Annotated in this window: 213 protein-coding genes and 3 tRNA genes (2 of these 216 running past the window's edge); 101 read left to right on the top strand and 115 right to left on the bottom strand. The window is 65.1% G+C overall.

The window, feature by feature from the left end; genetic code table 11:
* Window positions 1–1,235 carry the 5' portion of an MFS transporter gene (locus tag WN73_RS29315; RefSeq protein WP_271555740.1) on the bottom strand. It extends 151 nt beyond the left edge of the window, so the window shows 1,235 of its 1,386 coding nt (coding positions 1–1,235); it begins with the start codon at window positions 1,233–1,235; its stop codon lies beyond the left edge, outside the window.
* A gap of 98 nt (window positions 1,236–1,333) precedes the next feature.
* On the opposite strand from WN73_RS29315, the gene ggt reads away from it, so the two are divergent.
* Together ggt and WN73_RS29305 are read left to right on the top strand one after the other, a co-directional pair.
* Window positions 1,334–3,085, top strand: coding sequence for a gamma-glutamyltransferase (gene ggt, locus WN73_RS29310; RefSeq protein ID WP_074076448.1), 1,752 nt, complete (start codon window positions 1,334–1,336; stop codon window positions 3,083–3,085).
* A gap of 97 nt (window positions 3,086–3,182) precedes the next feature.
* The gene (locus WN73_RS29305; RefSeq protein WP_028174963.1) at window positions 3,183–4,478 is read left to right on the top strand and encodes an MFS transporter; all 1,296 of its coding nucleotides are present in this window, start codon (window positions 3,183–3,185) and stop codon (window positions 4,476–4,478) included.
* A 135-nt stretch (window positions 4,479–4,613) separates the two neighbouring features.
* On the opposite strand, the gene WN73_RS29300 is transcribed toward WN73_RS29305, so the two are convergent.
* The gene (locus tag WN73_RS29300) at window positions 4,614–5,279 is read right to left on the bottom strand and encodes a glutathione S-transferase family protein (protein ID WP_011083414.1); all 666 of its coding nucleotides are present in this window, start codon (window positions 5,277–5,279) and stop codon (window positions 4,614–4,616) included.
* Between the two features lie 149 nt (window positions 5,280–5,428).
* Between WN73_RS29300 and WN73_RS29295 the strand changes: the two genes are divergently transcribed.
* The 4 genes from WN73_RS29295 to panE all read left to right on the top strand — a co-directional run bounded on the left by WN73_RS29295 (window position 5,429) and on the right by panE (window position 9,309).
* Entirely contained in the window at window positions 5,429–6,025 is a 597-nt protein-coding gene (locus WN73_RS29295) for a DUF2239 family protein (RefSeq protein ID WP_074076449.1), read from the top strand.
* Window positions 6,026–6,115: 90 nt separating this feature from the next.
* A complete protein-coding gene (locus WN73_RS29290) occupies window positions 6,116–7,465 on the top strand; it encodes an MATE family efflux transporter (RefSeq protein ID WP_028174965.1) in 1,350 nt (449 codons plus the stop codon).
* Window positions 7,466–7,573: 108 nt separating this feature from the next.
* A complete protein-coding gene (locus WN73_RS29285) occupies window positions 7,574–8,182 on the top strand; it encodes a 2-hydroxychromene-2-carboxylate isomerase (protein ID WP_028174966.1) in 609 nt (202 codons plus the stop codon).
* A 203-nt stretch (window positions 8,183–8,385) separates the two neighbouring features.
* Window positions 8,386–9,309, top strand: coding sequence for a 2-dehydropantoate 2-reductase (panE, locus tag WN73_RS29280; RefSeq protein ID WP_271555739.1), 924 nt, complete (start codon window positions 8,386–8,388; stop codon window positions 9,307–9,309).
* A 186-nt stretch (window positions 9,310–9,495) separates the two neighbouring features.
* Here panE and WN73_RS29275 read toward each other — a convergent pair whose 3' ends face one another.
* The 4 genes from WN73_RS29275 to WN73_RS29260 form a co-directional block, all read right to left on the bottom strand.
* The gene (locus WN73_RS29275; RefSeq protein ID WP_028174967.1) at window positions 9,496–10,089 is read right to left on the bottom strand and encodes a c-type cytochrome; all 594 of its coding nucleotides are present in this window, start codon (window positions 10,087–10,089) and stop codon (window positions 9,496–9,498) included.
* 189 nt (window positions 10,090–10,278) lie between these two features.
* On the bottom strand, window positions 10,279–11,559 hold the full coding sequence (locus tag WN73_RS29270) for a PQQ-dependent sugar dehydrogenase (RefSeq protein WP_028174968.1): 1,281 nt from the start codon (window positions 11,557–11,559) through the stop codon (window positions 10,279–10,281).
* 380 nt (window positions 11,560–11,939) lie between these two features.
* Window positions 11,940–12,926, bottom strand: a complete 987-nt coding sequence (locus WN73_RS29265; protein ID WP_271555738.1) for an NAD-dependent epimerase/dehydratase family protein — start codon at window positions 12,924–12,926, stop codon at window positions 11,940–11,942.
* Between the two features lie 76 nt (window positions 12,927–13,002).
* Window positions 13,003–13,077: transfer RNA gene (locus tag WN73_RS29260), tRNA-Gly, on the bottom strand.
* A gap of 274 nt (window positions 13,078–13,351) precedes the next feature.
* Between WN73_RS29260 and trxA (WN73_RS29255) the strand changes: the two genes are divergently transcribed.
* Together trxA (WN73_RS29255) and WN73_RS29250 are read left to right on the top strand one after the other, a co-directional pair.
* Window positions 13,352–14,275 (top strand): thioredoxin, encoded by a 924-nt coding sequence (gene trxA, locus WN73_RS29255; RefSeq protein ID WP_271555737.1) that lies wholly within the window; start codon window positions 13,352–13,354, stop codon window positions 14,273–14,275.
* A 115-nt stretch (window positions 14,276–14,390) separates the two neighbouring features.
* Window positions 14,391–15,068: an LON peptidase substrate-binding domain-containing protein gene (locus WN73_RS29250; protein ID WP_011083424.1), complete on the top strand. Its 678-nt coding sequence runs from the start codon at window positions 14,391–14,393 to the stop codon at window positions 15,066–15,068.
* Between the two features lie 13 nt (window positions 15,069–15,081).
* On the opposite strand, the gene WN73_RS29245 is transcribed toward WN73_RS29250, so the two are convergent.
* The 5 genes from WN73_RS29245 to WN73_RS29225 form a co-directional block, all read right to left on the bottom strand.
* Complete coding sequence (locus tag WN73_RS29245; RefSeq protein WP_271555736.1) at window positions 15,082–17,583, bottom strand: EAL domain-containing protein; 2,502 nt, start codon at window positions 17,581–17,583, stop codon at window positions 15,082–15,084.
* Window positions 17,584–17,764: 181 nt separating this feature from the next.
* Window positions 17,765–18,358 (bottom strand): cytochrome b/b6 domain-containing protein, encoded by a 594-nt coding sequence (locus WN73_RS29240; protein ID WP_271555735.1) that lies wholly within the window; start codon window positions 18,356–18,358, stop codon window positions 17,765–17,767.
* Between the two features lie 62 nt (window positions 18,359–18,420).
* Window positions 18,421–18,699, bottom strand: coding sequence for a PepSY domain-containing protein (locus WN73_RS29235; protein ID WP_028174973.1), 279 nt, complete (start codon window positions 18,697–18,699; stop codon window positions 18,421–18,423).
* Window positions 18,700–18,919: 220 nt separating this feature from the next.
* Window positions 18,920–19,738, bottom strand: a complete 819-nt coding sequence (locus WN73_RS29230; RefSeq protein WP_271555734.1) for an SDR family oxidoreductase — start codon at window positions 19,736–19,738, stop codon at window positions 18,920–18,922.
* A 62-nt stretch (window positions 19,739–19,800) separates the two neighbouring features.
* Entirely contained in the window at window positions 19,801–20,151 is a 351-nt protein-coding gene (locus WN73_RS29225; protein ID WP_271555733.1) for a hypothetical protein, read from the bottom strand.
* Between the two features lie 91 nt (window positions 20,152–20,242).
* Between WN73_RS29225 and WN73_RS29220 the strand changes: the two genes are divergently transcribed.
* Together WN73_RS29220 and WN73_RS29215 are read left to right on the top strand one after the other, a co-directional pair.
* A complete protein-coding gene (locus WN73_RS29220; protein WP_271555732.1) occupies window positions 20,243–20,776 on the top strand; it encodes a TetR/AcrR family transcriptional regulator in 534 nt (177 codons plus the stop codon).
* 74 nt (window positions 20,777–20,850) lie between these two features.
* The gene (locus WN73_RS29215; RefSeq protein ID WP_028174977.1) at window positions 20,851–21,048 is read left to right on the top strand and encodes a Trm112 family protein; all 198 of its coding nucleotides are present in this window, start codon (window positions 20,851–20,853) and stop codon (window positions 21,046–21,048) included.
* Window positions 21,049–21,262: 214 nt separating this feature from the next.
* On the opposite strand, the gene WN73_RS29210 is transcribed toward WN73_RS29215, so the two are convergent.
* Window positions 21,263–22,483 carry a ubiquinone biosynthesis hydroxylase gene (locus WN73_RS29210; RefSeq protein WP_011083432.1) on the bottom strand — a complete coding sequence of 407 codons (1,221 nt, stop codon included), beginning with the start codon at window positions 22,481–22,483 and terminating at the stop codon, window positions 21,263–21,265.
* 213 nt (window positions 22,484–22,696) lie between these two features.
* Between WN73_RS29210 and tesB the strand changes: the two genes are divergently transcribed.
* Window positions 22,697–23,560: an acyl-CoA thioesterase II gene (gene tesB, locus WN73_RS29205; RefSeq protein ID WP_028174978.1), complete on the top strand. Its 864-nt coding sequence runs from the start codon at window positions 22,697–22,699 to the stop codon at window positions 23,558–23,560.
* 3 nt (window positions 23,561–23,563) lie between these two features.
* Here tesB and WN73_RS29200 read toward each other — a convergent pair whose 3' ends face one another.
* Window positions 23,564–24,442 (bottom strand): DUF4339 domain-containing protein, encoded by an 879-nt coding sequence (locus tag WN73_RS29200; RefSeq protein ID WP_028174979.1) that lies wholly within the window; start codon window positions 24,440–24,442, stop codon window positions 23,564–23,566.
* Between the two features lie 238 nt (window positions 24,443–24,680).
* Here WN73_RS29200 and WN73_RS29195 point away from each other — a divergent pair, with 238 nt between their 5' ends.
* The 12 genes from WN73_RS29195 (at window position 24,681) to xth (ending at window position 36,616) form a co-directional block, all read left to right on the top strand.
* On the top strand, window positions 24,681–25,019 hold the full coding sequence (locus tag WN73_RS29195; protein WP_008142802.1) for a P-II family nitrogen regulator: 339 nt from the start codon (window positions 24,681–24,683) through the stop codon (window positions 25,017–25,019).
* A 75-nt stretch (window positions 25,020–25,094) separates the two neighbouring features.
* Entirely contained in the window at window positions 25,095–26,396 is a 1,302-nt protein-coding gene (locus tag WN73_RS29190) for an ammonium transporter (RefSeq protein WP_028174980.1), read from the top strand.
* Between the two features lie 85 nt (window positions 26,397–26,481).
* Window positions 26,482–26,796, top strand: a complete 315-nt coding sequence (locus tag WN73_RS29185; RefSeq protein WP_271555731.1) for an ArsR/SmtB family transcription factor — start codon at window positions 26,482–26,484, stop codon at window positions 26,794–26,796.
* A gap of 28 nt (window positions 26,797–26,824) precedes the next feature.
* Window positions 26,825–27,178, top strand: coding sequence for an SRPBCC family protein (locus tag WN73_RS29180; protein ID WP_271555730.1), 354 nt, complete (start codon window positions 26,825–26,827; stop codon window positions 27,176–27,178).
* 40 nt (window positions 27,179–27,218) lie between these two features.
* Window positions 27,219–27,821 (top strand): ATP-dependent Clp protease proteolytic subunit, encoded by a 603-nt coding sequence (locus WN73_RS29175; RefSeq protein ID WP_271555729.1) that lies wholly within the window; start codon window positions 27,219–27,221, stop codon window positions 27,819–27,821.
* 448 nt (window positions 27,822–28,269) lie between these two features.
* Window positions 28,270–28,608 carry a P-II family nitrogen regulator gene (locus WN73_RS29170; protein ID WP_008142813.1) on the top strand — a complete coding sequence of 113 codons (339 nt, stop codon included), beginning with the start codon at window positions 28,270–28,272 and terminating at the stop codon, window positions 28,606–28,608.
* A 37-nt stretch (window positions 28,609–28,645) separates the two neighbouring features.
* Window positions 28,646–30,094 carry an ammonium transporter gene (locus WN73_RS29165; RefSeq protein WP_028174983.1) on the top strand — a complete coding sequence of 483 codons (1,449 nt, stop codon included), beginning with the start codon at window positions 28,646–28,648 and terminating at the stop codon, window positions 30,092–30,094.
* 214 nt (window positions 30,095–30,308) lie between these two features.
* Complete coding sequence (locus WN73_RS29160; protein ID WP_028174984.1) at window positions 30,309–30,713, top strand: GFA family protein; 405 nt, start codon at window positions 30,309–30,311, stop codon at window positions 30,711–30,713.
* Window positions 30,714–31,036: 323 nt separating this feature from the next.
* Window positions 31,037–32,251 (top strand): aminotransferase class I/II-fold pyridoxal phosphate-dependent enzyme, encoded by a 1,215-nt coding sequence (locus WN73_RS29155; protein WP_028174985.1) that lies wholly within the window; start codon window positions 31,037–31,039, stop codon window positions 32,249–32,251.
* A 9-nt stretch (window positions 32,252–32,260) separates the two neighbouring features.
* On the top strand, window positions 32,261–34,738 hold the full coding sequence (locus tag WN73_RS29150) for a DNA translocase FtsK (protein WP_028174986.1): 2,478 nt from the start codon (window positions 32,261–32,263) through the stop codon (window positions 34,736–34,738).
* A gap of 151 nt (window positions 34,739–34,889) precedes the next feature.
* Entirely contained in the window at window positions 34,890–35,645 is a 756-nt protein-coding gene (locus WN73_RS29145) for an outer membrane lipoprotein carrier protein LolA (protein ID WP_011083445.1), read from the top strand.
* A gap of 155 nt (window positions 35,646–35,800) precedes the next feature.
* Window positions 35,801–36,616 carry an exodeoxyribonuclease III gene (gene xth, locus WN73_RS29140; protein WP_028174987.1) on the top strand — a complete coding sequence of 272 codons (816 nt, stop codon included), beginning with the start codon at window positions 35,801–35,803 and terminating at the stop codon, window positions 36,614–36,616.
* 116 nt (window positions 36,617–36,732) lie between these two features.
* Here the strand turns inward: xth and WN73_RS29135 are convergent, their stop codons facing one another.
* Both WN73_RS29135 and WN73_RS29130 read right to left on the bottom strand, forming a co-directional pair.
* Window positions 36,733–37,176, bottom strand: a complete 444-nt coding sequence (locus WN73_RS29135) for a cyclic nucleotide-binding domain-containing protein (protein ID WP_011083447.1) — start codon at window positions 37,174–37,176, stop codon at window positions 36,733–36,735.
* Window positions 37,177–37,234: 58 nt separating this feature from the next.
* On the bottom strand, window positions 37,235–37,921 hold the full coding sequence (locus tag WN73_RS29130) for a response regulator transcription factor (RefSeq protein ID WP_008142830.1): 687 nt from the start codon (window positions 37,919–37,921) through the stop codon (window positions 37,235–37,237).
* 203 nt (window positions 37,922–38,124) lie between these two features.
* Here WN73_RS29130 and WN73_RS29125 point away from each other — a divergent pair, with 203 nt between their 5' ends.
* A complete protein-coding gene (locus WN73_RS29125) occupies window positions 38,125–38,694 on the top strand; it encodes a L,D-transpeptidase family protein (protein ID WP_028174988.1) in 570 nt (189 codons plus the stop codon).
* Between the two features lie 6 nt (window positions 38,695–38,700).
* Window positions 38,701–39,486, top strand: a complete 786-nt coding sequence (locus WN73_RS29120) for a 2-keto-4-pentenoate hydratase (protein ID WP_028174989.1) — start codon at window positions 38,701–38,703, stop codon at window positions 39,484–39,486.
* Between the two features lie 143 nt (window positions 39,487–39,629).
* Here the strand turns inward: WN73_RS29120 and WN73_RS29115 are convergent, their stop codons facing one another.
* Window positions 39,630–40,319, bottom strand: coding sequence for a YggS family pyridoxal phosphate-dependent enzyme (locus WN73_RS29115; protein WP_028174990.1), 690 nt, complete (start codon window positions 40,317–40,319; stop codon window positions 39,630–39,632).
* A 108-nt stretch (window positions 40,320–40,427) separates the two neighbouring features.
* Between WN73_RS29115 and WN73_RS29110 the strand changes: the two genes are divergently transcribed.
* Window positions 40,428–42,125, top strand: coding sequence for a diguanylate cyclase domain-containing protein (locus tag WN73_RS29110; RefSeq protein ID WP_028174991.1), 1,698 nt, complete (start codon window positions 40,428–40,430; stop codon window positions 42,123–42,125).
* 15 nt (window positions 42,126–42,140) lie between these two features.
* Here WN73_RS29110 and WN73_RS29105 read toward each other — a convergent pair whose 3' ends face one another.
* The gene (locus WN73_RS29105) at window positions 42,141–42,797 is read right to left on the bottom strand and encodes a hypothetical protein (RefSeq protein ID WP_074076454.1); all 657 of its coding nucleotides are present in this window, start codon (window positions 42,795–42,797) and stop codon (window positions 42,141–42,143) included.
* Between the two features lie 41 nt (window positions 42,798–42,838).
* Window positions 42,839–44,209, bottom strand: a complete 1,371-nt coding sequence (locus tag WN73_RS29100) for a tetratricopeptide repeat protein (protein ID WP_080668220.1) — start codon at window positions 44,207–44,209, stop codon at window positions 42,839–42,841.
* Between the two features lie 289 nt (window positions 44,210–44,498).
* Between WN73_RS29100 and leuS the strand changes: the two genes are divergently transcribed.
* The 3 genes from leuS (at window position 44,499) to holA (ending at window position 48,800) form a co-directional block, all read left to right on the top strand.
* A complete protein-coding gene (gene leuS / locus WN73_RS29095; RefSeq protein WP_028174994.1) occupies window positions 44,499–47,123 on the top strand; it encodes a leucine--tRNA ligase in 2,625 nt (874 codons plus the stop codon).
* Window positions 47,110–47,661, top strand: coding sequence for an LPS assembly lipoprotein LptE (gene lptE / locus WN73_RS29090; protein WP_011083455.1), 552 nt, complete (start codon window positions 47,110–47,112; stop codon window positions 47,659–47,661). Before leuS ends, lptE begins: the two co-directional genes overlap by 14 nt.
* A 110-nt stretch (window positions 47,662–47,771) precedes the next feature.
* Window positions 47,772–48,800, top strand: a complete 1,029-nt coding sequence (holA, locus tag WN73_RS29085; protein ID WP_028174995.1) for a DNA polymerase III subunit delta — start codon at window positions 47,772–47,774, stop codon at window positions 48,798–48,800.
* 48 nt (window positions 48,801–48,848) lie between these two features.
* Here the strand turns inward: holA and WN73_RS29080 are convergent, their stop codons facing one another.
* The 7 genes from WN73_RS29080 to hemJ all read right to left on the bottom strand — a co-directional run bounded on the left by WN73_RS29080 (window position 48,849) and on the right by hemJ (window position 57,529).
* Window positions 48,849–49,736, bottom strand: coding sequence for a ParB/RepB/Spo0J family partition protein (locus WN73_RS29080; RefSeq protein WP_028174996.1), 888 nt, complete (start codon window positions 49,734–49,736; stop codon window positions 48,849–48,851).
* Window positions 49,737–49,873: 137 nt separating this feature from the next.
* Window positions 49,874–50,728, bottom strand: a complete 855-nt coding sequence (locus WN73_RS29075) for a ParA family protein (RefSeq protein ID WP_011083458.1) — start codon at window positions 50,726–50,728, stop codon at window positions 49,874–49,876.
* A gap of 29 nt (window positions 50,729–50,757) precedes the next feature.
* On the bottom strand, window positions 50,758–51,399 hold the full coding sequence (rsmG, locus tag WN73_RS29070; RefSeq protein ID WP_186363039.1) for a 16S rRNA (guanine(527)-N(7))-methyltransferase RsmG: 642 nt from the start codon (window positions 51,397–51,399) through the stop codon (window positions 50,758–50,760).
* Between the two features lie 165 nt (window positions 51,400–51,564).
* Window positions 51,565–53,445 (bottom strand): tRNA uridine-5-carboxymethylaminomethyl(34) synthesis enzyme MnmG, encoded by a 1,881-nt coding sequence (gene mnmG / locus WN73_RS29065; protein ID WP_028174998.1) that lies wholly within the window; start codon window positions 53,443–53,445, stop codon window positions 51,565–51,567.
* A 471-nt stretch (window positions 53,446–53,916) separates the two neighbouring features.
* Entirely contained in the window at window positions 53,917–55,275 is a 1,359-nt protein-coding gene (gene mnmE / locus WN73_RS29060) for a tRNA uridine-5-carboxymethylaminomethyl(34) synthesis GTPase MnmE (protein ID WP_028174999.1), read from the bottom strand.
* Between the two features lie 315 nt (window positions 55,276–55,590).
* Window positions 55,591–56,856: a transcription termination factor Rho gene (gene rho / locus WN73_RS29055; RefSeq protein WP_011083462.1), complete on the bottom strand. Its 1,266-nt coding sequence runs from the start codon at window positions 56,854–56,856 to the stop codon at window positions 55,591–55,593.
* Window positions 56,857–57,106: 250 nt separating this feature from the next.
* Entirely contained in the window at window positions 57,107–57,529 is a 423-nt protein-coding gene (gene hemJ / locus WN73_RS29050; protein ID WP_028175000.1) for a protoporphyrinogen oxidase HemJ, read from the bottom strand.
* Between the two features lie 519 nt (window positions 57,530–58,048).
* Between hemJ and WN73_RS29045 the strand changes: the two genes are divergently transcribed.
* From WN73_RS29045 to dnaQ, 4 genes are read left to right on the top strand one after another with little or no spacing between them, the layout of a single operon-like run.
* The gene (locus WN73_RS29045) at window positions 58,049–58,888 is read left to right on the top strand and encodes a pyruvate, water dikinase regulatory protein (RefSeq protein WP_028175001.1); all 840 of its coding nucleotides are present in this window, start codon (window positions 58,049–58,051) and stop codon (window positions 58,886–58,888) included.
* A gap of 8 nt (window positions 58,889–58,896) precedes the next feature.
* Window positions 58,897–59,505 (top strand): Maf family nucleotide pyrophosphatase, encoded by a 609-nt coding sequence (locus WN73_RS29040; RefSeq protein ID WP_028175002.1) that lies wholly within the window; start codon window positions 58,897–58,899, stop codon window positions 59,503–59,505.
* A 23-nt stretch (window positions 59,506–59,528) separates the two neighbouring features.
* Window positions 59,529–60,128 carry a dephospho-CoA kinase gene (coaE, locus tag WN73_RS29035; protein ID WP_011083466.1) on the top strand — a complete coding sequence of 200 codons (600 nt, stop codon included), beginning with the start codon at window positions 59,529–59,531 and terminating at the stop codon, window positions 60,126–60,128.
* 26 nt (window positions 60,129–60,154) lie between these two features.
* Window positions 60,155–60,874 carry a DNA polymerase III subunit epsilon gene (gene dnaQ / locus WN73_RS29030; RefSeq protein ID WP_028175003.1) on the top strand — a complete coding sequence of 240 codons (720 nt, stop codon included), beginning with the start codon at window positions 60,155–60,157 and terminating at the stop codon, window positions 60,872–60,874.
* 8 nt (window positions 60,875–60,882) lie between these two features.
* Here dnaQ and secB read toward each other — a convergent pair whose 3' ends face one another.
* Window positions 60,883–61,368: a protein-export chaperone SecB gene (gene secB, locus WN73_RS29025; protein WP_011083468.1), complete on the bottom strand. Its 486-nt coding sequence runs from the start codon at window positions 61,366–61,368 to the stop codon at window positions 60,883–60,885.
* Window positions 61,369–61,783: 415 nt separating this feature from the next.
* Here secB and WN73_RS29020 point away from each other — a divergent pair, with 415 nt between their 5' ends.
* From WN73_RS29020 to WN73_RS29010, 3 genes are read left to right on the top strand one after another with little or no spacing between them, the layout of a single operon-like run.
* Window positions 61,784–62,491: a Tim44/TimA family putative adaptor protein gene (locus WN73_RS29020; protein ID WP_011083469.1), complete on the top strand. Its 708-nt coding sequence runs from the start codon at window positions 61,784–61,786 to the stop codon at window positions 62,489–62,491.
* On the top strand, window positions 62,469–64,022 hold the full coding sequence (mltA, locus tag WN73_RS29015; RefSeq protein WP_039186448.1) for a murein transglycosylase A: 1,554 nt from the start codon (window positions 62,469–62,471) through the stop codon (window positions 64,020–64,022). Before WN73_RS29020 ends, mltA begins: the two co-directional genes overlap by 23 nt.
* Complete coding sequence (locus WN73_RS29010; protein ID WP_028175005.1) at window positions 64,019–64,609, top strand: Smr/MutS family protein; 591 nt, start codon at window positions 64,019–64,021, stop codon at window positions 64,607–64,609. Before mltA ends, WN73_RS29010 begins: the two co-directional genes overlap by 4 nt.
* Window positions 64,610–64,754: 145 nt before the next feature.
* Here the strand turns inward: WN73_RS29010 and WN73_RS29005 are convergent, their stop codons facing one another.
* From WN73_RS29005 to hslV, 5 genes are all read right to left on the bottom strand, one after another.
* Window positions 64,755–65,879 carry a hypothetical protein gene (locus tag WN73_RS29005; RefSeq protein WP_028175006.1) on the bottom strand — a complete coding sequence of 375 codons (1,125 nt, stop codon included), beginning with the start codon at window positions 65,877–65,879 and terminating at the stop codon, window positions 64,755–64,757.
* A 221-nt stretch (window positions 65,880–66,100) separates the two neighbouring features.
* Window positions 66,101–67,405, bottom strand: a complete 1,305-nt coding sequence (gene hslU / locus WN73_RS29000) for an ATP-dependent protease ATPase subunit HslU (RefSeq protein ID WP_011083473.1) — start codon at window positions 67,403–67,405, stop codon at window positions 66,101–66,103.
* Between the two features lie 52 nt (window positions 67,406–67,457).
* The gene (locus WN73_RS28995; protein WP_028175007.1) at window positions 67,458–68,075 is read right to left on the bottom strand and encodes a DUF2585 domain-containing protein; all 618 of its coding nucleotides are present in this window, start codon (window positions 68,073–68,075) and stop codon (window positions 67,458–67,460) included.
* The gene (locus tag WN73_RS28990; RefSeq protein ID WP_028175008.1) at window positions 68,072–68,557 is read right to left on the bottom strand and encodes a GNAT family N-acetyltransferase; all 486 of its coding nucleotides are present in this window, start codon (window positions 68,555–68,557) and stop codon (window positions 68,072–68,074) included. Before WN73_RS28990 ends, WN73_RS28995 begins: the two co-directional genes overlap by 4 nt.
* Window positions 68,558–68,738: 181 nt before the next feature.
* On the bottom strand, window positions 68,739–69,299 hold the full coding sequence (hslV, locus tag WN73_RS28985) for an ATP-dependent protease subunit HslV (protein ID WP_011083476.1): 561 nt from the start codon (window positions 69,297–69,299) through the stop codon (window positions 68,739–68,741).
* A gap of 241 nt (window positions 69,300–69,540) precedes the next feature.
* Here hslV and hisB point away from each other — a divergent pair, with 241 nt between their 5' ends.
* From hisB to coaA, 7 genes are all read left to right on the top strand, one after another.
* On the top strand, window positions 69,541–70,134 hold the full coding sequence (gene hisB, locus WN73_RS28980) for an imidazoleglycerol-phosphate dehydratase HisB (protein WP_027543777.1): 594 nt from the start codon (window positions 69,541–69,543) through the stop codon (window positions 70,132–70,134).
* A 64-nt stretch (window positions 70,135–70,198) separates the two neighbouring features.
* Window positions 70,199–70,729, top strand: a complete 531-nt coding sequence (locus tag WN73_RS28975) for a DUF2628 domain-containing protein (protein ID WP_028175009.1) — start codon at window positions 70,199–70,201, stop codon at window positions 70,727–70,729.
* Entirely contained in the window at window positions 70,726–71,376 is a 651-nt protein-coding gene (gene hisH, locus WN73_RS28970; RefSeq protein WP_028175010.1) for an imidazole glycerol phosphate synthase subunit HisH, read from the top strand. The genes WN73_RS28975 and hisH overlap by 4 nt, the downstream gene beginning before the upstream one ends.
* Entirely contained in the window at window positions 71,364–72,110 is a 747-nt protein-coding gene (hisA, locus tag WN73_RS28965) for a 1-(5-phosphoribosyl)-5-[(5-phosphoribosylamino)methylideneamino]imidazole-4-carboxamide isomerase (protein ID WP_028175011.1), read from the top strand. The genes hisH and hisA overlap by 13 nt, the downstream gene beginning before the upstream one ends.
* Window positions 72,111–72,120: 10 nt before the next feature.
* Complete coding sequence (gene hisF, locus WN73_RS28960; RefSeq protein WP_011083481.1) at window positions 72,121–72,894, top strand: imidazole glycerol phosphate synthase subunit HisF; 774 nt, start codon at window positions 72,121–72,123, stop codon at window positions 72,892–72,894.
* Window positions 72,895–72,983: 89 nt separating this feature from the next.
* Window positions 72,984–73,304, top strand: coding sequence for a phosphoribosyl-ATP diphosphatase (locus tag WN73_RS28955; RefSeq protein WP_011083482.1), 321 nt, complete (start codon window positions 72,984–72,986; stop codon window positions 73,302–73,304).
* Between the two features lie 86 nt (window positions 73,305–73,390).
* Complete coding sequence (gene coaA, locus WN73_RS28950; protein ID WP_027543772.1) at window positions 73,391–74,347, top strand: type I pantothenate kinase; 957 nt, start codon at window positions 73,391–73,393, stop codon at window positions 74,345–74,347.
* 130 nt (window positions 74,348–74,477) lie between these two features.
* Here coaA and WN73_RS28945 read toward each other — a convergent pair whose 3' ends face one another.
* The 5 genes from WN73_RS28945 to WN73_RS28925 all read right to left on the bottom strand — a co-directional run bounded on the left by WN73_RS28945 (window position 74,478) and on the right by WN73_RS28925 (window position 80,918).
* Window positions 74,478–75,536: an AI-2E family transporter gene (locus tag WN73_RS28945; protein ID WP_028175012.1), complete on the bottom strand. Its 1,059-nt coding sequence runs from the start codon at window positions 75,534–75,536 to the stop codon at window positions 74,478–74,480.
* A gap of 112 nt (window positions 75,537–75,648) precedes the next feature.
* Window positions 75,649–76,278, bottom strand: coding sequence for a histidine phosphatase family protein (locus tag WN73_RS28940; RefSeq protein ID WP_028175013.1), 630 nt, complete (start codon window positions 76,276–76,278; stop codon window positions 75,649–75,651).
* A 103-nt stretch (window positions 76,279–76,381) separates the two neighbouring features.
* The gene (locus WN73_RS28935; protein WP_271555728.1) at window positions 76,382–78,607 is read right to left on the bottom strand and encodes an ATP-binding protein; all 2,226 of its coding nucleotides are present in this window, start codon (window positions 78,605–78,607) and stop codon (window positions 76,382–76,384) included.
* 207 nt (window positions 78,608–78,814) lie between these two features.
* Window positions 78,815–79,282, bottom strand: coding sequence for a hypothetical protein (locus WN73_RS28930; protein WP_271555727.1), 468 nt, complete (start codon window positions 79,280–79,282; stop codon window positions 78,815–78,817).
* 97 nt (window positions 79,283–79,379) lie between these two features.
* Window positions 79,380–80,918, bottom strand: coding sequence for a YifB family Mg chelatase-like AAA ATPase (locus WN73_RS28925; RefSeq protein WP_271555726.1), 1,539 nt, complete (start codon window positions 80,916–80,918; stop codon window positions 79,380–79,382).
* Between the two features lie 225 nt (window positions 80,919–81,143).
* Between WN73_RS28925 and WN73_RS28920 the strand changes: the two genes are divergently transcribed.
* Complete coding sequence (locus WN73_RS28920) at window positions 81,144–81,389, top strand: PilZ domain-containing protein (protein ID WP_011083489.1); 246 nt, start codon at window positions 81,144–81,146, stop codon at window positions 81,387–81,389.
* Between the two features lie 78 nt (window positions 81,390–81,467).
* Window positions 81,468–82,244, top strand: coding sequence for a tetratricopeptide repeat protein (locus WN73_RS28915; protein WP_028172447.1), 777 nt, complete (start codon window positions 81,468–81,470; stop codon window positions 82,242–82,244).
* Between the two features lie 49 nt (window positions 82,245–82,293).
* On the opposite strand, the gene WN73_RS28910 is transcribed toward WN73_RS28915, so the two are convergent.
* From WN73_RS28910 to rsmI, 7 genes are all read right to left on the bottom strand, one after another.
* Window positions 82,294–83,583 (bottom strand): AAA family ATPase, encoded by a 1,290-nt coding sequence (locus WN73_RS28910; RefSeq protein WP_038965131.1) that lies wholly within the window; start codon window positions 83,581–83,583, stop codon window positions 82,294–82,296.
* Window positions 83,580–84,314, bottom strand: coding sequence for a CpaD family pilus assembly protein (locus WN73_RS28905; RefSeq protein WP_271555725.1), 735 nt, complete (start codon window positions 84,312–84,314; stop codon window positions 83,580–83,582). Before WN73_RS28905 ends, WN73_RS28910 begins: the two co-directional genes overlap by 4 nt.
* A 56-nt stretch (window positions 84,315–84,370) precedes the next feature.
* Window positions 84,371–85,888 carry a type II and III secretion system protein family protein gene (locus tag WN73_RS28900; RefSeq protein WP_161532814.1) on the bottom strand — a complete coding sequence of 506 codons (1,518 nt, stop codon included), beginning with the start codon at window positions 85,886–85,888 and terminating at the stop codon, window positions 84,371–84,373.
* Between the two features lie 10 nt (window positions 85,889–85,898).
* Window positions 85,899–86,711 (bottom strand): Flp pilus assembly protein CpaB, encoded by an 813-nt coding sequence (gene cpaB, locus WN73_RS28895; RefSeq protein ID WP_011083494.1) that lies wholly within the window; start codon window positions 86,709–86,711, stop codon window positions 85,899–85,901.
* A 353-nt stretch (window positions 86,712–87,064) separates the two neighbouring features.
* Window positions 87,065–88,009, bottom strand: a complete 945-nt coding sequence (gene gshB / locus WN73_RS28890; RefSeq protein WP_011083495.1) for a glutathione synthase — start codon at window positions 88,007–88,009, stop codon at window positions 87,065–87,067.
* Between the two features lie 10 nt (window positions 88,010–88,019).
* Window positions 88,020–88,421, bottom strand: a complete 402-nt coding sequence (locus tag WN73_RS28885) for a YraN family protein (RefSeq protein WP_011083496.1) — start codon at window positions 88,419–88,421, stop codon at window positions 88,020–88,022.
* Entirely contained in the window at window positions 88,408–89,358 is a 951-nt protein-coding gene (gene rsmI / locus WN73_RS28880; protein ID WP_271555724.1) for a 16S rRNA (cytidine(1402)-2'-O)-methyltransferase, read from the bottom strand. The genes WN73_RS28885 and rsmI overlap by 14 nt, the downstream gene beginning before the upstream one ends.
* Window positions 89,359–89,711: 353 nt before the next feature.
* Between rsmI and WN73_RS28875 the strand changes: the two genes are divergently transcribed.
* A complete protein-coding gene (locus WN73_RS28875; RefSeq protein WP_271555723.1) occupies window positions 89,712–90,947 on the top strand; it encodes a penicillin-binding protein activator in 1,236 nt (411 codons plus the stop codon).
* A gap of 163 nt (window positions 90,948–91,110) precedes the next feature.
* Here WN73_RS28875 and hemW read toward each other — a convergent pair whose 3' ends face one another.
* The 3 genes from hemW to rph are packed head-to-tail and all read right to left on the bottom strand — an operon-like array spanning window position 91,111 to window position 93,612.
* Window positions 91,111–92,265 (bottom strand): radical SAM family heme chaperone HemW, encoded by a 1,155-nt coding sequence (gene hemW / locus WN73_RS28870; protein ID WP_028172453.1) that lies wholly within the window; start codon window positions 92,263–92,265, stop codon window positions 91,111–91,113.
* Complete coding sequence (gene rdgB, locus WN73_RS28865; RefSeq protein WP_011083500.1) at window positions 92,252–92,887, bottom strand: RdgB/HAM1 family non-canonical purine NTP pyrophosphatase; 636 nt, start codon at window positions 92,885–92,887, stop codon at window positions 92,252–92,254. The genes hemW and rdgB overlap by 14 nt, the downstream gene beginning before the upstream one ends.
* Window positions 92,888–92,898: 11 nt before the next feature.
* Window positions 92,899–93,612 (bottom strand): ribonuclease PH, encoded by a 714-nt coding sequence (gene rph / locus WN73_RS28860; protein WP_011083501.1) that lies wholly within the window; start codon window positions 93,610–93,612, stop codon window positions 92,899–92,901.
* 175 nt (window positions 93,613–93,787) lie between these two features.
* Between rph and hrcA the strand changes: the two genes are divergently transcribed.
* Both hrcA and grpE read left to right on the top strand, forming a co-directional pair.
* Window positions 93,788–94,876, top strand: a complete 1,089-nt coding sequence (gene hrcA, locus WN73_RS28855; RefSeq protein WP_011083502.1) for a heat-inducible transcriptional repressor HrcA — start codon at window positions 93,788–93,790, stop codon at window positions 94,874–94,876.
* 97 nt (window positions 94,877–94,973) lie between these two features.
* Window positions 94,974–95,591, top strand: coding sequence for a nucleotide exchange factor GrpE (grpE, locus tag WN73_RS28850; protein WP_028172454.1), 618 nt, complete (start codon window positions 94,974–94,976; stop codon window positions 95,589–95,591).
* A gap of 100 nt (window positions 95,592–95,691) precedes the next feature.
* On the opposite strand, the gene pncA is transcribed toward grpE, so the two are convergent.
* Together pncA and WN73_RS28840 are read right to left on the bottom strand one after the other, a co-directional pair.
* The gene (gene pncA, locus WN73_RS28845; RefSeq protein ID WP_011083504.1) at window positions 95,692–96,414 is read right to left on the bottom strand and encodes a bifunctional nicotinamidase/pyrazinamidase; all 723 of its coding nucleotides are present in this window, start codon (window positions 96,412–96,414) and stop codon (window positions 95,692–95,694) included.
* Between the two features lie 264 nt (window positions 96,415–96,678).
* Window positions 96,679–97,620, bottom strand: coding sequence for a hypothetical protein (locus tag WN73_RS28840; RefSeq protein WP_028172455.1), 942 nt, complete (start codon window positions 97,618–97,620; stop codon window positions 96,679–96,681).
* A gap of 396 nt (window positions 97,621–98,016) precedes the next feature.
* Here WN73_RS28840 and dnaK point away from each other — a divergent pair, with 396 nt between their 5' ends.
* The 8 genes from dnaK to WN73_RS28800 all read left to right on the top strand — a co-directional run bounded on the left by dnaK (window position 98,017) and on the right by WN73_RS28800 (window position 105,391).
* A complete protein-coding gene (dnaK, locus tag WN73_RS28835; RefSeq protein WP_011083506.1) occupies window positions 98,017–99,918 on the top strand; it encodes a molecular chaperone DnaK in 1,902 nt (633 codons plus the stop codon).
* Window positions 99,919–100,163: 245 nt separating this feature from the next.
* The gene (gene dnaJ / locus WN73_RS28830; RefSeq protein WP_011083507.1) at window positions 100,164–101,297 is read left to right on the top strand and encodes a molecular chaperone DnaJ; all 1,134 of its coding nucleotides are present in this window, start codon (window positions 100,164–100,166) and stop codon (window positions 101,295–101,297) included.
* Window positions 101,298–101,384: 87 nt separating this feature from the next.
* Complete coding sequence (locus WN73_RS28825) at window positions 101,385–101,984, top strand: class I SAM-dependent methyltransferase (RefSeq protein WP_007598495.1); 600 nt, start codon at window positions 101,385–101,387, stop codon at window positions 101,982–101,984.
* Between the two features lie 57 nt (window positions 101,985–102,041).
* A complete protein-coding gene (locus WN73_RS28820; protein WP_011083508.1) occupies window positions 102,042–102,620 on the top strand; it encodes an NADPH-dependent FMN reductase in 579 nt (192 codons plus the stop codon).
* A gap of 6 nt (window positions 102,621–102,626) precedes the next feature.
* Window positions 102,627–103,340 carry an orotidine-5'-phosphate decarboxylase gene (pyrF, locus tag WN73_RS28815; RefSeq protein ID WP_011083509.1) on the top strand — a complete coding sequence of 238 codons (714 nt, stop codon included), beginning with the start codon at window positions 102,627–102,629 and terminating at the stop codon, window positions 103,338–103,340.
* A 119-nt stretch (window positions 103,341–103,459) separates the two neighbouring features.
* On the top strand, window positions 103,460–103,771 hold the full coding sequence (locus WN73_RS28810) for a DUF1330 domain-containing protein (protein WP_011083510.1): 312 nt from the start codon (window positions 103,460–103,462) through the stop codon (window positions 103,769–103,771).
* A gap of 153 nt (window positions 103,772–103,924) precedes the next feature.
* Window positions 103,925–104,740 (top strand): 4-hydroxy-tetrahydrodipicolinate reductase, encoded by an 816-nt coding sequence (gene dapB, locus WN73_RS28805; RefSeq protein ID WP_028172456.1) that lies wholly within the window; start codon window positions 103,925–103,927, stop codon window positions 104,738–104,740.
* Between the two features lie 27 nt (window positions 104,741–104,767).
* Window positions 104,768–105,391: a 2,3-bisphosphoglycerate-dependent phosphoglycerate mutase gene (locus tag WN73_RS28800; protein WP_011083512.1), complete on the top strand. Its 624-nt coding sequence runs from the start codon at window positions 104,768–104,770 to the stop codon at window positions 105,389–105,391.
* Between the two features lie 116 nt (window positions 105,392–105,507).
* Here WN73_RS28800 and WN73_RS28795 read toward each other — a convergent pair whose 3' ends face one another.
* Window positions 105,508–106,404, bottom strand: a complete 897-nt coding sequence (locus WN73_RS28795) for a methylated-DNA--[protein]-cysteine S-methyltransferase (protein WP_028172457.1) — start codon at window positions 106,402–106,404, stop codon at window positions 105,508–105,510.
* Between the two features lie 55 nt (window positions 106,405–106,459).
* Window positions 106,460–106,993, bottom strand: coding sequence for a DUF2244 domain-containing protein (locus WN73_RS28790; RefSeq protein ID WP_011083514.1), 534 nt, complete (start codon window positions 106,991–106,993; stop codon window positions 106,460–106,462).
* Between the two features lie 22 nt (window positions 106,994–107,015).
* Between WN73_RS28790 and nth the strand changes: the two genes are divergently transcribed.
* From nth to WN73_RS28775, 3 genes are all read left to right on the top strand, one after another.
* On the top strand, window positions 107,016–107,768 hold the full coding sequence (gene nth / locus WN73_RS28785; RefSeq protein ID WP_028172458.1) for an endonuclease III: 753 nt from the start codon (window positions 107,016–107,018) through the stop codon (window positions 107,766–107,768).
* Window positions 107,769–107,906: 138 nt separating this feature from the next.
* Window positions 107,907–109,043, top strand: a complete 1,137-nt coding sequence (locus WN73_RS28780) for an HlyD family secretion protein (protein ID WP_028172459.1) — start codon at window positions 107,907–107,909, stop codon at window positions 109,041–109,043.
* Window positions 109,030–110,658 carry an MFS transporter gene (locus WN73_RS28775; RefSeq protein ID WP_271555722.1) on the top strand — a complete coding sequence of 543 codons (1,629 nt, stop codon included), beginning with the start codon at window positions 109,030–109,032 and terminating at the stop codon, window positions 110,656–110,658. The genes WN73_RS28780 and WN73_RS28775 overlap by 14 nt, the downstream gene beginning before the upstream one ends.
* 8 nt (window positions 110,659–110,666) lie before the next feature.
* Here WN73_RS28775 and WN73_RS28770 read toward each other — a convergent pair whose 3' ends face one another.
* A complete protein-coding gene (locus WN73_RS28770) occupies window positions 110,667–111,407 on the bottom strand; it encodes a sulfate transporter family protein (protein ID WP_028172460.1) in 741 nt (246 codons plus the stop codon).
* An 87-nt stretch (window positions 111,408–111,494) separates the two neighbouring features.
* Complete coding sequence (locus WN73_RS28765) at window positions 111,495–112,667, bottom strand: phosphorylase family protein (protein WP_271555721.1); 1,173 nt, start codon at window positions 112,665–112,667, stop codon at window positions 111,495–111,497.
* A gap of 268 nt (window positions 112,668–112,935) precedes the next feature.
* Between WN73_RS28765 and WN73_RS28760 the strand changes: the two genes are divergently transcribed.
* Window positions 112,936–114,585 carry a S53 family peptidase gene (locus tag WN73_RS28760; RefSeq protein ID WP_271555720.1) on the top strand — a complete coding sequence of 550 codons (1,650 nt, stop codon included), beginning with the start codon at window positions 112,936–112,938 and terminating at the stop codon, window positions 114,583–114,585.
* Between the two features lie 143 nt (window positions 114,586–114,728).
* Here WN73_RS28760 and WN73_RS28755 read toward each other — a convergent pair whose 3' ends face one another.
* Together WN73_RS28755 and WN73_RS28750 are read right to left on the bottom strand one after the other, a co-directional pair.
* The gene (locus tag WN73_RS28755) at window positions 114,729–116,144 is read right to left on the bottom strand and encodes an MFS transporter (protein WP_271555719.1); all 1,416 of its coding nucleotides are present in this window, start codon (window positions 116,142–116,144) and stop codon (window positions 114,729–114,731) included.
* Window positions 116,145–116,474: 330 nt separating this feature from the next.
* The gene (locus WN73_RS28750; protein ID WP_028172464.1) at window positions 116,475–117,407 is read right to left on the bottom strand and encodes a LysR family transcriptional regulator; all 933 of its coding nucleotides are present in this window, start codon (window positions 117,405–117,407) and stop codon (window positions 116,475–116,477) included.
* 106 nt (window positions 117,408–117,513) lie between these two features.
* Here WN73_RS28750 and WN73_RS28745 point away from each other — a divergent pair, with 106 nt between their 5' ends.
* Window positions 117,514–118,689: a CoA transferase gene (locus WN73_RS28745; protein ID WP_271555718.1), complete on the top strand. Its 1,176-nt coding sequence runs from the start codon at window positions 117,514–117,516 to the stop codon at window positions 118,687–118,689.
* On the top strand, window positions 118,686–119,633 hold the full coding sequence (locus WN73_RS28740) for a hydroxymethylglutaryl-CoA lyase (RefSeq protein ID WP_161532828.1): 948 nt from the start codon (window positions 118,686–118,688) through the stop codon (window positions 119,631–119,633). The genes WN73_RS28745 and WN73_RS28740 overlap by 4 nt, the downstream gene beginning before the upstream one ends.
* 179 nt (window positions 119,634–119,812) lie before the next feature.
* Here the strand turns inward: WN73_RS28740 and nikR are convergent, their stop codons facing one another.
* Together nikR and WN73_RS28730 are read right to left on the bottom strand one after the other, a co-directional pair.
* Entirely contained in the window at window positions 119,813–120,259 is a 447-nt protein-coding gene (gene nikR, locus WN73_RS28735) for a nickel-responsive transcriptional regulator NikR (RefSeq protein WP_271555717.1), read from the bottom strand.
* Window positions 120,260–120,466: 207 nt separating this feature from the next.
* Window positions 120,467–122,926, bottom strand: a complete 2,460-nt coding sequence (locus tag WN73_RS28730) for a heavy metal translocating P-type ATPase (RefSeq protein ID WP_271555716.1) — start codon at window positions 122,924–122,926, stop codon at window positions 120,467–120,469.
* A gap of 87 nt (window positions 122,927–123,013) precedes the next feature.
* On the opposite strand from WN73_RS28730, the gene WN73_RS28725 reads away from it, so the two are divergent.
* Entirely contained in the window at window positions 123,014–123,289 is a 276-nt protein-coding gene (locus WN73_RS28725) for a metal-sensitive transcriptional regulator (protein WP_011083527.1), read from the top strand.
* A 179-nt stretch (window positions 123,290–123,468) separates the two neighbouring features.
* Here WN73_RS28725 and WN73_RS28720 read toward each other — a convergent pair whose 3' ends face one another.
* The gene (locus WN73_RS28720) at window positions 123,469–124,461 is read right to left on the bottom strand and encodes a YiiX/YebB-like N1pC/P60 family cysteine hydrolase (protein WP_271555715.1); all 993 of its coding nucleotides are present in this window, start codon (window positions 124,459–124,461) and stop codon (window positions 123,469–123,471) included.
* Window positions 124,462–124,653: 192 nt separating this feature from the next.
* Here WN73_RS28720 and WN73_RS28715 point away from each other — a divergent pair, with 192 nt between their 5' ends.
* Complete coding sequence (locus WN73_RS28715; RefSeq protein ID WP_011083529.1) at window positions 124,654–126,042, top strand: flavin monoamine oxidase family protein; 1,389 nt, start codon at window positions 124,654–124,656, stop codon at window positions 126,040–126,042.
* A gap of 167 nt (window positions 126,043–126,209) precedes the next feature.
* Here WN73_RS28715 and WN73_RS28710 read toward each other — a convergent pair whose 3' ends face one another.
* From WN73_RS28710 to pheS, 3 genes are read right to left on the bottom strand one after another with little or no spacing between them, the layout of a single operon-like run.
* Entirely contained in the window at window positions 126,210–126,980 is a 771-nt protein-coding gene (locus WN73_RS28710; protein WP_271555714.1) for a sulfite exporter TauE/SafE family protein, read from the bottom strand.
* A gap of 53 nt (window positions 126,981–127,033) precedes the next feature.
* Complete coding sequence (gene pheT / locus WN73_RS28705; RefSeq protein ID WP_271555713.1) at window positions 127,034–129,442, bottom strand: phenylalanine--tRNA ligase subunit beta; 2,409 nt, start codon at window positions 129,440–129,442, stop codon at window positions 127,034–127,036.
* On the bottom strand, window positions 129,439–130,521 hold the full coding sequence (gene pheS, locus WN73_RS28700; RefSeq protein WP_011083532.1) for a phenylalanine--tRNA ligase subunit alpha: 1,083 nt from the start codon (window positions 130,519–130,521) through the stop codon (window positions 129,439–129,441). The genes pheT and pheS overlap by 4 nt, the downstream gene beginning before the upstream one ends.
* A gap of 150 nt (window positions 130,522–130,671) precedes the next feature.
* Here pheS and WN73_RS28695 point away from each other — a divergent pair, with 150 nt between their 5' ends.
* A complete protein-coding gene (locus WN73_RS28695; protein ID WP_271555712.1) occupies window positions 130,672–131,085 on the top strand; it encodes a hypothetical protein in 414 nt (137 codons plus the stop codon).
* 32 nt (window positions 131,086–131,117) lie between these two features.
* Here WN73_RS28695 and rplT read toward each other — a convergent pair whose 3' ends face one another.
* Both rplT and rpmI read right to left on the bottom strand, forming a co-directional pair.
* Window positions 131,118–131,477 carry a 50S ribosomal protein L20 gene (gene rplT, locus WN73_RS28690; protein WP_011083533.1) on the bottom strand — a complete coding sequence of 120 codons (360 nt, stop codon included), beginning with the start codon at window positions 131,475–131,477 and terminating at the stop codon, window positions 131,118–131,120.
* Window positions 131,478–131,557: 80 nt separating this feature from the next.
* A complete protein-coding gene (rpmI, locus tag WN73_RS28685) occupies window positions 131,558–131,758 on the bottom strand; it encodes a 50S ribosomal protein L35 (RefSeq protein ID WP_008539890.1) in 201 nt (66 codons plus the stop codon).
* Between the two features lie 273 nt (window positions 131,759–132,031).
* Here rpmI and WN73_RS28680 point away from each other — a divergent pair, with 273 nt between their 5' ends.
* Entirely contained in the window at window positions 132,032–132,427 is a 396-nt protein-coding gene (locus tag WN73_RS28680) for a hypothetical protein (protein ID WP_271555711.1), read from the top strand.
* Window positions 132,428–132,489: 62 nt separating this feature from the next.
* Here the strand turns inward: WN73_RS28680 and infC are convergent, their stop codons facing one another.
* A complete protein-coding gene (gene infC, locus WN73_RS28675) occupies window positions 132,490–133,029 on the bottom strand; it encodes a translation initiation factor IF-3 (RefSeq protein ID WP_011083535.1) in 540 nt (179 codons plus the stop codon).
* 249 nt (window positions 133,030–133,278) lie between these two features.
* Here infC and WN73_RS28670 point away from each other — a divergent pair, with 249 nt between their 5' ends.
* A complete protein-coding gene (locus WN73_RS28670; protein ID WP_060909573.1) occupies window positions 133,279–134,103 on the top strand; it encodes an alpha/beta hydrolase in 825 nt (274 codons plus the stop codon).
* A gap of 242 nt (window positions 134,104–134,345) precedes the next feature.
* Complete coding sequence (locus WN73_RS28665; RefSeq protein WP_271555710.1) at window positions 134,346–134,813, top strand: nuclear transport factor 2 family protein; 468 nt, start codon at window positions 134,346–134,348, stop codon at window positions 134,811–134,813.
* Window positions 134,814–134,954: 141 nt separating this feature from the next.
* On the opposite strand, the gene WN73_RS28660 is transcribed toward WN73_RS28665, so the two are convergent.
* The 3 genes from WN73_RS28660 to WN73_RS28650 all read right to left on the bottom strand — a co-directional run bounded on the left by WN73_RS28660 (window position 134,955) and on the right by WN73_RS28650 (window position 137,743).
* Window positions 134,955–135,752 (bottom strand): acyl-CoA thioesterase domain-containing protein, encoded by a 798-nt coding sequence (locus WN73_RS28660; RefSeq protein ID WP_271555709.1) that lies wholly within the window; start codon window positions 135,750–135,752, stop codon window positions 134,955–134,957.
* 171 nt (window positions 135,753–135,923) lie between these two features.
* Entirely contained in the window at window positions 135,924–137,102 is a 1,179-nt protein-coding gene (gene queG, locus WN73_RS28655; protein WP_271555708.1) for a tRNA epoxyqueuosine(34) reductase QueG, read from the bottom strand.
* Window positions 137,051–137,743 (bottom strand): glutathione S-transferase family protein, encoded by a 693-nt coding sequence (locus tag WN73_RS28650; RefSeq protein WP_011083540.1) that lies wholly within the window; start codon window positions 137,741–137,743, stop codon window positions 137,051–137,053. The genes queG and WN73_RS28650 overlap by 52 nt, the downstream gene beginning before the upstream one ends.
* Window positions 137,744–137,912: 169 nt before the next feature.
* Between WN73_RS28650 and WN73_RS28645 the strand changes: the two genes are divergently transcribed.
* Window positions 137,913–138,719, top strand: coding sequence for an undecaprenyl-diphosphate phosphatase (locus WN73_RS28645; protein ID WP_011083541.1), 807 nt, complete (start codon window positions 137,913–137,915; stop codon window positions 138,717–138,719).
* A 220-nt stretch (window positions 138,720–138,939) separates the two neighbouring features.
* On the opposite strand, the gene WN73_RS28640 is transcribed toward WN73_RS28645, so the two are convergent.
* Window positions 138,940–139,905 carry a complex I NDUFA9 subunit family protein gene (locus WN73_RS28640; RefSeq protein WP_028172481.1) on the bottom strand — a complete coding sequence of 322 codons (966 nt, stop codon included), beginning with the start codon at window positions 139,903–139,905 and terminating at the stop codon, window positions 138,940–138,942.
* Window positions 139,906–140,055: 150 nt separating this feature from the next.
* Here WN73_RS28640 and WN73_RS28635 point away from each other — a divergent pair.
* Window positions 140,056–140,142, top strand: a tRNA-Leu gene (locus tag WN73_RS28635).
* Window positions 140,143–140,227: 85 nt separating this feature from the next.
* Here WN73_RS28635 and WN73_RS28630 read toward each other — a convergent pair.
* Complete coding sequence (locus tag WN73_RS28630; RefSeq protein ID WP_271555706.1) at window positions 140,228–141,499, bottom strand: MFS transporter; 1,272 nt, start codon at window positions 141,497–141,499, stop codon at window positions 140,228–140,230.
* Window positions 141,500–141,844: 345 nt separating this feature from the next.
* Here WN73_RS28630 and WN73_RS28625 point away from each other — a divergent pair, with 345 nt between their 5' ends.
* From WN73_RS28625 to ptsN, 7 genes are all read left to right on the top strand, one after another.
* Window positions 141,845–142,459 (top strand): ribonuclease D, encoded by a 615-nt coding sequence (locus tag WN73_RS28625; protein WP_011083544.1) that lies wholly within the window; start codon window positions 141,845–141,847, stop codon window positions 142,457–142,459.
* Window positions 142,460–142,603: 144 nt separating this feature from the next.
* Window positions 142,604–143,338, top strand: coding sequence for an LPS export ABC transporter periplasmic protein LptC (gene lptC, locus WN73_RS28620; protein WP_028172483.1), 735 nt, complete (start codon window positions 142,604–142,606; stop codon window positions 143,336–143,338).
* A 5-nt stretch (window positions 143,339–143,343) separates the two neighbouring features.
* Entirely contained in the window at window positions 143,344–144,072 is a 729-nt protein-coding gene (locus tag WN73_RS28615; RefSeq protein WP_271555704.1) for an LptA/OstA family protein, read from the top strand.
* A gap of 222 nt (window positions 144,073–144,294) precedes the next feature.
* Entirely contained in the window at window positions 144,295–145,293 is a 999-nt protein-coding gene (gene lptB / locus WN73_RS28610; RefSeq protein WP_011083547.1) for an LPS export ABC transporter ATP-binding protein, read from the top strand.
* A gap of 90 nt (window positions 145,294–145,383) precedes the next feature.
* Complete coding sequence (gene rpoN / locus WN73_RS28605; RefSeq protein WP_011083548.1) at window positions 145,384–146,997, top strand: RNA polymerase factor sigma-54; 1,614 nt, start codon at window positions 145,384–145,386, stop codon at window positions 146,995–146,997.
* A 156-nt stretch (window positions 146,998–147,153) separates the two neighbouring features.
* A complete protein-coding gene (gene hpf, locus WN73_RS28600; RefSeq protein WP_011083549.1) occupies window positions 147,154–147,765 on the top strand; it encodes a ribosome hibernation-promoting factor, HPF/YfiA family in 612 nt (203 codons plus the stop codon).
* Window positions 147,766–147,987: 222 nt separating this feature from the next.
* Window positions 147,988–148,449, top strand: a complete 462-nt coding sequence (gene ptsN / locus WN73_RS28595) for a PTS IIA-like nitrogen regulatory protein PtsN (protein ID WP_011083550.1) — start codon at window positions 147,988–147,990, stop codon at window positions 148,447–148,449.
* Window positions 148,450–148,478: 29 nt separating this feature from the next.
* On the opposite strand, the gene WN73_RS28590 is transcribed toward ptsN, so the two are convergent.
* Window positions 148,479–148,985, bottom strand: a complete 507-nt coding sequence (locus WN73_RS28590) for a GNAT family N-acetyltransferase (RefSeq protein WP_082755703.1) — start codon at window positions 148,983–148,985, stop codon at window positions 148,479–148,481.
* A 203-nt stretch (window positions 148,986–149,188) separates the two neighbouring features.
* Here WN73_RS28590 and WN73_RS28585 point away from each other — a divergent pair, with 203 nt between their 5' ends.
* Complete coding sequence (locus WN73_RS28585) at window positions 149,189–150,301, top strand: tetratricopeptide repeat protein (protein WP_271555698.1); 1,113 nt, start codon at window positions 149,189–149,191, stop codon at window positions 150,299–150,301.
* A 132-nt stretch (window positions 150,302–150,433) separates the two neighbouring features.
* Here the strand turns inward: WN73_RS28585 and WN73_RS28580 are convergent, their stop codons facing one another.
* From WN73_RS28580 to WN73_RS28545, 8 genes are all read right to left on the bottom strand, one after another.
* Complete coding sequence (locus WN73_RS28580) at window positions 150,434–150,706, bottom strand: DUF1150 family protein (protein ID WP_011083553.1); 273 nt, start codon at window positions 150,704–150,706, stop codon at window positions 150,434–150,436.
* A gap of 51 nt (window positions 150,707–150,757) precedes the next feature.
* Window positions 150,758–151,183: an Hsp20 family protein gene (locus WN73_RS28575; protein WP_011083554.1), complete on the bottom strand. Its 426-nt coding sequence runs from the start codon at window positions 151,181–151,183 to the stop codon at window positions 150,758–150,760.
* A 298-nt stretch (window positions 151,184–151,481) separates the two neighbouring features.
* Window positions 151,482–152,567: a sn-glycerol-3-phosphate import ATP-binding protein UgpC gene (locus WN73_RS28570; RefSeq protein ID WP_271555695.1), complete on the bottom strand. Its 1,086-nt coding sequence runs from the start codon at window positions 152,565–152,567 to the stop codon at window positions 151,482–151,484.
* A 20-nt stretch (window positions 152,568–152,587) separates the two neighbouring features.
* On the bottom strand, window positions 152,588–153,436 hold the full coding sequence (ugpE, locus tag WN73_RS28565) for a sn-glycerol-3-phosphate ABC transporter permease UgpE (protein WP_011083556.1): 849 nt from the start codon (window positions 153,434–153,436) through the stop codon (window positions 152,588–152,590).
* Complete coding sequence (ugpA, locus tag WN73_RS28560; RefSeq protein ID WP_028172488.1) at window positions 153,436–154,317, bottom strand: sn-glycerol-3-phosphate ABC transporter permease UgpA; 882 nt, start codon at window positions 154,315–154,317, stop codon at window positions 153,436–153,438. Before ugpA ends, ugpE begins: the two co-directional genes overlap by 1 nt.
* A gap of 49 nt (window positions 154,318–154,366) precedes the next feature.
* Complete coding sequence (ugpB, locus tag WN73_RS28555; RefSeq protein WP_011083558.1) at window positions 154,367–155,683, bottom strand: sn-glycerol-3-phosphate ABC transporter substrate-binding protein UgpB; 1,317 nt, start codon at window positions 155,681–155,683, stop codon at window positions 154,367–154,369.
* Window positions 155,684–156,055: 372 nt separating this feature from the next.
* Window positions 156,056–157,258, bottom strand: coding sequence for a CaiB/BaiF CoA transferase family protein (locus WN73_RS28550; RefSeq protein WP_028172489.1), 1,203 nt, complete (start codon window positions 157,256–157,258; stop codon window positions 156,056–156,058).
* A 178-nt stretch (window positions 157,259–157,436) separates the two neighbouring features.
* Window positions 157,437–157,862: an organic hydroperoxide resistance protein gene (locus tag WN73_RS28545; RefSeq protein WP_011083560.1), complete on the bottom strand. Its 426-nt coding sequence runs from the start codon at window positions 157,860–157,862 to the stop codon at window positions 157,437–157,439.
* A gap of 152 nt (window positions 157,863–158,014) precedes the next feature.
* Between WN73_RS28545 and WN73_RS28540 the strand changes: the two genes are divergently transcribed.
* Window positions 158,015–158,476: a MarR family winged helix-turn-helix transcriptional regulator gene (locus WN73_RS28540; RefSeq protein WP_028172490.1), complete on the top strand. Its 462-nt coding sequence runs from the start codon at window positions 158,015–158,017 to the stop codon at window positions 158,474–158,476.
* A gap of 69 nt (window positions 158,477–158,545) precedes the next feature.
* Here the strand turns inward: WN73_RS28540 and WN73_RS28535 are convergent.
* Together WN73_RS28535 and WN73_RS28530 are read right to left on the bottom strand one after the other, a co-directional pair.
* Window positions 158,546–158,621, bottom strand: a tRNA-Ala gene (locus WN73_RS28535).
* 99 nt (window positions 158,622–158,720) lie between these two features.
* Entirely contained in the window at window positions 158,721–159,131 is a 411-nt protein-coding gene (locus tag WN73_RS28530) for a TIGR02300 family protein (RefSeq protein WP_011083562.1), read from the bottom strand.
* A gap of 161 nt (window positions 159,132–159,292) precedes the next feature.
* Here WN73_RS28530 and aroA point away from each other — a divergent pair, with 161 nt between their 5' ends.
* From aroA to WN73_RS28465, 13 genes are all read left to right on the top strand, one after another.
* Window positions 159,293–160,630 carry a 3-phosphoshikimate 1-carboxyvinyltransferase gene (aroA, locus tag WN73_RS28525; RefSeq protein WP_028172491.1) on the top strand — a complete coding sequence of 446 codons (1,338 nt, stop codon included), beginning with the start codon at window positions 159,293–159,295 and terminating at the stop codon, window positions 160,628–160,630.
* Window positions 160,627–161,265 carry a (d)CMP kinase gene (cmk, locus tag WN73_RS28520; protein WP_028172492.1) on the top strand — a complete coding sequence of 213 codons (639 nt, stop codon included), beginning with the start codon at window positions 160,627–160,629 and terminating at the stop codon, window positions 161,263–161,265. Before aroA ends, cmk begins: the two co-directional genes overlap by 4 nt.
* Window positions 161,266–161,531: 266 nt before the next feature.
* On the top strand, window positions 161,532–163,238 hold the full coding sequence (gene rpsA / locus WN73_RS28515) for a 30S ribosomal protein S1 (protein WP_027546860.1): 1,707 nt from the start codon (window positions 161,532–161,534) through the stop codon (window positions 163,236–163,238).
* A 375-nt stretch (window positions 163,239–163,613) separates the two neighbouring features.
* Window positions 163,614–164,594, top strand: coding sequence for a signal peptide peptidase SppA (sppA, locus tag WN73_RS28510; RefSeq protein ID WP_028172493.1), 981 nt, complete (start codon window positions 163,614–163,616; stop codon window positions 164,592–164,594).
* 171 nt (window positions 164,595–164,765) lie between these two features.
* Window positions 164,766–165,071 (top strand): integration host factor subunit beta, encoded by a 306-nt coding sequence (locus tag WN73_RS28505; RefSeq protein WP_008539997.1) that lies wholly within the window; start codon window positions 164,766–164,768, stop codon window positions 165,069–165,071.
* 71 nt (window positions 165,072–165,142) lie between these two features.
* Window positions 165,143–165,535 (top strand): lipopolysaccharide assembly protein LapA domain-containing protein, encoded by a 393-nt coding sequence (locus WN73_RS28500; protein WP_011083567.1) that lies wholly within the window; start codon window positions 165,143–165,145, stop codon window positions 165,533–165,535.
* Between the two features lie 66 nt (window positions 165,536–165,601).
* Complete coding sequence (locus tag WN73_RS28495; RefSeq protein ID WP_028172494.1) at window positions 165,602–166,273, top strand: phosphoribosylanthranilate isomerase; 672 nt, start codon at window positions 165,602–165,604, stop codon at window positions 166,271–166,273.
* The gene (gene trpB, locus WN73_RS28490) at window positions 166,270–167,487 is read left to right on the top strand and encodes a tryptophan synthase subunit beta (RefSeq protein WP_011083569.1); all 1,218 of its coding nucleotides are present in this window, start codon (window positions 166,270–166,272) and stop codon (window positions 167,485–167,487) included. The genes WN73_RS28495 and trpB overlap by 4 nt, the downstream gene beginning before the upstream one ends.
* Complete coding sequence (gene trpA / locus WN73_RS28485) at window positions 167,484–168,320, top strand: tryptophan synthase subunit alpha (RefSeq protein WP_011083570.1); 837 nt, start codon at window positions 167,484–167,486, stop codon at window positions 168,318–168,320. Before trpB ends, trpA begins: the two co-directional genes overlap by 4 nt.
* A 112-nt stretch (window positions 168,321–168,432) precedes the next feature.
* Window positions 168,433–169,374: an acetyl-CoA carboxylase, carboxyltransferase subunit beta gene (accD, locus tag WN73_RS28480; RefSeq protein WP_011083571.1), complete on the top strand. Its 942-nt coding sequence runs from the start codon at window positions 168,433–168,435 to the stop codon at window positions 169,372–169,374.
* Window positions 169,371–170,714: a bifunctional folylpolyglutamate synthase/dihydrofolate synthase gene (locus tag WN73_RS28475; RefSeq protein ID WP_271555683.1), complete on the top strand. Its 1,344-nt coding sequence runs from the start codon at window positions 169,371–169,373 to the stop codon at window positions 170,712–170,714. Before accD ends, WN73_RS28475 begins: the two co-directional genes overlap by 4 nt.
* Window positions 170,715–170,854: 140 nt before the next feature.
* Window positions 170,855–171,595: a metallophosphoesterase family protein gene (locus WN73_RS28470; protein ID WP_271555681.1), complete on the top strand. Its 741-nt coding sequence runs from the start codon at window positions 170,855–170,857 to the stop codon at window positions 171,593–171,595.
* An 86-nt stretch (window positions 171,596–171,681) separates the two neighbouring features.
* Complete coding sequence (locus WN73_RS28465; protein WP_011083574.1) at window positions 171,682–172,122, top strand: SRPBCC family protein; 441 nt, start codon at window positions 171,682–171,684, stop codon at window positions 172,120–172,122.
* Between the two features lie 74 nt (window positions 172,123–172,196).
* Here WN73_RS28465 and trxA (WN73_RS28460) read toward each other — a convergent pair whose 3' ends face one another.
* The 11 genes from trxA (WN73_RS28460) to ubiE form a co-directional block, all read right to left on the bottom strand.
* Window positions 172,197–172,517, bottom strand: coding sequence for a thioredoxin (trxA, locus tag WN73_RS28460; protein ID WP_007598398.1), 321 nt, complete (start codon window positions 172,515–172,517; stop codon window positions 172,197–172,199).
* Between the two features lie 67 nt (window positions 172,518–172,584).
* Window positions 172,585–176,094 (bottom strand): double-strand break repair helicase AddA, encoded by a 3,510-nt coding sequence (gene addA, locus WN73_RS28455; protein WP_271555673.1) that lies wholly within the window; start codon window positions 176,092–176,094, stop codon window positions 172,585–172,587.
* The gene (gene addB, locus WN73_RS28450) at window positions 176,088–179,234 is read right to left on the bottom strand and encodes a double-strand break repair protein AddB (protein ID WP_271555671.1); all 3,147 of its coding nucleotides are present in this window, start codon (window positions 179,232–179,234) and stop codon (window positions 176,088–176,090) included. Before addB ends, addA begins: the two co-directional genes overlap by 7 nt.
* A 214-nt stretch (window positions 179,235–179,448) precedes the next feature.
* Complete coding sequence (locus WN73_RS28445) at window positions 179,449–180,171, bottom strand: nucleotidyltransferase family protein (protein WP_011083577.1); 723 nt, start codon at window positions 180,169–180,171, stop codon at window positions 179,449–179,451.
* A 193-nt stretch (window positions 180,172–180,364) separates the two neighbouring features.
* Window positions 180,365–180,682: a PilZ domain-containing protein gene (locus WN73_RS28440; protein WP_011083578.1), complete on the bottom strand. Its 318-nt coding sequence runs from the start codon at window positions 180,680–180,682 to the stop codon at window positions 180,365–180,367.
* Window positions 180,683–180,769: 87 nt separating this feature from the next.
* The gene (gene tsaE, locus WN73_RS28435) at window positions 180,770–182,326 is read right to left on the bottom strand and encodes a tRNA (adenosine(37)-N6)-threonylcarbamoyltransferase complex ATPase subunit type 1 TsaE (protein WP_271555668.1); all 1,557 of its coding nucleotides are present in this window, start codon (window positions 182,324–182,326) and stop codon (window positions 180,770–180,772) included.
* Window positions 182,323–184,827, bottom strand: coding sequence for a sensor histidine kinase (locus WN73_RS28430; RefSeq protein ID WP_271555666.1), 2,505 nt, complete (start codon window positions 184,825–184,827; stop codon window positions 182,323–182,325). The genes tsaE and WN73_RS28430 overlap by 4 nt, the downstream gene beginning before the upstream one ends.
* A gap of 376 nt (window positions 184,828–185,203) precedes the next feature.
* Entirely contained in the window at window positions 185,204–185,662 is a 459-nt protein-coding gene (dut, locus tag WN73_RS28425) for a dUTP diphosphatase (protein ID WP_011083581.1), read from the bottom strand.
* The gene (coaBC, locus tag WN73_RS28420; RefSeq protein ID WP_011083582.1) at window positions 185,659–187,110 is read right to left on the bottom strand and encodes a bifunctional phosphopantothenoylcysteine decarboxylase/phosphopantothenate--cysteine ligase CoaBC; all 1,452 of its coding nucleotides are present in this window, start codon (window positions 187,108–187,110) and stop codon (window positions 185,659–185,661) included. Before coaBC ends, dut begins: the two co-directional genes overlap by 4 nt.
* A 56-nt stretch (window positions 187,111–187,166) precedes the next feature.
* On the bottom strand, window positions 187,167–188,741 hold the full coding sequence (gene ubiB, locus WN73_RS28415) for a 2-polyprenylphenol 6-hydroxylase (protein WP_011083583.1): 1,575 nt from the start codon (window positions 188,739–188,741) through the stop codon (window positions 187,167–187,169).
* A complete protein-coding gene (gene ubiE / locus WN73_RS28410) occupies window positions 188,738–189,499 on the bottom strand; it encodes a bifunctional demethylmenaquinone methyltransferase/2-methoxy-6-polyprenyl-1,4-benzoquinol methylase UbiE (RefSeq protein ID WP_011083584.1) in 762 nt (253 codons plus the stop codon). The genes ubiB and ubiE overlap by 4 nt, the downstream gene beginning before the upstream one ends.
* A gap of 81 nt (window positions 189,500–189,580) precedes the next feature.
* Between ubiE and mutM the strand changes: the two genes are divergently transcribed.
* Entirely contained in the window at window positions 189,581–190,462 is an 882-nt protein-coding gene (mutM, locus tag WN73_RS28405) for a bifunctional DNA-formamidopyrimidine glycosylase/DNA-(apurinic or apyrimidinic site) lyase (protein WP_271555662.1), read from the top strand.
* 171 nt (window positions 190,463–190,633) lie between these two features.
* On the opposite strand, the gene WN73_RS28400 is transcribed toward mutM, so the two are convergent.
* Both WN73_RS28400 and WN73_RS28395 read right to left on the bottom strand, forming a co-directional pair.
* A complete protein-coding gene (locus WN73_RS28400) occupies window positions 190,634–191,377 on the bottom strand; it encodes a ParA family protein (RefSeq protein ID WP_271555660.1) in 744 nt (247 codons plus the stop codon).
* A gap of 246 nt (window positions 191,378–191,623) precedes the next feature.
* Window positions 191,624–192,985, bottom strand: coding sequence for a serine protease (locus WN73_RS28395; protein ID WP_271555658.1), 1,362 nt, complete (start codon window positions 192,983–192,985; stop codon window positions 191,624–191,626).
* A gap of 267 nt (window positions 192,986–193,252) precedes the next feature.
* Between WN73_RS28395 and WN73_RS28390 the strand changes: the two genes are divergently transcribed.
* Complete coding sequence (locus WN73_RS28390; protein ID WP_028172509.1) at window positions 193,253–194,056, top strand: HesA/MoeB/ThiF family protein; 804 nt, start codon at window positions 193,253–193,255, stop codon at window positions 194,054–194,056.
* A gap of 49 nt (window positions 194,057–194,105) precedes the next feature.
* On the opposite strand, the gene WN73_RS28385 is transcribed toward WN73_RS28390, so the two are convergent.
* Window positions 194,106–195,107 carry a 2-hydroxyacid dehydrogenase gene (locus tag WN73_RS28385; RefSeq protein WP_011083589.1) on the bottom strand — a complete coding sequence of 334 codons (1,002 nt, stop codon included), beginning with the start codon at window positions 195,105–195,107 and terminating at the stop codon, window positions 194,106–194,108.
* Between the two features lie 330 nt (window positions 195,108–195,437).
* Between WN73_RS28385 and WN73_RS28380 the strand changes: the two genes are divergently transcribed.
* Window positions 195,438–195,968 carry an SH3 domain-containing protein gene (locus tag WN73_RS28380; protein WP_011083590.1) on the top strand — a complete coding sequence of 177 codons (531 nt, stop codon included), beginning with the start codon at window positions 195,438–195,440 and terminating at the stop codon, window positions 195,966–195,968.
* 157 nt (window positions 195,969–196,125) lie between these two features.
* Here WN73_RS28380 and irrA read toward each other — a convergent pair whose 3' ends face one another.
* On the bottom strand, window positions 196,126–196,617 hold the full coding sequence (irrA, locus tag WN73_RS28375; protein WP_008131763.1) for an iron response transcriptional regulator IrrA: 492 nt from the start codon (window positions 196,615–196,617) through the stop codon (window positions 196,126–196,128).
* Between the two features lie 350 nt (window positions 196,618–196,967).
* Between irrA and fabA the strand changes: the two genes are divergently transcribed.
* The 4 genes from fabA (at window position 196,968) to WN73_RS28355 (ending at window position 201,816) form a co-directional block, all read left to right on the top strand.
* Window positions 196,968–197,489 carry a bifunctional 3-hydroxydecanoyl-ACP dehydratase/trans-2-decenoyl-ACP isomerase gene (gene fabA / locus WN73_RS28370; protein WP_011083591.1) on the top strand — a complete coding sequence of 174 codons (522 nt, stop codon included), beginning with the start codon at window positions 196,968–196,970 and terminating at the stop codon, window positions 197,487–197,489.
* A 40-nt stretch (window positions 197,490–197,529) separates the two neighbouring features.
* Entirely contained in the window at window positions 197,530–198,753 is a 1,224-nt protein-coding gene (gene fabB / locus WN73_RS28365; protein ID WP_028172510.1) for a beta-ketoacyl-ACP synthase I, read from the top strand.
* 135 nt (window positions 198,754–198,888) lie between these two features.
* Window positions 198,889–199,686, top strand: coding sequence for an enoyl-ACP reductase FabI (fabI, locus tag WN73_RS28360; RefSeq protein WP_011083593.1), 798 nt, complete (start codon window positions 198,889–198,891; stop codon window positions 199,684–199,686).
* 192 nt (window positions 199,687–199,878) lie between these two features.
* Window positions 199,879–201,816, top strand: a complete 1,938-nt coding sequence (locus WN73_RS28355; protein WP_231166754.1) for an autotransporter family protein — start codon at window positions 199,879–199,881, stop codon at window positions 201,814–201,816.
* A gap of 64 nt (window positions 201,817–201,880) precedes the next feature.
* On the opposite strand, the gene WN73_RS28350 is transcribed toward WN73_RS28355, so the two are convergent.
* The 5 genes from WN73_RS28350 to WN73_RS28330 all read right to left on the bottom strand — a co-directional run bounded on the left by WN73_RS28350 (window position 201,881) and on the right by WN73_RS28330 (window position 205,860).
* The gene (locus WN73_RS28350; RefSeq protein ID WP_028172512.1) at window positions 201,881–202,477 is read right to left on the bottom strand and encodes a glutathione S-transferase family protein; all 597 of its coding nucleotides are present in this window, start codon (window positions 202,475–202,477) and stop codon (window positions 201,881–201,883) included.
* 115 nt (window positions 202,478–202,592) lie between these two features.
* A complete protein-coding gene (locus WN73_RS28345) occupies window positions 202,593–203,483 on the bottom strand; it encodes a hypothetical protein (RefSeq protein ID WP_028172513.1) in 891 nt (296 codons plus the stop codon).
* A 60-nt stretch (window positions 203,484–203,543) separates the two neighbouring features.
* Entirely contained in the window at window positions 203,544–204,383 is an 840-nt protein-coding gene (locus WN73_RS28340; protein WP_028172514.1) for a hypothetical protein, read from the bottom strand.
* 82 nt (window positions 204,384–204,465) lie between these two features.
* Window positions 204,466–204,927: a GNAT family N-acetyltransferase gene (locus WN73_RS28335; protein ID WP_028172515.1), complete on the bottom strand. Its 462-nt coding sequence runs from the start codon at window positions 204,925–204,927 to the stop codon at window positions 204,466–204,468.
* A 6-nt stretch (window positions 204,928–204,933) separates the two neighbouring features.
* The gene (locus WN73_RS28330; protein WP_011083599.1) at window positions 204,934–205,860 is read right to left on the bottom strand and encodes a hydrogen peroxide-inducible genes activator; all 927 of its coding nucleotides are present in this window, start codon (window positions 205,858–205,860) and stop codon (window positions 204,934–204,936) included.
* 114 nt (window positions 205,861–205,974) lie between these two features.
* Here WN73_RS28330 and katG point away from each other — a divergent pair, with 114 nt between their 5' ends.
* Window positions 205,975–208,140, top strand: a complete 2,166-nt coding sequence (gene katG, locus WN73_RS28325; RefSeq protein ID WP_028172516.1) for a catalase/peroxidase HPI — start codon at window positions 205,975–205,977, stop codon at window positions 208,138–208,140.
* 172 nt (window positions 208,141–208,312) lie between these two features.
* Here the strand turns inward: katG and pnp are convergent, their stop codons facing one another.
* The 8 genes from pnp to rimP form a co-directional block, all read right to left on the bottom strand.
* The gene (gene pnp / locus WN73_RS28320; RefSeq protein ID WP_028172517.1) at window positions 208,313–210,475 is read right to left on the bottom strand and encodes a polyribonucleotide nucleotidyltransferase; all 2,163 of its coding nucleotides are present in this window, start codon (window positions 210,473–210,475) and stop codon (window positions 208,313–208,315) included.
* Between the two features lie 462 nt (window positions 210,476–210,937).
* Window positions 210,938–211,207 carry a 30S ribosomal protein S15 gene (gene rpsO / locus WN73_RS28315; protein ID WP_011083602.1) on the bottom strand — a complete coding sequence of 90 codons (270 nt, stop codon included), beginning with the start codon at window positions 211,205–211,207 and terminating at the stop codon, window positions 210,938–210,940.
* 2 nt (window positions 211,208–211,209) lie between these two features.
* Complete coding sequence (gene truB, locus WN73_RS28310; RefSeq protein ID WP_028172518.1) at window positions 211,210–212,328, bottom strand: tRNA pseudouridine(55) synthase TruB; 1,119 nt, start codon at window positions 212,326–212,328, stop codon at window positions 211,210–211,212.
* On the bottom strand, window positions 212,325–212,759 hold the full coding sequence (gene rbfA, locus WN73_RS28305) for a 30S ribosome-binding factor RbfA (protein ID WP_011083604.1): 435 nt from the start codon (window positions 212,757–212,759) through the stop codon (window positions 212,325–212,327). Before rbfA ends, truB begins: the two co-directional genes overlap by 4 nt.
* Before the next feature lie 153 nt (window positions 212,760–212,912).
* Complete coding sequence (gene infB / locus WN73_RS28300; protein ID WP_011083605.1) at window positions 212,913–215,621, bottom strand: translation initiation factor IF-2; 2,709 nt, start codon at window positions 215,619–215,621, stop codon at window positions 212,913–212,915.
* A gap of 71 nt (window positions 215,622–215,692) precedes the next feature.
* On the bottom strand, window positions 215,693–216,376 hold the full coding sequence (locus WN73_RS28295) for an RNA-binding protein (RefSeq protein ID WP_011083606.1): 684 nt from the start codon (window positions 216,374–216,376) through the stop codon (window positions 215,693–215,695).
* Between the two features lie 23 nt (window positions 216,377–216,399).
* Window positions 216,400–218,010, bottom strand: a complete 1,611-nt coding sequence (nusA, locus tag WN73_RS28290; RefSeq protein ID WP_028172520.1) for a transcription termination factor NusA — start codon at window positions 218,008–218,010, stop codon at window positions 216,400–216,402.
* 2 nt (window positions 218,011–218,012) lie between these two features.
* Window positions 218,013–218,768 carry a ribosome maturation factor RimP gene (rimP, locus tag WN73_RS28285; protein ID WP_271555645.1) on the bottom strand — a complete coding sequence of 252 codons (756 nt, stop codon included), beginning with the start codon at window positions 218,766–218,768 and terminating at the stop codon, window positions 218,013–218,015.
* Window positions 218,769–219,129: 361 nt separating this feature from the next.
* On the opposite strand from rimP, the gene WN73_RS28280 reads away from it, so the two are divergent.
* The gene (locus tag WN73_RS28280) at window positions 219,130–220,212 is read left to right on the top strand and encodes a DUF2336 domain-containing protein (RefSeq protein ID WP_011083609.1); all 1,083 of its coding nucleotides are present in this window, start codon (window positions 219,130–219,132) and stop codon (window positions 220,210–220,212) included.
* Between the two features lie 116 nt (window positions 220,213–220,328).
* On the opposite strand, the gene trmB is transcribed toward WN73_RS28280, so the two are convergent.
* From trmB to miaB, 8 genes are all read right to left on the bottom strand, one after another.
* Window positions 220,329–221,039 (bottom strand): tRNA (guanosine(46)-N7)-methyltransferase TrmB, encoded by a 711-nt coding sequence (gene trmB / locus WN73_RS28275; RefSeq protein ID WP_271555643.1) that lies wholly within the window; start codon window positions 221,037–221,039, stop codon window positions 220,329–220,331.
* Window positions 221,036–222,193, bottom strand: coding sequence for a M20 family metallopeptidase (locus tag WN73_RS28270; protein WP_271555641.1), 1,158 nt, complete (start codon window positions 222,191–222,193; stop codon window positions 221,036–221,038). Before WN73_RS28270 ends, trmB begins: the two co-directional genes overlap by 4 nt.
* An 86-nt stretch (window positions 222,194–222,279) precedes the next feature.
* On the bottom strand, window positions 222,280–222,693 hold the full coding sequence (locus WN73_RS28265) for a helix-turn-helix domain-containing protein (protein WP_027546813.1): 414 nt from the start codon (window positions 222,691–222,693) through the stop codon (window positions 222,280–222,282).
* A 220-nt stretch (window positions 222,694–222,913) separates the two neighbouring features.
* Complete coding sequence (gene lnt / locus WN73_RS28260; RefSeq protein ID WP_271555636.1) at window positions 222,914–224,527, bottom strand: apolipoprotein N-acyltransferase; 1,614 nt, start codon at window positions 224,525–224,527, stop codon at window positions 222,914–222,916.
* Complete coding sequence (locus tag WN73_RS28255) at window positions 224,524–225,642, bottom strand: hemolysin family protein (RefSeq protein ID WP_028172525.1); 1,119 nt, start codon at window positions 225,640–225,642, stop codon at window positions 224,524–224,526. The genes lnt and WN73_RS28255 overlap by 4 nt, the downstream gene beginning before the upstream one ends.
* Before the next feature lies 1 nt (window position 225,643).
* Entirely contained in the window at window positions 225,644–226,132 is a 489-nt protein-coding gene (ybeY, locus tag WN73_RS28250) for an rRNA maturation RNase YbeY (RefSeq protein WP_370164877.1), read from the bottom strand.
* Window positions 226,133–226,215: 83 nt separating this feature from the next.
* On the bottom strand, window positions 226,216–227,211 hold the full coding sequence (locus tag WN73_RS28245) for a PhoH family protein (protein ID WP_011083616.1): 996 nt from the start codon (window positions 227,209–227,211) through the stop codon (window positions 226,216–226,218).
* 64 nt (window positions 227,212–227,275) lie between these two features.
* Window positions 227,276–228,160, bottom strand: the 3' portion of a protein-coding gene (miaB, locus tag WN73_RS28240; protein WP_028172527.1) for a tRNA (N6-isopentenyl adenosine(37)-C2)-methylthiotransferase MiaB. 513 nt of this gene lie beyond the right edge of the window; 885 of the gene's 1,398 nt are visible here — the last part of the coding sequence; the start codon falls outside the window, past its right edge — the gene reads right to left on this strand; the stop codon is at window positions 227,276–227,278.

Here is a 228,160-nt window from a genome sequence, read left to right as displayed (position 1 = left end):
AGGCCGAAATACTGCGCGATGCGATCCTTTGGCGCGAGGCGGATCAGCAACGTGCGCGAGGCAGCCTGAAGCGGACCGCCGGCGGCGCCGATCAGGCAGCCCAGCACGAGATAGGCGCGTTCGGCCGCGCTCGAGAACAGGGGCGCGCCCGGCTGGGGGGCCGCGACCTTGACGAACAGCACGCTGTCCTTGTCGACCAGAAGGATCGCCGCCACCGACAGCAGCAGAATCAGCATGCTGCCGGCGATGACGCGCTTCGGCCCGAGATGATCGTCCAGCTTGCCGCCGAGCCAGGCGCCGAACGCGCCGGCGATGGCGAGCATGATTCCGAAGGTGCCGATCTGGATCGTGTGCCAGCCGAAGGTGCCGGCGGCGTAGATGCCGCCGAATGCGAACAGCGACACAAGGCCGTCGGTGTAGATCATGTTGGCGAGCAGGAACGCCGCGAGCGATTTCTGCTGCGGCAAACTCCTGATCGATTGCTTCAGCTCCGACAGGCCTTTGCGTAGCGCCTCGCGCACCGGCCGCTTCGCCGGATAGTCCGGCGTGAACAGGAACATCGGGGTCACGAAGATGATGAACCACACCCCGGTCAGCGGTCCGGCGGCGCGATCACCTTGATGACTGGCCGGATCAAGCCCGAACAGCGGCGTGAAGCCGAGCAGCGTGCGTCCGGTCTCGGGATTCGCAGCGAGCAAGCCGAGCACGATGATCAGGCTGACGATGCCGCCGATGTACCCCGTGGCCCAGCCGGTGCCGGAGAGCCGGCCGATTCGCTCGGGCGGCACCAGGGTCGGCATCATCGCGTTGTTGAAGAGGGTGGCGAATTCCGCGCCGACGCTGGCGAGCGCGACCGCGGTGAGCAGGGGCGGAATGACTGAGGGATCGCCGGGCTTGCCGATCCACAGCGAGCAGGACGCCAGCACCAGCAGCGTGCCGAACCCCGCGATCCATGGTTTCCTGCGGCCCGAGGCATCCGCGATGGCCCCCAGCACCGGCGACATCAGCGCGATGGCGAGGCCTGCAGCCGCCATCGCAAAGCCCCACAGCGATTGGCCTGTGGCAGCATCTGGCGCGATGCTGGTGGCGAAATAGGGCGCGAACACGAAGGTCGTGATCAGCGTGAAATAAGGCTGCGCAGCCCAGTCGAAAAAGATCCAGCTGATGACAGCGGCGCGCGGCGGATAGGTCCGCAGCACGCCGGCCATGCGCGCATCCGGGGCGATCGTCGTCATCACGCAGTCCTCATCACGAACAGTTTTGCCTGTGTTGGGGCAAACCGTATAGCATAAGCGACGCGTGTGAACTGTCCCGAGGACCCGGCGGAAATTTGATGATGTCGTCATTTTCGACCCGGCGGACGTTTTTCGCCTTCCTGGCCACTCTGGCGCTTGGTCTGGCATCTGCGACCGCGCAGGATGCGCGGCGGGGCTATGTCCCGCCGGCGCTCGACACGGTGCATGCCGTTGCAGCCGAGCACGGCATGGTGGTGGCGCAGGAAAAGATATCGGCGCAGGTCGGCGCCGATATCCTGCGACGCGGCGGCAATGCCGTCGATGCCGCGGTCGCGACCGGCTTTGCGATGGCGGTGACCTATCCGCGCGCCGGCAATATCGGCGGCGGCGGCTTCATGATGATCCATTCCGCCGAGCGCAACGAGGACATCGCGATCGACTATCGCGAGACCGCGCCGGCAGCGACCACGCCGCAAATCTTCCTCGGCCCCGACGGCAAGCCCGACATTGCGAAGTCGCGCGATTCCGCGCTCGGCATCGGCGTGCCCGGAACCGTCGCAGGCCTTGCCCTGGCATTGGAAAAATATGGCTCGGGCCAGTTCACGCTGGCGCAATTGCTCGAGCCTGCGATCGCGCTCGCCCGCGACGGCTTCGTCGTCAGCGACGACATCGCCGACACGCTCCCGGGCTGGCACCGGCGGCTGACACGCTGGCCTTCGGCGGCCAGGATCTTCTCGCGCCCCGATGGCGCGCCGCTCAGTGACGGCGACAGGCTGGTGCAGGGCGACCTTGCCGATACGCTGGCGGCCGTCGCCGCGCAGGGACCACGCGGCTTCTATGAGGGCGCGGTCGCGGACAAACTCGCCAAGGCCGTGTCCGAGGCGGGCGGCATCATGACGCCAGCCGATCTGAAGACCTATCAGGCGGTGATCCGCACGCCGGTGCGCGGCACTTATCGCGGCTACGACATCGTGTCGATGCCGCTGCCTTCCTCCGGCGGCGTGGTGCTGGTGGAGACCCTCAATATCCTCGAAGGCTTTCAGCTTGCCGATCTCAAGCAGGGATCGCCCGCATCGCTGCATCTCCTGATCGAGGCCATGAAGCGCGCCTATGCGGACCGCGCGCGCTATCTCGGCGATCCCGCCTTCGTCAACGCGCCGATCGAGACCCTCACGGCAAAGGACTACGCCGCCAAGCTGCGCGCGGGCATCTCCACCAGCCGCGCCACGCCGTCGAAGCAGCTGGTGTCCGCCGCCGCCTCGCCGCGCGAAGGCAGCAACACCACGCATTTCTCCGTCGTTGACAGCCGCGGCAACGCCGTCAGCAACACATACACGCTGAACTTCAGCTATGGCGTCGGTCTCGTCGCCGAGGGCACCGGCGTGCTGCTCAACAACGAGCTCGACGATTTCACCGCGGCGGTCGGCGCGTCCAACGCCTACGGCCTTGTCGGCTTCGAGGCCAACCTGCCAGGGCCCGGCAAGCGACCGTTGTCGTCGATGTCGCCGACCATCGTGCTGAAGGACGGCAAGCCGGTGCTGGTGACGGGTTCGCCCGGCGGCAGCCGGATCATCTCCACCGTGCTCCAGGTGATCGTGAACGTGCTCGATTACAAAATGGATGTGGCCGCCGCCGTTGCCACACCGCGGCTGCACCATCAATGGCTGCCGGACGAGGTGCGCGTCGAGCGCGGCTTTCCCGACGATGTCCTGTTCGAGCTGAAGGCGATGGACCATCCCATCGTCGAGCCGATGGGACAGACTTCCGCCAATTCGATCGCGGTGACACCGAATGGCCCCCTCGGCGCACCCGATCCGCGCACACGCGGCGCAGAGGCGGCAGGGCAGTAACTCGTCCGCCGCATGGCACGGAAGCGGGCGCCGGCTTGCGCCCGCTGCTGCGCGTGCTACCACCGCGCAACTTCAAGAAACTGCCGGGGAAACACACATGACCACAGCCGATCCGAACCAGCGCATCGAACGCGCCGAGATCGAGGACACCAGCCTTCTCGCCTTCTATCGCGACATGAACGCGCCGGAGCGGCGGACGTTCTGGGCCTGCGCCGCGGGCTGGGCGCTCGACGGCATGGACTTCATGATCTATCCGCTGGTGATCGGCACCATCATCGCGCTGTGGAAGGTCGATGCGGCCTCGGCGGGTCTCGCCGGCACCGTGACGCTGCTGGCCTCTGCGATCGGCGGCTGGCTTGGCGGCTACCTCTCCGACCATATCGGACGAGTCAGGACGCTCCAGATCACCATCATCTGGTTCTCGTTCTTCTCGCTGGTCTGTGCCGTCGTGCAGAATTTCGACCAGCTCCTGATTGCACGCGCCGTGCTCGGCCTCGGCTTCGGCGGCGAATGGGCGGCGGGCGCCGTGCTGATGGGCGAGGCGATCCGGCCGCAATATCGCGGGCGCGCGGTCGGCTCGGTGCAGTCGGGCTGGGCGGTCGGCTGGGGTCTCGCCGTGCTCTCGCAGGCGATCCTGTTCTCGCTTCTGCCGGCCGAGACGGCCTGGCGCTGGATGTTCGTGATCGGCGCGCTGCCGGCGCTCTTGGTGTTCTACATCCGCCGTTCCGTCACCGAGCCGGAGATCGCAGCCGAGGCCCGTGCCAGGCATGCGGAAACGGGCAGTCATCCGAAGCTTTGGGAGATCTTCACCTTCCCGATGGTGAAGACCACGATCCTGGCGTCGCTGATGGCGACGGGTTGTCAGGGCGGCTACTACGCCGTCACCTTCTGGGTACCGCAGTTCCTGACCAAGGAGCGGCATCTGTCGATCGTCGGCTCGACCGGATATCTCTCGACGCTGATCATCGGCTCCTTCATCGGCTATCTCACCGGCGCCTGGCTCGCCGACCGGATCGGGCGGCGCAATCTGTTTCTGATCTTCTCGCTCGGGGCCATGGCCGTGGTGCTGCTCTATACGCAGCTGCCGCTGACCAACGAGATCCTGTGGGTGCTTGGCTTCCCACTCGGCTTTTTCGCCTCGGGCTATTTCTCGGGGATCGGCGCGTTCCTGACTGAGCTCTATCCGACGCGGCTGCGCGGCTCCGGCCAGGGCTTTTGCTACAATTTCGGCCGCGGCATCGGCGCGCTGTTTCCGTTCCTCGTCGGTGCGCTGTCGGCGACGACGTCGCTTGCGAACGCAATCGCGATGTTTGCGGTGGTAGCCTACGCGCTGTTCTTCATCGCCGCCTTCGCGCTGCCGGAGACGCGCGGTCGCGTGCTGCACGCGGATTGACTACTCGGCGTCATCCCGGGGCGGCTCGAAGAGCCGGACTATGGTGCGCAATTGCGCACCTGAGGATCTCGAGATTGTGGCGCGAGATTCCGGGTTCGGTGCTGCGCACCGCCCCGGAATGACGGGAGAGTGGGCTTACCGCCCCACCTGGTACGGCCCGCCTTTTTCCAGCGCTCTGGCGTAGGCCGGCCGCGCATGGATGCGCTCCAGGAACGCCATCGCCCTGGGATGGCCCTGCTCCAGCCCGCCGCGCGCTTGCGCGGCTTCGAGCGGAAAGCTCATCTGGATGTCGGCTGCGGTGAACTCGTTGCCGGCGAACCACTCGCTCTTCGCAAGCTCGCCTTCCCAGTAATCCATGTGCTGCTTGAGCTGCGGATTGACCAGCGCGGTAAGCGCCTGGTTCGAGACCTTGCGCACCAGCGGACGAAGCAGCGCCGGCGCACGCTTCGGCATCAGCGTGAACAGCAGCTTGAGCAGCAGCGGCTGCATCGCCGAGCCTTCCGCATAGTGCAGCCAGTAGGTGAAGCGCAGTCGCTCCGGCGTGTTCGGCGGCGGGATCAGTCGGCCGTTGCCGTAGGTGGCGATGAGATATTCGATGATCGCGCCTGACTCGGCGATGGTGTTGCCGTTGTCGGTGATGACGGGCGACTTGCCGAGCGGATGGATCGCGCGCAGCTCCTTCGGCGCGCGCATGTCGGGCTGGCGCTGATAACGCGCGATCTCGTAGGGCACGCCCAACTCCTCGAGCAGCCACAGCACGCGCTGCGAGCGGGAATTGTTGAGGTGATGGACGGTCAGCATCGGCGGGATCCCCAGGCTAGGCGTGGTCTGTTCGCCGCGTACGTGCCAGCCCGGGAACGCAATGTCGAGCCATCCGGACGGATATTTTAACCCGGGTATATTGACGCCGATAATTTACCCGGGTATTAAATGATCAACGTCATCGGGATATGGCAATGATTTCAATGCAGAGGACATTCACGGCCTTCCAGGGCCAGCGCCGCCTGGCGTCCGGGTCGGCCGGAGAGGTCGCACTGGTCGTCAAGCGGATCATGCCCACGCCGGACGAGCCCATCATCATCTTCGAGGACGCCACGGGCCGATCGATCGACTTCGATCTGCGCGGCGGCGATCGCGAGGTGCTGGCGCGGGTCGCGAAGCTTGTCCCGCCTCCGGTTGAGGAGACCGCACCACCGAGCGAGCCGCGCGGGCGCGGCCGGCCGAAGCTCGGCGTGGTCGCGCGCGAGGTAACGCTGCTGCCGCGGCACTGGGAATGGCTCAACGCGCAGCCGGGCGGCGCCTCGGTCGCGCTGCGGAAACTCGTCGACGAGGCACGGCGTGCCAGTGGCGACAAGGACCGAGAGCGGCAGGCGCGCGATGCGGCCTATCACTTCATGTCGACCATGGCGGGCAACCTGCCGCAGTTCGAGGAAGCTTCGCGGGCATTGTTCGCGGATGACCGGCGGCGCTTCACCGGGCTGATCGCCGACTGGCCGACTGATATCCGCGACCACATCGTCAAGCTCGCCTACAGCGACCGCGCGTAAACCGCGCGGCGCTTTCCCTCAACCCTATCGACGGCCCAAGCCGCGCCTCGCGCGGCAACGGCTTCGCACGCCCTGATGAAAGGCAAATCCATGTCCGCCGCCACGCCACTCTGGACAACATTCCTGCGCTTCCTCGCGCCCCTGATGCTGAGCAACGCGCTGCAATCGCTGTTCGGCACCGTCAGCAACGTCTATCTCGGCCAGATGATCGGCGTCGACGCGCTCGCGGCGGTCTCGGCGTTCTTTCCGGTGATGTTCTTTCTGTTCGCCTTCGTCATGGGCTTGAGCACCGGCGCCACGGTGCTGATCGGCCACGCGTTTGGCGCCGGTGAACATGGCCGGATCAAAATCGTTGTTGGCACGACGCTCGCGGTCGGCCTGCTGCTCTCGATCTCGATTGCACTGGTCGGCGGGTTGTTCAGCCGGCCATTGATGATGGCACTTGCGACGCCCACGGACATTCTCGACCAGGCCAGCGCTTATGCGCGCGTCATGCTGCTCACGATGCCGCTCGGTTTCGTCTTCCTGCTGATGACGGCGATGATCCGCGGTGTCGGCGATGGGCTCACGCCTCTGCTGGCGCTGGCGCTGTCGACCGCGATCGGCCTGATCCTGACGCCAATGCTGATCCGCGGCGCGTTCGGATTGCCGGCGGCCGGCATCACCAGCCCGGCATGGGCTGCCGCGATCGCCAACATTGCGACGCTGATCGTGCTGGCCCTCTATTTGCTGCGGAAGAAACATGCGCTTGCTCCCGATGCCGCGCTGCTGCGTCATCTGCGGCTCAACGGCGCGGTGCTCGGCAAGGTCCTCGGCATCGGATTGCCGAGCGCGATCGGCATGGTGGTGATGGCGATCGCCGAGCTGGTGCTGCTCGGCCTCGTCAACGGCTTTGGCTCCGACGCCACCGCGGCCTATGGCGCCGTCAACCAGGTGATGGGCTATACGCAGTTCACGGCGATGTCGATCTCGATCACAGTCTCGATCCTCGGCGCGCAGGCCGTCGGCGGCGGCGACAGGGGCCGGCTCGACGGCATCGTTCGCACAGGCCTCGCGTTCAACCTCGTCCTGACCGGCGGCCTCGTGGCGTTGATCTATCTCGCGCCACGCGCCGTGCTCGGCATCTTCATCACCGATGGCGCCGTGCTCGATCTGGCGAAGGAGTTGCTCACCATCGCCTTGTGGAGCTCGGTGCCGTTCGGCCTGGCAACGGTGTTTTCCGGCGCCATGCGCGCCGCCGGCGTGGCGCTGACGCCGATGCTGCTTTCGATCTTCGCGATTCTCGCGATCGAGCTGCCGGCCGCGGTCATCCTGAGCCGCACGATTGGCCTGAAGGGCGTATGGGCCGCCTATCCGATCGTGTTCTGCGCCATGTTCGTTTTGCAGATGGGCTATTACCTCCTGGTGTGGCGCAAGCGGACGATCCGGCGTCTGATCTGAGCCGGATCATCAAGGTATTATGACCATCATTAAACGGTGGACCTGTGGCGCGCGCTGCGCCAGAATGGACGAAAAGCCAGATCAAAAGTCAGGTCAGGGAGAACGATTTTGACCCGCACAGCCCCGCAATTCCTGTTCGATTTCGGCAGCCCGAACGCCTATCTCAGCCATCTGGCGATCCCGGCGATCGAGCAGCGCATCGGCGTCAAATTCGAGTATGTGCCGATCCTGCTCGGCGGCATCTTCAAGTCGACCAACAACAAGTCGCCGGCCGAGACGCTCGCCGGCGTCAAGAACAAGCGTGAATTCCAGGCGGTCGAGACCGAGCGCTTCATCAAGCGCTTCAAGGTTCAGCCCTATGTCTGGAATCCGCACTTCCCCGTCAACACGCTGAACCTGATGCGCGCCGCGATCGCGGCGCAGCTCGAGGGCGTGTTCGAGAAATACGTCGAGGCCGCCTTCCACCACATGTGGCGCGAGCCGAAGAAGATGGACGACCCGGAAATCGCGGCGAAGGCGCTGGCATCCTCCGGCCTCGATGCGCAAAAGCTGTTCGCCCGCGCCCAGGAGCCCGAGGTCAAGGGCAAGCTGATCAAGAACACCGAAGAGGCGGTCGCGCGCGGCGCGTTCGGCTCGCCGACCTTTTTCGTGGGCAACGAGATGTTTTTTGGCAAGGAGCAGCTGCGCGAGGTCGAGGAGATGGTATCGGGAAAGTGATTCCCTCATCGCGCGGAAAGCTAGCAATCTCCCCGACGTCGTCCTGGCGAAGGCCAGGACCCATAGCCACCAAAGGTTATTGATGTGACGAGCTGGGGCTCCAACTTGTCCGACAACATGCAGTCGGGGTAATGGGTCCTGGCTCCCGTGCGCAATTGCGCAACTAGGCCAGGACGACAGCAAGAAGAAAAAAGGACAATCCCATGCGCATCCTCGTGGTCGGCGCCGGCGCCATCGGCGGCTATTTTGGTGGCAGGCTGTTGCAGGCCGGCCGCGACGTCACCTTCCTGGTCCGGCCGCGGCGCGCCGGCGAGCTTGCGAGCGCCGGCCTCGTCATCAAGAGCCCGAACGGCGACGTGACGCTGAAGGCGCCACCGACGGTCGAGGCCGACAAGCTGAAGGACAAGTTCGACGTCGTGCTCCTGAGCTGCAAGGCGTTCGATCTCGACGATGCCATCAAGTCGTTCGCGGCGGCGGTCGGGCCTGATACGGCGATCATTCCGATGCTGAATGGCATGAAGCATCTCGATACGTTGGATGCCAGGTTCGGCAAGGAGCGCGTGCTCGGCGGGCTCTGCGCCATCGCAGCGACCTTGAGCGAGAAGCGCGAGGTGGTGCAGCTCCAGCCGATGCAGGCGATCAGCTACGGCGAGCGCGACGGCAAGCTGTCCGACCGGGTCCGGGCGATCGACGAAGCCTTCAAGAGCGGCATCGTTGGGGCCACCGCCAGCCAGAACATCATGCAGGACATGTGGGAGAAGTGGGTGTTCCTCTCCTCGCTCGCGGCCTCCACCAGCCTGATGCGCGCCTCCGTCGGCAACATCCTCGCCGCCCCCGGCGGCAGGGATTTCCTGCTCGGCATACTCGATGAGACCAGTGAGATTGCCGCCGCGTCAGGCTATCCGCCAGGAGGCCCGTTCTTCGAGCGGGTGAAGGGCAACCTCACCACCGAGGGCTCGCCGATGACCGCCTCGATGTTCCGCGACATCAAGGCCGGCCTGCCGGTCGAGGCCGATCACGTCATCGGCGATCTCATCGCACGCGGCGATGCCGCCAAGGTGCCGCTGCCGAAGCTGCGCATCGCCTATACGCATTTGAAGGCGTATGAGAAGCAGCGGGCGGGGTAGCGACCAGCCACACTCGGTGTCGTCCCGGACAAGCGTAAGCGCAGATCCGGTACCCATAACCACGAGAATACATCGTACGCGACGTCGTCACTCCGAGTCCCCGTAACCACATCTTTCTGTGGTTATGGATCCCGGATCTGCGCGCGCTTGGGGCGCGCTTGTCCGGGACGACGGCGGAGTGTGGAGCTACTGCAAATGCGCCAGATAATGCGCGACCGCCGTAATCTCTTCTTCGCTCATCGCGTAGGCGACATCGGCCATCGCGGCGACGCCGCCGCCGACGCGCTGGCCGGCCTTGTAGTCGTGCAGCGCCTTCACGAGATATTCCTCGCGCTGGCCGGCGAGGCGCGCGACGGCCTTGGTGCCCGCGTAGGTGTCCGTGTGGCATGAGGCACAGCGGCGACCGGCCGCGACTTGTGTGCCTTTCTTCGACAGATCGGGATCCTGGTCTTCCGGCCCCTTCGGCGGCGCGAGCTGCGAGAAGTAAGCCCCTAGATTGCGGATGTCCTCGTTGTTGATCTCTTCGACGATCGGCTGCATCTGCTCGTTCTTGCGCGAGCCGGCGCGGAAGAACACCAGCTGCCATTGCAGGAATTGATCGGGCTGGCCCGCGAGCGAGGGGATGTTCTCGGTCTGCGAGATGCCGTTCTCGCCGTGACAGCCGGCGCAGACCTCAGCCTTGGCCTTGCCGGCGGCAGTGTCGGCGGCATCGGCCGGGCAGAAGCCCAGCGTGACAAGCGCAATCGCGCTGATTGCGTGCGAGATGAACTGCCGGCGCATGATGGGGATTCCGATCTATCGAGATTGTCATTCCGGGGCGTGCGAAGCACGAGCCCGGAATCCATAACCACCAGTCGTGGTTATGGGTTCCGGACTTGCGCGCAAGGGCGCGCAATCCGGAACGACGGTCATTCACGAAAAAGGCTGCGGCCGCCTCATGCCCACCGCAGCCTTTGATTCGCCCGCGCGCTACTTCTTGCTGTAGCTGATGCGATAGATCGCACCGGCCCAGTCGTCGGCGACGAGGATCGAACCGTCCTTGGCGAGGATGATGTCGTTGGGACGGCCGAGATAGCCCTGGTCACCCTCGATCCAGCCGGAGGCGAACACCTCCTGCTTGGCATTCTTGCCGTCGGGCCCGACGATCACGCGCATGATGCGGCCGCCCTGGTACTTGTGGCGATTCCAGGAGCCGTGCTCGGCGATCAGGATGTTGTTCTTGTACTCGGCGGGGAATTGATCGCCGGTGTAGAACTTCATGCCGAGCGGAGCGACGTGCGCACCGAGATTCAGCACGGGCGGCGTGAACTCGGAGCACTTGTGACCCATCGCGAACTTCGGATCGGGCAGGTCACCCTGGTGGCAATAGGGATAGCCGAAATGCTCGCCCATCTTCGAGATCATGTTCAGCTTGTCGCTGGGCAGATCGTCGCTGATCCAGTCGCGGGCGTTCTCGGTGAACCAGTACTTGCCGGTACGCGGATCGACGTCGCCGCCGACCGAGTTGCGAACGCCGAGCGCATAGATCTCGGCGTTGCCGGTCTTGGGATCGACGCGGCGGATCTGCGAGACGCTGGTCGGGGGAACGCCGACGTTGAAGGGCGGTCCGAACGGCAGGTAGAACCAGCCTTCCTTGTCGACTGCGATGTACTTCCAGCCATGCGCGGCATAGGAAGGCATGTCGTCATAGACGACCTTGCCGTCGCCGAGCTTGTCCAGATTGGCTTCCGCGTTGTCGTAGCGGATCAGCTTGTCCACCGCGATGACGTACAGCGCGCCGTCCTTGAAGGCGAGACCGGTGGGCATGTTCAGCCCCTTCAGGATGGTCTTGACCTCTTTCTTGCCGTTGTTGTCCTTGATGGCATAGACGTTGCCGAGGCCGAACGAGCCGACGAACAGCGTGCCCTTGTCACCCCAGGCCATCTGCCGCGCGGCGAGAACGCCGGGTGCATAGACCTCGATCTTGAAGCCCGCCGGCAGCTTGATCTTCTTCATCATCGCCGCGAGCTCGGCCTCCGACGCACCGGTCGGTGGACCCGACGGCGGCGCGAGGCCCTTCTGCGCCTCGGTCTCGTCGCCCAGGAACCAGTCATCCGGCGGATGGGTCCAGAACTCCTTGGTGCCGGATTCGTATTTCTTCAGCGGCTTGTTCTTGTCCTGCTGTTGCGCATTGCCGGCGCTGGTCCCCGCGAGAAGCGCAACCGCTGCAAGCGCCAGGACGGATTGAAAGACGGATTGATGGAATTTCATCGCGTCACTCCCCTAAGGCAGCCGTCAGGGCTGCACGTTATTTTGTTTTGCTAGTCGAGAGGCGAAGTTTGGAGCCTGTCGAGGCGACAGACGCAAAAAGGTTAGCACATCTGCGAGCGGTGAGAAGCGCGCCGCGTGCACTGCGGTTGCGCTCAATAAAAATTGAGACGGAATCTCTCTGAAGGCGAACGCGGCAGCGAAAACGATCTCGCTGCAACGCGGCATCGACGTGGCGCGTGGCTGATTTTCAGGCAGTAGGAGAGGCGGCCGCACAAAAACGCGAAAACAACCCCATGCACAGTAGACCGGCAAAGACCATGCTGCGCCCGGTGACGCCAGGCAGACGTTTGACGCGTCGAGCAAAACAGCAAAGGCGGCGCTTACGAGGCGACGGGGTAGGGTCCGTCGTCAAACACCGCATCATGATAGCCCTTCGACCCGACCTCGCGCGCCAGCGCGCTGCGAAAATCCTGTCCCGCGCTGAGGCTGTGCAGCACATGCGCGAAGTCGAATTCCGGCCGCCACCCCAGCTCGTGCCGCGCACGATCGTTGACGTAGACGCGATCGATCTGCGGAAACAGGCGCCAGCCGTTCGCCGCATAGAGCTGCGCGCAATCCGGATAGAGCTCGCGCACGACACCCGCCGCATCGCGCGCCAGCGCCGCGAGATGGTGCGGCTCGAACGGGCTCGTGGCCGACACGATGTAGCGGGCGAAGCCGAGGTCGGGCGCGCGGGCGACGGCGAGCAGATGGGCGCTCACCGCGTCCGCTATATCCAGCCGGCGATAGAGCAGCTCGTTGGCCTGCGCGTTGTCCAGCGCATAGGCCGACCGCATCGAAGGATCGTCATCGTCCTCCGGAAAGAAGCGCGAGGTCCGCAAGACGACGACCGGCAGCCCGCGTTCGCGAAAGAACAGCTCGCACAAACTCTCCGTCATCAGCTTGGTCGTGCCGTAGATGTTCTTCGGCACCGGCGGCAGGTCCTCGGTGACCCACACCGCGGCCTGTCCCGCCTCGGGCCGGAGCTGCGAGCCGAACGCGCTGGTGGTGCTGGTGAAGACGAAGCTGCGCACGCCGGCGGCCACGGCCGCCTCGAGCAGATTGAGCGTGCCTGTCACGTTGGTGTCGACGAAATCCCGCCTGCCGTGGGTCGCCACATGCGGCTTGTGCAGCGTCGCGGTGTGGATCACGGCGGTGACGCCGTCCATCTGGCACCGCACGAAGTCCGGATCGACGATCGAGCCGACGGCATCGGTGAAGGGCGATGGCTTCAGGTCGACCCCGCGCACAGCGGACCCGCGCCCGCGGAGCGTGCGGAGAAGGGCCTCCCCAAGATGGCCAGCGCTGCCGGTGATGAGAATTGTCATTGCAGACCCAATACAGCCGCCAGCGGCGTGGAAAACCACGGCCTGACCCGGTTTGGCTGGATGCTCTGGGAAAAATTGGAGCGGGCGAAGGGGCTCGAACCCTCGACCCCGACCTTGGCAAGGTCGTGCTCTACCACTGAGCTACACCCGCATCCTGTGTCGGTCGCGTGACGCGCCGGCAACGGCTGTCGTATGCCAAAAGCGGGAGGGGAATGCAACAGCTACCGGCGGCATAGATTGGTATCTTCGGGCCTATATGGACCCCGAAATTGGCCAAATCGACCGAAAATGCCCCGGAACCGGCGAATCGGCCGCGACGGATTGAAATTCGGCCACCCCGGCCCAATTTAGGAGCCGACAACGAAGCATATGCATTGGCGACGTGCTAAAGACCCGCCATTCCAGACATGAGACGAGGGAATCCCGTGACGATCATCGACCAGGGTAACGGAGCGGCGAGCCCGGCTGCGGCCGATCTGATCAAGGACACCACCACCCAGACCTTCGTGAAGGACGTCATCGAGGAATCGAAGCGCCAGCCGGTGCTGATCGATTTCTGGGCGGAGTGGTGCGGCCCCTGCAAGCAGCTCACCCCCGTGCTGGAAAAGGCGGTCAAGGCGGCCAAGGGCAAGGTCAAGCTGGTCAAGATGAACATCGACCAGCACCCGGCGATCCCGGGTCAGATGGGCATCCAGTCGATCCCGGCCGTGATCGCCTTCGTCAACGGCCAGCCTGCCGACGGCTTCATGGGCGCGGTGCCGGAGAGCCAGCTCAACGCCTTCATCGAAAAGCTGACCAAGGGCGTGACGGCGCCGGGCGAGCCCAATATCGCCGAGATCCTGCAAGGGGCCGAGGCGGTGCTCGCCGAGGGCGACGCCGCCGCCGCGGCGCAGATCTATGCCGAGGTGCTCTCGCACGATTCGACCAACATCGCGGCGCTCGCGGGCCTCGCCAAGTGCTACACCGTCTCGGGCGCGATGGAGCAGGCCAAGCAGACGCTGGCCATGGTGCCGGAATCCAAGCGCAACGACCCCGCCGTGAAGGCCGTGCAGACCGCGATCGATCTCGCCGAGCAGGCGGAGCAGTTGGGGCCGGTGGCGGAGCTGGAACAGAAAGTCGCCGCAAATCCGCTCGATCATCAGGCGCGCTTCGATCTCGCGACCGCCCTCAACGCGCAGGGCAACCGGGCAGCCGCGACCGAGCAGCTGCTCGCGATCATCAAGCGCGACCGCAAATGGAACGACGACGGCGCCCGCAGGCAGCTCGTGCAGTTCTTCGAGGCCTGGGGCGGCACGGATGATGCAACCGTCGAGGGGCGCAAGCGCCTGTCGACCATCCTCTTTTCGTAGGCGCGCGGCTATTTTTGGAGCATGATCTTGTCGGAAAACCGCTTCGCAATTTGCGCCAACGCGGCCCTCCGGCTCCGGATCATGCTCTAGCGCGCGGGACTTCAGCGGGGACCAGATGCCGATCAACATCGAATATCGCGGGCCCGCCGACCTTCCGGAGATCATTCCGGTATTCCCATTGCCGGGCGCGCTCTTGCTGCCGCGCGGCCAAATGCCGCTCAACATCTTCGAGCCGCGCTATCTCGCGATGGTCGACGATTCCTTCCGCGACGGCCATCGCCTGATCGGCATGATCCAGCCTGACGTGGCGCACTCGCCGAAGAATTCCGACAAGCCGGCGCTGTTCCGCGTCGGCTGCGTCGGCCGCATCACCCAGCTCGCCGAATCCGGCGACGGCCGCTACATCCTCGAGCTCACCGGCGTCTCGCGCTTCAAGGTGGTCGAGGAGCTCGAGGTGCTCACCGCCTACCGGCAGTGCAAGGTGGATTTCTTCACCTATGTCGACGACTTCACCGCGCGGATGGGCGAGGACGAGGTCGATCGCGAGGCGCTGCTCGCTGTGCTGGCGGACTTCTTGAAGGCCAACAATCTCAAGGTCGACTGGGAGGGCGTCGAGAGCGCGCCCAACGAGGCGCTGGTCAACGCGCTGGCGATGATGTCGCCCTACGGCCCCGCGGAAAAGCAGGCCATGCTGGAGGCGCCCGACTTGAAGACCCGCGCCGAGATCCTGATCGCGGTGACCGAGATGGACCTCGCCAAGAAGCGCACCAGCGGCGATCCGCCGTTGCAGTGAGGGCCTGAATTGCTCAGGCCGCGCGAACGGCTGCGCCGGCACCTCGCCGCAGCATCCTGGCGATGTCGGATGCAGGCATCGGCCGGCTGAAATAGTAGCCTTGCGTTTCGAGGCACCCCTCTTCGCAGAGGATATCCAGCTGCTCCTTGGTTTCGACGCCTTCGGCGGTCGTCGTCTTGCCGAGGCTGACTGCGAAACGAACCACTGCGCGCGCGAGATGGCGCGCCTCTGCCCTTGCGCTCGAAAGTTCGTTGACGAAACTGCGGTCGATCTTGATCTTGTCGAACGGGAACTTTTGCAGAAAGCTCAGCGATGAATAGCCGGTGCCGAAATCGTCCAGGGCGATTCGCACACCGAGCTCGCGCAATTGGCCGAGGACGGCGAAAACGGCTTCGCTGTCATGCATGATAACCGTCTCGGTGACCTCGAGCTCGAGCCTGTGCGGCGCAACTCCCGAACTCGCCAGCGCGCCGATAACGACCGGAACAAGCTCCTTGCTCCTGAACTGAGCAGGAGACAGGTTGACCGCGATCCTGACATGCGTGGGCCATTTGGCGGCTTCCGCACAGGCGGCTCTCAGGACCCATTCTCCCAGCGGCACGATCAAGCCGGTCTCCTCCGCGAGCGGGATGAATTCGCTCGGCATGACCAGACCTTGCTGCGGGTGATGCCAGCGTAGCAAGGCCTCGAAACCATTGACCTTGCCGGTCGCGGGGCTGACGAACGGCTGGTAGTGGAGCTCGAACTGACGGCCGGCAATCGCATCCCGCATGTCGCGCTCCAGGTTGCGTCGCGCATGCATGAGCTCGTCGAGTTCCGGCTCGAAGAAACGGAATGCGCCGCGTCCGCCACTCTTGGCCGAGTAGAGGGCGAGATCCGCGCTCTTCATGATCACGTCGGAATCGTTGCCATCGCGCGGCGCGATGGCGATGCCGATGCTGGTGCCCACCGTGACCCGATGATCGCCGAGATCGAACGGTTCGCAAAGCGCCTTCCTGATGTTCTCGGCAAGGGCGGCGGCCTCCACGGCCGGGTTGGTCACGTAATCGATCACGGCGAACTCGTCGCCGCCCAGCCGAGCGATCAACGCGGTTTCCGTGGTGCATTCGCGCAACCGCGCGGCGACGGCGCGCAGCAGGGAATCGCCCGTCGGATGTCCCAGCGTGTCGTTGACTTCCTTGAAGCGGTCGAGATCGAGCATGAGCACGGCCAGATCGAGGCCGCCATTGCGCGTAACCGCGATGGCATGCTCCATCCGCTCCCTGAGCAGCACGCGATTTGGCAGATCGGTCAACGCATCGTGTTGTGCCATGTGAGCGATCTTGGCCTCGGACCGGCGCTGCTCGGTGACGTCAAGATGCGTGGCCACCCACCCGCCGCCGGCCATTGGCTGCCGCGTCACGCAGATCAACCGACCATCCGTGAACTCGTCGATTCTGCTCGAGACTGCATCGAACGGCAACGCAGCCAGTTTCGAGAGGAATTGCTTGGCAGCGCCTTCGCTGGTGTCGCTCTTGAGGATGCCGGTCACGACGCGATGCCTGATGATGTCGGCGTGCGGTGTCCCCGTTCTCAACAGTTCCGGCGGCAGCTGATAGAGTCGGGCATAGCGCTCGTTGCAGACGACAAGTCGCTTCTCCGCATCGAACATGCACAGGGCCTCGACCATGTTGTTGATGGCCGTATCGAGCCTGAGTTTCTGCTCCTGGATTTCCTGTTGCGAATCTTCCACCTGCTGCCGGGCGAGCGAGAGCTCACTGATGATTTGCTCGAATCTGCTGGTTCTGGTCGCAAGGCGGCGATCCGCCAGCACGCCGACGAAGCTCATCCCGAGCACCGACAGGGCCACGCCCGCAATTGCCACGGCGAGGAAGGTCGGAGAAAGCGACAATGTATCGCTTGCCAGCGTAGGGTCTGGAACGATTTGCACGGCCCCCATGGCCGTGAAATGGTGCGACACGATGGCGAGCGTCAGCAGCAGCGCCGCAGCAAAGGTCCCCCACTTGTCCTTGTGGCCCAGGGCAACCGCGAGCGCAGCGTAGCCCAGCACCATGCCGAGGACGATCGAGATCAACACCAGCCCCGGCGACCAGGTCACGCGACCCGGGACCTCGAGGGCCCACATGCCGATATAGTGCATGCTTGCAATGCCCGCGCCGATGATGCCGCCACCGGCAGCTGCGCGCCACTGGCCGGAATTGTTGACGGCAACGCCAAAACCGCCCGAGGTCAGGATCATCGCCGCGGCGAGCGACAGCACCGTCAGAACGAGGCCGTAATTGGTCGGGACGCCGGGCTCGTAGGCGAGCATCGCGACAAAATGCGTTGCCCAGATTCCGTAGCCGATGGCGGCGCCGGCAATCGCAACCCAGATCAACCGCGCCCAGGCCCGCGAGGCGACCGCACGATGAAAGATGCTGACCGCAACGATACTTGCAACGAAGCATACCAAGCCGGCAAGCAGGACGAGACGCCAATCGTGTTCGGCCGTAAGGCAGGAAAAAACGCGGAACATCCAATAGCGCTCCCCTCGTCAATATCGTCGATGGTGGATCGCCTAGACGTTCTTCACGTTAATTTTGTGCAACGCCTGATTGCATGATTACCAGCGGGTTAACGCGGCCTGTGCAATTCGATCTGCGGAAATTTGCGCCATCGACGGCCGGCGGACGTGCGCCGTGATCGGCAACGAACGTCTAGAGGTGAGTGCGGATGCGCTTGCGTCCGGTGATCATCGCGCGGGTCAGGTTCTCGCGCTGGAGAATCCCCATCAGCACCACGCCCACGACGTGCAGCACGACCAGGACGATGACCGCGTCCGATGAATAATGGTGGGCGTCTTCGACCCACCAGACGCCGAAGAAGGTGACGGTCACCGACATCGCTCCCGTGATCGTGGAGACAGCGAGCGAGGCCAGCAGCGCCACCAGCATCAACGTGCCGGCGGGATTGAGACCGATGTAGCGGCCGGTCATGCCGCGGCGCAGGTTCCAGAGATAGCCTGGCGCCGCGCGAAGCCTGACGCCGACCATGCGGAAGCGCGAATAGCGGCTTCCCCAAAAACCCCAGACCAGGCGGAAGGCCAGGAGCCCAAGCACCGTATAGCCGACGATGCGGTGCAGGCGGTCAAAGACGGTGGGGGTGAACCACGCGGCCAGAACACAGATCGCCAGGGCCCAGTGCCAGAGGCGCAACGGGAGGTCCCAGACCGCGATCGTGCGCGGAGCAGTTCGATCCGCGGGGCTCCTGTCGGACGCCCCGCGCGCTTCTGGCACCGCTTCTTCGATCAAGCGAAGACCACCCTCAAGCCTTACTTTGCGCAGATCACTTCGCGCAGGTTATTTCGCGCAAGTCATTTCGCGATCGTGTGCTTCAGGCTGAGATCTTCGGGGCTGTAGAACAGCTCGTAGAGCTTGCCTTCCTTGACGCCATAGACCTCATAGCACGAGCCTTCGACCTTGGAGCGCCGCACTTCGTAACCGAGCGCCTTGGCCTTGGCTTCGGCTTCGCTCGCCGGCTTCCACGACGCCTTGTCGAGCTTGGTGCAGTTCTTGAAACCGTCGGCCATGGCGGCGGATCCCGTGCCAATCCCGATCGTCAGTACCATGGCAACAACACGAATGACCTTCACGAACGTCTCCTCCTTTGTCGTGAGCGCTGCGCGGGAAGCCGCGAAGCGGGACGGAAGGAAGCAAAGCACATGATGAAGTCAATGCGGTTCGGAGCCGGTTCGCTTTAGAGATATTCTAACGATCCGAGAAAGATCAGCGCTCTCCGCATGCAGCACGCATTTGAACGACCGCTGCGGCCTTACGTCTCACGGGACGGAGGCACGCTGCCGGCCGGGCTGGTCATCCCTGGATCGCGCTTCGCGCAGCGGGGTAGTTGCGTTGCAGCCAGTCCGCCCAGGAGAGCCGTCCGCGAACGCCTTGGCTGACGACGAAGCCCATGCCGCGCGCCTTCGCGTCCGAAAGATTCATCGGCAGGATTTTCCGATGCAGCCCCCGGGCGTCCTGATACCGGCGGGCCAGCGAGACAAGCTCGAGATCTTCGGGGCCGCCAATCTCCGCGCGCTCGCCACGCATCCCGTCGAAGGCGCAGGCCACGACGTGGTCGGCGACATCCGACGTATCGACGGGATTGAACAGCGTCGTCGGCACCGGCCACACCGGAAGCCAGGCGAGGCCCGAGAGCAGGCTGTCGAGCAGATAGTAGAACGGCATCGCGCGAACCACCGACCAGGACAGTGCCGATGCACGCACCAGCCGTTCGCCGGCAAGCTTGACCCGCGCGTAGGGCAGGGTTGCCTCATCGAGGCCGACGATCGAGACGTGGAGGAAGTGCCGCACCCTGGCCTCCCCGCAGGAGGACAGCAACCGCGCGGTGCCCTCGACGTCCACGGCGGAGGGCGAGGTGAAGAAGTCTGTCGGGCGAATGCCGCCGCGCCGCGCGATCGGCGAATAGGTCGCCGCGTTGATGACCGTGTCGACGTCATGCAGCGCGTCCCGCAACCCGGCGCCTGTGGCGAGGTCGCCGATCGCCCATTCGACGTCCGGTCGCGTGCCCGGCGATCGCGCAAGCACCCGGACGTGACGTCCGTCGCGAACGAGGCAATCGACGATATCCCGGCCGAGATGGCCCGTGCCCCCGGTGACGAGTGTCAGAGCCATGCTTGAAGCTCCATCTGCAACGGCTCGCCGTCCGCCGTAGCGGGAAGGCGTCTACGGCGAGCTCAGTAGCCGGCAACCGTCATGGCAACGACGGCGCTGAGCGCCATCCAGCCGAAGTGCCGGCCGCGTGTCGCCCATGCGTTGGCGAAGGCGGAGAAACCGAACACGCAGGCCATGGTGATGACGATCCAGTGGCGCGCCGGCGCCGAGTCCATCCAGGGCGCCGCGATCAGGAGCACGCCGCCGCCGATCCAGGCGACGGTCGATGCCTGCCAGACCAGGCGGATCAGGGTGCGCAGCCGTTCCGGCTCGATGCTCGCGCGAGCAAAGACCTTGGTCTCGCCGAGGATGCCATGGATGAGGGCCACGGCGATGGTCAGGACGCCGGCGCACTGGAGCAACAGGTCACGCATCGATATCTCCGTACATAACTGTATGGAGACATAGGGGCTGGCCTGCCGCCTGTCAATACACTAGTGTATGGTCAAGCTCCGGGAACCTGGCATGACCGAACAGCTCTCCGCCGACGATTGGATCAAACAGGGGCTGAAGGCGCTCGCGAAAAGCGGCTTCACGGCGCTGAAGGCCGACCCGCTGGCAAAGGCCATGGGGGTTTCGCGCGGCAGCTTCTATTGGCATTTCGCCGATCTCGGCGCATTCCATGCCGCCGTGCTGAAACGCTGGCGCGAGATCGCGGCCGAGCAGATCATTGCCGATGTCGAAGCCGCCGGCGACGAGCCGCTGAAGGCGCTGCTGCGCAGGTCCTTCGGCGCGCGGCTCGATCTCGAACGCGCGGTCCGCAACTGGGCGGCATTCGATGCCGCCGCGCAAGCCGCGGTGCGCGCGATCGACCGCCGCAGGCTCGACTATATCGAGCAGCTCCTGGACAAGCGCGGGCTAGACCCGGCGACGGCGCAGGCTCGCGCGCAGATCCTCTATTGGACATTTCTCGGCTTCGCCCTGTCGGGCCCGCCGGTGCCGGCGGCACGGCTCCAGGGCCTGCTCGACGACCTGCTACGGATGATCTCTGCCGAGTGACCCGTTCCAATGGAACGGGTCACTCGGCGGGCGCGAATTTCTGTGCTAGAGGCAGCCGATCGCCGGAGACCACAATGAACGCGCCCACCGAACGCCCCGAAACCAGCGTCGATCCGAAATTGCTGGAGATTCTGGTCTGCCCGCTGACCAAGGGTCCGCTGGAGTTCGATTCCACAAAGCAGGAGCTGATCTCGCGCAGCGCCAAGCTCGCTTACCCGATCCGCGACGGCATCCCGATCATGCTGCCGGAAGAGGCGCGGAAGATCGATTGAGGTCGCAGTCTTGCGCAGCGGCCGCGCAACAATCGCGATGTCGTCCTGGCGAAGGCCAGGACCCATAACCCCAGGGAGGGGTTTGGCGCGACGCTGGTAACTCCGTGTCTTCGCAAAACTATTGCTGCGGCGTATGGGTCCCGGACCTGCGCGCGCTTGGGGCGCGCTTGTCCGGGACGACGAGCGGAGGGTGGAGCGCCAGCGAGGATAAGAACTACAGCGCCTCGCCCTTCAGCAGCCGCGGCACCTCGCCCGTCAGGCCTGCGGCCTGGCGGATAAAGAGATTCTTCAGCGGCGGGGCGCGGTCGACGAGGCCGAGGCCGATGTCGCGCACGGTGCGCAGCAGCGTCGACTGGTTGGAGAACAGGAAGTTCAGCGAGTTGGTGGCAACGCCCATCGCCATGGTGTCGAAGCGGCGCCAGCGCTGGTAGCGCTCGAGCACGTCGGCCGCGCCGAGATCCATCCCGAGCCGCGCGGCATCGACGACGACCTCGGCCAGCGCGGCGACGTCCTTCAGCCCCATGTTGAGGCCCTGGCCCGCGATCGGGTGGATGACGTGGGCGGAATCGCCGACCAACGCGAGGCGCTCGGCGATGAAGGAGCGCGCCACGAAATAGGACAGCGGAAATGCGCGCGGCTTGTCGAGCGCCTTGACCTCGCCGAGATGCAGGCCGAAGCGCTGCTCGAGCTCGCCGTGAAACTCTTCGTCGCTGAGCGCGATGATGCGCGCGGCCTCAGCCCGGCGCTCGGTCCAGACCAGCGAGGAGCGCTTTCCGGACAGCGGCAGGATCGCGAAGGGACCTGCGGGCAGGAAGTGCTCTTCGGCGCGGCCTTCGTGGTCGCGCTCATGGCCGACGGTGACGACGATGCCGGACTGGTCATACTCCCAGCCATTGGTGGCGATGCCGGCGCGCTCGCGCAGCTTCGACCTCGCACCATCGGCGGCGACCAGCAGGCTGGCCGCGATCACGCTGCCGTCGCCGAGCGTCACGTCGATGCCGTCGGAGCGGGCGTCGTAGGAGGCGACCGTGGTGGCGCGGAGATCGATGCCCTCGGCCTCGGCACGCACGACCAGCGCGTCGATCAGGCGGCGGTTCTCGACCATGTGCGCAAAGGGCTCGCCCGGCGCGACGTCGCCGGCGAAGTTGAGGAACACCGGACGCGTGGCGTCCTCCAGCTTGGAATCGGTGACGACCATGTCGAGGATCGGCTGCGCCTCGCCCCTGACGTCGTCCCAGGCACCGATCGCCTCGAACAGGCGGCGGCAAGCCGCGACGATCGCGGTGGCGCGCGGGTCCCGGCTCGGCCGCGTGCTGAGCGCGGGATCGGCGACGATGACGGGAATCTCGGGCCCGAGCCCCTGGCGGAGCGCCAAGGCCAGCGCCAGGCCCGCAAACGCGCCGCCGCCAATGACAATGCTACCCTGTACCGACATACCAAGCTTCCCGGCCAATACTTCGCCTGTTCTTGGTCTTGCTAGCAGACTTGAGGTGGGCGAAACAGTGCGGTGAAACAAGGGCGGAACGGCCCAATTCCGTCATTCCGGGGCGCGGAAGCGCGAACCCGGAATCCAGAGGTTATCGCTCGGGATTCCGGGTTCATCGCTGGCGCGATGCCCCGGAATGACGAGATTTTCGAAAGCACAATCATGTCCAAAAGCCTGATCGACCTGATCTCGATCCTCGACCTCGAACAGCTCGAGGTGAACCTGTTCCGCGGCAACAGTCCGAAGACGAGCTGGCAGCGGGTGTTCGGCGGCCAGGTGATCGGGCAGGCGATGGTCGCGGCCTGCCGCACCGTCGAGGGCCGGCTGCCGCATTCGCTGCATTGCTATTTCATCCTGCCGGGCGATCCGCAGATCCCGATCATCTACCAGGTCGAGCGCCTGCGCGACGGCAAGAGCTACTCGACCCGCCGCGTCACCGCGATCCAGCACGGCAACGCGATCTTCTCGATAATGGTGTCGTTCCATGCCGAGGAGGAGAGCGCGTTCGATCACCAGGACAAGATGCCGGACGTACCGCCGCCGGAAAAGCTGACGGCGGAGGAAGTGGCGAAGCAGCCGCTGTTCAAGGAGATGCCGGAGTTCATTCGCCGCTACTATGAATCCGACCGTCCGATCGAGCTGCGCCCGGTGGAGCTCGGCCGCTACTTCGGCCAGAAGATCGAGGACGGCCGCATCCACGTCTGGATCAGGACCGCGGCGAAGCTGCCCGACGATCCGGCGCTGCACATGTGCGCGCTGGCCTATGCGTCGGATTTCTCGCTGCTCGATGCGATCATGGCGCGCTACGGCCGCACGCTGTTCGACAAGCGCATGATGCCGGCGAGCCTTGACCACGCGATGTGGTTTCACCGCCCGTTCCGCGCCGACGAATGGCTGCTCTACGCCCAGGATTCGCCGAGCGCGCGAAGCGGCCGCGGGCTGACCCGCGGCTCGATCTTCAAGCCCGACGGCACGCTGGTCGCCTCCGTCGCGCAGGAAGGCTCCGTGCGCGAGCGGAGGGCGTAACGCCTAGAGGGAGCCGCGGGGGGCGAGCTCGGTCTGCGACGCAAACCAGTTCATAATCCAGCGATACACCCACGGGATCGGGATGATGAGGCTGAACAGGATTGCGGCCACGATTCCGCGCCAGAGAATCTCAAGACCGCTGCCCTTGAAGACGATCTCGCGCCGCGTGCCTTCAATGCTGCGGCAGAACCAGCGCATCTGAGCCGCGGCAACCCAGGCCCAGCCGATGATGGTAATGATCGAGATCGCGAACAGCAGATTCCAGCCGACATAGGCCCAGACCGAGCCGGTGAAGCTGAGGCCGAGCGGCTGCCCATTGGAGGCGAGGTTCGCGACTATCCATTTGATGAGGAGCCAGTAGAGAACGATCTGCACGAGGAACAGCAGGTTGCTCAGCAACTGGCTGCCGATGAAGCCGATCGCGATCGCCAGAACGATGAAGCCGAAAAACCAGGGCACCAGCGCCATCGCATTGCCGGTGAAGCTGAGGTTCGGGCGTCCCGGGACCTTCACGCAAGGCACGATCCATTTTGTGTACCAGACGAAGACCCACGGCGCCGGGATGACAAAGCACATGCCGATCAGCATCACGATGCTGCGCCAGGTGAATTCGAGGATGCCAAAATCGACCGACAGTGATCCGCCGGCGGCGCCACCATTGCCGCGGCCGCCCATCGTCGGCGGACCACCGGCCGGGATCATCGGCGGCGCGCCGCCGCCGACCAGGCCGGGGATCTCGGCGGCCTTCTGCCAGCCGGCCATGCCTTCGGTCCACACCAGCGTATCCGGGCGCACGACGCCCTGGGCGATGAGGTCGCGGAACTGCCCTTCGGGAAAGGGCCCCTGCTGCTTGCCCTCGGATGCGTAGAACCAACTCGCCATGAAACGTCCCCCTCAAACATACTTATGTACCGGCTGGGACGCTTCGGTTCACCGCATCCATGCCAAAAATGCATTGTGACGGATGAACGGCTGCCCTGTACAGAGGCGGCCGTTCACAACGCCAAACGTTTTTCCGCTTCAATCTGCAACTTTTTTATGCCATTTGCCCGGAAAGATGCCAGATTGACGCTGCGCCGGGGACATACGGCGCGGCGCATCCCGGGGAATAGGCCTGACCATGAAACTCGTCGTCGCGATCATCAAACCCTTCAAGCTCGATGAGGTCCGCCAGGCCCTGACGGCGATCGGCGTCCACGGCATGACCGTGACCGAGGTAAAGGGTTATGGCCGCCAGAAGGGCCACACCGAGATCTATCGCGGCGCGGAATATGTCGTGAACTTCCTGCCGAAGCTGCGCATCGAGATCGCGGTCGCCTCCGACGTCGCCGACAAGGCGGTCGCCGTGATCACCGCCACGGCGCGCACCGGGCAGATCGGCGACGGCAAGATCTTCGTCACGCCGATCGACCACGCGCTGCGCATCCGCACCGGCGAAACCGACAGCGACGCGCTCTAAAAACGACTTCTTCTTCGATCGCACCGGGCAACGACGCCACAGCTGCGACGCAATTTCTATGCTGGGGGAAATGACATGGCGGGATTGTTGCGCCGCGCGACCGTTATGGCTGCGCCGGCCGGACTTATGTCGATCATGGCCGCGCCGGCGCAGGCCGCGGGTTCCGAGATCAACACCGCCGACACCGCCTGGATGATCGTCGCCACCGCGCTGGTGCTGATGATGACGATCCCCGGCCTCGCGCTGTTCTATTCCGGCATGGTGCGCAAGAAGAACGTGCTCGCCACCATGGCGCAGAGCCTTGCCGCCGTGACGATGATCTCGATTCTCTGGGTCGCGTTCGGCTATTCGCTCTGCTTCGTCGGCGACGGCCCCTGGATCGGCACGCTCGACCGCTGGTTCCTGGCGGGCATGACGCTCGACAGCGTCAACCCGGCGGCGAAGACGATCCCGGAATCGCTGTTCATGCTGTACCAGATGACGTTTGCGATCATCACGGTGGCGCTGGTCGCGGGCTCGGTCGCCGACCGCATGCGGTTCTCCGCTTATCTGCTGTTCTCCGTCGCCTGGTTCATCTTCGTCTACATTCCGCTGGCGCATTGGGTGTGGGGCGGCGGCTTCCTCGCCAGCATGGGCGTACTGGATTTCGCCGGCGGCCTCGTGGTGCATCTGTCGGCCGGCACCGCCGGCCTCGTCGCCGCCAAGGTGATGGGGCGCCGCCACGGCTACGGCACCGAAAATCTCTCGCCCTTCGATCTGTCGCTCGCCGTGATGGGCACTGGCCTGTTGTGGGTCGGCTGGTTCGGCTTCAACGGCGGTTCGGCCGGCGCGGCCAATTCGCGCGCGGTGCTGGCGATCATCGCGACGCATCTGGCGGCCTGCTCCGGCGCGCTGACCTGGGGCGCAATCGAATGGTCGACGCGGCGCAAGCCTTCCGTGCTCGGCATGATCTCCGGCGCGGTCGCTGGCCTCGGCACCATCACGCCGGCCTCGGGCTTCGTCGCGCCGTGGCATGGCATCGTCATCGGCATCATCGCCGGGGCGGTTTGCTACTGGGCCTGCACCTGGCTGAAGCACCGCTTCGACTATGACGATTCGCTCGACGTGTTCGGCGTCCACGGCATCGGCGGGCTGACCGGCACCCTGCTCGCCGGGGTGTTCGCAACCAGCGCCATCGGCGGCACCGCCGGCCTGCTCGAAGGCCATCCGCGGCAGCTTCTGATCCAGCTTTATGGGGTCGCCGTCACCTTCGTTTGGGCGGCCGGGGTGAGCTTCATCCTGCTCAAGCTGGTCGGCCTGTTCGTGCCCCTGCGCGTATCCCGTGAGCACGAGCTCGAAGGACTGGATATTTCGCAGCACGGCGAGGCGCTGCAGTAAGCCGCGGGCGGCCGGTTCGAAGCATCGAGCAGCCTGAGGTCACCCGGGACTTGCGCAACACATAAGCGTATGCTTATGTGTTGTCATGATTGAAGCCGACATCTTCAAGGCGCTGGCCGACCCTACGCGTCGAAGGGTCTTTGAGAAGCTCGCTGGCGGAAGCCTGAATGCGAGCGCTTTGCGCGACGGATTGGAGATCAGCCAACCGGCGATGTCGCAGCATCTCGCGGTGCTGCGCGCGGCAGGCTTGGTGCGTGAACAGCGGCAGGGCCGCTTTGTGAACTACGAAGTCGACCCCGGCGGAATCGTCGCCATCGGGGCATGGCTTGCGCGCTACCGCGCCTACTGGCCGAAGCGCATGGAAGCACTCGCCGATCTCCTCAAGGACATGGATCAATAAGGACCTGGATTAATAAGGACCTGGACCGATGAGCGACGCCGCGAAGCCTGATCGTCCCGAAGAAGCCCTGGTGCTTGAATACGAATTCGATGCGCCGCCGGCAAAGGTCTGGCGCGCCGTGACCATTCCGGCCTTGCGCGAGCGCTGGTTGCCGGATTGCGACCTTGCGGGCGCCGAGCCGGAATCAACGATCGCAGGCGAAGAGGTGCGCTACCGGCTTCGCGATTCAGAGCCGCCGTTTCGCGAGAGCCACGTCATCTTCCGGATCGAGCCGAACGAGGACGGCGGCACCCGCTTCCGCATCCTCCAGCAAGCCTGCGACGACCTCGCGAAACTGCCGCAGCCGGCCAACACCAATTGCTGCCTGATGATGGCGGCCTAACAGCACAAGACGTCATCGCCTGCAAACATGGAGGTCGCCAATGCGCGACATGCTTCAGCTCGTCCCTATGGTTGTCGAACAATCTGCCCGCGGCGAGCGATCCTTCGACATCTATTCGCGGCTCCTGCGCGAGCGCATCATCTTCCTCAACGGCGAGGTCAATGATGCGATGTCCGGACTGGTCTGCGCGCAATTGTTGTTCCTGGAGGCGGAGAATCCGAACAGACCGATCAATCTCTACATCAACTCCTACGGCGGCGTGGTCACCAGTGGACTGGCGATGTACGACACCATGCAGTTCATCAAGGCGCCGGTTCATACGCTGTGCATGGGCACCGCGCGCTCGATGGGCTCGTTCCTGCTGATGGCCGGCGAGCGAGGTCACCGCGCCGCGCTGCCCAATGCGAGCCTTCACGTGCATCAGCCGCTCGGCGGCTTCCAGGGCCAGGCGTCCGACATCCTGATCCATGCCAACGAAATGCAGGAGACCAAGCGGCGCATCACCCGGCTCTACGCGCAGCATTGCGGGCGCACCGAGGCGGAGGTGGAACGGACCCTGGACCGCGACCACTTCATGACCGCGCAGCAGGGGGTCGAATGGGGGTTGATCGACCGGGTCTTTGCGGAGCGCGACGCTGCCTGACGGTCCGAGGGCGGCTTCGGCCGGATACCGTCCGGCAAGCTTTGTTCTGCCCGAGCGGCTCGGCCGATTGCCGCGCATCCCGTGGGCACGAGCTCAAGGGGCTCAGTATTTCGCCGCACGGCGAAGCACTTCAGTAAGCTTCGCCCATAATTAGATACCTTCCAGCTGCCCGACACGTGAGCAACATTGTGTCGGCAGCCTGTCGTGCCCTCATTTTGAGCAGTCGTGACCAGCTTTTGAGCGCGACGTAATAGCGCACTGCACTGCGATACCCGCGAAACGCGAAAACCCCCGCTTTCATAATCCGTTAGGCAACACGCCCGTTCTGGCACGGCATTTGATTCTAGGGGGCGTGGCTGTGCCCGCGTAGTGAAACTTCTCCCTCGTGGCGAACCAGTCGAGAAACGCCCGGCCACGTCCGGACCGGGCCCAAGCGGGGATAGGACCCATGAAAATTGTTATGGCGATTATTAAGCCATTCAAGCTGGAAGAAGTCCGTGACGCCCTGACCGCCATCGGCGTTCACGGTCTCACGGTGACGGAAGTCAAGGGGTATGGCCGCCAGAAGGGCCACACGGAAATCTATCGCGGCGCTGAATATGCCGTGAGCTTCTTGCCCAAGATCAAGATCGAGGTCGCTGTCGCCTCCGACCAGGTCGACAAGACCATCGACGCCATCACGTCCGCCGCGAAAACCGGACAGATCGGCGACGGCAAGATCTTCGTCATCAACCTCGACCATGCGGTTCGTATCCGCACCGGCGAGGCCGATGCCGCGGCCCTTTGATTTCGCGCTCAACCTTATCCAATCAGGAGTAAATAATATGACGTTCAAGCGTCCCTATGGCGCGGGATTGGCGGCTCTCGCAGTCGGCCTGTTCGCTGCGACCGCAGCCTATGCCGAGCCAACGGTCAACAAGGGAGACAACGCCTGGATGCTGACATCGACAGTCCTCGTGCTGTTGATGACGATCCCGGGTCTTGCGCTGTTCTACGGCGGTCTCGTCCGTTCCAAGAACATGCTCTCGGTCTTGATGCAGGTCTTCTACACCGTCTGCGTCGTCACCGTGATCTGGGCCGTGTACGGCTACAGCCTCGCCTTCACCGGCGGTTCCGACTTCATCGGCGGCTTCTCCAAGGCCTTCATGATGGGCGTCACCACCGACTCGAAGGCCGCGACCTTCTCGGTCGACGCCAACATCTCGGAGCTCATCTATATGTGCTTCCAGATGACTTTCGCGGCGATCACGCCGGCCCTCATCGTCGGCGCCTTCGCCGAGCGCATGAAGTTCTCGGCGATCGCTCTCTTCATCCCGCTCTGGGTCACGCTGATCTACTTCCCGATCGCGCACATGGTCTGGTACTGGCCGGGCCCGGACGCGATCCAGGACGCTGCCAAGGCTCTGGCTGCGGCGACTGATGCGGCGGCGAAGACCGCGGCGCAGGCCAAGCTCGACGAGATCAACGCCGACGCCGGCTGGATCTTCAAGAAGGGCGCGATCGACTTCGCGGGCGGCACCGTGGTGCACATCAACGCCGGCATCGCAGGTCTCGTCGGCGCTCTCCTGATCGGCAAGCGCACCGGCTACGGCAAGGAGCTGATGGCTCCGCACTCGCTGACCATGTCGATGATCGGCGCCTCGCTGCTCTGGGTCGGCTGGTTCGGCTTCAACGCCGGCTCCAACCTCGAAGCCAACGGCGGCGCTGCCCTCGCCATGACCAACTCCTTCGTCGCCACCGCAGCCGCCGCGCTGTCGTGGATGTTCGCGGAGTGGATCGTGAAGGGTCACCCGTCGGTGCTCGGCGTCATCTCCGGCGCTGTCGCGGGTCTCGTGGCCGTCACGCCCGCCGCCGGCTTCTCCGGCGTCATGGGTGCGATCGTCCTCGGTCTCGTGGTCGGCGTGGTCTGCCTGTTCTTCTGCACCGTCGTGAAGAACGCGATCGGCTACGACGACTCCCTCGACGTGTTCGGCGTGCACTGCATCGGCGGCATCGTCGGTGCTCTCGGTACCGGCATCCTGGTGAACCCCGCCCTCGGCGGCGCCGGCATCATCGACTACACGGCGATCCCGCCGAAGGTTGCCGATTACGACTTCGCGGCGCAGATGGTGTCCCAGTTCTGGGGCGTCTGCACCACGCTGGTGTGGTCGGGCGTCGGTTCGGCGATCCTCTACAAGGTCGTCGATGTGATCGTTGGCCTCCGCGCCAATGTCGAGAGCGAGCGTGAAGGCCTCGACATCACCGAGCACACCGAGCGCGCCTACAACATGTAACCTCTCCTCCCGGGCACGGTCTCCCCGGAGACCGCGTCCACAACTACGGTTTGGGCACATACCCGGCAATGCCCCGACCGTTGAGGGGCTCCAGCGCAAGCTGGAGCCCCTTTCTTTTTGCGCCGCGCGGCAAAGAAGCAAAGAAAAGGATTGCCATTCCAGATTGCCGGCGCAGAAATATCGACCACAACGAACAACAAACCGGGAGATCGTCATGCGTTTGGAAGGCGGATGCTATTGCGGCGAAGTGCGCTACGTGGCCGAGGGCGACCCGATGATGCAGGCGCAGTGTCATTGCCGCGAGTGCCAGTACATCTCGGGCGGCGCACCCAACACCTTCATCGCGATGCCGGTGGCCGGCTTCAGCTACATCATCGGGCAGCCCAAGCAGTTCACCCGCAAGGACCTCGAGCGCGCCGTGACGCGCGAGTTCTGCCCCGAATGCGGCACCCATCTGGTGACCAAGGTTCCGGGTCTGCCTGCGGCGATCCTGAAGGTCGGCACGCTGGACGAGCCCGAGCAGTTCCATCCGCAGATGGCGATCTACACCTGCGACAAGCAGGAATTCCACGCCATCCCCGCCGGCATGGCGACGTTCGAGAAGCTGCCGGGGCACTAGTCCACGATGACGGCGCGCTCCCTCCCCCGCATGCGGGGGAGGGCAGGGGAGAAGGTGTCTCAACATCGGGACAATCCCTATGCGGAGAGAACCCTCACCCGCGCCTTCGGCGCGACCTCTCCCGCAAGCGGGAGAGGTCAAGGAACCAGCCGGCCCTGTAGCCCACCCATCCCGTTGTTATCCGGCCTCAATATTCCCGCTCTGGACGGGGGCGGCGGCCGATGGTTAATCGCGTCTTAACCTCGCCCTATCTATGGTGAACTGAACCGCTTCCCGCCGGCGCCTTGGTGCGACCGGCTGTTCCAAGAGTGCTGGCGTCCAGAATGGCTATGACCGCTTCATCCCGTGCGCCGCAGGCCAGCGGAAGCTCCGATTCCGAACGCTCGCCCTTCGTCCGGCTGAACGAGCTGTTGGCCCCCCATCAGCCGGGTAAACCCTTGATTACGCTTGCGGTCGGCGAGCCTCAGCATCCCGTGCCCGATTTCGTCGGCCCGGTCTTGGCCAAGCACACCGCCGATTTCGGCCGTTACCCGATGAACCAGGGCACCGAGCCGTTCCGGAAAGCCGCGAGCGCCTGGTTGTCGTCGCGCTTCAAGCTGCCGCGGCCGCTCGACCCCGCGAGCGAGCTTCTCGTCCTCAATGGCAGCCGCGAGGGGCTGTTCCTCGCCGCGATCACGGCCGCACGCTATGTCAGCCCGCGCCCCGGCAAGCCCGCCATCCTGATGCCGAACCCGTTCTATCCGGTCTATGGCGCCGGCGCCCGCGCAGCGGCTTGCGAGCCGGTCTATCTGCCGACCACCGTCGAGAATGGCTTCCTGCCCGATCTCGACGCCATCGACGAGGCGACGCTGGCGCGCACGGTGGCGTTCTATCTGGCCTCGCCCGCCAATCCGCAGGGCTCGGTCGCCAAGCCCGACTATTTCAAGCGGTTGAAGCAACTCGCCGACCGCTACGGCTTCGTGATCCTCAGCGACGAGTGCTATTCGGAGATCTACACCCGCGAGGCCCCGGGCAGCGCGCTCGAATGTGCCGGCCCCGACTTCACCCGCGTGGTTGCGTTCCAGTCGCTGTCGAAGCGCTCCAATTTGCCGGGCCTGCGCGTCGGGTTCGCCGCCGGCGACAAGAAGTTCATCGGCATGTTCCTCGAGCTGCGCAACATCGCAGCGCCCCAGGTGCCCGTGCCGCTCCAGCATGTCGCCACCGTCGCCTATGGCGACGAAGCGCATGTCGAGGAGAACCGCAGGCTCTACCGGATCAAGTTCGACCTCGCCGACCAGATCATCGGCAATCGCTACGGCTATCGCCGGCCCGACGGCGGCTTCTGCGTCTGGCTCAACACGTCCGAGCTCGGCGACGACGTGTCGATCACGCTCAGGCTCTTCAAAGAAGCCGGCGTGCGCGTGGTGCCCGGCAGCTATCTGGCGCGGCTCCAGCCCGACGGCTTCAATCCCGGCGCAGGCTACATTCGCCTCGCGCTGGTGCAGGATGGCGAGACCACGGCACAGGCGCTGCACCGCCTGGTCGAGACTCTGGGTTAGGCGGGGCCCGTGAGCATGTCGGCAATCGAACGTGTCATTCCACTGGTCGGCCATCTGCCGCCGTCGATCCGCGAGGGGCTGGCGCGGCGTATGCGCGAGCTCGCCGGCCTCGGCCTGATCGCGCTGTCGGGGCTCGCCTCGGCCGCGCTCATGACCTGGTCGGTGCAGGATGCAAGCCTCAGCCACGCGACCTCGCGGCCGATCCGCAACATCCTCGGCTATGCCGGCGCGATCGGCGCCGACCTTGCGATGCAGATCCTCGGGCTCGGCGCGATCATGCTGGTCCTGACGGTCGCGGTCTGGGGCTGGCGCATGATGACCCATCGCCCGTTCGACCGCGAGGCGCTGCGGCTCGGCTCCTGGATTCTCTGCACCGTGATCGCTGCGGGCTTTGTCAGCTGCTGGCCGCACGGCGGCGCATGGCCGCTGCCGACCGGACTCGGCGGCGTGGTCGGCGATGCCCTGGTGCGCGCGCCCGCGGTGATTTTCGGGCCGCCCGGCATGATCTATCGCACCGTGCTCGGCGTGATCCTGTTCGCGGCGATGGCCGCGACCTTCCTGATCGCCTGCGGTCTTGGCGCACGCGAGCATGACGACGAGCTCGCCGAGATCGAGGATGACGACAAGCCGCTCGATGAAGACGAGGAGAGCGATCGCGGCTCGGTGTCGCTGGGCTGGCTGTTCCATGCGCTGATGAGCACCAAGGCGCGCCTGATCTGGCTGTGTGGTGCCGCTTACCGCTCGCTGGTCTCGAGCGGACCGAAGACCAAGGCCGTTGGGTTCAGCCGCCAGGAGCCGAATCTCGGCGGCGGCCGCGCCGCGCCGCCGATCTCGCCGCGGTCCGAAGACCAGGACTACGAGGAGGAGCACGAGGAAGAGGAAGACGAGGAGGAAGAGGAGGAGCCTGCCGCGCGCGCACCGCGCAAGAAGGCTGCTCCGAAGGCCGCGGCCAAGAAATCCTCCGACAAGTTCGAGCTTCCGTCCGTGTCCGTGCTGGCCGCGCCCAAGGCCGGCGATCGCCAGCCGCTCAGCAAGACCGAGCTGGAAGCCAATTCGCGCGCGCTCGAAGGCGTGCTGCAGGACTTCGGCGTGCGCGGCGAGATCGTGAAGGCCAATCCGGGTCCCGTCGTCACGCTGTACGAGCTGGAGCCGGCGCCCGGCATCAAGTCGTCGCGCGTGATTGGCCTCGCCGACGACATCGCCCGCTCGATGAGTGCGCTGTCGGCGCGCGTCGCCGTCGTGCCCGGCCGCAATGCCATCGGCATCGAATTGCCGAACGCCCATCGCGAAAAGGTCTATCTGCGCGAGCTGCTGGTCGCCAAGGAGACCGTCGACACGGTCGCAAAGCTGCCGCTCTGCCTCGGCAAGACCATCGGCGGCGACCCCGTCATCATCGACCTAGCGCGCACGCCGCACATGCTGATCGCCGGCACCACCGGCTCGGGCAAGTCGGTCGCCATCAACACCATGATCCTCAGCCTGGTCTACCGGCTGCGCCCGGACCAGTGCCGGCTGATCATGGTCGATCCGAAGATGCTCGAACTCTCCGTCTATGACGGCATTCCCCATCTGCTCACGCCCGTCGTGACCGACCCGAAAAAGGCGGTGGTCGCGTTGAAATGGGCCGTGCGCGAGATGGAAGAGCGCTACAAGAACATGGCCAAGCTCGGCGTGCGCAACATCGACGGCTACAACACGCGCCTGCTCGAGTTGAAAGCCAAGGGCGAGGAGCCGACGCGCACGGTGCACACCGGCTTCGACAAGGAAACCGGCAAGGCGATCTACGAGGAAGAGAAGCTCTCGCTCGACCCGCTGCCCTACATCGTCATCATCGTCGACGAAATGGCCGACCTGATGATGGTCGCCGGCAAGGACATCGAAGGCGCGGTACAGCGTCTCGCGCAGATGGCGCGCGCAGCCGGCCTGCATGTGATCCTGGCGACACAGCGTCCGTCGGTGGACGTCATCACCGGCACCATCAAGGCGAACTTCCCGACCCGCATCGCCTTCCAGGTCACCTCCAAGATCGACAGCCGCACCATCCTCGGCGAGATGGGCGCCGAGCAGCTGCTCGGCCAGGGCGACATGCTCTACATGGCGGGCGGCGGCCGCATCAGCCGCGTGCACGGACCGTTTGCATCGGACGACGAAGTCGAGAAGGTGGTGCGCCACCTCAAGACGCAGGGCCAGCCCGAATACCTCGAGGCCGTCACGGCCGAAGAGCCGACCGAGGACGAGGACGGCGGCGCCGTGTTCGACGCCAGCGGCATGGGTGCGGATGGCGGCGGCGATCTATTCCAGCAGGCCGTTGCCATCGTCAAACGCGACCGCAAGGCCTCGACCAGCTACATCCAGCGCCGCCTGCAAATCGGCTATAACCGCGCCGCATCGCTGATGGAGCGCATGGAACTGGAAGGCATTGTCGGTCCCGCCAACCACGCCGGCAAGCGCGAGATCCTGGTCGAGGAAGAAGACAGCCATATGTGAGGCGAGCCGCCTCAAAACAGGCTTTCACGCAAAATCGATATCTGCTTTTGCCCGAAATCACGCTAAAAGGCGCCTAGCCATACAGGACGACGCGTTGATCAGACATCCGGACATTCGATTCGCTGCCACCATCGCCGCGCGAAGCGCGCGCGTGGCCGGCGTGCTTCTCGTCACCGCCGCGATGGTGACCGCGGCGTCGTCCGCGCAGAACGTGCCGGTGCCGAAGCCCGCGCCGAAGGGCCGCGACAATGGTGCGGCCGCCGGCGGGCCTGCGGTCACCGGCGCGACCCAGACGCCGCCGAATCCGGTGATCCCGGATCCGCGCCGCAACGTGCCAAGCAGCATCTTCCAGACCTTCGACGCCAACCAGAAGGCGCAGGCGGCCAAGGTCAGCGCCTATCTGTCCTCGCTGTCGACGCTGGTCGGGAATTTCGTCCAGGTCGGCCCCGACGGCAGCAAGACGCAGGGCGATTTCTACATCCAGAAGCCGGGCAAGGTGCGCTTCGAATATGACGCGCCGAGCCCGATCGACATCGTCGCCGACGGATCGTCGCTGGTGGTGCGCGACCGCAAGCTCGCCACGCAAGACGTCTATCCGCTGTCGCAGACGCCGCTGCGCTTCCTGCTGTCCGATCGCATCGACCTGATGAAGGACACCAACGTCGTCAACGTCTCGGCCGACGACGTCTTCGTCAGCGTCACCATCGAGGAGAAGCAGGCGCTGGTCGGCACCAGCCGCCTCCTGCTGATGTTCGGCGCCAAGGACGGCCAGCTGAAGCAGTGGACCGTCACCGACCCGCAGGGCTACGACACCACGATCGCGGTCTACAATCTCGACGCAACCAAGAAGCTCGATCCCGGCATGTTCAAGATCGACTTTACCAATTACGGCCCATCGCCAGGATAGTTGCTGTAGGGTGGGCAAAGGCGCACTTGCGCCGTGCCCACCATCTCTCCTCCTCGCGGCAGGAATGGTGGGCACGCTTCGCTTTGCCCACCCTACGAGAGCTCGCTGTGGACAAGCATTTTCCCCGCGCCAATCCATGCTAAGACGCATCCCTCATGCGTCTTTCCCTGACAACCTGGAACATCAATTCGGTGCGGCTGCGCATCGATCTGGTCGCGAAATTCCTCAAGAGTGCGCGGCCGGACGTGCTGTGCCTCCAGGAGACCAAGTGCATCGACGACGCCTTTCCGCTGAAGCGTTTCAAGCGGCTCGGCTATGAGCACGTCGCGCTGAACGGGCAGAAGGGCTATCACGGCGTCGCCATCGTCTCGAAGATCCCGTTCGAGTCCAAGGACATCCGCACCTTCTGCGACAAGGTGGATTCGCGCCACATTTCTGTATCTTTCGGGACGCAGGCCAACATCGCAAAGCCGCTGGTGCTGCATAATTTCTACGTGCCGGCCGGCGGCGACATTCCCGATCCGGCGCTGAACGAGAAGTTCGACCACAAGCTGCGCTTCCTCGACGAGATGACGGCGTGCGAGCCGCTGCATCCGCGCGGCGATGACCGCCACATCCTGGTCGGCGATCTCAATGTCGCCCCGCACGAGAACGACGTCTGGTCGCACAAGCAGCTTCTGAAAGTGGTCTCGCACACGCCTGTCGAAACCGAGAAGCTGAAGGCGGCACTCGCAGCCGGTGAGTGGGTCGACGTCGCGCGCGAGCGCATTCCGATGTCGGAGAAGGTCTACACCTGGTGGAGCTACCGTTCCGCCGACTGGACCGTCGGCGACCGCGGCCGCAGGCTCGACCACATCTGGGTCTCGCGCGCGTTGAAGGACGCGGTCCAGGATTTCAAGATTCTCCGCGACGCGCGGAGCTGGGAGCGTCCGTCGGACCACGTGCCGGTGACGGTGACGCTGGAGGTGTGACCTCCTGTCATTCCGGGGCGCGCGTAGCGCGAGCCCGGAATCCATCGGGCGGCAGAGTTGGTGGATGAATGGATTCCGGGCTCGCGACTTCGTCGCGCCCCGGAATGACAGGGGCCTCAGGTCGTCAGCTTCGCACCGGCCATCAGGATATCGCTCGCGATCTGGCTGGAGCGAACTGCGAATTCGTCGCGCAGGCGAACGGCGGCGGCGGGGTCGCTTTCGAGCACGCGCTGAAACAGGCTGCGCGCGACGCGGATGACGGAGGAATGCTCCAGCGCGATCGCGCTCGACGGCCGCTTCATCGGCACCACCAGCGCGAGCTCGCCGATCAGCGCGCCGGGACCCACGGTCATCTCGGCGCCGGCGCCGTCTTCGACCCGGAAGGCGCCGCGCTGGACCACGAAGCCGGCATCGGCGTCGTCGCCGAGATTGAAGAGGATGTCGCCGCGGACGAAGTCACGCTGCTCGGAGCCGATCGCCAGCATGCGCAACGAGGCGTCTCCCAACAGGCGCAGTGTCGGGACCCGCTCGAGAAGCGCTACGTCGTCGTCAATTGACATTCAGATCCGAGGCTCAAGGGCACGCGATCTAAAACGATTCGCACGCCCCCAAAGCGTATCACGGCACCAGCTTGTAGCCACCGGCTTCCGTTACCAGGATCTCCGGGTTGGCGGCGTCCTTCTCGATCTTCTGGCGGAGGCGGTAGATGTGGGTTTCCAGCGTGTGGGTGGTGACGCCGGAATTGTAGCCCCAGACCTCCTGGAGCAGGGTCTCGCGCGACACCGGCATCTGGCCGGCGCGGTAGAGGAAGCGGAGGATGGCAGTTTCCTTCTCCGTCAGCCGGACCTTGCGCGCATTGGCGGCGGTCAGCATCTTCGAGCCGGGCCGGAAGCTGTAGGGGCCGACCGAGAACACCGCGTCCTCGCTGGCTTCGTGCTGGCGGAGCTGGGCGCGGATACGGGCCAACAGCACGGCGAAGCGGAAGGGTTTTGCGACGTAGTCGTTGGCGCCGGATTCCAGGCCCAAAATCGTGTCGGAATCGGTGTCATGCCCGGTCAGCATGATGATGGGGGCCTTGAAGCCGCCCTTGCGTAAGGAGCGGACCACCTCGCGGCCATCGGTGTCGGGCAGGCCGACGTCCATCAGGACGAGATCGGGGGAATTGGCCTTCGCGGCGCTCGCACCCTTGGCGCCGGTATCGACGGCGGAGGCTTCAAATTCTTCGTGCAGCGATAATTGCTCCACCAACGTATCGCGCAGATCGGTATCGTCATCCACGATCAGGATCTTGCGGGCATTGGCCATAGGGTATCATCCTTTTGGGGTCCGGCTCGGCGCGCATGCATGCCGCGCCCAGCCGCGAGGGGAAGTTTAGGGGTCGCCGTTATTATTGTTGTTCGTGTTGAAGTAGTGGGCTGTTACCGATTCACAAGCCAGAAGCACTCTAACCTAGAATAGCAGGGCGTTTTGATGAATGTCCTGTAATGAATGCGACATCGCACGGTCACATGAAAAACAACGCTGCTTCAGCTACTTACACCAAAAATCGAGGCGCCGGACCGCTGTCCGCGATCCGCGTTAAGCCTGCCGCCGGTAATCCGCGCCGCGGCTGGCTGACGGCCGGAGCGCTGACGATTCCGGTGGCGCTGGGGCGGGGCGGTATTCTCGCCAACAAACGCGAGGGCGACGGCGGCACCCCGAGGGGCAGCTTCCGACCGCGGCGACTGTGGTGGCGGGGCGACCGGCACAGCCGGCCGCAAACCTTCCTGCCGGCGCGGATCATCACCGGCGAGGACGCCTGGTGCGAGGATCCCCGGGACCGTCACTACAATCAGGGAATCCGGCTCGGCGAGGGGCAGGGCGGTGACCGGCTCAAGCGGGCCGACCATCTCTATGACTTCATCATCGAAATCGACCACAACACGCGCCCGCGCATCGCCGGCCGCGGCAGCGCGGTGTTTCTGCATCTGGCCCGCGACAATTTCGGGCCGACCGCGGGCTGCGTCTCCATGACCAAATCCGCGATGCTGCAATTGCTGCGGCGGATCGGCCCACGAACAAGAATCATCATCGGGTGAGGGCCCATGCTCGAGAAGGATCAGATCGCCGCCGCATCGCGCATCCTCGTCCGACATTGGCGTGACGGCACCAAGCTCGACGCACTGGAGAGACATCTGCGGCCGCAGACCCGCGCCGAGGGCTACGCCATTCAGGCCGCGCTCGAAGCGCAATCGCCCGGAAAGCTGTTCGGCTGGAAGATCGCGGCAACGAGCTTGTCCGGACAGAAGCACATCAATGTCACGGGACCGCTGGCCGGGCGCATCATGAGCGACACCGTGATCGCCGATGGCGGCACCGCGTCGATGAAGGGCAACGCGATGCGCGTCGGCGAGCCGGAATTTTGCTTCCGCATGGGACGCGATCTGGCGCCGCGCGCGGCGCCGTTCGCCGTCGACGAGGTGCTGGGCGCCGTGGACAGCTTCCATCCCGCGATCGAGATTCCGGATTCGCGCTTTGTCGATTTCGCCGGCGCCGGCGAGGCGCAGCTCATCGCCGACAATGCCTGCGCGCATCTGTTCGTGCTGGGCGCGGCGACGCCTGCGAACTGGCGCGGGATGGATCTCGTCGAAGAACGGCCGCAGATCACGCTGCGCGGCGAGCGCTACATCGGCCATGGCAAGAACGTGCTCGGCGATCCCCGTGTTGCACTCGCCTGGCTCGCCAACGAGCTGCGCGGACTCGGCATCACCTTGCGGGCAGGGGAGGTGGTGACCACAGGCACCTGCCATCCGCCGCTGCCGATCCAGGCCGGCGATCACTTTGCGGTGGATTTTGGCGTGTTGGGAAAGGTGTCGGTGGGGTTCGAATAATCACTGCTGTCGTCCTGGCGAAGGCCAGGACCCATACCGCGTGATCTCTCGATTCCGCTCCGTTGCAATACCGACGGCCAATCTTCGCCAAACCACTCCCTGGGGTAATGGGTCCTGGCTTTCGCCAGGACGACCCAAGACAATTATCTATGCCCGAAGATGGCGCTTCCCACGCGCACATGCGTGGCGCCGAGCATGATGGCGGTGGCGAAATCCGCGCTCATGCCCATCGAGAGATTCTTCAAGCCGTTACGCGCGGCGATCTTGGCGGTCAGCGCGAAATGCGCCGCCGGCGGCTCGTCCACCGGCGGGATGCACATCAGTCCGGAGATCGTCAGTCCATAGGTATCGCGGCAGCTTGCGAGGAAGGCATCGGCCTCGCCGGGCGCGACGCCGGCCTTCTGCGGCTCCTCGCCGGTGTTGATCTGGACGAAGAGCTGCGGGTGCTTTTTCTGGGATTCGATTTCCTTGGCTAACGCCTGGCAAATGCTCGGGCGGTCAACCGAATGGATGGCGTCGAACAGCGCGACCGCCTCTTTCGCCTTGTTGGATTGCAGCGGTCCGATCAGATGCAGCGCAATATCGGGGTAAACGGACGTTAACGCCGGCCACTTGCCTTTGGCCTCCTGCACCCGATTCTCGCCAAATACGCGCTGTCCGGCGACGATGACCGGGGTAATTGCATCCGCGTCGAAGGTCTTCGACACCGCGATCAGCGTGACCGAGGCGCGATCCCGCCGCGCGTCCCTGCAGGCGCGGGCGATTTCGGCTTCGACCGCGGCGAGCGCGTTTGGTGAATGGCCGGTTACCGGCGCGGCGTTGGCTTCTGTCATGACGTCGATTGGCTGTGGTCGTAACCGAGGTAAGTCCAATTTTACCGAGTTCAAGAAAGAGTTTTTGAACCCTTCGCTTTACCTTGGCCCATGGGGTGGGCAGCGAAGATGGCAAACGTCAGTTTCAACCGTAAGCGAGCAAAACTCAAGCAGGTCCTTGGAATCCGGGCGCGGCTTGCGTTACTCGCCGTGATTCTGGTGGCGCCCTTGATGCTCGAGCGCATCCGTTCGCTCGAGAACACGCGCACCAGCCAAATCGCGCAGGCCGCGGCCGAGTTCAACACCGTCGCAAGGCACAGCGCCGATGCGCAGCGCGAGGTGATCTCGTCGGTCGAGACCATCCTGAAATCGGAAGCCTTCATCCGCGCCTCCGCCGGCGGCATCAGCAAGAGCTGCGACGTGCTGCGCGCGAGCCTGCCGTCGAACCTTCCCTGGATCCGCACGCTTCTGATCGCCGGCCAGGACGGACGCATCCAGTGCGCCACCAACAACATGTATGTCGGCCTCGATCTCAGCGACCGGCCTTACTTCCAGCAGGCGCAGGAAACCGGCCGTTTCGTGCTGAGCGACTTCATCCTGTCGCGGCCGGTGCCGTCACCGACCGTCATGGCGGTCTATCCGGTGTCCGCCTTCAGCGGCGTCGCCGATGCCGTCGTGCTCGCCACCGTCAACCTCGACTGGATGTCGAAGGTCATGAGCAATCTCGGTGGTCGCGCCGGCATCACCGCCGTGCTGGTCGACAGCGCGGGCACCGTGCTGGCCGCCCCCGCCGACCAGCACAGCGCGGTCGGCCGTCCCCTCGACAACATGCCGCTGATGTCCGCAATCGCCGACAAGGCGCTGCGGTCGGACCAGGACGAGGGCTCGCTGTCCTTCCTCGCCGCCGACGGCTCGCGCCGCGCCGTCAGCTACATCCGCATCGCCGGCACAAATGCCCGCCTGATCGCCAGCATCGACGAGGACAAGGTGTCTGCGGCCGTGAGCCGCGATATCCGCACCGCCTATCTCCAGCTCGCTTTCGTCGTCCTGTTCGTCCTGCTCGGCGCGCTGATCGCCGCCGAGAAGCTGGTGATCAAGCCGATCGAGATGCTTGCCGACATGGCCAAGCGCCTCGGCGAGGGCGATCTGTCGGCACGCGCGGCGCGCAATCGCCTGCCGGCCGAATTCGTGCCGCTGGCCCGCGCGTTCAACGCGATGGCCGCGCAATTGAGCCAGCGCGAGCGCGAGCTGATCGCGAGCAACGACCGGCTGACGGTAATGGCCTCGATCGACATGCTGTCGGGCCTAGCCAACCGCCGCGGCTTCCAGAGCCGGCTCGACTTCGAATGGATGCGCGCGCAGCAATATGGCAGCGACCTCGCGCTGCTGATGATCGACGTCGACCACTTCAAGCTCTTCAACGACACTTACGGCCATCTCGAAGGCGATTCCTGCCTGACCCGGCTCGGCGAGTCGCTGTCCGGTATCGCCGCCGACACGATGGGCTTTGCGGCGCGCTATGGCGGCGAGGAATTCTGCCTGCTGCTGCCGAACACCGACGTGGACCGCGCCGTGGAGATCGGCGAACTGGTGCGTGCGGCCGTGCTGAGGCTCTGCCTGCCGCACATCACGTCCGCCCACATGATCGTCACCGTCTCGATCGGCGTTGCCGCAGCGAAGCCCAACGAGGCCTTGCGCCCCGGCGACCTGATCGAAGCCGCTGACGCCGCCCTCTACGCCGCAAAACACCGCGGCCGCAACAACGTCGTCGAGCACGGCGTGCAGGCGATCGAGACCGGCGCAGCGGACATGATGATGGCGGGCTGACGGCCGGCTGCAAGACTACCGGGAAGATATCGTTTCGAGACCGCGCTCCAGCTTTTGCGACAGGTCGGAGACCGACGGCGCATTTTGTCCCCACTTGACGGGTGGATGAATCTTCGTCGGAGGACCCTTTGTCAGACTAACACGCTTAAGGAAATTGTTCGTGTTGTCGCTGCTCATCATTTGCTTGAGAGGGATAAAGCCGATCCCCTCGGGAAAAATGAGTCTGATCGAATCAGTGTCGCTGTTGAGCTCGGCAAACCTCATCGTAATCAGATAGGTCTGATCGTCCGTTTGCTTGAAATCATATGCATAGGGCTGAATCCGTATCTGCTCCGCAGAGTTGGTGGTGTAAGGCCTGCTTACGCTGTCGTCCGATTCGACGAATTGAACCAAGGCTTCGACCGTCCAATAGGGACGCTGAAGACCTCGCACATACTCAATCGTCGGCTCGAGAAACTTGAAGAAGCCGAGCGCCAGGATCGCGAAGTAGAAGCCGGCCGCTCCGCCCGCTTTCACTGCAACTCCCAGTATCTTCCATTGCGTATCAACCGGCGCGTTGGGAAACAGCCGGTAGATCATAACCGCAGGAAGCAGGGGTACGACCGCCCAGAAGATGTAAGTGACGCACAATGCGAAGAGCAGGACGACATCCCGGCTGAGCAATTCGTTCATTTGCCAATCCTCCAATATATGGAGCGACTTGTTTCGTAATCTTACCGAATTCCTAGTTTCTTGAAATCGTCGGCGACGCTGCTGCTGATCGCCTTGGCCGCATTAATATCTTCTTCGCCGCCGGCACGATCGCCAAGCTTCAACTTGCTGATACCGCGGCCATAGAGGGAGTTCTCATCCTTCGGACTCATATTGAGCGCCCGATCGTAGTCCTCGATGGCCTGGGCTAGATTTCCCGACTTGAGGTTGACAAGACCGCGGCTATTTGACGTGACGGCGCTGTTCGGCCGCAATGAAAGCGACCGGTCGCAGGCATAGAGTGCCGTTTTCAGCTGATCTATGATGCCAAGAGCCCAGCACAGATTATTCCATGTCTCGGGATCGTTCGGGTTCAATTGTGAGGCTTTGGTGTAGTCGTCCGCAGCTTGTTTATATTCCTCTCTTTGGTCGTGAACGTACGCGCGCCCAAAGAATGCGCTCGCGGATTTCGGGTCGAGCGCGATCGCCCGATCGTAGTCATTGAGCGCCAGGTCGGTTTGATTCTTCAAACGATGGGCCCGCCCCCGTCCAATGTAGGGATTTACATAGGTTGGAACGAGCTCGATCGCGCGGTCGCAATCCTTCAAGGCATTGTCCGCGTCTTTCAAGCTGTTGTAGGCCGAACACCGATTGTTCAGGGCATAGACGAACGTCGGATCGAGATCGATCGCCGCGCTGAAGTCCTTGATCGCGCGATCCAGGTCATGCAGTCTCAGGTAGATCAAGCCCCGATTGTTAAGCGCCTGAGTGCTCTTACTGTCGAGTTTGAGGACTTCGCCATAGACTTCAATGGCACGTCCGTAGTCTTCTATGGACGTATAAGAGAGAGCGGCACCGAAGAGCGCAGCCGTTGAATTCTTGTCGAGCGCGATGGCGCGCTCGTAGTCCATGATAGCCTGACTATGCAGATTTTTCAGGCGGTAGGCGTTGCCCCTGCTCACGTAAGCACTTGTGTAGTTTGCGTTCAGGTTGATGGCGTTGTCGCAATCCTCGATCGCGCGATTGAATTCGCGCTTTCTGACGTAGACGGCGCACCGATTGTTGAAAGCATTCGCATATTGCGGGTCAACCTTGATTGCCTCGCTGTAGTCCTGGATTGCTTTGTCGAAATCGTTTGCGCGACTGGCGAGAAAGCCACGGTTCAGATAAAGGACAGCCAGATCGTGGCCCTGAACGCTCCCCGATTTGATTGCGGCAGTGCATGCATCGGGTGAGATGAGCGGGTCTATCTTTTTGCAGGTCTCGACGTCGTCTGCGGCAGCCGCGCACAGTCCACTCGCCAGCAGAGCGGCTAGCCAGGCCCATGGCCTGAGATGTTTACGCAGCGCGCAAATGGGCACTTCCGGGCCCCCTTGTCGATGCCCGTACCACACGCATACTCCGCCCAGACTGCAGCTAAGGATCGCGCGGGCGAGCCTCTGCGGAAACTGTTGTGGTCAGGCAAATTATTGTTGCCACTTCAGCTAACGTCGTCGCTGTCAGGGCGAAAACCAGTAACACTCTCAAAAATCGCTTCATGGCGTATACGAAGGTGAAATACGACTAGGGATTGTGTTCCCGGTGCCGTTGGTTGTCAATACTCATCCGTTGACCCCACGGTCGCTTTTATGGCCTAGTCCGGCCACTTCAGACCGCCGAACCCACGAAAAAACCAACGATTCCATGACCTCCGAACGCTATAACGCCCGCGATTCCGAACCGCGCTGGCAAGCCGCCTGGGACGAAAAGGCGATCTTCGTCTCCAAGAACGACGATTCGCGGCCGAAATACTATGTGCTGGAGATGTTCCCCTACCCGTCCGGGCGCATCCACATCGGCCATGTCCGGAACTACACGCTCGGCGACGTGCTGGCCCGCTTCATGCGCGCCAAGGGGTTCAACGTGCTGCACCCGATGGGCTGGGACGCTTTCGGCCTGCCGGCCGAGAACGCCGCGATCGAGCGCAAGGTCGCCCCGAAAGCCTGGACCTACGACAACATCGCCGCGATGAAGAAGCAGCTCCGCTCGATCGGGCTGTCGCTGGACTGGAGCCGCGAGATCGCGACCTGCGATCCCTCTTACTACAAGCACCAGCAGAAGATGTTCCTGGACTTCCTGCGTGCGGGCCTTGCCGAGCGCGAGAAGCGCAAGGTGAACTGGGACCCGGTCGACATGACCGTGCTCGCCAACGAGCAGGTGATCGACGGCAAAGGCTGGCGTTCCGGTGCCATTGTCGAGCAGCGGGAAATGAATCAGTGGGTCTTCAAGATCACGAAGTACTCGCAGGAGCTCTTGTCCGCGCTGGATACGCTCGACCGCTGGCCCGACAAGGTGCGGCTGATGCAGCGCAACTGGATCGGCCGCTCCGAGGGCCTCCTGGTGCGCTTCGCGCTGGATCAGGCGACGACGCCGGCCGGCGAGAGCGAGCTGAAGATTTTCACGACGCGCCCCGACACGCTGTTCGGAGCCAAGTTCATGGCGATCTCGGCGGATCATCCGCTGGCGACGGCCGCCGCCGCGAAGGACCCGAAGCTTGCGGAGTTCATCGCCGAGATCAAGAAGATCGGCACCGCGCAGGAGATCATCGACACCGCGGAGAAGCAGGGTTTCGACACCGGCATCCGCGCGATCCATCCGTTCGACCCGAGCTGGAAGCTGCCGGTCTATGTCGCCAACTTCGTGCTGATGGAATACGGCACCGGCGCGATCTTCGGCTGCCCCGCGCATGACCAGCGCGACCTCGACTTCGTCAACAAGTACAACCTCGGCAACACGCCGGTGGTGTGCCCCGAGGGCCAGGATCCGAAATCGTTCGTCATCACCGACACCGCTTATGACGGTGACGGCCGCATGATCAATTCGCGCTTCCTCGACGGCATGACCATCGAGCAGGCCAAGGATGAAGTCGCAAAACGCCTCGAAAGCGAACTGCGCGGCAACGCGCCGGTCGGCGAGCGTCAGGTGAATTTCCGCCTGCGCGACTGGGGCATTTCGCGCCAGCGCTATTGGGGCTGCCCGATCCCCGTCATCCATTGCCCGACATGCGATGTGGTGCCGGTGCCGGACGCCGACCTGCCGGTGAAGCTGCCTGACGATGCGACCTTCGACAAGCCGGGCAACGCGCTCGATCATCATCCGACCTGGAAGCACGTCACTTGCCCGCAATGCGGCGGCAAGGCGCAGCGCGAAACCGACACCATGGACACCTTCGTGGACTCGTCCTGGTACTTTGCGCGCTTCACCGATCCCTGGAACGAGAACGCACCGACGACGCCCGCGGTCGCCAACCGGATGCTGCCGATCGACCAGTATATCGGCGGCGTCGAGCACGCGATCCTGCATCTGCTCTACAGCCGCTTCTTCACCCGCGCGATGAAGGCGACCGGGCACGTTGCGCTGGACGAGCCGTTCGCAGGCATGTTCACGCAAGGCATGGTGGTGCACGAGACCTACCAGAAGGCCGACGGGTCCTATGTACAGCCGGCCGAGGTCAAGATCGAACTCGGCGGCAACGGGCGCCGCGCAACCCTGCTGACGACGGGCGAAGACATCCAGATCGGCGCGATCGAGAAGATGTCGAAGTCGAAAAAGAACACCGTCGACCCCGACGACATCATCGAGACCTACGGCGCCGACGTCGCGCGCTGGTTCATGCTGTCGGACTCCCCGCCCGACCGCGACGTGATCTGGAGCGACGAGCGCGTCCAGGGCGCCTCGCGCTTCGTGCAGCGGCTGTGGCGGCTGGTGAACGATTCCGTCGAACTCGGCAAGGCGGCGCCGGCGGCCCGGCCGGCCTCGTTCGGGGCGGATGCGACCGCCTTGCGCAAGGCCGCCCATGGCGCGCTGGACAAGGTCACCACCGGGATCGAGCGGCTGCACTTCAACGTCTGCCTCGCCCATATCCGCGAATTCACCAATGCGTTCTCCGAGGTCCTCCAGCGCCCCGGCCAGCCGGCCGCGGACTTGGCTTGGGCGATCCGGGAGGCCAGCCAGATCCTGGTCCAGCTGTTCTCCCCGATGATGCCGCATCTGGCCGAGGAGTGCTGGCAGGTGCTGGGCCAGAAGGGGCTGGTTTCGGAGGCCAATTGGCCCCAAATCGAACGCGATTTGCTGGTTGAAGACAGCGTGACCCTGGTGGTCCAGGTCAACGGCAAGAAGCGGGGTGAGGTCTCAGTTGCAACAGCGGCCCAGAATCCGGAAATCGAGGCTGCCGTTTTGGCCCTCGATGCGGTAAAGCTGGCGCTGGACGGCAAGCCCGTCCGCAAGGTGATCATCGTCCCCAAGAGGATCGTGAATGTTGTCGGCTAGGATCCGCATCGCAGCCCGTTTGCTGGCAGTCGTCGCTCTGGCGGCGCTGACGGCCGGCTGCTTCCGGCCGATGTATGCCGAGCATACTGACGGCACCCCCGGCTTGCGTGAGAAGCTGATGGGCGTCGAGCTGCCCCCGATCCCCAAGCCCAACGCCTCCCGCGAGGCCCGCGTCGGCGTCGAGGTCCGCAATGCTCTCGCCTTCAAGCTGTACGGCACGGCCACGGGCATGCCGCCGACTCACCGCCTGGAGATCCGCTTCACCTCCAGCCGGTCGTCCCTGATCATCAGCCAGGCAACGGGACTGCCGACCAGCGAGAATTACGGCATCGACGCCCAGTACAACCTGATCGAGGTCGCGAGCGGCAAGTCGGTGATGACCGGCACGACGTTCTCGCGCGTGTCCTATGACAATCCCGGCTCCTACCAGCGCTTCTCCCGCAACCGCGCGGTGCGCGATGCGGAGGATCGTGCCGCCAACGAGATCGCCGAGAACATCAACACCCGGCTCGCCTCGTTCTTCACCGCGGGCAGCTAATTCACATTCCCGTCGTTCCGGGGCGCGCGTGGTGCGAACCCGGAATCTCGATTCCCAACCACTGGATTCCGGGTTCGCGCTACGCGCCCCGGAATGACGATCTAGGCCCGATGGTCGCGCTGCGTGGAAAAGAGATCGACGCCTTCCTCGCCCGCCCCGACGCGGGCCGGCCGATCGTCCTGCTCTACGGTCCCGACGCCGGGCTGGTGCGTGAACGCGCCGACGCGCTGATCGCCTCCGCCGTGGACGACCCCAACGATCCGTTCTCGCTGGTCAGGCTCGATGGCGACGAGCTGTCCGCCGAGCCGTCGCGTCTCGTCGACGAAGCCATGACGGTGCCGCTGTTCGGCGGCCGACGCGCCATCCGCGTGCGCGCAGGCTCGCGCAGCTTCGCCAGCGGCATCGACACGCTGGCCGAGATGGGCGTGAAGGATTGCCGCATCGTGATCGAGGCCGGCGAGCTGCGCCCGGAATCGCCGCTGCGTAAGGCCTGCGAGCGCGCCAAGACGGCCGTGGCGATCGGCTGCTATCCCGACACCGAGCGCGACTTGGCCAAGCTGATGGACGACGAGCTTCGCATCGCAAACTTGCGCATCGCGCAGGATGCCCGCGCGGCGCTGATGTCGTTTCTCGGCGGCGACCGCCAGGCCTCGCGCAACGAGCTGCGCAAGCTGACGCTCTATGCACATGGCAAAGGCGAGATCACGCTGGAAGACGTGATGGCGGTGGTCGCCGATGCTTCCGAACTGAAGCTCGATCCGATCGTCGACGGCGCCTTCGCCGGCCGGCCCGACATCGTCGAGACCGAGTTCGCCAAAGCCATGATCGCCGGCACCTATCCCGGCGTGATCATCTCGGCCGCGCAGCGCCAGGCCGCGTGGCTGCACAAATCCGCGCTTGCGATCGCCGACGGCCAGCCTGCCTCCGCCGTGCTCGACGGCGGCTTTCCGCGGCTGCACTTTTCGCGAAAGCCGGCGGTGGAGACGGCGCTGCGCAATTTTAGCGTGGCGCGGCTCGCCGCCATCATCGAGCAGCTAGCAACCGCCGCGCTCGACACCCGCAAGCAATCCACCCTCGCCGCCGCCATCGCCCAGCGCACGCTGATGGCGATCGCCGCGAACGCCAAGCGGCGGGGCTAAGTCCAGCTCTCTCCGCGCGTGATCGCGAGCCCGGAATAGCGGCGAAGACTACAGCGCGCCCTTCGCCAGCCGCTTCATGACTTCGTCGAGCTGGTCGAGGTTGCGGTAGTTGATCTGCACGGAGCCGCCGGGGTCGCGGTGATTGACGGTGACCTTGAGACCGAGCGCGTCGCTGACGCGCTTTTCGAGGTCGATCGTGTCAGGGTCCTTTTCCTTCCCCGCGGTGCTGCGCGCCTTCTGCGGCTTGCGCTCCGGAACGCCCTCTTCATGCGCGAGCGCCTCGGCCTGGCGGACGTTGAGACCTTCCTCGACGATGCGCCTGGCGGCAGCGAGCGGATCGGGCACGCCGATCAGCGCGCGGGCGTGACCGGCCGTCAGCTGGCCGGTCGCGATGAAGGCCTGCACCTCGGCCGGCAGCTTCGTCAGCCGCATCATGTTGGCGACGTGGCTGCGGCTCTTGCCGACGACTTTCGCGATGTCGTCCTGGCTGCGTTTGAACTCATTGGCGAGCGCGTGATAGCCCTGCGCCTCCTCCATCGGATTGAGGTCTTCGCGCTGCACGTTCTCGATGATCGCGAACTCCAGCGCATCGCTGTCGCTGATGTCGACCGGCACGATCGGCACTTCATGCAGGCCTGCCATTTGCGAAGCGCGCCAGCGCCGTTCGCCGGCGATGATCTCGTAGCGGTCCTGCGCGCCCTTCACCGGACGCACCACGATCGGCTGGATCACGCCGTGCTGCCGGATCGAATCGCTGAGCTCCTTGAGCTCGGTTTCCGAAAAGGTGCGGCGCGGGTTGCGCGGGTTGGGCTTGATGAATTCGATCGGCACCTTGCGCTGCGCGCGCGGACGATCGACGTGCTGAGCCTCGCCGCCGACGTCACCGATCAGACTTGCAAGACCCCGGCCCAGTCGCGAACGCGCTTCGTCGGCCATCGCCAGCTCCCTTGGATTCACGGTGCAGCACTCCAGAACTGAATTATCGTAGGGTGGGCAAAGCGAAGCGTGCCCACCGATTGTGTGCGGAAGACGGTGGGCACGGCGAAGACGCCTTTGCCCACCCTACGGCATCGTCAATGCGTCGTGCGCAGCTCGCGCTCGCGCTGGATCACTTCGGTGGCAAGCCGCAGATAGGCTTCGCTGCCGACGCATTTGAGATCGTAGACCAGCACCGGCTTGCCGTAGGACGGCGCTTCCGAGATGCGCACGTTGCGCGGGATCATGGTCTTGTAGACCTTCTCGCCCATGAACTGGCGGACGTCGGCGACGACCTGGTTCGAGAGGTTGTTGCGCGAGTCGAACATGGTCAGCACGATGCCGTGGATCGACAGGTTCGGGTTGAGCGTCGAGCGGACCTGCTCCACCGTCTGCAGCAATTGCGACAGACCTTCGAGCGCGAAGAACTCGCACTGGAGCGGCACCAGGATCGCATCGGACGCCGCCATCGCGTTCACCGTCAGAAGGTTGAGCGAGGGCGGGCAGTCGATCAGCACATAGGTGTAATCCGCGTCCGGCGAGACGTTGTTGTTGAGCGCACCGATCGCGTCGCGCAGCTTGAAGGCGCGGCCGGGCGTGGTGCCGAGCTCGAGCTCGAGGCCGGAGAGGTCCATGGTCGAGGGCGCGATGTGCAGCCGCGGCACCGCCGTCGACACCACCGCCTCGCGCAAGGCCGCTTCGCCGACCAGCACGTCATAGGTCGAACAGGAGCGGTTGCGGCGATCGATGCCGAGGCCGGTCGAGGCGTTGCCCTGCGGATCGAGATCGACGATCAGAACGCGCTCGCCAATCGCGGCGAGCGCCGTGCCAAGGTTGATCGCTGTGGTTGTTTTCCCCACGCCGCCTTTTTGATTCGCCAGCGCGAGGATCCGCGGGTGGCCCTGCGGGACCACGTCGGTCTGTTCTTGCTGCGGCTCGTCAATCACGCTCATCGCAAATTCCCCACTCGCCCCTGAACGTCTCAGCCGCGCCGTTCGGCGGCATTGAGCTCCACGATCCAGCCGTCACCGGTACGGCTTTGGTGGAGCTGCGGCTGAATATTCCAATATTTAGCGGCTTCGGTCAATTCAGCCTCTACATCTTGACCCTTTGGAAACAACGCTTTTGCGCCCTGGCGCATCAGCGGCTCCGCAAAGCCGATGAGTTGATGTAGCGGAGCCAGTGCACGCGCGGTGACGCAATCGACCGGGCCGGTGATTCTATCCACATTATCCCCGATCTCAGCGAGATGTACGACTCCCGGAGATGTGGTGATCCGAATTGCTTCGCGCAGGAACGCCGCCTTCTTGGCGATTCGCTCGACGAGGTGAACGCTCGCACCGGGTGTCTCCGCCATGGCACAGGCTAGGACGACGCCCGGAAATCCGCCGCCGCTGCCGAGATCGGCCCAGCGCCTGGCCGTTGGGACAAGATCGACGAGCTGAAGCGAGTCGGCGATATGCCGGGTCCAGAGGTGCGGCAAGGTCGAGGGCGCGACGAGATTGGTCTTGGCCTGCCACTCCCGCAGCAGCGCGATGTAGCGATCGAGCCGGGCCTCGGTTTCACGTGAAACGGGCGCAAGCTTCAGCGCTGCGATCTTGTCCGCCGCTATGACCGAGTCCAACGATCGATCGTTGGCGCTGGCCTTGTTGATCTTCTGGCTGGCCGGTGCAGATCGACCGTCGGGTCCCTCGCCCGCTCCAGATCCTGGTGCTGAAGGTTTCGGCGATGAAGGTCTCGGCGATGACGATCGACCGCCGGCCGGTCCGCGCTGTTTCACGTGAAACGCCTATGCAATTGCCTTTGAGGTCTTCCTTGCCTCGCGCCGGAGATAGGCCGCGAGGATGCCGAGCGCCGCCGGCGTCATGCCATCGATCCGGCCGGCCTGGCCGACCGTGAACGGCCGCGCCTTCTCCAGCTTGGCCCTCACCTCATTGGAGAGACCTGGCACCAGCTGATAATCGACCTCTGACAGCACCAGCCCCTCGTCGCGCCGGAAGGCTTCGACGTCGGCGCTCTGGCGCTCCAGATAGACGTCGTACTTGGCGTCGATCTCGAGATGGGTGGCGATGACCGGGTCGATCGCCGACAGCTCCGGCCAGATGGCGCGGACCTGGCTCCAGCCGATGTCCGGATAGGCCATCAGCTCGAAGGCCGAGCGGCGTTGACCGTCCCGGTTCAGGGACAGTCCGTGCTTGATCGCCTCATTCGGAGTGATGGTCAGAGACTTCGACAGTGCTCGGGCGGCGTTCAGGGCCTCCATCTTGGTCCGGTGATGCAGGGTCCGGGCGTTCCCAACGCACCCCAGAGCGATGCCCTTCTCGGTCAGTCGCTGATCGGCATTGTCGGCCCGCAGCGTCAGCCGGTACTCGGCCCGCGAGGTGAACATCCGATAGGGCTCGCTGATCCCCCGGGTGACAAGGTCGTCGATCATCACGCCGAGATAGCCATCGGCACGGTCGAAGACCACCAGTGCAGCCCCGCTGGCGGCCAAAGCCGCGTTCAGCCCGGCCACGATGCCCTGCCCGGCGGCCTCCTCGTACCCAGTGGTGCCGTTGATCTGCCCGGCCAGGAACAGACCGCGCAGACGCTTGGTCTGGAGGGTCGGATCGAGCTCGCGGGGATCGATGTGGTCGTATTCGATGGCGTAGCCCGGGCGCACCATCTTGACCCGTTCAAGACCGGGAATGCTGGCGAGGATCGCGAGCTGGACCTCCTCCGGCAGCGAGGTCGAGATGCCGTTGGGATAGACGGTGCTGTCGTCGAGCCCTTCCGGCTCCAGGAAGATCTGGTGGCCGTCGCGGTCACCGAACCGGACGATCTTGTCCTCGATCGAGGGGCAATAGCGCGGTCCGGAGCTCTTGATCTGCCCGGAGTACATCGGAGAGCGATGGACATTGGCCCGGATCACCTCATGGGTCGCGGCCGTGGTCCGGGTGATCCCGCACTGGATCTGCGGGGTCGTGATCCGGTCGGTCATGACCGAGAACGGCTCCGGCGGCTCGTCTCCGGGCTGCATTTCCACCGCCGACCAGTCGATCGTGGAGCCATCCAGACGCGGTGGCGTCCCGGTCTTCAGCCGTCCCAAGGTGAAGCCGGCGCGCTCGAAGGAGCCTGAAAGGCCCATCGCGGGCGCCTCGCCGACGCGGCCGGCGGGCCAGTTCTTCTCACCGAGATGGATCAGACCACGCAGGAAGGTGCCGGTGGTGACAACAATGGACCCGGTCCCGAACTCCCGGCCGTCGGCCAGGCGAAGACCGGTCACCCGGCCCTCGACCACAATCAGCTCGTCGGCCTCACCCTCGATGACGGAAAGACCCTCGGTCTCCCGGATCGCGGCCTGCATCGCGGCGGCATAGAGCTTCCGGTCGGCCTGGGCCCGGGGGCCGCGGACCGCGGGGCCCTTGCGGCGATTGAGGACACGAAACTGGATGCCGCCGGCATCGCCGACCCGGCCCATCAGACCATCCAGCGCATCGACCTCGCGGACCAGATGGCCCTTGCCGAGACCGCCGATGGCGGGATTGCAGGACATCGCGCCGACAGTCGAGAAGCGATGCGTCACCAGAGCGGTCGCGGCGCCCATCCGGGCAGACGCAGCCGCGGCTTCACAGCCGGCGTGGCCGCCGCCAATCACGATGACGTCGAAACTCTCTCGCTCTGGTCGCATGGGCGGACTTCTAGCTCAGAGGCGGAGAAGCCGGAAGTGGAAACTGGGTGCCGGTTGTTTCACGTGAAACGAGGCGGTCGGGAGGACGAAGTGCGGTTTCGCGAAAACAACCCATGCACAGTAGGCTGGGGTTTGAAATCACTATGTTTCACGTGAAACGTATCGATGGAGGCGAGATCGGTGCCACGTGCGTCATTGCGAGCGTAGCAAAGCAATCCAGACTGTCTCCGCAGAGGCAGTCTGGATTGCTTCGTCGCAAGAGCTCCTCGCAATGACGAGATTGAAGCACGCGCCCAGCTCCAAATCCGGACCGTTTCGCGGCGAGGTCAGATCCAGCGCGCGAACCCGCCTAAGGTTCGTTTCACGTGAAACAGGCCCCACCCGCCTTCCACGCAAGCGGAACCGCCCCCCTGTTTCACGTGAAACACCAAGCAATGGAACAAGCACTAGTTCTACAATGAAGAACTAGCGCTACTTTCCGATACAGAATTTCTGGAAGATGGCCCCAAGGACGTCTTCAACGTCCACCCGGCCCAACAGCCGGCCCAGGGCATAGGCGGCGGAACGAAGCTCCTCGGCCGCCAGCTCTTCGCCCTCTCCTACAAGCTCCAGACTTCGGCGCAAGCTGTCTGACGCCTGGCGCAACAGATCGCGTTGGCGGGCCCGGGTCACCAATACGCCCTCACTGGTTCCAAAGAACTCGGCGGCGAACTTCACGAGGGCGTCGACCAGCTCGCGAATCCCGTCTCCGCGGCTCGCCGAGATCCCGAACTCGCCCCGCGGCCCGTCGTCCCCGACTCCGCCGAGATCGATCTTGTTGCGCACGATCCAGACCGCGCCGCCGGACGGATGGCTCCCGTCGCCGGACGTCCACAGCGAACGCATCGCCGCCGGATCCGCGGCCTGCTCCCCCTCCACCAGCCACAGCACGAGGTCGGCGTCCTCGGCTCGCGCACGGGCGCGGCGCACACCCTCCTGCTCCACGGGATCATCGGTCTCGCGAATGCCGGCGGTGTCGATGACAGTGACGGGATAGCCATCGAGATCGAGCTGCACCTCGATCACGTCGCGCGTGGTGCCGGCATGCGGCGAGACGATCGCGACCTCGCGACGCACCAGCTGGTTGATCAGCGTGGACTTACCGACATTCGGCTCGCCGGCGATGGCAACCACCATTCCATCGCGCAGGCGTTCAGAATGTCCCTGTGCCGCAAGCACTTCTGTGATTTCGACGTGGAGCGCCTTGATCGCCTTGACCGCCGGCGCCCTCAGCTCCGCCGGCACATCGCCCTCGTCGGAAAAATCGATGCCGGCTTCGATCAGTGCCGACGCCTCGATGATTCGCTCGCGCCAGTCGCGCGCGCGGTTGCCGAGCAGCCCCTGCAGTTGACGCAACGCCTGGCGGCGCTGGCGGTCGGTGTCGGCATGGATGAGGTCGTCGAGGCCCTCGGCTTCGGTCAAGTCGAGCTTACCGTTCTCGAAGGCGCGCCGCGTGAATTCGCCGGGCTCGGCCGCCCGTGTATTCGGAATTAACGAAATAGCAGAGAGAAGCGCGGCCAGCACGGCGCGGCCGCCATGGACGTGGAATTCGGCGATGTCCTCGCCTGTTGCGCTACTCGGGCCAGGAAACCAGAGCACGACCGCGTCGTCGATCGGCTGGCCTCTCTCGTCACGGAGCAGCCGGCGGCTGGCCTGCCGCGGTGCCGGCAGCTTGCCCGCGAGCGTCGTCAGCACCAGGCCGGCCTGGGCGCCCGAGACCCGCACCACGGCGATCGCGCTCGGCGGACGGCCCGACGACAGAGCAAAGATGGTCTGGTCTCGCGGATGCATGGCCTATTTGTCCAGCCGCCAGGGAAAAGGCAAATATCCGTTTCGGCCGATACGCCCGCACGGTTTTGCTGCACCAATTCTCGCAGCAAAAGCGCTTATTGCATCGCAGCATAGGCACAGCATTCTGCTGCAAAAGTCTCTCCGCCTTGGCTACCAGACTTGGGCGAAAATCAAGTATTATCTAGCTATGTCAACGTATTAATAGAGATCAGGTGAGACGGCGAACCGCTCGCGATGCTGCACCCTCGCTGCAACAAGGCCGCACAAAAGAAAAGGGCGCCCGAAGGCGCCCTCCAATCCTTCGCTGCACCGCACTCAGGTGTTCATGGAGTCGAAGAACTCCGAATTGCTCTTGGTCGAGCGCAGCTTGTCGAGCAGGAAGTCGATCGCGTCCATGGTGCCCATCGGGTTCAGGATGCGGCGGAGCACGTACATCTTCTTGAGCACCTGCGGATCGGTGATGAGCTCCTCCTTGCGGGTACCGGAGCGCGAGATGTCGATCGCCGGGAAGGTCCGCTTGTCCGAGACCTTGCGGTCGAGGATCAGCTCGGAGTTACCGGTGCCCTTGAACTCTTCGAAGATGACTTCGTCCATGCGGCTGCCGGTATCGACCAGCGCGGTCGCGATGATGGTCAGCGAGCCGCCCTCCTCGATGTTGCGGGCGGCACCGAAGAAGCGCTTCGGGCGCTGCAGCGCGTTGGCGTCGACACCGCCGGTCAGCACCTTGCCGGATGACGGCACCACGGTGTTGTAGGCGCGGCCGAGACGCGTGATCGAATCGAGCAGGATCACGACGTCGCGGCCATGCTCGACCAGGCGCTTGGCCTTCTCGATCACCATCTCGGCGACCTGGACGTGACGCACCGCCGGTTCGTCGAAGGTCGAGGACACGACCTCGCCCTTCACCGAGCGCTGCATGTCCGTGACTTCTTCCGGACGCTCGTCGATCAGAAGCACGATCAGATAGCATTCGGGATGATTGTGCGTGATCGAATGCGCGATGTTCTGCATCAGCACGGTTTTACCCGTGCGCGGCGGCGCCACGATCAAGGCGCGCTGGCCCTTGCCGATCGGCGCGACGATGTCGATCACCCTTGCAGAAAGGTCTTTTCGCGTCGGATCGTCGATTTCCATGCGGAAGCGCTGGTTCGGAAACAGCGGCGTGAGGTTGTCGAAATTGACCTTGTGCTTGGCCTTTTCCGGGTCCTCGAAATTGAGCGTGTTGACCTTCAGCAGCGCGAAATAGCGCTCGCCCTCTTTCGGGCTGCGGATGTGGCCTTCGATGGTGTCGCCGGTACGCAGGCCAAAACGGCGGATCTGCGAAGGCGAAACGTAGATGTCGTCCGGGCCCGGCAGATAATTTGCATCGGGCGAGCGGAGAAAGCCGAAGCCGTCGGAGAGCACCTCGACAACGCCTTCACCGACGATGTCGGTCTCAGCGAGCGAAAGCTGCTTGAGGATAGCGAACAGCAGCTCCTGCTTGCGCATGGTGCTGGCATTCTCGACCCCATTCTCTTCCGCGAACGAGACGAGCTCGGCCGGGGTTTTCGACTTGAGGTCCTGGAGTTTAATTTCCCGCATTGGGGTGGTCCTGTGGGGTAACCTTAGGGAGGGGGTGCGAGGAGGCTCTGAAATGCGGACGAGAAGGAAGATAGGGTCCGCAGGTCTGGCAAGGTGAGTGCCGGTGAGGCTTCAAACCTGATGCGGTGTCCGGCCTCTGGAAAGCTCGGACACAACCACATCCGCCTGCGTTGGGTGGGATATCGCCAATATAGAAAATCGCCCCTCACTGCGCAAGCCGAAGCGCTGGGCGATCAATCGAGATCGCTGCCTAGAACGGTTTCACGATCACCATGATGACGATGAAAATCATCAGGACGGTCGGCACCTCATTGATAATCCGATAGAATTTCTGACTTCGAGGACGCCGGTCGGCAGCAAAATCCTTCAACCAGCGGGAAAAAAAGCCGTGGACCGCGGACAACGCCAGGACCAGTGCCAGTTTTACGTGCAGCCAACCGGATGCAAACCAATGGCCGGACCAGGCGAGATAGAGCCCGGCGAGCCAGGTGATGATCATGGCCGGGTTGATGATCGCCTTGAGCAGCCGGCGCTCCATGACCTTGAACGTCTCCGACTGCTTGGAGCCGATTTCGGCCTCGCAATGATAGACGAACAGCCGCGGCAGATAGAGCATGCCCGCCATCCAGGAAATGACGGCGATCACATGCAGCGCCTTGATCCACTCGTACATGCCGGCGGCCTCCTTTTCTTGTTTCGACGCGTTTTCTCGAGGCGAACTGGAATCCGCTTCGCTCGATAACGCTTCTGCTCACCAAACAGTGGATGGAACGAGCCCGGTAAGAATTCATTCATAGATGGGAGCGCACACTTATCCGAGCGCTCCGCTTATCTAAACCTAAACTTTTAGAATCTTAAGGTTTGAGTCTTAGTGACCGTGGATTGGACTCACACAATTCCGTCCGCCACTTCCCGAGCGCTTGTTCACATCCATCAACATATCCCGCGTGGGCCTCGGCGGATCCGATAAGCCGTCCGGGCTCAAGGGCTTGCGTGCGCCCGTCGACAGCCTATCAAGGGGGTTATCCGCGCAATCCCGCTTCCCTCTCGGCGGGCCGCCGGACTTGTTCTCACGGGCAGTGGTGTGAAGAAAATTGGCACTTGTCCCGCCCCTGGTGTCGCGCAACCCTTTCCGAGGGGTTAAGCTCCACAGAAATCCACACATCACACCGCCCTCATACAAAGAGTTTTTGTGCCGACCTCGAACAATTATTTCCATCTGCACCTCGTATCCGACTCCACCGGCGAGACGCTGATCACCGTCGCGCGCGCTGTCGCCGCGCAGTATGCGAACGTCACGCCGGTCGAGCATGTCTATCCGCTGGTGCGCAGCCAGAAGCAGCTCGACCGCGTGCTCGACGAGATCGAGGAGGCGCCGGGCATCGTGCTGTTCACGTTGCTCGAGAAGGATCTGGTCTTCCGGCTCGAGGACAAGTGCAAAGGGATCAATGTTCCGAGCCTGTCGATCATCGGCCCGGTGATGCAGTTGTTCGAGGCGTATCTTGGGGCCGCGACCACGGGGCGCGTCGGCGCGCAGCACGTGCTCAACGCGGAATATTTCAAGCGCATCGATGCGCTGAACTACACGATGATCCATGACGACGGTCAGCATGTCGAAGGTCTCGACGATGCCGACGTGGTGCTCGTCGGTGTCTCCCGCACCTCGAAGACGCCGACGTCGATCTACCTCGCCAATCGCGGCATCCGCACCGCCAACGTGCCGCTGGTGCCGGGCATTCCGGTGCCGGTGCAACTGGAGACGCTAACGCGTCCCCTCGTGGTCAGCCTGCATGCGACACCGGAACGTTTGATCCAGGTCCGTCAGAACCGCCTGCTCTCGATGGGCGCCGACTCCAGCAGCGACACTTATACCGACAGGCAGTCCGTCGCCGAGGAGGTCGCGTTCGCCCGCAAGCTCAGCGCCAAGCACGACTGGCCGCTGCTCGACGTCACGCGGCGCTCGATCGAGGAAACCGCCGCGGCGATCATGAAGCTCTACAGCGATCGCCAGCGCAACCGGCCCTCGGAATAGTTTTCGCGATGAGTTTGTGGCGCGGCAAATCTCCGTTGATCCTGGCCTCGCAAAGTAGCGCGCGAAAGATGCTGCTGGCGAATGCCGGGCTGGAGTTCATAGCGATCAAGGCCGACATCGACGAGCGCGGCATCCAGGCTGCGTCGAAGCTCTCGAGTCCTCGCGACATCGGTCTTTTGCTGGCACGGGAAAAGGCCAAGGCCGTCTCGGCCAATCATCGGGGAAGCCATGTCATCGGCGCCGACCAGACCCTGGCCCTTGGCGAGCGTCTCTTCAACAAGCCCGCCGGCCGCGCGCAGGCGATGGCGCAATTGCGTGATCTCGCCGGCAACTGCCATGAGCTGAATTCGGCGGTGGCCGTGGCACATGACGGCAAGATTGTCTTCGAGGACGTCTCGGTGGCCCGCATGACCATGCGACAGATGAGCGAGGCGGAGCTTTCGGCCTATCTCGACGCGGCCGGCGACGCCGTGACGACCAGCGTAGGCGCTTATCAGCTCGAGGGCCTCGGCATTCACCTGTTCGAGCGCATCGAGGGCGACCATTTCACCATTTTGGGTTTGCCGCTGCTGCCGCTGCTTGCGTTCCTGCGGAGCGAACAGCTAATTGCAGTTTGAATGACGGACGTGGTTGTGCGCTGATGCGGATCCTGGGACTGACCGGCTCGATCGGGATGGGCAAATCGACCACCGCGAAATTGTTCGCGGAGGCCGGCGTCCCCGTCTACGACGCCGATGCCGCCGTCCATCAGCTTTACGAGGGCGAGGCGGCGCCTGCGATCGAAGCCGCCTTCCCCGGCACCACCGCGAACGGCAAGGTCGATCGGCCAAAACTGTCGGCGCGCGTCGTGCACGATCCCGCCGCGATCAAGCAGCTCGAGCAGATCGTCCATCCGATGCTCGGCGCCTCCCGGCAAAAATTCTTTGCCGACGCCGAAGCCGCTAATGCGCCGGTCGTGGTGCTGGATATCCCGCTGCTGTTCGAGACCGGTGGCGAGAAGCGCGTTGACGCCGTCGTTGTGGTCTCGACCTCGCCAGAACTGCAGCGCGAGCGGGTGCTGGCGCGGGGCACGATGGACGAGGCCAAGCTCAACGCCATCATCGCCAAGCAGACGCCCGACGCGGAAAAGCGCAAGCGGGCCGATTTCGTAGTGGATACGTCACACGGACTTGAACCGGTGCGGGCGCAAATTGCGCACATCCTGGCCGAGGTCGTTAAGATGCCGCAGCGGCGAGCCTGATTCGCCGTCCCACACGGCTCCTGATCATGCGTGAAATCGTCCTCGACACTGAAACCACAGGCCTCGATCCACTCCGCGGCGATCGCCTGGTCGAAATCGGCTGTGTCGAGATGTTCAACCGCATGCCGACGGGGCAGACGTATCACGTCTACATCAATCCCGAACGGGACATGCCGGCGGAGGCGTTTGCGGTGCACGGGCTGTCGGCCGAATTTTTGTCGACCAAGCCGCTGTTCCACGAGGTCGCCGACGCGTTCCTGGAGTTCATCGGCGATGCGCCGCTGGTGATCCACAACGCCTCGTTCGACATCAGCTTCATCAATGCCGAGCTCGACCGGATCAAGCGCGCCGCGATCCCGCGCGAGCAGCTGGTGGACACGCTGCTGCTGGCCCGGCGCAAGCATCCGGGCGTGTCCAACCGGCTCGACGATCTCTGCTCGCGCTATGCGATCGACAATTCCCGCCGCACCAAGCACGGCGCGCTGCTCGACGCCGAGCTTCTGGCCGAGGTCTATGTCGATCTGGTCGGGGCGAGGCAGTCGCAGCTGCTGCTGGCTTCGGAAGCCGAGGAAATTCGCATCAATGCGGCTGGCGATACGCCGCGGCGGCAGCGACCGACGCCGCTTGCGCCGCGGATTTCCGACGCCGAGCGCGAGGCCCACAGGGCCTTCATCGCAACGCTCGGCGACAAGGCGATCTGGAACGAGTTTTTGCCCGCTCCAGTTACCGTCAATCCGGCTGGTTAGGCCTGATTTTAGGCTTGGCCGGCCTGACCACCGGCGGCCATTTGCCGCTCCATGTTCTGGCGATACAGACCGACGAAATCGACCGGATCCAGCATCAGCGGCGGGAACCCGCCGTCGCGCACGGCCGTGGCGATGATCTCACGGGCGAACGGGAACAGCAGACGCGGGCATTCGATCATGACCAGCGGGTGCAGGTTCTCCTTCGGCACGTTGACGATCCGGAACACGCCGGCATAGGCGAGCTCGAACGAGAACATCACCTTGCCCGCGGTCTCGGCCTTGCCCTCGACCGACAGCGTCACCTCGAATTCCTGTTCGCTGAGGTTATTGGCGCCGACATTGATCTGGATATTGATCTGGGGCGGCTGGCCCTGCTGCTGGAGCGAGCTCGGCGCGTTCGGATTTTCGAACGAGAGGTCCTTGGTATATTGCGCCAGCACGTTGAGCTGGGGAGCCGGGGCCGCCTCGGGAGGGGTGCCGTTACCGTTGGTCATGAAAGTCTCTCCTTACCCGATTGGGGCTGAATTTCGCGGCGGTTGGCTAACATAGGGCCGCCTCGTTCCACAAGGACGAACGGCCCCGGGGGGATACCCCGGCCGCGGCCACATCTGTGACGCTCACTCCGGCCTCCCGGCCCAATCGCAGGTTAAACGATTGAAGATGCGCGATTTCCGGGCATGATCGGGTTTCCCCTTAAGCATAAAACGCGCTACACTTCGTGCTGTGCCAAAAGGCGCCATTGGCCGGGCAAGATTTCGTGCCTACATCCCACGGACCTGACGTGCGGACCCGAAATGGTGATGTAGACTTGCCGTTCCCGTATGGAACGGTCTACTGGCCGGATTGATTTTCCCGGCGGCGACCCTTCTAGGCGGCCCCTTCTAGAGAAGACCAGAAAGCGAATACCTCGTGGACATCTACACCATCATCTTCCTGGCGCTGGCGGTCTTTATTTTTCTGCGGCTGCGCAGCGTGCTGGGGCAGCGCACGGGCAACGAGCGGCCGCCGTTCGACCATACTGCCGCCCGCAACGCGCTGGGGGGTGCTCAGGACAAGAACGTCGTGACCATGCCGGGCAAGGTGATCGACCAGGCTCCGCTGGCGCCGACGGTCGAGCCGACCCCGCCCTCCGACCGCTGGAAGGGCCTGACCGAGCCGGGCACCGCGCTCGCGCAGGGTCTCGACGCCATCGTCGACAAGGATTCCACCTTCGACCCGCGCCACTTCATTTCGGGCGCCCGCGGCGCCTATGAGATGATCGTGCTGGCGTTTGCCAATGGCGACCGCCGCGCGCTGCGCGACCTGCTGTCGTCGGAGGTCTATGAAAGCTTCGACGCCGCGATCAAGGAGCGCGAGAAGAACGAGCAGAAGACCGAGACGCGCTTCGTCTCGATCGACAAGGCCGAACTCGTCGGCGCCGAGCTGCGCGACCGCACCGCCCAGCTCACCATCCGCTTCGTCTCGCAGATGATCTCGGCCACCCGCGACAAGGCCGGCAACATCGTCGACGGCAGCGCCGATACGGTCGCCGACATCACCGACATCTGGACTTTCGCCCGCGACATCACCTCTCGCGATCCGAACTGGAAGCTGGTTGGCACCGGAAGCGCGAATTAAGGTCTTCCTGAAGACCAGCGCGACGGCGCTTTGCGCGGGTGTCGTCGTGCTGTCGTCGTTTTCGCTCGGCGCCGAGGCGGCGCGGCGCCACTACCGCAGCCACCATCACCATCTCCCGCAATTGCCCGCCACCCCGCCGCGGGCCTTGCCCTATCCGCAGCTCCCCCTGCCGTTCGAGATATCAGGCGCGCAATACCTGCCGCTGGCCTGGGCCGATGTGAAAGGCTGGAGCGATGACGATCATCTCGCAGCCTACAAGACGTTCCGCGCGAGCTGCCGGTCGATCAACGCGCAGACCGGCGCTCCCGAGCCCAAGAGTGAATACAAGGCGCTGGGGGCATCGCTGAGCGAACCGTGCCGGGCCGCCAAATCGCTCGAGCTCAGCGACGACGCCAAGGCCAAAACCTTCTTCGAGGAGAATTTTGCGCCGCTGCGCATTTCGCGCCTCGGCGAGCCCGACGGTTTCGTCACCGGCTATTACGAGCCGGTGCTGGAGGGATCGCGGACGCAGACCGACGTCTACAATGTCCCGGTCTATCGCCGGCCTTCGAACCTCTTCGTGCGCGGCTACAAGCAGGATTCGGTCAGCCTGCCCAACAAGGGCCCGGTCTATCGCAAGATCGGCCGCCGCAAGCTGGTGCCCTATTACGACCGCGGCGAGATCGAGGACGGCAAGATCGCGGGCCGTGGGCTCGAGATCGCCTGGCTGAAGGACCCGACCGATCTCCTGTTCGCGCAGATCCAGGGCTCGGCGCGGATCAAGTTCGACGACGGCACGACGCTCCGGCTCAACTATGACGCCTATAACGGCTACCCCTACACGGCCGTCGGGCGCATCCTGATCGAGCGCGGCATCATTCCGAAGGAAGAGATGTCGATGCAGAAGATCAGGGAATGGATGGCGCAGAACCCCGATGGCGCCAAGGAGCTGCGCCGCCAGAACCGCGCCTACATTTTCTTCCGCGAGGTCAATCTCTCGGACAAGGACGAGGCGGTGGGCGCGCAGGGCATCCCGCTGACGGCGGGCCGCTCGATCGCGGTCGATAAATCGCTGCATGTCTATGGTACGCCGTTCTTCATCGAGGGCGAGCTGCCGATCGACTCCGAGCGCTCCAAGACGCCGTTCCATCGGCTGATGATCGCGCAGGACACCGGTTCGGCCATCATCGGTCCCGCGCGCGCCGATCTCTATTTCGGCGCCGGCGCGGATGCCGGCCGCGTCTCGGGGCGACTGCGCCATCCCATGCATTTCGTGATGCTGGTGCCGAAGAGCCTCGATCCGACGCCACGCGCGGCGCGGCTGCCGGTGCCGGATCCGCGGCCCTCGGAGAAGATTGCAAAGCTGTTTCCGCAAACCGAACCTGCTAAGGATCAGGCCAAGCCGGCGGCTCCGGCCGCAGCCGTGGCGCCAGGCAAGGGTGAGACGGTCGCTGTCGCCAGCCCTGTCCCGTTGCCGGTGCCGCGTCCCGTGATCGAGCCTGTTCAAGAGCTGCGGCGGCCGGTGAAAAATCGTTCCCATCGGCAGCAATGAAACGATCGTCCCGTCCGCCCGTGCTGGAGCCTCGCCCCTCGCCGCGCCGCCGCGCGCTGAGCGAGGATGAGCGCGAGCTGTGGGATACGGTCGCAAAACAGGTCAAGCCGCTGAGGAAGCATCGTGCGCCGAAGGCGCATCCCGCGCCGCGACCAGAACCATCACCCGCTGCGCCGGCCACGCGACCTGCGCCGTCGCCACGTCCGATTGCTGCGGCGCCGGCGCCGCGTGCCGCCAAGCCGTCCGTCCCGCCTTTGGCGCCGCTCGGCAAGCGCGAGCGCACAAAGCTGTCGCGCGGCCGCAGCGAGATCGAGGCGCGGCTCGATCTGCACGGCATGACCCAGACGCGCGCGCATCGCGCCTTGACCGGTTTCCTGCACCGCGCCCATCACGACGGCTTGACTTTCGTGCTCGTCATCACCGGCAAGGGCCGGAGCGGCGGCGAAAGCGGCGTGCTCCGCCGGCAGGTACCGGAATGGCTGAGCCTGCCGGAATTCCGCGCCTTCGTCGTCGGCTTCGAGACGGCGCATATTGGCCATGGCGGCGAGGGCGCGCTTTACGTGCGGATCAGGCGGGCGAGATTTTAGCGGTTCTACACCTCTCCCGCTTGCGGGAGAGGTCGGCGCGCTCGAAGAGCGCGGCGGGTGAGGGTTCTTTCGTCTTGGGGAATCCCGCTGCGGTGACACCCCCACCCCAGCCCTCCCCCGCAAGCGGGAGAGGGAGCGCACCTCCCTAGAACGGCCGGACGATTCCGACGCGCGGGATCAGCGTGATGACCAGGCCGAAGATGTCAGTGTTGCGATCCCCGGCCGAGATCAGCGGGGTTTCCTGTTTGGCCGGCAGCATCTTCACCGCATGCAGGATCAGGAACATGCAGACCGCCCAGTTCGAGATCCAGCGCGAATAGTCGAACACCATCGCGAACATCACGAGATAGGCGAGGCTGACGCCGATCAGCGCGGCGATGACGAGGCGCCGGTGCGTCTCGCTTGCGAGCGCGCCGATCAAATTGGCAAAATAGCGCCATAGCGGCGTATGCAGCCAGATCAAGAGCGCAAACACCGGCAGGCCGAGGATGTTGTGCGGCAGGCGGCCCCAGGTGTCCGAAATCTCCTTCGCCAGCGGCTGGTACCAGATGTAGCTGAATTGCAAGAGGTCGGTGCGGGAGGGATCGGCCATCCGGGTCTTCAGATACGCGACGAAATCCGCCTCCGTGATCGGTATCGTTCCCAGGAATTGGGCCGCGAAGAACAGCGCGGAGACGACCGCGAAGGCAGCGAGGCCGAACGCGACGTTGCTGCGATTGCAGCCGCAGGCGAGATAGTGCCTGATCACGACGATGGCGATGATGGTCGGCACGTACATCAAGAGATGGATGTGGTGGATCAGCACGAGCACGATCGAGAACAGCGCCGCCGTCGCCACGAACAGCAATGAGCCCGCCGGCATCAGCAGCAGGATGATCGTCAGCGCGCAGCCATAGATGTCGAAATGACCGAGCGTGTGCATGAAGTTCTTCAGGAAGAACGGCGAGCCCGCGATGAACACGAACAGCGGCAGCGTCTTCGCGGCAAAGCCGAAGGTCTTTTGAAACAACCTTGCGAATAGCGCCAGCGTCACCAGCCACGTCATGCCGCCGAGTGCGAACACCAGCCAGACCGGCACCTTCGTCGTGAACAGCGCGACGACCGCCCCGATCAGCGCGCGCTTGATGAAGCCGAAATGGTAGTCGACGAGGAGGTGGATGTAGGGGACGTAGGGCGGCAGCTGGATCTTGTGAACGAACACGCCGACAAGGACCACGGCGTTGATCGCGAGCAGCAGGCGCCAGGGGTTTTTCTGGAGGTTAGCGAGCATGTGGCACTCGACGCGCGTCAACCCCCGCCGTCGTCCCGGACAAGCGAGCTCGTGCCAACGCGCAGCGTTGTCCGGAGCGTGCGCAGATCCGGGACCCATAACCACCGCAGGTCGTTTGAGCCGAGATCAGAGCCGCCATCTTGCTTCAACAATATCCGCTGGTGGAATGGGTCCTGGCTTTCGCCAGGACGACGGCGGATAGATAGCGGACAAGCCCGGAATTACAAAATAAACCGGCTCAGATCGGCGTTCTTGGCGAGGTCGCCGACGTGCTTCTGTACGAAATCGGCATCGACCCGGATGGTCTCGCCGTTGCGGTCGGGGGCGGTGAAGGAGATCTCGTCCAGCACCCGCTCCATCACGGTCTGGAGCCGCCGCGCGCCGATGTTCTCGACGGTCGAGTTGACGGCGACCGCGACGTCGGCGAGCGCGTCGATGGCGTTGTCGGTGATGTCGAGCGTGACGCCCTCGGTCTGCATCAGGGCAACATATTGCTTGATCAGCGAGGCCTCGGGCTCGGTCAGGATGCGGCGCATGTCGTCACGGGTCAACGCCTGGAGCTCGACGCGGATCGGCAGGCGGCCCTGCAATTCCGGCAACAGGTCCGACGGCTTGGCGACGTGGAAGGCGCCGGAGGCGATGAACAGGATGTGGTCGGTCTTCACCGCGCCGTGCTTGGTCGAGACCGTGGTACCCTCGATCAGCGGCAGCAGGTCGCGCTGCACACCCTCGCGCGAGACGTCGCCGCCGACGCGGCCGTCGCGGGCGCAGATCTTGTCGATCTCGTCCAGGAACACGATGCCGTTGTTCTCGACCGCGCTGATCGCTTCCAGCGTCAGCTGCTCGGTGTCCAGCAGCTTGTCGGATTCCTCGTTGATAAGGATCTCGTGCGAGCTTTCCACCGTGAGCCGCCGGGTCTTGCTGCGGCCGCCCAGCTTGCCGAAGATGTCGCCGATCGAGATCGCGCCCATCTGCGCGCCCGGCATGCCCGGAATCTCGAACATCGGCATGCCGCCGCCGGAGGACTGCGTCTCGATCTCGATCTCCTTGTCGTTGAGTTCGCCCGCCCGCAGCTTCTTGCGGAAGGATTCCCGCGTCGCCGAGCTCGCATTGGCGCCGACCAGGGCGTCGAGCACGCGCTCCTCGGCGGCGAGCTGGGCGCGCGCCTGCACGTCCTTGCGCTTGCGCTCGCGCACCTGGGCGATCGCGACCTCGACGAGATCGCGCACGATCTGCTCGACGTCGCGGCCGACATAGCCGACCTCGGTGAACTTCGTCGCCTCGACCTTCAGGAACGGCGCATTGGCAAGCTTGGCCAGTCGCCGCGCGATCTCTGTCTTGCCGACGCCGGTGGGGCCGATCATCAGGATGTTCTTCGGCAGCACCTCCTCGCGCAAGGAACCTTCGAGCTGCTGCCGCCGCCAGCGGTTGCGCAGCGCGATCGAGACGGCGCGCTTGGCGTCGGTCTGGCCGACGATGAAACGGTCGAGTTCGGAAACGATTTCGCGGGGGGAGAAGTCTGTCATGGGACCTTAGCTAGGGTCAGATGCGGGCCGGGACAAGTCGCTTTTTCGGCCGTCAGATGATCGGCGGCCCCGATTGCCATTGCTTCACGGCCTCGATCGGATGGATCAGCATCAGGATATTGAGCGTCAGATTGTCGCGAATGTGGAGCGCCAGCATGATCTCGAAGGCGAGCCCGATCATCACGGTGACCCAGACCGGCAGAACGCGTGCGGCGAGGAACCCCAGCACCATGGCCAGATTGTCAGAGACCGAATTGACGATGCTGTCGCCAAAATAGTCCAGCGAGATCGTGCCGGCGCGGTAGCGCTCGATGATGAATGGCGAGTTCTCGACGATCTCCCAGGCGCCTTCGATCAGCATGGCGACGATCAGCCGCGCCGGCCACGACAGAGGCAGCAACGGCAGGCGCGCGAACAGCAGAAAGGTCAATCCGTAGAACAGGAAGCCGTGCAGGACGTGCGAGAAGCTGTACCAGTCGGCGATGTGCTGGGAGTTCTCCGAGCTGTTCACCACGCCGTGCCACAGCTTGACATAGCCGCAGGTGCAGATCGGCACCCGGCCCATCGCGAACAGGATCGAGGCCTGCAGCGCCAGCAGCAACAGCGCGATGCCGACCCAGGCGAATGCCGGCACCGCGGCTTTGCTTTCGTGCGTGGTTGCCAGCGTCATGGCTCGCGCACCATCAACAGCGCCGGCCCGTCCGGCGTCTCGACCATGCGGTCGCGGACGAAGCCCGCCTTCTCATAGGCGCGTACGGCACGCGAGTTGAGCGGGTCTGGATCGGTGACGACGCGCGGTAGGCCTTGCCGCAGCTGCTCGTCGACGAATTGGCGGATGAAGGCCGAACCGTGGCCGCGCGCGATCATGTCGCTTTCGCCGATGAACTGATCGATCCCACGCGTGCCCTCCGGTTGCGGCCCGAAGCCCGTATTCCAGGCGGTCAGGCGGTAGCACTGAAGATAGCCGAACGGCTTGTCGCCGGCCAACACGATGAACTGGTCCATCGCCGGCTCATCGAGGTCGCCGCTGACCAGCGCAAACTGCTCGCCCGGATCGCCCCACCATTCCCGCACATGCGCTTCGCCCAGCCACCGCCGGATCAGCGGCAGGTCGGCCGCAGTCATCGGGCGGAAGGTGTAGCTTTGGGTCATCTAGCGACCATGGCGGAGCTGCACTCCCTCTCCCGCTTGCGGGAGAGGGTTTGGGAGAGGGTGCTTCCGCAACGGGACAGCCCCCAAGGGGAGGGAGCCCTCACCCGCGCCTTTGGCGCGACCTCTCCCGCAAGCGGGAGAGGTTACAGCCAGTCCTGAGCTCCGCTGTTCAATCACAGCCCTAGCCGGTCGCCAGGCTTTCGATGGTCACATTGCGGTTGGTGTAGACGCAGATGTCGGCGGCGATGTCGAGGGAGCGGCGGACGATGGTCTCGGCGTCCTTGTCGGTGTCGAGCAGGGCCCGCGCGGCCGCCAGTGCATAGTTACCGCCGGAGCCGATCGCCATCACGCCGGCCTCGGGCTCGAGCACGTCGCCGGTGCCTGTCAGCACCAGGGAGACGTCCTTGTCGGCCACGATCATCATGGCCTCCAGCCGCCGCAGGTAACGGTCGGTGCGCCAGTCCTTGGCGAGCTCGACCGCGGCGCGGGTCAATTGCCCCGGATATTGCTCGAGCTTGGCTTCCAACCGCTCAAAGAGTGTGAAGGCGTCGGCGGTGGCGCCGGCAAAGCCGCCGATGACGTCGCCCCTGCCGAGCTTGCGGACCTTCTTGGCGTTGGACTTGATCACGGTCTGGCCGATGGAGACCTGGCCGTCGCCGCCGATCACCACCTTGCCGCCCTTGCGGACCGTCAAGATCGTGGTGCCGTGCCAGCCCGGCGAGCTTTTCTGGGAATCCTGCATGAATGATCCTCGTTGTCCGGGCTGATTTAGGCGGTCGGGGGCGAGGGCACAACGGGCCGCTCCGGCCCCAATTTCGCTCACCATAGGCAGAAGTAGACGCCCGGCCAGCCGTTCCCGCAGTAGCGAAGGCGTCATGGGGCTGTTAAAAGACCCCCGTTTTCGGCCCCCGAGCATGATCCGGAAAAGTGGGCACCGGTTTTCCGACAAAGATCATGCTCAAATAAAGCGAAAGCTAGTTTTGATGCGCACCGCGACGATCAAGCGCAAGACCAAGGAAACCGATATCGAGGTCACCGTGAACCTCGATGGCACCGGCGTGTCCAATATCGCGACCGGCATCGGCTTTTTCGACCATATGCTCGATCTCCTCGCCCGCCATTCCCGCATCGACCTCACGGTCAAGGCGGTCGGCGACCTGCACATTGATCATCACCATACCACCGAAGACACCGGCATCGCGCTCGGCCAGGCGGTCAAGCAGGCGCTCGGCACCATGGCGGGCATCACCCGCTATGCCGGCGTGCACATGCCGATGGACGAGACCCTGTCGCGCGTCGTGATCGACATCTCGGGCCGCCCGGTCCTGGTGTTCAAGGTCGACTTCCCCCGCGACAAGATCGGCGAGTTCGACACCGAGCTCGTGCGCGAGTGGTTCCAGGCCTTCGCCATGAACGCCGGCGTGACTCTCCACGTCGAGACCCTATATGGCGATAACAGCCACCATATCGCCGAGTCCTGCTTCAAGGGTCTGGCGCGGGCGCTGCGGGCGGCGGTTGCGATCGATCCGAAGGCGGCGGGTGAAATCCCGTCCACCAAGGGCTCGCTCGGCGGCTGACATCTCCGTCGGTTACGAAACGACGCCGGCGGCATCACTGAATTCTTGAGAACGGGGCATCACCATGCCTGTCTACACAGTTCATGCTCCCTCCCCTGCCGGAGCCGATCTGCGCGCGACCGACAAGTTCGTCTTCGTGCGCGACGGCTTCCATTTCTGGGCGATGATCTTCGGCCCGATCTGGCTGCTGTGGAATCGGCTATGGCTGGCGCTGATCGGCTGGATCGTCTTCCTGGCTGCGTTCGATGCCGGACTGCACCGCCTCGGCGTCGGCCGCAGCTCGATCTTCTTCGCCAATATGATCGTTGCGGTGCTGATGGGGTTCGAGGCTTCCAGCCTGCGGCGCTGGACACTGTCGCGCGGCAAGTGGCGGCAGCTCGATATCGTCATCTCCGACGACGAGGACACCGCCGAGCGCCGCTTCTTCGAGCGCTGGAGCCAGAAGCAGCACGGCATCGTCAACGATCAATGGGCCGTCGATCGCGGCGGCCCGCCGCCGACCCGCAATACGCCGGGCCAGCAATTCTCGAACCCGCCGCCAATTCCGGCCGGCGGCATCATTGGTTTGTTTCCAGAACCGGGAGGGTCAAGATGAGCATCGCCATCATCGATTACGGTTCCGGTAATCTGCATTCCGCCGCGAAAGCCTTCGAGCGCGCCGCGCGCAGCCTGGAGGACCCGCAAAAGGTCTTCGTCACCAGCGATCCGGATCAGGCTTACGGCGCCGATCGCCTGGTGCTGCCGGGCGTCGGCGCCTTCGCCGATTGCCGGCGCGGCCTCGACGCCGTCAACGGCATGGTCGAGGCGATCACCGAAGCGGTGCGGGTCAAGGCGCGGCCGATGTTCGGCATCTGCGTCGGCATGCAGCTGTTCGCCACCCGCGGCAAGGAGCATGTCATCACGCAGGGCCTGAACTGGATCGGCGGCGACGTCGAGAAGATCGCGCCGCGCGACGAAAGCCTGAAGATCCCGCACATGGGTTGGAACACGCTCGACGTGCTGCGCGAGCACCCGGTGCTGAACAAGCTGCCGCTCGGCCCCAAGGGCCAGCACGCCTATTTCGTGCACTCCTACCACCTCAACGCCGCCAATGAGGCGGACGTGCTCGCGCGCGCCGACTATGGCGGGCCTGTCACCGCGATCGTCGCGAAGGACACCGCCATCGGCACGCAATTCCACCCCGAGAAGAGCCAGCGTTTTGGCCTCGCTCTGATCTCGAACTTTTTGCGATGGAAGCCGTGATTCTTTTCCCCGCGATCGACCTCAAGAACGGCCAGTGCGTGCGCCTCGAGCAAGGCGACATGGCGCGCGCGACCGTGTTCAACCTCAATCCCGCGGCGCAGGCGCAGAGCTTTGCCGAGCAGGGGTTTGAGTATCTCCACGTCGTCGATCTCGACGGTGCCTTTGCCGGTAAGCCGGTGAACGCGCAGGCTGTCGAGGCGATGCTGAAGACGATCAAGATCCCGGTGCAGCTCGGCGGCGGCATTCGCGACCTCGCGACCGTCGAAGCCTGGCTCGCCAAGGGCATCACCCGCGTCATCATCGGCACCGCCGCGGTGCGGGATCCTGAACTGGTGAAGGCTGCGGCCAAGAAATTCCCCGGCCGCGTCGCGGTCGGGTTAGACGCCCGCGACGGCAAGGTCGCGGTCGAGGGCTGGGCGGAGACCTCGCAGGTGACTGCTTTGGAGATCGCGCAGCGGTTCGAGGATGCCGGCGTTGCCGCCATCATCTTCACCGACATTGCGCGCGACGGCCTGCTCAAGGGCCTGAACCTGGACGCAACCATCGCGCTGGCCGACAGCATCTCCATCCCGGTGATCGCCTCCGGCGGCCTTGCCTCGATCGACGACGTCAAGGCGATGCTGACGCCGCGCGCCAAAAAGCTCGCCGGCGCGATCGCCGGCCGCGCGCTCTATGACGGCCGGCTCGATCCCGCCACCGCCCTCACCCTGATCCGCAACGCGCGCGCCGCCTAGGAGACATCCGATGTTCAAGGTGCGCGTGATCCCCTGCCTCGACGTCAAGGACGGAAGAGTCGTCAAGGGCGTCAATTTCGTCGACCTGCGCGATGCCGGCGACCCCGTCGAAGCCGCGATCGCCTATGACGCCGCCGGCGCCGATGAGCTCACCTTCCTCGACATCACCGCGACCCATGAGAACCGCGGCATCATGCTCGACGTGGTCCGCCGCACGGCGGAGGCCTGCTTCATGCCTGTGACCGTCGGCGGCGGCGTGCGCGAGGTCGACGATATCAAGACGTTGCTGCGCGCCGGCGCGGACAAGGTCTCGATCAACAGCGCCGCGGTGTCGCGGCGCGAGTTCGTCAAGGAAGCGGCCGAAAAATTCGGCGAGCAGTGCGTGGTGGTCGCGATCGATGCCAAGCGGGTCAAGCGCCCGGGTGGTGACCGCTGGGAGATCTTCACTCATGGCGGCCGCAACGCGACCGGCATCGACGCCATCGAATATGCCCAGGAAGTGGTCTCGCTCGGCGCCGGTGAAATCCTGCTGACCTCGATGGACCGCGACGGCACAAGGCAGGGGTTCGATATCCCGCTGACTCGGGCGATCGCCGACAGTATTCCCGTTCCCGTAATCGCCTCGGGCGGCGTCGGCAATCTCGACCACCTCGTCGACGGTATCCGCGACGGACACGCCACGGCGGTGCTGGCGGCCTCGATCTTCCATTTCGGGGAATTCACCGTCCGCGAGGCCAAGGAGCACATGGCCCGGCGCGGCCTGCCCATGCGCCTGGATGCCTGACGACTCCCGCTCCTGAAAATGCTACATAGGCCGTTGGGCTTGGCCGCCGTGGCCAGGTGTGCTGCCAAGTGTGTTTCCGAGTAGTTCCGATGCCGCGTTTCACGATCCACGATCTGGCCGAGACCATCGACGCCCGCGCCGCGGCCGGCGGCGAGGGCTCCTATACCCGCAAGCTCCTGGACAAGGGCGCCGAGCATTGCGCCAAGAAGTTCGGCGAGGAAGCAGTCGAAACCGTAATCGCAGCAGTCGAAAACGATCGCGCGCATCTGATCGCCGAAGGTGCCGATCTGCTCTATCATTTCCTTGTGCTTTTGAAGGCACGCGGCATAAAGCTGGAAGAGGTCGAGGCCGCGCTGGGCAAGCGAACCTCGATGTCAGGGTTGGAAGAAAAAGCTTCGCGTAAAGAGTGACGAGAGCATGATCCGGAAAAGTGTGAAGCGGTTTTCCGAAAAGATCATGCTCAAGCTGTAAAGAGTCGCAACGGAAAGGCGGCGTCATGGATATCCGCGCACCCGAGCAGCAGTATAATCCGTACCGGGTCTATACCCGCGAGCAATGGGCGCGGTTGCGCGACGACACGCCGATGACGCTGGAGCCGGGCGAGTTCGACCGGCTGCGCTCGCTGCACGATCGTCTCGACTTGCAGGAGGTCGAGGACATCTACCTGCCGCTGTCGCGCCTGCTGTCGATCTATGTCGACGCGATGCAGCGCCTGTATTACGCGGAGCGCCAATTCCTCAACATCCGCGACCGCAAGATGCCCTACATCATCGGCGTCGCCGGCTCGGTCGCGGTCGGAAAATCCACCACGGCCCGCGTGCTCCAGGCGCTGCTGGCGCGCTGGTCGCCGCGCCCGAAAGTGGACCTGATCACGACCGACGGTTTTCTGTACCCGAATGCCGTGCTCGACCGGCAGGGCATCATGCAGAAGAAGGGTTTTCCGGAGAGCTACGACCTGCCGCTGCTGCTTGGCTTCCTCTCCGACATCAAGGCCGGCCGCCGCCACGTCCGCGCCCCGGTCTATTCGCATCTGACCTACGACATCGTGCCGAACCAATGGGTGGAGATCGACCAGCCCGACATCCTGATCGTCGAGGGCGTCAACGTGCTGCAAACCGGCAAGCTGCCGCGCGACGGCAAGGCGGTGCCCGTGGTCTCCGACTTCTTCGATTTCTCGGTCTATATCGATGCCGACGAAGCGGCGCTGCGGCGCTGGTACATCAAGCGCTTCCTGGCGCTGCGCGACACCGCGTTCACCAATCCCAAATCCTACTTCAACCGCTACGCGCTGTTGTCCGACGAGGAAGCCACCGCCACCGCGATCGCGATCTGGGAACGCACCAACCTCGCCAATCTCGAGGACAACATCCTGCCGACCCGTCCCCGCGCGACGCTCATCCTGAAGAAGGGCCCCGACCACGTGGTCGAGAGCGTGGCGCTGCGGCGGCTGTAAGCGCGCCGGCTGACAAGGCCCTGGCTTGTTCGGGCAGAGTGTCTTTTGTCGCAGGCCGACAAAAGGTATTTGGCTATGACGCATCGAAGGCGCGAGGGCTCCATGGTTGACCGTCACGCCGGGTAACGGGTCAATTCCGGACCTCTTGTTGCTCTTTCGAGCCGACGAAGATGTGCCACGCCGTCAGAAACATTGCGGCGACGAGCGGACCAATGACAAAGCCGTTCGCGCCGAAAGTCGCAAGGCCGCCCAGGGTGGCGAGCAGCACAACATAGCTTGGCATTCGGATTGACTGGCCGACCAGGACAGGGCGGAGAAAGTTGTCGGCAAGACCGATCACGAAGGTGCCGAAAACGAGCAGGATCATTCCCGTCGTGACTGCGCCTGCCACGAGCAGGTAGAGGCCGACCGGAACCCAGACCAGGGCGGAGCCGAGCACAGGCAGAAGTGAAAGTAGCGCCATGAGGGCGCCGGCCAGCAGCGGCGCAGTCAGGCCGAGCAGCCAGAAGATCAGCCCGCCAAGCGCTCCCTGGATCAGCGCAACCAGTATGATCCCCTTGATCGTCCCGCGAACCGAAAGGGTGAACGCATCCAGAATCGCGGCGGTGTGGCTCCTACGCAGCGGCAGCGCGTCGCGGATGCGTACGTTCAGCTCGTCACCGTCGCGCAGGAAAAAGAACAGCAGGTATAGCATCACGAGCAAGCTTGCGACGAACTCCACGGTCAACTGACCGATGTTGATCGCGTGCCCGGCCAGCTGCTGGCCGGCCGGGACGACAAGGCTCGAGAGGCGTTCCTTCAGGGCCGAAAGATCAATCCCGGCCAGACGGTCCGAGACGGACGCGGCCCAGTCGGGCAGCGCGGATTTCAGTTGCTGCAGGGGATGAGCGAAACTGATCTCCCCGGTCTGAACACGCTGATACAGCTCCCCTCCCTGCTCGACGAGCGAGGCGATCACGACGGCCACAGGGATCAGGACCATGACGACCACGACGAGGACGGTGGAAAGTGCGGCAAGGTTGCGCCATTCCGGGAACGTTTCCAGGCAAAGTCGATAGAGTGGCGCGAAGATGATCGCCAGCAGCGTCGCCCACAACAATGCGCCGGAGAACGGCCATAGCAGCCAGCCGAACGCGACGGAGATTGCCGCAAGCAAGACGAGGAATGAGCGGTCTTCCGATGTTCTCACGTGTCGCCGGCCTTTCAGTCGCTCCTTACGGGACGTTGGTATCACAGGACTGCGGCGGGGCGGCAAGTCACGCCCGTCCCGTCGCGCAGGCGGCCGGGTTCGATGCGGTCTGTCACCTGCCGGCCTTCGCGCTCCAGTCCGCAGGCTTGATGCGCCCCGCAAAGGCGGCCGGGCCGGAGCCGCTGGCCTTGTAGACGAAAGCTTCGCCCTCCTGCACGTCGCCGGCATCCTTGCCAAAGGCATCGGCGATATTCGTCTTGTGGGTGACCAGGAACGTGTTGGTGCCGGCCTTCGGCGGTGCATCGACGAGCTGTCGCACGGACTGGCCGGCCTTGGCATTTGCGCCGGCCGGGTTTGCCATTCCCGATGCGCCGGCGTTGCTGCTGTCTGTCAACGCGTCGACCGGCCTGACCTCGCGGCCGGAGATCAGCTTGCCGGTCTCGATCGCGCGGTTCAGCCGGCTGGTGTAGACATCGCCGATCGGGATCGCGAGCTCCTTGACCGCCGCCCCGATCTGGCGCGCCATGTCCCTGCCCTTTTCACTGAGCTGACGCTGGGCGCTCATGTCGTCGAACCTGAAGGGGTAGACGTCCTTTTGGCTATCGTCGGTCGCAGTGTGCCGAAAGATCAGCACGTAGCCGCCTTGCTTGAGCGATGAGACGAGATCCGGCGTATCGGCTGCGGCGTATCGGGAGAATCCAGCGAGAAGGACAATGACTGCGAGGCGGCAAAGCACGTTCATGTGCGACATCCTCTTTGCAAATGCCCCGGAGGATGGTGACGCACCGTGCAGCTGACTTCAATTGGCGATTGCCAGCCGAGGTGAGGTTCCCGTAAATCCCGGATCAGCCCGCCAGCTGCCGCGACGCCGCCAGTCCCGCCAGCGCTTCGTCCAGCTTGTCGCGGTCGAGCGGCTTGATCAGGAACCCGTTCATGCCGGCCTCGAAGCAGGCGTAGCGGTCCTCCACCAGCGTATTGGCGGTGAGCGCGAGGATCGGCGTGTGCTGGCCGCCGGTGGCGGCCTCATGCGCGCGGATGCGCTTGGTCGCTTCGATGCCGTCGAGCTGCGGCATCTGGATGTCCATCAGCACGAGATCATAGGGCGTGCCGGCCGAGCCGGCGGCGAGCCAGGATTCCAGCGCGGCTTCGCCATGGACGGCGATGACGACGCGGTGGCCGAGCTTGGTCAGCAGCGAGCGCATCAGCAGCGCGTTGATCTCGTTGTCCTCGGCGACGAGGACCGAGAGCCCCCTTGCCGGCGCCGCGCTCGTGGCTTCCACCGAAGGCTCCGGCGCAAGCTCGGGCGAGGCAACCTCCGGGGTCAGCGCGAGGCGTGCGGCGAGCGAGGTCGCGCGCAGCGGCTTCACCAGAAAACCGGTGAAGGCCGCCGACTGCTTTTCATGGCGCGAGCTCGACGTCAGCAGCACCAGCCGTTGCGGCGCATGAGCGCGGGCCACTTCGCCCAGCCGGTCGGCAATTGCAGGGCCGATCGCGCGATCGACCAGCACCGCGTGCCATGAGCGTTCCGGCAGCAGCGCTTCCGCGACCGTGGCGTCGGTCACCAGGCAGGTCTGGCTGCCCCAGCGCTCCAGGCGCCGCGCGATCAGCGAGGCCTCGATGCCATCGGCAATCAGGAGGATCGACTTGCCGGTGAGGTCGGGGCTCGGGAATGCGGTCCGCCCCGCGCGGGCCTCTGACGGCGCGAGCGGCACCGCGACCTCGAAGGTCGAGCCCTTGCCCGGTTCGCTCGCGAGTGTGATCCGGCCGCCCATGCGCTTGACGATGCGCTCGCTGATGGCAAGACCGAGCCCGGTGCCGCCATAGGTGCGGGCGACGCGCTCGTCGGCCTGCTCGAACTCGCGGAAAATGCGTTGCTGCGCTTCGGCTGCGACGCCGATGCCGGTGTCGCGGACGAGGAAGCTGATCTCGTTCGGCCAGATGCCGGGCTCGACGATCAGCGCGACACCGCCGCTTGCGGTGAACTTGATGGCGTTGCCGGCGAGGTTGAGCAGCACCTGGCGCAGCCGCGCGGCGTCGCCGACCACCTCGAGCGGCAGGCGCTCGTCGACATAGGCGGCGATCTCGAGCGTCTTCGCCTGCGCGCGGGGCGCGAGCAGCTCGGTGATCTCCTCGATCAGGGTCGAGAGCGCGAAGGGGCGTTGGTCGAGATCGAGCTTGCCGGCTTCGATCTTGGAATAGTCGAGCAGCTCCTCGATCAGCGCCATCAGCGCTTCGCCGGAGGTTTTCACGGCCTTCGCGTAGGTCGCCTGCTCCAGCGTCAGCGTGGTGTCGAGCAAGAGGCCGCCCATGCCGATGATGCCGTTGAGCGGCGTGCGGATCTCGTGCGAGGCCATCGCGAGGAAGCGCGATTTGGCGCGGTTGGCGGCATCGGCCTGGTCGCGGGCGTCGGACAATGCGCGCTCGGTCTCGGTGCGGTCGGTGACGTCGCGCCCCACACTCTGCAACTCGGCCGGCTGGCCTGCGTCGAGGCGGACATAGCCCTCGCGCCAGGCGATCCAGCGCGCGCCGAGCGGGGTTGCGATCTTCTGGTCGTGAACGCGTGTGCCGCTGCCTTCGCGGGCACTGTCGCCCTGCTCCAGCACGTCGAAATCAAAGCGCGTGCCGACCAGCGCGCCGCGCGCCTGTCCCGCGAGCGCGCAATAGGCGTCGTTGGCAAAGGTGATGCGGTTTTGGTGATCGCGCAGCACGATCAGGTCGCCCTGCTGTTCGAACAGGCTGCGGGCGCGTTCCTCGGCTTCCTTCAGCTCCCAATTGCGATCGATCAGTGCCTCGTTGTGGGCGGCGAGCTTGCGCAGCCGCTTGTTGACGAAGCGCAGGCGCATGCTGAGCGTCGCGAGGCCAAGGCAGGCGAGCGCGAACAGGAAGCTCGCGCCGATCGCGAAGGTGTGGGGATCGTAACCGGAATTCTCGGAGCGGCTGCCGGAGACAAAGCCATAAGCGCCGCCGAACGTCGCCGAGAAGATCATGAAGGAGCGGATCGCGAAGGCAATGCGGGGGTGCTGCCGCCTGAAGCGGCGCATGCGCACCTTGATCCGGAACGTCCGACCCATCGCCACCGACCCCGACTCTTAAAACCCCGCGCTCGCCGCTGCGACGATGTCCCGCCGACCTTGCGAACAGCTTGAGGCTTTCGGGTCGCCTCCAAACAAGGTTGACGAGGTGTTAACGCCTCAGAGCATGATCCGGAAAAGTGTGCAGCGGTTTTCCGGAAAGATCATGCTCCGACACCAATTCTGAAGCGGGATAATCATCGCGCTTCAGAGCGAGGCGGCCTGCAACGGGCGGTGACCGTCGTGAGCGCCGACGATCAGCGCCGCCGCCTCGCGCTGCGAGAACGTCTTCGAGCGCACATAGATGCGATAGTCGGCCGGCCCGTCGGTGGAGAGGTAGATCACCGGTCCGCCGTCGACCGGCTGCGCGGCAATCGTGATGAGCCGGGTCTGCGGACTGGCCTGGCAGGAGTCCGGCTCGGCGCCGAGACCGTCGTCCACGACCGCGAAGTCCGCACCGTCCGCATCGTCGGTGATCTGGACCCGCACCGTGGCCCGTGTCGGATCGTCGGTGAAGGCGACATGGATGCCGGCCGTCCAGAACAGCGATGTCAGCTCGACGGAGGTGTCGCCCAGGGCGATGCAGGGATGCGAGACCGATCCGATCTCGCTGCGGGCAAACACCGCAGCCGCCAACAGGGGAACAACCGAGGCCAGGATCTTGAAACGCAACATGACACTCTACTCGCCGGGCCCGTCCGGGAACTTGTGGGCCTTATGGTTTGCAGAGCGTAAAGGAAACTCGTTACCGCCGGGTTGATGCGCGGAATGATCACGCCATCTGGCGTACATCCTCCGCGAGTGCGCGGTAGGACAGCGCTTCGGCGAGATGCAGCCGGCCGATCTTGTCGGCGTTGTCGAGGTCGGCGAGCGTGCGCGCCACGCGCAGCACGCGGTGATAGCCGCGCGCCGACAGCCGCATGGTCTCGGCGGCGTCGCGCAGCAGCTTGGCGCCTTGCGCGTCCGGCTTGGCGATGTCTTCCAGCACCGAGGCCGGCGCCTCGGCATTGGTGCGGACATTCGGCAGGCCGATATCCGCGTAACGCGCAAGCTGGATGTCGCGCGCCGCCGCCACGCGTGCGGCGACCTCGGCCGATCCCTCCGCCGGCGGCGGCAGGATCAGGTCGGCCGCGGTCACCGCCGGGACCTCGATGCGCAAATCGATGCGGTCCATCAAGGGCCCCGAGATGCGCGCCTGGTAGTCGCCGGTGCAGCGATCGATGCGGCCGCGCTTGCAGGCATAGCCGGGCTCGAAGGCGTTGCCGCAGCGGCAGGGATTCATCGCCGCGACCAGCATGAAGCGGGCAGGGTAGGTGACGCGATGATTGGCGCGGGACACCGAGACCTCGCCGTTCTCCAGCGGCTGGCGCAGCGAATCCAGCACGCGCGGATCGAACTCCGGCAGCTCGTCGAGGAACAGCACGCCCTGATGCGCGAGCGAGATCTCGCCGGGTTTTGCGCGCATGCCGCCACCGGTGAGCGCGGCCATGCTGGCGGAATGATGCGGCGAGCGGAACGGGCGCCGCGCAGTCAGCGCACCGCCTTCGATCTCGCCGGCGACGGAGGCGATCATCGAGACCTCGAGCAGCTCGCCCGGCGACAGCGGCGGCAGGATCGAGGGCAGGCGCGCCGCCAGCATCGACTTGCCGGCGCCGGGTGCGCCGATCATCAACAGGTGATGTCCGCCGGCGGCCGCGATCTCCAGCGCCCGCTTGGCGCTTTCCTGGCCCTTGATGTCGCGCAGGTCGAGCTTTGAGGCGGCGGCCTCGTGCACTTTCGGCGAGGGCCGCGACAGCACCTGCGTGCCCTTGAAGTGGTTGGCGATCTGGATCAGCGATTGTGCGGCGATGATCTGGATGTCCGGGCTCGCCCAGGCCGCTTCGGAGCCGCAGGCGGCCGGACAGATCAAGCCTTCCTCGCGCACATTGGCGCCGATCGCGGCGGGAAGAACGCCGGCCACAGGCGCGATCGAGCCGTCGAGGCCGAGCTCGCCGAGCACGGTGAAGCCGGTCAGCGCATCCGGCGGAATCGCGCCGATTGCCGCCATCAGCCCGAGTGCGATCGGCAGGTCGTAATGGCTGCCTTCCTTGGGCAGATCGGCGGGGGCCAGATTGACGATGATCCGCCGCGCCGGCAGCGCCAGGCCCGAGGCGATCAGCGCCGAGCGGACCCGCTCGCGCGCCTCGGACACCGCCTTGTCCGGCAGGCCGACGATGGCAAAGGCCGGCAGGCCCGGCGCGACCTGCACTTGCACGTCGACCGCGCGGGCCTCGATCCCCTCAAAGGCGACGGTAGAAACCCGTTGAACCATGCCGAACCAGCCTGCCCTCTTGCACAATCGAGGGTAGCAGAGCCGGCCACCCTCCGCAAGAACAATACGGGAACACGCCCGGCGCCGCGGAAGCCCTAACCAATCGTAAACAGGACGCGGACACTACGCCTCGAATGCAAGCTTCTGTCCTCAGCACATCCCAACGAATGTCCGCTACTCCTAGGGCTGCGGGATGGGCCGTGATCTAACAAGTGAACAATCAAAATGCTTGCAAATCGCCGGAGAAGCGAACGTCGGGTGTGCAGCCGGCTCGCCAAGATTCACTTTGGCGCGGGCTCGCTGCCGCGAGATTGCACGATTACCGATATCTCGGACGGGGGCGTGAAAGTCGTGGCGGAATTCCTGGAAGTGCCGCCGCAATTCACCATCATCTTCGCGCCGGACTATTCCCGCCAGTGCCGCCTGCGCTGGCGCATCGGGTGCGAGTTCGGCGCCGAGTTCACCGATTAGACTGCGGGGCTCACGTCCTTAACGGGAATTTAGCGTTAATCGGTAAGCATCCCTGATCAGTCGCCGAGTGATCAGAGTATGTCCAAGCGTTTGTCCCTTGCCTCTCGCCCGGCGAGATATCTGCTGTCCGCGCTTGTGATCCTTGCCCTCGGCGGCTGTCAGACCACTGGCATCGAGGACATCACCGGCGCGCTCGGCGGCAAGTCGGAAGCCGCGAGCAAGGCTGACGGCAAGCCGGACATGGACGCATTGCGCGAGCGTTATCGCGCCAAGCCCAGCGATCCCAACGTCGCGCTCGACTACGGCAAGGCGTTGCGCGAGAGCGGGCAGAGCGCCCAGGCGGTCGCGGTGCTCGAGCAGGCCGTGCTCGGCCATCCCCGCAACAAGGCGCTGCTCGCCGGCTACGGCCGCGCGCTCGCCGACAACGGCAATTTCCAGCAGGCTTTCGACGTTCTGAGCCGCGCGCATACGCCGGAGGATCCGGACTGGCGCATCCTGTCGGCACAGGGCGCGGCGCTCGACCAGCTCGGCCGCAACGAAGAGGCGCAGCAATATTACGCGACCGCGCTGAAGATCGTGCCGGACGAGCCGCAGGTTCTGTCCAATCTCGGCCTGTCCTATGTGCTGCAAAACAATCTGGCGAAGGCCGAACAGGTGCTCGGCCGCGCCCATCAGCGCAATCAGAACGATGCGCGGATCCGTGCCAATCTCGCGCTCGTGCTGGGATTGCAGGGCCGCGAGGCCGAGGCTGAAATCCTCGTGAAGGCAGATTTGCCGCCGGACCAGGCCGCGGCGAAGATCACGGCGCTGCGGCAGCTGCTGGCGAAGAAGCAACAGCAGCGGGCCGAGAAGTAGTCCGCCAACTCGTTGGTTTCTGTTTGACGTGTTTTCTCGACGCGGGCGCCTACGACGCCTTGCGATGCGGCGCGGATGCGCGGCCCGAGCGGCCCTTCAGCTTCTTCAACAGCGGTCCGAGCAGCGAGCGCTTCGGCTTCTTCACCTCGCCGCGCCCGGCAAGGCGGTTCGCCATGTTCTGGAACAGCGCGGTGGTGCGGTGGCTCTTGGAGACCTCCGCGATCATCTGGCCGTTGTTGGCGGCGGTCGAGAACAGCTTCGAATCGAACGGGATCACCGCGATCGGCTGGCTCTCCATGGTCTTGGCGAATGACTTGACGTCGATCTCCGCGCGCTTGTGCATGCCGACCTGGTTGATGCAGTACAGTGGCGGCCGGTCGTTCGGCCGCGCCGTCTTCAGCACGGTCAGCATGTTCTTGGTGTTGCGCAAGTTCGCGAGATCGGGCTCGGCCACGATCACGATGTCGTCGGCGTTGATCAGTGCGCGCCGCGTCCAGCCCGACCATTGATGGGGAACGTCGAGCACGATGCAGGGCGTGGTCATGCGCAGCGTGTCGAACACCGCGTCGAAGGCTTCCGCGCCAAAATCGTAGACCCGGTCAAGGGTGGCGGGCGCGGCCAAAAGGCTGAGGCGCTCGGTGCATTTGGCGAGCAGGCGCTCCATCAGCGCCGTGTCGGGCCGGTCCTGCGACAGCACTGCGTTGGCGATGCCCTGCACCGGGTCCTGGTTGTAGTCGAGGCTCGCGGTGCCGAAGGCGAGGTCGAGGTCGATCACGACGGAATCGAGCGCGAGGTCGCGGGCGATTGTCCAGGCCACATTGTGCGCGACGGTGGACGCGCCGACGCCGCCCTTGGCGCCGACCACCGCGATGACGCGGCCGGTGATGATGGCTTCGGACGCCGAGAACAGGCTGCAGATCGAACGGACCACGTCGATCGTCTCGACCGGTCCCACCACATAGTCGTTGACGCCGCGGCGCACCAGCTCGCGATAGGGCGCGGTGTCGTTGGGATTGCCGATCACGACCACGCGGGTGCCGGGATCGCAGACGCCGGCGAGATCGTCCAGGCCCTCCAGGATGTCGCGCGTGCCGTCGGATTCGATCACGATCACGTTCGGCGTCGGCATCGTTTCATAGACTTCGATCGCCGCAGCGAGGCCGCCTTCCTTGGCGGTCAGGTGCGCCTTGGCCAGCCGGCGATCCTCTCCCGCCGCGGTTACCGCGGCGAGCGTCTGGTCGGTCTCGCAAAAGGCCTGCACCGAGATGCGAGGAACCGGCGCAATGTGCTCCTCGGGGTGCCGCGGATGGTCCGTTTCTTCGTCGTTGACGCTCGTCATTTGCCTGTGTCGCTGAGCTTGGCCTTGTCGGCCTCGGGGCTGGGAGTCGCGATCGCCGCGCCCTTGCGATAGCGATCGAAGGCGATGTCGCGACGTGCGGTATAGACCGGCGTTTCGGCACGCGGCTGCTCGAGGTCGGCGGGGTTGTCGATCATCGCCGCGAGGTTGCGCTGGCTGGCGCAGCCCAGATTGAAGTACGGCTGGTTCTCGTTGTAGCCGGGGTCGAGGATGGACGGACCGACGTCTTCGGGCCACAGCCCGCAGGGGCCGGCGACCGCGGCGATGCGCGAATAGCTCAGGCGGATGGTCGGCAGCAGTCCGGGATCCTCGGGCCGATAGGGATGCTGGACGATGGCGCGCGACGGCACGCCGCCGGATGCGAGCACGGAACGGATCTCATGATAGGTCGTCGCGGCGGCACGCGAATTCGCGCTGCCGATCGGCACGTCGACGACGACGGACCCGGTGCCTTCGCGCACCCAGTCCCCGGCGATGCCCGCGACGTCGGACTGCTGTGCGGCCGAGAGGCCGCCTCTCGCCTTGCCGACGAAAATCACGATCGACTTCTTGGCTTCCTGCACCGCGATCGGATGGCGCTGGCGATAATCGGTCGGCACCGTCTGGGTGACGATCTCGCCCGTGGTGTTGCACGCACCCAGCATGACGGAGAGCCCCGTCAGCACCAGCGCGACGCTTAAGCCGCGACGTCGATCGGCCATGGTCTTCGTCATCGCTTGATCCCCTCTTGCCCCGATCCTTGCCCCGTTCCCCAAGCCGTCCGCCGGTCTCAGTCGATGATGAAGCCGAAATCGCCGCGGGCGCCGTCGATCGGATCGACGCGGCGCGCGATGCCATAGAGCCGGTTCATGCGGCCGAGCAGCGCCGTCTGTGCATCCGAGGCCGGCGCGAAGCCGTCGTCGGGCCGCGACAATTCCTTCTGGGCGACCGCGCGCACCACATAGGGCGTCACGATCACCATCAGCTCGGTCTCGTTGTTGACGAAGTCCTGGCTGCGGAACAGCGCGCCGATGATCGGCACCTGGTCGACGCCGGGCAGGCCGTTGATCGCCTGCTTGGTCTGCTGCTGGATCAGGCCGGCCATCGCCATCGAGCCGCCCGAGGGAATCTCGAGCGTGGTCTCGGCGCGGCGGGTCTGGATCGAGGGGATGGTGACTGAGCTGGTCTGGCTCGCGGACACCGCCTGCGTCACGGAGATGGCGTTCTGGTTCGACAGCTCCGAGACCTCGGTCATCACGCGCAGGCTGATACGTCCTTCGCTGAGCACGACCGGCGTGAAGTTCAGGGAGATGCCGAACTTCTTGTAGGTGATCTGGGTGGTACAGACGTGGGTGACCGGATCGCAGGCATATCCTCCCGGGATCGGGAATTCGCCGCCCGCGATGAAGGTCGCGGATTCGCCCGAGATCGCCGTCAGGCTCGGCTCGGCCAGCGTCCGCATCACGCCGGCGGTTTCCATCGCCCGCATCGTGGCGTTGACGGTGGCCACGCCTTTTGCGAGTCCGGTAACACCGAGCCCGTTGCTGCTGACGAGCGGGCCACCGGAGACCGAGAACGGGTTGGAATTGTTGAAGTTCACGACCGCAGTGCCGGCGTTCAGGCTGGCGCTGAGATCGACGCCCAATTGCTTGACGATGTCGCGGCGCACTTCGCCGACGACGACCTTGAGCATCACCTGGTCGCGGCCGCGCACCACGATGTTGTTGACCACCTTCTCGGAGCCGCCGACCAGCTTTGCGGCGACTTCACCGGCCTGCTGCGCCTCGACCGGGCTCGACACCGAGCCGGTCAGCATCACGCTGTCGCCGATGCCTTCAATTTGCACGCCCGGCAACGACTGGCGCAGCGCGGCACGCATGCCGTTGAGGTCTCGCTTCACCGCGATGTCGTAGGCGGCGACCTGCTGGCCGTCGGCGGTGAAGAACACGACGTTGGTCTGGCCGACCTGGCCGCCGATGATATAGGCGCGCTGGGCCGAGCGGATCACCGCGTTGGCGATCTTGGGATCGGCCACCAGCACATCCTTGACCTCGCGGGGCAGGTCGATGACGACCGACTTGCCGACGCCGAGCGACAGGAAGCGCGTCTTCGCCGGCGCGATCGTCCCGACCGATGCCACGCCAAGATCCGGCGCCTGCAGCGGCGCCTGGTCGCCGACCGGCGCTTCGGCGGCGCTGACGAGGCCAGGCGCTGCGAGCAGCCCCAGTGTCAACATCGCCCCCGTCCAGAACGTGCGTGCGCGATTCCCCCGAATGCGCAAGCCCGCCCGATCATCCCCGTAGTTCATGCTATCCCCATCACTTCTGTGACGTCAGTTGTCGCACCTGGACGCCGTAGCGGATCACGTTGACTCCGCCGGAACGCTTGATCGCCAGGTCCTCGGCCGTGAGCTCGGTTGCGTTGGCATCGACGATGCTCCGCAGCGCAAGCTGGAGCGTGCCGCCCTGGCGCGCCGCGGTGAGCGTTGCGACCTGATCCGGCTTGAGCTCGAGCGTGACGGTCTTGCCGACAACGGCGTTCTGGCCGTCCTTTTCCTTCGGTGCCTGGTCGATCGCGAGCACGCGGATGTTGGTCAGGATGACCTCGGACAGGATGAGGTCGTTGCCGGCGGTCGGGCCGTTGACGTCGGGATTCTTCAGGCGGCGGGTCAGAACGATGTCGACGCGGTCATTCGGCAGGATGAAGCCGCCGGCGCTGGTCTCGGCTGTAACGTCGGTGGAAACGGCGCGCATGCCCGACGGCAGAATCGCGGCCATGAAGCCGGAGCCCTCGGCCCGCACCAGCTTCTGCTCGCGGATCGGCTCGCCCTGCATCAACGGCACGCGCGCGATCGAGCCGGCGATCTGGGTCTGCGCCTCGGGCCTGCTGTCGCGGCGGATGAAGGCACCGCTGGCGGTTGCCGCCGGCCAGGACTGCCATTGCAGATCCTCTGGCTTCACGGCCTGGCCAAGCTGGATATCGTTTTTCGCGACGAGAACCTCAACCGTCGGCAGCTTCTCGGCGACGGGAAGCGCGGGCGCGGGCTTGTTGTCGTAGCCGCTCGCCAGATACGCAGCGACGCCGCCGGCGCCCAGTGCGATGACGAGAACGACAATGCGTGCGGTATTCATACGCCTCTACTCTTACGCGGGGCACTCGAACCGCACGTGGCGGGTTCCCCGTGTCGATGAGTAGGGAGTAAAAGTATAAGGGGTGTTGCGGTTACGAATGCGACGGCCGGCTACGGCCCGAGTTCTGGGCAGATGGTGAACGTGGCGTTATTCGGTCGGCCAGCGGCCCCCGTAGATTCACGCAGTGCGGACGTTCGTTCGAACGATGCGCGCGGCGTCATGGTGAATGGGTGGTTAGTGACGTGGGAGCTGGCGTCGCGCCGTCATGCCAACAAGACGGAAGCAATGCGCCACATCATCGGTGTCGTCCTGGCGTTCGCCAGGACGACGTTGGGGGAGACAGCGTGCGAGCCCTACTTCGCCCGCTTTTGCTCGATCGTGTCCCAGACCTTCGCCGCCACGTCCGGGCCGCCGAGCCGCGCGATGGCGCGGATGCCCGTTGGCGATGTCACGTTGATCTCGGTGAGGTTGCCGTTGATGACGTCGATGCCGACGAACAGCAGGCCGCGTTCGCGCAGCGCCGGGCCGACGGTGGCGCAGATCTCGCGCTCGCGCGGGGTGAGCTCGGTCTCCTGCGCCGCGCCGCCGCGCACCATGTTGGAGCGGAGGTCGTCGGCAGCGGGCACGCGGTTCACGGCGCCGGCGAACTCGCCGTTGACCAGGATGATGCGCTTGTCGCCGTGCTTCACCTCGGGGATGAACTGCTGGATCACCCAGGGCTCCTTGAACGTGACCGTGAACATGTCGAACAGCGAGCCGAAATTCATGTCCTGCGGCATCACGCGGAACACTGCCGCGCCGCCATGGCCGTGCAGCGGCTTCATCACGACGGCGCCGTGCTTGTCTCGGAACGCGTTGATCTCGTCGAGGTCGCGCGAGATCAGGGTCGGCGGCATCAGCTGCGGAAAGTTCATCACGAACAGCTTTTCCGGCGCGTTGCGCACCGAGGCCGGATCGTTGACGACCAGCGTCTTCGGATGAATCCGCTCCAGGAAATGGGTCGAGGTGATGTAGGCGAGGTCGAACGGCGGGTCCTGGCGCAGCAGCACCACGTCGAAGCCGTTGAGTGCCTCGCGCTTGGGCTCCCCGAGGGTGAAATGGTCGCCGGGCTCGTCGCGCACGGTCAGGAGCTGCACCGGCGCGACCAGCTCTTCGCCGATCATCGAGAGCTTGTCGGGCGTGTAATAGGACAGGCCGTGGCCGCGCTTCTGCGCCTCCAGAAGCAGCGCGAAGGTGGAATCGCCCTTGATATTGATGCGGGCGATGGGGTCCATCTGGACGGCGACGTTCAGTTTCATGGTCTGCCTTTCAGGTCGAGGCGTCGAATGCTGCCAACACATGGCGTGGAAGTGATCGCGGCGCAATCAGCATGGCGTCGAATCGCAATTCGAATTCGGCATGCTCGGGATGCGCTGCGAGCCAGCCTTGCGCGGCATCGATGATGCGCTGCTGCTGGCGCGGCGTCACCGCATAGGCCGCATCATCGAGGCTGGCGCGTGCCTTGACCTCGACGAAGGCGATCAAATTGCGCCGGCGCGCCACGATGTCGATTTCGCCATGCGGGGTGCGATAGCGCTTGGCGAGGATGCGATAGCCTTTGGCCATGAGATAGGCGGCGGCGCGGCTCTCCGCAGAGATGCCGGTGCGGAACGCGGCGACGCGCTCGGGCGAGGCGACTTTCGGTTCCGCTCCGCCCTCAGGCTTCGCCATCGCCGCCCCGCAAATCTTTTGCGAGCTCGAGTGCGCGGGCATAGACCTCGCGCCGCGGCCGGCCGGACAGCGCGACGGCATGGGCCACGGCGTCCTTGACGCTGTGCGTCGCCAGCTGCGCGCGCAGCAGGTCGTCGAGCGCATGCGATGTCAGCATCTCGGCGTCCGCCGCAGGCGGTGCGATCACCAGCACGAACTCGCCGCGCGTCTCCAGCGCATCCGCCTCGCGTGCCAGCTCGGTCAACGTCGCGCGCGAAATCTCCTCGTGCAGCTTCGTCAGCTCGCGGCAGATCGCGGCCTCGCGCGTCCCCATGATCTCGGCGAGAGCGGCGAGCGTGTCCTGCACGCGGTTGCCGGACTCGAACATCACCAGCGTCGCATCGATGCGGGCAAGCTCGGCAAGACGCGAGCGGCGCGCGGCGGATTTTGCCGGCAGAAAGCCCTCGAAGAAGAAGCGGTCGGTCGGCAGCGCGGCGACCGACAGCGCCGCCAGCACCGAGGAGGGGCCGGGCAGTGCGTAGACGGCGTGGCCGGCGGCGCACACCTCGCGCACCAGCTTGAAGCCGGGATCGGAGATCAGCGGCGTGCCGGCGTCCGACACCAGCGCGATCGAGCCGCCCTGCGAAAGCCGCTCCAGGATCTTCGGGCGCGCCGCCTCGGCATTGTGCTCGTGATAGGGCTTGAGCTGCGCGGAAATGTCGTAGCGCTCGGTCAGGCGCCGCGTGATGCGGGTGTCCTCGCAGGCGATGACGTCGACCCCGGCGAGCGTCTGAAGCGCGCGCAGCGTGATGTCGCCGAGATTGCCGATCGGGGTCGCGACCAGATAGAGGCCCGCGGCCGCTTTCGGCGCCGCAAGACGATGGGCGTCGATGGAGAAGCCGCGCGGGGCGGCGTCTGTGCCTTCAGGCGTATTTATCGGGGCCGGCTTTGCGCGCATAATGAATCGAACTTAGGCATGATCCCCGGGGCTGGGAACCGGTCCTCCGAAAAAGATCGCGGCTAGGCCAAGGGGCGGGGCAAGGACTGAAGAGGAGTGGAATGTGATCCATCCGGCATCACATTCCAGAGGGAATGCAGCGTCAGCGCCATATTCGCGGCGGAAACGCCGCCTTGATGCTGGGTGACGGACGGCGGACAGCTGGCCGGGACTTTAAGGTGCGGTCGCGTTAAGCGGTCATTATCCTTTTGTTTTGGTTAACTATTTGCCGACAATATGCCTGAATCCGCGGCTTCTGTCGCGGCAAGTTTGTTGTGACCGGCCGGCGACGGCAGGTCAGAAGAGAAGCTGCCATGCTGGGCCCGCGTCATCCAAAGTCTCCCGATCCGGGGCCCCAATCGTCGGGTGCGACCCGGCGGGGCGCGCTCGGCCTGTTGCTCGGCGCGCCCTTGCTGTCGGCCTGCGCCGGCGTGCAGCAGAGCCTGAGCCAGTTCTCCAATCCCTTCAGCAGCTCTTCCGCGCCCCCGGCTCAGCCGGCCGGGCCGCCGCAACAGGCCACCACCGCCGGCACCGGCGGGGTGAAGGTTGCCGTGATCCTGCCGCTCTCGGCCGCCGGCAACGCCGGCCTCGCCGCGCAATCCATGCGCAACGCCGCCGAGATGGCGCTGGCCGAATTCCAGAATCCGAACATCCAGCTCCTGATCAAGGACGACAACGGCAGCCCGCAAGGCGCGCAGGCCGGTGCGCAGCAGGCGATCGACGAAGGCGCCGAGATCATTTTGGGACCGCTGTTCGCGCAATCGGTGCCGGCGGTGGCGCAGGTCGCGCGCACGCGCGGCATTTCCGTCATCGCGTTCTCGACCGATTCCAGCATCGCCGGCCGCGGCGTCTATCTGCTCTCGTTCCTGCCGGAGTCCGACGTCAACCGCATCGTCGAATATTCCGCCAGCATCGGAAAGCGCTCCGTCGCCGCGCTCGTGCCCGATAATGCCTATGGCAATGTGGTCGAGGCCGCGGTGAAGGCGGCGGTGCCGCGGCGCGGCGGCCGCATCGTCGCGTTCGAGAAATACGGCGCCGACCGCGCCACGCCGGCGCGCGCCGTGGCGCAGCAGCTCGGCAGCGCGGATGCGCTGTTCATCGCCGATGACGGCGATGCGGTGGTGACGGTCGCAGATGCGATGACGGCCGCCGGCGCGAACTTGCGCAACATCCAGCTGCTCGGCACCGGCCTGTGGGACAATCCGCGCGTCTACGCGAATGCGAGCCTGCAAGGCGGCCTCTACGCGGCGCCCGATCCCGCCGGCTTCCGCGCTTTCTCCGGCCGCTACCGCACCAAATACGGTGCCGAGCCGATTCGCACCGCAACGCTCGCCTATGACGCGGTCGCCCTCGTCGCCGCGCTCGCGCGCACGCAGGGCACCACCCGTTTCTCGTCCGACGTGCTCACCAACCCCTCGGGCTTTGCCGGCATCGACGGCCTATTCCGCTTCCGCGCCGACGGCACCAACGAACGCGGCCTTGCGGTGATGAAGGTGACGACCGGCGGCGGCGTCGCGGTCGCGGGTTCGCCGAAGAGTTTTGGGGCTTAGCTGTTCTTTCGCCGTCGTCCTGGCGAAAGCCAGGACCCATACCGCGTGATCTATCGAGTGACTACAGTGCGAGTACCAGCAAAGAATAATTGGGACTCTTCGCCAAACTCCTCCCTGGGGTAATGGGTCCTGGCTTTCGCCAGGACGACGATGGGGAGAGAGCTCAGGCCGCCAGATCCGCGACCACCGCATCCAGCACCGGGAATCCGCTGCTGGTCACGCGCAGCCGTCCCGTCGCATCGACCGTGATCGCGCCTTCCTCACGCAGCAGCGCGATGCGCTTGGGGTCGAGCGCGCGGCCGGAGAGGGCGGTGTAGCGTTCGGGATCGATGCCTTCGGCGAGACGGAGTCCCATCAGCAAAAATTCATCGGCGCGCTCCTCGCTGTTGAGGAGATCGTCGGTGACGACGCCGTGGCCGTTGGTCTCGACCCGCAACAGCCAGGCTTCGGGACGCTTCTCGGTGGCGGTGGCGTGCCTGATCCCGTCGATGTCGAGCCGGCCGTGCGCGCCGGGGCCGATGCCGGCATATTCGTCGCCGCGCCAGTAGACCAGATTGTGCCGGCATTCGGCGCCGCGCCGCGCGTGATTGGAGATCTCGTAAGCGGGCAGGCCGAGCTTGTCGCAGGTTTCCTGCGTGACGTCGTAGAGCGCGCGCGCGACCGCCTCGTCCGGCGTCTTCAATTTGCCGGCCTGGTGCAGGCCGAAAAACGGCGTGCCCTCCTCGATCGTCAATTGATAGAGCGACAGATGCTCGGCCGCCTCCGCGATCGCAAGACGCAGTTCATCGGCCCACATCGCCGGCGTCTGGTCGGGGCGGGCGTAGATCAGGTCGAACGAATAACGCTCGAACGAGCGGCGCGCGATGGCGACCGCGTCCAGCGCTTCGCGCGCGCTGTGCATGCGGCCGAGCGCCTTCAGCGAAGCATCGTCGAGCGCCTGCACGCCGAGCGAGACGCGGTTGACGCCGGCGGCGCGATAGCCGGCGAAGCGCGTGGCCTCGACGCTGGTCGGGTTCGCTTCCAGCGTGACTTCGACATCACGAGCGACCTGCCAGTGCTTGCCGATCGAATCGAGCACGGCGCCGACGGTCGCGGGCTGCATCAGCGACGGCGTGCCGCCGCCGAGGAAGATCGAGGTGACCTCGCGGCCGGGCGCGCGCTGCGCGGTCGTTTCGATCTCGCGCGCGAAGGCGGAGGCGAAGCGTGCTTCGTCGATTGCGGCATGGCGGACATGGCTGTTGAAGTCGCAATAGGGGCACTTCGACAGGCAGAACGGCCAGTGCACGTAGACGCCGAAGGCTTCGTTAGCGCGGCTCAAGGCAGATCTCCGCCAGTTTCACGAAGGCGCGGGCACGGTGCGACAGGGCAAGGCCGAGCGGCGGCAGGCCGTGCTTCTCGATGCTGGTCATCTCGCCGAAGGTGCGCGTGTGCCCGTCGGGCCGAAACATCGGATCATAGCCGAAGCCGGCGGTGCCGCGCGGCGGCCAGACCAGCGTGCCGTCGACGCGCGCCTCGACCTCTTCGAGATGATCGTCGGGCCAGGCGACGCAGAGCGCGGAGACGAAGTGCGCCTTGCGCTTGTCGGGCGCGGTCGCGCCGCGCTCCTGCAACAGGCGCTCGATCCGCGTCATCGCCGCGGTGAAGTCCTTGGTCGGTCCGGCCCAGCGCGCACTGTAGATGCCGGGCGCGCCGTCGAGCGCGTCGACCACGATGCCGGAATCATCGGCGAAGGACGGAAGCTTGGACGCGTGCGCGGCCGCGATCGCCTTGATCGCGGCGTTGCTGCGAAAATCGTTGCCGGTCTCGTCCGGCTCGGAAAGGCCGAGCTCGCCGGCCGACACCGCCTCGATGCCGTAAGGCGCCAAAAGCTCCTTCATCTCGGCGAGCTTGCCGGGATTGTGGGTGGCGATGACGAGCTTTCCGGTGATTCGGCGGTGCATGGGCCTATTGACTACGCGACGGCCAGTTTCTGCAAGTCCACGAGGCGCGCGATACCCTTCTGGGCCAGCGCCATCAGCGCCAGGAGCTCGTCTTGTGTGAACGGTTCGCGTTCCGCGGTGCCCTGCACCTCGATGATGCGGCCATCGCCGGTCATGACGAAATTGGCGTCGGTCTGGGCTTCCGAATCCTCGGCATAGTCGAGGTCGAGCACGGGCGTGCCGTTGTAGATGCCGCAGGAGATCGCGGCGACGTTGTCGCGCAGCACGTTGGCCTTGACCATGTTGCGCGCCTTCATCCAGTTGACGCAATCGGCGAGCGCGACCCAGGCGCCGGTGATCGAGGCCGTGCGCGTGCCGCCGTCGGCCTGGAGCACGTCGCAATCGACCGTGATCTGGCGCTCGCCGAGCGCTTCGAGATTGATGATGGTGCGAAGGGAGCGGCCAATCAGGCGCTGGATCTCGACGGTGCGGCCGCTCTGCTTGCCGGCGGAGGCCTCGCGGCGGGTGCGTTCCGAGGTCGCGCGCGGCAGCATGCCGTATTCCGCGGTGACCCAGCCGCGGCCCTGGCCCTTCAGCCACGGCGGCAGGCGGTCCTCCAGCGTGGCGGTGACCAGCACATGGGTGTCGCCGAATTTCACCAGGCAGGAGCCTTCCGCATATTTGACCACGCCGCGCTCCAGCGTCACGGGGCGCAATTCGTCGGGCGCACGGCGGCTTGGCCGCATGGGAAATCCTCCAAAACTCACGGGAATAGGCTGTTCGCGGTGCTTGTAGGTGGGGTGAGGGTGAGCGGCAAGGCCTTTTCGGTCCCCAAGCAACTTGTCGAGCAAGTGCAAAACCACGCTTGTCAGGGACCTCCCGGATGGCCAAATTGTAAGCATCTGAGAGGAGTTGCTGTCTGTGGCCCATCACGATCCGATCCATCTGATCGCGCCGCGCGCAGGGCTCGCCCAGCTGAATGAGCGGTCCCGCGACATCTTTCGTCAAATTGTCGAAAGCTATCTCGCAACCGGCGAGCCGGTGGGCTCACGCAATATTTCACGGCTGATCGCGATGCCGCTGTCGCCGGCCTCGGTTCGCAACGTCATGGCCGATCTGGAACAGCTTGGCCTGATCTATGCCCCGCATACGTCCGCCGGCCGGCTGCCGACGGAACTCGGCCTGCGCTTCTTCGTCGACGCCTTGATGCAGGTGGGCGACCTCAATGACGCTGAGCGGCAGTCGATCCAGAGCCAGCTCACCTCCGTCGGTCAGGCGCAGTCGGTCGAGGCGGCGCTGGACCAGGCGCTGACGCGGCTGTCGGGCCTGACCCGCGCCGCCGCGGTGGTGCTGACGCCGAAATCCAACGCGCGGCTGAAACACATCGAATTCGTCCGGCTGGAACCGGAAAAAGCGCTGGTGATCCTGGTCGGCGAGGACGGCCAGGTCGAAAACCGCGTGCTGACGCTGCCACCCGGAGTTCCCTCCTCGGCGATCACCGAGGCCGGCAATTTCCTCAATTCGCGGATTCGCGGCCGGACCCTGGCCGAAGCGCGGCTCGAGCTCGAAACCGCGCTCGGGGAGGCCCGTGCCGAGCTCGATCAGCTGACGCAGAAGGTGATTTCGGCCGGGATCGCCAGCTGGTCCGGCGGCGAGAACGAGGACCGCCAGCTCATCGTCCGCGGCCACGCCAATCTGCTGGAAGATTTGCACGCGCTGGAGGATCTGGAGCGGGTCCGCCTCTTGTTCGACGACCTCGAGACCAAGCGCGGCGTCATCGACCTGCTCGGCCGGGCCGAGACCGCGGAAGGCGTGAGGATTTTCATCGGTTCGGAGAACAAGCTGTTTTCCTTGTCGGGCTCCTCGACCATCATCTCGCCGTATCGGGATGCCGCCGGCCACATCGTCGGCGTTCTGGGTGTGATCGGGCCGACACGGCTGAATTATGCCCGTGTGATCCCGACCGTGGACTACGCCGCCCGGATCGTCAGCCGCCTTCTGGGGGGCTGACCGGCGGCTGAGGCGATCACGGGCGCTTGATTTTCGGCGTCCGAAGCACGATATCCGGGCCAGAAAAATCCCTGAGACAAATTCGAAAAGAGAGCCGATGACCGATCGAGACCGGCAACCCGAAGACACGACCGCGCCGACCGGCGAGCCCGTGGTGTCGAAGCCCTACATCATGCCCGACGATCCCGAGCCGGGCTCGGTCGAGCTGTTGCAGAAGGAAGCCGCCGAGGCGCGCGACCGTATGCTGCGGACGCTGGCGGAGATGGAAAATCTGCGCAAGCGCACCACCAAGGAGGTCGCCGACGCCCGTCTCTACGGCATCACCGGCTTTGCCCGCGACGTGCTCGACATCGCCGACAATCTCCAGCGCGCGCTCGACGCGGTTCCCGCCGAGGCCCGCGCCGCGGCCGATCCCGGCCTGACCTCGCTGATCGAGGGCGTCGAGCTCACCGAGCGCTCGCTGCTCAACGCGCTGGAAAAGCACGGCGTGAAGAAGTTCGATCCGCAGGGTCAGAAGTTCGACCCGAACTTCCAGCAGGCGATGTTCGAAGTGCCTGATGCGTCGGTGCCCGCCGGTACGGTCGTGCAGGTCATGCAGGCCGGCTACACCATCGGCGAGCGCGTGCTGCGTCCGGCCCTCGTTGGGGTCGCCAAGGGCGGCGCGAAGGCTGCGTCCGCCGCCAACACCAACGAGCCGAACAGCGCGGCGAACTGAGTTCTGACGTCATTCCGGGGCGATGCGAAGCATCGAACCCGGAATCTCGAGATTCCGGGTTCGGCTCTTCGAGCCGCCCCGGAACGACTGATGGCTGGTCTTACGCGCTCGCCGCGATATCCGCAGACTGAATCCGCTTCACGCCGGCCTTGGCCATGTCGGCCCAGGCTTTTGCCAGCGAGCCCTGCGTGTCGATGCCGCGGCAGGCGTCTTCCACGACATAGACTTCGAAGCCCGCCTTGCGCGCGTCGAGCGCGGTCCAGGCGACGCAGAAATCTGTCGCGAGGCCAGCGACGAAGACGCGCTTGATCTTGCGGCCCTTCAAATAGCCGGCGAGGCCGGTCGAGGTCTTGCCGTCGGCTTCGAGGAAGGCCGAGTAGCTGTCGACGTCCTTGTGAAAACCCTTGCGGATGATGAGCTCGGCGTGCGGGATTGCGAGGTCCTTCGACAGCGAAGCGCCGTCAGTGCCCTGCACGCAATGGTCGGGCCACAGCACCTGCTTGCCGTAAGGCAGGTCGATGGTCTCGAACGGCTTCTTGCCGGAGTGTACCGACGCAAACGAAACGTGGCCGGGCGTGTGCCAGTCCTGCGTCATCACCACATTCGAAAACGCTTTCGAGATCTTGTTGATGACGGGCACCACCTGCTCGCCTTCCTTCACCGCGAGGCTGCCGCCCGGCAGGAAGCAGTTCTGCACGTCGATCACGAGCAGCGCGGACGCATCGTCCGGCTTGATCGATGCGGCCGCAAGAAGTGCGGTTGGCGCGAGGGCTACGAGGGCGCTCGTCCCAAGCGCCGCCAAGACTTGCCGCCGATCTAGCATCGTTCGCCTCCCTCCAGGATGAACTCGATTGGGCAGGAGCCTAGTTCCGCTTGTGCACGAACAGAAGCCCGAAAATGCAGCCGGTTTTGGTGAGAGGGTGGGCTCAGCCGCGTACTCGGTGCACCTCTCCCGCTTGCGGGAGAGGTCGGCGCGTATCGCCGGGTGAGGGTTCTCTCCTCTGGGGGAGTCTTCGTTGTTGAGACACCCTCTCCCCAACCCTCCCCCGCACGCGGGGGAGGGAGCGCATCTCGCTTGCGGATGCAGCTACCCCTTCGGCTGGATGCCGTCGCGCACGGCGCGGAAGCGGGTGAAGGCGGCTTGCCACTGGTCGCGCGGGGCGCTGGCGATGATGCGCAGCGAGGCGCCGCCGCTCGAGAAGCGGATCCACTGCACCACGGTCACCGGGGTCTTGTCCTTGCCGCTGACGCCGTCGATCCGGGTCTCGAAGCCCTGCTGGCCGTTGATGCGGATCGGCTCGGACATGGTGACGCGCGATTCGCGCACGCCGGGGATCTGGAGCGCCGCCTCCTGGGCGAAGCGGGCGCGGTCGTCGGCGGCTTGCGGGGTGGCGCCGATCAGGCCGAGGATCATGAACGGCTTCGACTCGTAGCCCGTGCTCTCGTTGCCGTCGGCCAGGATGATGCTGGACCCCGGCGCCAGCGTGCGGATGTCCTTGAAGTCGGCGAGATCGGTGATCTTGAACGGCATCAGCGCGATCTGCTCTTCGGCCGAGACCTGCTTGCGGGTCACAGTGCTCGCAAACATCTGCCGCACCGCCTCGTCGGTGTAGATCTTGGTCGCGTTCTCCGGGATCTGCACCGCGACATAGCCGGAGAAGCCGGCGCCCGGCACGATCATCGAATAGCGTTTCACCGCCGTCTCGCCGGCCTTGCCGCTCTCGGTGGTGAAATAGGCAAGGCCCGCGGGGGTCTCGATCTTGTCCTGCTTGACGCCGTTGACGCCGGCCGGATTGGAATTGAAGGCGCTCACGACCTCGCCATAGGCCGCCGGCGGCAGCTCGGTGATCAGCACCTTGACGGTGCCGTCCTCGCTCTCGAAGCCCGGAAAGGTCTTGGCCGTGCTGAGGCCGACCAGCGGCACCATGCCGAGGCGCAGTCCGGGCGGGAAAACGGCGTCGGCAGCAAAGGCCGGAAGCGCGGAGACGGCGAGGAGGGCGAGCGCGGCGAGGGGACGGATCAGCTTCATGGGCACTCTGATTGGTTCACATTGAGGCCGTTCGATGGTCGGCCACCGGGCCGCTTTGTCGCGCGAAGCAGCCTGGGTGCGGCGCTCCGGCCGGTCCGCCTTTTAGCCGGTTTGGCCCTGCCGCAACAGGGCAGGCCGGATCGCGGTAACGGGGGCTTGCCGAAGCCCGGACCTGTTAATAATTCCTCACCCGCAAGGGCGGCTGGGCCCGGATATGATCTTCCAAAACCCAATGTTTTCACGGCCGAAACTTGCGTTCGGTCCTTGCGGGCCCCTCCCCCCCTCCTATATGAGCCTCAACCATCGCAATATCGCGAATGTTTGATCTTAGGGGGTTTCGGTTCGGGTGCCTTCTGGGCCCAACCAACCTGCCGCAAAAAGAAGGATATCAGGACCATGGGAAAGGTCATTGGGATCGACCTCGGCACCACGAACTCGTGCGTCGCCGTGATGGATGGCAAGAACGCCAAAGTCATCGAGAATTCCGAGGGCATGCGCACGACGCCTTCGATCGTCGCCGTCACCGACGACGGTGAGCGCCTCGTCGGCCAGCCGGCCAAGCGCCAGGCCGTCACCAATCCCGAGCGCACCTTCTTCGCAGTGAAGCGCCTCATCGGCCGCCGCTACGACGACCCGATGGTCGAGAAGGACAAGAAGCTCGTTCCGTACAAGATCGTGAAGGCTTCCAACGGCGACGCCTGGGTCGAGGCCGACGGCCAGACCTACTCGCCCTCGCAGGTCTCGGCGTTCATCCTGCAGAAGATGAAGGAGACCGCGGAGGCCCATCTCGGCCAGAAGGTCGACCAGGCCGTCATCACCGTTCCCGCCTACTTCAACGACGCCCAGCGCCAGGCGACCAAGGACGCCGGCAAGATCGCGGGCCTTGAAGTGCTGCGCATCATCAACGAGCCGACCGCGGCCGCGCTCGCCTATGGTCTGGACAAGACCAAGACCGGCACGATCGCCGTGTACGATCTCGGCGGCGGCACGTTCGATATCTCCATTCTCGAAATCGGCGACGGCGTGTTCGAGGTGAAGTCGACCAACGGCGACACCTTCCTCGGCGGCGAAGACTTCGACATGCGCCTGGTCGGCTATCTCGCCGACGAGTTCCAGAAGGAGCAGGGCATCAACCTGCGCAACGACAAGCTCGCGTTGCAGCGCCTGAAGGAAGCCGCTGAAAAGGCCAAGATCGAGCTGTCGTCGACGACGCAGACCGAGATCAACCTGCCCTTCATCACCGCGGACCAGACCGGTCCGAAGCATCTGACGATGAAGCTCACCCGCGCCAAGTTCGAGGCGCTGGTCGACGACCTCATCCAGAAGACCGTCGAGCCCTGCCGCAAGGCGCTGAAGGACGCCGGCGTCACCGCCGGTGAGATCGGCGAAGTGGTTCTGGTCGGCGGCATGTCGCGCATGCCGAAGGTCCAGGAAGTCGTGAAGCAGCTGTTCGGCAAGGAGCCGCACAAGGGCGTCAACCCGGACGAAGTCGTGGCGATCGGTGCCGCGATCCAGGCCGGCGTGCTCCAGGGCGACGTCAAGGACGTGCTGCTGCTCGACGTGACCCCGCTGTCGCTGGGCATCGAGACGCTAGGCGGCGTGTTCACCCGCATCATCGACCGCAACACCACGATCCCGACCAAGAAGAGCCAGGTGTTCTCGACCGCCGAGGACAACCAGAACGCGGTCACCATCCGCGTCTTCCAGGGCGAGCGTGAAATGGCGGCCGACAACAAGATGCTCGGCCAGTTCGACCTGATGGGCATTCCGCCGGCCCCGCGCGGCATGCCGCAGATCGAGGTGACCTTCGACATCGACGCCAACGGCATCGTCAACGTCTCGGCGAAGGACAAGGCCACCGGCAAGGAGCAGCAGATCCGCATCCAGGCCTCCGGCGGTCTGTCGGAAGCCGACATCGAGAAGATGGTCAAGGACGCCGAGGCCAATGCCGAAGCGGACAAGAAGCGCCGCGAGGCGGTGACCGCCAAGAACGAGGCGGACGGTCTGGTGCATTCGACCGAGAAGGCGCTCGCCGAGCACGGTTCGAAGGTCGCCGAGACCGAGCGCCGCGCCATCGAGGATGCCGTCAGCGACCTCAAGGAAGCGCTGAAGGGCGACGATGCCGAGGCGATCAAGGCCAAGACCCAGACGCTGGCCCAGGCTTCGATGAAGCTCGGCGAGGCCATGTACAAGCAGCAGGCCGAGGCCGACGCCAAGAAGGACGCGGCCAAGGACGACGTCGTCGACGCGGAGTTCACCGAAGTCGACGACGACAAGAACAACAAGAAGTCCGCCTGAACCCCAAGAGGGTGATGATGCGGACGGCTTGGACCCCACACACTCCTTCGGCCTCCCCCTTCGCGGGGGAGGCTCCCGTGTCGAGGTCGGCGGGCTACGCTCCCGTTACGATCGATCAATTTCCAGCCGTTATTCTCAACGCTGCCATGCTGCCCTCTGCCGCGAGGCGGAGGGACGCCTATATCGTCGCGTGGCAGCATTGTTTTGCCCCGACTTGAATCGCGATTGGATAGACCGAGTTCAACATGTCCACGTCCACCAAGCGCTGCTACTACGAGACCCTCGAAGTCGAACGTGACGCCGACGAATCCAAGTTGAAGTCGTCGTTCCGCAAGCTGGCGATGAAGTTCCACCCCGACCGCAATCCGGGGGACGACACCAGCGAGGTCAAGTTCAAGGAAATCAACGAGGCCTACGAGGTCCTGAAGGACAAGGACAAGCGCGCGGCCTATGACCGTTTCGGCCATGCGGCCTTCGAGCAGGGCGGTCCTGGCGGCGGCGCCGGTTTCGGCGCGGGCTTCGCCTCCTCCTTCTCCGATATTTTCGAGGACCTGTTCGGCATGGCCGGACAGCGCGGCCGCGGCGGCCGCGAGCGCGGCGCCGACCTGCGCTACAACATGGAAATCACGCTCGAGGAGGCCTTTGGCGGCAAGACCGCGCAGATCGAGATCCCGGTCTCGGTCACCTGCGAGGCCTGCTCGGGCATCGGCGCCAAGGCCGGCACGAAGCCGAAGACCTGCTCGACCTGCGGCGGCGCCGGCCGCGTGCGGCAGTCGCAGGGCTTCTTCACCCTGGAGCGGACCTGTCCGGGTTGCCAGGGCCGCGGCCAGATGATCGAGGACGCCTGCCCGTCCTGCTCGGGCCAGGGCCGTGTGACCCGCGAGCGGACGCTGTCGGTCAACATTCCCCAGGGCGTCGAGGACGGTACGCGGATCAGGCTCGCCGGCGAAGGCGAGGCCGGTGTCCGCGGCGGCCCGCCCGGCGACCTCTACATCTTCCTGTCGCTGGCCCAGCACCAGTTCTTCCAGCGCGACGGCGCCGATCTGCATTGCCGGGTGCCGATCTCGATGGTGACGGCCGCCCTTGGCGGCGAATTCGAGGTGCCGACCATCGAGAAGGGCAAGGCCAAGGTGAAGGTGCCGGCCGGGACCCAGTCCAACCGTCGATTCCGCATTGCATCAAAAGGCATGCCGGTGCTGCGCTCGCGCCAGACCGGCGACATGTACGTTCAGGTCGTGGTCGAGACCCCGCAGAATCTCACCAAGAAGCAGCAGGAATTGCTGGCCGAGTTCGAAAAGCTCTCCTCCGGCAACACCCAGCCGGAATCCGAGGGTTTCTTCACCAAGGTCAAGGATTTCTTCGGCAGTCGGGCGAATTGACTCGTCTTGACCGTATCGCCTTCGGCCTATACGTCTTTATGACCATTTTCTGACACGCCGCGTCCTGCGGTCCCGTCCGGTCCAGACATGCCATTGCCATCGTCCGCGCGTGCGTTGAAGAAGCCTCGTCTCGATGACGAGGTGCGCTTTCTCAGATCGTGGATCGAAAAGCCGCTCCACATGGGCGCAGTGATGCCGTCGGGCAAGCTGCTGGCCCGGACCATGGCGCATTACGTCGACGTCAACTCGGACGCCCCTGTGGTTGAGCTCGGCCCCGGTACCGGCGCCATCACCTCGGCCCTGGTCGAACGTGGCGTCGACCAGAAGCGTCTCGTCCTCGTCGAGTACAATCCCGGCTTCTGCGCGCTGCTGCGCGACCGCTATCCGCAGGCCAAGGTCGTGCAGGGCGATGCCTATCGCCTGCGCGACACGCTCTGGAACGTGCTGAGCGCGCCGGCATCCGCCGTCGTCTCCGGCCTGCCGCTGGTCACCAAACCGATGCTGACGCGGTTGCGGCTCATTCGCGACGCTTTCACGGCGCTCGCGCCCGGCGCGCCCTTCGTCCAGTTCACCTATGCGGTGGTGCCGCCGATCCCGAAATCGCTGCCCGGCGTGTCCACAGAGGCTTCGGAACGGATCTGGATGAACCTTCCGCCGGCCCGCGTCTGGGTGTATCGCAAGGATTAATTCCGCCGGCATTCCTCTTTGCGCGGCGGGCTCGTTTCGCCGAACGCATGGAAGCGGATGTCCGCACCCAAAATCCTGGTCATTCCCGGCTCGCTACGCACCGGCTCGCACAATGCGAAGCTGGCCGCGCTCGCCGCCTATGAATTCGCCCAGGCCGGCGTCGACGTCACCCGCATCTCGCTCGCCGATTTTCCGCTGCCGATCTACGACGGCGACCTCCAGGCCAAGTCGGGCGTGCCCAAGCACGCGATCAATCTCAAGCGCATGATCGGCGCGCATCATGGCGTGCTGATCGTTTCGCCCGAATACAATGCCTCGGTGCCGCCACTGCTGAAGAACGCGATCGACTGGGTCAGCCGCGTGCATGAGCTGCACGAGGCGCGCGGCGAGGTGTTCCGCAACCGCGCCTTCGCGCTCGCCGGCGCCTCGCAGAGCCGGCTCGGCGCCGCCCGCGCGCTCCAGGCGTTGCGGCTGATCCTGACCTCCTGCCACGCCAATGTGATTGCCAGCCAGCTCACGCTCGCCTTTGCCGGAGAGGCCTATGACGATATGGACAGGCTGAAGAACGAGGGCGATATCGCCGCGTTGAAGGAGCTGGTAGCGCAGTTGATCGACATTTCCCAACGCATGATGTGAGGTGACATGACGCCAGCCGAGATCGCCCCGAAGGACCGCCTGATCGTTGCGCTCGATCTGCCGAGCGTTGATGCCGCGGAGGCAATGATCGCAAGGCTCGGCGACAGCGTCACGTTCTACAAGATCGGCTATCGCCTCGCTTATGCCGGCGGCTTGCCGCTCGTTGCGAGGCTCGCGGACAAGGGCAAGAAGGTCTTTCTCGATCTCAAGCTGCACGACATCGGCAACACCGTGGCGCAAGGCGTCGAGAGCATCACCAGGCTGGGCGCGACCTTCCTCACCGTGCACGCTTATCCGCAGACCATGAAGGGCGCTGTCGAAGGCCGCGGCGGCTCGAACCTGAAGATCCTCGCCGTCACCGTGCTGACCTCCTACAACGAGGACGATCTGCACGCGGCGGGTTTCCGGCTCGGCGTCGCCGAGCTCGTCGAAGCGCGCGCGCAGCAGGCGCAGGTGCTCGGCATCGACGGGCTGGTGTCGTCGCCCGAGGAAGTGGGCGCCTTGCGCAAGATCGTCGGCCACCAGATGAGCCTCGTCACGCCCGGCATCCGGCCGGCGGGCTCGGCAAGTGGCGATCAGAAACGCATCATGACGCCGGGCCGCGCGATCACCGCGGGCGCCGATTATCTCGTCGTCGGGCGCCCGGTAGTGGAAGCCGCTGAGCCCAAGGCGATCGCAGACGCCATCCAGGCTGAGATCGGGCAGGCGCTGGGAGCATGATCCGGACCCGAAGGGCCGCGTTAGCGCAAAGTGTGCAGCGGTTTTCCATCGCGACAAACGCGGAACGCGTTTGCGCGGAGATCATGCTCAAATAGAGACAACAACAAGGGAGAAGAACAATGGCAAAAGGCTACTGGATCGGGCGCGTCGATGTGAACAGTGACGAGGGCTACAAGCCTTATGCCGTCGCCAACGGCGCGATCTTCAAGAAATGGGGCGGCCGCTTCGTCGTCCGCGGCGGCAAGTTCACCACCGTCGAAGGTGCCAGCCGCACCCGCAACGTCGTGATCGAATTCCCGGACTACGAGACCGCGATCGCCTGCTACAACTCACCGGAATACCAGGCCAACATCAAGGTGCGCCAGCCGCACTCGGTTGCCGACCTCATCATCATCGAGGGCTATGACGGCGCACAGCCGTCGGACGGCTGAGGTAGGCCGTCATTCCGGGGCGCCCAAAGGGCGAACCCGGAATCTCGAGATTCCGGGTTCGATGCTGCGCATCGCCCCGGAATGACGGTGGTGTCCCCCTCGGTTGCCGGAACTGCGTCCCCCCGCTACAACGGCCCCGAAGAGGATCACACCATGTCCGACATGCGCTTGATTGTTGCTGGAGCCGGCGGCCGGATGGGCCGGGCGCTGACGCGCGCGATTGCCGAGAGCAAAGGCGCGGTGCTGGCGGGCGCGCTGGAGGCGCCGGGCTCCGAGCTGCTCGGCAAGGACGCCGGCGTGCTCGCGGGCCTGCCCGCCAATGGCATCAAGGTCTCGGCGGATCTCTGGGCAATGTCCAAGGAGGCCGACGGCATCCTCGATTTCACCGTGCCGGCCGCGACCATCGCCAACGTCGCGATCGCCGCCGAGCGCGGCATCGTGCATGTCATCGGGACGACCGGGCTTTCGGGTTCCGACAACGCCGTGATCAAGAGCGTCACCAATCGCGCGGTCGTGGTGCAGTCCGGCAATATGAGCCTGGGCGTCAATCTGCTTGCCGCAGTGGTCAAGCGCGTCGCCAAGGCGCTCGACCAGAGCTTCGACATCGAGATCGTCGAAACCCATCACCGCATGAAGATCGATGCGCCCTCCGGCACCGCGCTGATGCTGGGCCAGGCCGCGGCGGCCGGCCGCGGCATCTCGCTCGACGAGCATGCGGACCGTGGCCGTGACGGCATCACCGGGGCACGTAAGCCCGGCAACATCGGCTTCGCCTCCTTGCGCGGCGGCACCGCGGCCGGCGACCACAGCGTCAGCTTCCTCGGCCCGTTCGAGCGCCTGACGCTGTCGCATCAGGCCGAGGACCGCATGCTGTTCGCGCATGGCGCGCTGAAGGCGGCACTGTGGGCGCATGGCAAGAAGCCGGGGCACTACTCCATGGCCGACGTGCTCGGCCTCGCCGATATCTGAACGAAAGAAAGCAACGGAAAGCAGTCAATGAGCGAACGTCTTCTCGTGCTCGTCCGCCACGGCCAGAGCGAATGGAATCTGAAGAACCTGTTCACGGGGTGGAAGGATCCTGATCTCACCGAGCAGGGCGTCGCGGAGGCCAGGGAAGCCGGCCGCAAGCTGAAGGCGCAGGGGCTCGTGTTCGACGTCGCCTACACGTCGGTGCTGACGCGTGCGCAGCACACGCTCGACCTCATCCTCGGCGAGCTCGGCCAGAAGGGTCTGCCCACGGAGAAGAACCTCGCGCTGAACGAGCGCGACTATGGCGACCTCTCCGGCCTCAACAAGGACGACGCCCGCAAGAAATGGGGAGAGGACCAGGTCCTGATCTGGCGCCGCTCCTACGACGTGCCGCCGCCCGGCGGCGAAAGCCTGAAGGACACGCTGGCGCGCGCGCTGCCCTATTACGTGCAGGAGATCTTGCCCAGCGTGCTCAACGGCAAGCGCACGCTGGTTGCCGCCCACGGCAACTCGCTGCGCGCGCTGATCATGGTGCTGGAGAAGCTGTCGCCGGAAGGCATCCTGAAGCGCGAGCTCGCGACGGGTGTGCCGATCATCTACCGCCTGAATGCGGATTCGACCGTGGCCTCGAAGCTGGATCTGGCGGGGTAACAGACGCCGTCATTCCGGGGCGCCCGAAGGGTGAACCCGGAATCTCGAGGTTCTCAGGTGCGCAGTTGCGCACCATAGTTCGATGCCTTGCATCGCCCCGGAACGACATCAGACAATCACTGCATCCCCAGCTGCCCAGCTTCCCACCCGAGCATCGCCTGCTTGCGGGTGATGCCCCAGTGATAGCCGGTGAGCGTGCCGCTCTTGCCGAGTGCGCGGTGGCAGGGCACGACGAACGACACCGGGTTCTTGCCGACCGCAGCGCCGACGGCGCGTGAAGCCTTCGGGCTGTTGATGTTGCAGGCGATGTCGGAATAGGACACCGCGCGGCCCATCGGGATCTTCAAGAGCGTTTCCCAGACCCGCACCTCGAAATCGGTGCCGATCATCACCACGCGCAATGGCTGGTCCGGCCGCCACAGCTTCGTGTCGAAGATGCGCTGGGCGAGCGGCGCTGTGCCTTCGTGATCCTCGACGTAAGTTGCGTTCCGCCAGCGCCGCGTCATGTCGGCGAGCGCGACCTTCTCTTCACCGGGATCGGCGAAGGCGAGCCCCGACAATCCGCGATCGGTCGCGATCACGATGGCCGTGCCGAAGGGCGAGGCATGGAAGCCGTAGCGCAGGGTGAGGCCCGCGCCGCCATTCTTCCATTCACCCGGCGACATCGCCTCGTGGGTGACGAAGAGATCGTGCAGCCGGCCCGGCCCCGACAGGCCGGAGTCGAGCGCGGCGTCGAGCACGCTCGCGGAATCCCGCAGCAGGCCCTTGGCGTGGTCGAGCGTCAGCGCCTGCATGAAAGCCTTCGGCGTGATCGAGGCCCAGCGGCGGAACAGATGGTGCAGCTCATCGGGCGTGACGCCGGCCGCATCCGCCATCGCCTCGATGGTCGGCTGCGCGCGCCAGTTCTCCGAGATGAAGGCGATCGCCCGGCGCACCGAGTCATAGTCGCGTAGCGCGGCATTCTGGTGGCCCGGCTTGGTCAGGCGCTGGTCATGTATGGCGAGTGTCATCATGACCGGAAATGTAGGAGAGGGGAGGGTTCGAAACCACCCGATTTCCGACGTGAACTCAGCGGATGGGGTTGAAGGTCGGTCCGCGCTTGGCGGCGTTCAGCGCCTCAACCAAGCCATTGTAAAAGCTTGTTTTTTCTTCAGGTCCCAAAAACCCGGCGAGCTGGAGCCGGCGGCCGCGCGAGATCAGGTAGAGGTGTTCGAGGCCAAAATCCTCGTCGATCTCCAGGTCGAGCCGGACCCAGAGCGGATTGAACGTCCATTCGGCGACCTGGCCGCGATGGCTGACGCGCCGCACCCGCAGTTCCGAGGGCGTGACTACGATCTCCTCGCTGGCCCGCGCGGCGCGGAAATTGACCTTGAAGGCCCACCAGATCACCAGCACGTCGAGGCCGAAGAAGCCGAGCACCGGCCACGCGCCCATCATCAGGAAGACGAGGCCGGTGACGAAGCTGACGGCGCTCAGGAACAGCATCACGGCGAGGAAGCCGGTGCGGTTCAGCGAGCGGTGCGGCGTCAGCAGCGCCGAGAAGATTTGAGCTTCGCTCTGATCTTCAGAGTCCCTGCGCTCAATTTCGTTGCCTGTGCTCATCGTCCCTCAGTATATCCCGATCATGGCGAAAATCACCCGCAAGCCGGTCCCGCGCAAAGCAGCTGTGCCTAAGAAAAAAGCAAAGGCGGCTGTGGCGAAGCCGAGGGCCCCCGCGAAGAAATCGCTCAAAGCGATGAAACCTTGGACGCCCGCCGAGATCCGCGAGGTCTTCAGCCGTTTCCGCAAGGCCAACCCGGAGCCGAAGGGCGAGCTCGAGCACGTCAATCCGTTCACGCTGCTGGTCGCCGTGGTGCTGTCGGCGCAGGCCACCGACGCCGGCGTCAACAAGGCGACGCGCGCATTGTTCGAGGTCGCCGATACGCCGCAGAAGATGCTCGACCTCGGCGAGGAGTCCTTGCGCGAATACATCAAGACCATCGGCCTCTATCGCACCAAGGCGAGGAACGTCATTGCGCTGTCGGCCAAGGTGCTCAGCGAGTTCGGCGGCGAGGTGCCGCGCACGCGCGCCGAGATCGAGTCGTTGCCGGGCGCCGGGCGCAAGACCGCCAACGTCGTGCTCAACATGGCCTTTGGCGAACACACCATGGCGGTGGATACGCATGTCTTCCGCGTCGGCAACCGCACCGGGCTCGCGCCCGGCAAGACGCCGCTGGAAGTCGAGCTCGGTCTCGAAAAGGTGATCCCGGCCGAGTTCATGCTGCATGCCCATCATTGGCTGATCCTGCACGGCCGCTATACTTGCCTCGCGCGCAAGCCGCGCTGCGAGGTATGCCTGATCAACGATCTCTGCCGATGGCCGGAGAAGACGGTCTGAGGCAGTATTCGCCGTCATTCCGGGGCGATGCGCAGCATCGAACCCGGAATCTCGAGATTCCGGGTCTGGTCCTTCGGACCATCCCGGAATGACAGTGGTGAGATTCGCGTTCGGGCAAAGTGGCTTTGGGGACATGTCGTGAGTCAGCAGGATCAAGTTACGTCATCGCCGCCGCCTGCCGCTCCAGCCCCATCGCCCAAGCCGATACAGCCTCCCGCCAGCTCGCTGTGGAGCCGCCTCGTAATCCCGCTGTTCGCGGTCATCGTCGCGCTCGCTTTCGTCGCGCTGGCGACGCTGCGCTTCGACGAATGGGTCGGCAACGCGGTGATCCAGACCACCAATGACGCCTATGTGCGCTCCGAGCTGACGCGGCTGGCGAGCCGTGTCTCCGGCGAGGTGCTGACCGTAGGGGTGACCGACTTCCAGCGCGTCAAGGCCGGCGACCTCCTGATTCAGATCGATCCGGCGGACTATGAGGCGCAGGTCGCGCAGTCCGAAGCCGCGGTCGCCGCCGCGCAAGCCATGCTCGACAATCTGGCCAACCAGGTCGAGCTGCAATATGCGACGATCGCGCAGGCGCAAGCCGCGCGGCTGTCGGCCGAAGCCATTGAGGTCGAGGCGCGGCAGGAGCAGGAGCGTCAGCAATCACTGTCGCAGACCGAGTCCGGCACGCGGCAGCGGTTCGAGCAGGCGGTCGCCGCCTACGCCAAGGCGCAGGCCGACGTGCGCGCCAGCCGCGCCGTGATCGCCGCCCAGCAGCATCAGCTCGAAGTCCTGCAAGGCACCAGGAAACAGCGCGCCGCCGATCTCGACGCCACCAAGGCGTCGCTGGCGAGTGCGAGGCTGAAGCTCGGCTACACGACGATATCGGCGCCGTTCGACGGCGTCGTCGGCGAGCGCCAGGTGCAGCCCGGCGACTACGTCAATATCGGCACCAACCTCATCAACGTGGTGCCGCTGCCGAAGGTCTATGTGATCGCGAACTACAAGGAGACCCAGCTCACGCACGTCGCACCGGGCCAGCCGGTCGAGATCACCGTCGACAGTTTTCCGCGCGAGAAGCTGCGCGGCCGGGTCGAGCGGATCGCGCCGGCGACCGGCGCGCAGGTCGCGCTGCTGCCGCCTGATAACGCCACCGGCAATTTCACGAAAGTGGTGCAGCGCATTCCCGTGCGGATTCAACTCGACGACAACCAGCAGCTAACGGCACGGCTCGTGCCCGGCATGTCGGTCGTCACCAGCATCAACACCGCGGGCGCGAATGGCGGGAAATGACGATTCCGATCGCGGACCGCTCTCGCGCGGCGGCGTCGCGCCACAGCCCATGTTCGCCGTGGCGGCGGTGCTGCTCGGCTCGTTCCTCGCCAATTTCGACAGCCGTCTCACCACGGTCGGACTGCCCGACCTGCGCGGCGCGTTTTCGCTCAGCTTCGACGAAGGCGCCTGGCTCTCCACCGCCGGCATCGGCTCGCAGATCTTCATCGCGCCCGCGGTGGCGTGGCTCGCGACGGCGTTCGGGCTCAGGCGCGTGCTCGGGATCCCCAGCCTGGTCTACGCCGCGGTCTCGCTGATCATTCCCTTCGTGCACGATTATCCGACGCTGATTGCGCTCAGTGTCGTGCATGGTCTGCTGCTCGGCACCTTCGTACCGGCGACGCTGATGATCGTGTTCCGCAACCTGCCGATCCGCTGGTGGCTGCCGGCGATCTCGATCTACTCGATCCGCGTCGGCTTTGCGTTGGACACGTCGAGCTCGCTGGTCGGCTTCTACGTCGACCATCTCGGTTGGCAATGGTTATACTGGCAGGGTGTCGTGATCGCGCCGCTGATGGGCCTGATGGTCTATCTGGGCACACCGAGCGAGCCGGTGAACCGCGCGCTGCTGCGCGACGCCGATTGGGGCGGCATGCTGCTGCTCGGCGCCTCGGTCTCGATGATCTATGCCGGGCTCGACCAGGGCAACCGGCTGGACTGGCTGGGCTCCGGCACGGTGATGGCGCTGCTCGCCGCCGGCGCGGTGCTGTTCGCAGGCTTCCTCGTCAACGAGTCGCTGGTGCGCCAACCCTGGGCGCATGTGAACGTGCTGTTCTCGCGCAATATCGGGCTGTCGCTGGTGGTGATCCTGCTCTACACGCTGACTTCCCTTTCCAATTCATCGCTGGTGCCGAACTTCCTCGGTAATGTTGGCCTGCTCCGGCCGGAGCAGAGCGGTCTGCTGCTGTTGACCTACGGCGCGCTGCCGATGTTCGTGCTGGTGCCGATTTCGATCTGGCTGCTGCGTCATTTCGATGCGCGCGTGGTGACGGTGCTGGGCTTTGCCTGCTTTGCCGCCGCCAACCTCTGGGGCATCCAGCTCACCCATGACTGGGCGCGCGAAGATTTCATAGGCATCGTGCTGCTGCAATCGGTCGGTCAATCGACGACGCTGCTGCCGATCATCATCATGGCGCTGTCGAACTCCGATCCGAGCCGGGCCACGTCGTTCGCCGCCTATATCCAGATCATGCGGCTCGGCGGCGCCGAGATCGGCGTGGCGCTGATGGGGACCTGGCTGCGCGTCCGCGAGCAGGTCCATTCCTTCTATCTCGGTCAGAACCTCGGCGTCGGCGACGTCGATGTGGTGCGGACGCTGAAACAGCTCGCCGACCATTTCGCCGTCCATGGCGCCGGCCTGGCCCAGGCGCGCGCGGTGGGGACGCTCGCAAGCTTCGTCCAGCGCGAGGCCAATGTGCTCGCCTATATCGACGGCTTCTGGCTCTGCTTCTGGCTGGCGATGGCCGCGCTCGGCGTCGTCGCGCTGATCACCCGCGCCCCGCCGGGCCCGTTCACGCCGGCGCCGTTCGGCTTCGCCAAGATGCTGCTGCGCAAATGCGGGGCGCAGGTGACTTAAGTCCACCGTCACCGCATCTGCCGCGCCGGCTCGATCAGCTCGGGCCTCGGGCCCGACAGCCGCTTGTGCATGTGGACCATGAAGGCCATGCCGAAGATCGGCGTCGCCAGGTTGACGATCGGAATCGAGACGAAGGCCGCGATGATCAGGCCGGCGGCGAAGACGGTCGCGGCATTGTCGCGCCGCATCGCCTTGGCTTCCTCCGGCGAGCGGAAGCGCATCGCAGCGAGCTCGAAATATTCGCGTCCCAGCAGCCAGGCGGTGGCGAGGAAAAAGATCAGGAAACCGGCGCCGGCCAGCAGCACGAAGGGCAGCGCGATCAGATAGACCAGGATGGTCAGCAAGGCGGTCTTGACGCCCTCGTAGATCGCCTGGCTGAAGGGCAGCGCCACGCCCGGCCGTTCGGCGGGATAGTGTTCGCGCTCGACATGGTCGGCGACATCGTCGACGAACAGGCTCGCCACCAGCGAGGTGATCGCCGGCATCAGAAACACGGCCCCGAACACGACGCCAAGTCCCGCCGCGATCGAGACGATCCAGGCTAGGACCTCGAGCGATGTGTGCCAGCCGGGACCGAGCAGGCCCTCAAGCCAGACTTCGCCATAGGTCGCAAACCAGCTGAGCAGCCGCTGCAGGCCGATCGCCAGCACGGTGATCAGCACGAGCGCAAGCCCGATCGATCGCCACAGGATCGATCGCATCGGCGGCGAGATCATTTGCGACAGCGCCTTCACGGCGGCATCCAGCATGGGAGTTCCTCTCACGAAAACCACCCGCGAGAGGTAGACACCCTGGGCCGCTTCGGCAAGGGACGCTGACCCGCCAGCCCCTGCGGCTTACCGCTCCGCGGCGATACTGGCCCAGCAGGTGATGGCGCTACAGACCGTGCTCCAGCGGCCGAACCCCTTGTAGATCTGGGCTGCGACTTGCTCCTGCTGCTTCAGCGTGCCCTCGGCCTTGATCTGCGGGTCGGAGACGTTGCGGATCGCGAGCCAGCGCGGCGCCTTCTCGCCCATCTCCTGGGCCACGAGGCCAAGGATGGCGTCGCCCATCTCGGAGACGTCGCCGAGGCCCTGGAGATGGAAATGATTGTCCGAGGTGTCGAAGCCGAAGAAGTCGGTGGTGACCACGGAGGAGGACAGCCCGCTCGGCTTCACGACGAAGATCTTCGGCGCCCTGGTATTGTCCTTCGGCAATTGCCCGGCATTGGCCTTGAACAGCGTCTTGGCCTGCGCGAATTTTTTCGACACGGCGGGCCTGCTCGAAAAGTGCTCCTGCGCGAAGGGCTGCTTCTTGAATTTCGACAGGCAGTCGAAGCGCACGATCGGGCTGACGACGACGTCGCCGACCTCAAATGCCTTGCCGATGCCGCCGGCGGTGCCCGTGGTGATGACCAGCGTCGGCTGCACCTCGGTGATGATCTGGCGCCAGACGTCGATGTTCGGCAATCGCGGACCGTCCTGCGACATGTGCGAGTCGGATTTGAAGATCACGACCTTTTTCTTGCCGATCGTCGTGGTCCAGTAGGTGCCGAGACGCTTCAGTTCCTTGGCCGGGCAGCCGTTGCGCATCTTCTTGGAGATGGCGGCGTAGTTATGCGTGTAGGGCACGTAATCGTTGCGTGAATCCTTGCCCGGCGTCAGCACGCGGCTGAGCGCGTGGCCCTCGTCGACGGTCCAGGTCACGACCAGCACGTCGGCGCGCGGCAGCGGCCCCTTGCCATTGCCTTTCGGCTTCGGCCCGGTCTGCGGCGCGAGTCCCTTTGGCCAGGGAATGTCGGTGAAGCGCGACAGCCCGGTCGAGGTCGAGAAGGCCATGAACGCGCGGCCCTCGGCCGATTCGGAATCGAAATCGATGATCTCGCGCCGAAAGTCTTCTGCGGTGACCTTTGCGGTCTTCTTCGCCGCGGCATCCTTCACGCGTTTCACCACGAAGGTCTCGGGCGGGGGCGGTGTCGTGATCGGATCGAAACCAAGATTTCTCTCAACCCATTTGCGGTCGGCTAACATCGCATCGCCTCCGTCAATTTGATTTTGACAAATGTCTTTCGGTCGACCAGTCGGGCCGACGGGTGCAATCCTAGATCGAATTCATTGGCGTCGAATGGGTCGGAGCTATTGACCGAATCGAGGCCGGTTCGGGTCGCAGACAATTTCTCCTATCAAACAACAGTTATTCTGAAAAAAATTTGCGCAATGTCTGAACCAAGTGGCGACTGAGATTACACCTATAGTTGAGGTGCGACAATCTGCCTTCCAATCACAAACGGAGGAAGTCATGGCAAGCTCGACTAAGCGAGTTGCGCTGGTGAACAGCGCGAGGAAATTGCCGAAGGGGGCCAAGCTCGTCGGCGCGGCCGATCCCAAGCAGGAAATCGAGATCAGCGTTCGCCTCCGTGCCAAGCGCGCGCAGCCGGCGGAGGACGAATCCGTGATGGCGCTCGGCGCACAACCGCCGCGCGAGCGGCAATATCTCTCGCGTGCCGAATTCGGCGAGCATATGGGCGCCGACCCTGCCGACGTCGCCAGGATCGATGACTTCGCCCACCATCACGAGCTCAACGTCAAGAGCGTGCATCTGGCGTCCCGCACCGTGAAGCTGACCGGTACGGTGAAGGCGATGAGCGCGGCCTTCGGCGTCAAGCTCAACAAGGTCAGGCACGAGGGCGCGACCTATCGCATGCGCAAGGGCAGCGTGCAGATCCCGGCCGAGCTCGAAGGTATCGTGGTCGGTGTGCATGGCCTCGACAACCGCCCGGTGGCGCAGCCGCACTTCCGCAAGATGGCGAAGACGGGTGCGACGGCGCGTGCCGCACAGGGCGGCAGCTTCTCGGTCGAACAGATCGCAGAGCTCTACAACTTCCCGGGCGGCGAGACCGGCGCCGGCCAGTGCATCGCCATCATCGAGCTCAACGACATCGATCAGAAGGGCCATCCCACGGGCGCCGGCTACAAGACCTCCGACCTGCGCACCTTCTTCAAGAAGGCGGGCATCCCGATGCCGCAGATCGCGCCCGCGAGCGTCGACGGCGGCGCCAACAAGCCGGGTCATTCCGAGGCCGACGGCGAAGTCGTGCTCGACATCGAGGTGGCCGGCGCCATCGCGCCGGGCGCCAGGATCGTGGTCTATTTCGCGCCCAACACCACCAACGGCTTCATCGACGCGGTGAAAGCCGCCGTCCACGACGCCGCGCGAAAACCCTCGGTGATCTCGATCAGCTGGGGCGGACCGGAAGATGAGGACGGCTCGCAGCAATTCGTCGACGGCCTCAACGAGGCGATCCGCGATGCCGCCGCGATGGGCGTCACCGTCTGCGTCGCCTCCGGCGACAATGGCTCGGCCGATATGGGCGAGGATTGGGACGGCAAGCCGCACGCCGACTTCCCGGCCTCGAGCCCCTTTGCGCTGGCCTGCGGTGGCACCAACCTGAGGGCGCCGAACGGTCACATCCAGGAGGTGGTCTGGAACGGCGGGACGCAGGGTGGCGCGGGCGGCGGCGGCGTCAGCGTGGTGTTTCCGCGGCCGGCCTACCAGGCCCATGCCCACGTCCCGAAGTCGCCGTCGCACTCGGTCGGGCGCGGTGTTCCTGACGTCGCCGGCGACGCCGATCCAGCGACCGGCTACCAGATCTTCCTCAACGGCGTCGGCACCACGATCGGCGGCACCAGCGCGGTGGCACCGCTGATGGCCGGATTGATCGCCCGCATCAACGAGGCCACGACCAAGAAATTCGGCAAGACGGTCGGCTTCATCAACCCGCTGATCTACGCCTCGCACGCGCAAGGGGTGTTCCGCGACATCACGGTCGGCAACAACGACATCACCGGCGATCTGCACGGCATGTACAAGGCCGGCCCCGGCTGGGACGCCTGCTCCGGCCTCGGCGTCCCCAATGGCGCCGCGTTGCAGAATTTGCTCGCGGCCTGATTGATCCTCTCCCTCTCCCCGTCCTGACGGGGAGAGGGCTGGGTGAGGGGCTATTCCGCGGAAATGGTGAAAGCTGTTCGTCCGCTCTCTCCCCGTCATTGCGAGCGCAGCGAAGCAATGACGAACGCGGAGCGAGACGCGGGCTACACCGCGTCCAGCGGCCTGCCGCGCACGTTCGGACCGAACAGCGCCATCGCGATCACCACGATCAGCATCGCCGCGGTGATCAGGCCGAACACGCCGGTGACGCCGCCTTCCTTCAGCATGTAGGCGACGATGAAGCCCGAGAACGTCGCGGAGAGCCGGCTCATCGAATAGACGAGGCCGGAAGCACGTGCCCGGATCTGGGTCGGAAACACTTCGGTCTGATAGGCGTGGTAGGCGTAGGACATCGTGGTGTTGCAGGCCGTCAGCAGCACGCCGCAGACGATCAGCAGCGCGGGCGCGGTCAATTGCGCGAACGCCATGCCGAAGACGATGATGGCGACGCAGGCGCCGGCGATGATCCAGCGCCGCTCAAATTTGTCGGCGAAGCTCGAAGCGAGCAGCGGCGCGATCGGATAGGCGAAGGCGACGATGAAGGAATATTGCAGGCTCTTGGTGACGTTGATGCCCTTCTCGACCAGCAGCGTCGGCACCCAATTGGCGAAGCCGTAGAAGCCGAAGGCCTGGCAGAGGTTGAACACCATGAACAGGACCACGAGCGAGAGATAGGGCGGGCGGAACAGATCGGCGAAGCCGACATTCGTGGTCGATCGCACCGCCTGGCGCGCAGGCGACGTCGCGGGCCGCGACCCGGCGCCGCCGCTGGCGGCCTCCAGCGTCGTCAGGATGCGAAGCGCCTCCTCGTTGCGGCCGTGCCGCGCCAGCCACAGCGGGCTTTCGGGCAGGAACAGCCGGAGCACCCAGATGATCATGCTGGCGGCGGCGCCGATCAGCACCACCCAGCGCCAGCCCTCGACACCGTAAGGCGCGAGCGGCACCAGCCACCAGGCGAGGAATGCGACGACGGGGACGGCGACGAACATGATCGACTGGTTCACCGCAAAGGCGCGCCCGCGCATCCGGCTCGGCACGAGCTCAGTGATGTAGGCGTCGATGGTGATGACCTCGACGCCGATGCCGATGCCGGCGAGGAAGCGCCAGAACAGCAGACCTTCCGGAGAGGTCTGGCAGGCCATGATCACGGAGGCCGCGGTGTAGCCGAGCAGCGCATAGGTGAAGATCGCGCGCCGGCCGAAGCGGTCGGCGAGGAAGCCGAGGAAGAAGGTGCCGACGAACAGGCCGGCAAAGGTCGCGGCGACGAAGGCGCCGATGCCGGCGAAGCCGAAGAACGCCTGCGTCGTCGTGCTCAAAAGTCCGCTGCGGCTCAGGCCCGGCGCGATATAGCCGGTGAGGAACAGATCGTAGATCTCGAAGCAGCCGCCGAGCGAGAGCAGGATGACGAGGCGCCAGACATAGGGCGACCCCGGCATCGCCTCGAGCCGCCGCGAGATCTCGTCCGGCACGGACGGCGCAGCGCCGAGCTCGAAGCCTGTGTCGATGCCGACAACGCTCATGATGTCCTCCCCGAGGCGCGCGGATCGCACGCGGTTCCCGGCGGCTCATCTGTGTTGCGTGTCGTGAACTCTGCCGGATCGCGCCATGTTGGCCGGTCAAGGGCGGAAATCCAGAAGAACATATCGATGGGAGCGTTCGAGATTTTCGAACTCGGCGTTCTCTTACCTCGCCCCGCTTGCGGGGAGAGGTCGGATCGCGCTTGCGATCCGGGTGAGGGGGTACAGGTCTCTCGACGATCTCGCGTGGGGAGAGAGGCCCCTCACCCCAACCCTCTCCCCGTAAGAACGGGGAGAGGGAGCGCACCGTCATTGTGGCGCGCCAATCGCCCGTCACCCCACCAGCTCCGCCTGCCAGCCGCCGCTGCGCACCTGCTCGGCGATCAATGCGAGCATCAGGCGACGCATCTCTTCCATGGCGTAGGTCATCGGGCGGTTGCGAAGCCGGCAGAGGTAGAGCGTGCGGGTCAGCTTCGGCTCGATCACCTTGCGTGCGATCAGCCGGCCGGCCGCGAGCTCCTCCCGCGCGAACAGCTTTGTCGCGATGGTGCAGCCGAGCCCTTCCACCAGCGCGCCGGTCATGCCGGTGATCGAGTTGGCGTGCAGGATGGCGCCGCCTTCCAGCCGCTTGAGCAGGACGGGATCGTCCAGCAGCGCGCGCGAGGACAGGCCAAGACCGTAGCGAAGCAGGATCAGCGGCATCCGGCTCAGCTCCTCGAACCGGATCGGGGCCTTGCCCTTGCCGACCAGTTTTGGAATGCCGACCAGGAACATCTCCTCTTCGAGCACAGCTTCCGTGATCAGCTCCTTCTCCGAGGGCGGATTGTAGACCAGCGCCAGATCGACATTGGAGACCATCAGGTGCATCAGCGTCGCGCCAGACAGGCTCTCGGTGAGCGACAATTTGAGCTTCGGATATTTGGTCAGCACCGTGCGCATCAGTTCGACACCGATCGCCTTGACGCCGGAATTGGCCATGCCGATGGAGATGTCGCCGGCAATGACGCGGGCACCCTCGCGCACCTCGGTCTCGGCCTCCGCCATCGCGCGCAGGATGATGCGTGCGTGCTCATAGAGCCTTTCGCCAGCCGCCGTCGGTTCCATGCCGCGCGACTTGCGCTCGAACAGCGGCGTTGCGAACTCGGCCTCCAGGTTCGAGATATGATGGCTGAGCGCGGACTGCGCGACGTTCACCTGGTCGGCCGCGCGCGACAGGTTCCGCTGCTCGTAGACGGCGATGAAATAGCGGAGCTGGCGTGAATCCATGGGCGATCAAGCGTTCTGGAACTGCGAAGGCAATCTTCGACAGATTATATTTTTCAGAAGGCTTGTGAAGGCCTAGTCTCCTCGGTGGACGAACAGGGAGTGACGCATGACTGAGGCCGGATTGCCGCTGGAAGGCGTGCGGATCGTCGAGATGACCCACATGGTCATGGGCCCGACCTGCGGCATGATCCTCGCGCAGCTCGGTGCCGAGGTGATCAAGGTCGAGCCGCCGTCCGGCGACAAGACGCGGAGCCTTGGCGGCATGGGAACGGCGTTCTTTCCGCTGTTCAACCGCGGCAAGCGCAGCGTCGTGCTGGATTTCGAGAAGCCTGGGGATCGCGACAGCATGCACCGTCTGCTCGCGACGGCCGATGTGTTCCTGGAAAACTTTCGCGATGGCCAGCTGGAGAAGCAGGGGTTAGGTGCCGAGGAATTGCGCCGCCGGCATCCGCATCTGATCATCGCCGGCCACAAGGGCTTTCTGTCCGGCCCCTACGAGCACCGCCCCGCGCTCGACGAGGTCGTGCAGATGATGTCGGGGCTCGCGGCCATGACCGGCACCAAGGAGAAGCCGCAGCGCGTCGGCTCCTCCGCCAACGACATCATGGGCGGCATGTTCGGCGTGATCGCGATTCTCGCCGCGCTCTATCAGAAGCGCGGAGGCAAGCGCGACGGCGCCGACATTCGCATCGGCCTGTTCGAGAATTGCCTGTTTCTGGTCGCCCAGCACATGGTCGAATACGAGATGACCGGCAACAAGCCGCGCTCGATGCCCGAGCGCGAGCACGCCTGGCCGATCTACGACATTTTCGATGCCGCGGACGGCGAGCGCATTTTCATCGGCGTCGTGACCGAGGGGCACTGGCAAAGCTTCTGCCGGGAGTTCGGCCTGACCGAGTTTCTCGAAGATCCCGCCTTGCGCACCACGACCGACCGTATCCTGGCGCGGCCGCGGATCCTTCCGCGCGTCGCCGAGATCATCCGGCAGCGGAAGGTGGCAGAGCTGTCGCAAAAGCTCGACGCGCTCAACATCTGCTTTTCGCCGATCAACCGGCCCGAGGATCTCCTCACCGATCCCCATGTGCTGCGCCCGGGCGGGCTCGTCAGCAATTTCACGGCCGACGGCAAGCCGTTCCATGTGCCGGCTCTGCCGGTCGAGTGGAACGGCAGCCATCTCGGTGAAGGCCTGAAGGTCGCACCGCTCGGCGCCGACACATCGGCGGTTCGTGCCGAGATCGACAAGGATGACATCGCGTCAAAAGCCGCTGGGAGGCGTGCATGAGCCGGATCGAGACGATTTACCCCTCAGATCGCGTCAGCCTGCGCGAGGTGGGCCTGCGCGACGGGCTCCAGCTCGTGAAGAAATTTCCGTCAACCGAGGCCAAGCAGCGCTGGGTACGCGAGGAATATGCCGCCGGCGTGCGGCACTTCGAGGTCGGCTCGTTCCTGCCGGCCAAGACCTTCCCGCAATTCGTCGACGTGCGCGATGTCATCGGGGCGGTCGCGAACCTGCCGGGCGCTCATGGAATCGCGCTTGCGCTCAACGAGCGCGGCGTCAATGAAGCCCTCGAATCCGGCGTTGGCGAAATCGCGTCGGTGGTCTCGGCCACGGAAGAGCACAGCCAGGCCAACGCCCATCGCTCGCGCGACTCCGCGATCGCCAATGTCAGGCGGCTCTGCGAGATGCGCGATGCCAGCTCCCACAAGCCGCTCGTGAATGCCGCGATCTCGATGGCGCTGGGCTGCTCGATCACCGGTGCGGTTGATCCGGCCGAGGTCTTGCGGCTAGTCGACAAATGCCTCGAGGCCGGCGTCGATTTCGTCGCGATCGCCGACACCGTCGGCTACGCGGGCCCGAAGCAGGTCGCCGAACTGTCGCGCGCCGCGGTCAAGCTCGCAGGACAAAAGCCGATCTGCATCCACCTCCACGACACCCGCGGCATGGGCATCGCCAACGCCGCGGCTGCACTGGACGAGGGCGTGCGCATTCTCGACGGATCGCTCGGCGGCCTCGGCGGCTGCCCCTTCGCGCCCGGCGCGACCGGCAATGTCGTGTTCGAGGATCTCGTGTTCCTGTGCGAGAGCAAGGGATTTGCGACGGGGATCGACCTGGAGAAGCTGGTCGGTGTGCGCAGGATCTTGCGCGACGAGATGCCGAACGAAACGCTGTATGGCGGCGTCGCGCGGGCGGGCCTGCCGTGCGGGACGGCGGCGAAAGCGGCGTGAGCTTTTTTTCCTTCTCCCCTTGTGGGAGAAGGTGGCGCGAAGCGCCGGATGAGGGGTTTGTCTCCGCGAGCTCGAAGAGGAGTAGTCGCTGAGACATACCCCTCACCCGTCTCGCCGCTTCGCGGCGAGCCACCCTCTCCCACAAGGGGAGAGGGAGACGCACCGTCTATGCGACGGACTTACTCATGCCGATGCCCGTGCTTCCGCGCCTTCGCCGGCTTGCCTTCGCCCGTCGGGATCATCACCACGCGCCCATAGCGCACGCCGCGTTCGGCGATGATGTGATCGGCGAAATGCCTGACCTCGTCGGCCGCGCCACGCAGTGCCGTCATCTCCATGCAATTGTTGTCGTCGAGATGGACGTGCAGCGTCGCCAGCGCGAGGTCGTGGTGGCCGTGGAATTCCTGCACCAGGCGCTTCGAGAGATCGCGGGCGGCGTGGTCGTAGACATAGACGAGACCGGCGACGCAGGGGCCGGACTGCGCCGTGTCCTCTGAGGTCTGTTGCAAGCCGGCCCGCGCGAGGTCGCGGATGATCTCGGAGCGGTTCTGGTAGCCGCGCGCCGCCGCCGCGGCATCGATCTCCGCCAGTAGATCGTCCTCGATCGTGATCGTAATTCGCTGCATCAGGCCCTCTCCGCGCGTATCGCTCTTCTTACCTCGCCCCGCTTGCGGGGAGAGGTCGGAATTCAAGCCTAGCTTGAATTCCGGGTGAGGGGGACTCTCCGCGAGTCCGTCTTTTACCGGCTACGTGGTGGCAGCCCCTCACCCCAACCCTCTCAGCGCGAGCGAAGCTCGTCGCGGCCCCGTAAGAACGGGAGAGGGAGTGCGCCCTCACAGCCGGGTCGCACGAAGCCGCAGCGCATTCCCGACCACGCTCACCGAGGACAGCGCCATCGCCGCCGCGGCGATGATCGGCGACAGCAGGACGCCGAAGTTCGGATAGAGGATGCCGGCCGCGATCGGAATGCCGGCGGCGTTGTAGATGAAGGCGAAGAACAGGTTCTGGCGGATGTTGCTCATCGTCGCCTGAGACAGTTTTCGCGCTCGCACGATGCCGGTGAGATCGCCTTTGAGCAGGGTCACGCCGGCGCTCTCCATTGCCACATCGGTGCCGGTGCCCATGGCGATGCCGACTTCGGCGGCCGCCAGTGCCGGGGCGTCGTTGACGCCGTCGCCGGCCATCGCGACGCTGCGGCCGGCCTTTTGCAGCTTTGTCACCACCGCGCTCTTCTGGTCCGGCAGCACCTCGGCCTCGACCTCCGCGATGCCGAGCCGGCGCGCCACCGCTTGCGCCGTGGTGCGGTTGTCACCGGTCAGCATGATCACCTTGATGCCCTCGGCGGCGAGGGCCTTCAGCGCCTCCGGCGTCGAGGCCTTGACCGGATCGGCGATCGCAAACAGGCCGGCGAGCCGGCCGTCGACGGCCATGTTGATGACCGTCGCGCCATCGCCGCGCAGCCGTTCGGCCTCGGTGTCGAGGGCCTTGGTGTCGATCCCGATCGACGACAGGTATCGTGCGTTGCCGAGCACGATGGTCTTGCCGTCGACCTTGCCGGTCGCGCCCTTGCCTGTCGGCGAATCGAACGCCTCGACCTGGCCGAGTGTGAGCTGCTTCTCCTTGGCCGCGCGCACGATGGCGTCGGCCAGCGGATGTTCGCTGGCGCGCTCGACGCTGGCCGCCCAGCGGAGAATCTCGTCGTCGGCAAAGCCGGAAGCCGGCACGATCGCGACGACCTTGGGCTTGCCCTCGGTCAGCGTGCCGGTCTTGTCGACCACCAGCGTGTCGATCCTCTCCATCCGCTCCAGCGATTCCGCGTTCTTGATCAGGACGCCCGCCTGCGCGCCGCGGCCGACGCCGACCATGATCGACATCGGGGTCGCTAGCCCCAGCGCACAGGGGCAGGCGATGATCAGCACGCTGACGGCGGCGACCAGCCCGAAGGCCAGCCGCGGCTCCGGCCCGAACCAGGCCCAGGCCGCGAAGGCGGCGAGGGCGACGACGATGACGGCGGGCACGAACCAGCCGGCGACCTGATCGGCCAGCCGCTGGATCGGCGCGCGCGAGCGCTGCGCATCGGCGACCATCTGCACGATCTGCGACAGCAGCGTCTCCCGCCCGACCTTGTCGGCGCGCATGATGAAGCTGCCGGACTGGTTGAGCGTGCCGGCGATGACCTTTGCACCGGTTTCCTTGGTGACCGGCATGGATTCACCGGTCACGAGCGACTCGTCGAGCGAGGAACGCCCCTCCAGGATGACGCCGTCGACCGGCACCTTCTCGCCGGGGCGAACGCGCAAATGCTCGCCGGCATGGAGCGTATCGATCTCGACCTCGTGCTCGCTGCCGTCAGCCTCGACGCGGCGCGCGGTCTTCGGGGCGAGCTGCAACAGCGCCTTGATCGCGCCCGACGTGGCGTCGCGGGCGCGCAGCTCCAGCACCTGGCCGAGCAGCACCAGCACGGTGATGACGGCAGCCGCCTCGAAATAGATGGCCACCGCGCCGCCATGGCTGCGGAAGGTGTCCGGGAAGATCTGCGGCACGACAGTGCCGAGGACGCTGTAGATGTAAGCGACGCCCGTGCCCATCGCGATCAGCGTGAACATGTTGAGGTTGCGCGTCACCAATGATTGCCAGCCGCGGACGAAGAACGGCCAGCCCGCCCACAGCACCACGGGCGTGGCGAAGACGAGCTGGATCCAGTTCGAGAGTGTCTGGTCGATCCAGTTGTGCGGGCCCGCGAGATGGCCGCCCATCTCCAGCACCACGGCCGGCAGCGCCAGCACGCCGCCGATCCAGAACCGCCGCGTCATGTCGGCAAGCTCGGGATTGGGGCCGGTCTCCAGGCTTGCCACTTCGGGCTCCAGCGCCATGCCGCAGATCGGGCAGCTGCCGGGTCCGACTTGGCGGATCTGTGGGTGCATCGGGCAGGTGTAGATCGTGCCCGCCGGCATCTCCGGCTCGCTCGCCTTTTCCTTGGCGAGATACTTTGCGGGATCGGCGGCGAACTTGGTGCGGCAGCCGGCCGAGCAGAAATGGAAGGTCTCGCCGTGATGGTCGAACCGGTGCTTCGATGTCGCGGGGTCGACCGTCATGCCGCAGACGGGATCGAGCACCTTTGTCGCTGCGTCGCCATGGGCGTGATGATGGGCGTGGCCGGCATGATCGCCATGTCCGCCGCAGCATGAAGCTGCCGCAGGTTTTTCGTTCGGCGGCGTCGCCGCCTTGCTCGAACAGCCGCATCCGGTGTGACCGTCCGCGTCGTGATGATGCTTGTGCTCGGCGTCGCTCATTTCCATGCTCCGGCCCTGTGCCAGGTCTTAGTGTCAGGTCTTGATGTAGGTCTTGCAACCCATACCCGGTAGGGGTATATAGACGGCATGCGCAAGGACATCAAGACATCTGTCGGAAAACGTCTCGGCCGGATCGAGGGCCAGGTTCGCGGTCTGTCGAAAATGGTAGAGGAAGACCGCTACTGCATCGACATCGTGACGCAGATCTCGGCGGTGCGCGCCGCGCTGCGCCGGGTCGAGGAGGAGGTCCTGAAGGACCACGTCGCCCATTGCGTCGAGCACGCCATCACGAGCGGCGACAAGGCCGACCAGCGCGCCAAGATCGCGGAGCTGATGGCGGTGATCGGACGGGCGGAAAGATAGTTTCGTATTCGCCCGTCATTGTGAGGGGCACGGTATCTCCCCAGCGTCGTCCTGGCGAAAGCCAGGACCCATACCGCGGAATCTATCGATTGCGCTCGGTGGCGGTACCGAACGACGAGTCGTCGCCAAACCTCTCCCTGGGGTAATGGGTCCTGGCTTTCGCCAGGACGACGGCGGGGTTAAGCCGCGATCTCGCGCGCCCGTCTGCGGCGCCGCGGGCGGTACATCGCCAGCTTCTTCAGCAGCGAGATATGCTCCGGGACGGTGCGTTCGACCATCTCCGCCGGCTGCGCGGCCGCATCGCCCGCTACTTGCTCAGCCGGAATCTCATCCGGCGCCTCTTCGTCAGCCGCTTCAGGAACGAGCGGCGGCGCACTGATCGTTTCTGGAAACACACTGAATGTGCCCGCTACCTCCTCGAGCGGCTTCTGCTTGTCGGCCCAGTGCAGGGTGGTGTAGTCGAACCCGTGCACGATGGTGGGTTTGACGACTTCGAAATAGGGCGAGATGTCGAAGTCGCGGGGCATGTAGAGCGAGGAATCGCGGATGTGCAGGATCTCGCGGCGGGCGGCGCGGCTGCCGGCCTTGGTGATCTTGGGCAGGATCGGATAGCGCACGGCGTCGAACGCCTGCGCGATCAGCGCCGAGCAGATGATCTTTGTCGGATCGCCCGAGCCGATAGCGATCATGCGGCGCCGCCAGCGCTGCGGTATCGGCAGCGGAAACAGGAAGCGCATCAGGTCGACGATGTTCTTGGTGTCGTAGCCGAAGCCGATGCGGTTGATCGCATAGCGGCAGACCGTGGTGCGGTCCTCATGGGACAGCCCGACCGGGCGGCAGACCCGGGTGTGATAGGGGAAGTATTTCGACAGCGGCGCCGAGGTGACGCCTTCGCCGATATTGGCCTCGATCAGCACATGCGGCTCGCCGTTCGGCTCTTCCGCACCCTCGATCGGGCCGACATAGAGCGCGGCATGCGACCAGGTCGACTGCGTCAGGTATTTGATGATGCCGGAGATGCGGTTGTTGCCCTCGACCAGCAGCACGTCGCCGGGCTCGATGACGCCGCGCAGGTGCTCGGGGTCGCTCGGCGTGAACGGCTCATAGCCCGGCACCTCCTTCGAGAGGTACGCGGCAATCAGCTTGCCGACTGAATCTAGGACCGTCCCCATGTCGAGCTCCCCCGCGGCCTTTTCCGGCCGCCTTTTTTCCCTTCTCTATCATGGTCGAAACGTGTTGCAATTCGGTTCATCACTCTGTGAGATCAAGCACGATTGATTCACCATGATGGTTGCCGTGCAACATGAGATACGGCAAGGTTCGCTGGCTGTTCCCGTTTGCCGCAAGTCTCCGGAAACCATGACATGACAATCACGCGCCGCGGTTTCCTTTCGGCGTCGGCGGCCTTTGCCGCGATGCCGGTCCTGCGCGCAACCGCCGCACCCCTGCCGCGCGAGGCTGACATCGTCGTGATCGGCGCGGGGGCCGCCGGAATTGCCGCAGCGCGGCGCATCATGGCGGCCAATCGCAAGGTCGTGGTGGTCGAGGCGGCATCGCAGATCGGCGGCCGCTGCATCACCGATACCACGACCTTCGACGTACCGTTCGATCGCGGTGCGCGCTGGATGCATAATCCCGAGACCAATCCGATGATCCGGCTGGCGCGCAGCGCGGGCCTCGACGTGCTGCCGGCGCCATCGGGCCAGAAGATGCGCATCGGCCGCCGCAACGCGCGCGCCGGCGAGACCGAGGAATTCCTGGCGGCGCTGGTGCGCGCCAACCGCGCCATCGACGAGGCCGCGCGTGGCAAGCTCGATACTTCCTGCGCCTCCGTGCTGCCGAAGGATCTCGGCGACTGGGCGGGCGCGGCCGAGTTCATGCTGGGCGCGAGCTTTGCCGGCAAGGACCTGAAGGAGCTTTCTGCGATCGACAAGGCACGCGCGCAGGACCGCAATGCCGCGATCGCCTGCCGTCAGGGCCTGGGTACGCTCATCACGAAGCTCGGCGAGCAGGCGCCGGTCGCGCTGTCGACGCCGGCAAGCCGCATCAGCTGGAGCAATCGCGACGTCAGTGTTGAGACGCAGGGAGGCAAGATCGCCGCGCGCGCCGCCATCGTCACGGTCTCGACCAACGTGCTGACCGCGGGCGCGATCAAGTTCGCACCCGATATTCCCAAGCGCACGTTGGACGCGGCGTCAAAGCTCAGCCTCGGCAGCTACGACCACATCGTGCTGCAACTGCCGGGCAATCCGCTTGGTCTTGCGCGCGACGACATCCTCATCGAGCAGAGCAATTCGACGCGCACCGCGCTGCTGTTCGCCAATATCGGCGGCTCCTCGCTGTGCTCGATCGACGTCGGCGGCTCGTTCGGCCGCGATCTGTCGGAGCAGGGCGAGAAGGCGATGGCGGCCTTCGCGAAGGAATGGATCGCAAAGCTGTTCGGCAGCGAGGCCGCGGCCATCGTGCAGAAGACCAGCGCGACGCGCTGGAATGCCTCGCCCTTCGTAATGGGCGCGATGTCGGCGTCCTCGCCCGGCGGTCAGCTCTCGCGAAAGATCCTGACCGAGCCGATCGGCAACCTGTTCCTCGCCGGCGAAGCCACCCACGAGACGCTGTGGGGCACCGTCGACGGCGCCTGGGAAAGCGGCGAGCGCGCCGCGGACGCAGCGCTGCGCAAAATCGGCGCGCTCAAGGACGAGCCGGCCGATGTGCCGACGCAATCGACGAAGAAGCGGCGGGCGCCGCGCCAGTAGGGGAATTGATTCAGCTGTCGTCCTGGACAAGCGCAGCGAAGCGGAGCGCAGATCCAGGACCCATTACCCCAAGAAGTAGTTTGGCGAAGACTCGGAGTGACCCGCTCGCACTACAAGCGTTGACCGGGGTGATGGGTCCTGCCTTTCGCCAGGACGACATTGGGGAGTTAGCGCAAAATCCCATCCAGCGCCGGCAGCCCAAAAACAACCGCCATCGCGATCAGCACATAGCAGATGCCGCGAAATACTTTTTCGCTGGCGCGGCCGAACAGCGAGGCGCCGAATGCGACGCCGATGGCGTAGACCGGACCGACGATGAGCGAGAGCATCAGCGATTCGCGGCTGATCAGGCCTGTCGTCGCGTAACTGACCATCGAGAAGAAATCCGACGCGCCGAAGAACAACAGGATGTTGGCGCGCGCGACGATCGACGGGATCGGGCGGCCGAGCCAGTAGCCGACGATCGGCGGCCCGCCGGTCTGCGCCAGCCCGCTGCAGAAGCCTGAGAGGCCGCCGATGCCGACCGAGAGCCAGGAGTGGTCCTTGCCGCGATAGCGCCAGCCCGACAGCAGCAGCAGCAATAGCGCGGCGACGAAGCTGGAGATGATCCAGCGCGTGGTGACGGGCTCGAGCACGCTGAGGAAATAGGTGCCGATGGGCACGCCGATCAGCGCGCCGAGCACTATCACGGCGGTGGCCTTGCGGTCGGCCTTGCGCCACGCGTCGGGCAGCAGCGGCAGCGCTGCGACGAAATCGATCACGAGCAGCAGGGCGGCAACGAGCCGCGGCGCCGCGAAGCTGCTCGCCAGCGGCATGAAGATCAGCGCCGAGCCGAAGCCGGAGAAGCCGCGCGCGGTACCCGAGACGAAAGCGACGGCGCAGAGCGCCATCGCAATGGTGAGGCTGACGTCCTTCGGGAGGAAGTCCGTGAGACTCATGCTTTATTTCTGGAGCATGATGTTGTCCGAAAACCGCTTCACACTTTTCGGCATCATGCTCTCAGCGTGCCGCCGGTCTTCTTCGTCACCTCCGCCACGACCTTCGCGGCGACGGCCTCGATCTCCTGGTCGGTCAGGGTCTTCTCGCGCGGCTGGATCGTCACCGCGATCGCGATCGACTTCTTGCCGTCATCGATGCCCTTGCCCTCGTAGACGTCGAACACGTTGACGCCGGTGATCAGCTTCTTGTCGACGCCTTGCGCGGCGCGCACGATGTCGCCGGCCTTCACGGCGCGGTCGACGATGAAGGCGAAGTCGCGCGACACCGGCTGGAAGGCCGACAGCTCGATCAAGGGCTTGGCGCGGGTCGGCCTCTTCTTGGCCTCGGGGACGCGGTCGAGGATGACCTCGAACACCATCAGCGGACCGTCGGCGCCGAGCGCTTCCAGCGCGCGCGGATGCATCTCGCCGAAATAGCCGAGCACGTTCTGCGGGCCGATCTGGATCGTGCCGGAACGCCCCGGATGCAGCCAGCCGGGACCGCCGGCGACGATCTGGAGCGCCTGCATCGGCGCGCCGGCAGCGGCCAGCACCGCCAGCGCATCGGCCTTGGCGTCGAACAGATCAGCCTGCACCGAGCCTGACCAGTGCCGTCCGAGACCCTCGGACGAGGCAAAGCCGCGGCGCACGCCGCTCGCCGCCATGAACTGATCCTGCGGGCGATCGCCCTTGAACACCTGGCCGACCTCGAACAGCGCGACATCGCCGAAGCCGCGATCGGCATTGGCCTGCGCCGCCGCGATCAGGCCCGCCAGCAGAGTCGGGCGCATGTCGGAGAGATCAGATGCGATCGGGTTGGCGACTTCGAGTTCGCGCTGGCCGCCGCCGAACAGTTTTGCCGCAGACTTCGTGATGAACGACCACGTCACCGCCTCGATGATGCCACGGCTCGCGAGCGCGCGCCGCGCGCGGCGGGTGCGGAGCTGGAGCGGGGTCAGCACCGGTTTGCGCGCATCATCGCCGCGCTCGAACGGCGTCATCGGCACCTTGTCGACGCCGTAGATGCGGACGATCTCCTCGACGATGTCGGCCTTGCCGTGCACATCGGTGCGCCACGAAGGCACCGCGACCTTCACCACCGGACCGGGGCCCGCCATCATGAAGCCGAGATGGGTCAGGATGCGCTTCATCTCCGGCTGCGGCACCTCGATGCCGGACAGGCGCTTGACCTCGGTCACCGGGAAATCGATCACGCGGTCATCGCCGAAGGCCTTGCCGACGACGACGTTCTCGGACGGCGCGCCGCCGCACATCTCCATCACGAGTTTCGTGGCGAGCTCCAGCCCCGGCACCATGAACGCCGGATCGACGCCGCGCTCGAAGCGGTAGCGCGCATCCGAGTTGATGCCGAGCTTGCGGCCGGTCTGCGCGATATTGATCTCGTTCCACAGCGCCGATTCGATCAGCACGTCGGTGGTGTTCTCGTCGCAGCCGGAAGCCTCGCCGCCCATGATGCCGGCGAGCGATTCGACGCCGTGCTCATCGGCGATCACGCAGGTCGCGGGATCGAGATTGTAGGTGCGGCCGTCGAGCGCGAGCAGCGTCTCGCCGTCGCGGGCGCGTCGCACCACGAGATTGCCCTTCACCTTCCTGGCGTCGAACACGTGCAGCGGGCGCGCGCGGTCGTAGGTCATGAAGTTGGTGATGTCGACCAGCGCGTTGATCGGACGCAGTCCGATCGCGGTCAGCCGCTTCTGCAGCCATTCCGGCGACGGGCCGTTCTTGACGCCGCGCACGAGGCGAAGCGCGAAGCCCGGACAGAGCGTGGCGTCCTCGACCGTGACCTTCACGGGACAAGGGAATTCGCCCTTGATCGGCTTGATGGTCGGGTCCTTGAACTTGCCCATGTCGGCGGCGGCGAGGTCGCGCGCGATGCCGTGCACGCCGGTGCAGTCCTGCCGGTTCGGCGTCAAATTGATCTCGATCACGGGATCGCCGAGCGCGGCCCATTCGGCGTAAGCAGCGCCGATCGGCGCGTCCGCCGGCAATTCCATGATGCCGTCATGGTCGTTGGAGATCTGGAGCTCGGCCGCCGAGCACAGCATGCCGCGGCTCTCGACGCCGCGGATGGTGCCGACGCCCAGCGTGATGTCCTTGCCCGGAATGTAGGTGCCGGGGGCCGAGAACACGCTGACGAGACCCGCGCGCGCATTCGGCGCGCCGCACACGACCTGCACCGGCGCACCACCGTCGCCGGTGTCCACCATGCAGACGCGCAGGCGATCCGCGTTCGGATGCTGCTCGGCCGAGATCACCTTCGCGATGGTGAAAGGCTTCAGCGCCTTCGCCTTGTCCTCGATGTTCTCGACCTCGAGCCCGATCATGGTGAGCTTCTCGGCGAGCCTGTCCAGCGGCTCGTCGGTCTCGAGATGATCCTTCAGCCAGGAGAGGGTGAATTTCACGAGCTCAGCCCTCCCGCGAGAGTCGGCACTTCGAGCGGCTTGAAGCCGTAATGGGACAGCCAGCGGACGTCGCTGTCGAACAGCTGGCGCAAATCGGCGATGCCGTATTTCAGCATGGCGATGCGGTCGATGCCCATGCCCCAGGCAAAGCCCTGGTACTCGTCGGGATCGATGCCGCAGGCGCGCAGCACGTTCGGGTGCACCATGCCGCAGCCGAGAATCTCCAGCCAGTCCTCGCCCTCGCCGAAGCGGATCTCACCCTTGTCGCGGCGGCACTGGATGTCGACTTCCAGCGACGGCTCGGTGAACGGGAAGAACGACGGCCGGAAGCGCATGTTGATGTGGTCGACCTCGAAGAACGCCTTGCAGAACTCGTGCAGGATCCATTTGAGGTGGCCGAGATGCGAGTGCTTGTCGATGACGAGCCCCTCGACCTGGTGGAATTGCGGCGTGTGGGTCGCATCCGAATCGATGCGGTAGGTGCGGCCCGGGCAGATCACGCGGATCGGCGGCTTCTGGCTCAGCATCGTGCGCACCTGCACCGGCGAGGTGTGGGTCCGCAGCAGCATGCGCGAGCCGTCCTCCTTCGGATGGAAGAAGAAGGTGTCGTGCATCTCGCGCGCGGGATGGCCTTCCGGGAAGTTCAGCTTGGTGAAGTTGTAGTCATCGGTCTCGATGTCAGGACCTTCGGCGACCGAGAAGCCCATGTCGGCGAAGATCGTCGTCAGCTCGTCCCAGACCTGGCTCAGCGGATGGATGCGGCCGGCATCGGTCGGCGCCTCGCGCAGCGGCAGCGTCACGTCGATGGTTTCGGACGCGAGCCGCGCATCGAGCGCCGCCGACTTCAAGACGTCGCGCCTTGCTGCGAGCGCCTCGGTGACCTTGTCCTTGGCCTGGTTGATCGCGGCGCCCTGCGTCTTGCGGTCGTCCGGCGACATCTTGCCGAGCGTGGCAAGCAGCGCGGAAATCGAACCCTTCTTGCCGAGGGCTGCGACGCGTACCGCTTCGAGGGCGGCTTCGTCGCCGGCGGCGGCGACCTGATCGAGGATGGATGTTTCGAGCGTTGCGAGGTCGGACACAGTCAAATCCTTGCTGCTAAATTCGGCTGGGTTGTCGCCGCCGGAAGGCCGTAACGTCAAGCGAAAAGCCGGTTATTTCGGGCTGAAGAACGGCTGGGTTGAACCTCGCGCGGGGCGCTGGCACCAAGGGGGATACGAGGAGACTTCGTGATGCTCTCAAGGTCCTGCCTGGCCATTCTGGCCGTCGTTCTATCGGTTGCCGGCACCCCGGCACGCGCCATGGTCTGCATGGAGAAGTCCATGACGCTGGACGAGGTCGTCGACACCATCAACGCCCAGAAGGGCTGCGAAAGCGCGATGAAGGTGTTTCAGGATTGCCAGTTGACCGCGAGCGGCGATGTCCAGCTCGGCGCCGCCGTCGAGAAGAAATGCGAGGCGGACTTCATGCCCGGCCTCAACGCTGCGCAGAAACAGGCCTATCAACGCGAGATGCGCGTCTGCGACCGAAAGTACCGGAATAAATCCGGCACCATGTATCTGTCGTTCGCAGCATTCTGCCGGGCGGAGGTCGCCCAGCGTTACTCGCAACGCGCGCGGCAGGCTGCGGGCCCCAAGAACCGCTAGTCAAGAATCGTTAGGCCCGCGCGCGAGAGACCTCAGGCCGCGAGCGCGGCCTTGGCCTTCTCGGCGATCGCCTGGAACGACGCGGGCTCGTTGATCGCGAGATCCGACAGCACCTTGCGGTCCACGGTGATGCCCGACTTGGCGAGACCGTCGATAAATCGGCTGTAGGTCAGGCCGAACGGACGCACAGCGGCGTTGAGACGCTGGATCCAGAGCGCGCGGAACGTCCGCTTCTTGCGCTTGCGGTCGCGGAAGGCGTACTGCTGGGCCTTCTCCACGGCCGGCTTGGCGGCGCGGATGGTGTTCTTGCGGCGGCCGTAGAAGCCCTTGGCGGCCTTGTAGACTTTCTTGTGCTTGGCGTGGGCGGTCACACCGCGTTTGACGCGAGACATGACAAAAATCCTTCAGAGATGACTTGGTTTTCGGATCGCCGCGGAAGGCGCGGCTGAGGCGGCAGTGATCGTGGACGCGGTCAGGCGTTCGGCAAGAAGTACTTCTTGACGTTGTCGCCGTCGGTCTTGAACAGCACGCGGGTGCCGCGAAGCTGACGGATCTGCTTCTTCGTCCGCTTGATCATGCCGTGACGCTTGCCGCGCTGGGCGTGCATCACTTTGCCGGTGGCAGTCACCTTGAAGCGCTTTTTAGCGCCCGATTTGGTCTTCAGCTTGGGCATTTGGCTCTCCTAATGGCCACAGAAATCCGCCCGCGAAGGCGGCTGGCCGTCAAAAATGCTCGTTAGAGCGTTGATTGTGCTCAGGTTTCTACGAACAAGCGCGAAACCCGCACGAAACACCGCCACGGCAGCCCTTAATCAGCCGGGCGATGAAGGCTGGGCTTATGCCAGAGGACAACCCAAATGGCAACGATGAACCGCCGAAACCCGCCCGCCGACTATCCGGAATTGCTACCCTCATGTCCAAGCCGTGTCGCCCGGAGCAGCACCAAAATGGCCCATTTCTCGCGATTTGTTCCAAAATTTACCCACCTGCGCCGCCTGGCGCTGCTTGCCGCAGTCGCCGCTGCCGTGCTGCCGTCCAATGCCGATGCCCGCATCGGCGGCTATGACGGCATCTGGAACGTCACCTTCGCCACCACCCGCGGCAATTGCAGCTCGGGCTACAGCGTCCCCTTCACCGTGACCGGCGGCCGCGTCTCGTCAGCCGGCGGCGGCCGGGTCTCGGGCAGGGTCAAGCGCTCCGGCATGGTGGCGGTCTATGTCTCCGTCGGCGCGTCCCATGCCAGCGGGGGCGGCCGGCTTGCCGGCGTAAACGGCGCCGGCTCGTGGCGCGGCATCATTTCCGGCGACCAGTGCAGCGGCACCTGGCACGCGACGCGAAGCTGACACACAAACGGCCCGCCGGAGATCCGGACGGGCCGTTAACTCTCAATTCCAAATAACTGGCGTCAGCGCGGCGCCAGCACCATGACGACCTGACGGCCTTCGAACCGCGCGTCCTGCTCGACCTTGGCGAGCTCGGCGACGTCGGTTTTGATCTTGTCCAGAAGCTTGGTGCCGATCTCCTGGTGCGCCATTTCACGGCCGCGATAGCGCAGCGTGATCTTGACCTTGTCGCCCTCTTCGAAGAACCGCTGCATCGCGCGCATCTTCACGTCGTAATCGTGATCGTCGATCATCGGGCGGAGCTTGATCTCCTTGATCTCGACGGTCTTCTGCCGCTTGCGGGCTTCGGCGGCTTTCTTCTGAGCGGAATACTTGTACTTCCCGTAGTCCATGATCTTGCAGACGGGAGGGCTGGTATTCGGCGAAATCTCGACCAGATCCATGCCAGCTTCCTGGGCCATCTTGATGGCGACGACGGTCTCGACCGTGCCTTTGTTGTCACCGGTCTGATCGATCAGCTGGATCTGCGCATTGCGGATATCATCATTGATGCGCGGCCCGTCTTTGCTGGCAGCGGGCGGAGCTTTATTAGGACGGCGAATGGGTGGTTCTCCAAAGTTGTGAAAGAAGCGGCTATTTTGAAGGAAGATGCGTTTGCCGGCAAGCAAGTCGCGTACGCGAAGCGAAAAACCCTCAAATGCGAGGCATTTTGGACACGCCCCCGGGCACGCTGACCGACATAGACACCTTGCCTCTGTTCCGCAAGCGTCCCAAAGGGCCAATGCCGGTGTCCGGCGGCACCACGGAATACGCCCAGACAGCTCAAACCACACAGTCAGAGTAAACGTTCCATGACCGATGCAATTCCCGATACCGTGCTCGATTTCATCGATGTGGGCGAGGGCGCGTCCGCGCGCAGGATCGCGGTGCGCCGCCGCGCCGGAAAGGGGCCCGGCCTCGTCTGGCTCGGCGGGTTCAAGTCGGACATGCAGGGCAGCAAGGCGCTGGCGCTGGACGCCTGGGCTGGGGATCACTGCCGCGCCGCGGTCCGGTTCGACTATTCCGGCCACGGCGAATCGGGCGGCGATTTCGCCGACGGAACCATCGGGCGCTGGCTGGAGGAGAGCGTCGCGGTGTTCGAGCGGTTCTGCGACGGCCCGCAGATCCTGATCGGCTCCTCCATGGGCGGCTGGATGGCGCTGCTGCTCGCGCGCGAGATCAGGAAGCGCCAGGAGAACCGGCAGGAGAACCAACAGGAGAACCAGCAAGAGAGCGCGTCGCTCGCCGGCCTCGTGCTGATCGCGCCGGCGCCCGACTTCACCGAGGAGCTGATGTGGAAGAATTTTCCGGCTGCGGTGAAGAAGGAGATCGAGACCAAGGGCGTCTGGCTGCGGCCGTCCGAGTATGGCGACGGCTCGCCCTATCCGATCACGCGGAATCTGATCGAGGAGGGCCGCAACCATCTCGTGCTCGGCGGCGCCATCGATCTCGGCTGTCCCGTCCGCATCCTGCAAGGAGCACAGGACCCTGATGTGCCCTGGCAGCACGCGTTCGCGCTGACGCACCGTCTGCCGGCCGACGACGTCGTGCTGACCCTGATCCAGGATGGCGACCACCGCCTCTCGCGCCCGCAGGACATCGCGCGCATTCTTGCCGCGGTGGCCGAGATCGGGTGACATGATTTTCTTCCTTCCCCCTTGTGGGGGAAGGTGGCATAGGCGGCCTTCGGCCGCCGTTCTTAAAAACGCCGATGCTTCGCATCGGCTACGGCGCCGGATGAGGGGTTTTCTCCGCATACTCGAATGCGAGTTGGATTTGCGGAAGCAACCCCTCACCCGTCTCAATCGCGCAAAGCGCGATTGATCCACCCTCTCCCACAAGGGGAGAGGGGAAGAAGAAACTCTGGGAGGCAAATACAATGTCCACCACCGCCATGCTGCGCGCCTTCTGCGACGCTGTCGAACAGCGCAACGGCCGCGCGTTTGCCGATCTCTTCACCGAGGACGGCGTCTATCACGATGTCTTCTACGGCGCGTTCGCAGGCCGCGAGAAGATCGCCGCCATGATCGATGACTGGTTCTATCGCACGGCGACCGACTTTCGCTGGGACATGCATGATCCCGTAACCGACGGCACCACGCTCTATGCGCGCTACACTTTCAGCTATCGTTCGACCTTGCCGGAAGCGAACGGCGCGCGTGCGATGTTCGAAGGTGTCGCGATCATGACGCTGAAGGGCGGCAGGATCGCGAGCTATCACGAGGTCGCCAACACCGCGCCGGCGTTCGTCGATTTGAAGTTCGCGCCTGAAAGAATTGCGAAGATCGTCGCCAGGCAGGGCGCGGAGCTGAAGGCGCGGCCGGAGATGAAGCGGCATCTGCGGTAGCTCTCTCCCCTCGTCATTCCGGGGCGCGCCACTTGGCGCGAGCCCGGAATCCATTTCGCCTCTCGGCCTGCGGCTCGATGGATTCCGGGTCTGCGCCTGACGGCGCATTCCGGAATGACAAAGTCGAGAGACCTCGTATCTCTACCGCTTCGACGGATTCGCCATCGGCTTGCGCTGTGCCAGCGCGGCGACGGTGGCCGTGCCGATCGGGCCCTGTTCGTCGTAGAGCCAGCATTCGCCGATCGCGACGCCGTCGGTGGCCTGGTGGTTCACCACGTCGAAGCCGATCCAGTTCGTGACCGGCAGGCGGTGCAGATAGATCGTCACGTCGCTGTTGATGTAGCCGAGCCCCTTGTCGCCGGCGTTCGCAAAGGGGCTGGCGAAATCGGCACCAACAGCGACATGCACGAACGGCGTCATCGGCACGCCGGCAACGAGCTCGCGCACCTCGCTCATCCAGAGCCGGCGCGGACCGAGCGAGCCCATATGGCCGACGATCGGCCGCGTCGTCCATTTGCCGTGCATGCCAAGCCTGGGATCGGTCGGCTTGGGAATGTCGGCCGGCTTCGGCACGTCCCAGTTCGGCGGCGACCAGACATTGCCATCAGGGTTCTGCGTCCGGCGCAGCAACTGGCACGACGCGCGCGCCATGCCGACGCCGCCGGAGACAAATTCCGCCTCGACCACGCGGATGCGCAGGCCGTCACGCACGAGCCGCGTCGTCACTTCGATCGGCTTGTCGATCGTCGGCAGCCGAAACATGTCGACGGTGAGCCGCGCCGGCACGAATTCAGGGCCGGAATGGCGTTCCTCGATGGCGAAGCCGAGCAGGCCGACGATGACGCGTCCGTGCAGCGATTTCGGATCCCACGGGCCATTGGCGACTTCCGTCGGATGGAATGTATCGCCGTCGCGGGTGAAGAAAGGCATGTCTGTCATGACGCGCGACCTTGAAGGAACGCGCGGGGAAATCAAGGGCGCCCGTTCTCCTCGTTCTCCGCTGTCATCGCCCGCGAAGGCGGGCGATCCAGTACTCCGAGACGGTTGTGGTTCAATCGATAGGCCTCGGCGTACTGGATGCCCCGCCTTCGCGGGGCATGACACCGAGAATTAGGTGGCGAGGTCCCACTCCTCACGCACGCCTTCGTCGTGCTCGTTGCCCATCGCGACGGATCTCATCGCCTCAAACGCATCCCGCGCCACCAACTGCGCCAGCGCCCACACCGCAGCACCGCGCACCAATGCGCTCTCATCCCCCAGCAATCGCCGCGCCTCCTCGGCCAGCGCCGCTTCTCCCGAGTTGCCGATCGCGATCAGCACGTTGCGCAAGAAGCGATCGCGGCCGATGCGCTTGACCGGCGACTTCGTGAACAGCGCACGAAACGCCGCATCATCGAGCCGCGCCAATTCGGCGAGGCCAGGCGCGCGCAGCTCGTCGCGCGCGGCGAGCTTGGCCTCGCGTCCCGCCTGCGCAAACTTGTTCCAGGGGCAGGCGGCGAGGCAATCGTCACAGCCATAGATGCGGTTGCCGATGGCTTTGCGAAATTCGCGCGGGATCGCGCCCTTGTTCTCGATGGTGAGATACGAGATGCAGCGGCGCGCATCGAGCTTGTACGGCGCGGGGAACGCCGCGGTTGGGCAGATGTCGAGACAGGCCTGGCACGAGCCGCAATGATCGATCTCGGCTGTGTCGCGCGGCAAGTCGAGCGTGGTGTAGATCGCGCCGAGGAACAGCCAGGAGCCGAACTCGCGCGAGACGAGATTGGTGTGCTTGCCCTGCCAGCCCAGATGCGCGGCCTGCGCCAGCGGCTTTTCCATCACGGCGGCGGTGTCGACGAACACCTTCACTTCCGACGGTGCGGCCGCGACCAGCCAGCGCGCCAGCGCCTTCAGGCGCTTCTTGACCAGATCGTGATAGTCGTCTCCCTGCGCATAGACCGAGATCGCCGCGCGCGTGCGCTGCTCGAGGATCGCGAGGGGATCGGCGTCGGGGCCGTAATTGACGCCGAGCATGATGACGCTGCGCACGTCCTGCCACAGCCCGCGCGGATCGACGCGGCGCTCCGGCTGTGCTGCGAGCCAGTCCATGTCGCCATGGCCGCCCGAGGCGATGAATTCGCGGAAGTGTTTTCCGGCCGTCTCGATCGTGCCGGGCTCGGTCACGCCGATGCAGTCGAAGCCGAGCGCCTTTGCCTCGGTCGTCAACTTCGCCTTCAGTTCAGACAGATCGGCAGAGCTCAGAAATCCAGGTCCACATAGGTCCGCGACGCCGGCACGCCGGCGAGCCATTCGCTCAGCAGCGGGCGGAACGACGGGCGGGATTTCACCCGCGCGTACCACGCCTTTGCCGCGTCGTCCTCGCTCCATGGCACGTCGCCCAGATAGTCGATCGCCGAAAGATGCGCCGCGGCGGCGAGATCCGCGTAGGTGAGCCGGTCGCCGGCGAGGAAGTTACGCGTCTGCGCCAGCCAGCCGATATAGGCCAGATGATAGCGCACATTCGCCTTGGCGGCGCGCATCACGTCGGCCGAGGGCGCACCGCCGCCGTTCTCCTCGCTCATGAAGCGCTTGTAGATGCGCTCGGTGACGAGCGGGTGGGAGACCTCCTCGAAGAACTTCTCGTTGAACCAGGCCATCAGCCGGCGCACTTCGACGCGTTCGGGAAGCGTCTCCGGCATCAGGCGCTTGGGTCCCATCCCCGCGCCATAGGCCTCGTCGACATATTCGGCGATGATCGCCGCGCCCGGTATCGGCGGCTGTTCCTCGTCCACCAGGACCGGCGTGGTGCCGGCGGCATTGAGCAGCAGGAATGCCTCGCGCCGTTCCCAGCTGCGCTCTTCGACCAGCTTGAGGTCGAGCCCGTATTCGCCCGCGATCAAGCGGATGAAGCGCGAATGCGGACAGAACGGATGATGAAACAGCGTAAACATGAAGCCTTTGACTATTTGATGGTGCTTAAGAATCCATCAATGTTTGTGCGGCGCCACACTAGTCCTTCAAAACCGCGAAGCAAGAGCGTGATGTCGTATTTTGCGATTGCAGCATGAAGGCGAATAGGCGAGAAGAACCCCGCTTTTCCAGCGGAAATGGACCGTAAATATGTCAGATGCAATACGGGCAGTGATCCTCGGCATCATCGAGGGTGTGACCGAGTTCCTTCCCGTTTCCTCGACCGGCCACCTCCTGCTTGCGGAGCGCTTCTTCCATCTCGGCGAAGGCGCCTTCTGGGATTCGTTTACGGTTCTGATCCAGCTCGGTGCGATCCTCGCGATCGTCGGGCTGTACTTCAAGAAGCTGTGGGATGTCGTGATCGGCTTCTTCACGGGCGACACCTATTCGCGCCGTTTCGTGATCGGCGTGCTGGTGGCGTTCCTGCCGGCTGTCGTGGTCGGCCTCGTCGCCGGCAAGTACATCAAGAGTGTGCTGTTCAACCCGTGGGTCGTGTGCTTCACGCTGATCGTCGGCGGCGCCATCCTGCTCTGGGTCGACAAGCTCGACCTCAAGCCGCGCGAGCATGACGCCACCCGGTTTCCGCTGCTGATGTATCTCTATATCGGCATCGCGCAGTGCGTGGCGATGATCCCGGGCGTATCGCGCTCCGGCGCCAGCATCGTCGCCGCCATGCTGCTGGGCGCGGACAAGCGCGCGGCGGCGGAGTTCTCGTTCTTCCTCGCGATCCCCACCATGATCGGCGCTTTCGCCTATGACTTCTACAAGAACCGCTCCGAGATGACGATGGACCACATGGGCATCGTCGCGATCGGCTTCGTGGTGTCGTTCATCACCGCGGTCATCGTGGTGAAGACGTTTTTGACATACGTCACCCGCCACGGCTTCGTGGTGTTCGCCTGGTGGCGCGTCATCGTCGGCACGCTCGGCCTGATCGCGCTGGCGTTGGGGCGATAACTCTCGAAAGCTTGCTGACGGCGCCGGTCCTTGCCGCAAGGACGGTGCGCTCCCTCTCCCGCTTGCGGGAGAGGGCTGGGGAGAGGGTCTCTCCGCAGAGAGACTCCCGATGACGAGAAAGCCCTCACCGGCGCGCGGGACGATGCTTCGCATCGCCCGGAACGCGCCGACCTCTCCCGCGAGCGGGAGAGGTTAACCGAGCCCGCGGCCTAAGCGGGGCTCAAATGCTCATGCGCTGGAACTGCCCGGCGGCGCGGAAGCGCCAGAGATATTGCGGAGCGATCGCTTCCAGCGAATCCGCCGTGATGCCGAGGCCTTCCAGCGTCAGCCCAGCCGCCTTCGCCGCATCCGACACGACATTGTCGCGCTCGAGCAGCGTGACCTGGTCGGGCGTCAGCTTGAACGCGCCCGGCGCGAATTGCAGGAAGTTGGCCTGGAAGCGGGCAAGCCCAAACGGCAACGGCACCAGCGTCGGCTTGCGAGCGGTGATCTCGAGGATGGCCTCGATGATCTCGCGCATGGTCAGCACCTCCGGCCCGCCGAGCTCGTAGGTTGCGCCCGCCTTGGCCTTGCCGTCGACCGCATCCGCGATCGCGGTGGCGACATCGCCGACATAGACCGGCTGCATCTTCGTCTCGCCGCCGATCAGCGGCAGCACCGGCGACATCCGGGCCAGCGCCGCAAAGCGGTTGGTGAACTGGTCCTCGGGGCCGAACATCACTGAGGGACGGAAGATCGTGGCCGACGGCACCGCGGCCAGGACCGCCGCCTCGCCGGCCGCCTTGGCCTTGGCGTAGCGCGAGGGCGATTCCGCGTCGGCGCCGATCGCCGAGACATGCACCAGGCGGGCCCCTACGGCGGCCGCCGCCTTGGCGACCGTCTCGGCGCCCTTGGCCTGGACCGCGTCGAAGCTCTGTTTGCCACTCTCGGTGAGGATGCCGACCAGGTTGATCACGACATCCGAATCACGCAGCGCCGCCTCGACCGAGGCGGGGTAGCGCAGGTTGGCCTGCACCACATGGACCTGCCCGACCTTGCCGGAGGGCTGGAGGTATCCAGCCAGTTCCGGCCGCCGCACCGCGACCCGGACCCGGTAATCGCGCTTGCACAGCGCCCGGACGACATTCCGGCCCAAAAACCCCGATCCGCCGAAAACCGTGACGAGAGTTTCCAGATTCGATGCCATGGGGATCTTTTCCTGAGGGAGAGTGCGCCTGACGAGGCTTGTATCGGGCCGGTTTGCGATGCGCAATCCGCAAGCCGAAACATGGCTCAAGCATGAATTGACAACGGCGTCACCGAACCGTAGTAACCGCCTCCGTGCCCCAAACGGCATGCCCAGGTGGTGGAATTGGTAGACGCGCTGGCTTCAGGTGCCAGTGGCTTAACGGCCGTGAAGGTTCGAGTCCTTTCCTGGGCACCATTTTGCGGGATCTGGACCCAAAATGGGGTCGCTCCCGGTCTGCGTCGCCGTCGCGAAGATCCCTAGGGGACAAATCCGCCCGCCCTCAGACCACCCTTTTCCCAGCCCTCTCCGCCACCGCCTTCTGCACAAAATACATCGCGACCAGCGACACCATCGCCGATGCGACGACGACGTAGCCGATCCGGTCGAAATGGATCAGCGAGCCGTCAGGCGCTTGCGCGATGATCGCGCCGGCGAGCATCGAACCGAGCCCGCCGGAGAGCTGCTGGAGTGAGGCGCTGATCGCGCTGAACGAGCCGCGCTGGCTGGGGTCGGGGATCGCCGACATCAGCGCCTGCGACGGGATCATGCGCGAGAAGATGCCGACGAACATCAGGACGTTGACGAGGATCGCGGTCGCGAGCGAGACGTGGCCGAGATGGGTGTAGATCAGCACCATGATGACAGACACCACGCTGCCGAAGACAAACGTCGGATATTTGCCGAACGCGTCGCTCGCCCTGCCGACCAGCGGCCCCGTGATGATGCTGAACAGGCCGGAGACGAGATAGATCGTCGGCAAATGCAGCATGTCGATGCCGAGATTGTTCACGGTGTAGGCGCTGGAGAACGGCATCAGCATGTACCCGCCCGTCGCCAGCAATGTCGTGACCGCGAAGGCCAGCGTGTAGCGCGTCTGTCCGACGGTCGCGATCAGATGGTGGAACGGGTTCTTGTCCTGCTTCAGCCGCAGATGCGCGTCGACCGGCTCCATGGCGAAGGCAATGATGGCGATCGCCGCGATCGACAGGCCGACGATCGCGGCGAAGCAGACATGCCAGTTCCAGTGATTGGCGAGAAACAGCCCGGCCGGAATGCCGAGCACCTGGCTCGCGGCGAACGCCGTCTGGACGAATCCCATCACGCGGCCGCGCAAATGCAGCGGGAACAGGTCGGTGATGATGGCCAGCACGACCGAGCCGATCACGCCGCCGAACAATCCGGTCACGATCCTGCCGAGCAGCAGCACATGGTAGGTCTGTGCCATTGCGCAGAGCAGGGTGCCGAGCGTGAAGCCGACATAGAAGAACAGCAGCAGGCGCTTGCGGTCGAAGCGGTCGGCAAAGCCGGCGGCCAAAATACCCGACAGTCCCGCGCTGAATGCGTAGGCCGACACCGCGACGCCGAATTGGGTGGCCGTGATGTCGAGCGCGGGCATCAGGATGGCGCCAAGCGGCGACATGATGATGAAATCGAGGATGATCGTGAACTGCGTGAACGCGAGCAGCGCGATGAGGAGCGCCTGGTAGCGCGAAAAGCCGCGCTGGCGGTCCTGTTGATCGTCGATAGGCGCTGCGAGCGTCTGTTCGGTCATGACATCTCATTCATGGTGAGCGGGGCAAGGGCGCGGGGGATCGGCAACAGATGGGGAGGGTGGGGACGATTTTCACGGGGCGCATGACGCAAGTTGTGCTGGACCATGAAGCTCGCGCCGGGTTGTGGGATCCAAGCAACAGCCCGGGGGCCGGAAGCCCTCCATCTCCGCTCGCAACCTTGATCGCGTGCCACGCACCTGCCGCCAGCTGCATGGCGGTGATCTGCCCGGCCCCGTGAGGGCATGACCGCGGTTGCGCGGACGGCCCGCAATGGCTACATCGCGGGCAATCCGAATTAGCCTATTGTGCCGACAGACCGATTCGACCCGAGGTTTTGAAACGCCATGACCGTACGCCTGCACCGCGGCGACCTGCCCGACCTGTCCCGCTACACCGGAGCGGTGGCGATCGACACCGAGACCATGGGGCTGAACCCGCACCGCGACCGGCTCTGCGTGGTGCAGCTCTCGCCCGGCGACGGCAGTGCCGACGTCGTGCAGATCCCCAAGGGCCACACCGACGCGCCGAACCTGAAGGCGCTCTTGGCCAATCCCGCCATCACCAAGATCTTCCACTTCGCGCGGTTCGACGTCGCGGTGCTGTACCAGAGCTTCGGCGTCATGACCGGGCCGATCTATTGCACCAAGATCGCCTCCCGCCTGACCCGCACCTATACCGACCGCCACGGCCTCAAGGACCTCGTGCGCGAGGTCCTCAATGTCGACCTTTCCAAGCAGCAGCAATCCAGCGACTGGGGCTCCGACAGCCTGACCGAGCCGCAGCTCGCCTATGCCGCCTCCGACGTGCTGCACCTGCACGCCCTGCGCGAGCGGCTCGACGCCATGCTGGTGCGGGAAGGCCGTACGGGGCTGGCCAAGGCCTGCTTCGACTTCCTGCCGACCCGCGCCTTGCTCGACCTCCAGGGCTGGGCGGAAGAGGACATTTTCGCGCATTCCTGACACCTCGACGGGCGGCTAGGTTGGGCCAATCGCCCCGTTTCGGACACTTTCGTATCGGCCTGTCCGAGGCTGCATATTCAGGCGGCGCCGGGTACAATGGCGCGCACTTGACCGGACCAGGCGAGCGACACCTCAGGAGCCCAGGTGAATTCGGCCCAGAATCCCACCTACGACGCCGCGCTTGCGGCGAAGTTTGCCAGCGCGGCGCGCCACAGCCGCTTGGTGCGGATTCTGCGCGTCGCGGTCCCGGGCGCGGTGCTGTTGTCCCTGGCCGCCATCGTCGGCGTCTCGATCTTCAATCCATTTCGCATGCTGTTGCCGAAGCTGCCGCTCGATTCCGGAAACCTGGTGGTATCGGGCACCAAGATCACGATGGAATCGCCGCACCTCGCCGGCTACACGCCGGACCGGCGGCCGTACGAGCTCTGGGCCAAGACCGCGACGCAGGACATCACCGACCCCGACCATGTCGATCTCTCGGACCTTCGCGCAAAGGTCCTGATGGAAGATCAATCGACCCTGTTCCTCGATGCCCGCACCGGCCGCTTCGACAACAAGCAGCAGCAGCTCGACCTGCACAAGGACATCTTCCTGCGCACCTCGACCGGCTATGAGGCGCGGCTGAACTCGGCCTTCGTCGACATGGGCAAGGGCACGGTCTCGTCGGACGAACGTGTCGACGTCAAGCTGACCAACGGCACGCTGACGGCGGATCGGCTGCGCATCACGGAAGGTGGTGATCTCATCCGCTTCGAGGGCAATGTGGTGATGCATCTGGACAAGCTGGATGACCCCGCCGCTGCTCAGCCTGCGCCGGCCGAGCCGGCGCCGCCGGTGAAGACACGTACGCCGCAGAACAAGTCCGCCAATTCAAAGTGATTTTCATGATCAGGTTTTTCCCGCGCAACGACAGCAAACGGTGCGCCGCCATCGGTGCGGCCGCGCTTGCCGCCACTGTCGCGCTGCTGGCAACGGGCGCGGCGATCGCACAGAGCACGATGCAAGGCGTGCCGAATGCGATGCAGGGCTTCTCGCAGAACCGCGATCAGCCGATCCAGATCGAGGCCGCTTCGCTCGAGATGCGCGACAAGAAGAAGGAGGCGACCTTCGCCGGCAACGTGAAGGTCATCCAGGGCGACACCACCATGACCTCGAAGACGCTGGTGGTGTTCTACGAATCCGGCGGCGACAAGCCGGCGACGCCGCAGCCCGCGGCGAAGGGGGCCAAGGCGGCCCCGATGCAGTCGGCGACGCCGGGCCCGGGCGGCAGTTCCTCGATCAAGCGGCTGGAGGCGCGCGGCAATGTCGTGGTCACCCAGAAGGACCAGGTGGTCACCGGCGACACCGCCGTGTTCGACACCAAGACCAACCTCATCACCATGCTCGGCGGCACGGGCGGCCAGGTGGTCCTGACGCAGTGCAAGAACGTGCTACGCGGCGACCGTCTGATGGTCGACATGACGACGGGCGTGTCGCGTGTGGAATCCGACAATGGCAGGGTGCAGGCCCTGCTGCCGCAGGGTGGCGGCAGTGATTGTGGCCAGGGGGCGCAGGGCGCCAAGCCCGGCGCGGCGTCGCCCCTGCAACTGCCCGGCGCAACTAAACCGAAGTAAATTCAACAGCTTGTGTCGGACGCTCCCGATCCGAGGTTGAAGCTTGCCCGGCGAGACTGTATCTAGCGCGCAGGGCTTTCGAAGCGGGGTCCTCCGCTTACCGGGCGTGTTTCACTGGGCATGAGACATCCCTTCACCCATGCTGCGTCGGCGAATCGTAACGCCGCTGCGGCAGATCGCGCGAAGACCGCGCAAAAAACTGCGCGAGGCTAGAAGGCCGGGATGGTCGATCTTTTCAGCATGTTCCGTCGGCGCCCCGCCAAGCGCGGCCGGCCAGGATTTGCGCGTCAGGACATCACCGCGCTCGGTGACAGCGTCGGCGGGCTGGTGGCGAGCCCCGTGCGCGACGCGCCGCCGATCGCCCGGGACCAGCCGATGCACGCGCCCGACCACTTTCAGGCCGATTATCAAACCGAGCCGCCGCGGGCGCAGGCGGTCCACCCGGTCAGGGCCGCCGCCAGGCCGAACGGCGCCGGCGGGCCGCAGCTTCTGAAGCGGCCGGGCTTCCTGGCTGTGCATAGCGTGGAAAAGGCCTTCGGCAGCCGCCAGGTGGTGCGCGGCGTCAGCATCTATGTGCGCCGGGGCGAAGCGGTCGGCCTGCTCGGCCCGAACGGCGCCGGCAAGACCACCGTGTTCTACATGATTACCGGCCTGATCAAGGCCGATCGCGGCGCGATCGAGCTCGACGGCCACGACGTCACCAAGCTGCCGATGTATCAGCGCGCGCGGCTCGGCATCGGCTATCTGCCGCAGGAAGCCTCGATCTTCCGCGGCCTCACCGTCGAGCAGAACATCCGCGCCGTGCTCGAAGTGGTCGAGCCTTCGCGCAAGAAGCGCGAGCAGCAGCTCGACTCGCTGCTCGACGAATTCAACATCACGCGCCTGCGCAAATCACCGTCGATCGCGTTGTCCGGCGGCGAGCGGCGCCGCGTCGAGATCGCGCGCGCGCTGGCGACGCGTCCGAACTACATGCTGCTCGACGAGCCCTTCGCCGGCATCGATCCGATCGCGGTCGGCGACATTCAGGATCTCGTCCGCCATCTCACCAATCGCGGCATCGGCGTGCTCATCACCGACCACAATGTGCGCGAGACGCTCGGCCTCACCGATCGTGCCTATATCGTCTATGCCGGGGAAATATTGACCGAGGGCAGCCCGGATGAGATCGTCGCCGATCCGGATGTTCGCCGCCTTTACCTTGGCGAGGAATTCCGCCTCTAGCCTGTTTTTGCGCTACGTCAAGACGTGTACATCAGGCTCAGACTAGGATAAGCAAAAATCGGACCAACTTTTGGGATCGGTTCTTGCTTCATGGCGCTCACGCAGAGATTAGAGTTCCGGCAATCGCAGTCGCTGGTCATGACGCCGCAGCTGATGCAGGCGATCAAGCTGCTGCAATTGTCCAATCTCGATCTCACGACCTTCGTGGAAGAGGAACTCGAGCGTAATCCGCTGCTGGAGCGGGCCAATGACGAGGCCTCCGGCGGCGAAGCCCCGGCCGAGGCCGGCCAGTTCAGCGATTCCGACGGCGGCCATAACGACGAGCCGGGCGGGGGTCCGGGCGAGGCGTTCGAGCCGGGCCAGGAAGAATGGATGAGCAAGGATCTCGGCACCCGCGCCGAGATCGAGCAGACCCTGGACACGGGCCTGGACAACGTCTTCTCCGAGGAGCCGGCCGAGGCCGCGGCGCGCAACGCCCAGGACGCCGCGCCGACCACCTACACGGAATGGGGCGGCGGCGCCTCCGGCGACGAGGACTACAATCTCGAGGCGTTCGTCGCCGCCGAGGTCACGCTCGGCGATCATCTCGCCGAGCAGCTCTCGGTCGCATTCACCGCACCCGCGCAGCGCATGATCGGCCAGTACCTGATCGATCTCGTCGACGAGGCCGGCTATCTGCCGCCGGATCTCGGCCAGGCTGCCGAGCGACTTGGCGCCTCGCAGCAGGAGGTCGAGGACGTCCTGGCCGTGCTGCAAAAATTCGATCCGCCCGGCGTCTGCGCGCGCAATTTGAGCGAATGCCTGGCGATCCAGCTCCGCGAGCTCGACCGCTACGACCCGGCGATGCAGGCGCTGGTCGAGCATCTCGATCTTCTCGCCAAGCGCGACATCGCGGGCTTGCGCAAGGTTTGCGGCGTCGACGACGAGGACATCGCCGACATGATCGGCGAGATCCGCCGTCTCAACCCCAAGCCCGGCATGAAATTCGGCGCGGCGCGGCTCCAGACCATGGTGCCCGATGTCTATGTCCGTCCGGGTCCGGACGGCGGCTGGCATGTCGAGCTCAACAGCGACACCTTGCCGCGCGTGCTGGTCAACCAGACCTACTATTCCGAGCTGTCGAAGAAGATCGGCAAGGACGGCGACAAGTCCTATTTCACCGACGCGCTCCAGAACGCGACCTGGCTCGTGCGCGCGCTCGACCAGCGCGCCCGCACCATCCTGAAAGTTGCAACCGAGATCGTGCGCCAGCAGGACGGCTTCTTCACCCATGGCGTCGCGCACCTGCGGCCGCTGAACCTGAAGGCCGTCGCCGACGCCATCCAGATGCACGAATCCACGGTGTCGCGCGTCACCGCCAACAAATACATGGCGACCAACCGCGGCACGTTCGAGCTGAAATATTTCTTCACCGCCTCGATCGCCTCGGCCGACGGCGGCGAGGCGCATTCGGCCGAAGCCGTGCGCCACCACATCAAGCAGCTGATCGATTCGGAAGCGCCGGCCGCGATCCTGTCGGATGATACCATCGTGGAACGGTTACGCGCTTCGGGCATTGATATTGCCCGCCGCACGGTCGCGAAGTACCGCGAAGCCATGCGCATTCCTTCCTCGGTGCAACGTCGCCGCGACAAGCAGAGCGCTCTTGGTAACGTCCTCTCTACCGCAATGTCCGATCGCTCCCGCAACCCAGAGCCGGCCTGATTGCGCTGGCGCCAAATCGCGCTACTCTCAATTTCCCATCGAGACCGATCCATGCGCGCGCATGATCCGGACCCGGAGGGCCGCGCCAGCGCCAGGTGTGCAGCGGTTGTCCGCATGGATCACGCGCAGACAAGAACCTAACCAGGTGAGGTTCACATGACTCTCCGCATTTCGGGAAAGAGCGTCAGTGTCGGCGAGGCCCTGCGCGGCCGCGTTTCCGACCGGACCGAAGAGGTCCTGCGCAAATATTTCGACGGCAATTATTCCGGCCACATCACGCTGAGCAAGGATGGCTTCGGCTTCCGGACCGATTGCGCGCTGCATCTCGATTCGGGAATTACGCTGGAGGCCGATTCGAACGCGCCGGACGCCTATGCCAGCGCCGACCAGGCTCTCGTGATGATCGAGAAGCGGCTCAAGCGCTACAAGAGCCGGCTCAAGGACCGCTCGGCCCGCAAGGCCCATGTCGCCTCCGCCGCTCTCGCGGCCATGGACGCCACCAGCTACGTGCTGGAAGCGCCGGGCGAGGGTGAGGACGAGGACGAGGTCACCGGCTACAGCCCGGTGATCATCGCCGAGGCAACCACCTCGCTGAAGCAGCTGTCGGTCAGCGAAGCCGTCATGGAACTCGACCTCAGCGGGGCACCCTGCCTGGTGTTCCAGCATGGCTCCAGCGGCCGGGTGAACATCATTTACCGCCGGGCCGACGGCAATGTGGGCTGGGTCGACCCGCCCGGAGGCAAGGCCGATGGCAAAGCGGGCGGTTAGGGCCGGATTCGGGCCCCGTACGATCCGCAGGCCTTAACAATGACCGGGGCAAAGCCGCACGCAGGAGTTGGCACCGGGATTGCGTTGGAGTAGAAGCGCCCCACATCAGGACCGGGGCTAAGTCCCCCTCCTGCTTCACCTTCTTGACGCCGGCCCGGCGTGGTTTCTCTCCAAGCTGGCCAATTCGGAACCTGACGGTTTAATTCACCTCGGAAACCCTCCATGCCGATTACCGATCTGGTCGCACCCGAGGCGATTCTCCCGGCATTGAAGGTCAACAGCAAGAAGCAGGCCTTGCAGGAGCTCGCGGCCAAGGCTGCCGAGCTGACCGGACAGAACGAGCGCGCCGTGTTCGAGGTGCTGCTGCAGCGGGAAAAGCTCGGCACCACCGCGGTCGGCTATGGCGTCGCGATTCCCCACGGCAAGCTGCCCAAGCTGGAAAAGATCTTCGGCCTGTTCGCGCGCCTCGATCGCCCGATCGATTTCGAATCGATGGACGGCCAGCCGGTCGATCTCGTCTTCTTGCTGCTCGCCCCCGAAGGGGCCGGCGCCGATCATCTCAAGGCGCTCGCCCGTATCGCCCGCCTTTTGCGCGACCAGGACATCGCCAAGAAGCTGCGCGCCTCGCGCGACGCGCAGGCGATCTACTCGGTGCTTGCGCTGCCGCCGGCGACGGCGGCCTAAGGCCGCCCGATCTGCTTTCTTGAGTGCGTTTAGAGGGTGCGCGACAGATAGCGTACCGTTTTGCTGCCCTTGTGGATGCTTGCGCGGCCGACCTCGGCAAATCCCAATGCAGCGTGAAAGGCATCCGACGCCGGATTCGGAGGCTGCTGGTTAACTTCGCAGACAATGCGATCGTACCCGGCCTCGGCCGCGCGATCGAACAGGTCGGCATAAAGCCGGCGCGCGCATCCCATGCCTCGAGCGGAAGCTGCGACCACGATCCGGTCGACATAGACAAAGCGCGCGTAGCGGGATCGAAACCACAGGAAGTTCGGGCTGTCGTATTGTCCGTCCTGGTCCAATGCGATCATGAAAGCATCGAGATTGCCGATCCTGCGGGCGTAGAAGGCTTGCGCGACGAGGTCTTGCAGCCGCTCGCGTTCGAGCCATGACAACTCCTCTGCGTGGCCGTTGTTGAGCGCAAGCAGGGCGTCACAAAGCGGTGTGCCGGACGAAATCTCCAATTTGGTGACCGGGACGGGTGCGATCATGTTCATGGCGACGATCTACCAGCCGCGAGATGCAAAGCAAAACCGGCACAGGTTTGCTTGCCCGAATGTGTGGCGGCGCCTGCGGCGTAACCCTCACCCGTTCGAACCGAAGCCGCGCCGTCTGCGACTTATTTCGCAGCCGGGCGCTGTGATATCTCGTCACCATATCCACCGGCGACCGGCACGGCTTCGGCGCAGGAGTTTGAGATATGGTTTGCGGTTCGATCGGCCGGGTCTTCGGCCTGCTTTGCTCGGTCACCATCGCCGCCACGGCCGTGGCCCATGCCGACGAGGCATCCAACGACCGCGTCATCGCGGAAAAGACCGAGATCATTGTAGCCGACCCGACCAATGCGGTCGCTTACGAGCTGCGTGGCGAAGCCTGGTACATGAAGCGGGACAAGGACCGCGCCTTCGAGGACTGCAGCGCTGCGATACGGATCGATCCGAATTTCGGGCGGGCCTATAACTGCCGCGGTCGCGCCTATTCGGCCAAAGGCGATCGGGATCACGCTTTGGCCGACTACAACGAGGCCATTCGCCTCGATCCCGGCTACGGACCGTCTTACACATCGCGGGCGCAGGAATATTTCAACAGGCGCGACTTCGATCTCGCGATCGCCGGGTTCACCGAGGCGATCGAACGCAATCCCAAACAAGCCTATTTTGCGACTGTCATGAGAGGGGAGGCGTATGCGGCGAAGGGCGACACCGATCACGCCGTCGCCGATTACACCGAGGCCATGCAGCGGAATCCGGCGGCCGCGTGGCCCTACGAGCTGCGAAGCGCCGTCCATTTCGACAAAGGCGAGATCGACGAGGCTCTCGACGACTGCAACAGCGCGGTCCGTCTGGAGCCCGGGAGTGCCGGCGGCCATTATTGCCGGGCCGTCGTCCTCCTGAAAAAGGACGACCCCGATGGGGCCATCCGGGAGTTTGACGAAGTCACACGGATCGCTCCGGCTTTCGTGAAGGCCTATCTGGCGCGCGCCGTCGCCTGGCACAAGAAGGGCGACGACAAACATGCCATCGCCGATTTCGACGAAGCGATCAGGCTTCAGCCCGGCAATTCGACGGCCTACAACAATCGCGCCGCTGCGTTTCGCGACATGGGACAGCACGATCGCGCGCTCGCCGACTACAACGAGGCGCTTCGACTCGATCCCAAAAACCAGGATGTGCTGGCTAATCGCGGCCTGCTCTACATGATGATGTCCGACGCCAAACATGCGCGCGCGGATTTCAACAGCGTGCTCGCGCTGCCGCCGACCGATAAATGGGCCACCGACACCGCGCGCGAAGGGCTTGGCTTTCTGAAATGACGCGTGGGTAGGGCAGTAGCCTCACACTCCGTCATTGCGAGAGTGCAGGCGATCTGTCGCCCAAATAGAAACGGGCACACCTTCGTGCGAAGGCATGCCCGCTAAAACTCTATTCGTGCGACGCGCGTGCGCTCAGTGCACGCTGACGGCTTGCAGCTCGTTGCTCCAGGCGTTGGCGACCGCGGCTTCGCGGCTGTCGGTCAGCATGATCGGCGTGCCATCGGCGGCGTGGAGCGCGAAGAGCTTCAGGCCGGGCGCAATCTTCGGAGCCTCGGGGAATAGCCCAGGCACGTCCTCGGAGCGGATCTGCTTCACATAGGCGATATGGCCTTCGCCGAGGGTTGCCAGCGTCTCCGGAGAGACGTTCTTGGCTTCGTATTCGAACGCAACGTGACCTTCACTCATGGTCTCGACTCCTTCACAGAAACTAAGCGGTCGAGTCCGCTACTCGTTCCATTATTCGTGCTCATTGATAGCGATTGTCTTAACGATCCTCTCCGGTTCAGGCCGGGCCAGGTCGATCGACAACAACCCGTTCTTCAGATCCGCACCCAGCACCAGCATCCCCTCCGCCAGCACGAAGGTGCGCTGGAAGTGACGCGCGGCGATGCCGCGATGGATGTATTGCCGGGTCTTGTCGTCCTGCTGCCGCCCGCGGATCACGAGCTGGTTTTCCTCAATGGTTACATCGAGTTGGTCGCGCGTGAATCCGGCGACCGCCAGCGTGATGCGCAAACGCTCGGGCTGGCCGTCCGACCGGTCGCACCTCTCGATATTGTAGGGAGGGTAACCGTCGGCGCCTTTGACGACCCGATCGAGCACGCGCTCGATCTCGTCGAAGCCCAGAAGGAACGGACTGGAAAGCGTGGGAACACGAGACATAGTTTACAAAGTCCTCTCGAAGCGACTTTGGCATTTCAGGGCCCGGAAGCGGCGCCCCTTGGTCAGCAATATGGGCATATCCCCGTGGTGGTTCAAGGACGTAGCGCTGGGCTGTGGATTCATTGCTTCCAGCGGCGCCTGGCCCAACATCGCATAGATGCTCCAGGATCATCGTAGCCAGGAGCAGCCCCGGGTCATGACGAATCTGACCGACGACTTATCCCAATGAAAACAGGCCCCTTCTACTGTGCAAGGGGTTGTTTTCGCGGTTTTTGATCGAGCGGCCCCGCGGAACCGCTCAGGCCTCCAGCCGCGTCCGCCCGTCGTCGCTGAAAAGGTGCAGCTTCGGCCGTATCGCGGCGACCCGGATTCTTGCGCCGATCGCTGGCGCCTCGGTTCCGGGGATGCGGACGATGACCTCGCCGGGCGGCAGCTCGCCGGGCGTGGCGGCGACGCGCTGGTCTTCCTGCTCGCGGGAACCGTAGACGAAGGTCTCGGCGCCGACGCGCTCGATCGCTTCCACCGTGAGCGGCAGGGCGACGCCGCCGGCCGGGGTCTGGTCGGTGATGACGAAATCCTCCGGGCGGATGCCGAGGACGCCGGCGTCAGCCGCACTGCCACCGAGCTGCGATTTGATCTCGTCGGAGCGCGTCGACATCAGATTCATCGGCGGTGCCCCGATGAACGAGGCGACAAAGGTCGTGGCCGGCTTCTCGTAGATCGCCAGGGGATTGCCGACCTGTTCGACCTGTCCGCCATTCATCACGACGAGAACGTCGGCGAGCGTCATCGCCTCGAGCTGGTCGTGGGTGACGTAGATCGAGGTCGTGTTGAGCCGGCGCTGCAATTTGCGGATCTCGACGCGCATCGCGATGCGCAGCTTGGCATCGAGGTTCGAGAGCGGCTCGTCGAACAAAAACACCTTCGGCTGGCGCACGATGGCGCGACCCATCGCGACGCGCTGGCGCTGGCCGCCGGAGAGCTGGCGCGGCTTGCGCTCCAGCATCGATGTGAGCTCGAGCACGCGCGCGGCTTCCTCGACGCGGGTCTTGATCTCGGCTTCCGCCATGCCGCGGTTGCGCAGGCCGTAAGCCATGTTGTTGTAGACGCTCATATGCGGATAGAGCGCGTAGTTCTGGAACACCATCGCGATGTCGCGATCGGCGGGCTCGATCTGGTTGACGACGCGGCCGCCGATGTCGATCTCGCCGCCGGTGACGGTCTCGAGCCCCGCAACCATGCGCAGCAGCGTGGACTTGCCGCAGCCGGAGGGGCCGACCAGCACGCAGAACTGCCCGTCGGCGACATCGACGTTGACGCCTTTGATGGCCTCGAAGCCGCCGGTGTAGGTCTTGCGGACATTGCGCAGGGTGACGTTAGCCATGAAAACTCACTTCCAAGAACCTACTTTTCCGTCTCGACCAGGCCGCGCACGAACAGTCTCTGCATGGCGACGACGACGAACACCGGCGGCAGCATGGCCAGCACGGCGGTCGCCATCACGATCGGCCATTCGGTCAGCGCGTCGGTGGTGGTGATCATCTTGCGGATGCCGACCTGGATGGTCTGCATGTCGTCGCGGGTGGTGATGAGCAGCGGCCAGAGATATTGATTCCAGCCGAGGATGAACAGGATCACGAACAGCGCCGCCATGTTGGTGCGCGACAGCGGCAACAGCGTGTCCCAGAAGAAGCGCAAGGGACCGGCGCCGTCGATGCGCGAGGCCTCCAGCAATTCGTCCGGCACGGTCATGAAGAACTGCCGGAACAGCAGCGTCGCGGTGGCCGATGCGATCAGCGGCAGCGACAGGCCGGCATAGCTGTCGAGCATGTGCAAATCGGCAACGATCTTGTAGGTCGGATAGATGCGCACCTCGACCGGCAGCATCAGGGTGATGAAGATGATCCAGAAGATCGGCATCCGGAACGGAAAGCGGAAATACACGATCGCATAGGCCGAGATGATCGAGATCGCGATCTTGCCGATCGCGATCGCCAGCGCCATCACCAGCGAATTGAGCATCATGTTGCCGACGGGCTCGCGGGTCGAGCCGCTCGTGCCGACGAAGATGGTCTGGTAGTAGACCTCGAAGAAGTGCCCGCCCGGCAGCAGCGACATCTGCCCGTTCGCGATCAGTGCGTTGTCCTGGGTCGAGGCGACGATCGCGATGTAGACCGGGAATGCGACGATCGCGATCCCGATCCAGAGAATGAAATGGGCGACGTAGCGCCTGATGCCCTCGTCCTCGACCATCAGTAGGTCACCTTGCGTTCGACGAAGCGGAACTGGATTCCCGTCAGCACGATGACCATGACCATCAGGATCACCGATTGCGCCGCCGAGCTGCCGAGATTGCCGCCGAGCAGGCCGTCGGAATAGACCTTGTAGACCAGCGTGACCGTCGATGTTCCGGGCCCGCCGCGGGTCATGGTGTCGATGATGCCGAAGGTGTCGAAGAAGGCGTAGACGATGTTGACGACCAGCAGGAAGAAGATCGTGGGCGACAGCAGCGGGAAGGTCACGGTCCAGAACCGCCGCATCGGCCGCGCGCCGTCGATCGCGGCGGCCTCGAACACGCTTTTCGGGATGGCTTGCAGGCCGGCGAGGAAGAACAGGAAATTATAGGAGATCTGCTTCCACGCGGCGGCGAGGATGATCAGCGCTGCGGCCTGGTTGCCGTCGAGCAGCGGATTCCAGTCGACGCCCAGGCCGCGCAGATAGCGCGAGAGCACGCCAAGCGAGGGATGCAGCATGAAGATCCAGAGCACGCCGACCACGGGCGGCGCGACCGCATAGGGCCAGATCAGGAGCGTGCGGTAGAGCATCGAGCCGCGCAGCGGCTTGTCGGCCATCACGGCGAGCAGCAGCGCGAACGACAGCGACGACACGGCGATCGCGAACGAGAAGAAGAACGTCCGGACGATCGCCTCGAAATAGGCGGGATCCCTGAACAGCTCGATGTAATTGTCGAACCAGACAAAGGTGCTCGACAGGCCAAAGGCATCCTGGAGCAGGAAGGACTGGATCACCGCCTGCAGGGCCGGCCAGTAGAAGAAAATCAGGACGATCGCGAGCTGCGGCGCAACCAGCGCGTAAGGCAATAGCTTTGATTGGAAAATGGCTTGCTTTTGCATGATGTCAGCAGAAGCGGCAGGCCGGGTCGCGGCCTGCCGCTTCGATGCCTCACTTCACAGCGGTCTTTTCGAACTGCCGCAGCATCGTGTTGCCGCGTTCGACAGCGGCGTCGAGCGCCTGCTTGGCGGTCTTCTTGCCGGCCAGCGCCTGCTCGATCTCTTCCGACCAGACGTCACGCAGCTGCACCATGTTGCCGAGGCGCAGACCGCGCGAGTTCTCGGTCGGCTCCTTGTTGGTCAGCTCGAGCAGCGGGGTCTCGAGATAGGGCTGGTCCTTGTAGAAGCCCTCGGCCTTGGCCTTCTCATAGGCCGCCTTGGTGATCGGCAGATAGCCGGAGGCCTTGTGGATGTAGACCTGGCGATCGGTGTCGGAGAGGAACGTCAGGAATTTTGCGACGCCCTTGTATTCCTCGGCCGACTTGCCGCCCATGACCCAGAGCGAAGCGCCGCCGATGATCGAGTTCTGCGGCGCGCCCTTGACGTCGGGATAATAGGGCATCGGCACGGCGTTGAAGTTGAACTTGGCCTGTGCCTTGACGTTGCCGAAGAAGGCCGACGACGTCAGGTAGATCGCGCACTCACCCGAGGTGAAGCGGCCTTCGCCGGTGTTGGTGCGGCCGGCGTAGTCGTAGGTCTTGTCCTTCTGAAGTTCGACCAGCTTCTCGAGATGCTTGACCTGGAGCGGGCCGTTGAACTCGAGCTTGGTGTCGAAGCCGTCGAGGCCGTTCGCCTTGGTCGAGAGCGGCACGTTGTGCCAGGCGGAGAGCTGCTCGAGGTTGACCCAGGTGATCCATGAGCCGGAGAAGCCGCAGGTCGGATGACCGTTGTCGTGCAGCTTCTTGGCGACCTCGAACACTTCGGGCCAGGTCTTCGGGATCTCGGCGTTGACCTTCTTGAACTCGTCGAGGTTGACCCACATCACGGTCGAGGACGAGTTGAAGGGGAACGACAGCATCTCGCCCTTCGACGTGGAGTAGTAGCCGGTGATGGCGGGCAGATAGATCTTGGGATCGAACTTCTCGCCGGCGTCGGCCATCAGCTTGTAGACGGGCTTCACGGCGCCGGTCGCGGCCATCATGGTCGCGGTGCCGACTTCGAACACCTGCATGATGTGCGGCGCGTTGCCGGCACGGAACGCGGCGATGCCCGCGTTCATCGTGTCGGGATAGTTGCCCTTGTAGGTCGGGATGACCTTGTAGTCGCTCTGCGACGCGTTGAAGTCGGTGGCAAGCTTGACGATGACGTCGTTGTTGGCGCCGGTCATCGCGTGCCACCACTGGATTTCGGTCACGGCCAGGGCCGGCGAGGCCGACATGCCGACCGTGATTGCAAATGCGGCAGCCGCCCCAAAGTGTCGAAGTGCCATCAAGAAAACCTCCCTTGGCCGTCAATAAAGAAGCGCTTGCGCTAGCAGCGCCATATGACGTTCACATGACTGTGTAAGCGGCCGAAACGAAAGCGGCAAGCGCTGGAAAAGGGAAGCCGTCAAATAGGCGAATGCGACGCGGACAGCCTCGTCCGTTCGCGCTGCACACGCGTGGGTCGCGCCGCAGTGCGGCATTGCTCGTGTGAGGTCGACGATCAGGCCGCGGGCTCCAAAACCTCTCCCGCTTGCGGGAGAGGTCGCGCCGAAGGCGCGGGGGTGAGGGCTCTCTCCTCTGGGGGATTGTCCCATTGCGGAGACACCCTCTCCCCAACCCTCTCCCGCAGGGGGGAGAGGGAGCGCAGCATCGTTGCCCTAGCGCTTGCGCTCGGGGCCGCAGACCGTGCCCTTCTCGACCATCGCGTCGATCTCGGCCTTGGAATATCCGAACTCGCCCAGCACCTCCGCCGAGTGCTGGCTGAATTTCGGCGGCAGCCGGCGCAGGCTCGGCTTGCTGCGATCGAGCCGGATCGGCGAGGCGACGCCCTTGTACCAGTCCTTCTCGATAATATCGCCGCGGTAGATCGTGTGCGGGTTCGTCAACGCCTGGTCGATCTTCTGCACCGGGCCTGCGGGCAGGCCCGCCGCGAGCAGGCGATTGCAGAGCGGCTCGGCCTCGTGCTGGCTGAACACCGCGGCAAGCTCGGCGCGCAGCGCCTCGCGATTGGCGATGCGGTCCTTGTTGCGGGCAAAGCGCGGATCGGTGCCGAGCTCGGGCTTGCCGATCTCCTTGGCGAGCTTGCGGAAGGTGCCGTCATTGCCGACGCCGATGAAGATGTTGTCGGTCTTGGTCGGGAAGATCGCATAAGGCACGAGATTCGGATGCTCGTTGCCGGTGAGGCCCGGCGGCTTGCCATGCATGAAATAGTTCGCGGTGTGCGGATGCATGATGGCAAGGCCGGTCTCGTACAGCGTGGTCTCCAGGAACTGGCCCTTGCCCGAGCGCTGCCGCTCCGACAGCGCCATCAGGATGCCGATCGCCGCATAGAGGCCGGTCGTGATGTCGACCAGCGGCACGCCGATTCGCATCGGCCCGCTCTCGGGCGAACCGGTCGCCGCGATCATGCCGGTCATGGCCTGGATGATGGCGTCATAGCCGGGATTGCCGCCGCGCGGGCCATCGGCGCCGAAGCCGCAGATCCGGCAATGCACGAGGCGCGGGAATTTCTCGCGCAGCACCTCGTTGCCGATGCCCCATTTCTCCAGCGTGCCCGGCTTGAAATTCTCGATCAGGACGTCGGCCGTCTCCAGCATCTTGAGCAGCACGACGCGGCCGCCCTCGGAGGCGAGGTCGAGGCCGATCGAGCGCTTGTTGCGGTTGATGCCGATGAAATAGGCCGCGTCCTCGTCGTGGAAGGGAGGGCCCCAGTCGCGCACCTCGTCGCCGGCGGGCGGCTCGACCTTGATCACGTCGGCGCCATGGTCGGCGAGGATCTGGGTGCAGTAGGGGCCGCCGAGCACGCGCGTGAGATCGATGACGCGCAGTCCGCTCATTGCACCCATAACGGCTTCAGTCATGCCTTCGCTTCCCCTGTGTCGGTCGTTGGATCACAGGCCTAGCGAGGTTTATTTGCGCCAGCAATGGCGCCGGGCGTGGAGCCGTATGCGCCGCGGCGCGGCCATCCCGCGAGGTGGCAAATTCAACCGGAAGCGGCCGGCCCGAGGGGGATCCCGGGCCAGCCAATCCGCCGTTTGATCAGACGACCGTCAGGCGAACGTCGACATTGCCGCGCGTGGCATTGGAATAGGGGCACACCTGGTGCGCCTTCGCGACCAGCGCCTCGGCTTCGGCACGGGCGAGGCCCGGCAGCGAGACGGCGAGGTCGATGTCGAGGCCGAAGCCGCCTTCGGAGCGCGGGCCGATCCCGACGGTCGAGGTGACGGCGGCGTCGGCGGGAACCTTGGGGCCGCCCTGCGAGGCCACGAACTTCATCGCGCCGATGAAGCAGGCGGCGTAGCCGGCCGCAAACAGCTGCTCGGGATTGTTGCCGGCGCCGCCGCCGCCGCCGAGCTCCTTCGGCGTGGTGAGCTTGACGTCGAGCGCGCCGTCGAGGGTCGCAGCATGGCCGTCGCGGCCGCCGGTGGCTTTTGCACTGGTCTTGTAAAGGACGTTCACGGACATTTTCGTCTCCCTGGGTTTCGGTGGGGTGCGATGTCTATCGCAGACAATTAGATTGTGCGCAATTGAAATTGCGACGTCTCACATTTAATTGTTCACAATTGAATGTACGGCGGCGCGGCCCCACAATGCGGACAAACCTCGTGAGATTCTCCATGGCTCGGAAACTATCGGCAGCGGACGCGCCGCTGCGGCTCGACAACCAGATCTGCTTCGCGGTCTATTCGGCCGCGCACGCCTTCAATCGCGTCTACAAGCCGCTGCTCGACCGCCTCGGCCTGACCTATCCGCAATATCTGGTGATGCTGGTGCTGTGGGAGCGCGACGACGTGCCGGTCAAGGACATCGGGGAGAGGCTGTTTCTGGATTCGGGCACGCTGACGCCGCTGCTGAAGCGCCTCGAGGCCGCCCACCTCGTCAAGCGCACCCGCTCGAGCGAGGACGAGCGCCAGGTGTTGATCGCGCTGACGCCGCAGGGCCACGCGCTGAAAGACAAGGCGCGCGCCGTGCCGCAGTCGATCCTGGCGGCGTCGGACTGCTCGGTGTCGGAGCTGGTCGCGATGAAAGACGAGATCGTCGCGCTGCGCGACCGGCTCAATGCGGTGATCGGGGAGTAGTTGAGATTTAATTCAAAGCCCGCCTTCGCCCTGCGGGCTTCGGCGCGGCAGCCTTCGCTTCGCGAAGGCTGGTGGAGCCAGGCGGGATCGAACCGCCGACCTCTTGCATGCCATGCAAGCGCTCTCCCAGCTGAGCTATGGCCCCTTAAGTCTTCCAGTGGGGAGGATCCTGGGGGATCCGTCCCGGCCGGCGAGCCCTAGGCGACTCGCGCGGTGCACCCTTTTTCACAGATCAGGGCTGATCTCAAGTCTCTTCATCGCCCCCGACATCACCAATGATGTCGGTAACGTCCTCATCGCCCTCTTCTTCGTCGGCGATGAAGGTCGAATCATCGTCATCGTCGTCGTCGAGGGTCTCGTCGACCTCGATATCGTCCTCCGATTCGGGCACGACGGCCTTGACCTTGCCGGTGTTCTCCTCGGCATCGGCCTCCTCGAGGGAGACCAATTCCTCGGCCTCCGCCGGCTCCGGCGTGGTGTCCGCGGCCGCTGCGTGGCGAGCTTCGGCGCCGCGAGTCGTGCGCGCAGGCGCCACGGGCGCGATCGGGACCACTTCGCCGGTATAGGGCGAGATCACCGGATTCTTGTTGAGGTCATAGAACTTCTTGCCCGTGGTCGGGCAAATACGTTTGGTTCCGAGTTCGGACTTGGCCACGGCAGAGGAATCCTGGGAATGTCTGAAAAGCGGTGTTTCACTTGGCTAGTTGGCGGCCCGCTGTCAATAGCGCATTACGGGAGAAAGACATGCCGGTGACGGGGCGCGGACCATGTGGTACCTGCGCCCCAGCTCTCCGGAGCACATCCAAGGACACAATCTTGACCCATTCCGACCAACCGAGGCCGCTTCAGTCGCGCGCAAACGGTCCCCTGACCGGGAAAGTACGGGTGCCCGGGGACAAGTCGATCTCCCACCGCGCCCTCATCCTGGGCGCGCTCGCGGTCGGCGAGACCCGGATTTCGGGCCTGCTGGAGGGCGAGGACGTCCTCAACACCGCCAAATCCATGCAGGCGCTGGGTGCCAGCGTCGAGCGCACCGGCGATTTCGCCTGGAAGGTGCAGGGCGTGGGCGTCGCAGGCTTCGCCCAGCCCAAGGCGGCGCTGGATTTCGGCAATTCCGGCACCGGCTGCCGGCTGGTCATGGGCGCCGTCGCCGGCTGCCCGATCTCGGCGGTTTTCGACGGCGATGCCTCGCTGCGCAGCCGTCCCATGCGCCGGATCCTGGACCCGCTCGAGAAGATGGGCGCCAGGGTCGTCTCCGGCGGCGAGGGCGGCCGCCTGCCGCTGACCCTCCAGGGCGCGCGCGATCCGCTGCCGATCACCTACAAGACTCCGGTCGCCTCGGCTCAGATCAAATCCGCCGTGCTGCTCGCGGGCCTCGCCGCCCCGGGCACCACCACGGTCATCGAGAGCGAGGCCAGTCGCGACCACACCGAGCTGATGCTGAAGCACTTCGGCGCCGACATCACCTCCACCAAGGAGGGCCAGCACGGCCGCCGCATCACCCTCGTGGGCCAGCCCGAGCTGCATGGCGCCAACGTCGTGGTGCCCGCCGATCCCTCCTCGGCGGCCTTCCCGGTCGTTGCGGCGCTGATCGCCGAGGGCTCCGATGTCGTGCTGTCGGATGTCATGACCAATCCGCTGCGCACCGGCCTGTTCACCACGCTGCGCGAAATGGGCGCTTCGATCGAGGAGAGCGAAGTGCGCGGCGATGCCGGCGAGCCGATGGCGCAGCTGCGCGTGCGCGCGTCGAAGCTGCGCGGCGTCGAGGTGCCGCCGGAGCGCGCGCCGTCGATGATCGACGAATATCTCGTGCTGGCGGTGGCGGCCTCCTTCGCCGAAGGCACGACCATCATGCGCGGCCTGCAGGAGCTGCGCGTCAAGGAATCCGATCGCCTGGAGGCCACCGCCGAGATGCTGCGCGTCAACGGCGTCAAGGTCGAGGTCTCCGGCGACGATCTGATCGTCCAGGGCCGCGGTCACGTTCCGGGTGGTGGCACCGTCGCCACCCACATGGACCATCGCATCGCGATGTCCGCGCTGGTGATGGGCTGCGCCTCCGACCAGCCCGTGACCGTCGACGACACCGCCTTCATCGCCACCAGTTTCCCGGATTTCATTCCGATGATGCGTTCGCTTGGGGCCGAGTTTTCATGATTATCGCCATCGACGGGCCCGCGGCCTCGGGCAAGGGGACGCTCGGCAAGCGTCTCGCTCATCATTACGGTTATCGTCATCTTGATACCGGCGTGATCTATCGCGCGGTCGCCTATGCCCTGATGCAATCGGGCCATGATCTCCGCGACGAGGCGGCCGCGGTTGCGGCGGCGCTGGAATTGGATCCGGAAAAGTTCGGCGATCCCGCCCTGAAGACCCAGAAGGTCGGAGAGGGCGCCTCGATCGTCTCGGCGATCCCAAGGGTTCGCGAGGCGCTGGTCAATTTCCAGCGGCAATTCGCCGCCGATCCGCCAGGGGCGGTGCTGGACGGCCGGGACATTGGAACCGTGATCTGCCCCCATGCCGACGTGAAGATCTTTGTCGTGGCGGACCCCAAGGTCCGCGCCCGCCGCCGCACCATGGAGGCCAAGGCGCGGGGCGAGGCGGCGGACGAGGCGGCCGTGCTCGCCGACATCATCCAGCGCGACGAACGCGACAAGAACCGGCCGATTGCGCCGCTGAAACCCGCACCCGATGCTTACTTGCTAGATAACTCCCAACTGGATATAGAAGGCGGCGTCCGGGCCGCCATCGACATTATCGAGGCCGTCCGAGCGGGCCGGTCGCGGGGTTAAGCCGCAGCCGTCATTGGAGGAAGCGCCCGCTCCCGCTCTTTGAGGTCGATACCCCGGTCCGCCTGTTTCGGGACCGGTGCGATCGAGGCTCCGGACGAAGATTTCCACGTATCGAACGCGCGGGCCTCAGCCGGCCCGCTTCCGCCGTTCCGGTGCCAGCCGGGGCAGCAAGCGGTCGCTCGAAGGTCTTGCGGACCTTCCGACACTGCGCGTGCGATGCGCCCATGAACCCAACGGCCGGCAAGACATCCGCAACTGGAGAACAAATGGCTTCGACTTCTGCTGATACCTATAGCCCCTCGCGTGACGATTTCGCCGCGATGCTCGACGAGTCCTTCGCAGGTGGCAACCTGCAGGAAAGCTCCGTCGTCAAGGGCAAGGTGGTTGCAATTGAAAAGGACATGGCCGTCATCGACGTCGGCCTGAAGACCGAGGGCCGCGTCGCCCTGCGCGAATTTTCCGGCCCCGGCCGTGACAGCGAGATCAAGGTCGGCGACGAGGTGGAAGTGTTCCTCGATCGCATCGAGAACGCCCTCGGCGAAGCCGTGCTGTCGCGCGACAAGGCGCGCCGCGAAGAGAGCTGGGGCAAGCTCGAGAAGGCGTTCCAGAACAACGAGAAGGTCAACGGCGTCATCTTCAACCAGGTCAAGGGCGGCTTCACCGTCGACCTCGACGGTGCCGTGGCCTTCCTGCCGCGCTCGCAGGTCGACATCCGTCCGATCCGCGACGTTGCGCCGCTGATGAACAACTCGCAGCCGTTCCAGATCCTCAAGATGGACCGCCGCCGCGGCAACATCGTCGTCTCCCGCCGCACGGTGCTGGAAGAGACCCGCGCCGAGCAGCGCCAGGAGCTGGTGCAGAACCTCGAAGAGGGTCAGGTCATCGACGGCGTGGTCAAGAACATCACCGACTACGGTGCGTTCGTTGATCTCGGCGGCATCGACGGCCTGCTGCACGTCACCGACATCGCGTGGCGCCGCGTCAACCACCCGACCGAGGTGCTCTCGATCGGCCAGACCGTGAAGGTCAAGATCATCAAGATCAACCACGAGACGCACCGCATCTCGCTGGGCATGAAGCAGCTGCTGGACGATCCGTGGCAGGGCATCGAAGCCAAGTACCCGCTGGGTGCCCGCTTCACCGGCCGCGTCACCAACATCACCGACTACGGTGCGTTCGTCGAGCTCGAGCCGGGCATCGAAGGCCTGATCCACGTCTCCGAGATGTCGTGGACCAAGAAGAACATGCACCCCGGCAAGATCGTCTCGACCTCGCAGGAAGTCGAAGTGCAGGTGCTCGAAGTCGATTCCGTCAAGCGCCGCATCTCGCTCGGCCTCAAGCAGACCATGCGCAACCCCTGGGAGGTCTTCGTCGAAGGTCACCCGACCGGTTCGGTGGTCGAGGGCGAGGTCAAGAACAAGACCGAGTTCGGTCTGTTCCTGGGTCTCGAGGGCGACGTCGACGGCATGGTCCACCTCTCCGACCTCGACTGGAAGCTTCCGGGCGAGCAGGTGATCGACAACTACAAGAAGGGCGACATGGTGAAGGCCGTGGTGCTCGATGTGGACGTCGAGAAGGAGCGTATCTCGCTCGGCATCAAGCAGCTCGAAGGCGACCCCTTCGCCGAGCCGGGCGATGTCAAGAAGGGCGCGGTCGTGACCTGCGAAGTGCTCGAAGTGAAGGAGAGCGGTATCGAGGTGAAGATCGCCGGTACCGACTTCACCACCTTCATCAAGCGCTCGGAGCTCGCGCGTGACCGCAACGACCAGCGCGCCGAACGCTTTGCCGTCGGCGAGAAGGTCGATGCCCGCGTGATCCAGTTCGACAAGAAGGCCCGCAAGGTCCAGGTGTCGATCAAGGCGCTCGAAGTCGCCGAAGAGAAGGAAGCCATCGCGCAGTACGGCTCCTCCGATTCGGGTGCGACGCTCGGCGACATCCTCGGCACCGCGCTCAAGAACCGCGACAGCAAGTAAGCGAAACGTTCGTTTCGCTGACATCAAAGCCCCGGCGCGAGCCGGGGCTTTTTTGTTGCTCCATACTCAACTGTCGTCCCGGACAAGCGCGCTCAAAGCGCGCGTAGATCCGGGACGCATCACCACAGGGAGCGGTCTGGCGCGAGCTGGTAACTCCAAGTCTTCGCCAAACTCAATTCTGTGGGTATGGATCCCGGGTCAGCGCTCCGCGTCGCGGCGCTTGTCCGGGATGACGAGAAGCCTGTGACGGGGGCTCGGCCCGACCAGCACCAGCCTTGTTTTCTTCAAATTGCGCCGCAATTGATGTATCCAGATAAGCCGTTGGTCACGCCGTGACGGCACAACGCGCCTGGTCTTTCATTTGGAGATATTCCGATGTCGCTCGATTCGGACATCATCGTCGATCGTCGCAGGATCCGCCGCAAGCTGACGTTCTGGCGCGTCATGGCCGCGCTGATCGCGATCGCGGCGATTGCGGGCTTCGCGCTGATTGCGACGCCCGGCGCACGCGGCACGTTCGCAGCCGCCGGCTCGATTGCGCGGGTCCAGATCGACGGCCTGATCCGCAGCGATTCCGATCGCACGCAGGCGCTGGAGCGGTTGGAGAATTCGCAGGCTGCCGCCGTCATCGTTCACATCAACTCGCCGGGCGGCACCACCGCAGGCTCCGAGCAGCTCTACGACTCGCTGGTCCGGCTCAAGGCGAAGAAGCCGCTCGTCGTCGTGGTCGAGGGTCTTGCCGCCTCCGGCGGCTACATCACAGCGATCGCGAGCGACCACATCATCGCGCAGCAGAGCTCGCTGGTCGGCTCGATCGGTGTGCTGTTCCAGTACCCCAATGTCACCGAGCTCCTGAAGACCATCGGCGTCAAGGTCGAGGAGGTAAAATCCTCGCCGCTGAAGGCCGCGCCCAACGGTTTTGAGCCGACCAGTCCCGAGGCGCGGGCCGCGCTCGACGCGCTGGTGAAGGACTCCTACGCCTGGTTCAAGGGACTGGTGAAGGAACGGCGTGGCATGGACGACACGCAGCTCGAGAAAGTGGCCGACGGCCGCGTCTTCACCGGACGCCAGGCGATCGATCTCAAGCTGATCGACCAGATCGGCGACGAGAAGACGGCGGTGACCTGGCTGGTCGAGCAGAAGGGCGTCAAGAAGGGACTTTCGGTGCGCGACTACAAGCTTCAGTCGCGCTTCGGCGACCTGCCGTTCCTCAAGACGGCCGCTGCAGTGACGCTGGAAGCGCTGGGTTTAGGCTCGATTGCGCATCAAATCGGGCAAACCGGCGTCGCGCAGGCCGTCGACCGGTTCGGAATGGATGGAATGCTGGCCTTGTGGCAGCCGGCTGCGTCAAACTGACTGGGACAGGCGAGCACTTAAGGGTTTTCTCGCCTGGCGAGTGTCGGGGCAGCCTGCTTTTTTGGCATTTGTCACGCATTTTCACGACGCTCAACCTTGATTTAGCGTCTTGACAGATCACGGTATTTTCACGGAAATGGTCATCCGCACGCTTCCGGGTCCTATCTCTCGATGATCAAATCCGAACTTGTTCAGCGTATCGCCGAGCACAACCCGCATCTGTACCAGCGGGATGTCGAGAACATTGTGAATGCGATTCTCGAAGAGATCGTAGCGGCTCTCGCACGCGGTGATCGCGTCGAGTTGCGCGGCTTCGGTGCCTTCTCGGTCAAGCATCGCCCTGCACGCGCCGGGCGTAATCCGCGCACCGGCGCCCATGTACCCGTCGATCAGAAGAGCGTTCCGTTCTTCAAGACCGGCAAGGAAATGCGCGAGCGGCTGAACCGCGACCATCCGGATCCCGGCGCGGCAGACTGAGGCCGGCGTCAGGGTTTCCCGCGGTCGCTCAAGATGCGGCCGGAAGCTTGATTCAAGGCGAGCGAAGCGAGATGCGAAAGTTCCTGACCGCGCTGATCGTGATTCCGCTGGGTCTGATCCTGGTGGTGTTCGCCGTCTCCAACCGGCATTTCGTCACGGTCTCCTTCGATCCCTTTGTCTCCGACGACCCGTCATTGTCGGTCACGCTGCCGCTGTTCCTGCTGCTGATCCTGGTGGCGGCGCTGGGCGTCCTGGCCGGCGGCTGTGCCGTCTGGCTCGGCCAGCGGCACTGGCGCCGCGCGGCCCGTCGGCATGAGGCGGATGCGCGCAGCGCCCGGACCGAACTGGCCGGCTTGCGGGCCCAGACGGCCGCGGCGAAGCCCGATTCCCAGCGCCTCCCCGCCCCCGTCGGGGTGGGCCTTTACGGGCCCGTCGGGCGAGACAAGCAGCGCGCGACGTTGTAGAAGCGGCCGCAACCGAAAACCCTGCTTTCCGGCCGCGGAGTTGCGGCCTTTACCTGCTTTGAGACCATGTCCCTGCTCGTCAAAATCTGCGGCCTGTCCACGCGCGAGACGCTCGAAACAGCGCTCGACGCGGGCGCCGACATGGTGGGGTTCGTGTTCTTTCCGCCGTCGCCCCGGCATCTGTCGCTGGAGCTTGGCCGCGATCTCGGCCGCCAGGTGAATCGGCGCGCGCTCAAGGTTGCGCTCACGGTCGATGCCGATGACGCCACGCTCGACAACATCATGGACGCGCTGTCGCCGGACATTTTCCAGCTCCATGGCAAGGAGACCGTCGCGCGGCTGCGCGACATCAAGCAGCGGTTCGGCCGCCCCGTGATGAAGGCGGTGCCGGTCGCAACCTCAGCCGATCTTGCCGTGCTGCCCGGCTACGCCGCGGTCGCCGACCGCATCCTGTTCGATGCGCGCGCGCCGAAAGACGCGACGCGGCCCGGCGGCCTGGGCGCGCCGTTCGACTGGCACCTGCTCGAAAACCTCGATCTGAACCTGCCCTACATGGTCTCGGGCGGACTTCACGCCGACAACGTTGCGGAGGCCCTTCGCATCACCCGCGCCGGCGGCGTCGACGTGTCCTCCGGTGTCGAGAGCGCTCCCGGCGTCAAGGATCCCGAGCTGATCAAGGCCTTCATCCGCGCCGCGCGCGCCACCCAAGATGCAAGTCAAGAGTTGAGCGTCCGATGAACATCGCCAAACCAAACTCCTACCGCAGCGGGCCCGACGAGCGCGGTCATTTCGGCATCTTCGGCGGACGCTTCGTCGCCGAAACGCTGATGCCGCTGATCCTCGATCTGGAGAAGGCCTACACCGCGGCCAAGGCCGATCCGGCCTTCCAGGCCGAGATGAACGGCTATCTCAAGAACTATGTCGGCCGGCCCTCGCCGCTCTATTTCGCCGAGCGTCTCACCGAGCATCTCGGCGGCGCCAAGATCTACCTCAAGCGCGAAGAGCTCAACCACACCGGCTCGCACAAGGTGAACAACGTGCTCGGCCAGATCATGCTGGCGCGGCGCATGGGCAAGAAGCGCATCATTGCCGAGACGGGCGCCGGCCAGCACGGCGTCGCCACCGCGACGCTGTGCGCGCGCTTCGGCCTCGAATGCGTGGTCTATATGGGCGCCGTCGACGTCGAGCGGCAGCAGCCCAACGTGATACGCATGGAGATGCTGGGCGCAAAGGTGGTCCCGGTGCAGTCGGGCACGCGCACGCTGAAGGACGCCATGAACGAGGCGCTGCGCGACTGGGTCACCAACGTGCACAACACGTTCTATTGCATCGGCACGGTCGCGGGCCCGCATCCCTATCCGACGCTGGTGCGCGACTTCCAGTCGATCATCGGCAACGAGACCAAGGCGCAGATGCAGGAGGTCGAGGGCCGCCTGCCGGATTCGCTGGTCGCCTGCATCGGCGGCGGCTCGAATGCGATGGGCCTGTTCCACCCATTCCTCGACGATCCCTCCGTCGAAATTTTCGGCGTCGAAGCTGCAGGCCACGGGCTCACGCAGCTTCATGCGGCCTCGATCGCGGGCGGCCGTCCCGGCGTGCTGCACGGCAACCGCACCTATCTGCTGATGGACGCGGACGGCCAGATCCAGGACGCTCATTCGATCTCGGCCGGCCTCGACTATCCCGGCATCGGCCCCGAGCATTCCTGGCTGCACGAGATCGGCCGCGTGAACTATCTCTCCGCGACCGACGACGAGGCGCTCGCCGCGTTCCAGCTGCTTTCAAAGCTGGAAGGCATCATCCCGGCGCTCGAGCCTGCGCATGCCATCGCCAAGGTGATGGAGCTCGCGCCGAAGCGCGCAAAAGATCACCTGATGGTCGTCAATCTCTCCGGCCGCGGCGACAAGGACGTCCCGCAGGTCGGCGACATCCTGAGGGGCAAGAGCAAGTGACCACGCGTATCGACATCCGTTTTGCCGAGCTTGCGAAGCAGGGCCGCTCGGCCTTCGTGACCTTCCTGATGGCCGGCGATCCGGATCCCGCCACCTCGCTCGAGATCATCAAGGCGCTGCCGAAGTCCGGCGCCGACGTGATCGAGATCGGCATGCCCTTCACCGATCCGATGGCCGACGGTCCGTCGATCCAGGCGGCGGGCCTGCGCGCGCTCAAGGCCGGCATGACGCTGAAGAAGACGCTCGAGCTCGTGCGCGGCTTCCGCAAGGACGACAATGCGACGCCGATCGTGCTGATGGGCTATTACAACCCGATCTACATCTACGGCGTCGACAAGTTCCTTGTCGATGCCAAGAGCGCCGGCGTCGACGGCCTCATCATCGTCGATCTGCCGCCGGAGGAGGACGACGAGCTCTGCCTGCCCGCGATGAAGGCCGGCCTGAACTTCATTCGCCTGGCGACGCCGACGACCGACGACAAGCGCCTGCCGGCCGTGCTCGCCAACACCTCGGGCTTCGTCTACTACGTCTCGATCACCGGCATCACCGGTGCTGCGGCGGCGGATTCCTCGGCGGTGAGCGAAGCGGTTGCCCGCATCAAGCGTCACACCAAGCTGCCGGTCTGCGTCGGCTTCGGCATCCGCACGCCGGAGACCGCGCGCGCCATCGCCTCGCATGCGAATGGCGCGGTGGTCGGCACGGCGCTGGTCGATGCGCTCAAGAACAGCCTCGATGCAGACGGCCGGGCCACCGCCAAAACCGTTAACGCCGTCGCCGAACTGACGGCATCCCTGGCCCAAGGCGTCAAAGGCGCACAACAGGCGGCGGAATAGGCCATAATTCCGCTTTTGGGGCGGACGACACGGCGGCTTGCCGGGGCAGGGTCCGGCAGCCATATATCCCTTCAGGCGATCTCCGGAGCGGGATCGCACATCGGAGCAAACCATGAACTGGCTTACCAATGTGGTCCGGCCGAAGATCCGCAACATGCTGCGGCGGGAGACGCCGGAGAATTTGTGGATCAAGTGTCCGGATTCCGGGCAGCTCGTGTTCTACAAGGACGTCGAGGCCAACCAGTTCGTCATTCCCGGCTCGAACTACCACATGCGCATGGGCGCGGTGGCGCGTCTGAAGTCGATCTTCGACAACGAGACCTGGTACGACGTCGCGCTGCCGGATGTCACGCCGGATCCGCTCAAGTTCCGCGACGAGAAGAAATACGTCGACCGCATCAAGGATGCCCGCGCGCGAACTAACCTCAACGACGCGATCAAGGTCGGCTATGGCAAGCTCGAAGGCGCCGCCGTCGTCATCGCCGTGCAGGATTTCGACTTCATGGGCGGCTCGCTCGGCATGGCCGCGGGCGAGGCCATCGTGCGTGGGCTCGAACTCGCGGTCGAGAAGAAGTCGCCGTTCATCGTGTTCGCCGCATCAGGCGGCGCGCGCATGCAGGAAGGCATCCTGTCGCTGATGCAGATGCCGCGCACGACCGTCGCGGTTCAGATGCTGCGCGAGGCAAAACAGCCCTATATCGTCGTGCTGACCAACCCGACCACCGGCGGCGTCACCGCCTCCTACGCGATGCTGGGCGACGTGCAGATCGCCGAGCCCGGCGCGCTGATCGGCTTTGCCGGCGCGCGCGTGATCGAGCAGACCATCCGCGAGAAGCTCCCGGAAGGCTTCCAGCGCGCCGAGTACCTGAAAGAGCACGGCATGGTCGACATGGTCGTGCATCGTCACGATTTGCGCCCGACCCTGGCACGGCTCTGTCGCCTGTTGACCAAGGCACCGGCGCTGGAGACCGCGTCGAAATCGGTGCAGCCTGTCGTCAGCCCGGCGCAGATCGTATCGGCTTCCGAGACGGCGCCGGCCGCGCCGCACGCGTGAACGCGTCTCCTGACAGCGCAAAGCCGCCGCTCGACGAATTGATCGGGCGGCTGTCGGCCCTGCATCAGAAGCGCATCGATCTTGGGCTGGAGCGGATGCATCGTCTGCTCGATCGGCTCGGCCACCCCGAACGCAAGCTGCCCCCGGTGATCCACATCGCCGGCACCAATGGCAAGGGCTCGACGCTCGCTTATCTGCGCGCGACGCTGGAAGCGGCAGACCTGCGCGTCCACGCCTACACCTCGCCGTATCTGGTCCGCATCAACGAATGTTTCCGGCTTGGTCGCCTCGGTGGCGGCGTGCTGGTCGGCGACGACGAACTGCGCGCCGCGCTGGAAGAAGTCGAGCGCGTCAATGCCGGCGAGCCTGCCACCGTGTTCGAGCTGAAGACGGCTGCCGCGTTTCATCTGTTCGCGCAGAATCCGGCCGATGCGGTGCTGCTCGAGGTCGGCCTTGGCGGCCGGCTCGATTCGACCAATGTGGTCGATACGCCGGCGGCCACCGTGATCACGCCTGTGAGCATGGACCACACGGACTTCCTCGGCGATACGCTGACCTCCATCGCCGGCGAGAAGGCCGCGATCATCAAGCGCGGCGTGCCCGTGGTTTGCGCCGAGCAGTCGGGCGAGGCGATGGCCGTGATCGAGGCGCAGGCCAAGCGCATGCGCGCGCCGCTGTTTGCCGCGAACGAGAGCTGGCACGTCAATGTCGAGCATGGGCGCCTGGTTTATTCCGACGATCGCGGCCTGATGGATCTCGCCGCGCCGCGCCTGTTCGGCCGCCACCAGTTCGACAATGCCGGGCTTGCGATCGCGACTTTGCGCGCGATTTCGACATTCAAGGTCAACCAGGCGGCGTTCGAGGCCGGCATCGTCGGCGCCGAATGGCCGGCGCGGATGCAGCGCATCACCTCGGGCGAGCTGCTCTCCTGGGGGCCGCAGGGCTCGGAGATCTGGCTCGACGGCGGGCACAATGCGGAAGGCGGGCGCGTTGCGGCGGCCGCACTCGGCGATCTCGAGGAACGGGTGTCGCGGCCGCTGGTCGTGATCGCGGGCATGATGGCCAACAAGGATGCGCGGGCCTTCCTCGCCAATTTCGCCGGCCTCACCCGTCACATCATCGCGGTGCCGATTCCCGACACCGAGAATGCGATGCCGGCCGACCGCCTCGCGGACGCCGCGCGCAGCCTCGGCATGCGCGTCGAGCCCGCGCCGGGCATCGAGGCCGCGCTGCGCGCGCTGTCGAAGCTCGCCTACGAGGTGCCGCCGCGCATCCTGATCACCGGCTCGCTCTATCTCGCCGGCCACGTGCTCGGCATCAACGGCACGCCTCCTGCATGAGCTGTCTTGTCCCGGACAAGGCGCATCGCGCAAGCGATGCGCCGCAGAGCCGGGACCCAGAATGCCGCAACATGGGCCCCGGCTCTGCAGCGCACCGCTGAAGAAGCGCTGCGCTGCGTCCGGGGCAAGAGAGAAGGCCAATGCGTTTTGCCGCGATTGCCGACATTCACGGAAACCATCTCGCGCTGGAGGCGGTGCTTGCCGACATCCGCGCCCAGGGCATCGCCGACCTCGTCAATCTCGGCGACATGCTGAGCGGTCCGCTCGACGCGCGCCGGACCATCGAGATCCTGATGAATCTCGACGCCGTGCATGTGCTCGGCAATCACGACCGCTACCTGCTCGACCGTCCGCCGGAGAAGATGGGCTCGTGGGATCGTCCCGCCCATGCGGCGCTGAATGCCGTGCAACTCGATTGGCTGCGGGCGCAGCCGATGACGCGCGTGTTTCGCGACCGGGTCTTCCTCTGCCATGCGACGCCCGAGAACGACGAGGTCTATTGGCTCGATACCGTGCATCCCGACGGCACGGTGGCGCTATCGCCGCTCGACCGCATCGAGCAGTTCGCGCAAGGCATCACGCAGTCCCTGATCCTCTGCGCCCACACCCATCTCGCCCGCACGGTGCGGCTTCGTGACGGCCGGCTGATCGTCAATCCCGGCAGCGTCGGTAGCCCGGGCTATCGCGACAAGCATCCGTTCCCGCATGTCGTCGAGGCCGGCACGTCGCACGCGCGCTACGCGATCCTCGAACTCGTCGATGCTGCTTGGCAAGTGACCTTCCGCCATGTCGTCTATGATCACGAGGCGATGGCCGCGCTCGCACGCCGCAACAATCAGCCGGAGCTCGCGAACGCGCTCGCGACGGGATGGATCAAGTAGCGCCGCTTCGCTCCATCCGGGCGGCGGGTTTGACTCCTTGATAAGGGCGCTTGTTATAAGCGTACATATCAAAGTGGGAGCGCGCCATGGACGACGGCCATGTCTGGCGAAACGAATATACCATCGAGACGTCTGCAACCGCAGAGACGATCTGGGGCATCTTTCGCGATGTCCCCGGCTGGAAAAACTGGAATGCGGGTATCGAGCAGATCGACATCGACGGGCCATTCGCGGCCGGCACTTGGTTCACGATGAAGCCCCCCGGCGAGGAGACGCTACGCTCGCAACTGATCGAGGTTCGCGAGAACGTGTGCTTCATCGATGAAACGCGAGTCGGCGATCTCGTCATCACAGTCGCCCATCGCATCGAACCGCTTGGCGATTCTCCTGGACCGGCGCGCACGCGCATCGTTTACGCCGCGGACGCGCGAGGGCCGCAAGCGTCCGAGATCGGTCCGGCTGTCGCGTCGGACTTTCCCGATGTTCTCGCCAGTCTCGCCAAACTTGCCGAAACGAGATCGGCATGATTGCCGCCGACAAAAAACAAAACGGCCGGCGTGTTGCCGGCCGTTGCAGAATTCTCAGTTACTCGCGAGGCGGATCACACCGCCGACGTGATCCACTGCTGCAGCTTCGCCTTCGGCGCCGCGCCGACCTGGCGGGAGGCCATCTCGCCGCCCTTGAAGATCATCAGGGTCGGGATCGACATCACGCCGTACTTCGACGCGGTCTTCGGGCTCTCGTCGACGTTGAGCTTCACGATCTTGACCTTGTCGCCCATCGCGCCGGCGATCTCGTCGAGGGCGGGCGCGATCATGCGGCAGGGACCGCACCATTCGGCCCAGAAATCGACGACCACAGGGCCGTTCGCCTTGAGCACTTCGGCTTCGAAATCAGTGTCAGAAACCTTGCCAACGGCCATGGGAGTACCTCACTCGGTTGAAAGAATCGGCGCGGATGGGAATCGCGCCCGGGATCATGGCGTCAACCTATGAACGGCCCCTTGCCGGGTCAAGGACGCTCACACCGAGATGAAGGGATGCCAGCGCCGCGTCCAGCGCGGGGGCCGAAATCTCCATATATTCAAGGGCCTCGGTCCAGAGCAGGACGGCCCTGACCGGCTTTTGGGGATAAAGCCGCGCCAGCACCGCCCGGTACAGCGCAAGCTGCCGGACATAGACGGCGGGCGCCTCAGTCGCGCTTTTGGGCGCCGCCTGGTTGGTCTTGAAATCGACGATCAGGACCTCATCCGGACGAACGACCAGCCGGTCGATCTGCCCCGACACCAGCGCAGGCTGGAGGCCTGGCCGCTCCAGCCGGCCGACGATGGCGACCTCCGCCCGGCTGCCGGCGGCAAACACCGGTGCAAAGCGCGGCTCGGCGATCAGCGCGAGCACCTTGTCGGCCAGCGCGGTGCGGTCGGCCTCCGCCCAGTCGGAGGCATTGCGCGCCATGAAGCCGCGCGCGGCCTCGCGCCGCCGCTCGGCGGCGATGTCGGGCAGCGACTGGAGCAGCCGGTGCACCAGCGTGCCGCGTTGCAGCGCGAGCGCGCGCGACTGCACCGATTCGCCTGACCGGACCGCGCGGCCTCCCTCCGCAGACTGGCCCGAGGGGCGCACGGAATCGTCGTCCTGCATCTCGCGCGGTGCCGGCGTCCGCAGCCAGTCCGGCAACGCGATCGTCTGATCCACGAATGTCGCGGGCGTGCCGAGGGCAACGACGTCCTCCGGCCGGGCGAATCGCGTCACCTTGCCAAGCGGCGTTTCCAGCGTCTGCTTCTCCAGGCCCGAGCCGGTAAGCCCGGTGTCGACCAGGTCGTACCAGCTCAGCTTGCGGACCGTCCTCATATTGCCGGGCATGCAGCCGCCGACGATCAGCCGGTCGGCCGCGCGCGTCATCGCGACATAGAGCAGGCGGCGATATTCGTCCTCGGTCTCCTCGAGCATGGCCTTGCGGGCCTCGGCGACGGGCTTGGGATCGTCGGCCTTGCGGCCCGCCCACACCACCACCTCGCCGCCGTTGCCGCGCGGCACCTGGATCAGACGGACCCGCTGCGAGTCCGCGGGCGACGACGTGGTGTCGACCATGAACACGACGGACGCTTCAAGGCCCTTGGCGCCGTGCACGGTCATCACCCGCACCTCGTCGCGGGAGATTTCCATGTCGCGCTTCACCTCGGTGTCGGCCGAGCGCAGCCAGGCCATGAAGCCTTGCAGCGACGCCGGCGCCTTGCGCTCGTAGTTCAGCGCCAGCTCCAGGAATTCGTCGAGCGCGTCATTGGCCTCGTGGCCGAGCCGGCGCAGGATGCGCGCGCGTCCGCCGTCGCCGCCAAGCAGCCAGGCGTAGAAGGCGAACGGTGTCTCCTCGCGCGCGCGAGTTTCGCAGGCCTCGAGCCGCCGCAGCACCGCGGCGAATTTCTCGCTTCCGGCCGCCTGCTCGCCGAGCGCCCGGCGCAGCGAGCCCTTGCGGCCCCAGGCAAGCGCAAACAAATCGTCATCGTCGAGCCCGAACAGCGGGCTCTTCAGCGCGACCGCAAGCGCGAGATCGTCCTGCGGCAGCAGCAGCGCGTCCGCAAGGTTCATCAGGTCGATGATGCCGATGTGCTCGGTGAGCTTCAGCCGGTCGGCGCCGGCGACCGGCACGCCAGCGTGCTTCAGCGCCTGGATCACGGCATCGAACGCGTTGCCGCGTCGGCGGACCAGGATCAGCATGTCGCCGTAGCGCAGCGGCCGCCGCTCGCCGTCATGTCCGGTGAGCGTGCCGCTTTCGACCAGCCGCTTGATCTCGGCCTGGATGCGGCGGGCGAGCTTGACCTCGGGGCTGGTGACGGCAACGCCGTCGAACGGCGCGCGCCAGCCCTCGATGTCCTGCCTGTCGTCGGCTTCAGCCAGGTCCCACAGCTCGATCACGCTTGGCCCTGCATCGGCGAGCGCATTGTGCAGGGGATGGCCGATCTCGACCGAATGGATGCTCTTGTAGATCGCGGGGTCGCGGAAGACGTGGTCGACCGAGTGCAGGATCGCGGCGCCCGAGCGGAACGAATAGGTGAAGGCGACCGGATCGAATTTCAGCCCGGCGGCGGTGAACTTGCGGTGCAGCTCGCGCCGGCGCGCGTCGAATTCCCGGGGCTGCGCGCCCTGGAACGAGAAGATCGACTGCTTCTCGTCTCCGACGGCGAAGATGGTGCGGTTCAGCCCCTCGCGCGCGCCTTCGCCCGCGGTGAACTCGGAGATGATGTGCGCGACGATGTCCCACTGCCGCGGACTGGTGTCCTGCGCCTCGTCGATCAGGACGTGGTCGACGCCGCGGTCGAGCTTGTAATGCACCCAGCCCGAGGAGACGCGGTTGAGCATCGCCAGCGTTTTGTCGATCAAATCGTCATAGTCGAGCAGGCCGCGCTCCTGCTTCTCGCGCCGGTAGTTCGCGGCAGCAGCGGTCGCGATATGCAAGAGAGCCGCCGTGCGGTCACGCATGGTTACCGCGCGGCGCTTCTCGATCAGTCCAGCGAGGCGCTGGGCCTCGTTCTCGAACAGGCGGGCGATGGAGGGATTGTGATCGCAAAATTTCTTGGTCAGCACCGCCTTGCGCGGCAGCTTCTCGTCGGTGAGGAAGACGCCGAGATAGGCGTCGACCTGCGCGCCGCCCGAAAACGCTTTTGCCTCGCGGAGCCGGCTGGCCTGGTCGTTGTCGGATTTGCTGCCATCTTCCAGCGCAAACGCGATGTCGTCCCAGCGCGATCGCGGCAGGAATGGACCGTCGAGAATCTCCGTCTCGACGTCCTCGATGCGGTCGGCGGCGTCAACGCCCAGCACCGCCGCCATCTGCGCGGCGGCAGCTTCTGCGTTGCCGGCCTCGTCGGTCCAGGCCATGAAATGATCGCGGCTCAGACAGGCCTCGCGCACGACCTCCTTGAAGGTGACGTCGGCGGCGCTGGCCATCGCGGTCAGCAGCGCGCGGCCTGTGACCGTTTCCGGGTCGCGCGCGGCCTCCAGCAGCACCTTCAGATTGGCGCGCTCCATCATGTCGGTCTGGTCGCGCTCGTCGATGACGGAGAAGCGCGCCGGCACGTTGGCTTCGAACGGAAACTGCTGGAGCAGGCGGGTACACAGCGCGTGGATGGTCTGCACCTTCAATCCACCGGGGGTCTCCAGCGCACAGGCGAATAGCTTTCGCGCTTCGCGTCGCAGCTTTGCGCTGGGATGCGGGATGCCGACGGCACGGATCGCGGCATCGAGCGCGGTGTCGTCCAGCGTCACCCAATGGCCGAGCGTGGTGAAGACGCGCTCGGCCATGTTGGCGGCGGCGGCCTTGGTGAAGGTGATGCAGAGGATCTTTTCCGGCGGCACGCCCGACAGCAGCAGACGGATCACGCGCTGCACCAGCACGTGCGTCTTGCCCGAGCCCGCATTGGCCGACACGAAGGCCGATGCGGTCGGATCGGATGCACGCGCCTGCCTGGCGCGCACCTCATCGGGGATTGGGCGTGGCGCCTTCACCATTCCTCGATCCCCAATCCGCCGGCTGCCGACCACTCCTTGATCCGGGCGAGGTCGTCATAGGTGCCGTAGCGGTTGGACCACATCGGCAGGTTCAACGAGGTGTAGGCCTGGTTTTCGTCCTCGAAGGCGCGGATCAGCGCTTCCAGCTTGGCCCGGGCCTCAGCGGCAGCAATATCCGGCGGCAGCGGTTCGTCGCCTTGCTTGAACTTGAGCTCGAGGATGCGCTCCTCACCCGGCGGATTGTTGCCGCTGAGGCGGACATAGACGAGCTGGCTCACGGATGAGCCGGCGTCGATGTCGGGAAAGCCGCCTTCGCGCAGGATCGCCGCCTCCAGCGTGAGCTGTGGCGACAGGCCCATGCGGACCTGCTTGCCGGTCGGCGGCTGGCCGGTCTTGTAGTCGAGGATGGCGTAGCCGCCGCCCTGGCGGCGCTCGATGCGGTCGGCGCGCGCGGAGAGGCGGAAGCTGCGTTCATTGTCGAGCGTGATCGAGATCTCGCCGCGAGTCTCCGCGGTGATCGCCTCGACCACGTCGCGCCGTGCCGTCTCCCACTCGCCGAACCAGCGCGCGATGCGCTGGAAGCGCGGCCACCACAGCGCGCGCGCCTCGGGGCGCTCCATCAGCGGCGCGAAATGCTTTTCGCCGATCGCGCGCAGCACGCGGGCGGGATCGTCGGGCAGACGCGTCGCATAGCGTTCCGTGAATTCGCCGATCGCATCGTGGATCGCCGAGCCGCGGTCGGCGGCCGACAGCGGCATGTCGACGGGATCGAGCGCATCCAGCCGCAAGATGTGCTTGGCGTAGATCGTGTAGGGATCGCGCAGCCAGTCCTCGATCGCGGTGACCGACATCTTCAGCGGCCGTGTCGCGCGCGGCGGTCGCGGTTCGGGTTGCTTGATCGGCCTGACCTCGTCGGGCTGGTCCAGCCGATCTGCGAACCGCACGTATTTCTCGCCGGCGCGGATGGCCGCCTTCCAGCGATCGTCGCCCGCAACCGCCTCCAACCGATGCAGGAAGCGCGAAGCCACCGCTGGCGCGCCGCCGGCCTTGGCGGAATGGGTGAGGATCACCTCATCTCCGCCGAGCAGCTGCGCGAAATCGTGGGCGGAGAGGCCGATGCGGCGCTCCGGCAGATCGAGGCCGAGCTCGTGCCGCATCGGGCGGCTCAGCCAGGGATCGATGCGCGGCGCCGGCGGCCAGACGCCCTCGATCAGCCCGCCGACGATGATGCGGTCCGCCTGCATCAGGCGCGATTCCAGCGGGCCGTAGATTTGGAGCCGCGCGCCCGGCTTGTCACGCCGCCGTACCGCGCGATCGCCGAACGCGGTCTGGAAGACATCAGGGTAATCAGGCAGCGGCACCATCAGTCCGCTGGTCGTGCCGCCGCGCAGGAGATCGTCGAAGGCGCCGGCGAGTGCGAGGCCCTCGCGCTCCTCGAAGGCCAGCGGGATGCCCTGCTCGTCGCGCGACAGCTCGATCATGATCTCGCGATGCCGGTGCGCGAGCTCGGCGAAGTCATATGGCTTTGACGACGCCAAACTCTCGATCGGCGCCAAGGCTTGTCGCAAGGCATCGATCAGGGCCTGGACGCGATCGAGATCCTCCGCCTTGAGGCGTGCGCGTGGCTCGGCCTTGTGGAGCGCGGAGACCTCGCTGCGCCACAGCTTGGCCAGTTCCTCGCGAAAGCGGTTGAATTCACGCAGCAGGCCTGCGGTGCCCGCAGGCGGGCGCGTGCCGCGCAAGACGGCGAGCTCCAGGCCTTCGATCGCCGCCTTCCAAGCGCCCGGCGCGCGGCCCAGCCGGCACAGTGGATGTTTCAGCATCGCCAGCAGCGTCGGCGGCTCCAATCCCTTGGTCGCCGCTTCGGCCGCAAGGCGCGCAAAAACGCCGGCGAATGTCTCCATCAGCACGTCGCCGCCGGAATCGTCGAAGGCGAGGTCCCATCGGGTGAGCGCAGCCATCACACGGCGCGCCAGCGCGCGGTCCGGGGTGACCAGCGCCGCCGACTTGTCGAGGTGCCGCGCCTCGCGCATCGCGATCGCAATCGCCAGCGCTTCCATTTCGGGGTTGGGGGCTTCGACGACCGCGAGGTTTGTCATGCCGCCGGCGATCTTTGCCGCGATATCCGGCTGCTTCAGCCGGTCGTGCCAGACTTCCGTCTTGGCGGAGGGCCGCATCGATTCGGATGCGAGCAGGTCGCGGCCCCCGTCCGCCGGCGACTGGAGAATCTCGACATCATCGCGCTTGATGCCGAAGCGCTCCAGCAGCGCGTGCATGGCATATTGCGGATGGTTCGACGCCGGATGCTCCGCGAACTTGCCGAGCGCATCGCGCACGCCGCCGATGGTCCGCCAGGCATCCTCGTCGAGATCAGTGTCGAGGCCCGGCAGCACCACCGCGCCATGCGGCAGCGAGGCGACCGCATGCAGGAATTTTGCGGTGGCCGGCATCGAGCCGGTCGAGCCGGCCGCGATCACGGGCCCATGCGGATGCGCGGTCAGGCGCTTCGCTTCCGCCGCGATCAGGAGGTCGCGCCGCGCCGCGGGCTCGATCCTGTTGATCTCGGCGAGATGGCCGGGCCAGGCGATGCGGGCGATGCGCAGGAATTCGAGCGAGTGCTGCCAGTAGCGATCGAGCTGGTCCGGCACCAGGCCATCGAGCGCGCTCCAGTCGACCCCGCGCGTCACCATGTCGTCGATCAGGCGCGCGAGATCGCCGGCGAGAGCCAGCGTCGAGGCGGGGCCGCCGACCACCAGCGGCGACAGCACCGGCCCCTTGGCCCAGGCCGCGACGAGCTGCGCCAGCGTCAGCCGTCGCTCGAGCTCGCCAAGGCGCGGCGGGATGTCGAGCGGCGTTGCGCCGGAAAACTGCTCGCCTTCATCGGCGAAGGCGAGCTCGTCCTCGTCGATGTCGCCGAGCGCGACGATGCGCGGCAGCACGACCGCGTCCGCCTTCATCTCGTCGAGGAAGATCTCCCGCACGACACGCATGGCGCGCCGGGTCGGCAGGTACAGCGTGGCGTCCGCAAGCCGCGCCGGCTCCTTGCGCGCCTCGAATCCCGCGACCAGCCGGCCGTCGAGCAGGGCCGTGACGACCGTGCGCAGGAACGGAACTGAGATGGGAACACTGAAAACGCGCATCGGCTGCCTGATTCGGGATCAGGCGCCAATATAGGGAGGCGGACACAAATGGTCATGGGCGGAGGTGAAGTCGTCCCCGCTGTTCGTCACGGCCCGTAGCCTCGTAGGGTGGGCAAAGGCGCGCTTGCGCCGTGCCCACCGTATTCGTCATTGGAGTTAGCTTGTGCGGTGGGCACGCTTCGCTTTGCCCACCCTACGGCACCGTGTTCGCGGCCTACGCCACGCTCTCCAGAAATGCCTCTTCCGCGGCATGCACCGCATCAGGCGTGCCGACATGCATCCAGACGCCGTCGAGGCGCAGGCCGAACAGGCGCTCCTGCTCGTTGGCGCGGTCGAACATCTTGGTCAGCGAGAACTCGCCCTGCGGCGCATCGGCGAAGATCGACGGCGACAGGATCGCCGCGCCGGCATAGACGAACGGAACGACCTCTTTCTCCTTGCGCTTGCGCAGGGCTCCGTCGGGCAGCATGCCGTAATCGCCGCGGCCGCTATAGCCGATGCTGGTCGCCGTCGGCGCCATCAAGAGCAGGATGTCCATGCGCGCGGGATCGAAGTTTTCGGCAAGCCGCGCCAGGTTCGAGCGCACGCCGTCGATCCACAGCGTGTCGGAATTGACATGGAAGAACGGCGCGTTGCCGAGCAGCGGCAGCGCCTTGACCACGCCGCCGCCGGTGCCGAGCACCTGGTTGCGCTCGTCCGAGATGGTCACGCGCGGATGCTGGCGCGATGCGACGTGATCGATGATCTGGTCCGGCAGGTAATGCACGTTGACCACCGCCTCGCTCACGCCGGCCTGGCCGAGCTTGTCGAGCACGTGGTCGAGCAGCGGCTGGCCCGCCACCGGCACCATCGGCTTCGGCATCTTGTCCGTCAACGGACGCATGCGCAGGCCGAACCCTGCGGCGAGCACCATGGCTTTGGTCGGTTTGACGGACATCGTTTGCTTTCTCAGATTCGTCTTTCTCAGCCTCGTGGACTCAGAACTCTTGGGATTAGAACTCTTGGAATTACTCTCGAAATTGCCCTTGGAAATCGCGTTCGCGGCAATCCTAGCACGGGACTCATTCAGCCGCACCGCATCTCAACCGCCTTAGCCACCTGCCGTGACGGTTGTACGACGGGTGTGGCCGTTACGCCCCGACGGATGCGGAACGCGCCTTTTTCTTCTTGTCGCCGAGCTTGAGGAAATTGACGCCGATCTGGTCGCCATTGACCCAGGCAAGCTCACAGCGCCGGTACGCGAGTCCGGTGGACGACAGCAGGAGAAAAAATTCCTTCAGATGGAGCCCTTCGACCGAACCGTCGATGGTCAGCTTGGCGCCGCTCTGGGAGACGTCCTCCATGGTGCAGTCGCGCCGCCACGTGCCGTCGATTCCCATCATCTGGGCCGGAATCCCACGCTCGAAAACAACCCGGCTGTTGCTGCGCTGGTCTGTCTTCACCGCCATCTGCCCTTGCTCCAGCCCGGTAATCATTCGGCTCCTTGCCGCCAGAATACCGACGTCTTGGCTAACAGCCGGTAAATCGGGCTCGAATCAGCCTTGGGGCGGTTCTGGTGCCGGTTCTTGTGACGGCCTTTGGGGTGGCGGGACGTTGGCGAGATACCAGTCGCGCAAATGGCTGAGCGCGGGATGCGCCAGCGAGCGCTGGAGGTAGGTCCAGATCCGCGGCTGGTGGCGCAGGTAATGCGGCTTGCCGTCGCGGCGGTTGAGCCGGGCGAAGGTGCCGAGCAGGCGGGTGTTCCGCTGCGCCGACATGATGGCGTAGAGCTCGGCGAAACCGGCCGGATCGAAGCTCGCATCATCAGCGCGGCGCGCCTTGATGTAGCGCGACAACAGCGTCAGCTCGAGATTCTCGGGCACGTCGATGCGGGCGTCCTGGAGCAGCGACACCACGTCGTAGGATTGCGGCCCCAGCACGGTGTCCTGGAAATCGATCACGCCGACGCGTTCGATGCCGGTGCGCATCCCGAGCCAGATCAAATTGGGCGAGTGATAGTCGCGGATGATCCACGTCCTCGGCGCGGCCAGCGGCTTCTTCAGCAGCTCGCGCCACATCGCAAAGAATTCCGCGCGCTTCGGCTCGCTCAGCGGCGCGTTGCGATCGGGCAGATACCATTCCGGCATCAATCCGATTTCGATCAGCATCGCCTCGGTGTCGAAGACCGGAATGGCGTAGCTCTGGCCGTCCAGCGGCAGCGTCTCCGGCAGCGTCTTGCCGTGCAGCACCGCCAGCACGTCGGTCGCGGCTTCGTAGCGCTCGGGAATCGGGCGCGGCGGGTTGCCTTCGATTACGCCTTCGCTGCCGAAATCCTCCGATATCAGGAAGCCGTGGTCGAGATCGGCATGATGGATCGCGGGCGCCGAGATGCCTTGCGCGCGCAGGCCTTCGTCGATGGCGACGAAGGGTTTGACGTTTTCGGCGAGATGCACCGCGGCGCTGTAGGACTTTCCGTTGTAGAGCGCCGCGCCGTCGGGGCGCTGCGGAAAGTTCATGAGGATGACGATCTCGTCGTCGCGCAGCAGCCGCGCGTAGGACCGTGTCGAGGCGTCGCCGGCCATGCGCCGCCGCATCGCGTCGAGATAGCCGGATGCGTCGAGGAATTCGCGCAGCGCTTTCAGACGCGCGACCTGGGCTGCGCCCTTGCCGTAACCGGTGACGTCGGCGGCACGTGCGTTCGAGCCCAGAGCCGGACGATGGGTGAGTGCGATGTCGATGCGATCCTCGGGCAGCGCCGACGGCGCACGCTCCGGCCATTCGATCAGGACAAGCGTGGCGTCCGGCAGCGGCGACAGCCCGATCTCCTCGAGCTCGCTCTCGTCCTCGACGCGGTAGAGGTCGGCATGCATGACCGGAAACGGCGGCAGCTCATAACCCTGCACCAGAGTGAAGGTCGGGCTCGGCACTTCCAGCGCCTCGTCGTCGGCGAGGTAGCGGATCATGGCGCGGGCGGCCGCGGTCTTGCCGGCGCCGAGGTCGCCGGTGAGCGTGATGACATCGCCCGGCCCGACCAGCAGCGCGAGATCGGCCATCAGTTGCGCGGTGGCCGTCTCGTTGTGAAGCGCGACGGAGAATGTGGTTGGCGCGCTCATTCGGCGGCGTCGCGATGCGCCGCCTGGTCGGTCGGGAAGTCGCAGATCACGACCGTGCCCCTGCCCACGATCGAATCCACCCGCACCTTGCCGCCATGCAGCTCGACGAAGGAGCGCACCAGCGACAGGCCGAGCCCGGCGCCGCGGTGACGCGACCCCTGCGAGCGGCTTTCGAACCAGTTGAACACCTTGTCCTTCATGTCGGCAGGTATTCCAGGCCCGGAATCTGTCACAGTGAAGACCACACTGTGCTCGGTGCGGCGCGCGCTGATGCCGACGGTGGAATCCTGTGGAGAAAACCCGACGGCGTTGGCGAGGAGGTTATAGAGCACCTGCACCACGCGCTTTTCGTCGCCGATGAAGCTGCCGATATCGGGCGCGATCTCGACCTTCAGGCGGATGCGGTCGGTGGCGAGCCGGTCCTGGATGCCCTCGGCGGCGAGCTCGATGGTCTTGCTGACGTCGACCGGGCCGAGTTCCAGCTTCATCGCGCCGGCGTCGATGGTGGCGAGATCGAGGATGTTGTTGGTCAGCGCCAGCAGCGCGTTGGTCGATTTCGTGACGTAGTCGAGATATTCGGCCTGTTTCGGCGTCAGCGGTCCGGTCGAGGGGTCGCTGAGGAAATGCGCGAAGCCGATGATGGTGGTGAGCGGCGAGCGCAGCTCGTAGGAGACGTGGTGGACGAAATCCACCTTCATCTGGTCGGCGGCCTCCAGCGCCTCGTTGCGCTCGCGCAGCGCGCGCTCGACGTTCTCGGTGTCGGTGATGTCCTGGAACGTCAGCATGGTGGCGCCGTCGTGCAGCGGCCGGATCATGCCGTCGAGCACGCTGCCGTCCTTGCGCTCCAGCTTCAGCGGCACGTCGGCGCGGCTCTCGATCGAGGTGACGGCCTCGCGGATCTGCCGCCAGACCACGGGATCGTCGAACAGCTGATGGCACCAGCCTTCGACGGTCTGGATGTGCGGCTCGTCGCGCATCGCGTCGCTCGACAGCTTCCACATCCGGACGAAGGCCGGGTTGAAGAGCTGCGCCTTGCCGTTGCTGCCGAACACCGCGACGCCCTCGGCGAGGCTGTCCAGCGTCTCGCGCTGGACGCGGATCATGCCGTCGAAGCGGCGGGCGAGCTCGAGGCTCTCGGTGACGTCGTCGAACAGATAGGTGACGCCGCCTTCCGGGTTCGGCGTGGTGACGACGGAGAGGGCGCGGCCGTCGGGCAGGTACCAGGTGTCCTTGGCGGCCTCGACCGCGCGATAGGCCTCGTGCAGCTTGGCCTTCCAGGCGCGGAAGTCGGGCTGCTCCGGCAGTTTTCGCGCGGCACGGAGCTGGTCCAGCACGCTGGAATCATCGGGATTGGCGTCGAGGAAGGTACGGTCGAGGTCCCATAGCCGGCGGTAGGAATCGTTGTAGAAGGCAAGGCGCCGGTGGCCGTCGAACACGGCGACGCCGGAGGAGAGCTGGTCGAGCGTGCGGCGATGCGCCTCCGCCATCCGCACCAGCGCCGAGCTCAGCGCATCCGCCTCGCTGGCATCGATCGCGACGCCGACGCTGCCGCTGCCGACATTGACGGCGCGCACGTCGTAGATGCGCCGCTCGCCGCCGATCACGATCGGCAGCCGGGAGGTGAAATTGGCCGCGTCCTTCAGTCCCCGTTCCATGGCGCCGCGGTCGGCGCTGTCGAGCAGCTCGAGCTTGCGCTCGTGGGCGTCGCTGAAGCTCGCAGCCTCGGTCGCGCGGACATAGGCCGGGTTGGCGAAAGTGAGCGCACCGTTCTCGCCCTTGGCCCAGATCGGCCAGGGTGCCGCCGCAGCGAAGCCGCGCAGCATCTCGGTCTCGTCGGAGAGCGCCTTGTAGCGCAGATTGGTTTCGGCCAGATCCCGGCGCAGGCCCGAGAGTTCGCGAATCCTGACAATGGCCTGGCCACCGATGGCGCGGCCGATGGCTTCCAGCGTATGGCCATGCGCGGTGGTCAGCGTCAGCTGGAACCCGTCGCCGCGGTCGCGCAGCGCATCCACAGCGTGATCCATCTGGAGCGCGGGTTCCGGCGGCAGCCAGGTTCCGAAGGCGAGCACGCGCTGCGGGGAGGAGTCGCGCGGCAGCACCATCGAGACGTCGCCCGAAATCTGCGCGCGGTTGTCGCCCGCCGGCCAGGAGATCAGGATCTGCGGTTCGGCGAACAGCAGCGCGCCGAAGCGGTCGGCCTGGAGTTGCAGTTCCCCGATCCGCGCGCGCAGCCGCGCCTCGTTCTTCGCCGTGCGCACGCGCGTGCGCATCAGCAGGATCGCGGCCATCACCGAGAAGCCGAGCAGCGCCAGCGCGGTGGCGAGCACCGCAAGTTCCTGCCGGTTGAAGTCCAGCAATTCCGAAAGTGTGCCAACGAAGTCGGCGGCCTCAGCCGGCGCAGCCGGCAGCAGCGCCGCGAGAGCGCTCCCGATCAGGCCGTCGCGCACGAGCGATGTGCACGATAGCAGCGTCCGACGCATCGACACGATCACGCCTGACATAGTTGCCCCAAGACCGCACGAATTTACGCGCGGCGACCCCCGTCGCGCGCGAATCAAACGACAATACCCCCACCGTGACTCCACCGGTAAGAGTCCAGATCGTGAACGCAAAGGCGGCCCCAAAAAAATGCGGGACGTGGCGTTCCGGGTTCACGTAGTTGTTCGGAGAATTCGGCTGGAGTTGCCGTGCGTTAGCGGCCCATGCGAACTGTTGCCCCGATGAAGGTGCGCTCCCTCGCCCGCTCGCGGGGGAGGGTTGGGGAGGGGGTGTCTCCGCGGTGGGAATCCCCGAGAGGAGAGAACCCTCACCCGCGTCGCTTCGCTCCGCGACCTCTCTCGCAAGCGGGAGAGGTGAAGCCCAACTCGCCGCCGTGCGTTAGCGGCCGGTCGAGCCGAAGCCGCCGGCGCCGCGATCGGTCGCCGACAAGGTCGCCACCGGAACCAGCGCGGCCTGAACCACGGGCGCGATGACCATCTGCGCGATCCGCTCGCCGCGCTTGATCACGAAGGCCGCTGCGCCGTGGTTGATCAGGATCACCTTGATCTCGCCGCGATAGTCCGCGTCGATGGTTCCGGGCGAGTTCAGCACGGTGACGCCGTGCTTGGCGGCAAGCCCCGAGCGCGGCCGCACCTGCGCCTCGTGCCCGGGCGGCAAGGCGATCGCAAGGCCGGTCGGCACCAGCGCATATCGGCCGGACGCAAGCGTCAGCGGCGCGTCCTCCGGAACCGCGGCCATCAGGTCGAGACCGGCGGCCTCCGCCGTCTGATAGGCCGGCAGCGGCAGGCCCTCGGCATGCGGCAGGCGTTGCAGTTCGACCGTGACTTTCGTGCTCAAGATGCGGGCTCCAGGGATTTGCCGATCACACTCTTGACGATATGCGCGATCAGCTCGGTGGCGACCTGTTCCTTGGTCATCGCGGGCCAGGAATCAACCGCGATCTCGCCGTTCTTCTCACCATTCTTGCGGCTGATGAGGTGGACAGTGTTGCGGTCGCCGCCCATCACGCCGGTCGCCGGCGAGACGTCGTTGGCGACGATCCAGTCGCAGCCCTTGCGGGCAAGTTTTGTCTTGGCGTTGTCGATGAGGTGCTCGGTCTCGGCGGCGAAGCCGATCACCAGCGGCGGGCGCTTGTCGGTCAGCTTCGCGATCGTGGCGAGGATGTCGGGGTTCTCGACCAGCTGGAGCGGCGGCATGCCGGCCGAGGTCTTCTTCAGCTTCTGCTCGCCCTCATTGGCGACGCGCCAGTCGGCGACCGCGGCGGCGAAGATCGCGATGTCGGCGGGAAGGGCCGCCTGCACCTGCTCCAGCATCTGCCGCGCCGATTCCACATGCTTCACCGTCACGCCCTGGGGATCGCCGAGATCGACCGGGCCGCTCACCAAGATCACCTCGGCGCCGGCGGCCTGCGCGGCGGCGGCGATGGCAAAGCCCTGCTTGCCGGAAGAGCGGTTGGCGATGTAGCGCACGGGGTCGATCGGCTCGTGGGTCGGGCCCGCGGTGATCAGCACGCGCTTGCCGGCGAGCGGGCGCGGCACCGGCGGCCGCAGCAGGCGCTCGGCGGCGGCGGCGATCTCCAACGCCTCGGACATGCGGCCGATACCGGCTTCACCCGCCTCGGCCATCTCTCCGGAATTCGGCCCGATCAGCACGACGCCGTCGCGCTGAAGCTGCGCGACGTTGCGCCGGGTCGCCGCATTGTTCCACATCAGCGGATTCATCGCCGGCGCCAGCAGCACCTTGCGGTTGGTCGCGAGCAGGATGGCGCTGGCGAGGTCGTCGGCATGGCCGTTCGCCATCTTGGCCATCAGGTCGGCCGTGGCGGGGGCCACCACGATCAAGTCGCAGTCACGGGCCAAGCGGATATGGCCGGCGTCGAACTCGCTCTGGGGATCGAACAGGTCGGTATAGACGCGCTCATGCGAAAGGGCGCTGACCGAGAGCGGCGTGACGAACTGCTGGGCCGCGTTGGTCAGCACGCAGCGGACCTCGATGCGCCGCTCCTTCAGCCTTCGGATCAGGTCGAGCGATTTAAAGGCCGCGATCCCGCCGCCGATGATCAGGGTGACGCTGGCCTCGGCAAGGGCGCCGGTGCGCTGAGGCGTCGGAGCGGTGGATGCCGTAGGCGGCACCGCAAAGGGCGTCAGCGGCTCCTCACGGCCCTCGATCAGCTCCCGCAGGATGACCCGGACCTCTTCCTCGAGGGACCTGTGATTCTTGGCCGAACGCAGCCGCAGATAGGTTTTGACGTGTTCGTCGAGCTTGCGGATGGTTAGGCTCGCCATGACGCCCTCCGGCACGGAATGATAGCGATGCTATCAATCGAATGATTGCAATGCAATCACAAATTCCGGACGGCGATCAGGATCCCGATGAAGGTCGCTGCGATGATCCAGAGCGCCACGGTGCGCCAGCGGTTCTTGCGGCCCTCGCTGCGGCCCATCGCCGCGATGCTCTCCGGCGACAGCCGCAGGCCCTCCCGCGTCATGGTCTCGAGCTGCTCGAGCACTGCAACGGAGCGCTGCGCGATATCGGGCAGGCGCATCAGCACGCGGGCGAGGTCGCCGCCGCCGGTGAGCGCGCCCTGCACCCGGCCGATCGGCCCGAGATTGCGCTCGATCCACTCACGCACCACGGGGTCGGCGGTCTTCCAGATATCCAGCCTGGGATCGAAGCCGCGCGCCACGCCTTCGACCACGACCATGGTCTTCTGGAGCAGGATCAGCTCGGGCCGTGTCGTCATGTCGAACAGGCCGGTGACCTCGAGCAGCAGCGTCAGCAGCCGCGCCATCGAGATCTCTTCGGCCGTGCGGTTGTGGATCGGCTCGCCGATGGCGCGGATGGCTTGCGCGAAATTCTCGACGGAGTGGTGCGCGGGCACGTAGCCCGCCTCGAAATGCACCTCCGCCACACGGCGATAATCGCGGGTGATGAAGCCGAGCAGGATTTCGGCGAGGAAGCGCCGCTCCTTCATCCCGAGCCGGCCCATGATGCCGAAATCGACCGCGACGAGGCGGCCGGTGTCGTCCAGGAAAAGATTGCCCGGATGCATGTCGGCGTGGAAAAAGCCGTCGCGCAGCGCGTGGCGCAGAAAGCTCTGGATCACCTTGCGGCCGAGATCGGGCAGGTCGACCTGCGCCTCTGCCAGGCGCTTGTGATCGTTCAGCGCGATGCCGTCGATCCACTCCATCGTCAGCACGTTGTGCGTGGTACGGTCCCAGTCGACCGTGGGCACGCGGAAGTCGAGATCGTCGCCCGTGTTCTCCGCCATTTCCGACATTGCAGCCGCTTCCAGCCGCAGGTCCATCTCCATCGCGACCGAGCGCGACATGGTGTTGATGACCTCGATCAGGCGCAGCCGCCGCGCCTCGGCCGAATAGGTCTCGGCCTTGTGCGCAACGTAGAAGAAATCGGAGAGATCGCGCCGGAAGCGCGAGGCCACATTCGGGCGCAGCACTTTCACGGCGACTGCCTTGCGGATGCCGTCACGTACCACTTCGCCGCGATGCACCTGAGCGATCGAGGCGGCGGCGACCGGCGGGCCGAGGCTCGCGAACACGTCCTTGAGCGGACGCTCCAGGGAGGCTGCGATCGCAGCTTCCGCTTCTGCTTGCGAAAACGGCGGCAGGCGATCCTGGAGACTTTCCAGGTCACGCGCCATGATGACGCCGACGACGTCGGGGCGCGTCGCCAGGAACTGCCCGAGCTTGAGATAGGCCGGGCCCATCCGGGTCAGCGCGCGCGACAGTCGCGGTCCGTGCTTTGGACCGCGCCGTTCGACGATGCGCGCAAGCTTCAGCGCGAGCTGCCCGGGCGGCGGCACCAGGCTCGGGTCGACGGAGCCGAACACGCCTTCGCGCGCGAACACGAACGCAGCGCGCATCAGGCGCGCGGTGTGGGTAATTGCAGAAATCACAAACGCCAGCCCGAATGCAGTGCGACGATGCCGCCGGACAGTGTCTGCCAGTTCACGCGGGCAAAGCCTGCGTCGCGGATCATGTCGGCGAAGGCGTTGGGCTTGGGAAACTTGCGGATCGATTCGACGAGATATTGGTAGGACTCGGCGTCGCCCGTGATCATGCGGCCGAGCGGCGGGATCACCTTGAACGAGAACAGGTCATAGAGCTTGTCGAGGCCGGGCATCTCGACGGTGGAGAATTCCAGGCACAGGAAGCGGCTGCCGGGCCTCAGCACGCGATAGGCCTCGCGCAGCGCCAGGTCGATCTGCGGCACGTTGCGGATGCCGAAAGCGATCGTATATGCGTCAAAGCTGCGGTCGGCAAAGGCGAGCGCTTCGGCATTGCCTTCGACGAAATCGACCTGGGTCTCGAGATGGCGCTTGGCGGCGCGCTCGCGGCCCACGGCGAGCATGTCGGAATTGATGTCGCAGACCGTGGCGTGGAAGCCGGGGCCGGCGGCCTTGGCGGCGCGGAACGAGATATCGCCGGTGCCGCCGGCGACGTCGAGCAACGCGAACGGCCGGTCGCCCCTCGGCGGATCCAGCGCGTTGATCATGATGTCCTTCCAGACCCGGTGCAGGCCGCCGGACATCAAGTCGTTCATCAGGTCATAGCGCGACGCAACGCTGTGAAACACATCGTTCACCAGCGTCTGCTTGTCCCCCAGGGGAACGTCCCTGAAGCCAAAATGCGTGGTTTCGCCCGGCCGATCCATTACTCTACTCCACGAGGCGGACCATAGCGCGTCCGCCGCAATGGCGCTATCACACCGCCCTCATAAGGTGAATGCCTGACCATGCCTGAATTGCCCGAAGTCGAGACCGTCCGCCGCGGCCTTCAGCCCGTCATGGAGGGTGCGAAAATCGTCGTCGCGGAGGCCCGCAGGCCGGACTTGCGCTTTCCGTTCCAGCCGGACTTCGTGGCCCGGCTCCAGGGGCAGGTCGTCACGGGGCTCGGCCGCCGCGCAAAATATCTCATGGCCGATCTGGCCTCCGGCGACGTGCTCTTGATGCATCTGGGCATGTCGGGCTCGTTTCGCGTCATCAAGCCGGACAATGATGCCGCACCTGGGGAGTTTCACTATCCACGGGGTAAGGACACCACTCATGACCACGTGCTGTTTCGGATGTCCTCCGGCGCCGACATCGTCTTCAACGATCCGCGCCGCTTCGGTTACATGAAAGTGATCGCGCGCAACGCGCTCGAAGACGAGCCGCTGCTCCGCGGCCTCGGCCCCGAGCCGCTCGGCAACGAATTCGATGCCGCGATGCTGGCGCGATCCTGCGAAGGCAAGGCCACCAGCCTGAAGGCCGCGCTGCTCGACCAGCGCGTGGTGGCAGGGCTCGGCAACATCTATGTCTGCGAAGCGCTGCATCGCTCGCACCTGTCGCCGCGCCGGATCGCTGCGACGTTGGCGACCAGGAAGGGCGAGCCAACGGATCACGCGAACAGATTGGTCGGTGCGATCCACACCGTGCTGAACGACGCCATCAAGGCCGGCGGCTCGTCACTGCGCGACCATCGCCAGACCACAGGTGAGCTCGGCTACTTCCAGCATTCGTTCAAGGTCTATGACCGCGAAGGCGAGACCTGCAAGACGCCTGCCTGCGGCGGCACGATCAAGCGCTTCACCCAGAACGGCCGTTCGACCTTCTGGTGTCCGAAATGTCAAAAGTGAGGATCAGGCTCGCGACCGCGAGGCTGTGAGTCTCTGCGAGCGTGACGAGCTCACCACGACGTCATTGCGAGTGCAGTGAAGCAATCCGGCCGGGCTGGTGGCCGGATTGCTTCGACGCTGGTGCCCTTCCGGATGGTGAAGGGCCGGCTGACGCCCGAGCGATCGCCCCGCTCAGGACGCCAGTGTCGTGGTCTCGTCCGTGGAAAGCCCGGTGGCGGCATGCAGCAGGCCGTCCGGAGCCGACATGACCTGGTCGATCAGGGCATTGGTCGTGGCGCTGAGCTCGAGCCGGCTCTCGATCCACTGCCAGAGGCCGCGGATCTCGTCCGCCGACTTGCCGTTCGGCGCGAATTCGCTGACGGCGAGGCCGCCGGCGAGTGAATCCTGGTGGTCGTTGCGCATCACGATCAGGGGACGCGCGAGCACCTCGGCGAGATCGAGCGCCGCTTCCTCGGCGAGCGTGTTGGCGGCATTGTCGATGCGCTGGCCGCGGATCGGCGTCTGGTTCAGCACGAAGCTGTAGGGCCGCTTCCAGGCGCGTGCGACGCTCAGCGTCGAGGCGGTCGCCTCGATGTCCGCGACGCTCGGGCGGGCCGGGATCAGGCAGAGATCGGAATGACGGATCGCGGCGGTGGTCGCGGCGCTGAGGCCGGCCGCGGTGTCGATGATCGCGAGCTGGAGGCCGCTGTCGGCCAGCATGTTCAGGCGCGGCGCGATGTCGGCGGCGTGATAGATCGGCTCGACCACGAGATCCTCGGCGGTGCGACGGCGCTGCCAGTTGGACAGGGTGCCCTGCGGGTCGGTCTCGATCAGGCGGACGGTGAAGCCGGCCTGCTTGGCCGCCAGCGCGAGGCCGACGGCGAGCGTGCTCTTGCCACTGCCACCCTTTTGGGTGGCCAGTACGATCGTGTGCATGGGAAGATAAATCCTTTGGAGTGCCTGGGTCAGGAATACGCCACGCGAACGTGCATCGCTTCTGGATGCTGAGCTCTTCTCGCTCAGGACGTGCCGGCCCGATCCAAAGGGGATCGCGGAGGTCCGAATCAACGGTAACAATGATGTCGGAATCGGGAATGCCAGCTAATCCGTACCATTACTGGACCCGTAGTCGTACGTGCGATGTGCGCCGATAGACACGAGAGATTGTGATTGTCGCCTGGCTTACTTCCGCACGCAGATCACGCGGACGACTGCGGTCTTCGCATCCGCTGAACTGCCGTTTGCTGTGACGCCGTTGGCCTTCAGGAAATCGCGCACCGTCTCCGCTGAGACCATCACGGCCTGCGATGCCGGCACCGACGTCGCGGGTCCCGCCACCATCGCCGGCTTCAACAGCGCAATGCCGGCGAATTTGCCGTCCGCGTCGATCGCGGGGCTGCCGGAAAATCCGACCGCCGGTGGTGGCGACAGCGCGGAATCGCTGCTCGTGACGGGTGCGAGCGCGCCCTTGACGCTCGAGACCCCGGCCGCGCCGCCCTGGCTTTGCGGATCGGCGATGCCGACGACATCGACATTCGTCTTCGCCCCGCCGCCAGCGAGGCCGAGTGGCTTCAGGCCACGCGCGCCGTAGATGTGCAAGAGCGCGAGATCGTGCTCCTTGTCCTCGGCAAGACGATCGGCGCTGCCGTGGCCGGCGATGGTGATCGCAAGGCAGCTGTCGGTGACGAGGCGGTCGGTGAGGATCGCGCCGTCGTCGCTGACGACGATGCCGGTGCCGTATTCGACGGTCTTGCGCGGCGGCGGTCCGGCTTGCGGACCTGCCGGAAATGCATTGAACGCGCTCGACATCGCGATCACGACCGGCTCGACCGTGTTCTCGGTGGCCTGGTCGTAGAGGATCGTCATGATGCGGACTTCGTCGCCCTTGAAGGTGCCGCGCACGTAGAATTTCTTCAGGCCCTGGAGCCCCGACAGCACGAAGAAGTCGGGCTTCACCACGGTGTAGTCGACCTTGCGTCCGGCCGGCTCCTTCTTCTCGGCGTCCGCGAGCTTCGCGGTCGTGGGGTTCGCCTCCTTGCGCCGGCTGAGCAGCACCTGCACAGTTCCGGTCGGCGAGGTCCATTTCGAGCCGTTGGCGTCGGTCGCCTGCTGCGGCACCAGTTTTGAGGGAATGCCGAGCCGCGCGCCGCTGGTCATCTCCGTCACGATCTTCCAGCCGACGCTGTCCTGCTTCCGCCGCGCGGTCTCGGCAAGCGCAGCGCGCTCCTGCGGATTGAGCACGCCGGTCGGCTTGCCGCCCTTGTTCTTCTGGTACTCCTTGATGGCATTGACCATGCGCTCGCTGACCTCGCCGGTGATGGCGCCGTTATATTGGCCGACCCAGGCGAGGTCGGACTGGAGCGAGAGGCGTTCGGCCTGCGCCATGGCATCGGCCGTTTCCGACGGTGTCTGAAGTGCGGGCGGGCGGATCGGAACGGTCTGGACCGTTTTCGGCTTGGTGCCGGGGACCTGCGGCGTCGTCATCTGGGCGTTCGCGCCTGTGGCGGCCGCAAACATCAGTGTTGCCGCAAGCATCGATCTCATGACAAATCCAGCCAGCCCATTGAACGCAATGCCATTGAAGCACATCTCGTTGGTCGCGAACAATCTCGGGGTGGTTCAGGCCTGCGGGCAGGCCGGACCCTCATCTGAGAGGACGTGAGTGTTACGAGGTCATTCCGGGGCGGCTCGAAGAGCCGAACCCGGAATCTCGAGATTCCGGGTTCGATGCTTCGCATCGCCCCGGAATGACAGTATGTGCGACTTCCGCGCTCCTCGCGGAGAGCGGCAGCAATCTAGGAAGAGCTGAGAATGCTGAGCCCGGACGAACTCGAACGTTATGCCCGCCATATCGTGCTGCGCGACGTCGGCGGCCCGGGCCAGGCCGCGCTGAAGCGGGCCTCCGTGCTGGTGATCGGCGCCGGCGGGCTCGGCGCGCCCGCCTTGATGTATCTGGCTGCCGCCGGGATCGGCACGCTCGGCGTGGTCGATGACGACGTGGTGTCGCTGTCCAACCTCCAGCGCCAGGTGATCCATACGACGCCCGATATCGGCCGCCACAAGGTCGAGAGCGCGGCCGAGCGCATTTCCGCTCTCAATCCGCATGTCCGCTTTGTCGGTCACGCCACCTGGCTCAACGCCGACAACGCGCTCAGCCTGATCGGCGACTACGACCTCGTGCTCGATGGCTCCGACAATTTCTCGACGCGCTATCTGGTCTCGGACGCATGCTTCTTCGCGAAGAGACCGCTGATCACCGCGGCGCTCGGCACCTTCGACGGCTCGCTCACCACCATCCGCGCGCATGAAAAGAACGAGGCTGGTGAATTCAATCCGACTTATCGCTGCCTGTTTCCGGAAGCGCCGCCGCCCGGCACGGTGCCGGCCTGTGCCGAAGCCGGCGTCATGGGCGCGCTCGCGGGCGTGCTCGGCTCGATGATGGCGCTGGAGGCGATCCGCGAGATCGTCGGCTTCGGCGACGGCCTCGTCGGCCGCCTCCTGATGATCGATGCGCGCGCGATGCGCTTCGAGACGCTGCGCTACGGGCGCGATCCCGCCAATCCGCTCAACGGCGATGGGCCTGTGATCGCCGATCTGAGCGTGCACCGCGATTAGCGCGTGTTCTTCAATCTCTACCCCCGCGTGGCCCCCAGCGCACAGCGCCTCAGAGCATGCTCGGCAGCACGCGATCCGGCGGCTTGTGCGCGTCGAGGAAGGTGCGGATGTTGATGATCACCTTCTCGCCCATCTCGACGCGGCCTTCGATCGTGGCCGAGCCCATGTGCGGCAGCAGCGTCACCTTGCCGGCCTTGGCCAGCCGCACCAGCTTCGGGTTCACCGCGGGCTCGTGCTCGTAGACGTCGAGCCCGGCGCCGCCGATCTCGCCGCCTTCGATCAGCTTGATCAGCGTGTCCTCGTCGGTCACCTCGCCGCGCGCGGTGTTGACGATGTAGGCGTCCTTGCGGATCAGCTTCAGCCGTCGCGCCGAGAGCAGGTGATAGGTCGCCGGCGTGTGCGGACAGTTCACCGAGAGAATGTCCATCCGCGCCAGCATCTGGTCGAGGCTTTCCCAATAGGTCGCGCCAAGCTCTTCGGCGATCTTCGGCGCCACGGGACGGCGGTTGTGGTAGTGGATCTGCAGGCCGAAGGCGCGGGCGCGGCGCGCCACTGCCTGGCCGATGCGGCCCATGCCGATGATGCCGAGGCGCTTGCCGCCGATGCGGTGGCCGAGCATCCAGGTTGGCGACCAGCCGGGCCAGGGCTTGCCTTCCGTCAGGATCGAGGCGCCTTCGATCATCCGCCGAGGCACGGCCAGGATCAGCGCCATGGTCATGTCGGCGGTGTCTTCGGTCAAAACCTTTGGCGTGTTGGTGACGGTGATGCCGCGCGCATGCGCGGCCTCGACATCGATATTGTCGACGCCGTTGCCGAAATTGGCGATCAGGCGCAGCTTGCAGTCGGGCTGGTTGACGATGTCGGCGGTGATGTGGTCGGTGACGGTCGGAACCAGCACGTCGGCGGTGCGCGCGGCTTCCGCGATCTGGTCGGCCGACATCGGCGTGTCGTCGAGATTGATCCGCGCGTCGAACAGCTCGCGCATCCGCGTCTCGATCGAATCCGGCAGCTTGCGCGTTACCACGACGAGGGGCTTTTTCTTCACCGACATGTCCTGCTCTCATGAGGCGTGGCAAGCCCGCCTCTGTCGCCAAAGGCCGGCCGTTCAGGCCTCATTAACCCGGTTGTTCGACACTGCCCTTGCCGTGTCGTCCCCGGCGTTTCCTTCAAGCTCTCCCGATATTTCCATCCGGAAAATCGGGCCAAACTGGTTGTTCAAGCGTCCGTCCTCTCTAGCAGAAGGCCGGGCCAAGACAAGAACCACGGGGTAAGGCTTGGCGGAACACCCGCGTGGGGCGGGTCAGGGACGACCGCGGCAGGGTATTTTGGAATTTTGGGGTGAGGGTCCGGCTCGGCCGGGTCCTCGACAGGAGACGGGTTGATGGCGTTGGGGCGTTTTTGTTCGGTGATGGCGCTCGTTTGCACCTGGTTGAGCGCCTCGGTCAGCCCCTCGCATTCGGCGAAGGACAACACCCCCCAGAGCGCCAGCGGCCTCCCGGTGCCGCGCTATGTCAGCCTGAAGTCGGATCACGTGAACGTCCGTGCCGGTCCGACCAAGGACAATGACGTGGCCTGGGTCTATACCCGCGCCGGCCTGCCGGTCGAAATCACAGCCGAGTTCGAGAACTGGCGCCGGGTGCGCGATTCCGAAGGCGCCGAGGGCTGGGTCTATCACTCGCTGCTGTCGGGCCGCCGCACCGCAGTCGTCACCATGAAGCACAAGGACGAGCTCGCGCCGATCTATGACCGCGCCGATCCTGACAGCGCGGTTGCGGCCAAGCTCCAGGCCGGCGTCGTCACCCAAGTGAAGAAGTGCAGCGCAAACTGGTGCCGCGTCACCGGCAACGGTTTTGACGGCTGGATCCAGCAGGAACGCCTCTGGGGCGTGTATTCGGACGAGCAGGTGAATTGACGCTGCAGGCGTCATCCCGGGATGGCGCGAAGCGCCAGACCCGGGATCTCGAGATTCCGGGTTCGGTGCTACGCACCGCCCCCGGAATGACGGCGTAAACAATTATGGCCGGGACAAGCCCGGCCATGACGACCAAATCAACAGTTTAGGATAGATCTCAGCGCTTCTTGCGCAGGCGCACGACCATGTCGATGCGCGCGATCTCGTAACCCTCGGGCACCTCCGGCATCTTGGACAGCGCCAGATGCGGATCCTCGATGTCGACCAGCTCATGGCTGTTCTCGAGGTAATAGTGGTGGTGCGTGGTGACGTTGGTGTCGAAATAGGTCTTGGTGCCGTCGACACTGACCTGGCGCAGCAGGCCGGCGTCGGTGAGCTGGTTCAGCGTGTTGTAGACGGTCGCCAGCGACACCGGAACCTTGGCCAGCGTGGCTTCCTCGTACAGCATTTCAGCCGTAAGGTGACGAGCACCCTTGCCGAACAGGAGCCAGCCCAGCGCCATGCGCTGCCGCGTCGGGCGGAGCCCGGCGGACTGGAGCATTTCGTTAACGTCGTGCCACGGGCAGCCGGTCAAAGCCGGCTGGCGGCCGGACAGGAGGGCCGCGGCATGGACGTCGTCGTCGTGATGGGGCGCGGTATTCTCGCTCATTTCCAGATTTCGGGCACGCGTGAGCAATAACTCCCTGCAATATAAGAACAGATAGATGCAGATGCAAGTTTCTCGCAACTAGAGAGGTTCTAATCGGAGTGGAACCGAGCGAGGAGCCCGTCATTTTACCTTCATGAGAGCGCTTTGCCACCGAAATGGCCTGTGTTAGAGAGCGCGCGGTTCCGCTTAGCCGATTTTGGTGCACCGGGGCATCGAGGCCCGGTCCGCAGTCCATCGGGGCTTGTGGGAGTTGCGCCTGACGATGGCAATTGGCGTTACTCTCCGACCGGGACGGGGCCCATTTTCGCCAAAAAACGTCGCTCAATCGGACTTTGAACAGAGGCACATGCATGCTGAACAGGCGCAACGGTTACGAATACGAAGATCTGCTGGCATGTGCCCGCGGCGAGATGTTCGGCCCGGGCAATGCCCAGCTGCCGCTGCCGCCGATGCTGATGTTCGACCGCATCACGGACATCAACGACAATGGCGGCGAATTCGGCAAGGGCCTGGTGCGCGCCGAGCTCGACGTGAAGCCCGACCTCTGGTTCTTCGGCTGCCATTTCAAGAACGATCCGGTGATGCCCGGCTGCCTCGGCCTCGATGCGCTGTGGCAAATGGTCGGTTTTTACCTGGGCTGGAGCGGCGGTGAAGGTCGCGGTCGCGCGCTTGGCCTGAACGAGCTGAAGTTCAGCGGCCAGGTGCTGCCCGAGGCCCGCAAGGTTGTGTACAACGTCGATATCAAGCGCGTGATGCGGGCAAAGCTCGTGCTCGGTATCGCCGACGGGTGGCTTTCGGTCGATGACCAGATTATCTATCGCGCGAAGGATCTGAAGGTCGGCCTGTTCAAGCAGGGCACGAGCCTGGGCTGAACGCATCACAAAGAAAGACAACGATTTAGGCGAGGCTGTCATGAGGCGGGTTGTGGTCACCGGGATGGGCATCGTCTCGTCCATCGGAAACAACACCCAGGAAGTGCTTGCGAGCCTCCACGAGGCGAAGTCGGGCATTTCGCGGGCTGAGAAATATGCCGAGCTCGGCTTCCGTTCGCAGGTGCAAGGTGCGCCGACGCTCGACCCTGCGACGGTCGTCGACCGCCGCGCGATGCGCTTCCTCGGCCAGGGCGCGGCCTGGAATCACATCGCGATGGAACAGGCGATCCAGGACTCCGGTCTGTCGCCCGAAGACGTCTCCAACATCCGCACCGGCATCATCATGGGCTCCGGCGGCCCCTCCGCCCGCACCATCGTCGAATCCGCCGACATCACCCGCAGCAAGGGCCCGAAGCGCGTCGGACCGTTTGCAGTGCCGAAGGCGATGTCGTCCACGGCGTCCGCGACGCTCGCGACCTGGTTCAAGATCAAGGGCGTGAATTATTCGATCTCCTCGGCCTGTGCGACCTCGAACCATTGCGTAGGCAATGCCTATGAGACGATCCAGATCGGCAAGCAGGACATCATCTTCGCCGGCGGCTGCGAGGAGCTGGACTGGTCGCTGTCGGTGCTGTTCGACGCGATGGGCGCGATGTCGTCGAAGTACAACGACACGCCCGCGACCGCCTCGCGTCCCTACGACGTCAACCGCGACGGCTTCGTGATCGCCGGTGGCGCCGGCGTGCTGGTGTTGGAAGAGCTCGAGCATGCCAAGGCGCGCGGCGCGCGCATCTATGGCGAGATCGTCGGCTATGGCGCGACCTCGGACGGCTACGACATGGTCGCGCCGTCGGGCGAGGGCGCCGAGCGCTGCATGCGCATGGCGATGTCGACGGTGAAGACCAAGGTCGACTACATCAATCCGCACGCGACCTCGACGCCGGCAGGCGATCCGCCGGAAATCGAGGCGCTCCGCAAGGTGTTCGGCACCGGCGAGAAGTGCCCGCCGATCTCGGCGACCAAGGCGCTGACCGGCCATTCGCTGGGCGCGACCGGCGTCCAGGAGGCGATCTACTCGCTGCTGATGATGAACAACGGTTTCATCTGCGAGAGCGCGCACATCCAGGAGCTCGATCCCGTGTTCGCCGACATGCCGATCGTGCGCAAGCGCATCGACAACGTCAAAATCGGCACCGTGCTGTCGAACTCCTTCGGTTTCGGCGGCACCAACGCCACGCTGGTGTTCAGCCGGCTGGACGTGTGATCTCTGATTTTGTCATGCCCCGCGAAGGCGGGGCATCCAGTATGCCGCGGCTTCTCCATTTATCACGACGGTCTCTGGATACTGGATCGCCCGCCTGCGCGGGCGATGACGTCGAAAATAGGAGCGACGGCTGACATGGAAGGTTTGATGAAGGGCAAGCGCGGTCTGATCATGGGCATCGCCAATGATCATTCGATCGCGTGGGGCATGGCGAAGACGCTGCATGCCCATGGCGCCGAGCTTGCCTTCACCTTCCAGGGCGAAGCCCTAGGCAAGCGAGTCAAGCCACTGGCGGAGCAGCTCGGCGTCGAACTGGTGCTGCCTTGCGACGTCGAGGACATCGCCAGTGTCGACGCGACCTTCGATGTGTTGCGCGAAAAATGGGGCAAGCTCGATTTCGTCATCCATGCGATCGGCTTCGCCGACAAGAACGAGCTGAAGGGCCGCTACGCCGACACCAGCCGCGAGAATTTTTCGCGCACCATGGTGATCTCCTGCTTCTCGTTCACGGAGGTCGCAAAACGTGCCGCCGAGCTGATGACGGAGGGCGGCAGCATGATCACGCTGACCTTCGGCGCCTCGGAGCGCGCGATGCCGAACTACAACGTGATGGGCGTGGCCAAGGCGGCGCTGGAAGCCTCCGTGCGCTACCTCGCCTCCGATTTCGGACCGCGCGGCATCCGCGTCAACGCGGTCTCCGCCGGTCCCATCCGCACGCTTGCCGGCTCGGGGATCGGTGAGGCGCGCGCGATGTTTGCCTTCATGCAAAAACACTCGCCGCTTCGCCGCGGCGTCACGCTCGACGAGCTCGGCGGTTCGGCGCTGTACCTGCTGTCGGATCTGTCCGGCGGCGTGACCGGCGAGATCCACTACGTCGATTCCGGCTACAACATCGTCCTGATGCCGAGGCCTGACGATCTGAAGTCGGAATAAAGCGTTCGCAGGCCGCCTGAGGCCGCGACCGTTTCCTCGCACCCCACGATCATGGGGCAGACTCGGCGATAGAAATAATGTTTGCTGCGCCCGGTGGCGCCGCGGGGTCGTATCCCGCGGTTCGGGAGAGTGGTCTTGCCGAGGATACGTGCGATCAGTCGCGTAGGCGTGCTGGCGTCTGTTGCCGGTGCGATGCTGGTTTGCGGCAGCTCCCGCGCTGTAGCGCAGTCGGCGATCTGGGATGCGACCCTCTCCAACACGAACTGGTACGTGCCGACAGCGCAGCTGCTGGCCTACGCCGCGCCCAAGACCGGCTTCTCCAATCCGATCCCGATCGGCGACCAGACGCTGTGGTCGCTGGCGACCGCGACCAACGGCGCCTTCACCGGAACGAGCGTGGCGCAGCTCAAGCTTGGTCCGGCGCTGCTGACCGATACCTCGACCATCCAGGGGTTCGTCACGACCGCGGGCCAGATCACGATGCTGTTCACGCCGACCGCGGGCGGTGCAGTGACCGTCGGCCTCGGCCACATGCGAACCGTCAACGGCGTGACCGGCATGGAAATGCAGATGATCACGGGCGACAGCCTGCTGGTGACGCATTGGGCCTACATGCTTCCTTACGATCCCGCGACCTTCACGCCGCCGGCCTCGCAGGCCGTTCCGGCGAACTCCGTCCCGCAATGGGCCTGGACGTCGGGCACGCCGTGGCGGATCGTCAGCTCCACGCTGTTCGGCACGTCCGCGCCCGGTCGCTTCGTCATCACGAATTACCAGAACGGATATTTCTGGGGCGCCGGCATTGCGCCCGCGGGGAGCGGTGCTGCGAACTTCACGCTGCTGGGGTCGGTGACGCCGGAAGGCAACGTGCTCTTCAACACACTCTCGAAGGGCACTCTTAGTAGTCTCTATGGCGCTGCGAGCGGCGATACGTCGGGCGCGCAGATGCTGGTCAGCAGCTACGATCTCTCGGGCAACCCGACCGGCGGCATCGCCTATCTCTCGCTGGTGCGGCCCTATGCCGAAACGCTCCAGGCCCGGAACAGCCGTGCGGGATTAGGCGCGGCGGACATGCTCTATCGCTTGTCGGCGACCTCGCTTGGCTGGACCGGCAGCATGGCGACCGGCTTCACCGCGCTCGACAATCTCAGCGGCTCCGGTCTCGTCAACGCCGTCAACCAGACCTTGCCTGTCCTCACCGGCGCGGCGTCGCAGGCGACCTATTCCACGCAACGCACATTTCAGCAGGCGATGACAGGACGATTGGACGACGTGCTCGGGCTGAACGCGGGCGCAACGCCTGAACGGAATCTTTGGATGAAGCCGCTAGGCGGCGGTGTCCGGCAGGGCAGTGTGGATGGCGTCCCCGGCTATAACGCGTCCGGCGGTGGCATTGCCGTGGGCGCGGACACGACAATCTCCACGCGCGCGATGATCGGCGGCGTGTTCGCCTATTCGCATCAGACGATCACCGGCAGCGAGGATGCCGTCCCGAACCGGCTCGCCATCGATTCCTATCAGGCCGGACTCTACGGCGCCTATGCGCTCGGCCATGGCGTTCAGGTCGATGGCCAGCTCGACGGTGCGTTGAATGACAACGGCGAGAGCCGCTCGCTCACGTTCATCAACAATACGGCTGCGGCCGGCTATCGGTCCTATAGCGGGCACGCCGGTGTGGGTGTTCGCAAGCTGATCCCGCTCGAGCCTGGATTTGCGATCGCGCCGTTGCTGCGGCTGGACTATGGACAGGTTCGTTCGCCAGCCTATCAGGAAGGCGGCGCAGGCGGCTTCAGCCTCAATGTGGATTCGCAAACCTATCGCGAATTGACGCTGACGGCAGGGCTGAAGGGCGCCTACAGGATCGCGCAGCACGTCTATCTTACCGGCGATGTCGGCGTCGGCTACAACGCGCTGAATCAGGGACTTCAGATCAAGTCAGCGTTTGCCGGCGGCGGCGAGACCTTCACGACCGGCGGCCTTGCCCTGTCGCCGTGGATCTACTCGACCGCGCTGGGCATCGTCGCGGCCGACAACAACCGTTTCGATCTCGGCCTCCGCTACGGCCTCGCGGCGACATCCTCCGGATTGCTCCAGCAGTCCGGGCTCGCCGTCCTCAAGATCAGGCTTTGAGCCGGATTCTTGTTTTGTCGCGTTTTCTTTACGCGAACCGGCATCCACTTCGCTTGAAGACGCTCTAACCCGCCGCGATCTTCTCCGCGCGCTGGAACGCCAGCCGCGCCATGCAGCGCGCCAGATAGGCATCGAAGGCCGGGCGCGACGGCACCATCTTGAACAGGCGCACCGCGAAGTTCAGGCCCGAGCCGACCGTGATGTCGGCGGCGGAAAACTCCTCGCCGAGAATCCATGGGCCCTTGGCGAGCGCAGCTTCCAGCACGTCGAACACCTGCGTCGCGCTGCCCCACGCCGCGGTCGAGGTCGGGATCTCGATCTTGGTGAAGATCTGGATGATGGCCGGCTCGATGCAGCCCGGCGAGAAGAACAGCCATTGCAGATAGCGCGCGCGGCGCGGATCGGTCACAGCGGGCGCAAGCTTGGTCTCGGGATAGCGGTCGGCGATATAGGCGCAGATCGCCGCGGCCTCGCCGAGCGCAGCGTCGCCGTCGCTGAGCGCCGGCACCTTGCCCATCGGGTTGACCTTCAAATAGTCCGGCGCCTTCTGCGCACCGGTCGAGATGTCGGTCAGCACGCGCTCATAGGGCAGGCCGCTCTCCTCCATCAGCCAGAGCGTCGTGAACGAGCGAGAACGGGGCGACCAATAGAGCTTGATCATGGCGGGAACCTTTCATCGACGGAAGGCCAACAGCGCGCAATTCATGCCGCGTTTGCCGCGCATCCGCAACGCACTACGCCTAGGCAGAAGGCAAGCGGCGTGAACGACATGTGGGTCAACGTTCTTTGGCGTCGCTTTGACTCGCTGCTGATCGAACACCGAGCAAAAGCGGCAGCGTCTTGTCGAGGCTTTCCGCCAGCATGGCGCGCACGCCGTCGCGCAGTGCGGGATTGTCGGCGGCATCTTCAGGGCGCGTTGGAAACGATTCTGCGGGTAATTCGCGATAGGGGCCGCCGATTTGCCTCCCCAGAAGCCGCTGCACCACCAGGGAATGATGCACGTTGATCAGCGCAGAGCTCTGTCTGACAACGGAGAAGTCGCGCCCGTCAAAGATGCGGATAAACGCCAGGGCATAAAGATAGATGCGACGCCCTAGCACTACATCCTGGTTGAGGATGCCGAACCCGCGGACCGTATAGTTCGATGTCCCGATAGGGCTGACTGAATTGAGGACCTGAATGTAGTGCCGGCAATTCGTTCCTTTCGCGACCTCGCGCATGTATCCGGCCAGCTCCGCGTTGAGATCGCGGAACAGCCTGTCCTTCAATGTGTCCTTGGACTCATCGCGGGGAGGAAATTTCGCTGGGTTGTAGGGGATTCTCAGAACGGACACGCCGGCAGGGATCGCGGCGCGAGTCCGCGCGAAGATCAGATCGTTGAGCCCCCAGCCTGGGATCGGGACCACCATCGTCTTGTTCTGGAATACGGTGAGGCCGGTCGTCAGCACGGTGAACTCATCGCCGGTGGTGACCACGACACCGAAGTCGCACGAGCCGCCGGCCACGGGAGCGGGCTTGCCCGTCGCTTCACGCCGCGTGGTTATCTTGCCGATGGCTTGTTTGACGGTTGGTCGTGCCGTCTCCAATTGGGCTTGTGCCCGCGCCTGAGTTGAAAAACACCACAGGATGATCGCGACGACGAACAGCAGGGTCATGATGCTGAACACGGCTGTGTTCGCAAGCGCAGCGAAATTTGATTCTCTGGCGTGTCGCGTCGGCAAAGGCGCTTACTCTTCCTTTAGATAGCCCGGCAGGCCCCGGTCGAGCCTGTCGGTGATGAGCGCGCGCGTCCTCTCGCGCAGCGCCGCGCTGGCGGAAGCTGCCGCGGGTGGGGCGGGAAATAGCGAGTTGTCGAGCTTGTTGAGTGGGTCTTCGGTCAGTCGCAGACTCGCAGCGAAGTTGGCGCCGAAATTCACAAAGGGGCGCTTGATCTCCTCGTAGCTCCTTCCGTCGATCAGTGTGATCGCAACATTGGCGAAAAGATGCGAGTGACGGAGGATGCCGCCGACCCCCTGATTGTAAGTGCCGATGCCGTTTAGCGTCATGTGCGAATTTGGCAGCTCCGCCTTGAACGTGGTTGCGACAAGATAGCGCTCGCAATTCGCATTCGCGGTGAAGCTTCGTACGATGTCCGGCAGACGCTCTCCGGGATCGCGGATCAGGATCGTTTTCGGATTATAGAAGGGCTCGAAGACGCCCTTGGGATAGGCGATCCTACGTACCCCGGGATCGTTATTCGTTGCCGCGCGCACCCGTGCGAAGACGAGATCGTCGAGGCCCCAGTCGATCGGGACCTCGCTTGCCTCAGCCTCGAAGATCGTAATGCCAAATTTCTGTACGGAGTAGCGATCTCCGATCACCGAGATCACACCGAGCCGACACGGGCCGCTCTCTGCCGCGACCGGCGGCTTCGCAGTCGGCTTGGCCTTCGGCGCCGCTTTCTTGGCAACCGGCTTTGCCTGTGGTGCGGACTGAGCGACGGGCGCTGTTGTTGCGGGAGGAGTTTGTGCGACTGCCGGGGTCAGAAGGGACAGGAGCGCGATCAGCGAGACAGCAATGCGAAGCATGGATTCCGGGAGCAGGGGTCATCGGTCCCGCCACACTAGGTGGGGATCGTGACAACCGCAAGCTGCATCCAGAGATCGTGGTCTATCCCGCAGCCGGCCGCTTCCAACGGTAATACTTCATCACGAACCCGTTCGACGGTTCGACCTCTTCCTTCTCAAACACAAAGCCTTCGCGCTCGTACCAGCGCCAGGCCTTTTCGTTTTCGCGCACACAGCGCAGGTACATCTCGTCAGGCATTTGCGTGCGCGTGAAGGCGAGCAGTTTTCGCCCGAGGGATTGCCCCTGATAGGCGGGCCCGACAAAGAGCATATCGAGATAGAGTTTGGGCAGATGCAGTGCGAGCATCGCGGCGATGGCGCCGTTGTCGTCGGCGACGAACAGGCTCCAGCCGTTCTCGATCTCGCGCCTGATGCGTGCGCGCAGGTTTGCCAGCAGGAATTCACTCGCCTCGGCAAGCCCGGTCGAGACCCAGCTCTCCATCCAGACGCGGGCGATCTCGTCATATTCGTCCGCGCGGGCGGGGCGGATGACGGGTGCCGGCATCGGAAGTCAGGCCCGTTGGCTGCGCACGGATTGCCGTGCGCGCACCTTGCCGGCCGACAGGCACACCACCTCGGAAATCTGGAGCAGCTGCCGCGCCAGCGGGCTGGTCTTGCGCCAGACCATGCCGATGGTGCGCGAGGGCTGCGGGTCGCGAAAGCGCGTGAGCGAGACCGAGGCCGATCGCGTCTCCACCGGCACCGCCATCTCCGGGATCAAGGTGACGCCGATGCCGGCGCTGACCATCTGGACCAACGTCGACAGCGAATTCGCATCCAGCATCTCGCGCGGCGGCGCCGATTGCATGTTGCAGAAGGACAGCGCCTGGTCGCGGAAGCAGTGTCCCTCCTCGAGCAGCAGGAGCCGCATCTCCCGCATCATCTCGCGCGAGGGTGCGGGCGTTCCCTCATCCGCGCCCGGCCGCACCAGCAGGAATTTCTCCTCGAACAGAGCGACCTCGGTGAGCGAGGGCTCAGACACCGGCAGTGCGACGATGGCGGTGTCGAGCCGGCCTTCGACCAGTTCCTGGATCAGCCGCGGCGTCATCGTCTCGCGCACGCGGATGTCGAGTTCCGGATGCATGCGCGTGAGATTCTTGGTGATCTTGGGCAGCAAATACGGCGCGATCGTCGGAATCATGCCGATGCGCAGTCGGCCGGCGAAGCGGTCCTGCGACGCCCGCGCGAAATCGCCGAGCTCATCGACCGAGCGCAGGATGTCGCGGACGCGGGGGGCGAGCTCTTCGCCGAACCGCGTCAGCGCGACCTGCCGGGCGGTGCGCTCCAGCAGCAGGCCGCCGAGCGCCTCCTCCAGTTCCTTGATCTGCATCGACAGGGCCGGCTGCGAGATCGAACTCGCCTCCGCCGCGCGCCCGAAATGGCCGTGACGCGCCAGCGCGTCGAAATACCGGAGCTGGCGCATCGTCACGTTGACCATCAGAAAATCCTATCGCAGCGATCATTAAAGTCAACTTCCCCTGATGGAATGCGAGGCTTAGACTGCTTCTACCTGGTCAAAGGCGCGAGTTCGACGCCACCAGAGGAGGTATTCATGGACGACACTTCAAAGTGCCCGTTTTCGGGTGGAAAACGCGTGCCGGCGAACCGCGATTGGTGGCCAACCCAGCTCAGCATCGAGATGCTGCACAAGAATTCCGGCCTGTCCGATCCGATGGGCAAGGAATTCGACTACGCCAAGGAATTCAAGACGCTCGACCTGAACGCGGTCATCAAGGACCTGACCGCCCTGATGACGGACTCGCAGGAGTGGTGGCCCGCCGACTTCGGTCATTATGGCGGCCTGATGATCCGCATGGCTTGGCACAGCGCCGGCACCTACCGCATCACCGATGGCCGTGGCGGCGCCGGTGCCGGTCAGCAGCGCTTCGCGCCGCTCAACAGCTGGCCTGACAACGCCAACCTCGACAAGGCGCGCCGGCTGCTCTGGCCGATCAAGCAGAAATACGGCCGCAAGATCTCCTGGGCCGATTTGATGGTGCTCGCCGGCAATGTCGCGCTGGAGTCGATGGGCTTCAAGACGTTCGGTTTCGCCGGTGGCCGCGCCGACGTCTGGGAGCCGGAAGAGCTGTATTGGGGTCCGGAAGGCACCTGGCTGGGCGATGAGCGCTACAGCGGCGAGCGCCAGCTCGCCGAGCCGCTCGGCGCGGTGCAGATGGGCCTCATCTACGTCAATCCGGAAGGCCCGAACGGCAAGCCGGACCCGATCGCCGCGGCAAAGGACATCCGCGAGACCTTCTTCCGCATGGCGATGAACGACGAGGAAACCGTCGCGCTGATCGCCGGCGGTCATACCTTCGGCAAGACCCATGGTGCGGGCGATCCGTCGCTGGTCGGACCGGAGCCGGAAGCGGGCGCGCTCGAGGATCAGGGTCTCGGCTGGAAGAGCAAGCACGCTTCGGGCCTGGCGGGCGATTCCATCACCAGCGGTCTCGAGGTGACGTGGACGACGACGCCGACGAAGTGGAGCAACAACTTCTTCGAGAACCTGTTCAAGTACGAATGGGAGCTGACGAAGAGCCCGGGCGGCGCGAACCAGTGGACGGCCAAGGGTGCCGATGCGATCATTCCCGACGCCTTCGACAAGTCGAAGAAGCACCGGCCGACGATGCTGACCACCGACCTCTCGCTGCGCCTCGATCCGGCCTATGAGAAGATCTCGCGGCGCTTCCTGGAGAACCCGGATCAGTTCGCGGACGCATTCGCCCGTGCCTGGTTCAAGCTCACCCATCGCGACATGGGTCCGATCCAGCGCTATCTCGGCCCGCTGGTGCCGAAGGAGACGCTGATCTGGCAGGATCCGATCCCGGCCGTGAATCACGAGCTGGTCAGCGATCAGGACATCGCTGCGCTGAAGACGAAGATCCTGGCCTCGGGCCTCTCGGTGCCGGAGCTGGTCTCGACCGCATGGGCGTCGGCCTCGACGTTCCGCGGTTCGGACAAGCGCGGCGGCGCCAACGGCGCGCGCATCCGTCTCAGCCCGCAGAAGGACTGGGAGGTGAACCAGCCGGCTCAGCTCTCGAAGGTCCTCGGCAAGCTCGAGGCGATCCAGAAGGAGTTCAACGCCTCGGCCGGCGCGAAGAAGGTCTCGCTCGCCGACCTGATCGTCCTCGGCGGCACCGCCGCGGTCGAGAAGGCCGCGAAGGACGCCGGCATCGACGTCAAGGTCGCGTTCACGCCGGGCCGCATGGATGCTTCGCAGGAACAGACCGATGCGGCTTCCTTCGCGCCGCTGGAGCCGCGCGCCGATGGTTTCCGCAACTACGTCGGCAAGCGGCAGCAGTTCCTGCAGCAGGAAGAAGCGCTCGTCGATCGCGCACAGCTTCTGAAGCTCACCGGACCCGAGTTGACCGTGCTGGTCGGCGGTCTGCGCGTGCTCGGTGCCAATGCGAACGGTTCGAAGCACGGCGTCCTCACCGCGAAGGTGGGTGCGCTGAGCAACGACTTCTTCGTCAACCTGCTCGACATGAGCACGCAGTGGGCGCCGGCGGCCGACGGCACCTACGAGGCTCGCGACCGCAAGACCAACGCGGTGAAGTGGACCGGCACGCGCGCCGATCTCATCTTCGGCGCGCACTCGCAGCTCCGCGCCTACGCCGAGGTCTATGCCACCTCGGACTCCAAGGAGCAGTTCGTGAAGGACTTCGCCAAGGCCTGGACCAAGGTGATGAACCTCGACCGGTTCGATCTCGCGGCGTAAGGCGGTGTTACACCTCTCCCGCTTGCGGGAGAGGTCGCGCCGAAGGCGCGGGCTCACCCCAGCCCTCTCCCGCAAGCGGGAGAGCGAGCGCAGCTCTCCCGGGGCGAGCACGAACACAAACAAAAAGGGCGGCCTCTCGGCCGCCCTTCGTTTTTCTGGACTGGTGCGAGACTTACTCGCCGGCCGCTTCGCGCGGGGCCTTCTCGCCCTCGGCGGCCTTGTCCTTGGCCTCGAGGTCCTCGCCGGTGGTCTGGTCGACCACCTTCATCGACAGGCGGGTCTTGCCGCGGTCGTCGAAGCCGAGCAGCTTGACCTTGACCTTGTCGCCTTCCTTGACGACGTCGGAGGTCTTCTGCACGCGCGCCGAAGCGAGCTGGCTGATGTGGACGAGGCCGTCCTTGGAGCCGAAGAAGTTCACGAAGGCGCCGAACTCCATCACCTTGACGACGGTGCCGTCATAGATCTGGCCGACTTCGGGCTCGGACGCGATCGACTTGATCCACTTGATCGCGGCCTTCATCGCCTCGCCGTCGCTGGAGGCGACCTTCACGGTGCCGTCGTCCTCGATGTTGACCTTGGCGCCGGTCTTCTCGACGATCTCGCGGATCACCTTGCCGCCGGTGCCGATCACTTCGCGGATCTTGTCGGTCGGGATCTTGAAGGTCTCGATGCGCGGCGCGTATTCGCCGAGCTCGGCGCGGGCGTTGGTCAGCGCCTTGGCCATCTCGCCGAGGATGTGGATACGCCCATCCTTGGCCTGGCCGAGAGCGACCTTCATGATCTCCTCGGTGATGCCCTCGATCTTGATGTCCATCTGGAGCGAGGTGATGCCCGATTCAGTGCCGGCGACCTTGAAGTCCATGTCGCCGAGATGATCCTCGTCACCGAGGATGTCGGAGAGAACCGCAAAGCGCTTGTCTTCCAGGATCAAGCCCATCGCGATGCCCGCGGTCGGCCGCTTCAACGGCACGCCTGCGTCCATCAGGGCGAGCGAGGCGCCGCAGACCGAAGCCATCGACGAGGAGCCGTTGGATTCGGTGATCTCGGAGACCACGCGGATCGTGTACGGAAACTCGTGATGCGGCGGCAGCACCGGGTGGATCGCGCGCCAGGCGAGCTTGCCATGGCCGATCTCGCGGCGCTTGGTGCCGCCGAGGCGGCCGGTCTCACCGACCGAATAGGGAGGGAAGTTGTAGTGCAGCAGGAACGTCTCTTTGTACGTTCCCGACAGCGCGTCGATGTACTGCTCGTCCTCGCCGGTGCCGAGCGTGGTCACGACCATCGCCTGGGTCTCGCCGCGGGTGAACAGCGCCGAGCCGTGGGCGCGCGGCAGCACGCCGACTTCGGCGATGATGTTGCGCACGGTCTTGGAGTCGCGGCCGTCGATGCGCTTGCCGGTGTCGAGGATGTTCCAGCGAACGATCTTGGCCTCGAGCTCCTTGAACACGCCGGCGATGCGCAGCTTGTCGTATTTCGGTTCCTGCCCTTCGGGGAAATAATGGGCGATCACCTTTTCCTTGACCTTGCCGACCGCGGCGTAGCGATCCTGCTTGACCGGGATGGCGTAGGCGGCGCGCAGTTCCTGCTCGACGAGGCCGAGCATTTCCTTCTCGAGCGCGGCATTGTCGATGACGGTGACTTCGCGCGGCTCCTTGGCGGCCTTCTCGGCGAGCTCGATGATCGCGTTGATCACCGGCTGGAAGTGGCGGTGACCGAACATCACCGCGCCGAGCATGATGTCTTCGTTCAGTTCCTTGGCTTCCGATTCCACCATCAGTACGGCGTCGGCCGTGCCGGCGACGACGAGGTCGAGCTGGGTGTCGACCATCTCGTCGAGCGTCGGGTTGAGCACGTATTCGTCATTGACGAAGCCGACGCGCGCGGCGCCGATCGGACCCTTGAAGGGAGCGCCCGACAGGGTCAGCGCAGCCGACGAGGCCACCAGCGCGACGATATCGGGATCGTTCTCCATGTCGTGCGACAGCACGGTGGCGATCACCTGGGTCTCGTTGCGCCAACCGTCGACGAACAGCGGACGGATCGGGCGGTCGATCAGGCGGGAGACCAGCGTCTCCTTCTCGGTCGGACGGCCCTCACGCTTGAAATAGCCGCCGGGAATGCGGCCGGCGGCGTAGGTCTTCTCCTGGTAGTCGACGGTCAGCGGCAGGAAGTCGACGCCTTCGCGCGGCGCCTTCGCCGCGACGACGGTGGCGAGCACCACGGTCTCGCCATAGGTGGCGACGACGGCGCCGTCGGCCTGGCGGGCGATCTTGCCGGTTTCGAGCTTGAGAGGGCGTCCGCCCCAGTCGATCTCGACTGAATGCTTATTGAACATAGAGGTCTTCTTTCATGGGTTCTCGAAACAAGGGACGCTTCGAAAAACAAAAACCATGCGCAAGATTGCGGGACGCTGATCGGAGCGGATGATCAGCGTCCTGCGATCCTGCCATGGTTTTTGGATTTCGGATGGCGTCCATCCTTTCGGGTCATACGGGCGCCTTGCCCGTTGTGCCCAGCCGCCGGATTGCTGCTGGACTGTCAGTCGGCACGAACGCGAACACCGAACTGCGGTCTTCGCCGATCGTGCCCCGGATGCTGGCCGTCACTCGAGTATGATCCGGAAAAGTGCGAATCGGTTTTCCGAAAAGATCATGCTCAAACAACAATCCAAAGTGCGATTCTTCGCGCTTTGGGCTCGCATCCGACGCGCACGCAGCCTCGATCAAAAACCTTCAAACAAACGCTTTCGTTCGAAACCACGCGCGAAAACGCGCGCCAGTGGCGCGCGCAGGAACACTTAACGACGAATGTTGTGCTTCTCGAGCAGTGCCTTGTAGCGCGCCTCGTCCCTCTTCTTGAGGTAGTCGAGGAGCGAGCGACGGGTCGAGACCAGCTTCAAGAGACCGCGACGCGAATGGTTGTCCTTCACGTGGGTCTTGAAATGGCTGGTGAGGTTGTTGATGCGTTCCGACAGGATCGCGACCTGAACCTCGGGCGAGCCGGTATCGCCGGCCTTGGTGGCATTCGTCTTGATGACTTCCGCTTTGCGTTCTGCGGCAATCGACATCGTCAATTTCTCTCGTTGCGACCGGGGCTGGCAGTCAGGCCGGTCAGGTTGAACACACGCTTGGGGATGATTTCGCCATTGCCGACTTCGGCAAGCGCCAAAAGGCGGCCTGCCACCGTGACATAGACTGTGCCGCTACAAGTGGGCGCATCCCGTCCGCGCAACAAAACGGCCTGGCCCCGATGGAGCCTTGCCGCATCAGCCCGAGTGACGGCCAGTGCCGGGATGTCGTCCAGCGCGGTCTCAACGGGCAAAAGCGCGTCGGCGAGGCTGCCCTCGCCGGACGCGGCTCTATCGCACAAAGCCTCCAACTGATCCAGCGGAATCATGTCGTTTTCGCCAAATGGGCCAACCAGGGTCCGTCGCAGCGCGCAGATATGGCCATAAGTGCCGAGAATCCGGCCCATATCGCGGGCCAGCGCGCGGACATAGGTGCCCTTGCCGCATTCGGCCTCGAACACGGCCCGGTCGTTATCCGGTTGATCCACAAGGGTTAATCGGTGAATCTCGACCGGGCGGGGAGCCAGCTCCACGACCTCGCCGTCGCGGGCGAGGTCATAGGCGCGCTCGCCCTGGATCTTGATCGCGGAATAGCGCGGCGGGATCTGCTCGATCACCCCGGTGAAGCGGGGCAACAGCGCCAGGATGGCCTCCCGGGTCGGGCGCAGCTCGGAGGTCGCGGTCACCCGGCCCTCGATGTCGTCGGTGTCGCGCTCCTCGCCCCAGCACACGGTGAACTGGTAGCGCTTGCGGCCGTCCATGACGAAGGGAACCGTCTTGGTGGCTTCGCCGAGCGCAATCGGCAGGCCGCCGGAAGCGAGCGGATCGAGCGTGCCGGCGTGGCCGGCGCGCTTGGCGTTGAACAGGCGCTTGAGCACGGCGACGGCCTGCGTCGAGGTCATGCCGATCGGCTTGTCGAGCACGACCCAGCCATGGACGTCGCGGCGGTCGCGGCGAACCTGGTTGCCCTTCTGCTGCTTGGCGCGGGGATCGTTGTTGACGCGGCGCGGCTCCTGGTGCGGCTGGGAATTGCCGCCCATGTCCGCAAAATTATTTTTCTGCACGTCGCGCTGATCGGCCTGTTCGCCGCCGATCGTGCCGTGAGCCGGGTCCATCGTCATTGCTCTTCTTCCCGATCCGAATCCGGATCCTGTTCCAGGTCCTTCTGCACCGCAGGTGTTCGCAAAAGCTTCTCGATCCGTTCCGCTTCGTCGAATCGCTCGTCGACGCGGAAGCGAACGTCAGGTGCAAATTTCAGGTTAACGCGCCGCGCGACTTCGCCGCGCAGGAATTTCTTGTTGCGCTCGAGCGCAGCGATGACGATCTCGGTGTCGCGGCCACCGAGCGGCATCACGTAGATTGTCGCGAGCTTCAGGTCGGGGGACATCCGCACCTCCGGCACGGTGACGATGTGACCTTCGAGGTCCGCATCATGCACGTTGCCTTGCGCCAGAATCTCGGCCATCGCATGGCGAACCTGCTCGCCGACGCGCAACTGGCGCTGCGAGCCTCCGCCGGACGCGGAACTTTTTTTCTGGTGGTGGCGCGGCATTCTGGAAATCACCTCGTCGTGCCCGCGTTTGGGACACGAGCATTGTCATTTGTCCGTTGAAACGAAGAGGCGCGGATGGCCGGAAAAAATCCGGCCATCTCACTCCCGCTATTTCAGCTCAAAAAGATCCGGGCGCTTCGGTAAGATTTGGACTTACAGGGAGCGCTGGATCGTCTCCACGCGATAACACTCGATCACGTCACCGGCACGCATGTCGTGATAGTTCTCGAAGGCCATGCCGCATTCCTGACCGGACTGGACTTCCTTCACTTCGTCCTTGAAGCGCTTCAGCGTCGACAGCTTGCCTTCGTGCACGACGACGTTGTCGCGGATCAGGCGCACATTGGCGCCGCGTTCCACGGTGCCGTCGGTGACGCGGCAGCCGGCGACCTTGCCGACCTTGGAGATGTTGAAGATCTCCAGGATCGCGGCATTGCCAAGCATGGTCTCGCGCAAGGTCGGCGCGAGCAGGCCGCTCATCGCCTTCTTCACGTCGTCCACGAGGTCGTAGATGATGTTGTAGTAGCGGATCTCGATGCCGTTGCGCTTGGCGGCCGCAGCGGCTTCCTTGTTGGCTCGAACCGAGAAGCCGATGATCGCGGCGTTGAAGCCTTCCGCGAGCGTCACGTCCGACTCCGAAATACCGCCGACGCCGGCATGCAGGATGCGGGCGGCGACTTCGTCGGTGCCGAGCTTCTCCAGCGAGCCGAGGATCGCTTCCAGCGAGCCCTGCACGTCGGCCTTGATGATCAGCGGGAATTCCTTGCGGCCCGCCGTCTTCAGCTGCGACATCATCTGCTCGAGCGAGCCGCGCATGCCGGAGATCGAGGCTGCCGCGTTCTCGCGCTTCTGGTGCGCGCGGTAGCTCGTGACCTGGCGGGCGCGGGCTTCGTTCTCGACGACGGCGAGGCGATCGCCGGCTTCCGGCGGACCGTTGAAGCCGAGCACCTCGACCGGCACCGACGGACCTGCTTCCTGCACCGTCTCGCCCTGGTCCGAGATCAGCGCGCGGACGCGGCCCATCTCGGCGCCGGCAACGATGATGTCGCCGACACGGAGCGTGCCGCGCTGAACCAGCACGGTCGCGACCGGGCCACGGCCGCGGTCGAGCTTGGCCTCGATCACGGTGCCTTCGGCCGGACGCTCCGAATTGGTCTTCAGGTCGAGGATATCGGCCTGGAGCGCGATCATCTCGAGCAGCTTGTCGAGATTGGTCTTGTTCTTGGCGGACACCTCGACGTCGACGACGTCGCCGCCGAAGGATTCCACCTGCACTTCGTGCTGGAGCAGCTCGGTGCGCACGCGCTCGGGCTTGGCATCGGGCTTGTCGATCTTGTTGATGGCAACGATGATCGGCACCCGCGCCGCCTTGGCGTGGTTGATGGCTTCGACGGTCTGCGGCATCACGCCGTCATCGGCCGCGACCACCAGCACGACGATGTCGGTGACCTTGGCGCCGCGGGCGCGCATCGCGGTGAACGCGGCGTGGCCGGGCGTGTCGATGAAGGTGATCTTCTTGCCGCTTTCGGGCGATACCACCTGATAGGCGCCGATATGCTGGGTGATGCCGCCGGCTTCGCCGGAGACCACGTTGGCATGTCGGAGAGCGTCGAGCAGCGAGGTCTTGCCGTGGTCGACGTGACCCATCACGGTCACCACGGGCGAACGCGTCTCGGTGTCGGTGGAATCGTCGACCTGGTCGAACAGGCCTTCTTCAACGTCAGACGCGGCGACGCGCTTGACGGTGTGACCGAGCTCTTCGGCGATCAGCTGCGCGGTGTCGGCGTCGATCACGTCGGTGATCTTGTGCATCGCGCCCTGCTTCATCAGCATGCGGATGACGTCGACCGCGCGCTCGGCCATGCGGTTGGCGAGCTCCTGGATCGTGATCGCTTCCGGAATGATCACCTCGCGGATGAGCTTTTCCTTCGGCTCGTTCGAGGCATGGCCCTTCAGACGCTGGGTGCGGCGGCGGAACGAGGCGATCGAGCGCTCGCGCACCTCGTCGGCGTTGAGCGCGGTGACCACCGTGAGGCGGCCGCGCTCTTTCTGCGGACCGGGCTTGTGAGTGGTCTTGGGAGGCGGCGCGGGACGCGCGGCGCCGCCGGGACCGCGACGGATCTGGCGCGGCGCCTCGTCCTCGTCCGGCTCGGCCGCAACTGCGGGGCCACGGCCTGCCGGTGCACCCGGACGCTGCGCGGTCGTCGTTGCAGGACGCGCGGTGGTTGTTCCCGGGCGGGTCGTCGTGGTTCCGGGTCGTGCCGCGGGCGCACCGGGGCGCGGTGCGGGCGCGGCCGGCGCTGCGGTTGCGGGACGCGCGGCCGAAGCCGGCTGCTCGCCCTCGCCAAAACGCTTCTTGGCCTCGGTCTCGGCCTTCCGCTTGGCTTCGTCCTCGTGGCGATGGCGCTCGTCCTCGGCCTTGCGGCGGGCTTCGGCGGCTTCGCGCTCGGCGCGTTCGGCGGCCTCGCGGACGGCGCGGCGCTGGGCCTCTTCCTCGGCCTGGCGGCGTTCCTCGACTTCGCGCAGCTTGGCATCGGCCAGCGCGCTGGCACGGGCCGAACGCTCGTCCTCGGTCAGGGTGCGCAGCACCACGCCGGAACCGGCATTGCGCGGCGGGGCGGGCGGCGGAGCCGGGCGCGACGGGGCAGGCGCGGCGGGCGCCGGCTTTGCGGTCACCTCGGGCGCGTGCGGCTCGGGACCGTCGCCAATACGGCGCTTGCCGCGCTTCTCGACCACGACCTGCTTGCTCCGGCCGTGGCTGAAGCTCTGGCGCACGGTGCCCGTTTCGACGCGCGGCTTGAGCGATAGCGTCTTGCTCGGAACGCTCAGCTTCTTGTCGCCAGGGGTCTTGGTATCAACCATTCAGCAGTCCTAATCCTGATCTTGTTGTCGTTGTGCGTTGCCGCACAGTCATGTCGGTTGGTCGTTGTCTCTCAGAAATCCTGGCCGCGCTTTTCGGCAGTCTTGTCATCGTCCGCCATCCGGTATCGGACCAGCATCTGGCTACGTGACAGGAATGACCTGCTCGCCGGGCCCGCGAGCAGCGCAGCATGTATCACATTTGACCGGGTCAGTGCCAAATCCAATTCTATCGATTTCAGTCCGGTCACGACGGGAATCTGCGGCTTGGCGCCGCGATTTCCGGCATTTTGACGCGCCAGCATGTCCAATTTGCGGATTCCGTCCGCGGCCCCGTCGCTGGCGTGGATCAGGACCTCGACCGTGCCTTCCCGAAGCGCGCTCTCGACCTTGCCGAAGCCGGCCACGACCTGGCCCGCCTTGGCGGCAATCCCAAGGGCTTCCGTCACGCTCCGGACCAGGAGCGCCTCGATGTCGGCGGGAAGCGTCTGAGGGGTGCGCAGCTCGCGCTTGAAGGCCTTGCTAAATTGGTGACGCCGCACCGCTTCCGCAACCACCTCGCGCGAGGCGGTGATCCACATGCCGCGTCCGGGCAGCTTGCGCTTGAGATCGGGAACTATGTGCCCTTCCGGCGAGACGACGAAACGGATCAGCTCGTCGATCGGCCGGACCTCGCGGCTGACCGCGCACATCCGCATGGTCGCGGACCTTTCGGTCCGCGGCCCATGGTCGAGATCGTGGTCAGTATCTGCGAGCATCCGGGCGACATTCTCCTTCGTCCTTAAGCCGGCTGATCTTCGCTCGCCTCAGCCTCTTCGGCGGGCTTGGCGAGATCGGCCTCGGTGATCCAGCCGGCCTTGACGCGGGCCTGCATGATCATCGCTTCGGCATCGTCACGGGAAATCTCGATACCGTCGAGCGCACCCGGATATTTGGTGGATTCGCCACCTTCCTTGCGCTCGGTCCAGCCGACCAGATCGTCGGTGGCGCAGCCGGCGAGGTCGTCGACGGTCTTGATGTCGTTCTCGCCGAACTTGACCAGCATCTTCGAGGTGACGCCGGGCACGTCCTTGAGAGCGTCCTCGACGCCGAGTTCCACGCGCTTGGCCTCGAGCTCGGCTTCCTGCTGCTCGAGATATTCGCGGGCGCGGTTCTGGAGCTCCTGCGCGGTCTCCTCGTCAAAACCCTCGATGCCGGCGAGCTCCTTGATGTCCACCATGGCGAGTTCCTCAACCGAGGTGAAGCCTTCGGACGCCAGCAGCTGGCCGACCACTTCGTCGACGTTGAGCGATTCCATGAAGACGCGGGTGGAGTTCTCGAAGTCGGCCTGGCGGCGCTCCGATTCCTCCTGCTCGGTCAGGATGTCGATATCCCAGCCGGTGAGCTGCGAGGCGAGGCGCACGTTCTGGCCGCGGCGGCCGATCGCCAGCGAGAGCTGGTTGTTGGTATCGGGCACCACGACCTCGATGCGCTCGCGGTCTTCGTCGATGACGACCTTGGAGACTTCGGCCGGCGCCAGCGCGTTGACCACGAAGGTCGCGATGTCGGGCGACCAGGGAATGATGTCGATCTTCTCGCCCTGCAATTCGTTCACCACGGCCTGCACGCGCGAGCCGCGCATGCCGACGCAGGCGCCGACCGGATCGACCGAGGAATCGCGGGAAATCACGCCGATTTTCGCGCGCGAGCCGGGATCGCGGGCAACCGCCTTGATCTCGACGATGCCGTCATAGATTTCCGGCACTTCCTGCGCGAACAGCTTCGCCATGAACTGCGGATGGGTGCGGGAGAGGAAGATCTGCGGGCCGCGGGTCTCGCGGCGGACGTCGAAGATATAGGCGCGAACGCGGTCGCCGTTGCGGAACACTTCGCGCGGCAGCATCTCGTCGCGGCGGATGATGGCTTCACCGCGGCCGAGATCGACGATCACGCTGCCATATTCGACGCGCTTGACGACGCCGTTGACGATGTCGCCGATGCGGTCCTTGAATTCCTGATATTGCCGGTCGCGCTCGGCCTCGCGCACCTTCTGCACGATCACCTGCTTGGCCGACTGCGCAGCGATGCGGCCATATTCGAGCGGCGGCAGGGTGTCGGCGATGGTGTCACCGACCTGGGCGCCGGGATTGGCGCGCTGCGCATCCACCAGCGAAATCTGGTTGGAGTGGTTTTCGACCTTCTCGACCACCAGCATGTGGCGCGACAGCCGCAGCTCGCCCTTCTTCGGGTCGATCTCGGCGTGAACGTCAGTTTCGCTGCCGTAACGGGCCCGCGCCGCCTTGGCGATGGCGTCCTCCATCGCCGCGATCACGATGCCGCGGTCGATCGATTTCTCGCGCGCGACGGCATCGGCGATCTGGAGCAATTCAAGTCGATTGGCGCTGACTGCCATGGCTAGTCTCCTTCGTCAGGCTCGATCTCGCCGCGCCGCGCGCGTTCGGCGGCCAGGCGATGTTTCTTCGTATTGGTCGGTGCCGGCTTCTTCTTCGGCTTGGTGTTCTTGGTCGTTTTTTCGCTGATTTTCGCGTGAGGCGCAGCTGGCGGCTCCAGGCCGAGATTGCGGCGCATCTCGCGCGCCGCGGCCTTGCCACGGCGCATCGATTCCGCGATCAGCTCGTCGGTCAGCACCAGCCGGGCCTCGCTGATGTCCTCCATCGTCAGGAGAACGTTGCGTTCCTCGCCCGCCTTGACGTCGTCGCGCTGCAGATGCACGCGGTCGCCTTCGACAGCGCCGATCATGCCGCGGAACCGCTTCCGCCCCTCATGGGCGACCGCCATCTCGATCTTCACCAGATGTCCGGCATAGCGCTCGAAATCGGAACGCCGCACCAGGGGGCGATCGATCCCCGGCGAGGAGATTTCCAGCCGATAGGCGCGATCGATGGGGTCGGCGACGTCGAGCACGGGCGACAGCGCCCGCGAGATCGCCTCGCAATCCTCGATCTGCATCGAGCCGTCCGGACGCTCGGCCATGATCTGCACGGTGCAGCCGGCCTCGCCGGAAATGCGGATCCGCACCAGGCGGTAGCCCATGCCCTGGAGCACGGGACCTGCCACCGCGGACACCCGTGCCGCGACGCCCGGCTCGACCACGAGCCTCGGCTCGGCCAGCAACTCGGCATCCGTGGAACCAGCGGTCGGTTCGGTCATATCCAGGGTCAAGGCGCTCGATGGTTAAGGCTTGGTTACGATTTCAAAGCCCGCTTCGGAACTCTCCCGGCAGCTCGCCGGGCCGCATCTTCCGCCAAGCCGCGCTCAGGTAATAAAAAAGAGCGGGTCCTTTCGGGCCCACTCTCACTACGCGGATCGTATGAGAAGATGAATTGGCGCTGATATAGCCCTTTCCACCCTCGCGGACAAGGCCCATCGCACGGCAGGCGAGGCTTTTTGCGCCTTTCCAACGGCCCCCCGCGCAACGCTTCCTTCATCAACGGGGCCTAAATTCCCTGATTGTGGGGCGACTTGGACCAAGGGCGCACCCGCGGCGTGCCCTGTACGAGTTTGCGTTTTCATGACCGTTGCCACGTCGCTCATTCCCGGACTGGACGATATCGTCAAACGCGGCGACCCCCGGCGCCGTGGCGAGATCGCGCGTGCCATCGCCGAGCTGTTCTTCCAGGATCCCGCCAAGCTCCGTCCCGAGCTCATAGATCTCTTCGACGATCTCCTGATTGATCTCGTCCCGCATGCCGAGCTCGCCTCGCGCGTCGATCTCGCCGAGCGCTTTTCGCGCCTGGACAACGCGCCGCGGCACCTGGTGAACCAGTTCGCGCGCGAAAACGAGATCATGGTGGCGGCCCCTGTGTTGCGCCGCTCGCCCGTGCTCGACGAAGCGGCGCTGGTCGAGATCGCGCGGCTGAAGGGCCAGGGTCATCTGCTGGCGATGACGGAGCGTCCCGCCCTGTCGTCTGTCGTCACCGACGTACTGGTCGAGCGCGGCGATCGCGACGTGGTGCGTCGCGCCGCAGGCAATGCCGGTGCGATGTTCTCACCCGGCGGCTATTCCGAGCTGATCAAGCGTGCCGCGCAGGACGGCGTGCTGACGCTCAAGATCGGCCAGCGCAACGATCTTTCGGGCGAGCACCTGAAAGAGCTGCTCAACGGCACGCTCGACGTCATTCGCCGCCGTCTCTCCAGCGTGGTCAATCCCGTGCGCCAGGTCGAGATCAAGCGCGCCATGGCGGCCATCGAGGAGGCCGCGCTGCCGCCCGGGCCGCGGCGCGATTTCACGGCGGCACAGCGCACGGTGCTCGGCTTGCATCGCGAGGGCCATCTCGGCGAGAGCGCGCTGCTCGGCTTTGCCAAGGCAAACAAATACGAGGAAGCGATCGCCTCGCTCTCGGCGATGTCCGGCGTCCGCCTCTCGATCCTCGACCGCCTGATCGCGGGCGACCGCTACGATCCGATTCTGATCCTGGGGCGCGTGCTCAATCTCGGCTGGCCCACGGTGCGCGCGCTCATCCTGCTCTGGTACGGTCCGCATCGCACGCCGGCCGATGCCGACATCGAGGCCGCCCGCATGAACTTCACGCGCCTGATGCCGACGACGGCGGAACGCGTCGTGAATTTCTGGCGCAACCGGCAGACGATCTGAGATTATCTCTCCTGTCATTCCGGGGCGCGCGCAAAGCGCGAACCCGGAATCCCGAGATTCTCAGGTGCGCAATTGCGCACCATAGTTCGATGCTGCGCATTGCCCCGGAATGACGATTACACTCGCTTGAACCGCAAATACGCGGCCTTGCGTCCTTCGCGCGCGGCCTTCCGGCCGTAGCGCGTCATCGTGTAGCCGTCCCATGGCTGCCGGAAATCGTCGGCGCGCTCCGCAAGCCATTTGAAGTCCGCCGAGCGCGCAAGATGCGACAGCGTCCAGGCGCAGTAATCGTCGATGTCGCAGACGAAGCGGAATTCGCCGCCGACCTTCAGCACGCGCGCCATTGCGGCGATGGTCCTGTTCTGGACGAAGCGCCGCTTCCAGTGCCGCCGCTTCGGCCAGGGATCCGGGTGGATCAGGTCGATCCGCGACAGCGAGGCCTTCGGCAGCCAGGCCAGGAGCTCGGCGGCATCGCCCGCGAACAGGCGGATGTTGGCGATGTTGCCGGCCTCGATCTGCGCGAGGATCTTCGCCATGCCGTTGACATAGGGCTCGCAGCCGATGAAGCCGGTCGTGGCGAAGTTCTGCGCCTCGGCCGCAAGATGCTCGCCGCCGCCGAAGCCGATCTCGAGCCGCACGTCGCTCGCCGCGGGATCGAAGATCTCGCACGCATTCCCCGGCGCCTCGCCCGCGATGTCGAGCGCAAGATGCGGCAGCAGATGATCGATCAGCTCGGCCTGGTGCTGCCTGAGCTTGTGGCCCTTGCGGCGCCCGAAGAAGGCGCGCTCGCTGTCATCGCGATCGGGATCTGACTTGCGTTCGCTCATCGCAGCGTCTGATACAGGCGATAGAGCAGCCGCGCGCGCGGTTCGAGCGACGAGACATAGAGCTGCTCATAATGGGTGTGTGCGCCCTTGCCGTCGACGCCGAGCCCGTCGAGCGTGCCGGTGTGGGGAGCGGTGAAATTGCCGTCCGAGCCGCCGCCCGTGTAGGTGTCGATCAGTTCGAAGCCGATCTCCGTGGCGAGCGTCCTGGCATGCTCGTACAGCGAGGCACCTGCATTGCCCTTCTCGTAGGGCGGACGATTGAGCTCGCCGGTGACCTTGACGGTGACGCCGTCCGTCTTCGACCTCAGGGCGAGGATCTTGCCGACGAATTCGTCCGCATCGGTGAAGCTCGGCACGCGCAGATCGATTTCGGCATAGGCCTCTTCCGGCGTCACGTTGGGGCGCGTGCCGCCGCGCACCACACCGACATTCACGGAGACGCCGCGCGCCGGGTCGTTCATCCCTTCCAGCGTCAGGATGATATTGGCGAGCTCGCGGACGGCGCTGCGACCATCTTCGGGTCGCGAGCCGGCATGCGCAGGCACGCCCTTGATGAACACCTGGAAGCGTCCGACGCCCTTGCGTCCGGTGACGATCTTGCCGCCGTCGCGTGCCGGCTCCGTCACCAGCACGTATTTGGCCTTGCGGCCTTCCTTCTCGATCAGCGCACGCGAGGTGGGGCTGCCGATCTCCTCGTCGGAGGTGAACAAGTGGGTGATGCCGAGTGGCGAGCGCTCGGCCGTGGCGCACAGCGCGCGAAACGCGTGATGGGCGATGTAGGCGCCGCCCTTCATGTCGTAGATGCCGGGACCGAACGCGCTGTCGCCTTCGACCTTGAACGGCAGGCGCTCGATGAAGCCCAGGGGATGAACGGTATCGAGGTGGCTCAGCACCAGGATGCCGGGCCGGTCCTGGCCCCAGGCTGAGCGTGCCAGCAGATGATCGCCGCAGCCGTCGACGCCGGCGATGCGCTCGAGCGTGACAGGCAGATCGCGATAATGATCCGCGACCAACGACACCAGTCTGTTGACCTGTTCAGGCGCCTCTGTCGGCGTCTCGATCTCCACCCAGCGCCGGATGCCGTCGAGAATAGTTTTGTTATCGAACCAGTTGGAGTTCGCCATGGGCGCATCTATGCCTTTGAATCGCATCATCCGGGAGGACGCGCGTCAAGGCGCGGCCGCAAATGACGACATAGGCCAGATTTGGCGCAGCCTCAAATCGATTGAGCTGGCGCGGCTCAGCGCTTGTCGGGACCTTCACGCGCCGCGATCTGCTCGACGAGATCGACGATCGAGCGGCGCATCTTCGAATCAGTGATTCGCGTGAACGCCTTGGTCAAAGCGAGTCCTTCGGAGGTCGCGAGGAAGTCCGAGACGTAAGAGGGCGAGGCGCCTTCCGCGAAGCCGTTCGGGCCGGCCACACCGCTCGGTCCGCCTTCGAACAGGAACGACACCGGCACCTGGAGAATTTCGGCAATCTGCTGGATGCGGCTCGCGCCGACCCGGTTCGTGCCCTTCTCGTATTTCTGGATCTGCTGGAAAGTCAGGCCCAAAGCTTCACCGAGCTTTTCCTGGCTCATGCCCAACATGATGCGGCGCATGCGCACGCGGCTGCCGACATATTTGTCAACAGGGTTGGGCGCTTTCGACATTTCCTCAGCCTCCAAACACCACCCTCAGCGCAATCGACGGAATGCCTCAGGTGCCAGCATCATAAAAATCAGACCCTGTTATTGGGAAACATTGCGGAGAAATTTAGCAATGCCCACTGTCTTTTGCAGCTGGTGCAGAATGAGGAACCCGCGTGCAGTCTGTCAACCGTGGGACCACGGTTGTCAAAGGATTCCGGCCGCTTCGGCGGTGACGGCGGGATCAGGGGTGCCGTTTGGCCACACGTCGGCGGACCGCGAGAAGCACGGCCAGCGCGACGAGCACGGCCGCGGGCACGTCGCCCACCCGTGCATAGATCGTCGGCGGGATCGCGGCGGGCAGGCTTGCATCCAAAATGCCTTCGACGCCGAGACCGAGGCTGGCGACGGTTCGCCCCACCGGATCGATCACCGCGGAGATGCCGGTATTGGCGGAGCGGACCAGCGGCAAGCCGAGTTCGATCGCGCGCATCCGCGCTTGCTCCAGATGCTGATAGGGTCCGGTCGAGATGCCGAACCAGCCGTCATTGGTGAGGTTCACGATCCAGCCCGGACGTTCGTTGCGACCGGCAACCTCGCCGGGAAAGATCGCTTCGTAGCAGATCAGCGGCAGCGCTGACGGCGCGCCGGGTATCGGCAGCGCATGCCGCACGGTGCCGGCGATGAAGCCGCCGCGCACACGCGTGAGCTGCTCGAAGCCGAGCTTCTCCATCAGATCCTGGTAGGGAAGAAATTCTCCGAACGGCACCAGGTGCAGCTTGTCGTAGACCGCGAGCACGCTGCCGTCGTGATCGATCACGTAGATCGAATTATAGGCACGCGTGATCGGCGTTCCCCGCGGCAGATCGGGCGCGCGAACCGAGCCCGTGATCAGCACCGAGCCCTTCGGCAGCAGCTCGGCGATCTCGGCCATCGCGTCGGCTTCGCGGGTCAGGAAGAACGGAAAGGCGGATTCCGGCCAGATCAGGATGGTGGCATCGCGCACGCCGGTCGATTGCGGTCCGGAGGCGCGGTCCGACAGCGCCAGGTATTTCTTCATCACCTCCGTCTTGGCGGCGTAGTTGAACTTCGCGTCCTGCTGGAGGTTCGGCTGCATCAGGCGCAGCTTGGCGCCCGCGACCATCGTGGTCGGATGCAGCGACAGGCGGATCGCGCCGAAGATGCTCATGGCAATCAGAAGCGCGACTGCCGCGGCCGGCGCGCGCCACGCCACGCGGCGATCGGGCGTGCGGTCGATCAGCGTCGCGGGGCTTGCAAAGATCGCAACAGTCAGGAACGTCATGCCCCACAGGCCGATCAGCGACGCCGTCTGCGCCAGCGGCAACGGCTCGGACAGCGCATAGCCGAACGCGTTCCAGGGAAAGCCGGTCAGCGCGTGACCGCGCAGCCATTCGGCGATGGTGAGGCTTGCCGCGAGCGCAAGCACGCGCGTGGCGTTCTTGGTCCAGAGCAGGCGGGCGAGCGCAAATCCGATCGCCGTGAAGATGGAAAGATAGGCCGGCAGGCCCAGCACGGCGAACGGCGTCAGCCAGGCGAACACATCGGCGTCGACGAAGAAGGCATAGCCGATCCAGTAGAGGCCGGGGACGAAATAGCCGAGCCCGAACCAGTAGCCGGTCAGCGCCGCGGCGGGGATGCCGCGGTATCGCCCCGCGCCGGCGCCGTCGATCAGCCAGACCAGCACCGGGAAAGTGATGAACAGCACGGGGAAGAGATTGAACGGCGCCAGCGCCAGCACCGACAGCGCGCCGGCGGCCATGGCGACGAGGGCGCGCTTCCATCCCCAGGTGAGGATGATGGCAAGCGCAATCTGCCGGAGTCGCTGGAACGCGCTCACTGCGGGCCGGTCCCGTCGCTTGGCGGCGGGGTCGGCGTGTCACTGGCCGGCGGTTGACCGCTCTCCGGCGCGCTCTCGCGGCGTCGGCTCTCGCGCTGGGTGCGCGGCGCGGGGCGTTCCTTCCGCGTCGAGATGCGCAGCCGCTTGACGCGGCGCGGATCGGCATCGAGTACCTCGACCTCATAGTTGCCGGGGCCCGAGATCACCTCGCCGCGCACCGGCAGGCGCCCGACGAAGCTGACGAGATAGCCGCCCAGCGTCTCGACTTCCTCGCCGGCCTCACCGGTGACGAAGTCCGCGCCGATCACGGTGCGGACGTCATCGAGGCTGGCGCGGGCGTCGGCGATGAAGGCGTTGTCGGGCAGGCGCACGATCGAGGGCGGCTCGTCGCTGTCGTGCTCGTCGTCGATCTCGCCGACGATCTGCTCGACGATGTCCTCGAGCGAGACCAGCCCGTCGCTGCCGCCATATTCGTCGACCACCAGCGCCAGGTGGATGCGCGTGGCCTGCATCTGCGCGAGCAGGTCGATCGCCCGCATCGACGGCGGCACGTAGAGCAGCTTGCGAATGATGCGCGCGTCCTCGAGCGGCATCGCGAGATCGACGGTACGAAGGTCGAGGCCGGCCGGCAGCGGCTTCTTGCGCTTGGTCTTGGTGGCGTCCGACACGCGTGCCCGCGCGGTCATGAACGCGAGCAGGTCGCGGATGTGGACGATGCCGACGGGATCGTCGAGCGTCTCGTTGTAGACGACGAGGCGCGAATGGCCGGCGCTTTCGAAGCGGTCCATCAGCTCGCCGAGCGGAATGTCGCGCTTCACCGCGATGATGTCGGCGCGATGCACCATGACGTCGGCGATGCGGCGCTCGTGCAGACCGAGGATGTTGCGCAGCATGGTGCGCTCGACGGCGGAGAAGCCGGTGTCGTCGGGCGTCGAGGCGTCGAGCACGACCTGGAGATCGTCGCGCACCGACCCCGCCTTCCAGCCGAACAGCGTGCGGATCGCGCGCAGCAGCCAGCCTTCGGCGGTCGGACGCAGCACCTCGCCGGGTGCCACCACGACCGGCAAATTGGGCGTGTTGCGGGGATTGTCGTGGATCGGGTCGGAATCCGGCATCTCAGTGCGTCCCCGGGCGGTCGGCATAGGGATCGGGAATGCCGAGATGGGCCAGGATCTGCGTCTCCAGCGCTTCCATCTCCTCCGCGTCGTCGTCGTTCTCGTGGTCGTAGCCGATCAGGTGCAGGAAACCGTGCACGGCCAGATGGCTCAGATGGTGGTCGAACGGCTTCTTTTCCTCGTCCGCCTCGCGCCGCATGGTCTCGTAGGCGATCGCGATGTCGCCGAGCATGCGCGGCGCATCGCCTTCCTTCCATTCGCCCTCCGGCTGGAGCGCGGGAAACGACAGCACGTTGGTCGGCTTGTCGATGCCACGCCAGTTGCTGTTGAGCGTGCGGATGCCGGCATCGTCGGTCAGCATCACCGCCACTTCCGCCTCCGCGACGTCTTCGTCGACACTCTCGGCGGCGGCCGCGACCGCGCGCTGGATCACGGCTTCGGAATCGGGTTCGCGCTGCCAGCAATCGGCGACGACGAGGACCTCGGTCATGGGAAGGTTGGGGTGTGACATTGTCTTTGTTCGGAACGAAAAGGCGCTCGCGTCCGCGCCCATATGGTCCGGTTGTTGTCCCGTCAGGATTTACCGGCGGCCGGCCGCTGCGGCTGCCCTTCATAGGCGGAGACGATCCGCGCCACGAGTTCGTGGCGGATCACGTCCTCGGCTTTGAAATGAACTTGTGCAATGCCTTCGACGCCGTTCAGCAGGCGGGTTGCCTCGGCGAGGCCCGAGGTCTGGCCGTTCGGCAAGTCGATCTGCGAGGGGTCGCCGGTGACGATCATGCGGCTGTTCTCGCCGAGGCGGGTCAGGAACATCTTCATCTGCATCGACGTGGTGTTCTGCGCCTCGTCCAGGATGATGGCGGCGTTGGTCAGCGTGCGGCCGCGCATGAAGGCGAGCGGCGCGATCTCGATCTCGCCGGTTTGCAGCGCCCGCTCGACGATGCGTGCGTCCATGAGGTCGTAGAGCGCGTCGTAGATCGGGCGTAGATAGGGATCGACCTTCTCACGGAGATCGCCGGGCAGGAAGCCGAGCCGCTCGCCGGCTTCCACCGCCGGGCGCGACAGGATGATCTTGTCGACTTCCTTGCGCTCGAACAGTTGCGCGGCATGCGCGACCGCGAGCCAGGTCTTGCCGGTACCGGCAGGTCCAATGCCGAACACCAGTTCGTGGCGCTTCAGCGCGCGGATGTAGGAGTCCTGCGCGGCGGTGCGCGCGCGCACCGGGCGTTTGCGCAAGTTGATGCTGTCGAAGGTCGTTTTGGCCGATTTGGCGTCGAACTCGAACAGGGAGCCCTGTGCGATCACGGCGCGGATCGCGCCCTCGACCTCGCCCTGGTCGAGATCCTGCCCCTTCACCGCCTGGGCGTAGAGCACCTCCAGCACGCGGCGCGCGGCATCGCAACCGTCGCGCGTGCCGCCGATGGTGATGTGGTTGCCCTTGGAATCGACGACGACGCCGAGCCGGCGCTCGATCTGCGCGAGGTGCTGGCCGTAGGGGCCGACCAGTGCGGATGCGGCGCGGTTGTCGTCGAAGTCGATGACGACCTGGGTTTCGGGCGGAACTTGCATGTCGCGGTCAAATTTGCGGCTGGGAGCGATAGAAGACGAATCCGATGCGCTTTTTGGCAAGGGTTCAGGCTCCAGTGGCGATGGGTGATAAAGCGGGCTCGCGCGCAACGCGCGGTGTGACGAGCTCCCCGAGGAAGCTGTAGCGTTCGAGGCTGTCGATCCGCACCGGAAGGATTTGTCCGATGATGTCGGGTGAGGCCATCACATGCGCGGGCTGGAGGAAGGCGGTGCGGCCGACGATCTGGCCGTCCTTGCGCGCCGGACGCTCGAACAGCACGTCGACCGTTGAGCCAATCGCGGCCTTGTTGAAGGCCGATTGCTGGCTGTCGATCAGTTCCTGGAGCCGCTCCAATCGCTGGTCCATCTCGGCGGGGGACACCGTCTCCTGCATGTCCGCGGCCGGCGTTCCCGGCCGGGCGGAGTATTTGAACGAATAAGCGGCAGCGTAGCCGATTTGCGTGACAAGCGCGAGGGTGGCGAGAAAATCTTGCTCACTTTCACCCGGGAATCCGACGATAAAATCTGATGAAAAAGCAATGTCTTGGCGCGCGGCCCGGAAACGGTCGATGACACGCCGATAATCATCGGCGGTATGTTTGCGGTTCATGGCGGCCAGAATCCGGTCCGAGCCCGACTGCACCGGCAGGTGCACGAACGGCATCAGGGCCGCGAGATCGCGATGGGCCGCAATCAGGCTGTCATCGACGTCGCGGGGATGGCTGGTCGAATAGCGCAGCCGCGCGATGCCGGGAATCCCTGCCAGGTGTTCGAGCAGCCGGCCAAGTGGCCAGCTTTTTCCGTCGGGTCCGTCGCCGTGATAGGCGTTGACGTTCTGCCCGATCAGCGTGAGCTCGCGCACGCCGTTGTCGGCGAGCCGCTTCACGTCGTCGACGATCTTCGCGACAGGGCGGGAGACTTCCGAACCTCGCGTGTAGGGCACGACGCAGAA

It is taken from the genome of Bradyrhizobium sp. CCBAU 45394 (genome assembly GCF_028128655.1).
Taxonomy (GTDB): Bacteria; Pseudomonadota; Alphaproteobacteria; order Rhizobiales; family Xanthobacteraceae; genus Bradyrhizobium; species Bradyrhizobium diazoefficiens.
The sequence above is the reverse complement of the archived record's forward strand: the minus strand, read 5'-3'. Positions and strand labels throughout refer to the sequence as shown.

Coding starts and splice junctions, on each gene's coding strand:
- hisH (WP_028175010.1), top strand. CDS start 70,726: ATGAGCATCGCCATCATCGATTACGGTTCCGGTAATCTGCATTCCGCC.
- WN73_RS28730 (WP_271555716.1), bottom strand. CDS start 122,926: ATGAGCGACGCCGAGCACAAGCATCATCACGACGCGGACGGTCACACC.
- WN73_RS29275 (WP_028174967.1), bottom strand. CDS start 10,089: ATGCGCCGGCAGTTCATCTCGCACGCAATCAGCGCGATTGCGCTTGTC.
- WN73_RS28910 (WP_038965131.1), bottom strand. CDS start 83,583: ATGACGAGCGTCAACGACGAAGAAACGGACCATCCGCGGCACCCCGAG.
- ybeY (WP_370164877.1), bottom strand. CDS start 226,132: ATGACCGAGGTCCTCGTCGTCGCCGATTGCTGGCAGCGCGAACCCGAT.
- WN73_RS29155 (WP_028174985.1), top strand. CDS start 31,037: ATGGCTATGACCGCTTCATCCCGTGCGCCGCAGGCCAGCGGAAGCTCC.
- WN73_RS28500 (WP_011083567.1), top strand. CDS start 165,143: ATGCGAAAGTTCCTGACCGCGCTGATCGTGATTCCGCTGGGTCTGATC.
- WN73_RS28840 (WP_028172455.1), bottom strand. CDS start 97,620: ATGAAGCTGATCCGTCCCCTCGCCGCGCTCGCCCTCCTCGCCGTCTCC.
- WN73_RS28765 (WP_271555721.1), bottom strand. CDS start 112,667: ATGTTAGCCGACCGCAAATGGGTTGAGAGAAATCTTGGTTTCGATCCG.
- addB (WP_271555671.1), bottom strand. CDS start 179,234: ATGCGCGTTTTCAGTGTTCCCATCTCAGTTCCGTTCCTGCGCACGGTC.
- WN73_RS28245 (WP_011083616.1), bottom strand. CDS start 227,211: ATGCAAGTTCCGCCCGAAACCCAGGTCGTCATCGACTTCGACGACAAC.
- nusA (WP_028172520.1), bottom strand. CDS start 218,010: ATGGCAGTCAGCGCCAATCGACTTGAATTGCTCCAGATCGCCGATGCC.
- grpE (WP_028172454.1), top strand. CDS start 94,974: ATGACCGATCGAGACCGGCAACCCGAAGACACGACCGCGCCGACCGGC.
- WN73_RS28580 (WP_011083553.1), bottom strand. CDS start 150,706: ATGAGTGAAGGTCACGTTGCGTTCGAATACGAAGCCAAGAACGTCTCT.
- WN73_RS29295 (WP_074076449.1), top strand. CDS start 5,429: ATGGCAATGATTTCAATGCAGAGGACATTCACGGCCTTCCAGGGCCAG.
- mnmE (WP_028174999.1), bottom strand. CDS start 55,275: ATGCATCCGCGAGACCAGACCATCTTTGCTCTGTCGTCGGGCCGTCCG.
- nth (WP_028172458.1), top strand. CDS start 107,016: ATGGCGAAAATCACCCGCAAGCCGGTCCCGCGCAAAGCAGCTGTGCCT.
- WN73_RS28650 (WP_011083540.1), bottom strand. CDS start 137,743: ATGTTTACGCTGTTTCATCATCCGTTCTGTCCGCATTCGCGCTTCATC.
- WN73_RS28585 (WP_271555698.1), top strand. CDS start 149,189: ATGGTTTGCGGTTCGATCGGCCGGGTCTTCGGCCTGCTTTGCTCGGTC.
- queG (WP_271555708.1), bottom strand. CDS start 137,102: ATGGCTCGCCGGCGTGCCGGCGTCGCGGACCTATGTGGACCTGGATTT.
- dapB (WP_028172456.1), top strand. CDS start 103,925: ATGTCCGACATGCGCTTGATTGTTGCTGGAGCCGGCGGCCGGATGGGC.
- WN73_RS29170 (WP_008142813.1), top strand. CDS start 28,270: ATGAAAATTGTTATGGCGATTATTAAGCCATTCAAGCTGGAAGAAGTC.
- WN73_RS29265 (WP_271555738.1), bottom strand. CDS start 12,926: ATGACAATTCTCATCACCGGCAGCGCTGGCCATCTTGGGGAGGCCCTT.
- WN73_RS28550 (WP_028172489.1), bottom strand. CDS start 157,258: ATGACTGAAGCCGTTATGGGTGCAATGAGCGGACTGCGCGTCATCGAT.
- WN73_RS28915 (WP_028172447.1), top strand. CDS start 81,468: ATGTCCAAGCGTTTGTCCCTTGCCTCTCGCCCGGCGAGATATCTGCTG.
- WN73_RS29105 (WP_074076454.1), bottom strand. CDS start 42,797: ATGAACGAATTGCTCAGCCGGGATGTCGTCCTGCTCTTCGCATTGTGC.
- lptB (WP_011083547.1), top strand. CDS start 144,295: ATGGTCGATCTTTTCAGCATGTTCCGTCGGCGCCCCGCCAAGCGCGGC.
- xth (WP_028174987.1), top strand. CDS start 35,801: ATGCGTCTTTCCCTGACAACCTGGAACATCAATTCGGTGCGGCTGCGC.
- WN73_RS28740 (WP_161532828.1), top strand. CDS start 118,686: ATGAGCCGGATCGAGACGATTTACCCCTCAGATCGCGTCAGCCTGCGC.
- panE (WP_271555739.1), top strand. CDS start 8,386: ATGCGCATCCTCGTGGTCGGCGCCGGCGCCATCGGCGGCTATTTTGGT.
- WN73_RS28720 (WP_271555715.1), bottom strand. CDS start 124,461: ATGGGGACGGTCCTAGATTCAGTCGGCAAGCTGATTGCCGCGTACCTC.
- WN73_RS29075 (WP_011083458.1), bottom strand. CDS start 50,728: ATGAGCGTGATTGACGAGCCGCAGCAAGAACAGACCGACGTGGTCCCG.
- WN73_RS28810 (WP_011083510.1), top strand. CDS start 103,460: ATGGCAAAAGGCTACTGGATCGGGCGCGTCGATGTGAACAGTGACGAG.
- WN73_RS28990 (WP_028175008.1), bottom strand. CDS start 68,557: ATGACCCAAAGCTACACCTTCCGCCCGATGACTGCGGCCGACCTGCCG.
- hpf (WP_011083549.1), top strand. CDS start 147,154: ATGACTCTCCGCATTTCGGGAAAGAGCGTCAGTGTCGGCGAGGCCCTG.
- WN73_RS28755 (WP_271555719.1), bottom strand. CDS start 116,144: ATGAGCGTTGTCGGCATCGACACAGGCTTCGAGCTCGGCGCTGCGCCG.
- WN73_RS28975 (WP_028175009.1), top strand. CDS start 70,199: ATGCCTGTCTACACAGTTCATGCTCCCTCCCCTGCCGGAGCCGATCTG.
- WN73_RS29305 (WP_028174963.1), top strand. CDS start 3,183: ATGACCACAGCCGATCCGAACCAGCGCATCGAACGCGCCGAGATCGAG.
- rho (WP_011083462.1), bottom strand. CDS start 56,856: ATGCGGGAAATTAAACTCCAGGACCTCAAGTCGAAAACCCCGGCCGAG.
- WN73_RS29220 (WP_271555732.1), top strand. CDS start 20,243: ATGACCGAACAGCTCTCCGCCGACGATTGGATCAAACAGGGGCTGAAG.
- fabB (WP_028172510.1), top strand. CDS start 197,530: ATGAGGCGGGTTGTGGTCACCGGGATGGGCATCGTCTCGTCCATCGGA.
- rph (WP_011083501.1), bottom strand. CDS start 93,612: ATGCGGCCAAGCCGCCGTGCGCCCGACGAATTGCGCCCCGTGACGCTG.
- WN73_RS28255 (WP_028172525.1), bottom strand. CDS start 225,642: ATGCCGGATTCCGACCCGATCCACGACAATCCCCGCAACACGCCCAAT.
- coaA (WP_027543772.1), top strand. CDS start 73,391: ATGGATATCCGCGCACCCGAGCAGCAGTATAATCCGTACCGGGTCTAT.
- WN73_RS28495 (WP_028172494.1), top strand. CDS start 165,602: ATGTCCCTGCTCGTCAAAATCTGCGGCCTGTCCACGCGCGAGACGCTC.
- WN73_RS29135 (WP_011083447.1), bottom strand. CDS start 37,176: ATGTCAATTGACGACGACGTAGCGCTTCTCGAGCGGGTCCCGACACTG.
- WN73_RS28905 (WP_271555725.1), bottom strand. CDS start 84,314: ATGACGAAGACCATGGCCGATCGACGTCGCGGCTTAAGCGTCGCGCTG.
- WN73_RS28900 (WP_161532814.1), bottom strand. CDS start 85,888: ATGAACTACGGGGATGATCGGGCGGGCTTGCGCATTCGGGGGAATCGC.
- pncA (WP_011083504.1), bottom strand. CDS start 96,414: ATGCTAGATCGGCGGCAAGTCTTGGCGGCGCTTGGGACGAGCGCCCTC.
- WN73_RS28790 (WP_011083514.1), bottom strand. CDS start 106,993: ATGAGCACAGGCAACGAAATTGAGCGCAGGGACTCTGAAGATCAGAGC.
- coaE (WP_011083466.1), top strand. CDS start 59,529: ATGCGGATCCTGGGACTGACCGGCTCGATCGGGATGGGCAAATCGACC.
- ugpE (WP_011083556.1), bottom strand. CDS start 153,436: ATGGTCGAGGACGAGGGCATCAGGCGCTACGTCGCCCATTTCATTCTC.
- WN73_RS28825 (WP_007598495.1), top strand. CDS start 101,385: ATGCCATTGCCATCGTCCGCGCGTGCGTTGAAGAAGCCTCGTCTCGAT.
- WN73_RS29080 (WP_028174996.1), bottom strand. CDS start 49,736: ATGGCCGACGAAGCGCGTTCGCGACTGGGCCGGGGTCTTGCAAGTCTG.
- WN73_RS29215 (WP_028174977.1), top strand. CDS start 20,851: ATGAACGCGCCCACCGAACGCCCCGAAACCAGCGTCGATCCGAAATTG.
- WN73_RS28710 (WP_271555714.1), bottom strand. CDS start 126,980: ATGAGTCTCACGGACTTCCTCCCGAAGGACGTCAGCCTCACCATTGCG.
- WN73_RS28330 (WP_011083599.1), bottom strand. CDS start 205,860: ATGGTCAACGTGACGATGCGCCAGCTCCGGTATTTCGACGCGCTGGCG.
- ugpB (WP_011083558.1), bottom strand. CDS start 155,683: ATGGCACTTCGACACTTTGGGGCGGCTGCCGCATTTGCAATCACGGTC.
- WN73_RS29195 (WP_008142802.1), top strand. CDS start 24,681: ATGAAACTCGTCGTCGCGATCATCAAACCCTTCAAGCTCGATGAGGTC.
- WN73_RS28940 (WP_028175013.1), bottom strand. CDS start 76,278: ATGAACGTGCTTTGCCGCCTCGCAGTCATTGTCCTTCTCGCTGGATTC.
- WN73_RS28335 (WP_028172515.1), bottom strand. CDS start 204,927: ATGCCGGCACCCGTCATCCGCCCCGCCCGCGCGGACGAATATGACGAG.
- WN73_RS29225 (WP_271555733.1), bottom strand. CDS start 20,151: ATGCGTGACCTGTTGCTCCAGTGCGCCGGCGTCCTGACCATCGCCGTG.
- WN73_RS28430 (WP_271555666.1), bottom strand. CDS start 184,827: ATGTCAGGCGTGATCGTGTCGATGCGTCGGACGCTGCTATCGTGCACA.
- infB (WP_011083605.1), bottom strand. CDS start 215,621: ATGGTTGATACCAAGACCCCTGGCGACAAGAAGCTGAGCGTTCCGAGC.
- WN73_RS29115 (WP_028174990.1), bottom strand. CDS start 40,319: ATGACAGAAGCCAACGCCGCGCCGGTAACCGGCCATTCACCAAACGCG.
- WN73_RS28625 (WP_011083544.1), top strand. CDS start 141,845: ATGACCGTACGCCTGCACCGCGGCGACCTGCCCGACCTGTCCCGCTAC.
- WN73_RS28440 (WP_011083578.1), bottom strand. CDS start 180,682: ATGGCGGTGAAGACAGACCAGCGCAGCAACAGCCGGGTTGTTTTCGAG.
- coaBC (WP_011083582.1), bottom strand. CDS start 187,110: ATGGCGAGCCTAACCATCCGCAAGCTCGACGAACACGTCAAAACCTAT.
- WN73_RS29110 (WP_028174991.1), top strand. CDS start 40,428: ATGGCAAACGTCAGTTTCAACCGTAAGCGAGCAAAACTCAAGCAGGTC.
- WN73_RS28350 (WP_028172512.1), bottom strand. CDS start 202,477: ATGATCAAGCTCTATTGGTCGCCCCGTTCTCGCTCGTTCACGACGCTC.
- WN73_RS28935 (WP_271555728.1), bottom strand. CDS start 78,607: ATGGGTCGGACGTTCCGGATCAAGGTGCGCATGCGCCGCTTCAGGCGG.
- cpaB (WP_011083494.1), bottom strand. CDS start 86,711: ATGAATACCGCACGCATTGTCGTTCTCGTCATCGCACTGGGCGCCGGC.
- WN73_RS28695 (WP_271555712.1), top strand. CDS start 130,672: ATGCTCTCAAGGTCCTGCCTGGCCATTCTGGCCGTCGTTCTATCGGTT.
- WN73_RS29185 (WP_271555731.1), top strand. CDS start 26,482: ATGATTGAAGCCGACATCTTCAAGGCGCTGGCCGACCCTACGCGTCGA.
- WN73_RS28505 (WP_008539997.1), top strand. CDS start 164,766: ATGATCAAATCCGAACTTGTTCAGCGTATCGCCGAGCACAACCCGCAT.
- WN73_RS28760 (WP_271555720.1), top strand. CDS start 112,936: ATGGCAAGCTCGACTAAGCGAGTTGCGCTGGTGAACAGCGCGAGGAAA.
- WN73_RS28340 (WP_028172514.1), bottom strand. CDS start 204,383: ATGCTTCGCATTGCTGTCTCGCTGATCGCGCTCCTGTCCCTTCTGACC.
- fabI (WP_011083593.1), top strand. CDS start 198,889: ATGGAAGGTTTGATGAAGGGCAAGCGCGGTCTGATCATGGGCATCGCC.
- WN73_RS29300 (WP_011083414.1), bottom strand. CDS start 5,279: ATGCTGACCGTCCATCACCTCAACAATTCCCGCTCGCAGCGCGTGCTG.
- WN73_RS29120 (WP_028174989.1), top strand. CDS start 38,701: ATGCTCGAGAAGGATCAGATCGCCGCCGCATCGCGCATCCTCGTCCGA.
- WN73_RS28390 (WP_028172509.1), top strand. CDS start 193,253: ATGCTGAGCCCGGACGAACTCGAACGTTATGCCCGCCATATCGTGCTG.
- hisB (WP_027543777.1), top strand. CDS start 69,541: ATGCGCACCGCGACGATCAAGCGCAAGACCAAGGAAACCGATATCGAG.
- WN73_RS28795 (WP_028172457.1), bottom strand. CDS start 106,404: ATGATGACACTCGCCATACATGACCAGCGCCTGACCAAGCCGGGCCAC.
- WN73_RS28615 (WP_271555704.1), top strand. CDS start 143,344: ATGATCAGGTTTTTCCCGCGCAACGACAGCAAACGGTGCGCCGCCATC.
- rpsO (WP_011083602.1), bottom strand. CDS start 211,207: ATGTCGATTGCCGCAGAACGCAAAGCGGAAGTCATCAAGACGAATGCC.
- WN73_RS29005 (WP_028175006.1), bottom strand. CDS start 65,879: ATGCTCGCTAACCTCCAGAAAAACCCCTGGCGCCTGCTGCTCGCGATC.
- WN73_RS28670 (WP_060909573.1), top strand. CDS start 133,279: ATGACCGATGCAATTCCCGATACCGTGCTCGATTTCATCGATGTGGGC.
- WN73_RS28995 (WP_028175007.1), bottom strand. CDS start 68,075: ATGACGCTGGCAACCACGCACGAAAGCAAAGCCGCGGTGCCGGCATTC.
- tesB (WP_028174978.1), top strand. CDS start 22,697: ATGTCCAAAAGCCTGATCGACCTGATCTCGATCCTCGACCTCGAACAG.
- ugpA (WP_028172488.1), bottom strand. CDS start 154,317: ATGCAAAAGCAAGCCATTTTCCAATCAAAGCTATTGCCTTACGCGCTG.
- ptsN (WP_011083550.1), top strand. CDS start 147,988: ATGCCGATTACCGATCTGGTCGCACCCGAGGCGATTCTCCCGGCATTG.
- WN73_RS29270 (WP_028174968.1), bottom strand. CDS start 11,559: ATGAAATTCCATCAATCCGTCTTTCAATCCGTCCTGGCGCTTGCAGCG.
- WN73_RS28630 (WP_271555706.1), bottom strand. CDS start 141,499: ATGACCGAACAGACGCTCGCAGCGCCTATCGACGATCAACAGGACCGC.
- lptE (WP_011083455.1), top strand. CDS start 47,110: ATGTTGTCGGCTAGGATCCGCATCGCAGCCCGTTTGCTGGCAGTCGTC.
- hslV (WP_011083476.1), bottom strand. CDS start 69,299: ATGCAGGATTCCCAGAAAAGCTCGCCGGGCTGGCACGGCACCACGATC.
- mnmG (WP_028174998.1), bottom strand. CDS start 53,445: ATGCGACCAGAGCGAGAGAGTTTCGACGTCATCGTGATTGGCGGCGGC.
- gshB (WP_011083495.1), bottom strand. CDS start 88,009: ATGAAACTGAACGTCGCCGTCCAGATGGACCCCATCGCCCGCATCAAT.
- addA (WP_271555673.1), bottom strand. CDS start 176,094: ATGGTGAAGGCGCCACGCCCAATCCCCGATGAGGTGCGCGCCAGGCAG.
- WN73_RS28800 (WP_011083512.1), top strand. CDS start 104,768: ATGAGCGAACGTCTTCTCGTGCTCGTCCGCCACGGCCAGAGCGAATGG.
- rpmI (WP_008539890.1), bottom strand. CDS start 131,758: ATGCCCAAGCTGAAGACCAAATCGGGCGCTAAAAAGCGCTTCAAGGTG.
- WN73_RS28645 (WP_011083541.1), top strand. CDS start 137,913: ATGTCAGATGCAATACGGGCAGTGATCCTCGGCATCATCGAGGGTGTG.
- ubiE (WP_011083584.1), bottom strand. CDS start 189,499: ATGGATCGGCCGGGCGAAACCACGCATTTTGGCTTCAGGGACGTTCCC.
- WN73_RS29290 (WP_028174965.1), top strand. CDS start 6,116: ATGTCCGCCGCCACGCCACTCTGGACAACATTCCTGCGCTTCCTCGCG.
- WN73_RS29200 (WP_028174979.1), bottom strand. CDS start 24,442: ATGGCGAGTTGGTTCTACGCATCCGAGGGCAAGCAGCAGGGGCCCTTT.
- WN73_RS28545 (WP_011083560.1), bottom strand. CDS start 157,862: ATGTCCGTGAACGTCCTTTACAAGACCAGTGCAAAAGCCACCGGCGGC.
- sppA (WP_028172493.1), top strand. CDS start 163,614: ATGTCGCTCGATTCGGACATCATCGTCGATCGTCGCAGGATCCGCCGC.
- WN73_RS28640 (WP_028172481.1), bottom strand. CDS start 139,905: ATGGCATCGAATCTGGAAACTCTCGTCACGGTTTTCGGCGGATCGGGG.
- WN73_RS29245 (WP_271555736.1), bottom strand. CDS start 17,583: ATGTTCCGCGTTTTTTCCTGCCTTACGGCCGAACACGATTGGCGTCTC.
- WN73_RS28270 (WP_271555641.1), bottom strand. CDS start 222,193: ATGATGCGATTCAAAGGCATAGATGCGCCCATGGCGAACTCCAACTGG.
- WN73_RS28885 (WP_011083496.1), bottom strand. CDS start 88,421: ATGGCGAAGCCTGAGGGCGGAGCGGAACCGAAAGTCGCCTCGCCCGAG.
- trpB (WP_011083569.1), top strand. CDS start 166,270: ATGAACATCGCCAAACCAAACTCCTACCGCAGCGGGCCCGACGAGCGC.
- WN73_RS29040 (WP_028175002.1), top strand. CDS start 58,897: ATGAGTTTGTGGCGCGGCAAATCTCCGTTGATCCTGGCCTCGCAAAGT.
- WN73_RS28925 (WP_271555726.1), bottom strand. CDS start 80,918: ATGGTTCAACGGGTTTCTACCGTCGCCTTTGAGGGGATCGAGGCCCGC.
- WN73_RS28930 (WP_271555727.1), bottom strand. CDS start 79,282: ATGTTGCGTTTCAAGATCCTGGCCTCGGTTGTTCCCCTGTTGGCGGCT.
- WN73_RS29165 (WP_028174983.1), top strand. CDS start 28,646: ATGACGTTCAAGCGTCCCTATGGCGCGGGATTGGCGGCTCTCGCAGTC.
- WN73_RS29160 (WP_028174984.1), top strand. CDS start 30,309: ATGCGTTTGGAAGGCGGATGCTATTGCGGCGAAGTGCGCTACGTGGCC.
- WN73_RS28400 (WP_271555660.1), bottom strand. CDS start 191,377: ATGCACACGATCGTACTGGCCACCCAAAAGGGTGGCAGTGGCAAGAGC.
- WN73_RS29010 (WP_028175005.1), top strand. CDS start 64,019: ATGAAACGATCGTCCCGTCCGCCCGTGCTGGAGCCTCGCCCCTCGCCG.
- secB (WP_011083468.1), bottom strand. CDS start 61,368: ATGACCAACGGTAACGGCACCCCTCCCGAGGCGGCCCCGGCTCCCCAG.
- dnaK (WP_011083506.1), top strand. CDS start 98,017: ATGGGAAAGGTCATTGGGATCGACCTCGGCACCACGAACTCGTGCGTC.
- WN73_RS29250 (WP_011083424.1), top strand. CDS start 14,391: ATGCCGATCAACATCGAATATCGCGGGCCCGCCGACCTTCCGGAGATC.
- hisF (WP_011083481.1), top strand. CDS start 72,121: ATGTTCAAGGTGCGCGTGATCCCCTGCCTCGACGTCAAGGACGGAAGA.
- rimP (WP_271555645.1), bottom strand. CDS start 218,768: ATGACCGAACCGACCGCTGGTTCCACGGATGCCGAGTTGCTGGCCGAG.
- rpoN (WP_011083548.1), top strand. CDS start 145,384: ATGGCGCTCACGCAGAGATTAGAGTTCCGGCAATCGCAGTCGCTGGTC.
- WN73_RS29210 (WP_011083432.1), bottom strand. CDS start 22,483: ATGTCGGTACAGGGTAGCATTGTCATTGGCGGCGGCGCGTTTGCGGGC.
- WN73_RS28575 (WP_011083554.1), bottom strand. CDS start 151,183: ATGTCTCGTGTTCCCACGCTTTCCAGTCCGTTCCTTCTGGGCTTCGAC.
- WN73_RS28355 (WP_231166754.1), top strand. CDS start 199,879: ATGCTGGTTTGCGGCAGCTCCCGCGCTGTAGCGCAGTCGGCGATCTGG.
- hslU (WP_011083473.1), bottom strand. CDS start 67,405: ATGACAGACTTCTCCCCCCGCGAAATCGTTTCCGAACTCGACCGTTTC.
- dnaJ (WP_011083507.1), top strand. CDS start 100,164: ATGTCCACGTCCACCAAGCGCTGCTACTACGAGACCCTCGAAGTCGAA.
- leuS (WP_028174994.1), top strand. CDS start 44,499: ATGACCTCCGAACGCTATAACGCCCGCGATTCCGAACCGCGCTGGCAA.
- WN73_RS28380 (WP_011083590.1), top strand. CDS start 195,438: ATGGCGTTGGGGCGTTTTTGTTCGGTGATGGCGCTCGTTTGCACCTGG.
- WN73_RS29190 (WP_028174980.1), top strand. CDS start 25,095: ATGGCGGGATTGTTGCGCCGCGCGACCGTTATGGCTGCGCCGGCCGGA.
- WN73_RS28295 (WP_011083606.1), bottom strand. CDS start 216,376: ATGCTCGCAGATACTGACCACGATCTCGACCATGGGCCGCGGACCGAA.
- WN73_RS28955 (WP_011083482.1), top strand. CDS start 72,984: ATGCCGCGTTTCACGATCCACGATCTGGCCGAGACCATCGACGCCCGC.
- WN73_RS28590 (WP_082755703.1), bottom strand. CDS start 148,985: ATGAACATGATCGCACCCGTCCCGGTCACCAAATTGGAGATTTCGTCC.
- WN73_RS28445 (WP_011083577.1), bottom strand. CDS start 180,171: ATGTCCGTCAAACCGACCAAAGCCATGGTGCTCGCCGCAGGGTTCGGC.
- trxA (WP_007598398.1), bottom strand. CDS start 172,517: ATGGCCGTTGGCAAGGTTTCTGACACTGATTTCGAAGCCGAAGTGCTC.
- WN73_RS28385 (WP_011083589.1), bottom strand. CDS start 195,107: ATGTCGGTGAAGAAAAAGCCCCTCGTCGTGGTAACGCGCAAGCTGCCG.
- WN73_RS28745 (WP_271555718.1), top strand. CDS start 117,514: ATGACTGAGGCCGGATTGCCGCTGGAAGGCGTGCGGATCGTCGAGATG.
- rplT (WP_011083533.1), bottom strand. CDS start 131,477: ATGTCTCGCGTCAAACGCGGTGTGACCGCCCACGCCAAGCACAAGAAA.
- cmk (WP_028172492.1), top strand. CDS start 160,627: ATGATTATCGCCATCGACGGGCCCGCGGCCTCGGGCAAGGGGACGCTC.
- WN73_RS28725 (WP_011083527.1), top strand. CDS start 123,014: ATGCGCAAGGACATCAAGACATCTGTCGGAAAACGTCTCGGCCGGATC.
- WN73_RS29180 (WP_271555730.1), top strand. CDS start 26,825: ATGAGCGACGCCGCGAAGCCTGATCGTCCCGAAGAAGCCCTGGTGCTT.
- WN73_RS28820 (WP_011083508.1), top strand. CDS start 102,042: ATGTCCGCACCCAAAATCCTGGTCATTCCCGGCTCGCTACGCACCGGC.
- pnp (WP_028172517.1), bottom strand. CDS start 210,475: ATGTTCAATAAGCATTCAGTCGAGATCGACTGGGGCGGACGCCCTCTC.
- WN73_RS29130 (WP_008142830.1), bottom strand. CDS start 37,921: ATGGCCAATGCCCGCAAGATCCTGATCGTGGATGACGATACCGATCTG.
- trmB (WP_271555643.1), bottom strand. CDS start 221,039: ATGAGCGAACGCAAGTCAGATCCCGATCGCGATGACAGCGAGCGCGCC.
- WN73_RS28665 (WP_271555710.1), top strand. CDS start 134,346: ATGTCCACCACCGCCATGCTGCGCGCCTTCTGCGACGCTGTCGAACAG.
- WN73_RS28770 (WP_028172460.1), bottom strand. CDS start 111,407: ATGCTGGATGCCGCCGTGAAGGCGCTGTCGCAAATGATCTCGCCGCCG.
- WN73_RS29125 (WP_028174988.1), top strand. CDS start 38,125: ATGAAAAACAACGCTGCTTCAGCTACTTACACCAAAAATCGAGGCGCC.
- WN73_RS28395 (WP_271555658.1), bottom strand. CDS start 192,985: ATGAGATCGATGCTTGCGGCAACACTGATGTTTGCGGCCGCCACAGGC.
- WN73_RS28265 (WP_027546813.1), bottom strand. CDS start 222,693: ATGTCGAAAGCGCCCAACCCTGTTGACAAATATGTCGGCAGCCGCGTG.
- rpsA (WP_027546860.1), top strand. CDS start 161,532: ATGGCTTCGACTTCTGCTGATACCTATAGCCCCTCGCGTGACGATTTC.
- tsaE (WP_271555668.1), bottom strand. CDS start 182,326: ATGAGCGCGCCAACCACATTCTCCGTCGCGCTTCACAACGAGACGGCC.
- WN73_RS28680 (WP_271555711.1), top strand. CDS start 132,032: ATGGCCCATTTCTCGCGATTTGTTCCAAAATTTACCCACCTGCGCCGC.
- WN73_RS28875 (WP_271555723.1), top strand. CDS start 89,712: ATGCTGGGCCCGCGTCATCCAAAGTCTCCCGATCCGGGGCCCCAATCG.
- WN73_RS28775 (WP_271555722.1), top strand. CDS start 109,030: ATGGCGGGAAATGACGATTCCGATCGCGGACCGCTCTCGCGCGGCGGC.
- fabA (WP_011083591.1), top strand. CDS start 196,968: ATGCTGAACAGGCGCAACGGTTACGAATACGAAGATCTGCTGGCATGT.
- rdgB (WP_011083500.1), bottom strand. CDS start 92,887: ATGCACCGCCGAATCACCGGAAAGCTCGTCATCGCCACCCACAATCCC.
- WN73_RS29230 (WP_271555734.1), bottom strand. CDS start 19,738: ATGGCTCTGACACTCGTCACCGGGGGCACGGGCCATCTCGGCCGGGAT.
- nikR (WP_271555717.1), bottom strand. CDS start 120,259: ATGCAGCGAATTACGATCACGATCGAGGACGATCTACTGGCGGAGATC.
- WN73_RS28465 (WP_011083574.1), top strand. CDS start 171,682: ATGGACGACGGCCATGTCTGGCGAAACGAATATACCATCGAGACGTCT.
- WN73_RS29175 (WP_271555729.1), top strand. CDS start 27,219: ATGCGCGACATGCTTCAGCTCGTCCCTATGGTTGTCGAACAATCTGCC.
- holA (WP_028174995.1), top strand. CDS start 47,772: ATGGTCGCGCTGCGTGGAAAAGAGATCGACGCCTTCCTCGCCCGCCCC.
- pyrF (WP_011083509.1), top strand. CDS start 102,627: ATGACGCCAGCCGAGATCGCCCCGAAGGACCGCCTGATCGTTGCGCTC.
- ggt (WP_074076448.1), top strand. CDS start 1,334: ATGATGTCGTCATTTTCGACCCGGCGGACGTTTTTCGCCTTCCTGGCC.
- truB (WP_028172518.1), bottom strand. CDS start 212,328: ATGACGATGGACCCGGCTCACGGCACGATCGGCGGCGAACAGGCCGAT.
- WN73_RS28920 (WP_011083489.1), top strand. CDS start 81,144: ATGCTTGCAAATCGCCGGAGAAGCGAACGTCGGGTGTGCAGCCGGCTC.
- hemJ (WP_028175000.1), bottom strand. CDS start 57,529: ATGTACGAGTGGATCAAGGCGCTGCATGTGATCGCCGTCATTTCCTGG.
- rsmI (WP_271555724.1), bottom strand. CDS start 89,358: ATGCGCGCAAAGCCGGCCCCGATAAATACGCCTGAAGGCACAGACGCC.
- WN73_RS28540 (WP_028172490.1), top strand. CDS start 158,015: ATGGCTCGGAAACTATCGGCAGCGGACGCGCCGCTGCGGCTCGACAAC.
- WN73_RS28570 (WP_271555695.1), bottom strand. CDS start 152,567: ATGGCTAACGTCACCCTGCGCAATGTCCGCAAGACCTACACCGGCGGC.
- katG (WP_028172516.1), top strand. CDS start 205,975: ATGGACGACACTTCAAAGTGCCCGTTTTCGGGTGGAAAACGCGTGCCG.
- WN73_RS28715 (WP_011083529.1), top strand. CDS start 124,654: ATGACAATCACGCGCCGCGGTTTCCTTTCGGCGTCGGCGGCCTTTGCC.
- mutM (WP_271555662.1), top strand. CDS start 189,581: ATGCCTGAATTGCCCGAAGTCGAGACCGTCCGCCGCGGCCTTCAGCCC.
- WN73_RS28470 (WP_271555681.1), top strand. CDS start 170,855: ATGCGTTTTGCCGCGATTGCCGACATTCACGGAAACCATCTCGCGCTG.
- dnaQ (WP_028175003.1), top strand. CDS start 60,155: ATGCGTGAAATCGTCCTCGACACTGAAACCACAGGCCTCGATCCACTC.
- irrA (WP_008131763.1), bottom strand. CDS start 196,617: ATGAGCGAGAATACCGCGCCCCATCACGACGACGACGTCCATGCCGCG.
- accD (WP_011083571.1), top strand. CDS start 168,433: ATGAACTGGCTTACCAATGTGGTCCGGCCGAAGATCCGCAACATGCTG.
- WN73_RS28750 (WP_028172464.1), bottom strand. CDS start 117,407: ATGGATTCACGCCAGCTCCGCTATTTCATCGCCGTCTACGAGCAGCGG.
- hisA (WP_028175011.1), top strand. CDS start 71,364: ATGGAAGCCGTGATTCTTTTCCCCGCGATCGACCTCAAGAACGGCCAG.
- WN73_RS28660 (WP_271555709.1), bottom strand. CDS start 135,752: ATGACAGACATGCCTTTCTTCACCCGCGACGGCGATACATTCCATCCG.
- WN73_RS28280 (WP_011083609.1), top strand. CDS start 219,130: ATGACCGTTGCCACGTCGCTCATTCCCGGACTGGACGATATCGTCAAA.
- rbfA (WP_011083604.1), bottom strand. CDS start 212,759: ATGCCGCGCCACCACCAGAAAAAAAGTTCCGCGTCCGGCGGAGGCTCG.